The 230686-nt window shown below is 40.4% G+C and carries 223 protein-coding genes, 2 tRNA genes and 6 pseudogenes (1 of these 231 running past the window's edge); 167 read left to right on the forward strand and 64 right to left on the reverse strand.

Annotated features, from left to right (window positions below; all coding sequences use genetic code 11):
- The 6 genes from BG00_RS07235 to BG00_RS07260 form a co-directional block, all read left to right on the forward strand.
- Positions 1 to 398 (forward strand): alcohol dehydrogenase catalytic domain-containing protein (locus BG00_RS07235; RefSeq protein WP_253861357.1); only part of this gene is annotated, 398 nt, incomplete at its 5' end.
- A 143-nt stretch (positions 399 to 541) separates the two neighbouring features.
- Positions 542 to 1189 carry a LexA family protein gene (locus tag BG00_RS07240; RefSeq protein WP_036981549.1) on the forward strand — a complete coding sequence of 216 codons (648 nt, stop codon included), beginning with the start codon at positions 542 to 544 and terminating at the stop codon, positions 1187 to 1189.
- A gap of 255 nt (positions 1190 to 1444) precedes the next feature.
- Positions 1445 to 3034 carry a peptide chain release factor 3 gene (prfC, locus tag BG00_RS07245; RefSeq protein ID WP_036981551.1) on the forward strand — a complete coding sequence of 530 codons (1590 nt, stop codon included), beginning with the start codon at positions 1445 to 1447 and terminating at the stop codon, positions 3032 to 3034.
- 62 nt (positions 3035 to 3096) lie between these two features.
- The gene (gene argS / locus BG00_RS07250) at positions 3097 to 4839 is read left to right on the forward strand and encodes an arginine--tRNA ligase (RefSeq protein ID WP_036981552.1); all 1743 of its coding nucleotides are present in this window, start codon (positions 3097 to 3099) and stop codon (positions 4837 to 4839) included.
- Between the two features lie 553 nt (positions 4840 to 5392).
- Positions 5393 to 6031, forward strand: a complete 639-nt coding sequence (gene pdxH / locus BG00_RS07255) for a pyridoxamine 5'-phosphate oxidase (protein ID WP_036981554.1) — start codon at positions 5393 to 5395, stop codon at positions 6029 to 6031.
- Between the two features lie 12 nt (positions 6032 to 6043).
- Entirely contained in the window at positions 6044 to 6811 is a 768-nt protein-coding gene (locus BG00_RS07260) for a TatD family hydrolase (protein WP_036981556.1), read from the forward strand.
- Here the strand turns inward: BG00_RS07260 and BG00_RS07265 are convergent.
- Positions 6778 to 7398 carry an AhpA/YtjB family protein gene (locus BG00_RS07265; RefSeq protein ID WP_036983393.1) on the reverse strand — a complete coding sequence of 207 codons (621 nt, stop codon included), beginning with the start codon at positions 7396 to 7398 and terminating at the stop codon, positions 6778 to 6780. The genes BG00_RS07260 and BG00_RS07265 overlap by 34 nt on opposite strands.
- A 142-nt stretch (positions 7399 to 7540) precedes the next feature.
- Between BG00_RS07265 and serB the strand changes: the two genes are divergently transcribed.
- A complete protein-coding gene (gene serB / locus BG00_RS07270; protein WP_036981557.1) occupies positions 7541 to 8566 on the forward strand; it encodes a phosphoserine phosphatase SerB in 1026 nt (341 codons plus the stop codon).
- Here the strand turns inward: serB and BG00_RS07275 are convergent.
- Positions 8563 to 11043, reverse strand: a complete 2481-nt coding sequence (locus tag BG00_RS07275; RefSeq protein ID WP_036981558.1) for a PilZ domain-containing protein — start codon at positions 11041 to 11043, stop codon at positions 8563 to 8565. The genes serB and BG00_RS07275 overlap by 4 nt on opposite strands.
- 348 nt (positions 11044 to 11391) lie before the next feature.
- Between BG00_RS07275 and radA the strand changes: the two genes are divergently transcribed.
- Both radA and BG00_RS07285 read left to right on the forward strand, forming a co-directional pair.
- On the forward strand, positions 11392 to 12813 hold the full coding sequence (radA, locus tag BG00_RS07280) for a DNA repair protein RadA (RefSeq protein WP_051498234.1): 1422 nt from the start codon (positions 11392 to 11394) through the stop codon (positions 12811 to 12813).
- 45 nt (positions 12814 to 12858) lie between these two features.
- Positions 12859 to 13791 (forward strand): hypothetical protein, encoded by a 933-nt coding sequence (locus tag BG00_RS07285; RefSeq protein ID WP_036981560.1) that lies wholly within the window; start codon positions 12859 to 12861, stop codon positions 13789 to 13791.
- A gap of 92 nt (positions 13792 to 13883) precedes the next feature.
- On the opposite strand, the gene serA is transcribed toward BG00_RS07285, so the two are convergent.
- The 5 genes from serA to metK all read right to left on the reverse strand — a co-directional run bounded on the left by serA (position 13884) and on the right by metK (position 18281).
- Positions 13884 to 15113: a phosphoglycerate dehydrogenase gene (gene serA / locus BG00_RS07290; RefSeq protein ID WP_028833921.1), complete on the reverse strand. Its 1230-nt coding sequence runs from the start codon at positions 15111 to 15113 to the stop codon at positions 13884 to 13886.
- A gap of 9 nt (positions 15114 to 15122) precedes the next feature.
- Positions 15123 to 15776, reverse strand: a complete 654-nt coding sequence (gene rpiA / locus BG00_RS07295) for a ribose-5-phosphate isomerase RpiA (protein ID WP_013465690.1) — start codon at positions 15774 to 15776, stop codon at positions 15123 to 15125.
- Positions 15777 to 15829: 53 nt separating this feature from the next.
- On the reverse strand, positions 15830 to 16426 hold the full coding sequence (locus tag BG00_RS07300; RefSeq protein WP_036981561.1) for a 5-formyltetrahydrofolate cyclo-ligase: 597 nt from the start codon (positions 16424 to 16426) through the stop codon (positions 15830 to 15832).
- A gap of 18 nt (positions 16427 to 16444) precedes the next feature.
- Complete coding sequence (locus BG00_RS07305; protein WP_036981562.1) at positions 16445 to 16990, reverse strand: hypothetical protein; 546 nt, start codon at positions 16988 to 16990, stop codon at positions 16445 to 16447.
- Between the two features lie 139 nt (positions 16991 to 17129).
- Positions 17130 to 18281: a methionine adenosyltransferase gene (metK, locus tag BG00_RS07310; protein ID WP_036981564.1), complete on the reverse strand. Its 1152-nt coding sequence runs from the start codon at positions 18279 to 18281 to the stop codon at positions 17130 to 17132.
- Positions 18282 to 18546: 265 nt separating this feature from the next.
- Here metK and tkt point away from each other — a divergent pair, with 265 nt between their 5' ends.
- From tkt to BG00_RS07330, 4 genes are all read left to right on the forward strand, one after another.
- Complete coding sequence (tkt, locus tag BG00_RS07315) at positions 18547 to 20538, forward strand: transketolase (protein WP_036981566.1); 1992 nt, start codon at positions 18547 to 18549, stop codon at positions 20536 to 20538.
- Between the two features lie 298 nt (positions 20539 to 20836).
- Positions 20837 to 21151 carry a pyrimidine/purine nucleoside phosphorylase gene (gene ppnP / locus BG00_RS07320; RefSeq protein ID WP_013465685.1) on the forward strand — a complete coding sequence of 105 codons (315 nt, stop codon included), beginning with the start codon at positions 20837 to 20839 and terminating at the stop codon, positions 21149 to 21151.
- A gap of 188 nt (positions 21152 to 21339) precedes the next feature.
- Positions 21340 to 21696, forward strand: a complete 357-nt coding sequence (gene hpf, locus BG00_RS07325) for a ribosome hibernation-promoting factor, HPF/YfiA family (RefSeq protein ID WP_013465684.1) — start codon at positions 21340 to 21342, stop codon at positions 21694 to 21696.
- 142 nt (positions 21697 to 21838) lie between these two features.
- The gene (locus BG00_RS07330) at positions 21839 to 23071 is read left to right on the forward strand and encodes an NRAMP family divalent metal transporter (protein ID WP_036981569.1); all 1233 of its coding nucleotides are present in this window, start codon (positions 21839 to 21841) and stop codon (positions 23069 to 23071) included.
- A 1098-nt stretch (positions 23072 to 24169) separates the two neighbouring features.
- Here the strand turns inward: BG00_RS07330 and BG00_RS07340 are convergent.
- From BG00_RS07340 to BG00_RS07350, 3 genes are all read right to left on the reverse strand, one after another.
- Positions 24170 to 25357: a vWA domain-containing protein gene (locus tag BG00_RS07340; RefSeq protein WP_036981574.1), complete on the reverse strand. Its 1188-nt coding sequence runs from the start codon at positions 25355 to 25357 to the stop codon at positions 24170 to 24172.
- Between the two features lie 266 nt (positions 25358 to 25623).
- Positions 25624 to 26469, reverse strand: coding sequence for an AAA family ATPase (locus tag BG00_RS07345; protein ID WP_036981577.1), 846 nt, complete (start codon positions 26467 to 26469; stop codon positions 25624 to 25626).
- A gap of 54 nt (positions 26470 to 26523) precedes the next feature.
- Positions 26524 to 26748 (reverse strand): DUF1653 domain-containing protein, encoded by a 225-nt coding sequence (locus BG00_RS07350; protein ID WP_008110327.1) that lies wholly within the window; start codon positions 26746 to 26748, stop codon positions 26524 to 26526.
- Positions 26749 to 26809: 61 nt separating this feature from the next.
- On the opposite strand from BG00_RS07350, the gene BG00_RS07355 reads away from it, so the two are divergent.
- The 11 genes from BG00_RS07355 to rpoS all read left to right on the forward strand — a co-directional run bounded on the left by BG00_RS07355 (position 26810) and on the right by rpoS (position 34451).
- Positions 26810 to 27289: a DUF2947 domain-containing protein gene (locus BG00_RS07355; RefSeq protein WP_036981579.1), complete on the forward strand. Its 480-nt coding sequence runs from the start codon at positions 26810 to 26812 to the stop codon at positions 27287 to 27289.
- A 75-nt stretch (positions 27290 to 27364) separates the two neighbouring features.
- On the forward strand, positions 27365 to 27997 hold the full coding sequence (locus tag BG00_RS07360) for a hypothetical protein (RefSeq protein WP_036981581.1): 633 nt from the start codon (positions 27365 to 27367) through the stop codon (positions 27995 to 27997).
- 34 nt (positions 27998 to 28031) lie between these two features.
- Positions 28032 to 28319, forward strand: a complete 288-nt coding sequence (gene ftsB / locus BG00_RS07365; RefSeq protein ID WP_013465673.1) for a cell division protein FtsB — start codon at positions 28032 to 28034, stop codon at positions 28317 to 28319.
- Positions 28309 to 29010: a 2-C-methyl-D-erythritol 4-phosphate cytidylyltransferase gene (ispD, locus tag BG00_RS07370; protein WP_036981583.1), complete on the forward strand. Its 702-nt coding sequence runs from the start codon at positions 28309 to 28311 to the stop codon at positions 29008 to 29010. Before ftsB ends, ispD begins: the two co-directional genes overlap by 11 nt.
- The gene (gene ispF, locus BG00_RS07375) at positions 29007 to 29489 is read left to right on the forward strand and encodes a 2-C-methyl-D-erythritol 2,4-cyclodiphosphate synthase (protein ID WP_036981586.1); all 483 of its coding nucleotides are present in this window, start codon (positions 29007 to 29009) and stop codon (positions 29487 to 29489) included. The genes ispD and ispF overlap by 4 nt, the downstream gene beginning before the upstream one ends.
- On the forward strand, positions 29486 to 30535 hold the full coding sequence (gene truD, locus BG00_RS07380; RefSeq protein ID WP_036981589.1) for a tRNA pseudouridine(13) synthase TruD: 1050 nt from the start codon (positions 29486 to 29488) through the stop codon (positions 30533 to 30535). The genes ispF and truD overlap by 4 nt, the downstream gene beginning before the upstream one ends.
- Positions 30516 to 31280: a 5'/3'-nucleotidase SurE gene (surE, locus tag BG00_RS07385; RefSeq protein ID WP_008110334.1), complete on the forward strand. Its 765-nt coding sequence runs from the start codon at positions 30516 to 30518 to the stop codon at positions 31278 to 31280. The genes truD and surE overlap by 20 nt, the downstream gene beginning before the upstream one ends.
- On the forward strand, positions 31270 to 31908 hold the full coding sequence (locus tag BG00_RS07390; RefSeq protein WP_036981595.1) for a protein-L-isoaspartate(D-aspartate) O-methyltransferase: 639 nt from the start codon (positions 31270 to 31272) through the stop codon (positions 31906 to 31908). The genes surE and BG00_RS07390 overlap by 11 nt, the downstream gene beginning before the upstream one ends.
- A 9-nt stretch (positions 31909 to 31917) precedes the next feature.
- On the forward strand, positions 31918 to 32496 hold the full coding sequence (locus BG00_RS07395; protein ID WP_008110336.1) for a YqaA family protein: 579 nt from the start codon (positions 31918 to 31920) through the stop codon (positions 32494 to 32496).
- A gap of 41 nt (positions 32497 to 32537) precedes the next feature.
- The gene (locus tag BG00_RS07400; RefSeq protein WP_036981597.1) at positions 32538 to 33362 is read left to right on the forward strand and encodes a peptidoglycan DD-metalloendopeptidase family protein; all 825 of its coding nucleotides are present in this window, start codon (positions 32538 to 32540) and stop codon (positions 33360 to 33362) included.
- Between the two features lie 117 nt (positions 33363 to 33479).
- Positions 33480 to 34451, forward strand: a complete 972-nt coding sequence (gene rpoS / locus BG00_RS07405; protein ID WP_008110338.1) for an RNA polymerase sigma factor RpoS — start codon at positions 33480 to 33482, stop codon at positions 34449 to 34451.
- Between the two features lie 51 nt (positions 34452 to 34502).
- Here rpoS and mutS read toward each other — a convergent pair whose 3' ends face one another.
- A complete protein-coding gene (mutS, locus tag BG00_RS07410; RefSeq protein WP_036981599.1) occupies positions 34503 to 37094 on the reverse strand; it encodes a DNA mismatch repair protein MutS in 2592 nt (863 codons plus the stop codon).
- 21 nt (positions 37095 to 37115) lie between these two features.
- Here mutS and BG00_RS07415 point away from each other — a divergent pair, with 21 nt between their 5' ends.
- Both BG00_RS07415 and recA read left to right on the forward strand, forming a co-directional pair.
- Positions 37116 to 37604 carry a CinA family protein gene (locus BG00_RS07415; protein ID WP_036981602.1) on the forward strand — a complete coding sequence of 163 codons (489 nt, stop codon included), beginning with the start codon at positions 37116 to 37118 and terminating at the stop codon, positions 37602 to 37604.
- Positions 37605 to 37672: 68 nt separating this feature from the next.
- A complete protein-coding gene (recA, locus tag BG00_RS07420) occupies positions 37673 to 38716 on the forward strand; it encodes a recombinase RecA (protein ID WP_036981604.1) in 1044 nt (347 codons plus the stop codon).
- 109 nt (positions 38717 to 38825) lie between these two features.
- Here the strand turns inward: recA and BG00_RS07425 are convergent, their stop codons facing one another.
- Together BG00_RS07425 and BG00_RS07430 are read right to left on the reverse strand one after the other, a co-directional pair.
- Complete coding sequence (locus BG00_RS07425; RefSeq protein ID WP_139129365.1) at positions 38826 to 40958, reverse strand: TonB-dependent siderophore receptor; 2133 nt, start codon at positions 40956 to 40958, stop codon at positions 38826 to 38828.
- Positions 40959 to 41147: 189 nt separating this feature from the next.
- Complete coding sequence (locus BG00_RS07430) at positions 41148 to 42317, reverse strand: DcaP family trimeric outer membrane transporter (RefSeq protein WP_036981607.1); 1170 nt, start codon at positions 42315 to 42317, stop codon at positions 41148 to 41150.
- Positions 42318 to 42734: 417 nt separating this feature from the next.
- Here BG00_RS07430 and acs point away from each other — a divergent pair, with 417 nt between their 5' ends.
- The 3 genes from acs to BG00_RS07445 all read left to right on the forward strand — a co-directional run bounded on the left by acs (position 42735) and on the right by BG00_RS07445 (position 47184).
- Positions 42735 to 44675 (forward strand): acetate--CoA ligase, encoded by a 1941-nt coding sequence (gene acs, locus BG00_RS07435; RefSeq protein WP_036981610.1) that lies wholly within the window; start codon positions 42735 to 42737, stop codon positions 44673 to 44675.
- 92 nt (positions 44676 to 44767) lie between these two features.
- Positions 44768 to 45418 (forward strand): response regulator transcription factor, encoded by a 651-nt coding sequence (locus BG00_RS07440; RefSeq protein ID WP_036981612.1) that lies wholly within the window; start codon positions 44768 to 44770, stop codon positions 45416 to 45418.
- A gap of 158 nt (positions 45419 to 45576) precedes the next feature.
- The gene (locus BG00_RS07445) at positions 45577 to 47184 is read left to right on the forward strand and encodes an AbgT family transporter (protein WP_008111547.1); all 1608 of its coding nucleotides are present in this window, start codon (positions 45577 to 45579) and stop codon (positions 47182 to 47184) included.
- A 489-nt stretch (positions 47185 to 47673) separates the two neighbouring features.
- Here BG00_RS07445 and BG00_RS07450 read toward each other — a convergent pair whose 3' ends face one another.
- Positions 47674 to 49560 (reverse strand): membrane protein, encoded by a 1887-nt coding sequence (locus tag BG00_RS07450; RefSeq protein WP_036981613.1) that lies wholly within the window; start codon positions 49558 to 49560, stop codon positions 47674 to 47676.
- Positions 49561 to 50027: 467 nt separating this feature from the next.
- Positions 50028 to 50858, reverse strand: coding sequence for a formyltetrahydrofolate deformylase (gene purU / locus BG00_RS07455; RefSeq protein WP_036981614.1), 831 nt, complete (start codon positions 50856 to 50858; stop codon positions 50028 to 50030).
- 406 nt (positions 50859 to 51264) lie between these two features.
- On the opposite strand from purU, the gene BG00_RS07460 reads away from it, so the two are divergent.
- Together BG00_RS07460 and BG00_RS07465 are read left to right on the forward strand one after the other, a co-directional pair.
- Positions 51265 to 52932 carry a methyl-accepting chemotaxis protein gene (locus BG00_RS07460; protein WP_036981615.1) on the forward strand — a complete coding sequence of 556 codons (1668 nt, stop codon included), beginning with the start codon at positions 51265 to 51267 and terminating at the stop codon, positions 52930 to 52932.
- A 298-nt stretch (positions 52933 to 53230) separates the two neighbouring features.
- A complete protein-coding gene (locus BG00_RS07465; protein ID WP_016899669.1) occupies positions 53231 to 54583 on the forward strand; it encodes a magnesium transporter in 1353 nt (450 codons plus the stop codon).
- A gap of 80 nt (positions 54584 to 54663) precedes the next feature.
- Here the strand turns inward: BG00_RS07465 and BG00_RS07470 are convergent.
- The 5 genes and pseudogenes from BG00_RS07470 to BG00_RS07490 all read right to left on the reverse strand — a co-directional run.
- Positions 54664 to 55101, reverse strand: a pseudogene (locus BG00_RS07470) (GGDEF domain-containing protein); the annotation flags it as partial.
- A 106-nt stretch (positions 55102 to 55207) separates the two neighbouring features.
- Positions 55208 to 56041 carry a mechanosensitive ion channel family protein gene (locus BG00_RS07475; RefSeq protein WP_016899673.1) on the reverse strand — a complete coding sequence of 278 codons (834 nt, stop codon included), beginning with the start codon at positions 56039 to 56041 and terminating at the stop codon, positions 55208 to 55210.
- A gap of 37 nt (positions 56042 to 56078) precedes the next feature.
- On the reverse strand, positions 56079 to 56810 hold the full coding sequence (locus tag BG00_RS07480) for an LrgB family protein (protein ID WP_036981616.1): 732 nt from the start codon (positions 56808 to 56810) through the stop codon (positions 56079 to 56081).
- A complete protein-coding gene (locus tag BG00_RS07485) occupies positions 56803 to 57156 on the reverse strand; it encodes a CidA/LrgA family protein (protein WP_013465649.1) in 354 nt (117 codons plus the stop codon). The genes BG00_RS07480 and BG00_RS07485 overlap by 8 nt, the downstream gene beginning before the upstream one ends.
- Positions 57157 to 57239: 83 nt before the next feature.
- On the reverse strand, positions 57240 to 58031 hold the full coding sequence (locus BG00_RS07490) for a crotonase/enoyl-CoA hydratase family protein (RefSeq protein ID WP_036981617.1): 792 nt from the start codon (positions 58029 to 58031) through the stop codon (positions 57240 to 57242).
- 289 nt (positions 58032 to 58320) lie between these two features.
- Between BG00_RS07490 and BG00_RS07495 the strand changes: the two genes are divergently transcribed.
- Genes BG00_RS07495 through BG00_RS07505 form a run of 3 tightly spaced genes read left to right on the forward strand, consistent with a single transcriptional unit; the run spans position 58321 to position 60012 of the window.
- Positions 58321 to 58641 (forward strand): HI1450 family dsDNA-mimic protein, encoded by a 321-nt coding sequence (locus BG00_RS07495; RefSeq protein ID WP_013465646.1) that lies wholly within the window; start codon positions 58321 to 58323, stop codon positions 58639 to 58641.
- A gap of 46 nt (positions 58642 to 58687) precedes the next feature.
- Complete coding sequence (locus BG00_RS07500) at positions 58688 to 59500, forward strand: DUF481 domain-containing protein (protein WP_036983399.1); 813 nt, start codon at positions 58688 to 58690, stop codon at positions 59498 to 59500.
- A gap of 26 nt (positions 59501 to 59526) precedes the next feature.
- Positions 59527 to 60012, forward strand: coding sequence for a hypothetical protein (locus BG00_RS07505; RefSeq protein WP_036981618.1), 486 nt, complete (start codon positions 59527 to 59529; stop codon positions 60010 to 60012).
- Between the two features lie 41 nt (positions 60013 to 60053).
- On the opposite strand, the gene BG00_RS07510 is transcribed toward BG00_RS07505, so the two are convergent.
- Together BG00_RS07510 and ygfZ are read right to left on the reverse strand one after the other, a co-directional pair.
- Complete coding sequence (locus BG00_RS07510) at positions 60054 to 60539, reverse strand: FKBP-type peptidyl-prolyl cis-trans isomerase (RefSeq protein WP_013465643.1); 486 nt, start codon at positions 60537 to 60539, stop codon at positions 60054 to 60056.
- A gap of 11 nt (positions 60540 to 60550) precedes the next feature.
- On the reverse strand, positions 60551 to 61462 hold the full coding sequence (gene ygfZ, locus BG00_RS07515; RefSeq protein WP_036981620.1) for a CAF17-like 4Fe-4S cluster assembly/insertion protein YgfZ: 912 nt from the start codon (positions 61460 to 61462) through the stop codon (positions 60551 to 60553).
- A gap of 152 nt (positions 61463 to 61614) precedes the next feature.
- On the opposite strand from ygfZ, the gene BG00_RS07520 reads away from it, so the two are divergent.
- Both BG00_RS07520 and BG00_RS07525 read left to right on the forward strand, forming a co-directional pair.
- Positions 61615 to 61866, forward strand: a complete 252-nt coding sequence (locus BG00_RS07520) for an FAD assembly factor SdhE (RefSeq protein ID WP_013465640.1) — start codon at positions 61615 to 61617, stop codon at positions 61864 to 61866.
- A gap of 55 nt (positions 61867 to 61921) precedes the next feature.
- On the forward strand, positions 61922 to 62278 hold the full coding sequence (locus BG00_RS07525; RefSeq protein WP_036981623.1) for a hypothetical protein: 357 nt from the start codon (positions 61922 to 61924) through the stop codon (positions 62276 to 62278).
- Here the strand turns inward: BG00_RS07525 and nadB are convergent.
- On the reverse strand, positions 62253 to 63863 hold the full coding sequence (nadB, locus tag BG00_RS07530; protein WP_036981625.1) for an L-aspartate oxidase: 1611 nt from the start codon (positions 63861 to 63863) through the stop codon (positions 62253 to 62255). The genes BG00_RS07525 and nadB overlap by 26 nt on opposite strands.
- Before the next feature lie 245 nt (positions 63864 to 64108).
- Between nadB and rpoE the strand changes: the two genes are divergently transcribed.
- The 10 genes from rpoE (at position 64109) to pdxJ (ending at position 72657) form a co-directional block, all read left to right on the forward strand.
- Positions 64109 to 64690: an RNA polymerase sigma factor RpoE gene (rpoE, locus tag BG00_RS07535; protein WP_036983401.1), complete on the forward strand. Its 582-nt coding sequence runs from the start codon at positions 64109 to 64111 to the stop codon at positions 64688 to 64690.
- A 1-nt stretch (position 64691) separates the two neighbouring features.
- Complete coding sequence (locus BG00_RS07540) at positions 64692 to 65306, forward strand: sigma-E factor negative regulatory protein (RefSeq protein ID WP_036981627.1); 615 nt, start codon at positions 64692 to 64694, stop codon at positions 65304 to 65306.
- Positions 65307 to 65310: 4 nt separating this feature from the next.
- Complete coding sequence (locus BG00_RS07545) at positions 65311 to 66264, forward strand: MucB/RseB C-terminal domain-containing protein (protein ID WP_036981629.1); 954 nt, start codon at positions 65311 to 65313, stop codon at positions 66262 to 66264.
- Between the two features lie 11 nt (positions 66265 to 66275).
- Positions 66276 to 66725, forward strand: a complete 450-nt coding sequence (locus BG00_RS07550; protein ID WP_013465635.1) for a SoxR reducing system RseC family protein — start codon at positions 66276 to 66278, stop codon at positions 66723 to 66725.
- A gap of 122 nt (positions 66726 to 66847) precedes the next feature.
- Positions 66848 to 68635, forward strand: a complete 1788-nt coding sequence (lepA, locus tag BG00_RS07555) for a translation elongation factor 4 (RefSeq protein WP_036981632.1) — start codon at positions 66848 to 66850, stop codon at positions 68633 to 68635.
- 16 nt (positions 68636 to 68651) lie between these two features.
- Entirely contained in the window at positions 68652 to 69587 is a 936-nt protein-coding gene (gene lepB / locus BG00_RS07560) for a signal peptidase I (RefSeq protein ID WP_013465633.1), read from the forward strand.
- A 2-nt stretch (positions 69588 to 69589) separates the two neighbouring features.
- Positions 69590 to 70267, forward strand: coding sequence for a ribonuclease III (rnc, locus tag BG00_RS07565; RefSeq protein WP_008466504.1), 678 nt, complete (start codon positions 69590 to 69592; stop codon positions 70265 to 70267).
- The gene (gene era, locus BG00_RS07570) at positions 70257 to 71189 is read left to right on the forward strand and encodes a GTPase Era (RefSeq protein ID WP_013465632.1); all 933 of its coding nucleotides are present in this window, start codon (positions 70257 to 70259) and stop codon (positions 71187 to 71189) included. Before rnc ends, era begins: the two co-directional genes overlap by 11 nt.
- Positions 71190 to 71211: 22 nt before the next feature.
- A complete protein-coding gene (recO, locus tag BG00_RS07575; protein WP_013465631.1) occupies positions 71212 to 71904 on the forward strand; it encodes a DNA repair protein RecO in 693 nt (230 codons plus the stop codon).
- 21 nt (positions 71905 to 71925) lie between these two features.
- Positions 71926 to 72657 (forward strand): pyridoxine 5'-phosphate synthase, encoded by a 732-nt coding sequence (gene pdxJ / locus BG00_RS07580; RefSeq protein WP_010387803.1) that lies wholly within the window; start codon positions 71926 to 71928, stop codon positions 72655 to 72657.
- 29 nt (positions 72658 to 72686) lie between these two features.
- On the opposite strand, the gene barA is transcribed toward pdxJ, so the two are convergent.
- Positions 72687 to 75461: a two-component sensor histidine kinase BarA gene (barA, locus tag BG00_RS07585; RefSeq protein ID WP_036981635.1), complete on the reverse strand. Its 2775-nt coding sequence runs from the start codon at positions 75459 to 75461 to the stop codon at positions 72687 to 72689.
- A gap of 112 nt (positions 75462 to 75573) precedes the next feature.
- Between barA and rlmD the strand changes: the two genes are divergently transcribed.
- The 6 genes from rlmD (at position 75574) to BG00_RS07615 (ending at position 84175) form a co-directional block, all read left to right on the forward strand.
- Positions 75574 to 76899: a 23S rRNA (uracil(1939)-C(5))-methyltransferase RlmD gene (rlmD, locus tag BG00_RS07590; RefSeq protein ID WP_036981637.1), complete on the forward strand. Its 1326-nt coding sequence runs from the start codon at positions 75574 to 75576 to the stop codon at positions 76897 to 76899.
- 8 nt (positions 76900 to 76907) lie between these two features.
- Positions 76908 to 79064 (forward strand): GTP diphosphokinase, encoded by a 2157-nt coding sequence (gene relA / locus BG00_RS07595; RefSeq protein ID WP_036981639.1) that lies wholly within the window; start codon positions 76908 to 76910, stop codon positions 79062 to 79064.
- Positions 79045 to 79866, forward strand: a complete 822-nt coding sequence (gene mazG / locus BG00_RS07600) for a nucleoside triphosphate pyrophosphohydrolase (RefSeq protein WP_036981641.1) — start codon at positions 79045 to 79047, stop codon at positions 79864 to 79866. The genes relA and mazG overlap by 20 nt, the downstream gene beginning before the upstream one ends.
- A gap of 161 nt (positions 79867 to 80027) precedes the next feature.
- On the forward strand, positions 80028 to 81662 hold the full coding sequence (locus BG00_RS07605) for a CTP synthase (RefSeq protein WP_036981643.1): 1635 nt from the start codon (positions 80028 to 80030) through the stop codon (positions 81660 to 81662).
- Positions 81663 to 81758: 96 nt separating this feature from the next.
- On the forward strand, positions 81759 to 83057 hold the full coding sequence (gene eno / locus BG00_RS07610; protein WP_036981646.1) for a phosphopyruvate hydratase: 1299 nt from the start codon (positions 81759 to 81761) through the stop codon (positions 83055 to 83057).
- 143 nt (positions 83058 to 83200) lie between these two features.
- Positions 83201 to 84175: a prolyl hydroxylase family protein gene (locus BG00_RS07615; RefSeq protein WP_036981649.1), complete on the forward strand. Its 975-nt coding sequence runs from the start codon at positions 83201 to 83203 to the stop codon at positions 84173 to 84175.
- 13 nt (positions 84176 to 84188) lie between these two features.
- On the opposite strand, the gene mutH is transcribed toward BG00_RS07615, so the two are convergent.
- Positions 84189 to 84860: a DNA mismatch repair endonuclease MutH gene (gene mutH / locus BG00_RS07620; protein ID WP_036981651.1), complete on the reverse strand. Its 672-nt coding sequence runs from the start codon at positions 84858 to 84860 to the stop codon at positions 84189 to 84191.
- Positions 84861 to 85381: 521 nt separating this feature from the next.
- Between mutH and rppH the strand changes: the two genes are divergently transcribed.
- The 18 genes and pseudogenes from rppH (at position 85382) to BG00_RS07710 (ending at position 103106) form a co-directional block, all read left to right on the forward strand.
- Positions 85382 to 85900: an RNA pyrophosphohydrolase gene (rppH, locus tag BG00_RS07625; protein ID WP_013465620.1), complete on the forward strand. Its 519-nt coding sequence runs from the start codon at positions 85382 to 85384 to the stop codon at positions 85898 to 85900.
- A 23-nt stretch (positions 85901 to 85923) separates the two neighbouring features.
- A complete protein-coding gene (ptsP, locus tag BG00_RS07630; protein ID WP_036981653.1) occupies positions 85924 to 88188 on the forward strand; it encodes a phosphoenolpyruvate--protein phosphotransferase in 2265 nt (754 codons plus the stop codon).
- 83 nt (positions 88189 to 88271) lie between these two features.
- Positions 88272 to 89081 (forward strand): sulfite exporter TauE/SafE family protein, encoded by an 810-nt coding sequence (locus BG00_RS07635; protein WP_036981655.1) that lies wholly within the window; start codon positions 88272 to 88274, stop codon positions 89079 to 89081.
- 12 nt (positions 89082 to 89093) lie between these two features.
- On the forward strand, positions 89094 to 89897 hold the full coding sequence (gene lgt / locus BG00_RS07640) for a prolipoprotein diacylglyceryl transferase (RefSeq protein ID WP_036981657.1): 804 nt from the start codon (positions 89094 to 89096) through the stop codon (positions 89895 to 89897).
- Positions 89898 to 89910: 13 nt separating this feature from the next.
- Positions 89911 to 90762 (forward strand): thymidylate synthase, encoded by an 852-nt coding sequence (locus BG00_RS07645; RefSeq protein WP_036981659.1) that lies wholly within the window; start codon positions 89911 to 89913, stop codon positions 90760 to 90762.
- Between the two features lie 17 nt (positions 90763 to 90779).
- Positions 90780 to 91658 carry a UTP--glucose-1-phosphate uridylyltransferase GalU gene (galU, locus tag BG00_RS07650; protein WP_036981661.1) on the forward strand — a complete coding sequence of 293 codons (879 nt, stop codon included), beginning with the start codon at positions 90780 to 90782 and terminating at the stop codon, positions 91656 to 91658.
- 275 nt (positions 91659 to 91933) lie between these two features.
- Positions 91934 to 92786, forward strand: a pseudogene (locus BG00_RS07655) (SPOR domain-containing protein).
- A 70-nt stretch (positions 92787 to 92856) separates the two neighbouring features.
- Positions 92857 to 93453 carry an SPOR domain-containing protein gene (locus BG00_RS07660; RefSeq protein ID WP_036981663.1) on the forward strand — a complete coding sequence of 199 codons (597 nt, stop codon included), beginning with the start codon at positions 92857 to 92859 and terminating at the stop codon, positions 93451 to 93453.
- A 134-nt stretch (positions 93454 to 93587) separates the two neighbouring features.
- The gene (locus BG00_RS07665) at positions 93588 to 94217 is read left to right on the forward strand and encodes a DUF4402 domain-containing protein (RefSeq protein ID WP_036981666.1); all 630 of its coding nucleotides are present in this window, start codon (positions 93588 to 93590) and stop codon (positions 94215 to 94217) included.
- 25 nt (positions 94218 to 94242) lie between these two features.
- A complete protein-coding gene (locus BG00_RS07670) occupies positions 94243 to 94692 on the forward strand; it encodes a hypothetical protein (RefSeq protein WP_051498235.1) in 450 nt (149 codons plus the stop codon).
- Positions 94693 to 94720: 28 nt separating this feature from the next.
- Positions 94721 to 95563, forward strand: a complete 843-nt coding sequence (locus BG00_RS07675) for a fimbrial biogenesis chaperone (RefSeq protein ID WP_036981668.1) — start codon at positions 94721 to 94723, stop codon at positions 95561 to 95563.
- A gap of 15 nt (positions 95564 to 95578) precedes the next feature.
- Positions 95579 to 98581 carry an MSCRAMM family protein gene (locus BG00_RS07680; RefSeq protein WP_051498236.1) on the forward strand — a complete coding sequence of 1001 codons (3003 nt, stop codon included), beginning with the start codon at positions 95579 to 95581 and terminating at the stop codon, positions 98579 to 98581.
- 18 nt (positions 98582 to 98599) lie between these two features.
- Positions 98600 to 99259, forward strand: coding sequence for an SPOR domain-containing protein (locus BG00_RS07685; RefSeq protein ID WP_036981671.1), 660 nt, complete (start codon positions 98600 to 98602; stop codon positions 99257 to 99259).
- 67 nt (positions 99260 to 99326) lie between these two features.
- The gene (locus BG00_RS07690; protein ID WP_036981673.1) at positions 99327 to 99920 is read left to right on the forward strand and encodes a FlgO family outer membrane protein; all 594 of its coding nucleotides are present in this window, start codon (positions 99327 to 99329) and stop codon (positions 99918 to 99920) included.
- A 12-nt stretch (positions 99921 to 99932) separates the two neighbouring features.
- Positions 99933 to 100610 carry a FlgO family outer membrane protein gene (locus tag BG00_RS07695; protein WP_036981675.1) on the forward strand — a complete coding sequence of 226 codons (678 nt, stop codon included), beginning with the start codon at positions 99933 to 99935 and terminating at the stop codon, positions 100608 to 100610.
- Positions 100611 to 100618: 8 nt separating this feature from the next.
- Entirely contained in the window at positions 100619 to 101296 is a 678-nt protein-coding gene (locus tag BG00_RS07700; RefSeq protein WP_036981677.1) for a FlgO family outer membrane protein, read from the forward strand.
- A 74-nt stretch (positions 101297 to 101370) separates the two neighbouring features.
- Positions 101371 to 101445: transfer RNA gene (locus BG00_RS07705), tRNA-Arg, on the forward strand.
- 218 nt (positions 101446 to 101663) lie between these two features.
- On the forward strand, positions 101664 to 103106 hold the full coding sequence (locus BG00_RS07710) for an IS1182 family transposase (RefSeq protein ID WP_036981679.1): 1443 nt from the start codon (positions 101664 to 101666) through the stop codon (positions 103104 to 103106).
- Positions 103107 to 103504: 398 nt separating this feature from the next.
- Here BG00_RS07710 and BG00_RS07720 read toward each other — a convergent pair whose 3' ends face one another.
- The 4 genes from BG00_RS07720 to BG00_RS07735 form a co-directional block, all read right to left on the reverse strand.
- On the reverse strand, positions 103505 to 103816 hold the full coding sequence (locus BG00_RS07720) for a hypothetical protein (RefSeq protein WP_036981684.1): 312 nt from the start codon (positions 103814 to 103816) through the stop codon (positions 103505 to 103507).
- 520 nt (positions 103817 to 104336) lie between these two features.
- Positions 104337 to 105269 carry a DHH family phosphoesterase gene (locus tag BG00_RS07725; RefSeq protein ID WP_036981685.1) on the reverse strand — a complete coding sequence of 311 codons (933 nt, stop codon included), beginning with the start codon at positions 105267 to 105269 and terminating at the stop codon, positions 104337 to 104339.
- A gap of 134 nt (positions 105270 to 105403) precedes the next feature.
- A complete protein-coding gene (locus tag BG00_RS07730) occupies positions 105404 to 106852 on the reverse strand; it encodes a dihydrolipoyl dehydrogenase (protein ID WP_036981687.1) in 1449 nt (482 codons plus the stop codon).
- Between the two features lie 54 nt (positions 106853 to 106906).
- The gene (locus BG00_RS07735; RefSeq protein ID WP_036981690.1) at positions 106907 to 107635 is read right to left on the reverse strand and encodes a glutathione peroxidase; all 729 of its coding nucleotides are present in this window, start codon (positions 107633 to 107635) and stop codon (positions 106907 to 106909) included.
- A gap of 114 nt (positions 107636 to 107749) precedes the next feature.
- Between BG00_RS07735 and BG00_RS07740 the strand changes: the two genes are divergently transcribed.
- The gene (locus BG00_RS07740; RefSeq protein ID WP_036981691.1) at positions 107750 to 108649 is read left to right on the forward strand and encodes a LysR substrate-binding domain-containing protein; all 900 of its coding nucleotides are present in this window, start codon (positions 107750 to 107752) and stop codon (positions 108647 to 108649) included.
- Between the two features lie 14 nt (positions 108650 to 108663).
- Here BG00_RS07740 and BG00_RS07745 read toward each other — a convergent pair whose 3' ends face one another.
- Entirely contained in the window at positions 108664 to 109851 is a 1188-nt protein-coding gene (locus BG00_RS07745; RefSeq protein ID WP_036981693.1) for a flagellar assembly protein T N-terminal domain-containing protein, read from the reverse strand.
- A gap of 139 nt (positions 109852 to 109990) precedes the next feature.
- On the opposite strand from BG00_RS07745, the gene BG00_RS07750 reads away from it, so the two are divergent.
- The gene (locus BG00_RS07750) at positions 109991 to 110449 is read left to right on the forward strand and encodes an LPP20 family lipoprotein (protein ID WP_036983405.1); all 459 of its coding nucleotides are present in this window, start codon (positions 109991 to 109993) and stop codon (positions 110447 to 110449) included.
- 73 nt (positions 110450 to 110522) lie between these two features.
- On the opposite strand, the gene flgN is transcribed toward BG00_RS07750, so the two are convergent.
- The 3 genes from flgN to flgA all read right to left on the reverse strand — a co-directional run bounded on the left by flgN (position 110523) and on the right by flgA (position 112050).
- Positions 110523 to 110954: a flagellar export chaperone FlgN gene (gene flgN, locus BG00_RS07755; RefSeq protein WP_036983406.1), complete on the reverse strand. Its 432-nt coding sequence runs from the start codon at positions 110952 to 110954 to the stop codon at positions 110523 to 110525.
- Positions 110947 to 111267 carry a flagellar biosynthesis anti-sigma factor FlgM gene (gene flgM, locus BG00_RS07760; protein WP_036983407.1) on the reverse strand — a complete coding sequence of 107 codons (321 nt, stop codon included), beginning with the start codon at positions 111265 to 111267 and terminating at the stop codon, positions 110947 to 110949. The genes flgN and flgM overlap by 8 nt, the downstream gene beginning before the upstream one ends.
- A gap of 75 nt (positions 111268 to 111342) precedes the next feature.
- Positions 111343 to 112050, reverse strand: coding sequence for a flagellar basal body P-ring formation chaperone FlgA (gene flgA / locus BG00_RS07765; RefSeq protein ID WP_036981695.1), 708 nt, complete (start codon positions 112048 to 112050; stop codon positions 111343 to 111345).
- Between the two features lie 138 nt (positions 112051 to 112188).
- On the opposite strand from flgA, the gene BG00_RS07770 reads away from it, so the two are divergent.
- The 18 genes from BG00_RS07770 (at position 112189) to fliD (ending at position 131867) form a co-directional block, all read left to right on the forward strand.
- The gene (locus BG00_RS07770) at positions 112189 to 113121 is read left to right on the forward strand and encodes a chemotaxis protein (protein ID WP_036981697.1); all 933 of its coding nucleotides are present in this window, start codon (positions 112189 to 112191) and stop codon (positions 113119 to 113121) included.
- 20 nt (positions 113122 to 113141) lie between these two features.
- A complete protein-coding gene (locus BG00_RS07775; protein ID WP_036981700.1) occupies positions 113142 to 113972 on the forward strand; it encodes a CheR family methyltransferase in 831 nt (276 codons plus the stop codon).
- 129 nt (positions 113973 to 114101) lie between these two features.
- Positions 114102 to 114512, forward strand: a complete 411-nt coding sequence (flgB, locus tag BG00_RS07780; RefSeq protein ID WP_010387869.1) for a flagellar basal body rod protein FlgB — start codon at positions 114102 to 114104, stop codon at positions 114510 to 114512.
- 2 nt (positions 114513 to 114514) lie between these two features.
- The gene (gene flgC, locus BG00_RS07785) at positions 114515 to 114946 is read left to right on the forward strand and encodes a flagellar basal body rod protein FlgC (protein ID WP_013465593.1); all 432 of its coding nucleotides are present in this window, start codon (positions 114515 to 114517) and stop codon (positions 114944 to 114946) included.
- Between the two features lie 13 nt (positions 114947 to 114959).
- On the forward strand, positions 114960 to 115637 hold the full coding sequence (locus BG00_RS07790) for a flagellar hook assembly protein FlgD (RefSeq protein WP_036981702.1): 678 nt from the start codon (positions 114960 to 114962) through the stop codon (positions 115635 to 115637).
- Between the two features lie 59 nt (positions 115638 to 115696).
- Positions 115697 to 117019: a flagellar hook protein FlgE gene (flgE, locus tag BG00_RS07795; protein WP_036981703.1), complete on the forward strand. Its 1323-nt coding sequence runs from the start codon at positions 115697 to 115699 to the stop codon at positions 117017 to 117019.
- Positions 117020 to 117152: 133 nt separating this feature from the next.
- Positions 117153 to 117896: a flagellar basal body rod protein FlgF gene (locus BG00_RS07800; RefSeq protein WP_013465590.1), complete on the forward strand. Its 744-nt coding sequence runs from the start codon at positions 117153 to 117155 to the stop codon at positions 117894 to 117896.
- Between the two features lie 21 nt (positions 117897 to 117917).
- Positions 117918 to 118706, forward strand: a complete 789-nt coding sequence (gene flgG, locus BG00_RS07805) for a flagellar basal-body rod protein FlgG (protein WP_036981704.1) — start codon at positions 117918 to 117920, stop codon at positions 118704 to 118706.
- 14 nt (positions 118707 to 118720) lie between these two features.
- A complete protein-coding gene (gene flgH / locus BG00_RS07810; RefSeq protein WP_013465588.1) occupies positions 118721 to 119404 on the forward strand; it encodes a flagellar basal body L-ring protein FlgH in 684 nt (227 codons plus the stop codon).
- A 12-nt stretch (positions 119405 to 119416) separates the two neighbouring features.
- Positions 119417 to 120511 (forward strand): flagellar basal body P-ring protein FlgI, encoded by a 1095-nt coding sequence (locus tag BG00_RS07815; RefSeq protein ID WP_028833974.1) that lies wholly within the window; start codon positions 119417 to 119419, stop codon positions 120509 to 120511.
- 244 nt (positions 120512 to 120755) lie between these two features.
- Positions 120756 to 121751 (forward strand): flagellar assembly peptidoglycan hydrolase FlgJ, encoded by a 996-nt coding sequence (gene flgJ, locus BG00_RS07820; protein ID WP_036981705.1) that lies wholly within the window; start codon positions 120756 to 120758, stop codon positions 121749 to 121751.
- A 1-nt stretch (position 121752) separates the two neighbouring features.
- Positions 121753 to 123765: a flagellar hook-associated protein FlgK gene (flgK, locus tag BG00_RS07825; RefSeq protein WP_036981706.1), complete on the forward strand. Its 2013-nt coding sequence runs from the start codon at positions 121753 to 121755 to the stop codon at positions 123763 to 123765.
- A gap of 2 nt (positions 123766 to 123767) precedes the next feature.
- Positions 123768 to 125027, forward strand: coding sequence for a flagellar hook-associated protein FlgL (gene flgL, locus BG00_RS07830; RefSeq protein WP_036981707.1), 1260 nt, complete (start codon positions 123768 to 123770; stop codon positions 125025 to 125027).
- 216 nt (positions 125028 to 125243) lie between these two features.
- Positions 125244 to 126104, forward strand: coding sequence for an IS982 family transposase (locus tag BG00_RS07835; protein WP_036981709.1), 861 nt, complete (start codon positions 125244 to 125246; stop codon positions 126102 to 126104).
- Between the two features lie 344 nt (positions 126105 to 126448).
- Positions 126449 to 127900, forward strand: coding sequence for a flagellin (locus BG00_RS07840; protein ID WP_036981710.1), 1452 nt, complete (start codon positions 126449 to 126451; stop codon positions 127898 to 127900).
- 459 nt (positions 127901 to 128359) lie between these two features.
- Complete coding sequence (locus tag BG00_RS18410) at positions 128360 to 129796, forward strand: flagellin (protein ID WP_036981712.1); 1437 nt, start codon at positions 128360 to 128362, stop codon at positions 129794 to 129796.
- 164 nt (positions 129797 to 129960) lie between these two features.
- Positions 129961 to 130374: a flagellar protein FlaG gene (locus tag BG00_RS07850; protein ID WP_036981715.1), complete on the forward strand. Its 414-nt coding sequence runs from the start codon at positions 129961 to 129963 to the stop codon at positions 130372 to 130374.
- Between the two features lie 80 nt (positions 130375 to 130454).
- A complete protein-coding gene (gene fliD / locus BG00_RS07855) occupies positions 130455 to 131867 on the forward strand; it encodes a flagellar filament capping protein FliD (RefSeq protein WP_036981717.1) in 1413 nt (470 codons plus the stop codon).
- A gap of 241 nt (positions 131868 to 132108) precedes the next feature.
- On the opposite strand, the gene BG00_RS07860 is transcribed toward fliD, so the two are convergent.
- Both BG00_RS07860 and fliS read right to left on the reverse strand, forming a co-directional pair.
- On the reverse strand, positions 132109 to 132408 hold the full coding sequence (locus BG00_RS07860; protein WP_036981719.1) for a hypothetical protein: 300 nt from the start codon (positions 132406 to 132408) through the stop codon (positions 132109 to 132111).
- Between the two features lie 6 nt (positions 132409 to 132414).
- Positions 132415 to 132816: a flagellar export chaperone FliS gene (fliS, locus tag BG00_RS07865; protein WP_036981720.1), complete on the reverse strand. Its 402-nt coding sequence runs from the start codon at positions 132814 to 132816 to the stop codon at positions 132415 to 132417.
- A gap of 373 nt (positions 132817 to 133189) precedes the next feature.
- Between fliS and BG00_RS07870 the strand changes: the two genes are divergently transcribed.
- Positions 133190 to 134626, forward strand: coding sequence for a sigma-54 dependent transcriptional regulator (locus BG00_RS07870; RefSeq protein WP_036981723.1), 1437 nt, complete (start codon positions 133190 to 133192; stop codon positions 134624 to 134626).
- Positions 134627 to 134749: 123 nt separating this feature from the next.
- Here the strand turns inward: BG00_RS07870 and BG00_RS07875 are convergent, their stop codons facing one another.
- Positions 134750 to 135337 carry a DNA-3-methyladenine glycosylase I gene (locus tag BG00_RS07875; protein ID WP_036981725.1) on the reverse strand — a complete coding sequence of 196 codons (588 nt, stop codon included), beginning with the start codon at positions 135335 to 135337 and terminating at the stop codon, positions 134750 to 134752.
- Between the two features lie 129 nt (positions 135338 to 135466).
- Between BG00_RS07875 and BG00_RS07880 the strand changes: the two genes are divergently transcribed.
- The 31 genes from BG00_RS07880 to BG00_RS08030 all read left to right on the forward strand — a co-directional run bounded on the left by BG00_RS07880 (position 135467) and on the right by BG00_RS08030 (position 165301).
- Complete coding sequence (locus BG00_RS07880) at positions 135467 to 136579, forward strand: sensor histidine kinase (RefSeq protein ID WP_036981726.1); 1113 nt, start codon at positions 135467 to 135469, stop codon at positions 136577 to 136579.
- Complete coding sequence (locus tag BG00_RS07885; protein WP_036981728.1) at positions 136576 to 138000, forward strand: sigma-54-dependent transcriptional regulator; 1425 nt, start codon at positions 136576 to 136578, stop codon at positions 137998 to 138000. Before BG00_RS07880 ends, BG00_RS07885 begins: the two co-directional genes overlap by 4 nt.
- 157 nt (positions 138001 to 138157) lie before the next feature.
- On the forward strand, positions 138158 to 138490 hold the full coding sequence (gene fliE / locus BG00_RS07890) for a flagellar hook-basal body complex protein FliE (RefSeq protein WP_016899229.1): 333 nt from the start codon (positions 138158 to 138160) through the stop codon (positions 138488 to 138490).
- Between the two features lie 20 nt (positions 138491 to 138510).
- Positions 138511 to 140226 carry a flagellar basal-body MS-ring/collar protein FliF gene (fliF, locus tag BG00_RS07895; RefSeq protein WP_036981730.1) on the forward strand — a complete coding sequence of 572 codons (1716 nt, stop codon included), beginning with the start codon at positions 138511 to 138513 and terminating at the stop codon, positions 140224 to 140226.
- The gene (fliG, locus tag BG00_RS07900) at positions 140219 to 141259 is read left to right on the forward strand and encodes a flagellar motor switch protein FliG (protein ID WP_036981734.1); all 1041 of its coding nucleotides are present in this window, start codon (positions 140219 to 140221) and stop codon (positions 141257 to 141259) included. Before fliF ends, fliG begins: the two co-directional genes overlap by 8 nt.
- 3 nt (positions 141260 to 141262) lie before the next feature.
- Positions 141263 to 142066, forward strand: coding sequence for a flagellar assembly protein FliH (gene fliH / locus BG00_RS07905; RefSeq protein ID WP_036981737.1), 804 nt, complete (start codon positions 141263 to 141265; stop codon positions 142064 to 142066).
- 17 nt (positions 142067 to 142083) lie between these two features.
- A complete protein-coding gene (fliI, locus tag BG00_RS07910; protein ID WP_036981739.1) occupies positions 142084 to 143418 on the forward strand; it encodes a flagellar protein export ATPase FliI in 1335 nt (444 codons plus the stop codon).
- The gene (fliJ, locus tag BG00_RS07915) at positions 143418 to 143864 is read left to right on the forward strand and encodes a flagellar export protein FliJ (RefSeq protein WP_036981741.1); all 447 of its coding nucleotides are present in this window, start codon (positions 143418 to 143420) and stop codon (positions 143862 to 143864) included. Before fliI ends, fliJ begins: the two co-directional genes overlap by 1 nt.
- Before the next feature lie 87 nt (positions 143865 to 143951).
- Positions 143952 to 145763 (forward strand): flagellar hook-length control protein FliK, encoded by a 1812-nt coding sequence (locus BG00_RS07920; protein ID WP_036981743.1) that lies wholly within the window; start codon positions 143952 to 143954, stop codon positions 145761 to 145763.
- A gap of 57 nt (positions 145764 to 145820) precedes the next feature.
- A complete protein-coding gene (gene fliL, locus BG00_RS07925; RefSeq protein ID WP_036981745.1) occupies positions 145821 to 146348 on the forward strand; it encodes a flagellar basal body-associated protein FliL in 528 nt (175 codons plus the stop codon).
- 9 nt (positions 146349 to 146357) lie between these two features.
- Positions 146358 to 147449: a flagellar motor switch protein FliM gene (gene fliM / locus BG00_RS07930; protein WP_036981747.1), complete on the forward strand. Its 1092-nt coding sequence runs from the start codon at positions 146358 to 146360 to the stop codon at positions 147447 to 147449.
- A 20-nt stretch (positions 147450 to 147469) separates the two neighbouring features.
- Entirely contained in the window at positions 147470 to 147868 is a 399-nt protein-coding gene (gene fliN / locus BG00_RS07935; RefSeq protein WP_036981749.1) for a flagellar motor switch protein FliN, read from the forward strand.
- A complete protein-coding gene (fliO, locus tag BG00_RS07940; protein ID WP_024602027.1) occupies positions 147865 to 148248 on the forward strand; it encodes a flagellar biosynthetic protein FliO in 384 nt (127 codons plus the stop codon). The genes fliN and fliO overlap by 4 nt, the downstream gene beginning before the upstream one ends.
- A 4-nt stretch (positions 148249 to 148252) precedes the next feature.
- Positions 148253 to 148993 carry a flagellar type III secretion system pore protein FliP gene (gene fliP, locus BG00_RS07945; RefSeq protein WP_013465552.1) on the forward strand — a complete coding sequence of 247 codons (741 nt, stop codon included), beginning with the start codon at positions 148253 to 148255 and terminating at the stop codon, positions 148991 to 148993.
- 41 nt (positions 148994 to 149034) lie between these two features.
- A complete protein-coding gene (locus BG00_RS07950; RefSeq protein WP_010387922.1) occupies positions 149035 to 149304 on the forward strand; it encodes a flagellar biosynthetic protein FliQ in 270 nt (89 codons plus the stop codon).
- Between the two features lie 2 nt (positions 149305 to 149306).
- Positions 149307 to 150086 carry a flagellar biosynthetic protein FliR gene (fliR, locus tag BG00_RS07955; RefSeq protein ID WP_036981751.1) on the forward strand — a complete coding sequence of 260 codons (780 nt, stop codon included), beginning with the start codon at positions 149307 to 149309 and terminating at the stop codon, positions 150084 to 150086.
- A gap of 9 nt (positions 150087 to 150095) precedes the next feature.
- Complete coding sequence (gene flhB, locus BG00_RS07960) at positions 150096 to 151226, forward strand: flagellar biosynthesis protein FlhB (RefSeq protein WP_036981753.1); 1131 nt, start codon at positions 150096 to 150098, stop codon at positions 151224 to 151226.
- A gap of 71 nt (positions 151227 to 151297) precedes the next feature.
- Positions 151298 to 153406 carry a flagellar biosynthesis protein FlhA gene (flhA, locus tag BG00_RS07965; RefSeq protein WP_036981755.1) on the forward strand — a complete coding sequence of 703 codons (2109 nt, stop codon included), beginning with the start codon at positions 151298 to 151300 and terminating at the stop codon, positions 153404 to 153406.
- Positions 153407 to 153427: 21 nt separating this feature from the next.
- On the forward strand, positions 153428 to 154918 hold the full coding sequence (gene flhF, locus BG00_RS07970) for a flagellar biosynthesis GTPase FlhF (protein ID WP_036981757.1): 1491 nt from the start codon (positions 153428 to 153430) through the stop codon (positions 154916 to 154918).
- The gene (locus BG00_RS07975; RefSeq protein ID WP_036981759.1) at positions 154911 to 155771 is read left to right on the forward strand and encodes a MinD/ParA family ATP-binding protein; all 861 of its coding nucleotides are present in this window, start codon (positions 154911 to 154913) and stop codon (positions 155769 to 155771) included. Before flhF ends, BG00_RS07975 begins: the two co-directional genes overlap by 8 nt.
- Before the next feature lie 26 nt (positions 155772 to 155797).
- The gene (locus tag BG00_RS07980) at positions 155798 to 156508 is read left to right on the forward strand and encodes an RNA polymerase sigma factor FliA (RefSeq protein ID WP_008112209.1); all 711 of its coding nucleotides are present in this window, start codon (positions 155798 to 155800) and stop codon (positions 156506 to 156508) included.
- A gap of 40 nt (positions 156509 to 156548) precedes the next feature.
- The gene (gene cheY / locus BG00_RS07985; RefSeq protein ID WP_036981761.1) at positions 156549 to 156932 is read left to right on the forward strand and encodes a chemotaxis response regulator CheY; all 384 of its coding nucleotides are present in this window, start codon (positions 156549 to 156551) and stop codon (positions 156930 to 156932) included.
- Between the two features lie 16 nt (positions 156933 to 156948).
- Positions 156949 to 157716, forward strand: coding sequence for a protein phosphatase CheZ (locus tag BG00_RS07990; protein WP_036981764.1), 768 nt, complete (start codon positions 156949 to 156951; stop codon positions 157714 to 157716).
- 14 nt (positions 157717 to 157730) lie between these two features.
- Entirely contained in the window at positions 157731 to 159938 is a 2208-nt protein-coding gene (locus BG00_RS07995; protein ID WP_036981766.1) for a chemotaxis protein CheA, read from the forward strand.
- A gap of 53 nt (positions 159939 to 159991) precedes the next feature.
- Positions 159992 to 161128 carry a protein-glutamate methylesterase/protein-glutamine glutaminase gene (locus BG00_RS08000; RefSeq protein WP_036981767.1) on the forward strand — a complete coding sequence of 379 codons (1137 nt, stop codon included), beginning with the start codon at positions 159992 to 159994 and terminating at the stop codon, positions 161126 to 161128.
- Positions 161121 to 161885, forward strand: a complete 765-nt coding sequence (locus BG00_RS08005; protein ID WP_036981768.1) for a flagellar motor protein — start codon at positions 161121 to 161123, stop codon at positions 161883 to 161885. The genes BG00_RS08000 and BG00_RS08005 overlap by 8 nt, the downstream gene beginning before the upstream one ends.
- A gap of 5 nt (positions 161886 to 161890) precedes the next feature.
- Complete coding sequence (locus BG00_RS08010; RefSeq protein ID WP_036981770.1) at positions 161891 to 162853, forward strand: flagellar motor protein MotB; 963 nt, start codon at positions 161891 to 161893, stop codon at positions 162851 to 162853.
- 12 nt (positions 162854 to 162865) lie between these two features.
- Positions 162866 to 163636: a ParA family protein gene (locus BG00_RS08015; protein ID WP_036981771.1), complete on the forward strand. Its 771-nt coding sequence runs from the start codon at positions 162866 to 162868 to the stop codon at positions 163634 to 163636.
- Between the two features lie 3 nt (positions 163637 to 163639).
- A complete protein-coding gene (locus BG00_RS08020) occupies positions 163640 to 164362 on the forward strand; it encodes a chemotaxis protein CheW (RefSeq protein ID WP_036981773.1) in 723 nt (240 codons plus the stop codon).
- A 21-nt stretch (positions 164363 to 164383) separates the two neighbouring features.
- Positions 164384 to 164881 (forward strand): chemotaxis protein CheW, encoded by a 498-nt coding sequence (locus BG00_RS08025; RefSeq protein WP_008112225.1) that lies wholly within the window; start codon positions 164384 to 164386, stop codon positions 164879 to 164881.
- An 18-nt stretch (positions 164882 to 164899) separates the two neighbouring features.
- Positions 164900 to 165301 carry a DUF2802 domain-containing protein gene (locus BG00_RS08030; RefSeq protein WP_036981774.1) on the forward strand — a complete coding sequence of 134 codons (402 nt, stop codon included), beginning with the start codon at positions 164900 to 164902 and terminating at the stop codon, positions 165299 to 165301.
- Between the two features lie 27 nt (positions 165302 to 165328).
- On the opposite strand, the gene BG00_RS08035 is transcribed toward BG00_RS08030, so the two are convergent.
- Positions 165329 to 165637 (reverse strand): EscU/YscU/HrcU family type III secretion system export apparatus switch protein, encoded by a 309-nt coding sequence (locus tag BG00_RS08035; RefSeq protein WP_036981777.1) that lies wholly within the window; start codon positions 165635 to 165637, stop codon positions 165329 to 165331.
- 2 nt (positions 165638 to 165639) lie between these two features.
- Positions 165640 to 167805 carry a flagellar hook-length control protein FliK gene (fliK, locus tag BG00_RS08040; protein ID WP_036981779.1) on the reverse strand — a complete coding sequence of 722 codons (2166 nt, stop codon included), beginning with the start codon at positions 167803 to 167805 and terminating at the stop codon, positions 165640 to 165642.
- A 113-nt stretch (positions 167806 to 167918) separates the two neighbouring features.
- Between fliK and ccmA the strand changes: the two genes are divergently transcribed.
- From ccmA to BG00_RS08090, 10 genes are read left to right on the forward strand one after another with little or no spacing between them, the layout of a single operon-like run.
- Positions 167919 to 168539, forward strand: a complete 621-nt coding sequence (gene ccmA, locus BG00_RS08045; RefSeq protein ID WP_139129351.1) for a cytochrome c biogenesis heme-transporting ATPase CcmA — start codon at positions 167919 to 167921, stop codon at positions 168537 to 168539.
- Positions 168539 to 169225, forward strand: coding sequence for a heme exporter protein CcmB (ccmB, locus tag BG00_RS08050; RefSeq protein WP_028833998.1), 687 nt, complete (start codon positions 168539 to 168541; stop codon positions 169223 to 169225). Before ccmA ends, ccmB begins: the two co-directional genes overlap by 1 nt.
- Position 169226: 1 nt before the next feature.
- Positions 169227 to 169964 (forward strand): heme ABC transporter permease, encoded by a 738-nt coding sequence (locus BG00_RS08055; RefSeq protein ID WP_010387946.1) that lies wholly within the window; start codon positions 169227 to 169229, stop codon positions 169962 to 169964.
- A 2-nt stretch (positions 169965 to 169966) separates the two neighbouring features.
- Entirely contained in the window at positions 169967 to 170170 is a 204-nt protein-coding gene (gene ccmD / locus BG00_RS08060; protein WP_008112240.1) for a heme exporter protein CcmD, read from the forward strand.
- Positions 170167 to 170646 carry a cytochrome c maturation protein CcmE gene (ccmE, locus tag BG00_RS08065; RefSeq protein WP_008465420.1) on the forward strand — a complete coding sequence of 160 codons (480 nt, stop codon included), beginning with the start codon at positions 170167 to 170169 and terminating at the stop codon, positions 170644 to 170646. The genes ccmD and ccmE overlap by 4 nt, the downstream gene beginning before the upstream one ends.
- A 1-nt stretch (position 170647) precedes the next feature.
- On the forward strand, positions 170648 to 172609 hold the full coding sequence (locus BG00_RS08070) for a heme lyase CcmF/NrfE family subunit (protein WP_036981781.1): 1962 nt from the start codon (positions 170648 to 170650) through the stop codon (positions 172607 to 172609).
- On the forward strand, positions 172606 to 173178 hold the full coding sequence (locus tag BG00_RS08075; protein WP_036981784.1) for a DsbE family thiol:disulfide interchange protein: 573 nt from the start codon (positions 172606 to 172608) through the stop codon (positions 173176 to 173178). Before BG00_RS08070 ends, BG00_RS08075 begins: the two co-directional genes overlap by 4 nt.
- The gene (locus BG00_RS08080; RefSeq protein WP_036981786.1) at positions 173175 to 173636 is read left to right on the forward strand and encodes a cytochrome c-type biogenesis protein; all 462 of its coding nucleotides are present in this window, start codon (positions 173175 to 173177) and stop codon (positions 173634 to 173636) included. The genes BG00_RS08075 and BG00_RS08080 overlap by 4 nt, the downstream gene beginning before the upstream one ends.
- Positions 173637 to 174893 carry a c-type cytochrome biogenesis protein CcmI gene (ccmI, locus tag BG00_RS08085; protein WP_036981788.1) on the forward strand — a complete coding sequence of 419 codons (1257 nt, stop codon included), beginning with the start codon at positions 173637 to 173639 and terminating at the stop codon, positions 174891 to 174893.
- A 9-nt stretch (positions 174894 to 174902) separates the two neighbouring features.
- The gene (locus tag BG00_RS08090; RefSeq protein WP_036981790.1) at positions 174903 to 175634 is read left to right on the forward strand and encodes an MlaA family lipoprotein; all 732 of its coding nucleotides are present in this window, start codon (positions 174903 to 174905) and stop codon (positions 175632 to 175634) included.
- Between the two features lie 56 nt (positions 175635 to 175690).
- Here the strand turns inward: BG00_RS08090 and BG00_RS08095 are convergent, their stop codons facing one another.
- The gene (locus BG00_RS08095) at positions 175691 to 176914 is read right to left on the reverse strand and encodes an EAL and HDOD domain-containing protein (protein WP_036981792.1); all 1224 of its coding nucleotides are present in this window, start codon (positions 176912 to 176914) and stop codon (positions 175691 to 175693) included.
- 345 nt (positions 176915 to 177259) lie between these two features.
- Here BG00_RS08095 and putP point away from each other — a divergent pair, with 345 nt between their 5' ends.
- Positions 177260 to 178771 carry a sodium/proline symporter PutP gene (gene putP / locus BG00_RS08100; RefSeq protein WP_036981794.1) on the forward strand — a complete coding sequence of 504 codons (1512 nt, stop codon included), beginning with the start codon at positions 177260 to 177262 and terminating at the stop codon, positions 178769 to 178771.
- A 215-nt stretch (positions 178772 to 178986) separates the two neighbouring features.
- Here putP and BG00_RS08105 read toward each other — a convergent pair whose 3' ends face one another.
- Positions 178987 to 179286 carry a YebG family protein gene (locus BG00_RS08105; RefSeq protein ID WP_036981796.1) on the reverse strand — a complete coding sequence of 100 codons (300 nt, stop codon included), beginning with the start codon at positions 179284 to 179286 and terminating at the stop codon, positions 178987 to 178989.
- Positions 179287 to 179583: 297 nt separating this feature from the next.
- Between BG00_RS08105 and BG00_RS08110 the strand changes: the two genes are divergently transcribed.
- Positions 179584 to 179892 (forward strand): ComEA family DNA-binding protein, encoded by a 309-nt coding sequence (locus BG00_RS08110; RefSeq protein ID WP_036981798.1) that lies wholly within the window; start codon positions 179584 to 179586, stop codon positions 179890 to 179892.
- Positions 179893 to 179904: 12 nt separating this feature from the next.
- Here the strand turns inward: BG00_RS08110 and BG00_RS08115 are convergent, their stop codons facing one another.
- From BG00_RS08115 to nhaB, 3 genes are all read right to left on the reverse strand, one after another.
- Entirely contained in the window at positions 179905 to 180207 is a 303-nt protein-coding gene (locus BG00_RS08115) for a hypothetical protein (RefSeq protein WP_036981800.1), read from the reverse strand.
- Position 180208: 1 nt separating this feature from the next.
- On the reverse strand, positions 180209 to 180727 hold the full coding sequence (gene dsbB, locus BG00_RS08120; protein WP_036981802.1) for a disulfide bond formation protein DsbB: 519 nt from the start codon (positions 180725 to 180727) through the stop codon (positions 180209 to 180211).
- A gap of 110 nt (positions 180728 to 180837) precedes the next feature.
- Positions 180838 to 182409, reverse strand: coding sequence for a sodium/proton antiporter NhaB (gene nhaB / locus BG00_RS08125; RefSeq protein WP_036981805.1), 1572 nt, complete (start codon positions 182407 to 182409; stop codon positions 180838 to 180840).
- A 301-nt stretch (positions 182410 to 182710) separates the two neighbouring features.
- Between nhaB and fadR the strand changes: the two genes are divergently transcribed.
- Together fadR and BG00_RS08135 are read left to right on the forward strand one after the other, a co-directional pair.
- Positions 182711 to 183424 carry a fatty acid metabolism transcriptional regulator FadR gene (gene fadR / locus BG00_RS08130; protein WP_008109093.1) on the forward strand — a complete coding sequence of 238 codons (714 nt, stop codon included), beginning with the start codon at positions 182711 to 182713 and terminating at the stop codon, positions 183422 to 183424.
- Positions 183425 to 183658: 234 nt separating this feature from the next.
- A complete protein-coding gene (locus BG00_RS08135; protein WP_008109095.1) occupies positions 183659 to 184264 on the forward strand; it encodes a peroxiredoxin in 606 nt (201 codons plus the stop codon).
- Positions 184265 to 184327: 63 nt separating this feature from the next.
- Here BG00_RS08135 and BG00_RS08140 read toward each other — a convergent pair whose 3' ends face one another.
- Positions 184328 to 186922, reverse strand: coding sequence for a TonB-dependent receptor (locus BG00_RS08140; protein WP_036981807.1), 2595 nt, complete (start codon positions 186920 to 186922; stop codon positions 184328 to 184330).
- A gap of 287 nt (positions 186923 to 187209) precedes the next feature.
- A complete protein-coding gene (smpB, locus tag BG00_RS08145; protein ID WP_013465526.1) occupies positions 187210 to 187689 on the reverse strand; it encodes an SsrA-binding protein SmpB in 480 nt (159 codons plus the stop codon).
- Between the two features lie 148 nt (positions 187690 to 187837).
- Here smpB and BG00_RS08150 point away from each other — a divergent pair, with 148 nt between their 5' ends.
- The gene (locus tag BG00_RS08150) at positions 187838 to 188278 is read left to right on the forward strand and encodes a type II toxin-antitoxin system RatA family toxin (RefSeq protein WP_013465525.1); all 441 of its coding nucleotides are present in this window, start codon (positions 187838 to 187840) and stop codon (positions 188276 to 188278) included.
- The gene (locus BG00_RS08155) at positions 188275 to 188598 is read left to right on the forward strand and encodes an RnfH family protein (RefSeq protein ID WP_036981810.1); all 324 of its coding nucleotides are present in this window, start codon (positions 188275 to 188277) and stop codon (positions 188596 to 188598) included. Before BG00_RS08150 ends, BG00_RS08155 begins: the two co-directional genes overlap by 4 nt.
- Positions 188599 to 188648: 50 nt before the next feature.
- Here the strand turns inward: BG00_RS08155 and BG00_RS08160 are convergent, their stop codons facing one another.
- Positions 188649 to 189008, reverse strand: coding sequence for an outer membrane protein assembly factor BamE (locus tag BG00_RS08160; protein ID WP_013465523.1), 360 nt, complete (start codon positions 189006 to 189008; stop codon positions 188649 to 188651).
- Between the two features lie 106 nt (positions 189009 to 189114).
- On the opposite strand from BG00_RS08160, the gene BG00_RS08165 reads away from it, so the two are divergent.
- The gene (locus BG00_RS08165; protein ID WP_036981812.1) at positions 189115 to 189456 is read left to right on the forward strand and encodes a GIY-YIG nuclease family protein; all 342 of its coding nucleotides are present in this window, start codon (positions 189115 to 189117) and stop codon (positions 189454 to 189456) included.
- A 342-nt stretch (positions 189457 to 189798) separates the two neighbouring features.
- Here BG00_RS08165 and BG00_RS18530 read toward each other — a convergent pair whose 3' ends face one another.
- From BG00_RS18530 to ilvC, 4 genes are all read right to left on the reverse strand, one after another.
- The gene (locus tag BG00_RS18530) at positions 189799 to 189987 is read right to left on the reverse strand and encodes a hypothetical protein (RefSeq protein WP_248473646.1); all 189 of its coding nucleotides are present in this window, start codon (positions 189985 to 189987) and stop codon (positions 189799 to 189801) included.
- Between the two features lie 5 nt (positions 189988 to 189992).
- Entirely contained in the window at positions 189993 to 190553 is a 561-nt protein-coding gene (locus BG00_RS08170; RefSeq protein ID WP_253861358.1) for a hypothetical protein, read from the reverse strand.
- 119 nt (positions 190554 to 190672) lie between these two features.
- Positions 190673 to 192592 carry a methyl-accepting chemotaxis protein gene (locus BG00_RS08175; protein ID WP_036981814.1) on the reverse strand — a complete coding sequence of 640 codons (1920 nt, stop codon included), beginning with the start codon at positions 192590 to 192592 and terminating at the stop codon, positions 190673 to 190675.
- 155 nt (positions 192593 to 192747) lie between these two features.
- Positions 192748 to 194220, reverse strand: a complete 1473-nt coding sequence (gene ilvC / locus BG00_RS08180; RefSeq protein WP_036981816.1) for a ketol-acid reductoisomerase — start codon at positions 194218 to 194220, stop codon at positions 192748 to 192750.
- Between the two features lie 137 nt (positions 194221 to 194357).
- Between ilvC and ilvY the strand changes: the two genes are divergently transcribed.
- The 6 genes from ilvY (at position 194358) to BG00_RS08210 (ending at position 199696) form a co-directional block, all read left to right on the forward strand.
- Positions 194358 to 195263 carry an HTH-type transcriptional activator IlvY gene (gene ilvY, locus BG00_RS08185; protein ID WP_036981819.1) on the forward strand — a complete coding sequence of 302 codons (906 nt, stop codon included), beginning with the start codon at positions 194358 to 194360 and terminating at the stop codon, positions 195261 to 195263.
- A 90-nt stretch (positions 195264 to 195353) separates the two neighbouring features.
- A complete protein-coding gene (locus BG00_RS08190; protein ID WP_081762895.1) occupies positions 195354 to 196400 on the forward strand; it encodes a GGDEF domain-containing protein in 1047 nt (348 codons plus the stop codon).
- 111 nt (positions 196401 to 196511) lie between these two features.
- A complete protein-coding gene (locus tag BG00_RS08195; RefSeq protein ID WP_248532832.1) occupies positions 196512 to 197351 on the forward strand; it encodes a MipA/OmpV family protein in 840 nt (279 codons plus the stop codon).
- 13 nt (positions 197352 to 197364) lie between these two features.
- Complete coding sequence (locus BG00_RS08200; protein ID WP_036983411.1) at positions 197365 to 197730, forward strand: DUF3019 domain-containing protein; 366 nt, start codon at positions 197365 to 197367, stop codon at positions 197728 to 197730.
- A gap of 14 nt (positions 197731 to 197744) precedes the next feature.
- Positions 197745 to 198437, forward strand: a complete 693-nt coding sequence (locus BG00_RS08205) for a response regulator (RefSeq protein ID WP_036981824.1) — start codon at positions 197745 to 197747, stop codon at positions 198435 to 198437.
- Positions 198438 to 198463: 26 nt separating this feature from the next.
- Positions 198464 to 199696, forward strand: a complete 1233-nt coding sequence (locus BG00_RS08210) for an ATP-binding protein (RefSeq protein WP_036981826.1) — start codon at positions 198464 to 198466, stop codon at positions 199694 to 199696.
- A gap of 110 nt (positions 199697 to 199806) precedes the next feature.
- On the opposite strand, the gene BG00_RS08215 is transcribed toward BG00_RS08210, so the two are convergent.
- Together BG00_RS08215 and BG00_RS08220 are read right to left on the reverse strand one after the other, a co-directional pair.
- Positions 199807 to 200028 carry a DUF3820 family protein gene (locus tag BG00_RS08215; protein WP_036981828.1) on the reverse strand — a complete coding sequence of 74 codons (222 nt, stop codon included), beginning with the start codon at positions 200026 to 200028 and terminating at the stop codon, positions 199807 to 199809.
- 287 nt (positions 200029 to 200315) lie between these two features.
- The gene (locus BG00_RS08220; protein WP_036983412.1) at positions 200316 to 201887 is read right to left on the reverse strand and encodes a cation:proton antiporter family protein; all 1572 of its coding nucleotides are present in this window, start codon (positions 201885 to 201887) and stop codon (positions 200316 to 200318) included.
- A 309-nt stretch (positions 201888 to 202196) separates the two neighbouring features.
- On the opposite strand from BG00_RS08220, the gene BG00_RS08225 reads away from it, so the two are divergent.
- Together BG00_RS08225 and BG00_RS08230 are read left to right on the forward strand one after the other, a co-directional pair.
- Positions 202197 to 202940 carry a sporulation protein gene (locus BG00_RS08225; RefSeq protein ID WP_013465509.1) on the forward strand — a complete coding sequence of 248 codons (744 nt, stop codon included), beginning with the start codon at positions 202197 to 202199 and terminating at the stop codon, positions 202938 to 202940.
- 52 nt (positions 202941 to 202992) lie between these two features.
- Complete coding sequence (locus BG00_RS08230; protein ID WP_036981829.1) at positions 202993 to 203436, forward strand: GNAT family N-acetyltransferase; 444 nt, start codon at positions 202993 to 202995, stop codon at positions 203434 to 203436.
- A 54-nt stretch (positions 203437 to 203490) separates the two neighbouring features.
- On the opposite strand, the gene BG00_RS08235 is transcribed toward BG00_RS08230, so the two are convergent.
- The 6 genes from BG00_RS08235 to BG00_RS08260 form a co-directional block, all read right to left on the reverse strand.
- Positions 203491 to 204846, reverse strand: coding sequence for a sodium-dependent transporter (locus BG00_RS08235; RefSeq protein WP_036981830.1), 1356 nt, complete (start codon positions 204844 to 204846; stop codon positions 203491 to 203493).
- A 204-nt stretch (positions 204847 to 205050) separates the two neighbouring features.
- Positions 205051 to 206340, reverse strand: coding sequence for a sensor histidine kinase (locus BG00_RS08240; protein WP_036981831.1), 1290 nt, complete (start codon positions 206338 to 206340; stop codon positions 205051 to 205053).
- Between the two features lie 86 nt (positions 206341 to 206426).
- On the reverse strand, positions 206427 to 207131 hold the full coding sequence (locus tag BG00_RS08245) for a response regulator (protein WP_036981832.1): 705 nt from the start codon (positions 207129 to 207131) through the stop codon (positions 206427 to 206429).
- Positions 207132 to 207188: 57 nt separating this feature from the next.
- Complete coding sequence (locus tag BG00_RS08250) at positions 207189 to 207575, reverse strand: DUF3019 domain-containing protein (RefSeq protein ID WP_016899250.1); 387 nt, start codon at positions 207573 to 207575, stop codon at positions 207189 to 207191.
- Positions 207565 to 208422: a MipA/OmpV family protein gene (locus tag BG00_RS08255; protein WP_036981833.1), complete on the reverse strand. Its 858-nt coding sequence runs from the start codon at positions 208420 to 208422 to the stop codon at positions 207565 to 207567. Before BG00_RS08255 ends, BG00_RS08250 begins: the two co-directional genes overlap by 11 nt.
- Before the next feature lie 92 nt (positions 208423 to 208514).
- Positions 208515 to 209324, reverse strand: coding sequence for a hypothetical protein (locus BG00_RS08260; RefSeq protein WP_036981834.1), 810 nt, complete (start codon positions 209322 to 209324; stop codon positions 208515 to 208517).
- A 115-nt stretch (positions 209325 to 209439) separates the two neighbouring features.
- Here BG00_RS08260 and BG00_RS08265 point away from each other — a divergent pair, with 115 nt between their 5' ends.
- On the forward strand, positions 209440 to 210591 hold the full coding sequence (locus tag BG00_RS08265) for a serine hydrolase domain-containing protein (protein ID WP_036981836.1): 1152 nt from the start codon (positions 209440 to 209442) through the stop codon (positions 210589 to 210591).
- Positions 210591 to 211079, forward strand: coding sequence for a SixA phosphatase family protein (locus tag BG00_RS08270; RefSeq protein ID WP_036981837.1), 489 nt, complete (start codon positions 210591 to 210593; stop codon positions 211077 to 211079). The genes BG00_RS08265 and BG00_RS08270 overlap by 1 nt, the downstream gene beginning before the upstream one ends.
- Positions 211080 to 211137: 58 nt before the next feature.
- Here the strand turns inward: BG00_RS08270 and yhbY are convergent, their stop codons facing one another.
- The gene (yhbY, locus tag BG00_RS08275; RefSeq protein WP_008112687.1) at positions 211138 to 211434 is read right to left on the reverse strand and encodes a ribosome assembly RNA-binding protein YhbY; all 297 of its coding nucleotides are present in this window, start codon (positions 211432 to 211434) and stop codon (positions 211138 to 211140) included.
- An 88-nt stretch (positions 211435 to 211522) separates the two neighbouring features.
- Here yhbY and rlmE point away from each other — a divergent pair, with 88 nt between their 5' ends.
- From rlmE to BG00_RS18535, 8 genes and pseudogenes are all read left to right on the forward strand, one after another.
- Positions 211523 to 212152: a 23S rRNA (uridine(2552)-2'-O)-methyltransferase RlmE gene (gene rlmE, locus BG00_RS08280; RefSeq protein ID WP_013465499.1), complete on the forward strand. Its 630-nt coding sequence runs from the start codon at positions 211523 to 211525 to the stop codon at positions 212150 to 212152.
- 66 nt (positions 212153 to 212218) lie between these two features.
- Positions 212219 to 214162, forward strand: a complete 1944-nt coding sequence (gene ftsH, locus BG00_RS08285) for an ATP-dependent zinc metalloprotease FtsH (RefSeq protein ID WP_036983413.1) — start codon at positions 212219 to 212221, stop codon at positions 214160 to 214162.
- 95 nt (positions 214163 to 214257) lie between these two features.
- On the forward strand, positions 214258 to 215103 hold the full coding sequence (folP, locus tag BG00_RS08290) for a dihydropteroate synthase (RefSeq protein ID WP_013465497.1): 846 nt from the start codon (positions 214258 to 214260) through the stop codon (positions 215101 to 215103).
- Positions 215104 to 216453 carry a phosphoglucosamine mutase gene (gene glmM / locus BG00_RS08295; protein ID WP_036981839.1) on the forward strand — a complete coding sequence of 450 codons (1350 nt, stop codon included), beginning with the start codon at positions 215104 to 215106 and terminating at the stop codon, positions 216451 to 216453.
- Between the two features lie 72 nt (positions 216454 to 216525).
- Positions 216526 to 217275, forward strand: coding sequence for a triose-phosphate isomerase (gene tpiA / locus BG00_RS08300; protein ID WP_036981841.1), 750 nt, complete (start codon positions 216526 to 216528; stop codon positions 217273 to 217275).
- Position 217276: 1 nt separating this feature from the next.
- Positions 217277 to 217630, forward strand: a complete 354-nt coding sequence (secG, locus tag BG00_RS08305) for a preprotein translocase subunit SecG (RefSeq protein WP_036981843.1) — start codon at positions 217277 to 217279, stop codon at positions 217628 to 217630.
- Between the two features lie 78 nt (positions 217631 to 217708).
- Positions 217709 to 217793: transfer RNA gene (locus tag BG00_RS08310), tRNA-Leu, on the forward strand.
- A gap of 249 nt (positions 217794 to 218042) precedes the next feature.
- Positions 218043 to 218844, forward strand: a pseudogene (locus BG00_RS18535) (methyl-accepting chemotaxis protein); the annotation flags it as partial.
- A 6-nt stretch (positions 218845 to 218850) separates the two neighbouring features.
- Here the strand turns inward: BG00_RS18535 and BG00_RS17335 are convergent.
- Positions 218851 to 219564: pseudogene (locus BG00_RS17335) on the reverse strand (IS3 family transposase); the annotation flags it as partial.
- A 4-nt stretch (positions 219565 to 219568) separates the two neighbouring features.
- Positions 219569 to 219814: pseudogene (locus tag BG00_RS08325) on the reverse strand (hypothetical protein); the annotation flags it as partial.
- 513 nt (positions 219815 to 220327) lie between these two features.
- Between BG00_RS08325 and BG00_RS08330 the strand changes: the two are divergent.
- The 6 genes from BG00_RS08330 (at position 220328) to BG00_RS08355 (ending at position 226053) form a co-directional block, all read left to right on the forward strand.
- Complete coding sequence (locus BG00_RS08330) at positions 220328 to 220798, forward strand: hypothetical protein (protein ID WP_036981847.1); 471 nt, start codon at positions 220328 to 220330, stop codon at positions 220796 to 220798.
- A 55-nt stretch (positions 220799 to 220853) separates the two neighbouring features.
- Positions 220854 to 221330, forward strand: a complete 477-nt coding sequence (locus tag BG00_RS08335) for a hypothetical protein (RefSeq protein WP_036981848.1) — start codon at positions 220854 to 220856, stop codon at positions 221328 to 221330.
- Positions 221331 to 221383: 53 nt separating this feature from the next.
- Positions 221384 to 222082 carry a fimbrial biogenesis chaperone gene (locus BG00_RS08340; protein ID WP_036981849.1) on the forward strand — a complete coding sequence of 233 codons (699 nt, stop codon included), beginning with the start codon at positions 221384 to 221386 and terminating at the stop codon, positions 222080 to 222082.
- An 86-nt stretch (positions 222083 to 222168) separates the two neighbouring features.
- Positions 222169 to 222810 carry a fimbrial biogenesis chaperone gene (locus tag BG00_RS08345; RefSeq protein ID WP_253861359.1) on the forward strand — a complete coding sequence of 214 codons (642 nt, stop codon included), beginning with the start codon at positions 222169 to 222171 and terminating at the stop codon, positions 222808 to 222810.
- Positions 222811 to 222902: 92 nt separating this feature from the next.
- Positions 222903 to 225218 (forward strand): fimbria/pilus outer membrane usher protein, encoded by a 2316-nt coding sequence (locus tag BG00_RS08350; protein ID WP_253861360.1) that lies wholly within the window; start codon positions 222903 to 222905, stop codon positions 225216 to 225218.
- Positions 225208 to 226053 (forward strand): hypothetical protein, encoded by an 846-nt coding sequence (locus tag BG00_RS08355; protein ID WP_036981853.1) that lies wholly within the window; start codon positions 225208 to 225210, stop codon positions 226051 to 226053. Before BG00_RS08350 ends, BG00_RS08355 begins: the two co-directional genes overlap by 11 nt.
- On the opposite strand, the gene BG00_RS08360 is transcribed toward BG00_RS08355, so the two are convergent.
- On the reverse strand, positions 226043 to 226633 hold the full coding sequence (locus BG00_RS08360) for a LuxR C-terminal-related transcriptional regulator (protein ID WP_036981855.1): 591 nt from the start codon (positions 226631 to 226633) through the stop codon (positions 226043 to 226045). The genes BG00_RS08355 and BG00_RS08360 overlap by 11 nt on opposite strands.
- Before the next feature lie 411 nt (positions 226634 to 227044).
- Here BG00_RS08360 and BG00_RS08365 point away from each other — a divergent pair, with 411 nt between their 5' ends.
- Together BG00_RS08365 and BG00_RS17340 are read left to right on the forward strand one after the other, a co-directional pair.
- Positions 227045 to 227245, forward strand: a complete 201-nt coding sequence (locus tag BG00_RS08365; protein ID WP_036981856.1) for a hypothetical protein — start codon at positions 227045 to 227047, stop codon at positions 227243 to 227245.
- Positions 227185 to 227779 (forward strand): annotated as a pseudogene (locus BG00_RS17340) (TonB-dependent receptor domain-containing protein); the annotation flags it as partial. The gene BG00_RS08365 and the pseudogene BG00_RS17340, both read left to right, overlap by 61 nt.
- Positions 227780 to 227801: 22 nt before the next feature.
- Here BG00_RS17340 and BG00_RS08370 read toward each other — a convergent pair.
- Entirely contained in the window at positions 227802 to 228167 is a 366-nt protein-coding gene (locus tag BG00_RS08370; RefSeq protein WP_036981858.1) for a hypothetical protein, read from the reverse strand.
- A 49-nt stretch (positions 228168 to 228216) separates the two neighbouring features.
- Between BG00_RS08370 and BG00_RS08375 the strand changes: the two genes are divergently transcribed.
- Positions 228217 to 228762, forward strand: coding sequence for a GNAT family N-acetyltransferase (locus BG00_RS08375; RefSeq protein WP_036981860.1), 546 nt, complete (start codon positions 228217 to 228219; stop codon positions 228760 to 228762).
- 111 nt (positions 228763 to 228873) lie between these two features.
- On the forward strand, positions 228874 to 230538 hold the full coding sequence (gene ggt / locus BG00_RS08380; RefSeq protein WP_036981862.1) for a gamma-glutamyltransferase: 1665 nt from the start codon (positions 228874 to 228876) through the stop codon (positions 230536 to 230538).
- A 77-nt stretch (positions 230539 to 230615) separates the two neighbouring features.
- On the opposite strand, the gene BG00_RS08385 is transcribed toward ggt, so the two are convergent.
- A protein-coding gene (locus BG00_RS08385) for an aromatic amino acid transport family protein (RefSeq protein WP_081762896.1) crosses the window boundary here: on the reverse strand, positions 230616 to 230686 show its 3' portion. 1132 nt of this gene lie beyond the right edge of the window; the window shows 71 of its 1203 coding nt (coding positions 1133-1203); its start codon lies off the right edge, out of view — the gene reads right to left on this strand; the stop codon is at positions 230616 to 230618.

The raw sequence follows: 230686 nt of genomic DNA on the forward strand, positions 1-230686 counted from the left end.
TTTGCAGGCCACTGATGTACGTATTGCGGTCAAAGTTTTTAGGCTCAATCGTGCTGATGCCATGTTTAGGCGAGGCCACTATAGAAGAGGCCGACTTCCCTTTACGAATCGGCTATGAAGCATCCGGGGTAGTCATTGAAGTCGGGGAAGAGGTAAATCATTTACGCCTTGGGGAAGAGGTTTGTATTGTCCCTCAGATGGGGCTTTCTCAGAACGGCTGCTACGCAGAAGAGCTTGTCGTACCAAGTGAATATGTAGCACTCAAACCAGCAGGGCTAACCTTTGCTGAAGGCGCAGCAGCTTGGATGCAGTACCTAACAGTTTATGGCGCTTTTGGGGAGCATGAGTGCTGTCGGTCATTGTGCCGATATATTTTTTTACATCGAGCGGTTTCATAATCTAAGAACATGTTGAACACTTCCATACCGTCACCTGTTACAATAATAACTGTTACAAGATCGAGTGTTACAGTTTAAACTGTAGATTGGTCAACAGTTAAAATTGTTGAAAGGCTACAGTTTTATTTGTAGAATACGGGCTTATGAAAACTTTATCCGAACGATTAAACCATGCCTTGCAGCTTACTGGGGTGACTCAGTCTGAGTTGGCTCGTCGCATTGGTATCAAACAGCAGTCGATCAGCCAGATTTGCTCTGGTAAATCGGCTAGGTCTCGTTACACCATGCAGATCGCGGAAGCGCTTCGCGTGAATGCTCATTGGCTCGCCACTGGTGATGGCGAGATTGGCTTGGGGGTCGGTAATGTAGAAGTTGGGCCTGACATTAAGGGAAGAATTCCTCTCATTAACTGGGTTCAGGCCGGTGATTGGACTGAAATAGCGGAGGGATTTACCCATGAAGATGCTGAAGAGTGGCGTGAAGTCACTGGAAAAGCACATGAGGGTTGTTTCGCACTTCGCGTAAAAGGCGACAGTATGGAAAGTCCAAGCGGGAAAAAATCCATACCTGAGGGGGCAGTGATCGTTGTTGATCCTGAGTTACCTTGCACTTCAGGTTCATTGGTTGTTGCGCGTTTGGATGATTCGAAAGAAGCAACCTTTAAGCAGTTGGTCATTGACGGTGAACAGAAGTACCTAAAACCTTTGAACCCTCAATACCCTGCAATACCGATCAACGGCAACTGCACTATCATTGGTGTAGTACGACAAGCTATCATCGATTTTTGGTAGCGAAGGAATTTGTGGTTTAGCCACAGTTGTTCATGAGCTGAAGAAGCAACGATTGCAAACAGCTACAACTGAGCATTGGCGCACGCTGAGAGTAAATGGTAACCGATTAGATAACCATTGATTGTTTATAAAGTCAAGATCAGCGAAAATAGTGGCCAATTACGATTAACACGACGGATTTGACAAGCGAAGAACTGAAAGAGAGTACTTCCAAAAGTGTGTACAAATCCGTGTACAAACTAAAAGAATTTATACATGGCAAACCAAGATTTTCTTAATGAAATCAATAAGCGAAGGACCTTTGCTATCATCTCGCACCCGGATGCTGGTAAAACAACCATCACCGAAAAAGTACTTTTGTTCGGACAGGCGATTCAAAAAGCCGGTACTGTAAAAGGCCGTGGCTCTAATCAGCATGCAAAGTCTGACTGGATGGAAATGGAAAAAGAGCGTGGTATATCGGTTACTACTTCTGTAATGCAGTTTCCATATAACAATGCGCTAGTTAATTTACTTGATACCCCTGGGCACGAGGACTTCTCAGAAGATACTTACCGTACATTGACCGCGGTAGACTCGTGTTTAATGGTTATTGATGCCGCCAAAGGTGTAGAAGACCGTACCCGTAAATTAATGGAAGTTACTCGCCTACGAACCACGCCTATTGTTACTTTTATGAATAAGTGTGACCGTGATATTCGTGACCCAATGGAGCTACTAGATGAAGTAGAAACAGAGCTAAATATTGCTTGTGCGCCTATTACGTGGCCAATTGGTTGTGGTAAAGAGTTTAAAGGTGTTTACCACATTCATAATGACGAGGCGATTTTATACAAAACAGGCCAAGGTCATACTATTCAAGAAGTACGTACAGTTAAAGGCCTTGACAACCCAGAGCTTGATACTGCCATTGGTGAAGAGCTCGCTGAACAATTACGTGAAGAACTAGAGCTAGTAATAGGTGCCTCTAACGAGTTTGATCTTGAGCTGTTTTTAGCGGGTGAACTTTCGCCTGTGTACTTTGGTACAGCCCTTGGTAACTTTGGTGTAGACCATGTACTTGATGGTTTAACGCAGTGGGCACCAACACCATTGCCGCGCGAAACAGATGATCGCCAAGTTGTTGCAACAGAAGAAAATTTTACCGGCTTTGTGTTTAAAATTCAGGCCAATATGGACCCTAAACACCGCGACCGTATTGCCTTCATGCGTATCGTATCAGGTAAATACAGCCAAGGCATGAAAATGAACCATGTGCGTATAGGTAAACAAATAAGCATTTCTGATGCGGTAACCTTTATGGCAGGCGATCGTGAGCGCGCAGCTGATGCATACGCGGGCGACATTATTGGTTTACACAACCACGGCACAATCCAAATTGGTGATACCTTTACGCAAGGCGAAAAGCTAAAATTTAGTGGTATTCCTAACTTTGCCCCTGAGCTATTTCGTCGTATTCGTCTGCGCGATCCATTAAAACAAAAACAGCTATTAAAAGGACTGGTACAGCTATCTGAAGAGGGTGCAGTTCAGGTATTTAGACCACTTATTAATAACGATTTGATAGTGGGTGCGGTAGGTGTGCTTCAGTTTGACGTGGTTGTAGCGCGTTTAAAAGCAGAGTACAACGTAGATGCAATTTATGAAGGCGTAAACGTAAATACTGCGCGTTGGGTACACTGTGATGATGTTAAAAAGTTTGAAGAGTTTAAACGCAAGTGCGAAAGCAACCTAGCACTCGATGGTGGCGATAACCTAACTTACATAGCGCCGAGCCGTGTAAACCTTAATCTATCGGTAGAACGTTACCCAGACGTAACATTTAGCCATACGCGCGAAAACTAGAATTGACTGACTAAAGTTAACTGAAAGCCAGCTTTAGCGGGCTTACAAAGGTAAATAATATAATGAACATTCGTACCATCTTAGTAGAAAAAGCCATTGCCGCTATGATTGCAGCAGGCTTGCCTGAAGACACAAACCCAGCAGTTACACAAAGCACACGTCCACAATTTGGTGATTATCAAATTAATGGTGCAATGGGCGCCGCTAAAAAAATGAAAAGCAACCCACGCGAGCTTGCACAAAAAATTATTGATAATCTAGATGTAACTGACATTGCAGAAAAAACAGAAATTGCCGGCCCAGGTTTTATTAATATTCATTTAAAGCCTGAGTTTTTGGCCAACAGTGTAAAAGCAGCAAATAGCGATGCAAAACTGTCTGTAAACGAGCACGCTGAACCGCAAACTGTTGTGGTAGATTATTCATCGCCTAACCTTGCAAAAGAAATGCACGTAGGCCATTTGCGTTCAACCATTATCGGTGATGCCATTGTACGTGCGCTTGAATTTAGAGGCGATAAAGTCATTCGCCAAAACCACATGGGCGATTGGGGCACACAGTTTGGTATGCTAATTGCGCATTTAGAAGATCAAATTAGCCAAGGCGTAGACTTAGAGTCGGTAGCGCTTGCTGATTTAGAAACCTTCTACCGTGATGCGAAAAAGCGCTTTGATGATGAAGAAGGCTTTGCTGATAAAGCCCGTGATTACGTTGTTAAATTACAAGGTGGCGATGCACACTGTGAAAAACTGTGGAAGTTATTCATCGCCACGTCTGTAAAGCACTCTGAAGAAGTTTACAAGCGTCTAAACGTAACACTTACGCAAGACGATATTATGGCAGAAAGTGCTTACAACAGTGAGCTTAACGATATTATTAGCTTATTAAAAAATAAAAACATAGCTGTAGAGTCGCAAGGCGCACAAGTCGTATTTTTAGATGAACTTGCCAATAAAGATGGTGAGCCATCGGCGTTTATCGTGCAAAAATCAGGTGGCGGGTTTTTATATGCAACTACCGACTTAGCAGCGTGTGATTACCGTTCCAACAAACTAGGCGCAGATCGTATTTTAATATTTGTTGATGCACGCCAGAGTCTTCACTTTAATCAAGTAGAGCTAACTGCGCGTAAAGCCGGTTTATTACGTGATGAAACAAGCTATGAGTTTTGTCCATTTGGCACCATGATGGGCGCTGATGGTAAACCATTTAAAACTCGTACAGGTGGTACAGTAAAACTTGCTGATTTACTTGAAGAGTCGATTAGCCGTGCAGCAACAAAACTTGCAGAGCGTGAATCTGACTTATCAGAACATGAGCGCAGTGAAATTGCGCGTAAAGTAGGTATTGGCGCAGTTAAATATGCTGACCTTTCTAAGCATCGTACCAGCGATTACATCTTCAACTGGGACACCATGTTAAGCTTTGAAGGCGCAACAGCCCCTTACTTACAATATGCTTATACGCGTGTTCGCAGTATTTTCCGTAAATCAGGTGTAGATGCCGCTGCGCTAAATGCTGATGTAGCTATTACAGAGCCGCAAGAAAAAGCGCTAGCGCTTAAACTACTTCAGCTTGAAGAAGTGCTTGATCTGATGATCAATGAAGCCACACCGCACGTATTATGTGGTTACTTATACGAACTAGCTAGTTTATACATGACATTCTATGAAGCTTGCCCAGTACTTAAAGAAGGGGTAGAGCCAAGCGTACGTGATAGCCGTTTAGTGCTGTGTAATTTAGTGGCAGATACGCTAAAAACGGGTTTAGATCTGTTAGGCATCGAAGTCATGGAGCAAATGTAATCTGCTGCGTGTAGTTCGCTTTGACTGCGTTGTCGTGCTTTTTTAGCCTAAGTCACATACAAAAACGTATGCTCTTTGGCGTAAAAAAGCACTTCGCCTTGTCAGCACTTCTACACTTGCAGATGCGAAGCTTGGCACTAAATAGTTGACCCTAATCACATACAACTACGTATGCTCATAGGGATAAGTAGGGATGGATGCCTTATCTTAGGCTAAACTACTTAGGTGAACGTCTGCTGCGTGTAGTTCGCTTTAGCTGCGTTGGTAAAACTATTTAGCCTAAGTCACATACAAACCGTATGCTCCTTGACATAAATAGTTTTACCGCCTTGCTAGCACTCCTACACTTGCAGATGATTTTAGGCTTTACTTGACGAACTTTTGTAAATTAATCAATTTTGTAGCTGATAGCACCGTAGGTTGGGTTGAGTGAAACGAAACCCAACACTAAACTAACATTAAACAAAACATTTTTATTTTTGCTCTTATAACGATTAACAGCCTGACCTTAACTTACCCACATACGCTTTAATAAACAGAGAAGGATTTGTTTATGAAACTCGAAGACATCCGCCGTGAATACCTGCAAGATGCGCTCAGTGAAGACAACTTGCTTGATGATCCGTTTAAGCAGTTTGAAACCTGGCTTGAGCATGCTGTTGCCAGTAATTTACCCGACCCTACAGCAATGGTGGTCGCTACGGTTGATGACACTGGTCAGCCTTCACAGCGTATTGTGCTGCTAAAGCATTTAGATGATAACGGTTTTGTGTTTTTTACTAATACCGGTTCACGAAAAGCACAAGAGCTTAAAGGCAATAATAAAATTTCCTTGCACTTTCCATGGCACCACATGGAGCGCCAAGTGATTGTGTATGGTGAGGCGCAGCCGCTTCCAACGTCAGCCGTGGCTAAGTACTTTTTATCACGTCCAAAAGAAAGTCAATTAGCCGCTTGGGCGTCGCAACAAAGCCGCCCGGTGTCGTCGCGCAAAGTGTTAATGGAAACCTTTGCCAATATGAAAAACAAGTTTGCCAAAAGTGAAATACCACTCCCTGATTTTTGGGGCGGATATTGTGTTGTGCCGCAAAAAATCGAGTTTTGGCAAGGCGGAGCGCACCGTCTACATGATCGCTTTATGTATCAGCGTCAGGCCGATAATAGCTGGCAAATAACGCGCTTAAATCCGTAGTGGGCTAGTTTTTTGAAGTTTATAGACTCGCATTGCCATCTTGATTTTAGTGAGTTTGACGCAACCCGCGAATCACTTATTAATGCCTGTGTAGCAAAGGGCGTTAGCCAATTTATTGTGCCAGGTATTAGCTTGGCGCAATCTCAAAACCTACTAGGGTTTAAAGCAACCTACCCACAAGTCAGCATAGCGGCAGGGCTGCATCCTTACTTTTTAGAGCAACACCAACAATCACATTTAGAGTCATTATTTAATTTTGCTAAAGCAAATAAAGCACAGCTGGTGGCTATTGGTGAGTGCGGTCTCGATCGCAGTATCGAAAATCTTGAAAAACAAACCTTTTTGTTTGAGCAGCAAACAGCGCTTGCTAATGAGCTTGATTTACCGCTAATTGTTCATCACAGGCAAAGCCATGATTTAATTGCGCAGTCGTTTAAGCGTTGTAGGCCAAAAAACGGCGGTGTGATCCATGCTTTTTCAGGCTCAATTCAACAAGCGCACTATTATATAAAGCAGGGTTTTAAACTTGGAGTCGGTGGGGTTATAACTTACGAGCGTGCAGCTAAAACACGTGCAGTTATAGCAAAGCTTGAGCCGCAGCATTTAGTGCTTGAAACTGACTCACCTTCAATGCCGCTAAGTGGCTATCAAGGGGAGGTAAATACCCCACTGCATATTCCTAACGTATTTGATGCGCTTTATGGTTTAAAACCAAATAGCGATAAATTTCAATTAGCTGAGCAGCTTTATGATTCATGCTCAGACGTTTTTTGTATATAACGATTTACTTGCCAGCGCTTTAATCCTCGGCCTAATTGCCAAGTAAAAATACAGGCAATCACTAACATAAGTAGCACTTGGCGACCTAAATCATGAAAGTGATTATGGCTAGCCGATACCGCAGCACGGGTTAAATAGGTAATAGATACAAAGCCAATCGGGCGGTTGTCGTCTGAAATAACTTGCTCAACAAAAGGCGTTTTTAACTTACTAATACCCGGTGATGAGTCAGGTAATAAGCCATACACATGATGCGATTGCCAATTATCGCTGCTCGCAAGTACCACACCTTGTTTGTCATAAATAGTGGCCGAGAGTACAAATTCATCTTTACTGATATTGTTGCATAAGGTGGTCAGTTGCGGCTTGTTTTTTTCTATCAGCGGATTTTTAGCATTCAGTGCCATAAACTGAGTGAGAGATTTAGCTGCGCTATTGGCATTATCGTAAAGCAGTTGATGACTTTGAAAGCTACTATTTATACCCACCCAGCTTAATAACACAAAGCAGCTAGCGGCCAATAGCAAACGGACTAAACGCTTTTTTTGCGAGGCTGTAAGTGGATTTTTAAGATGGTTATTTTTCATAGTCACCGTATATGCTGCTGACAGCATTTTGATTTGATGTTACAACTACACTATAACCTTAAATCCACCCTGATGGCGAATTTTGTATCTTATATCCTTATCATCAATGCGCTAAATGTCAGGAAATATAAACGGAGATCCCATGTCGAACGCGAACATGGCACAGCACAGCGCTGAGCAACCATTATCACAACTTACCCTAAATAAATGGTTCAGCTATCAAAAGGGCGTATTTGCACCACTAAATACAACACCAAACAGAAACCAAGGGCTTTTTAGTATCGCATTTGCAGGCGATTTTAGTATGGTGCATATCAATAGCATGATTGAGTTCTTTGCGGCTCACCAGCAAAAAGTAACGGCTATTTGTCAATACCAGCCAGATTTAGGGTTATCTCCGGCATTATGTTTTTATATAGAAAATACAGAGCAGGCAATAAACCCACTTGAACTTCAAGCTTTTGCAAATACCTTGACGTGTCAGTTAGTGCAAGTAACCAATCCCCCTAATTTAAAAAAACCAGGATTATTGGTAATGGATATGGATTCAACAGCCATTACTATTGAGTGCATTGATGAAATTGCGCGTTTAGCTAATGTATATGACGAGGTTGCCAGCGTGACTGCGCAGGCAATGGCAGGCAAGCTTGATTTTAGTGAGAGTTTAAACCAACGCGTTGCCAAGCTTGAAGGCATTGAAAAGAGCTTAATTGATGATCTTAAAAGTGCACTGCCTTTAATGCCGGGTATTAAAGCGTTGTGTCAAATTTTAAAGCGCCACCAATGGTATTTAGCGATTGCATCAGGCGGGTTTGTGCCGTTTGCAGAGCGTGTACAAGAGTTAATTAATTTAGATGAAGTGCATGCCAATGTATTAGAATTTAAAGACGATAAACTAACAGGTAAAGTGTTAGGTGGTATTGTTGATGCTGAGCAAAAAGCGGTTATTTTAGAATCGCTTCAACAAAAACTAGGCCTTGAAAAAACGCAAACAGTTGCCATTGGTGATGGCGCAAATGATTTAAAAATGATGGCTCAAGCAGGATTAGGCGTTGCTGTGCATGGCAAACCTAAAGTAGTTGAACAAGCCCAAGCGGCTATTTGCCAAGGCTCGTTATTACAACTGCTGTATATGTTGGCGGTTCCGCTAAATCCATCTCAGGGTTAACGTAAACGGTTTAACCAAATTAGTTTTCGCCTAGACATTTGCTCAACCTGTTGTTGGTTGAGCGATAAATGTACAAGGGCTTCGTCACTTACATCAATAATATCGCCAACTCCCGATACTGACCACAAGGCATCCTCTAAGTCTTTAGCCTTGTGAATTGCGTATTGGCTAACGTATTTTAGCTCACTTGCTAAGTAGTCAGTATCGAGTCGACCAGTACGTGAAATATATAAACGCATTATAAAAACCAGCTCAGACTTCAGCCCTTTACTTACTTGCTGTTTAAACTCGCTGCAGTCGGTGCCTAAAATACACTGACTGGTAATTGCATCGGCTATATTTTCTTTTTTAGGATCGAAGTTAATCACCAAACTAAATTCTAATGGCGAGTCTTGGCGAGAGCGCTCTTTAATATTCGGGGTGATCACATCAGTAATGTGCGCTTTAGTAATAATATTTGATAAGTCTGTTTTAGTATTTAGCAGCGAAAAATTTTGTAAAATAACATGCAGAGGGCTTGGATATAAACCAAATCCCATGGCGCCAATTTCAAAGTGAGCCATTGATTTATGTAAATATATTGGGAACTGGCAAAGTGTTTTGGTTACCATATTTCTAAGTGCAGTAGAAAGCCCTGGTACTTTAGGTGACTCTTCTGCTATTTTTAATTTTTGTTTATTGCTGTCAATTAAAAGAGTAAAAAAATCGACCCCAGTATGAGGCGACTTTTTCTCTACATGTGCTTTTAAATTAATCGTGGTTAACGATTTACTCACCGCCATTACTTCATATTGAATAAGACTTAATGAATAACTTTTGGTGATTTTTTGTAAATCAGGGAATGACAGCGACACGATATCGCCTTTTTTAAAGTTTACTTCTTGATTACACTCTAGTTGCAAACCAAAGACTGAAAAGTCCCGAGTGTGGCCATGCAGCACTGAGTCGCGGGTGTTAATAACGACGCTGGTTTTATAAAGGTAACGCTTATTAGAACGAAGGTTCACGTACTCTAACGGCACGGTATTTAGCTCCGGCGGTGATGCATGCTTACTGTGGCCAAACAATTTCAATTTATTGGCCAAGGCTTTATCAAATTCATACTGTTGATAATGCTGTTGTTCATGCTTATTACCTACTTGAGTAAGTAGCATTAAATATTTTACGTCTTTTATGGCGCCTTCAACACGTGGTGAAGGCGGTTTATTAAGTTTCTCAATATCTTTACCCAAAGAGTTAGGTAAAGATAAAGGAATATAAGCATCTTCAGTATGGCTTGGCATCAATTGTAATTTAAAGCAGCGCCAACTGTCTCTTCGGCTACCAAAACCAAAAAATAACGCTTTTAATTGTGCATGTTGCTCAAGCTCTGAACGAGTGGCTGAATAGTAGTAAATTTTTCCTGCAGAGACATGGGTAAAGGTATATAAATATTCCTCTTTTACAGCCACAGGTTTTAGTGCCAAGTTACGAATACGCTCATGGTTTAACACACTGTATAGGCAGGATATTTTGCGCTCATCGGTAAAGTAACGTTGAATAAACAGGCTGTTTTCAGTAGTTAAACTTAGGCTTGGATAATAAACACCGTTTTTTTGACTTATAAAAACGTATAGCGAATTGACCCTAGGAATATAATATTGCTCGTAGCCTTTAGAAATAACTGCATCGAGGGTGTTATCTAAGTTCACTTTGTAGCGGCGTTTATTGCCATGGATAAAGCTTTCTAAAAAATGGTCAAACGCGGTGTTGTTTTCTTTAAATGTGCGTTTTAAGCGAATATGATTAAATTCATCCGAGGTATTTTCTATCGCAACCACTTCGTATTCAATCCCATTTTTTAACCCAAGCTCAAAATCTTGTTCAAGGCCAACTAAGTGCATAACAATAAGCTGACCTTTTTTTAAGTTATAGCGGGATGCCAACTTAATTTTACAGCCACTGAGTGAAATATCAGAAGTACTTGCTTCAATTTTTGTTTGCTCATCGTACTCAATAGTAATTTTAATTGAGTAATTCATTCGCTCTTCGCTACGACTTTCATAAGCCGCAAACTTAATTACATCGGTGGGTAGTTCGCGTGATGGTTCAATTATTTTAGGCGGGGTGGTCGTTGATTTTTGCTGTAAAACACGAAAATTATTTTCGGTGTTCATCACCGCTTCGTACACGGCAAGGGTGTAGCCTTTATGTTGTTTTATTGCTGCTTCGAATACTTCAATGGCGGTGTCATCCATAAAGTGTTGTTTACCGTTATGCTCATATGGTTTTACTTGACCGGTAACTAAACCACGTAGATCAATAAAGCGGTCTATCGGCTGAGATAAACGCGACATTTCCATTTTTATTAAAAACTGCTCGGGTTTGCTTAACTCGGCGGTTTTTGACTTGAAAATGAGATCAAACTTAGCATTTCCCAAATACTGTTTTAATTCATTTACAAGCGCTTCATGCTTGAGCAATACGTCTTCAGCCATTTATAAATCATCACCGTCTAATTTAAAAGTAGGTATACTGTTGCAATCATTTATTAGAGAATTAAATGAATCTAATATCGAAAAGTAGTTAAATGCGACCACGATATTATGCGTAACTATACTTTGTGTTTATTGTTATTCGTTATGAGCCAATTAGTTGGCACGTTTTTATTAGTACTTTAAAGCAAGAAGCATGCCCTAAAGCAGGTTAAATGAAACTACATCAGTATAGTGTGATACTAAATGCGCTATTCCACAAGGCGTTGTTGCTAAGGTAAAGCCAGCAATGGCAAAATAAGCGCTTAACAGTCAATATTTCAAAATAAAGAATAGTAGGTAAGGTTTTAAATGGCTAAAGCGGCAAAAGTAGAGTTTGTTTGTACAGAATGTGGCATGAACTATCAACGCTGGCAAGGTCAGTGTCGCTGCGGTGCGTGGAACACATTAGCAGAGTTTAAACCTTCTGCAGGGCAAAGCAAAAAAGTAGCAGCTCGTGCAAGTGTCGGTGGCTACGCCGGTGGTATTGGCGGTGGCTCTAAAAAAATTAATGAAGTAGCAACCTCAGAGGCAGAAAAACAGCTTACTGAAATTGGCGAACTTGACCGTGTTTTAAGCGGCGGTGTAACCACCGGCTCGGTTAATATTATTTCTGGCGATCCGGGGGCGGGTAAAACCACGCTACTATCGGATTTAGTGGCAAGAATGTCTCAGCGCATGCCATCGCTTTATTGTACTGCTGAGGAGTCTTTGTCGCAGTTTAAAAACCGAGTAAACCGTTTAAAACTTAACTATAACGAAGATGAGCTCTATTTACTTTCTGAAACCAGTGTTGAAACCATTATTGAAGAGCTGGATAAAAACAAAATTAAGTTTGCCGTTATCGACTCTATTCAAGCCGTGGTCACCGACACCGCTAATGGTAGCCCTGGCTCACCCTCGCAAGTAAAAAGTGCCGCTCAAGCGCTAACCCAATATTGTAAGCAAAACGATGTCACTATGTTCATTATTGCTCACGTAAATAAAAATAATGAAATAGCTGGCCCGCAAACATTAGTGCATATTGTTGATGCACTGTTACATATTGATACCAACGATGGTCAAGTGCGTACGCTACGTGCTAATAAAAATCGCTTTGGTGATATAGATACTGTGGGCATTTTTAAAATGTGTGAACGCGGTATGCTCAGTGTGGATAACCCCAGCGAAATTTTCTTATCCGGTTCAACCACTGAATCACCGGGGTCGACGATTACCTGTATTCGTAAAGGTAATCGTAATTTACTACTCGAAATTCAATGTTTAACCACTGAAACAGAAGCAGAATTTCCACAGCGAGTATGTGTTGGTTTAAATATGAACCGGATTAAAATGCTCACCGGTATTTTACGTAAACACACCAAAACTAAAATATTCCACGATACGTTTTTTAATATTGTGGGCGGCCTAAAAATTGATGAATCAGAAACCTGTATTGATTTAGCGCTTGTTACTGCACTTTTAAGTAGCTTGAACGAGTTTGTTGTACCTCGAACCACTTGTATTATGGGGGAGCTAAGTTTAAACGGAGATGTGCGTCCAATCGACAGTGGTGTACCCCGTGTTAAAGAAGCGGCGCAACATGGGTTTACTGAAATATTTATCCCATTTCGTAACTACCATAAATCGATGGAAGGGCTGGGTGCTAAAATAACGCCAGTTAAAACAGTGCACGAGCTACTGAGTTTAACTAACAAACAAAAAGTGCTTAACGATGCGTGTTCTCAATGTTAGTCTTGCTTAAAGCCACTTATATAAAGAGTTTAATAAGGAAATGACATGAAAAAATTAGTGATTGCAGCCGCGATTATTGCTGCAGGTGTGGGTGGCGTGAGCTATGCAAACTATGTTGCAACACAAGAGGTACGTGCTGAGGTTGATAAACAGTTGGCCTTGGTCAGCGAACAAACAGGTGCTAGTTTTAACTACGCAGAGCTATCGGCGAGTGTTATTTCAAACAGTGTTGCCATTAGTAATATTGAAGTGACTAGCCCTGAGGGCGATAAAATTGCCACGGTTGAGCATGTTGAAGTGACAGGCTACGAAACCGATAAAATATCGCCACATACTGCTTTTACGTTTAAAAACTTTCAATTTGATAAAAGCTTTGTCGATACACTGCCTGCAGATACAAATACACAACTTGCCTCAGCCAGTTATGATTTACACTCTTCATTAGATTACGATGAGCAATCAGGTAACAGTGATATTATTGTTAAGCTGCAAGCTAATGATATTGCTAGTATTGATATGGACATGGGGCTTGCTAATTCTAAAGCGCTTATGGACGCTTCACTTGAAATCAGTAAGGCTCAACAAGCTGCAGGCAGTACGCCATTTACTTATGAGCAAGAGTTACAGCAGCAAACAATGATTATGCAAGCAATGAGTAAGCTAGAGCCACGTAATGTTAGCTTAGTTGTTAATAACCAAGGTGATCTTAAAGGCTTATTAGAAAGCGAGTTGGCAAAGCAAGGTATGACGTTAGAGCAAATGCAAACAATGCTTGATCAACAGCTTCAACAAGCACCTGTGACCGAAGAAATAGCCAAGGCGTTAACTGATTTTGCTAAAGGACTAAATTCGTTTAGTGTGTCTGCAAAACTGCCTGAAGGTAAAACTATGATGGAAGTGAATCAGCAACTAATGATGTTAGCAGGGCAACCCGAAGAGCTGGTTAAGTTTATAAATTTAGAAGTTAAAGGCAAATAACAGCGGTAAGTTATAAGCCGTCAGGATTCAATTTAAAACAAAAAAGCCGTACTTGATTATTCAAGTACGGCTTTTATTATTTTAGCTGATAGTTAGTGAAGAATACGCGCTCTAATTGTACCTTCAACTGCACTGAGCTCTTTAAGTGCGACTTCTGAGTGATCTGTGTCTACATCAATAACCACGTAACCAATTGCTTCATCGGTTTGTAAGTACTGTGCGGCAATGTTAATACCGTGCTGAGCAAACGCTTGGTTAATTTGCGTTAGCACGCCAGGGCGGTTGTGATGCACGTGTAACAAGCGGCTGCGATTAGCAAGCTCTGGTAATGATACTTCAGGGAAGTTAACCGCAGTAATAGTTGAGCCGTTATCTGAGTACTTAGCGAGTTTACCCGCTACTTCAATACCAATGTTCTCTTGTGCTTCTTGAGTAGAGCCACCTATATGCGGCGTTAAAATAACGTTGTCGAATTCACGCAGTGGCGAGATAAATTCTTCATCGTTAGATTTAGGTTCAACTGGGAATACGTCAATTGCTGCGCCGCTGAGTTTTTTCTCTGTTAGCGCTTCTGCTAGGGCGTCAATATCAACGACAGTACCACGTGAAGCGTTAATTAAAATAGAGCCTTGCTTCATTACCGCCAATTCAGCCGTGCCAATCAGGTTTTTAGTTTGCGGTGTTTCAGGTACGTGCAAGCTAATAATATCAGCGCGTTGCAATAGCTGCGTTAAGTTATGTACTTGTGTCGCATTACCTAAAGACAGTTTGTCTTCAATGTCGTAATACTCCACGTTCATACCAATATTTTCAGCCATAATGCCCAACTGAGTACCAATGTGACCGTAGCCAATAATACCTAAGGTTTTACCGCGCGCTTCAAACGAGCCATTGGCTGTTTTTAACCAGCCACCACGGTGCGCAGCGGCATTTCGCTGTGGAATACCACGTAATAAAAGTAGTATTTCGCCAAGTACAAGCTCAGCTACAGAGCGAGTATTAGAAAATGGAGCGTTAAATACGGCAATACCGCGTTCACGTGCTGCGTTTAAATCTACTTGGTTGGTGCCAATACAAAAACAACCGATAGCAACCAGTTTTTCAGCTGCATTTAATACCGATTCATTAATATGAGTACGAGAACGCAGCCCCACAAAGTGCACATCTTTAATGCGCTCAATAAGCTCGTCCTCAGGTAGCGATGTTTTAACGTAGTCGATATTGCTATAACCGTTACGTTTTAGCGTTTCAACAGCGCTTTGATGAACACCTTCAAGCAAGAGAATTTTAATTTTGTCTTTTGCTAACGATACCTTACTCATAACCATATCCTATTTAATTTGTGGCCCATTTTTTGTGCCGATAATCACTTTATCAGCACCGCGCTCTGCAAATAGGCCGTTGGTGACTACGCCAACAATTTGATTTATTTGTGTTTCAAGCTGTTTAGCATGGGTAATTTTTAAATTATGTACATCTAAAATAACGTTGCCGTTATCGGTTACAACACCTTGGCGATACACAGGGTCGCCACCAAGTTTTAATAATTCGCGGGCAACATAGCTGCGCGCCATCGGAATAACTTCAACCGGAAGAGGGAAATCCCCTAAGGTATCGACTAGTTTGGTGTCATCAACAATACACACAAACTGTTTAGCCACTGCCGCTACTATTTTTTCACGGGTGAGTGCTGCACCACCGCCTTTAATCATTTCGTTTAGAGCGTTAATTTCATCTGCGCCATCAACGTACACATCCAGAGCATCAACATCATTTAGCTCAAATACTTCTATACCAAGTTCTTTTAAACGTGCTGTAGACGCTTCTGAACTAGATACTGCACCAACAATGGTGTCTTTTACTGTGCCTAAAGCATCAATAAAATGATTAACGGTTGAGCCTGTACCAACACCCACTATGGTGTTTTCTTTTACAAACTCGAGTGCAGCCCATGCAGCTGCTTTTTTTAATTCATCTTGTGTCATTGCTATGTGCTCATTTATGTCAAAAATAGACTGTTAGTTTACAAGATTAATTGTTACCAACAGTAGGTTTTATTGGGTGTAATAATAGTTTTAAGAGGCACATCCCACGATTCAATTGGGAGCTTATCCACTTGTTGGCATTCGTGTGCTAGGCCAATAAGTTGTGGTTGTTGCCAATCTTGTTCGTATAAACGTGCCAAGGTTCTATCGTAAAACCCACCCCCCATTCCAAGGCGATTACCAAATTTATCAAATGCAACAAGTGGCATAAGTAGATAATCAAGCGCTGGCAATGGGCATATTTGAGAGCAGTTCAGCTTAGGCTCCAAGATACCATAGCGATTTGCCCTCATGGGTGAGTTTTTTTCATATCGTTGAAATAGTAAATTAGCCCCGTTGAAAGGGTGAATTACAGGTAAGTAAACATGCTGTTTAATGCTCCATAATTCATTAATTAACAATGAGGTATCTAATTCACCATCATTGCTTAAATAAAGCGCGATATTGCTTTTTTTGGCCGAGTTCATGCTTTTTAAATATTGAATAAAATTCACTTTAAGCGAGTGGGCCGCTATTTCTTGCTGGTTTTTTGATAGGTTATTACGTGCTTTACGAATATCGTGTCTTATTTGTGCGCGATTATTGCTCATTAAATATCTAAACCATAATTAAAAAGAGAATAAGTTCGGAAACATCAAATACACAGCAAGCACAATAAGTAATATTACAACTGTGGTAATCAGTGAATATAAAACAAGGTTACTGCGTTTTTTGGGTGTTGTAGAGAATGGCTCATCTAGCATTAAATCGTCATCTTGCCATGGTTCGTCATTTTCATCAGACAGAGATAACTCAACCTCGGGGAGACGTTGCTCAAGATCCTCAAGTTTCTCTTCAAGACGAATTAAGCTACTAGTAATGTAATCTAGGGCATCAAATAAGCGCTGATCTCGCTGGCTGTCGTGCGCTTTTTGAGAAGTAGCTTGTGTAGGGGCTGTTTGCTGAAGTTTGCTTTTGATCCCCAGCGTTGAAAGTAACTTGGCTTGCTTAAGGGCTTTCTCTTTGTTGCTAGGAGCAAACAGCAGCTTGCCATTAAAAAATGCCGCCACCTTTTCAGGTGAGGTTTTTAGTTTTTCTGTCAGTGCATTGGTCACTGCTTGGCTGTCTGCGCCTTCTGCAAGTCCTACAAATATAACACGAAAATTGTCGGCCATTTTTTATCCCTAACACGCTTTATTGTATAAGTAGAGTATATACCTAAAATGTTAAACAGTTCGAGACTGTTTTATGACTAACTTAATACACATAGCAAAACGGCCCTAAAAAGGGCCGTTTTAATATTAGCTAGGTGGCTTACAGGCCAGCTGCTGCGCGAAGTGCGTCTGCTTTATCTGTGCGTTCCCATGGGAATTCATCACGGCCAAAGTGGCCGTAAGCCGCTGTTGGAAGATAAATAGGGCGCTCAAGATCAAGCATTTGAATTAGGCCGTAAGGGCGTAAGTCAAAGTGTTCACGAATAAGTCCGATTAAACGCGCTTCTTCTAATTTACCTGTGCCAAATGTTTCAACACTGATAGATGTTGGCTCTGCAACACCAATAGCATAAGACACCTGAAGTTCACACTTGTCAGCAAGGCCAGCAGCAACAATGTTTTTAGCAACATAACGTGCAGCATAAGCCGCTGAGCGGTCAACTTTTGATGGATCTTTACCAGAGAAAGCACCACCACCGTGACGAGCCATGCCACCGTAAGTATCTACAATGATTTTACGACCAGTTAAACCACAGTCACCCATTGGGCCACCAATAACAAAGCGACCTGTTGGGTTAATGAAAAATTTAGTTGCACTAGTAATCAGCTCAGCAGGAAGTACTGGCTTAATGATGGTTTCCATTACTGCTTCTACTAAGTCATTTTGCGATACATCTTCGCTGTGCTGAGTAGAAAGTACAACGGCATCAATACCTACTGGCTTGCCATTTTCGTATGCAAATGTAACTTGTGATTTTGCATCTGGACGTAACCAGTTAAGCTCGCCACTTTTACGAACCTCAGCTTGGCGTTGTACTAAACGGTGAGAATAAGTAATTGGAGCAGGCATTAATACTTCAGTTTCGTTACATGCGTAACCAAACATTAGGCCTTGGTCGCCAGCGCCTTGCTCTTCTGGACTTGTACGGTCAACACCTTGGTTAATGTCAGGAGACTGTTTACCAATCGTGTTTAAAATTGCACACGAATCGGCATCAAAGCCCATATCAGAGTGTGTGTAACCAATTTCACGTACTGTTTTACGTGTAATTTCTTCGATATCAACCCATGCGCTAGTCGTTATTTCACCACCAACCATAACCATACCGGTTTTAACGTAAGTTTCACACGCTACACGGGCATGAGAGTCTTGCTCTAGGATAGCATCAAGTACCGCATCAGAAATTTGATCGGCGATTTTATCCGGATGACCTTCAGAAACAGATTCAGAAGTAAATAAATGTTTTGCCATTGTAATTATGCTCACAAATATTGCGCTTCACAAACGTCGGTATTAGCGCTAAAAAATTAAGGCGCGTATTTTATCTAAAACAAATGAATTTGCATAGTTTTTTTACGCCTAGACGTCTAAATAAAATATCTAATAGTAAATGGTTCTTAAAAAATATTCATAATGCCCTATTTTTATGGGTTTTTAATTGCACACAGCCCCCACAATAAGTAAGAATGGGGATAAATAAATACCCGCGCAAATACATATAAAGGTAGGAGAATTCATGCCATCTCGCAAAGAACTTGCAAATGCTATTCGCGTCTTGTCAATGGACGCAGTACAAAAGGCCAAATCTGGTCACCCTGGAGCCCCTATGGGCATGGCTGATATCGCAGAAGTATTATGGCGCGATTATCTAAAACATAACCCAACAAATCCAGAGTGGGCTGACCGAGATCGATTTATACTCTCAAATGGTCACGGTTCAATGCTAATTTATTCTCTACTGCATTTAAGTGGTTATGACTTGTCACTGGACGAAATTAAAAACTTCCGCCAAATGCATTCTAAAACACCAGGCCATCCAGAATATGGATACGCGCCAGGAATTGAGACCACTACGGGCCCATTAGGTCAAGGGATCACAAATGCGGTAGGTATGGCGATTGCTGAAAAAGCATTAGCAGCGCAGTTTAACCGTGAAGGCCACGACATTGTTGATCACCACACGTACGCGTTTATGGGTGATGGCTGTTTAATGGAAGGCATTTCTCATGAAGCATGCTCACTAGCCGGTACATTAGGCCTAGGCAAGTTAGTGGCATTTTGGGATGACAACGGCATTTCAATCGACGGTGAAGTTGAAGGTTGGTTTAGTGATGATACCCCAGCACGTTTTAAAGCATACGGCTGGCATGTAATTAGTGACGTTGATGGCCATGATAGCGATGCAGTAAGTGCAGCAATTGCAGAAGCTAAAAGCGTGACTGATAAGCCAACATTAATTTGTTGTAAAACTATTATTGGTTACGGCTCACCTAATAAGTCAGGTAGCCACGATTGTCACGGTGCACCGCTTGGTGATGACGAAATTAAAGCGTCTCGCGAGTTTTTAGGTTGGACGGGCGATGCATTTGAAATCCCTGAAGATATTTATGCACAGTGGGATAACAAAGAAAAAGGCCAACAGCTTGAAGCAAGCTGGGACGAAAAATTTGCCGCCTACGAGCAAGCATACCCAGAGCTCGCTGCTGAATACAAACGCCGTACACATTCAGAATTACCCGCTGACTGGGCTGAAAAATCACAAGCGTACATTGAAGAGCTGCAAGCAAACCCAGCAAACCCAGCATCACGTAAAGCGTCGCAAAATGCATTAAATGCGTTTGGCCCGTTACTACCTGAATTTATGGGTGGCTCTGCCGATTTAGCGGGTTCAAACTTAACAATTTGGGATGGCTCTAAAGGCTTAACTGCTGATGATGCAAGTGGTAACTACATATACTACGGTGTACGTGAGTTTGGTATGTCGGCCATTATGAACGGTATTGCACTGCATAAAGGCTTTATTCCTTACGGCGCAACGTTCTTAATGTTTATGGAATACGCACGCAACGCGGTACGTATGGCTGCATTAATGAAGCAACCAAGCATTTTTGTATACACGCACGATTCAATTGGTTTAGGTGAAGATGGTCCAACTCACCAACCAGTAGAGCAAATTGCCAGCATGCGTTTAACGCCTAACCTTTACAACTGGCGGCCATGTGACCAAGTTGAGTCAGCAATTGCATGGCAACAAGCTATTGAACGTAAAGACGGTCCTACATCATTAATCTTTACTCGCCAAGGCTTAGAGCAGCAAGCTCGTGATGCCCAGCAATTAATCGACGTTAAAAAGGGTGGTTACATCCTAAGTTGTGACGGCAATCCAGAGCTTATTTTGATTGCAACGGGTTCTGAAGTACAGCTAGCGCAAGACTCTGCGAAAGAGCTACGTGCGCAGGGTAAAAAGGTACGTGTTGTATCTATGCCATGTACTGATGCGTTTGAAGACCAATCGGCTGAGTACAAAGAAAGTGTATTACCAGCAAGCGTTTCACGTCGCGTAGCGATTGAAGCGGGTATTGCTGATTACTGGTACAAGTATGTAGGCCTAAATGGTGCCGTAGTTGGTATGACCACCTTTGGTGAGTCGGCACCGGCAAACGAGCTATTTGAGTTCTTCGGCTTTACGGTAGAAAATGTAGTTAACAAAGCAAACGCATTGTTTTAAGCGACTGCTTTAACGTTTAAAAGCCCGCGCTGTGTGTAACAGGGCGGGCTTTTTTATGAGTTGTACTTTTATCACTTCCTCTAAAGCTCAGCGTCTCATAGCTCTCTTGTGCATAAATCACTAAAAGTACTGTTCGAAACTCGTAGCCCGTTGCTCGAAGCATATCTCTCTATAAAGTCGTTCATTTTTAACCTTTTGGCTTCTAAGTGAGTAATTTTCACAGCACTTAACTTGCAAGGTTTATATGTATCAGGCACTGTGGAGGTAACAAAATTATAAATTAACAACAGGAGTTAACATGCCAAAGTTCGATAACGTTAGTGTGGTTAAAAAAGCCAATGTGTATTTCGATGGCAAAGTATCAAGTCGTACTGTGCTTTTAGGTAACGGTGAAGCAAAAACCTTGGGTTTTATGCAACCCGGTGAATTTGAGTTTAATACCAACCAAAAAGAGTGCATGGAATTGTTAGCAGGGCAGTGGGATGTATTACTACCTGGTGAAAGCGAATGGCAAACATTTAACGCGGGCGAGTCATTTAACGTTGATGCTAATGTTAGCTTTCATGTAAAAGTAAGTGATTTTGCAGATTATTGTTGTTCATACACCGATTAATTTGTAGGTTGATTAAATTGTCAACACCTCTAAAGGCCGCTACAAAGCGGCTTTTTGCATACTTAATGCTAAATGAATGATCTAAATCAGTGGGGTAATAAATAATTGCGTAATTTTCATTTTTTCTCTTGTGTTAATTCGTTTAACCCCCAATACTAACTATGAGGTAACAAATAAAAGGATACCCTATGAAAATTAATCTTTCTGGTCACCATGTTGACGTTACTGATTCTATTAAAGAACACATTAACGAAAAGTTCTCAAAAGTCGCGAGCCATTTTCCATCATTGATATCTCTAGATATTATTCTTTCAAAAGAGCATCATAAGTTCCAAGCAGAAATTAGCACAAATTATGAAGGTGCGCGTATATCGGTAAAAGGGGAAAACGAAGTTATGTATCCTGCTATTTCTAGCGCAGCTAAAAAACTCGATGCCGCACTAAAGCATCGTAAAGGGCAAATAAAAGCGAACTTACATGAAAAGCCTGTAAGTACCACACCTGAAATAGCACACGAAATCATCCAAGAGATGGATTTAAATTAATAACTAACAATGTGTTATTTTTAAAAAGAGCCTAAGGGCTCTTTTTTATTGCCTGTAAATTAGGTAAGTTATGCATTCACACAGTTTATTAATGATAAAAATTAATAATAAAAGCACTTAATACACCAAATTTGAGAAGTTAATGCAGTACACACAAAGCACATGGAAGTCTCGGTTAGGGGCGCTCGGCCCAGGTATTTTAATGGCCACCGCTGCCATTGGTGGCTCACACTTAGTGGCCTCTACTCAAGCAGGTGCATTATTTGGCTGGCAGCTATTTTGGCTTATTGTGGTGGTTAACGTTTTAAAGTACCCGTTTTTTCGTTTTGGCATGGAATACACACTCGCTACTAAAAATAGTTTAGTGCAAGGGTATAAAAACCAAGGGCCTGGCTATTTTTACAGTTTTATTGCTCTCAATATTATTGCCGCTGTGGTAAATACCGCGGGCGTATTGTTGCTTACTGCGAGCTTATTACACTACGCATTACCTATTAGTATTCCCGTTACCTTATTGTGCTGGTTAATATTGGCTGTATGTTTAATTATATTATTACTAGGGCACTTTAAAGCGCTCGATAACGTTGCAAAAGCTATTATGGGGCTACTTACTATAGCAACCATAACGGCATTAGTTATTGCTATAAATAACGGCCCTGTAGCGCCTGTAAACTATGTTGGCCCCTCACCGTATGAACTTGCCATGTTAGGCTTTATGGTTGCCTTAATGGGCTGGATGCCAGCGCCTATTGAAATATCGGCACTGAGCTCGTTGTGGCTTAAAGAAAAACAAGCTCAGCAAAGTGTGACTAAAACCCAAGGCTTATTCGACTTTAATGTAGGCTATTGGTTAACCGCCGGGCTTGCGCTGGTATTTTTTAGTTTAGGTGCGTTAGTGCAATATGGGCAAAGCAGTAATATAGAGCTTGGCGGTGTAGCCTTTGCTAAACAGCTGATTGATATGTATGCACTTACTATTGGCGAGTGGGCAAGGCCTTTGGTATCAGCCATCGCGTTTTTGTGTATGTTTGGCACCACACTCACCGTGCTTGACGGCTACGCCCGCACACTTAACGAATCGCATAAATTACTGGGTTTTAAGCAATCTAAACACAGCTTAAATACCTGGCTTATACTGCAAGCACTTGCCGGTATGGCCGTTATTTTATTTTTTAAATCAGCCCTTGGCCCCATGCTTACCTTTGCTATGACGCTTGCGTTTGTTACTACCCCTGTTTTTGCATGGCTTAATTTTAGCCTAGTACGCTCAGAGCCCGAGATTAAACACAGCCTACTTTTGCGTAGCTTAACTTGGTTGGGCTTGGTGTACTTAGTTGGTTTTGCTATGGCGTTTGTAGTGTGGAAGTTGATGTGATTTTATTTTCGAGGTTCGAGGTTCGAGGTTCGAGGTTCGAGGTGCGAGGTTAAAGGTGCAAATCAAACGACCTCTGCATAAATACCGACTGTTGCAGACCGCGATAGGCTGCAACGAACAAGGGGCGACGATTAAAAATTATGATATCTATCCAAATTAGTTAAAATATGAATTAGATAGGGCTGAGCGAATGTACGATAATAATCCAATTGAGTTTATACAGCGCTTATTTGGTATTCCTTACTCAGGAAGACGATACTAAAATGGCAAGTCCGGCTAATCAACTCTCACCTACCAACCCTAAAAAAAGGGGGTCTATAGGCGTTTTATGTTTAATCATTACTCTCTATGCCTACAGCTTTAAATTAGAAATTAGCGCATTAAGTCTTATTGCTGAAAATGTAATTTCGTTAAAAATTAAACCTGCAGTAATTCCTTTGATAGTTATGATGCTCGCTTTTTTTGTACTCATCTACGGAATTTATCAAAGAATGCATGGTGATATATCAGAGAAATCGATGCGAAGGGGGCTATTTGTTGTTATAGGATGCTTCCCTCTATTTCTGATTACCTGATGGATTTATAGCTGGCAACTTAATGATAAGCTTGAAAGTGAAGGCTATTCCATTTGTCACTGGTATTCAGGAGCTTCACTAAAAGCTCCAAAAATTTGGCTTTCAGATCCAAGCTACTGTATTGAAAACGTTTATTTAGTAAGGGTTGAATTACTTGAATGGCTAAAGCAACAGCGGTTAAGTGGAAAAACACCATCCATTGAAGTCTTCGAGAAGCAATTAGAACTCATGCTCAGTGAATACCATCAAAATATGGTGTATGAGCTACTTAAAATGTATTAACTAATTTTTTTATCGCTTTACTTATCTCATTTAAACTAAGTGGCTACATGCGGTTGTTCATTAACGCGGTGCATCGGATTGTTTCTGTTGAATTCATCTCTGTTCGTCGGATGGCGTGGCTTCACCACTTATCCGACCTACGTTAAAGGTAGGTTGGTTAAGCCGAAGGCGCCACCCAACAAAGTTATAGATTCATACCTAAAGCTCCGCTGCTAGCGCTGAGTCGTCTTAAATTAATATTCTAACTCAACTCTTTTATCGCTTTACTTATCCCATCTAAACTCAACGGGTACATTCTGTTATCCATCAGCTGCTTTATAAAATCAATTGATTGATAGTACGGCCAGTGTTCAACCGGTTGTGGGTTGAGCCACGCGACTTTATCAAAGTGATTGGTGATTCGTGCCAGCCACGCACTGCCGGGCTCTTCATTCCAATGCTCTACCGATCCACCAGGGTAGGCAATTTCATATGGGCCCATAGTGGCATCACCGACAAATATAACTTTGTAGTCGCTGGTAAACTTGTTAATGAGCGTCATGGTATCAATAACGTTTGAGTGGCGGCGTTGGTTATCTTGCCACACGTGTTCGTATAAACAGTTATGAAAGTAGTAAAACTCTAAATGTTTAAACTCGCTGTGGGCGGCGCTAAATAACTCTTCACAGGTATGAATGTAGTCATCCATTGAACCGCCAATATCAAACAACATCAATACTTTTACTGCATTGTGGCGCTCGGGTGCCATTTTTACATCGAGCATGCCGCCTTGCTTGGCAGTCGCGCGAATAGTCTCATTTAAATCAAGGGTGTCGCTTGCGCCCGTGCGGGCAAATTTACGTAGCTTTTTAAGGGCGAGCTTTATAGTGCGTGAGCCAATTTCGCGGTCAGAATCGAGGTTACGGTATTCGCGTTTATCCCACACTTTTACCGCTTGGCGATGTCGGTTGCCGTCTTGACCAATACGCACACCCTCAGGGTTATAACCATACGCACCAAAAGGCGAGGTGCCACCGGTACCTACCCATTTATTGCCGCCTGCGTGGCGTTTTTGCTGTTCTTCTAAACGCTCTTTTAGGGTTTTCATTAGCTCGTCTAGCCCGCCCATGGCTTTTAGTTGGGCTTTTTCTTCATCGCTTAGGTGCTTTTCAAACTCTTTACGCAACCAATCTTCAGGTAAGTTGTGTTGCTGTTTTAAGCTCTCGAGTAGGTCTAAGTCGGCAATACCGCTAAAGTAATCGCTAAAGGCTTTATCGAATCGATCAAAATGGGTTTCGTCCTTTACTATAATAGTGCGCGCTAAATGGTAAAAGGCGTCTACATCGGCAAATATAACGCCTTGTTTTAAAGCGTTAATTAAATCGAGTAACTCACGCAGGCTTACCGGTAAGCGGTATTCACGCAGCTTGAAAAAAAACTGTACTAGCATATTAGGGCCTGTTTATCTTTTGAGGTTAAATTTGCAGCAGTGTGTTTGGTATTTAGGCAAGGCAGAGCCTATGTAGTGTGGTTATTCCCCATAAATAGGCGATAACACAGCATAAATACCAAACACGCGCTGCCCGAAGGTTCGTCCTAGGGACGATTAACTCTTTGTTGCTCGGCTTTTACTTAGCCCACTAGGTTACAAACCTCGCGCCACGATTAAATCGTCCCTAGTTAGAACAAATTTTAATCCTGAAAGGTCAACAGGCCCTAGCGGCTCATAAACGCGAGTTTTTCGATTAGGCTTATGTCTTGCTCGTTTTTAAGCAGCGCGCCAAACATCGGCATTAAACCGCCTTTTTGCGCTTTGTCGTGCAGGGTTTTGGCGTCTATATCTTCAGCCATTAATAGTTTTAACCAATCCAGTAACTCGCTGGTGGAGGGCTTCTTTTTAAGGCCGTTGGCTTCGCGTAAGTTAAAAAATACTTCTAGTGCTTGGCGAACTAAATCTTGTTTAACATGCGGGTAGTGCACATCAATAATTTGCTGCATTTCGTCGCTATTTGGAAAATCAATATAATGGAAAAAACAGCGACGTAAAAACGCATCAGGCAGCTCTTTTTCATTGTTTGATGTGATGATCACAATAGGGCGCTCTTTAGCCACAATGCGCTCACCGGTTTCGTATACATGAAATTCCATTTTATCGAGTTCGAGTAGTAAATCGTTTGGAAACTCAATATCGGCTTTGTCTATTTCGTCAATAAGCAGTACTGGGCGTTTGCCGTTTAATTCAGCGTACATGAAGGCTTGCCACAGCTTACCTTTAACTATGTAGTTGCTAATATTGTGAACGCGCTCATCACCTAGCTGGCTGTCGCGCAAACGCGATACCGCATCGTACTCGTACAAACCTTGCTGCGCTTTAGTGGTTGATTTTATATGCCACTGAATAAGCTCAGTATCTAAACTTTTCGCTAACTCTTCGGCCAGCATGGTTTTACCTGTGCCTGGCTCGCCTTTAATTAAAAGCGGTTTTTGTAGCATAATAGCGGCGTTTACTGCCTGTTTTAATGCTGAGCTTGCGATGTAATTATCAGTAGAGTTAAATTGCACGGGTTATCCTTTATCTGGTCTGAGCAGTAATTGTTATGCGTTATAATGCCATAGTTAATCGGCTTCACCAAGGTAGGCAAAACGGGCGATAGTTTTACCGTCTTTTTCTACGGTTTCAGTAAACATACTTAGTGGGCGTGCCCATATACCGTATTCACCGTATAAGGCTTGGTAAATAACCAACTGCTCGTTGGTTTCGCTGTGGGTCGCCACATGCATAACTTTATATTGTGGACCTTTGTAGTGTTGATATAAACCCAGTTTTAGTGCTGTAGTCATAGTCTGTTATCTTGTATAATTTGCCTTCGCTTTTTATTATGCCAAAGAATACAGCAATACTATGAATTATATTTCTCTTGATGATTACAAAAAAGCCTGGGTATTTCGCCACAAAGATATTCCGGTTTCAGATATTGATGCAGCCAATATTAAACCAATGACCAGCGAGCGTGCCGCCGTACTGTGGACAACCATGGTGAGTCGTGAACATGACCATCCAGACTTTTTTGATAAAACCGATTGGTGCGCGCAAGAGCAAAACTTTAGCCAAGAAATTAATTGGGAAGATGTGTGGGAAAGCGAAGAACCCCAATTTCCAGATGCTATTTTGAACCACTTAGATTGGCAGGCTAATACCACAGTGTATTTTTGCATGGCACGCGACAATATTATCGAAACGACATTTGATGTGTTTAAACGTAACTGGCAAAACTTTATGTTTTTGGCTGATGGCAGCTTATTAATAGGTAAAAAGCGCAGTACTATGGTGCAATTTTTAGAATCAGGTATTGCAAAATTAGGTGAAAAGCCAAGCGCTTAAATTACTACAAGTGCTTAAAAACTGTGCATTACTGTGTTATAAAACAGTATTAAAATGTTTTTTTGAGTACAGCGATTGGTTGCTAAAAATAAGCAGTTTAACACAAGCCAGCAAGTTGAAATATGGCAAACTGATGCACAAAAAGTGCTTTACGCACAATTATGCAATGCTTTTTATCAGCGTGAAGTTCAGCGCTTAGTGGCTGAACCTAATGGTGACCGTTTACGCAGGCAATTAAAAAGCCTGCCTTATTATATTGAACGTGCCGCAACACGGGTAGCTAATGCACCATTGCCTTTTACGCTTGATGCGCAAAATGGAGGCTGGCTTGAAAAACAAAAACCAACACCGCCAGAGGCTAATCCTTCAGCGAATGAACTTTTTTATCAAGCGTATGCCAAAGTAGGGCTAATAATTCCTGTATTATTACAAAGTCACGGTCAAATTCGGGTTAGAATAGATAGCATTGATCAAGTAGCTGATACGCAACTGCATTGTAATGAACTTGGCTGGTTTGATTTTTTAGGCCAAGGATTTGAGCAACAAAGTGCGCAATTGCTTAAACCTAGTAAAACGAGCCTTACAGCGGCGTGTTGTGGCCACCAGTGGCAGTTTTCAAAGCGTAGCACGCCACGGGTTTTGTCATTACGGGAAATGTTACTAGCTGCCAATATTAATTGGCGCAATGTTAAGCGGCCGCTAGCATAAGTAGATAATTAAAAATTAAAATAAGGAGTGTTTAATGCGATTTTTTCAATTTGGCTTGTTGTGCTTAGCACTTTTTATTCAGTATAGACTTTGGTTTGGCCATAATGGTGTGCAAGACTACACCCGTCTAAAAAATGCGGTAGCATCGCATCAACAAACAAACGAAAAGCTGATCAAGCGTAATAAAGTATTAAAAGCGGATATAGAAGATTTAAAGCTCGGCCTTGAAGGTATTGAAGAGCGTGCCCGCAACGAATTAGGAATGATTAAACCGGACGAAACCTTTATTCGTGTTTTACCGGCTCAACACCATGACAAATAAATTTACTATTGCAGCTATTGTTCCTGCCGCAGGTGTTGGCAGCAGAATGCAACACACAACGCCAAAGCAATATATTTCCTTAGCAGGGAAAACCATTTTAGAGCATACGCTCGCTAAGTTATCGCAGTTACCGCAGTTAAACTCTATAGTGGTGGCATTGAGCGAAACCGACCCCTACTTTAACGACCTTACGCTATCTGATCCTCGCATCTTGCGTGCTATTGGCGGTAAAGAGCGTGCAGATTCAGTGTTAAACAGTTTATTGTTTTTAGCCGCTAACCCACCGACTTGGGTTTTGGTGCACGACGCTGCAAGACCTTTAGTAGATATTGCTGATATAGAGCGCCTAATCGCACAGTGCATGCAGGCTGATGAAGGCGGCATTTTAGCCAGCCAAGTAAAAGACACCATAAAACGAGGTCAAAGCCATGCGCAACAAACTGTGCCTCGTGACGATTTATGGCAAGCGCTTACTCCGCAACTGTTTAAATACGACGAGCTCAAAACAGCACTGCAAAATGCGTTAGCCAATGGGGCAATTATTACTGATGAAGCCAGTGCCATGGAATGGGCAAATAAGCCGGTAAAGCTGGTGGCGGGGCGCAGTGATAATATTAAAATTACCACCCCAGAAGATTTAGATTTAGCAGGCTTTTTACTGCAAAAACAAAATAATGAGAGTGCAACATGATACGAATAGGCCATGGTTTTGACGTGCATAAATTTGGAGGCCAAGGGCCTTTAACTATCTGCGGCGAAAAAATTGATTACCCGCAAGGCTTTTTAGCACACTCAGATGGAGATGTAGCTATTCATGCGTTGTGTGACGCTATTTTAGGCTCATTAGCGCTGGGCGATATTGGTAAGCACTTTCCAGATACAGCCAGTGAATATGAAAATATTGATAGCCGTATTTTACTTCGCCATGTAGTGAGTCTAGCCAAGCAACAGGGCTATGTATTAGGCAATGCGGATATCACTATTGTGGCACAAGCACCAAAAATGCTGCCACACATTCAAGCAATGCGAACCAATCTTGCCAGTGATTTAAATGCTGAGCTTTCACAGATAAATGTTAAAGCCACAACCACTGAAAAGCTCGGGTTTGAGGGGCGAAAAGAAGGCATTTCAAGCCATGCCGTGGTCATTATGAGCAAACAAAACGCATGAGCGAATTAAATTATTTATATGGCGCGCCGCTTTCCAAAGCCGACTTTAAAACCACCGCAGAAGACTTTATGGTTGATGAGGAGCTCGGTATAGAGTTTACCGGCAGTGGTGAACACGTGTGTTTGCAAGTGGTTAAAAAGGGTGAAAACACCCAATATGTTGCCAAGCTGATTGCACAAAAAGCGGGTGTATCGCCACGTGATGTAAGTTATGCCGGCATGAAAGACCGCCATGGAGTATGCTCGCAGTGGTTTAGCGTAAAAGTACCGATTAAAAAACATATTGATTTTACTGAGCTCAACAGCGAAAGCGTGTTTGTGGTTTCGCAGCAGCGCCATGAGCGAAAATTACGCACTGGTTGCCATAAAGGAAATAGATTTACTATTACCTTGCGCAATGTAACCGAGCCGCTTGATATTTTATGCCGTATAAACGCAGTACGCGCAGGTGTGCCTAACTACTTTGGTGAGCAGCGTTTTGGCCGTGATGGGCATAACTTAGTCATGGCTGAAAAAATGTTTGCCGGTGAGCGCATACGCGATAAAAAGCTGCGAGGCATTATTATTTCTGCTGCGCGTTCACATGTGTTTAATCAAATTGTTAGTTTACGCGTGGCAGAGCATGGCCTTGCTAAAACCATGCATCGCGAAGTATTTATGCTAAGTGGTAGCAATGCATTTTTTGAAGATGCGATAAGTGATGAAAATATTGCACGTCTTGCCTCTGGCGATATTATGATGTCGGCGCCCATGGTTGGCAAAAGTGAAAAAGGCCTTACCGAACAAGAAAAAACATGGTTGGCACCGTATCAAGCATGGTGTGATGGCTTAGGGGATTTAGGGCTTAAAAACGAGCGCAGAATGCTGCGTTTAATCCCTCAAGATCTAAGTGTAGAAACACTTGATGAACGCACATTAAAACTCAGCTTTGGTTTACCCAAAGGCTGCTTTGCAACGGCTTTACTGCGCGAACTGGTTGATTATACTGACGCCAGTCCTCGCGAGCGAAAAGAAAAGGATAACGCAGATGAAGATTCTATTAAGTAATGATGATGGTGTTAATGCCAAAGGTATTGCTGTTTTATACCAAGCATTAACACAAATTGCTGAGGTAACGCTGGTTGCGCCAGATAGAAATTGCAGTGGCGCAAGTAATTCACTGACGTTAATGAATCCTTTGCGTGCAACGACACTCGACAATGGCTTTATGTCGGTTAATGGCACGCCAACGGATTGTGTGCATTTAGGTGTGAATCAATTAATGGATGAAAAGCCCGATTTAGTGGTAGCCGGTATTAACCACGGCGGCAATTTAGGTGACGATACACTTTACTCTGGTACGGTTGCTGCGGCGACTGAAGGTCGTCATCTGGGCTTACCAGCAATTGCGGTGTCTTTGTGCTCTCACCTTGGTGAACACTTTGAAACGGCAGCAGCCGTTACGGTCAATATTATTAAAGGGCTTGCTTCGCATCCGCTGCCTAAAGATCAGATCATCAATATTAATGTGCCAGATATTCCTTTAAGTGAGCTAAAAGGGGTTCAGGTAACTCGCTTAGGCGCGCGACACAAAGCAGAAACCATGACCAAGCAAAGCGATCCTTGGGGACGCGATATTTTTTGGTATGGTTCTTTGGGTACAGAAAGTGATGCCGGTGAAGGCACCGATTTTTATGCTGTAAATAATGGCTATGCATCAGTCACCCCATTGAGCGTTGATATGACCGCTAAAGACAGTATCAAAGCTGTGGGAGAGTGGTTAGCCGAGTTGGAGATCAACCGTGCTGGCTAATTATACCCGCAGTGCACAAGCGCTTTCAGATCTATTACAACGAGAGGGCGTAGAAGATAAGGAGGTTTTAAAGGCGATTTCGCAAATTCCTCGGCATATTTTTATTGATGATGTACTAAAGCACAAAGCGTATCAAAATACGGCGCTACCGATAGGGCAAGGACAAACTATTTCTCAGCCTTACATTGTTGCCCGTATGACCGAATTGATGCGTTTAGCCGGCGTGAAAAGTAAAGTGTTAGAAATTGGTACCGGATCCGGCTATCAAACCGCGGTACTGGCTAAAACCTTTGATAAGGTGTATTCGGTTGAGCGTATAAAAGCTTTGCAATGGCAAGCAAAGCGTCGATTACATCAGCTCGATTTATATAATGTCACTATGAAACACGGTGACGGTTGGCAAGGGTGGCAATCGCAAGCGCCATTTAATGGCATTATTGTGACCGCTGCGGCAACGATTATCCCTCCAGAACTACTCGCACAACTTGCAGATGGAGGCGTATTACTCGCCCCCATTGGTGAGGTAGAACAAAAATTAACCATGGTTATTCGCCAAGGCGATAGCTTTACAGAGCATGTAATTGCGCCAGTAAGATTTGTACCTTTGGTCCCTGGCGATATTGAATAGGAATTCATTTTGAAGTTGTTTACCAAGTTATATGATATGGCCTTAGTTTGGGCTAAGCATCGCCATGCAGAACGTTATTTAGCAGGGATGAGCTTTGCCGAATCGGTTTTTTTTCCGGTGCCACCCGATGTAATGTTAGCGCCTATGTCGCTGGCACAACCGAGTAAAGCATGGCGATTTGCAAGCTTTGCTACCGTAGCTTCTGTGCTTGGCGGCGTGCTAGGTTATCTACTAGGGTTTTGGTTATTTGAACCTGTTGTAGAGCCTTTTATTGCGCAAATGCAATGGCAAGATAAATTTAATACGGCACTTGCATGGTTTAAAGACTATGGCGTATGGGTGGTATTTTTAGCCGGGTTTTCGCCTATTCCTTATAAGGTATTTACTATTGGTGCAGGGGTATTACAAATGGCGTTTTTACCCTTTATTGTTGCATCGGCGGTTGGACGAGGGGCGCGTTTCTTTTTAGTATCTGCTTTAATGAAATGGGGCGGAGTTAAAATGGAGCAAAAATTACGTCAATATATTGAAGTGCTTGGCTGGGCTGTGGTTGCTTTAATTGTTGTTGCGTACATTTTATTACGTTAAGTACTATATATTAATGTTATTAACGCAGAGGGCAAAACGCATTGAATAAACAAATACGCTGTTATGTTGCTTTATTTATTAGTGTTTTTCTCTGTGCATGCTCGTCTCGCCATGTTCCCGCACCGGTAAGCAGTTTAAATAATAATATTAATGACTATCCCTCACGGATTAATATTAACGGCGGAAAATACACAGTACAAAAAGGCGATACACTTTACTCGATTGCTTTTAGTGCCGGAAAAGATTTCAGGGAGCTTGCAAAAAACAATTCAATTGCATCACCTTACATTATTGTTCCTGGTCAGGTTATTTCTCTTTTAGAACCAAGTAAGCCAAGAGTTACAGCAAAAACGAATCAAAAACACCCAGCTAAAAAGCCACCTAATTTACAAAAAAGTAACAAAAAATCAAAGAAAGAGCTTGATAAGCCGAAAAAACGAAGGTATGTTCAAAAACAAGCTAACCAAAAAATTAGCAAGTCTCAAGGTTCTGCAAACAGAAAGTTGAGTTGGTTTTGGCCTGCTAAAGGTAAAATAATCCAACGCTTTTCTAACAAAGAAAACGGTTATAAAGGCCTACAGATTGCTAATAAAAAGGGGTCGGCAGTATTCGCCGCTGCTCAAGGAACGGTAGTCTATGCGGGTAGTGCACTAAGAGGTTACGGTAATTTAATTATATTGAAACATAATGATGATTACCTAAGTGCTTATGCACATAACTCAAAGTTACTTGTTATAGAAAAGCAAACAGTGAAGGCGGGACAAAAAATAGCAGAAATTGGTAATTCAGAGTCTTCAGTAACGGCACTTCGTTTTGAAATTCGTTATCGAGGAAAAGCTGTTAACCCTGCTAAATACCTACCCTGAACTAAAGGTGTTGATTGATTGTTCTGGAGAAGGCTCATGGCTAATACAGCAAAAGCTAATAAAACGACTACAGACCTTAATCATAAAGTTATTGATAGCTTGCTCAGGAGAAGTCTTATGGCTGATGTAGCAAAAGCTGAGAAAACCCCCACTGATGATAAGTTTGACGATTCAAAAGTTGAAGATCCAACGCAACTACTTGATGACGTGGAAGATGAAGACGTATTTGTTAAAGAAGAAGTCACTAAAAACCTCGACGCCACTCAGTTATACCTAGGCGAAATTGGTTTTTCCCCTCTATTAAGTGCCGAAGAAGAAGTCTTTTTTGCACGAAAATCGCTTAAAGGCTGTGAAGCTTCCCGTAAACGCATGATTGAAAGTAACTTACGCTTGGTTGTGAAAATTGCGCGCAGGTATAACAATCGTGGGCTTGCTCTACTCGATTTAATTGAAGAAGGTAACTTAGGACTCATTAGAGCGGTTGAAAAGTTTGATCCTGAACGTGGTTTTCGATTTTCTACTTATGCTACATGGTGGATACGTCAAACCATTGAGCGGGCGATAATGAATCAAACGCGTACTATTCGTTTGCCTATTCATGTTGTTAAAGAGCTTAACGTTTATTTACGTACAGCACGTGAGCTAACGCAAAAGCTTGATCATGAGCCTACCGCAGAAGAAATTGCAGAAAGCTTAGATAGACCGGTCGAAGACGTTACTAAAATGCTACGCCTAAATGAAAAAATAGCCTCTGTAGATATGCCCATTGGTAGCGAGAATGACAGTGCATTATTAGATGTGATAGCCGATGAAAAAAATGTAGGCCCTGAAGGTGAAGTACAAAACAACGATATGAATACGCATATTATTGACTGGTTAGGTGAGTTAAACCCTAAGCAACGCGAAGTACTGGCACGTCGGTTTGGTTTACTAGGCTATGAACCCTCAACCCTTGAAGATGTTGGCCGTGAAATAGGCTTAACCCGTGAGCGAGTTCGCCAAATACAGGTTGAGGCGCTACGTCGGTTAAAAGATATTTTGCAACAAGAAGGCTTAAGTACCAAAAGCTTATTTGAACAGTTCGCTTAATCTAAACACACAGAAAAATGAATATAGCCCGGCTTTTTTAAGCCGGGCTGTTTACGTATAAAGCAGTGCTTTTAATTTATAAAGCAGTTCATGCGCCTGACGCGGTGATAGGTTATCAGGGTCTATTGCGCTCATTTGTTGCTCAAGCTCACTAGGCTGAATTATTTGCGGTTCACTATCAAACGGTAAAACCTGTTGCTCTGTAGTGACTGTGGTGACACTTTGATGGTTTTCAAGCAAGCTTAGCTTTTGTTTAGCTTGGGCAATAACTGCTTTAGGCACCCCGGCCAGTGCCGCTACTTGCAAACCAAAACTTTTACTTGCGGCACCATCTAATACCGTGTGCATAAAGGCAATGGTATCGTTGTGTTCAATGGCATCTAGGTGCACATTAACCAGCCCAGGCGTTTGTTCTGCAAGCTCAGTGAGTTCAAAGTAATGGGTTGCGAACAAAGTTTTAGCCGCGATTTTTGAAGCGAGGTGATCAGCCGTAGCGTACGCCAGTGATAAACCATCGTAAGTACTGGTTCCTCGGCCTATTTCATCCATTAATACCAATGATTGTGCAGTGGCATTATTTAAAATTGCCGCGGTTTCGGTCATTTCAACCATGAAGGTTGAACGCCCAGATGCTAAGTCGTCACTGGCGCCAATACGGGTAAATATTCTATCTATATTACCAATTTTAGCGCTATCGGCAGGAACGTAACAGCCAATATGTGCCATAAGCACAATAAGGGCAGTTTGGCGCATGTAGGTTGATTTACCGCCCATGTTAGGGCCGGTAATAATCAACATTTTACGCTGGTTATTGAGTTCCACAGGGTTGGCAATAAACGGGTCTTTCATTACCTGCTCTACCACAGGGTGGCGGCCTTGTTTAATGCTGATATTATCGTTATCGCAAAGCTCAGGTTTGGCATAATTAAGTGTTTGGGCACGCTCTGCTAAATTGTTCAGTACATCTAAATCGGCAATGACCGAGGCCATTATTTGTAGTTGCTCAATATGCGGAGCAATAAACTCAAATAACTGTTCGTATAATTGTTTTTCAAGGGCCAGCGCTTTTGATTGACTGCCGAGAACTTTGTCTTCGTGTTCTTTTAGTTCTGGGATTATATAGCGCTCGTTATTTTTTAATGTTTGACGACGAATGTAATCTGCAGGCACTAAGTGCGAGTTGGCGCGGCTCACTTCAATAAAAAAGCCATGCACTCGGTTATAACCAATCTTAAGTGTACTAATACCTGTACGTTCACGTTCGCGCTGCTCTAGCTGTTCAAGCACATCGGTGGCACCTTGGCTTAAATTACGCCACTCATCAAGTTCGCTGTTATACCCTGGCGCAATAACACCGCCATCACGAATTAACACCGGTGGGTTATCAATCACTGCACGTTCAAGTAATGCTTGAAGCTCAGGAAGCTCTTTAGAGTGGGCTATAATATGAGAAATACGCGCATCTGTGGCATCGTTTAATAAGCTATGCAGCGGTGCTAATGCTTGAAGCGCACTACGAAGCCTTGTTAAATCACGTGGGCGAGCCGTGTGTAATGCCAAGCGAGCAATTACACGTTCTATATCACCAATCTCTTTGAGCGCGTCATGCAGCTCACTGCATAATTGCACATCTAAAATAGCACTAATGGCATTTAGACGAGAGTTTAACTCGTCTTTATTACGAATAGGGGTATGAATACGACGCTTAAGTAATCGCGAGCCCATCGCTGTGGCTGTTTTATCAAGCACTTGGGCAAGGGTATTTTCAAAGCCACCTGATAGATTAACGGTAAGTTCAAGGTTTTTGCGAGTTGGCGCATCCAAAATTACTGCGTGTTCATTATGCTCAAGGGTAATTGCACGAATGTGCGGTAATGCAATGCGTTGGGTATCTTTTACGTACTGCATTAAACAGCCTGCTGCCACCAAGGCGCTATGTGCTTTGTCGACCCCAAAACCGACTAAATCTTTGGTGCCAAACTGCTCGCACAGTAAGTGTTGCGCGGTATCAAGGTCAAACTCCCAATCAGGGCGACGACGCGCTCCCTTAATATGTTCAATTAAATGAGTGTTTTCAAAGTGTTCACTATATAGTAATTCAGCAGGCGCTAAGCGTTGTAGCGTTGAGCTAAATGCTTCATCGGTACTAACTTCAACAATGTTGAAGCGCCCAGAGTTGATATCAAGATACGCAACACCGTATTGGCCTTTTTTATTTTGCCAAACACTGGTTAAAAGGTTGTCTTGGCGTTCTTGCAGTAAGGCTTCGTCAGAAATAGTACCCGGGGTGACAATACGGACTACCTTGCGCTCAACAGGACCTTTGCTGGTGGCTGGGTCGCCCACTTGTTCACAAATAGCCACCGACTCGCCCATTTGTACTAAGCGGGCTAAATAGTTTTCTACTGCATGATAAGGCACGCCCGCCATAGGAATAGGATCGCCGCCGGCTTTGCCACGATGTGTTTGTGAAATATCAAGCAATTGCGCGGCGCGTTTTGCGTCGTCAAAAAAGAGTTCGTAAAAATCCCCCATCCGATAAAACAATAAAATATCGCGATGCTCTGATTTTATTTTTAGATACTGCTGCATCATAGGGGTTTGTTGTTTTATAGTGTGCGGTGCATAAAGATCAAACGACATGTATTTACCCAAAGGCTGAATATGGAATTACATCAAGAGATTAAGACACTTGCTGCGCAATTAGGCGCTATTTTAACGGATAAACGCTTATGGATCACTACCGCTGAATCATGTACTGGTGGTGGAGTGAGTTATTCGCTTACCGATACCCCAGGCAGCTCAGCATATATTGACCGTGCATTTGTCACTTATAGCAATAACGCCAAGCATGAATTACTCAATGTGAAGCGTGATACCCTAGAGGAATTTGGCGCGGTGAGCGAACAAACAGTCATTGAGATGGCAGCAGGCGCATGTAAGGCGGCTAATGCTGATATTGGCATTGCTATTTCAGGAATTGCAGGTCCCGGTGGTGCCACTGAGGGCAAACTGGTAGGGCTTGTGTGGTTTGGCCTACAAATTAACGGTAAACACTGGGCGTTTGAGCAAGTATTTGATGGAGATAGGGCACAAGTTAGGCTGCAAGCTATTGTATTTTCTTTAAAAACTATAATAGAGAAGATAAAATAATAAAATTAGCTTGATACTGTGATTTCATACAGTATACTTGTCTGCATTAGCTGGATTTGGAGAGTAAAATGAACGATAACAAACAAAAGGCATTGGACGCAGCTTTATCACAAATTGAACGTCAATTTGGTAAAGGCTCAATCATGAAATTGGGTGACAATAAGGCGTTAAACATTGACGCTGTATCAACAGGCTCGCTAGGTATTGATATTGCTTTAGGTATAGGCGGCTTGCCAATGGGGCGTATTGTTGAAGTATATGGCCCAGAGTCATCAGGTAAAACAACGCTAACATTACAAGTTATCGCGCAAGCTCAAAAAGAAGGTAAAACCTGTGCCTTTGTTGATGCTGAGCATGCTCTTGATCCGGTTTATGCACAAAAACTAGGCGTTAACATTGATGAGTTACTGGTATCTCAACCAGATACGGGTGAACAAGCACTGGAAATTTGTGACATGTTAGTGCGCTCAAGCGCGGTTGATGTAGTGATTGTCGATTCGGTTGCTGCATTAACACCAAAAGCTGAGATTGAAGGCGACATGGGTGATTCACACATGGGCTTACAAGCACGTTTAATGTCACAAGCATTACGTAAGCTTACAGGTAACATTAAGCGCTCAAACACGCTATGTATTTTCATTAACCAAATCCGTATGAAAATTGGTGTAATGTTTGGTAACCCTGAAACAACAACTGGTGGTAATGCCCTGAAATTTTACGCCTCTGTACGTATTGATATTCGTCGTATTGGTTCGGTAAAAGAAGGCGACGAGGTTGTTGGTAATGAAACGCGTGTTAAAGTTGTGAAGAACAAAGTGGCACCGCCGTTTAAACAAGCTGAATTTATCATTATGTATGGTGAAGGTATTTCTAAGCAGGGGGAGCTGATTGATTTAGGTGTTAAGCATAAAATTGTTGAAAAAGCAGGTGCTTGGTACAGTTATAATGGCAACAAAGTTGGCCAAGGTAAGTCTAATTCAATTAAGTTCCTTAAAGAAAACCCTGAAATTGCAGATGAAATAGAAGGTAAATTACGTGAAATGCTATTGCTAAAAACAACGGTTGAGCCAGAAGATGGCGAAGACGTATTAGGTGATGAAGGCGACCTTTAAGCCTATTTGTTTTAAAGCTTGATTTGACCCGAGCTTAAAAAAAAGCGCTAACCATTAGGTTAGCGCTTTTTTATTGTTTGCTATAAAGTGACTTAAAGCCTAGTTAGCTTTATAGCTGCCAGTTAACTGACAATGAGTAGTTACGCGGTGCCCCGTAGTAACCTTGCTCCCAATAAAGGCTGTTTATGTACTTTTCATCAGTACTGTTATTAACATTAAAGGTAACACCGACGTTTTGAGTAATTTCGTAGGTGGCCATTAAATCTAATAAGCCATAAGCATCTTGTTTTGTAGTTGCCAATGCGTTGCCTGCTGGATCTTTTACTTGCACACGGCTAATAGAATCTTGCCAGCGGTAATTAGCACCTAAGGTTAAACCATCAATAAATGGCACTTGATAAGTGGCTGCCATTTTTAATTGGTTTTCTGGGGTGTAATCTTTAACGAGTTCATCACCATCAATACTTAAATTACTAAAGCTGATGCTGGCACTTAAATCATCAGTTAAGCGACCGCTTAATTCAATTTCGAAACCATCACTGTTAATACCATCTGCAGCGTAATAACGCGTATCGCTTGGAAGGGAGCCCGGAAGTGCAACAGCAAGTCCATCTTGCTTAGCATCAAAATAGGCCAGTGTTACAAATACTTGTTCATCTAAAAGTTGTGCTTTTAAACCAACTTCAGCACTTTTACCAATAACAGGAGCCAGTTGTTCAGCGTTAATGTCTAATTCTTTTTGTGGCACAAACGTTTCTGTGTAGCTAGCGTAAGCTGATAATGACTCGGTAAAATCGTACACAGTACCAATGTAAGGAATAACCTCTGAGTCATCGCGGGTTTGCACTACACTATAAGCAGTACCTTTAGTTTCCCAGTCGGTATAGCGTACGCCAGCCAAAATGCTTAATGGTTCTGCTAGTTTTATACGAGTTGAAACATAGGCCGATCTTTGTGTATTTTGTACATCACTGCCGTTAGGTTTATCAACCAGTGTTGCTTCTGGTGCTATCCCATCCCAAGTCGCTAAATCAGGCATCGCAGGGAAACCATTTCCTGTGCTGTAGTCATAAAGCGATTGGTCATTAAAGTCCATGTTTGCTTGGCTAATACCGAATGATAAGTCGTGCTCTAAAGAAAATAGCTCAAACTTTCCGCTGGCATATAAATCAAACAAATCTTGTGTGTCTTTGTAATCATAACGACTCGCATAGCCGGTTAAACCTAAACCAGTTTCTTTATCTGGGGTGCCATATACATAAAATAACTCAGAATTTTGTTCATTTTTTATATGGGCATAACGGGCTTTAGCAACCCAAGTCGCTGATAAGTTTTGCTCAAGTGTTACATAGATACGTTCAGCGCTATTATCCCAATACGACCAATCTGCAGCTGTACTAGTTGACTCATCATAATCAGTTGGTGAACCATCAGTGTAATAAAGCGGTAACGCGCCCCATAGAGGGCTATCGGCATCTTTTTGCTGGTTTACATAGTTAATGCTTAGTAGTGTATCGTCAGTTAGCTTACCCTCATAGGCAAGGTAGGCAATGGTCTTATCGGTTTCGTAACGATCTAGGTACGACTCTTTATCTTGCTTAGTAAATACAGCACGAACAGCGTGTTCATCGTTAATCGGTGTGGAAACATCAATATCTACACGTTTGTTATTCCACGAACCATAAGAAGCCGATGCATTAGCTTGCGTTGTGTAGGTTGGTTTTTTTAGCACCATATTAATAGTCGCAGATGGGTTACCTGCACCAGTCATCATGCCATTGGCACCACGTACAATTTCAACGCGATCATAAATTGCAGTATCTAGTGTACCTTGAATTGAACCGGAATTTTGCGGTGTCCCTAAGCCATCAATCAAAAAGTTGGTTATGTCAAACCCACGGGCTTTAAAGTAAGTACGATCGGTTTCTATTTGCTCTACTGTTACGCCTGGGGTGCTTTCTAATACCGCATTAATATCATCAAGTGAAAAATCATCCATCAACGCGCGTGAAACAACAGAAATTGATTGCGGAGTTTCTTTAATTGTTAAGCCTAGCTTAGTCGCAGACTGCGCTTCTTCAGTAATATAGTTTTTATGATGTTGCCCATAAACAGCAATTTTTTCTAAAGGTAGGTCGTCTTGCGTGTCGTTTGCAACAGCATATCCAGATAAAACCAGTGAAGTAAGTAGACTCAGTTTAAATACAAAGCCTTTTTGTTTGTGCAGCATTATGTTTCCCATAAGATTAAATGTGGAAGTAATTTAATCTAAATGAGAGTGATTTGCAATTGCGTTTGATGGATGTTTTACACGTCTTTGATATTTTTTAAGTAAAGCGCATGGGTTTGGTTAACTTGAGTTCTGGTTAAAAACAAAAAAAGCGGCCGAAGCCGCTCAGGAAGTAAATCAGTATTTTAATTGGTTAGGAAATTAAAACGCATACTTTACAGAAAATTGTAAACGATCTAGATCGCCATCTACGCCACTTTCAAGCTCGCGCTCGGCATGCTTAAACTCAGCACCAAAAGTTAAGCGTTTAACTGGTGAGTATAAAATGTTAGCACTGTAGCTTTGGCTTGATTTAGTTGGATCGCCCGTAAGGGCGAGTAAGTCAGTGTTGTTATCAGCACTGAAAAATGAATATAAGAAAGTTGAACGCCATTGGCTATTCCATTTATGCTGATACGCTACAAAGCCAGAGGTTGAATCAATCGCATCTAGGTCATCACCATTGAGAACCGCACCATGAGCTACGTTTAGACCCACATAACGACCTAGTCCTTTACCTTGGGTAAGCATAAATTTTAGATTGTCTTCACCAAGCTTCACCATACCCGATGCACTAACACCAAATGAGGTTTCATCGGCATCAACACCGGCTACTTTGTAGGTCAGTTGACGAGCAAGGGCTGTTACTACAAAGTTACCCCAATCAGCATTATGGGTGTAGCGTGCGGTAAAGTCAGGTAATGAGGCATCATCAGTCACGGCCATGCCACCGCCAGCTGTAGTAATTGTGCTTTCTGGGTTCTCTAACGAGAATGACCATGCACCCGTAGTGTATTTAACTTGAGTTTGGCGCACAAATACAGTGCCCTCAGCTGGGCCAACAAAATCAAGCGCTTCTGGTAATGCACCGACGTTTTGAAAGTTTGACCATGTTTGACCAAATAACCAGCCATCATATGAGATAAATGCATGGCGAATACGCGGAGAATATGAATTGGACACACGCTCGTTACCGCCTGGGGCAGAAGCTAAAAAGTCTAGTTCTATTTTAGTTTTAACCGTTTTGCCATTATCTAAAAGTGTAGACGTACCAAAGTTAAAGCGAGATTCACGCGCGTGCATATCAAATACAGCATCTGAGTTATTATCGCTGCCAACGGTTAATGTACTTGGTACATAAAAGTCACGGCCAACACTGGTGCCTGCAGGCGCACCTGCTGAGTAGTCACTCCACATTGCGTCGAGTTTAATGTATCCACCGTAGGTGAATTCGGTATCACCTATTTTTGCAGCTGTTGCGGCATAAGCCGTGCTTGTTAAAGCACATAATACAGCACTGGCTGCCAGTGTTTTAATTGGAGTAAATTTCATTGTTGCGTCCTTTTATAGGCTACTAGTTGTATGTTGTTTGCTTATGATATGTATTAATGTGTGTTACTTATATAGTACTAACAGATTGAATTTAATTATCTTTAATCTAATTTGTTAGTAAATACGAATTATTAATAAACAATCAAAGTTTTTAAATATTTAAACTACTGTTGTATATGTACACAATTTACTCAATCAACCATTAGTCTATTAGACTAAGGTTTAATAATTATTGAGTGTTCATATACTTTTATTTAATAGTATGTTTTTTATGTAAATAGAGTGTAGCCATAAGGGTTGTAGATAAGATAATCGTTGTTTGAACTCAGATACAACTAATGTCTAATATTTAATAGTGCACTGCTGAGTAATCCTTGATGAAAAGCCTAAGGCAAGTAATATAAATTGGAGACTAATATGTCACAAAGTATCTATCCAGTTCCTGCGCACATTAAAAACGCAGCGTTCGTCGATAATGAAAAATATAATACGATGTATAAACAGTCTATTGAGGACCCTGAAGGTTTTTGGGCTGAGCACGGTAAGCGTCTTGACTGGTTTACTCCATATTCAAAAGTAAAAAACACTTCATTTGACAAAGGCCATATTAATATTAAATGGTATGAAGATGGCTACCTTAATGCCTCTTATAACTGTATTGATCGTCACTTAAAAACAAAAGCGGATAAAGTAGCATTAATTTGGGAAGGTGATGATCCTTCACAAAGCGAAAATATCACCTACCAACAGCTACATGATGAAGTGGCAAAGTTTGCCAATGGTTTAAAAAAATTAGGTGTTAAAAAAGGTGACCGTGTAGCCATTTATATGCCAATGAGCCCGCAAGCTATATACGCAATGCAAGCTTGTGCCCGTATAGGCGCAATTCATTCAGTTATTTTTGGTGGTTTTTCACCGTCAGCTATTGCGGATCGTATTAACGACTCGGGCGCTAAAGTGGTGATCACGTCAGATGAAGGCCGACGTGCAGGTAACTGTGTGCCGCTCAAAGCCAATGTAGATGAAGCCGTATTACAAGATTCAGTCACCACTGTTGAACATGTAGTGGTACATAAACTAACATCAGGCGATGTTGATTGGCACGACCATGATATTTGGTGGCATGACTTAGTTGCAGATCAAGCGCCAGAGTGCGAACCTGAACACATGAATGCTGAAGACCCGCTGTTTATTCTGTATACATCGGGTTCTACAGGTCAGCCTAAAGGTGTGGTACATACCACCGGTGGCTATTTAGTCTATTCATCTATGACCCACGAATACATTTTTGATTTAAAAGACGATGATATTTTTTGGTGTAGTGCTGACGTTGGCTGGATCACAGGTCATAGTTATATTGCTTACGGGCCGCTCGTTAATGGGTGTACGCAAGTCGTATTTGAAGGCGTACCGACTTACCCAACAGCAGGTCGTATGGGTGAAGTGGTTGATAAACATAACGTGACAATTTTATACACAGCACCTACTGCCATTCGTGCATTGATGGCCAAAGGCGAAGAGCCGATTGCCAGCTCACATCGCGATAGCTTGCGCATTTTAGGTTCTGTGGGTGAGCCAATCAATCCAGAAGCGTGGACTTGGTACTTTGAGAAAATTGGTAAATCTAACTGCCCAATTGTAGATACGTGGTGGCAAACCGAAACCGGTGGCATCATGATTGCGCCATTACCAGGTGCAACCGATATGAAACCTGGCTCTGCAACTCGCCCATTCTTTGGTATTGCACCGGCATTATTTGATGCTGGAGGTAATACATTAGAGGGCGCTGTTGAAGGAAACCTAGTTATTTTAGATAGCTGGCCTTCACAAGCACGAACTGTGTATGGCGATCACGAGCGCTTTGAACAAACCTACTTTAGCGCTTATCCTGGTGTGTACTTTACTGGTGACGGTTGTCGTCGTGATGAAGACGGTGATTATTGGATCACAGGACGCGTTGATGACGTACTTAATGTATCTGGGCACCGTTTAGGTACTGCGGAAATTGAAAGCGCGTTAGTTGCTCATGAAGCTGTAGCTGAAGCGGCAGTAGTAGGCTACCCGCATGATATTAAAGGCCAGGGTATTTACGTTTACATAACTCCTAACGAGGGTGTAACGGTGAGTGATGAGCTAACAAAAGAGATCCGTAATTGGGTACGTAAAGAACTAAGCCCAATAGCATCACCAGATATGATTCAGTGGTCGCCAGGTTTACCAAAAACACGTTCTGGCAAAATTATGCGTCGTATTTTACGTAAAATCGCGGCAAATGAGCACCAACAGCTTGGTGATACCTCAACACTTGCGGATCCGTCAGTGGTTGATGAGCTAGTAGAAAATCGATTAAATCGTTAATTTCGCGTTAAAAGCTTGATTAGAAGTTGATTCTAAACGTAGTATATCGGCTGTTGTCTGTTGGATAGCAGCCGAATTTTTGGGAGTGAACAATGAGTCAGTTTTTAATAGCGGACGATCATCCGTTATTTCGTGAAGCACTAAAGGGCGCTTTGAGTGTAAAGTTTGCAGGTTTAGAAGTATTTGAATCAGCGGATTTTGATAGTACATTGAAGGTGTTAAGCGAACAAGAAGATCTTGATATATTACTACTAGATTTACACATGCCAGGTAACGGTGACTTATACGGCTTGATCCGTATACGTGAAGATTACCCAAGCTTACCTATTGCGGTGGTTTCGGGTAGTGAAGATGTAAATATTGTTTCGAAAGTTATGGGTTATGGGGCAATGGGGTTTATTCCTAAGTCATCATCATCTGACGATATTGCCAACGCAATTAACCAAATACTCGAAGGCGATACTTGGCTGCCAACCGAACTAAAAAGTAAAGTGGCTGAAATAGAAGGCGCAGATAGAGAAATTGCTGCACAAGTGGCATCACTCACTCCACAGCAATACCGCGTATTACAATATTTGCACGAAGGTTTACTGAATAAACAAATTGCGTACGAACTTCACATTTCAGAAGCCACAGTCAAAGCTCACATCACTGCCATATTTAGAAAACTCGGTGTTTATAATCGAACTCAAGCTGTTTTAATTGCTGCAAAACTACAACTAGAACCCATAGAGCAAGCTTAAGCAGACTAAATAAGAGGCGAGAGCCTCTTTTTTGTAACCCCATCACAACAAACCCATCAGTTAATTACCATGGGATAACAAGTCATTCATCTTTATTACATGACCTGCTCAGAAAATAATGCTAGGTTACGGGCATTTTGTAATTAAGAGAGCATGGTATGTCAGACTCAATGGACTCACCACACACATCCCAAGATGAAAATCAGGCCGCAAAGGGCGGTTGGTTTAATCGATTTTTAGCCACGGTAGAATTTTTAGGGAATATGCTTCCCCATCCAATTACCTTATTCGCGCTGTTTTGTATTGCCATTATTTTATTTAGTGGCGTTGCTGATTGGTTTGGACTTAGTGCTATCGATCCTCGCCCTGAGGGCTCTGCTGGGCGCGATCCAGATGGTGTAATTGAAGTAGTTAGCTTACTCAGTGCCGAGGGCTTACAGCGTATTGTAACGGGATTGGTAACTAACTTTACCAGCTTTGCGCCACTGGGCACGGTGCTAGTAGCGCTATTAGGTGTAAGTGTTGCCGAGCATTCAGGATTATTGTCTGCGGCAATGCGTGGCATGGTTATGGGTGCATCTAAACGCTTAGTTACCTTTATGGTGGTATTCGCTGCTATTTTATCAAACACAGCATCTGAGCTGGGTTATGTAGTATTGATCCCCCTAGCGGCAATGATATTTCATAGTTTAGGTCGTCACCCGCTTGCAGGCCTTGCTGCAGCGTTTGCTGGTGTATCGGGTGGCTATAGTGCTAACTTATTACTGGGTACTATCGATCCGTTATTAGCGGGTATTACGACGCCTGCAGCACAAATGATTGACCCAACTTACCAAGTAGGCGCTGAAGCGAACTGGTATTTTATGATGATTTCAGTATTGCTAATTGCTGTTTTAGGTACGCTTGTTACTGAGAAAATTGTTGAGCCACGTTTAGGTAAATATAACCCAGATGAAGCCAGTGAAGATTTAGCTCAAAATAATATTGCCGGTTTAACTGCCAAAGAAAAGTCAGGTTTGAAATGGGCTGGAGTTTCATTACTTGTTGTTTCGTTGTTGCTCGCTTGGACGATTGTACCCGCAGACGGTATTTTACGTAACCCTGAAACAGGTCTAGTTGCTCACTCGCCGTTTTTAAAAGGGATTGTTGTTTTTATTTTTGTTACCTTTGGTATTCCAGGTTTTGTGTATGGTCGAGTGGTTGGCACCATGAAAAATGATAAAGACGTGATCAATGCCATGAGCAAAAGTATGAGCTCTATGGGCATGTACATTGTATTAGTGTTTTTTGCTGCGCAGTTTGTGGCATTTTTTAAATGGACTAACTTAGGCACAATTTTAGCGATTAACGGTGCCGCGTTACTACAAGCTCTTAGCTTAACTGGGCCGGAAGTATTTGTACTGTTTATTTTGATGTGTGCTTTAGTGAACTTAACGCTAGGCTCATCGTCAGCGCAGTGGGCAGTAACAGCCCCTATTTTTGTTCCTATGCTGATGTTAATTGGTTATGCACCAGAAACAATTCAAGCGGCTTATCGTATTGGTGATTCAGTAACTAACTTAATTACCCCGATGATGAGTTACTTTGGTTTAATCCTTGCGGTTGCCACTAAATACAAAAAAGACATGGGAATAGGTACTTTGGTAGCCACTATGTTGCCATACAGCTTAATCTTCTTTGTTGGCTGGGTGGTACTGTTTTACTTATGGGTATTTGTTTTAGGTATGCCAGTAGGCCCTGGAGCACCAACGTATTACACACCCTAGTTAAGTAAGGTTTATTATATAGCTAATTATGAAAATACGACGGTTTTATTGCCATTAATAAACAGCTAGAGTATTACCAAATTGGTTTAATAACATGCCGCCTAAACAAAGGCTTCTTTTGGAGCTAATAATACAACTTTGGTTTTTTCTTCGCCGTGCAGTGCCTCTTTGACGTTAGCAGGAAACCCTTCGCAAAGTTATGATAAAAATCGCTGCGAGATTAGCCTGTGAGTTCTGCTCTCATAAAAAGCGTTGTGCATCTTTATCAACAAGGCCTAATAATATCTAAATTATACTGATTACAGAGTTTGGTAATTTTGGCTAAGCCTATATCGTCTGCGTATTAATTGGTTAGTGTATTACTTATTTTCCTCATCCCCTCCCTGTCTTTAATGCGCTTGCAGGGGGGAATTACATTTACTCAATGTGTAGAGAGGGGGATTTAGTGTGGAAAGATGCCACCTAATAATAAGGTGGCATATAGATAAGCTAGGTTTTTGGCTCAGACGCTAAATCGTCTTCCTGACGTAAAAAACCAGCGGCTTCCTCATCATCTTTGGTTAAAGCTGGCTGCATAGGCATAGCCCGTGTTTGCTGGTTTAACTGGTGCAGTTGAGATGCATTGCCTAAATCGCGTTCGCTAGTGATAGAGGCAATTGATTCTCGGTCTTTCAAAAATGCAATTACATCTTTTTTGATTGCTTGTAATTGACCTTCATCTTTATGCATTTCCATAATATGTCGAGGATGCTCGAGGTTTTTCATGCCTGTAGCTGCAAAGGTTGTAGAAACAATGCGCGAAACAATCACCCAAGGCGTTATGCTGCTACGTACCAAGGTATTTTCCGAGCGTGTGCTATCATGAATACCGGTGCCCGTTGATATTTTTGACTCAGTAAATGTACCCTCGCACTTGAAGTACACGAGTAAAGATTCAAATTGCATTTCAGCAAAAAATAAATGGGCACTATTGCTCAGCAGCTGAGCAAATGCTTTAACTAACATGCCGATAAGCAATAAATGAACACTTGCCATTAACAGCTCACTAAACTCAATAATATTTTTATTATTAAAGGCTTGTTCAATACTATTTATATTAGCAGCGTCAATATAGTGGTAAATATTAATAAAAGAGTAAGCAAGCAACACAGTAAAGGTAAGCGCTACAATGTAGAGTAAGTTACCACTAATTAACGCAACTAAACGAGAAAGGTTAAAGTGCTTACCTAAATCCATTGTGTGTAGTTTAGGCTGAATTTCTTGAATCATTTCGCCTTTAAACCCGCCTTTTCCTTCAATTTGCTCTTGTAGTTTAGGATCTAGCTCACGATAAACCCTATTAGGTACTTCTTTATAACGGCGATTAGCCATTACTAAGTTATCAAGATTTATAAAAATTTCATCTGGATGAACAGACTCTTGCCAATTTTCACGTAGTTCTGATACTTCAGCGCTTGGTGTCACTTCGTTTAAACGCGCTTTTATCATCACAAAAACAAGTGCACAACTAAGTGTAGCTAAAATAATAATGGCGGTTAAATAGAGGCCCGCGTTAAGATTGGGTAATTGCTCAAGCCAATTGTCTATTTGTTGTTTGCTTATGCGCTGTTCCTGCATTATCCACGACATAGACAGGCCTATAGCAATGGGCAATATAAAGGATAAAGAAATGATTTTAGCAAGAGCACCAGTACCTAAGGCTTCAATATTTTTCTCTGCATTACGTGAAATAGGTTTGCCAGAAGAGCGCCAAGAAAATAGCACATAAAACATTAATATGGCACTATATATTGGAAAAGCTAGTTCGCCAGCTTCACCGGTAAAACCAGACAGTGACACAAAGGCGACCAATGCGTAAGCGATAAGAGCAACCAGTGTGCTTATCCATGAGCCAAATAAACGTTGGGCAACATTACGTATTGGGTAGGGTAAAAATAATAGTTTTGGTACTAAACTATGTAGCAAACGCGATAAAAAGCCATTTGGTTCTTTAAAAGTACTGTTTTTGCGACCAACAAGCATTTCTTCTAATGTTTGCGCAGTGTAGGCTACCTCGTTTTTTTCTTCTTGTGCAGTTGAGGTTTGTGACTTACTAAAATTAAACGCCAACGATGTCGGGTGGTTTCTACCTACGAAGTACTTAAGCGTTGCATAAATACCACCTGATAAAGTCCGAATTCCTAGGGCGAGTATTAACATACCAAATATCATTAAGATCCAACCTGCTGTTGCATCTTCTTTTACAGAGCTAGACGCGATAACAAGCAAGCTGATGCCAACAACAGATTCAATAAGCCCTCTTATTGCTTTTACTTTACCTTCCAGTTTGAAAGGGTTTTTTAGTCCAAGATCGATTGATCCGTAATCAAAAGCCATCAAATGCTCCTCATAAATAGTAACCCTAAAAAGGGAATATCAGCATAGCTAAAATAATGCATACATTATTGCTTAATTTCTGATTATATATCAATAATATTGTTCAGCTTAAGGTTACTTGAATATGATAAGTTAAATCTCTTAAAAGTTGTTATTGCTTAAAAGGGAGTATAGTAAATAACCTGGTATTTCAGCTAATCCATAAAGTGAATGGTTTTGCCAAGAGGAAAATTGCATATTTTGGCCGTGGAAGTTGATAGTAAAGGTCGAGTAAAATAATGATATAAATCTAAAAAAAGGCTCTATTTTCGGTTCTATTAGGTTGAATTTACTTGCAATAGAAAACAGCTGATACGTAAATTTACTTTGTTTTAATAAAGTCTCTTAATCAATGTTCAGGTTTAGTTATATTGGATAAACAAATGCCAGCTTGTTAGCTGGCATTTTTAATAGTTATATAAAGCTAATTATGAAAATACGACGGTTTTATTGCCATTAATAAACAGCTTATGCTCTGATGCTAGTTGCAGTGCTTTACAAAACACCGTTTTCTCTACATCTTTACCCATTTTAGCCATCATCTCAGCTGTATTCGCATGAGTCACACTCGATACGTCTTGTAAAATAATCGGGCCTTCGTCTAGCTCATTATTAACAAAGTGAGCCGTGGCACCAATAATTTTCACACCACGTTCAAATGCTTGGTGATACGGTTTTGCACCAATAAAAGCAGGTAAAAATGAGTGATGAATATTAATGATTTTACCCTCAAAACGACCCACAAATTCAGGGCTTAAAATACGCATGTATTTAGCTAGGCCAATAATGTCAGGGTTATAGCTGGCAATTAAGTCACCGACTTTTTCGTCGTGCTCACTGCGCGTAAGTCCTTCATGAGAAACCACATGAAAAGGAATATTAAACCCTTTCACTAGAGGCTCTAGAGTAGGGTAGTTAGCGATAACGGCGAGTATCTCTATGTTTAGAGCTTGTTCAAATTGCTTTAATAACATGCCGCCCAAGCAATGAGCTTCTTTTGTGGCTAATAGTACCACTTTGGTTTTTTCTTCGCCGTGCAGTGCCACTTCTGCGCCAGCTGGTAATACGTCGCGAAGTTGTGACAAAAACTCAGCATGTGGTTCGCCTGTAAGCTCTGTGCGCATAAAAAAGCGTTGTGCATCTTTATCAACAAATTCGTTGTTACGAATAATATTTAAATTATGCTGATTACACAGTCCGGTAATTTTGGCGATTAAGCCTATATCGTCTGCGCATTGGGTGGTTAGTATATAACTCATTTTCCTCATTCTTACCCAGTGGTTAGTTGCTTCATTATTTGTGTTTTAACTCAGAAAGCAAGACCTTTGTGTGATGGCCAATGTTTAATTTTAATTTACGCTAAGATAGCGTTAGTAAGGTTAATTTAGCTTTGAGTAAGTTTAACAAATTGTGTTCTAGTAGGGATTTAAAACAAGGAACTAAATCAGTTGTTTATTACTATATTTATACTATTGCCTAGTTAAAAAGTTGTTTCTAGTGTGCTTTACTAGCATACGAGTATATTAAATTGCGAATTAACTCTGTTTGTGCTTAATTTGTATACAAGTGTGGCGCTGTTGTCAGTAATATAAACAATGGAAACTTAGCTGCTAAGCGGCTGCAAAATAAAAAGCTTAATGGCTTATAATGTTAATTGGAGAAATAATGGGTAATTTAAGCTTAAAAAACAAATTGCTATTGTTGGCTGTTTTACCATTGATAGTATTACTAATCAGTTTTATGGCGGGCTCTTATTATTTAGAGAAGCAGAATCAACAGCAAAACTTTAATGAGTTCAAAACTAAATTAATTGCTGATAAACAGACTCTATTAAAAACAGAAATAGAAATTGGTTCTCAAATAGTGCAATACCAATTAGCACAAGGTAATGAACAAGACGCAAAAAATGCGTTGCGAGATTTAACTTTTGGCGAAGATGGTTACTACTTTATTTATGATACCGATGGTATTAGTGTTTTTCATGCATTCCTGGGTGATGCAATAGAAGGTCAAAATAAAATAGGGATGACCGACCCAAACGGTAAAAAAATAGTGGTTGGCCTACTTGAACAAGCGCGTAAGGGCGGTGGCTCGTTTACTTATCATTTTCAAAAGCCCAATACCACAGGCTTAGTCGAAAAAATTGGCTATGCTGCCATGATCCCAGGTACTAATTGGATGATTGGAACTGGCACTTATATGGATGATATTGAAGCTGAGCTGGTAAAGTATCAAGCAACTATGGAGCGCCATTTAAGCGAAAAAATGACCACTTTGGTTTTAATATCACTTCTGCTTCTTGGTTTAGCAGCAGCCGGTGCGTTGTATGCTTCTAACAATATGCTAAAACCGATCAAACGTATGGTGCAAAGCTTAGATGATATTGCTAAAGGGGAGGGGGATTTAACCCGACGCTTAGAAATAGATACCCATGATGAAATTGGTCAGTTAGGTGAATCTTTCAATGTATTTGTGAGCAAGCTACACAGTATTATTGCCGGCGTGGTTGATGTAACAAGTGACGTTAAAACAGCCTCCTCAGATATTAATACGCAAACATTACTGATAGAAGACAAGTTATTAAAGCATAACCATGAAACCGATTTAGTGGCAACGGCGATTACCGAAATGTCAGCAACCTCACATGAAGTTGCGCAAAATACCACACAAGTTGCGGTATCAACGCAGGCGGCAACAAAAGAAGTGGCTAATGCGCAAGATTGTGTGGATGTTTCATTGAGTGAAGTTTCAAACTTAATGGGCGAAATTAACCAAGCCGCAGAGCAGGTTAACTCGTTAAGTGAACAATCTAAAAAGATTAATAGCGTATTGAGTGTCATAGGGGGGATTGCTGAGCAAACTAACTTACTGGCATTAAATGCGGCAATTGAAGCGGCACGCGCAGGTGAGCAAGGTCGTGGGTTTGCGGTGGTGGCTGATGAAGTTAGAAGTTTAGCGAGCAGAACCCAAGATAGCACATTAGAAATTAATGAAATGCTTAGCGAATTACATAACTTAGTTACTGCGGCTGTAGGAGCCATGCAAGCGAGTCAACAAAGCTGTAACCGCTCTGTAGAGTCTTCACGCGCTATATCTGAAAGTTTAGGTGCGGTTACTACATCGGTAACAACAATTAACGATATGAGTACACAAATTGCCACCGCAGCTACTGAGCAAAGTAGCGTTACAGAAGAGATAAACCGTAACGTTTATGCAATTCAAGAAATTGTGAATGAATTAACGCAATCGAGTAAAACGACCTCTTCGGTAAGTCAGCACTTAGCGGGACGAGGTCAAAACTTAGGTGATTTAGTCGGTCAGTTTAAAATATAAATAATATTTAGCTATTAATTGCTTTTAGAAGCCGTGACTTATTTAGTTACGGCTTTTTTTTGCTTTATTTTTAGCTAAAGCGCAATAGTTTATAGCCTGCTACATCTATAAATATTTAACAGCAAAGCGATTTTTTAATATTTTTATTAGCGACTAATGTACACTATAAGGGTCTGTTGATCTTTTGGATTGAAACGTGTTCAACCTCGAAAGACAAACAGATCCTAGCTAATCTCATTAATAAGTACTTACTTATTACAGTAAATTTATAGTGAAACGACTATTTTAGGGTTTTTAAATGATAGAGTATCCGGTTGATCAGTTACCACAACTCATAAATGACTTATTGCAGTGTGATACCACTGAGCGCAAAAATAAATTACTAATAGATGCTCAGCAAACTTTATCAACTGAGCACTTATCTTTATTGTTTGAGGCGATCCCTAAAGAGCAGCGTCTTGAAATTTGGCATTTATTAGATGAAGACACGCAGCACGAAATTTTTGTTAATTTAAGTGAAGATAGCTGTTTATGGTTACTACAAACACTAGATGACAGTGCCGGATTTAAATTATTAGACGAAGTAAATGTTGAAGAGCTACTTGAGTTAGAAGAAGTTATTCCACAACGTTTTATTGATTACGCTAAAAAACAACTCGATGAAGCACAAACTAAGCAATACGAACTGGCTCAGCAATATACGCCAGAGCAATTAGGTCACTGGATTGGGTTTGATTTTTTAAAGGTGTCAGACAAACTCACTGCGGGTGGCGCTAAAAAGCTGCTACACAAAGGCTTACCGCAATACAGCGAAGTTATTTATTTGGTGAGCCGTAAAGGTAGCTTAATCGGTGAAGTTGCGGTTAATGATCTGATAAAAGCGCATGATAACGAGAGTTTAATGACGCTAGCTAATCATGACTTTACCTCATTGCACGCAGACCATGATTTATATGAAGCCGCTGAAGTAGTTATTCATAGCGAGAAAATGGCCATGCCCGTGGTTAATGCCGATAACAAATTAATAGGGCGTTTAACCATTGCATCAGCTTATGAGTTACGTCAAGAAATAGCCGACGAAGCGGCAGCAAAGGCCGGTGGTTTACGAGAAGACGAAGACTTATTTGCCAGTGTTCGTAAAAGTGCTAAAAACCGTGGTATTTGGTTAGGTATCAACTTAGCAACAGCATTTTTAGCCTCGTGGTTTATCGGTTTGTTTGGCGCAACTATAGAGCAAGTGGTGGCACTTGCGGTATTAATGCCTGTAGTGGCGTCAATGGGCGGTATTGCCGGTAGCCAAACCTTAACGGTTATTGTACGAGGACTGGCTCTGGGTCAGGTTACTGACTCAAACCGAAACGCATTACTTAAAAAAGAGCTGCGAGTAGGGGCGGTAAATGGCTTGGTGTGGGCATTAGTGATTGGTTTGCTAACCTTTGTATGGTTTAACGATATTATGCTCAGTATAACCATTACCGTGGCAATATTACTTAACTTAGTGGCAGCATCGTTGGCGGGCGTAGTGATCCCCTCTATTTTAGATAAAATGAAAATTGACCCTGCGTTGTCGGGTTCAGTGATTTTAACCACAGTCACTGATATTGTCGGCTTTGTAACCTTTTTAGGGTTAGGTAGTTTGTTATTACTCTAATTTTTAAGCTAAACGCCAGTTCCATGGAGTGGCGTTTAGTAATATATAAAATAATAGCATTACAAGCCCGTTAGAATGTTTTAAACAACAGTACTTGTTTTATTTCTACCTTCGGTTTTTGCGCGGTACAAGGCTGTGTCTGCGGCGCACAACAGCGCCTCGTAGGTGCGATATTGACTATTATGCTCACAGGCAATCCCTTGGCTCACACTAACTTTAACCTCTGGTGGTAGGCCTATATCTGTAAATGTCATCGCATTAATTTGTTGTTGTACATGCTTGGCAACAATCGTAGCACTTTTTATATCGCAACGCGGTAAAATAATAGCAAACTCCTCACCGCCATATCTCGCAGCCAAACACTCTCTTGACGGAATACAATGCAAAAGCATTTTTGCAATTTTTTGTAAGCATTTATCACCTTTAATATGCCCATAGGTGTCGTTGAATTTTTTAAAGTGATCTACATCAATCAATATGCTGGTTAGAGGTTGTTTGCTTTGAATACTTTCTTGCCAGTCGCCTAAATAAAAAGGTGATTGATGCATAAGGACTCGTTATTATTTTATTTGTAAGCACGCTTAATTAATTTAATATGATTTTAAATCATATTAAGGTTTTTATTTATTTTAGGTCGCTTTTATTAAGCGTAACAATGCGTTGTGGAAACGGAATTTCAATATTGGCATCGTTAATCGCTTTATACACACCGCCATTTATAGCGAGTTTAGTTTCAATAATTTTAGTGGTGGGCACCCAATAACGATAACTAATGGTGACGCCGCTATCAGCAAAACGTTCTATACCAATTTGTGCATTAGGGTGTTTAGCTACGAGTTCGTGATTGACTAATACGTTTTCAATAAGGCTTATCGCAGTATCACTACAGGCACTGTAGGCTATGTCTATTTCACCTTTTACCAGTGAATAATTAAATGAGTTATGCAGAATTTCGCCAACAATATGCTTGTTAGGAATGGTTATTTCTACTTTTTCTTCATTAATTAATATGGTGTGCCCCAGCTCAATTACTTTTACTTGGCCACTAACGCCTTTTACTTCTATGGTATCGCCAACCACAAATGGCCGCGTAGCAATAATAGCAAGCCCCGCGCCATAATTAGAAAGCATACCTTGTAACGCTAAGCCTGCGCCTAATGAGGCGGCACCTATTGCAGCTACAAATGGGGTTACACTTATGCCAATTTTACCAAGCGCAATAATGATCACCATAATGATCAGTAGTACTTTTACAACATTACTGACAAAATTAGTCAGGGTGATATCAATGTTGTGGCGGGTCATTAAGTTTGCGACAACTTCGGCGAGCTTTTTAGCGACCCACAGGCCAACGAGTAGAATAAAAATAGCGCCCACTATTTGCATACTGTAGGTAACTAAATACTCGGTAAGTAGGGCGTAGTACTTTTCAAATTGCTGAATTTCGGAACTGATCATGTTGGGCTCTATTTTTAGCGATACTGTTATCCGCTTACTATAACAAAGTGTTAACTAAAATTGGATATAATAGTGGTACTATCACTGCGGTTAATAATGCACTGAGTGCCATAGCCACTGATGAAAATGCGCCTATTTTTGGGTGTTCGGCAATAGCTGCCGCCGTACCAATTGCATGGCACGCGGTACCGATTGCAATTCCTTGTGCCTCAAAGTTATAAATCTTAACTAATTTGAGCAATATAAAGCCAAACAAAGCCCCCAATAAACCAATAAAAATAACCATGGCAGCGGCAAGTGAGCTAATTCCTCCTAATGAGTCAGTAACCAGCAGTGTGATAGGGGTTGTTACACTGAGTGCCGCAACAGAGGCGCTCAATTGTGAGGGCACAGCAAATAAAATACTTAATACAAAAGCCACTAGTGTGGCGTTAACAATACCTATACTGCAAGTAGCGACAATTAATAGTAAGTTTTTACGTACGTGCATAAATTGCTGATAAAGCGGCAAGGCTAAAGCAACAATGGCCGGCTCTAATAGCCAACTTAATAACTGACTATGTGAGGCAAATTGTGAATAAGGTAATTTAAGGTTAACTAACAGTAGGGCAATAATGCCAATGCTTAAAAAAACAGGGTTGGTTAATGACTTTAAAATACTCTGATTTATTCTAAGATTAACCGCTCTTAGCGCAATAAAGAGAATAATAATAAATGGCACGGTTAACCACCATAGGCTGGGGGTTATGCTGGTGGTTAAGTTAGTCATTATTAGCTCTACCTTTAAAATAGCCCACTAGGCTTGCCACTAAAATTAAACTACTGAGTGGGACCAATAAGATGACCGCAGTTAAGAAAGGCCAATGTGATTTAATTAGCCCTAAATGTTCTATAAAACCGACGCCTGCAGGAATAAAGAAAATAGGCATTACATTCAAAATAGGTGATGCACAGGGGGCGAGTTGATGTTCTTTAACTATGCCTAATAACAGTAACGTTAGCAGCAAAACCATGGCGAGTAGAGGAGCAGGGAAACTCGCATCAAGAAGATGCATAATGAATTTGCTTGTTGCTAAGCACAATAAAATAATTGCGCTACTTAGTAGGTATTTCATTAATTTGGCTCACTAGAATAGAAGAGCCTAACTTTAACAAATAATGCTGTTATATGCATTGTGTCTTAGTATTATCATCAATGTTACCAGCGCTTGGCGTTTGTAAACTCAATATCAGCTTTCCCTTTAGCTTTAGCAATGGCTTTTTTAGTATTAGGGTTGATCAGTAAGCGAATTTGGCTCCATGTTTCTTTAGCGAGTATTTTTCGAACAGGGGCTTTATAGCTTTGTTGAGTTACACGCTTTATTGCAGCTAATGTGTCAGGTGAACGCGCTAGCAGTGTATCAAGCATCTCTTTAGTTGCTTTATCTGTATCGTCGGTTGTTTTGGTTACTAAACCTAGTTCAAAAGCATGTTGTGCGTTTATTGGATTTGCGTGACTTGCTAACCAAAGCGCTTGGTCGCGTTTTACTAAGCCTGAAAGCATAACATTAGCGCCCATATCTGGGCATAACCCCCAGCGCGCTTCCATAATGGCGAGTTTGGCATCGTGGTGAACAATTCGGTAATCGGCACCCAGTGCTATTTGCAATCCACCCCCAAGGCAATTTCCGTTTATTTTGGCAATAACAGGCACACTCAATGATTGCCAACCAAGTACTACTTTTTGCGCTAAATTTTGATTACCAGGAAGCCATTTAAATAGAAGTTTTATAATATTCATTGGCGAGGCCATAACCGCGTTAATATCAAGCCCTGCACAAAAGTGTTCGCCTTTACCGGTTAATACAACCGCACGAATACTTGCATCTTTTTTAATATTTTTAATCACCTTGTTAAGCTCAATAAACATAGTAAAGCTTAAGGCATTTTGTTTTTCTACTCGATTTAATGTGACGGTGGCAATGCCCTGTTTTTTTTCTAGTTTTATCATATCGCACTCCTCTGACCTGTTACTTGAGCTTATGTTTTTATTCGTGCTAAGTAAAGTGGGTGAAGATGAATAAAAAACAAAGTGAATTTTTTAATGCAATTGCGGTCTTTTATCTTTCAAGGCAGATTTAATCTTGAAAGGCTAGCAGACCCTAATGCTAACCAATCCATTAATATCTATAAGTATTAGGTAAAAGTAAAAAAGTCAGTATTTAACGTGTTTTTTTATCAAAACACTAACAACTTTTGATATTATGGCGCCAACTTAAAAGCTCAGAGGTTAACCACTTATGTCAGGTCCACGTTTATTTACGGTAGAAGAAGCAACCCATCAAGCTTATGATATTTTTTTGGAGCTGGCTCCCAACAACCTGAGTGATAAAGATGTTGAAGAATTTAACCTGCATCGTGAAGAACTTGGCTTTATTGAAGAAGATGAGCCCGATGAACAGTGGCAAGATTTTGTTGCACTAGAAATAGAGCCTGAGCATTTTATTCAAGTATTAGTGGGCCTCGAGTTTGATAATGAAGACGTCTTATTTGCGAAAATTTTAATTAGCCGTGATAAAGACGCGCCTTTTTGCCATATTTTATGGAAAGAAAGTGAATAACTTTTTCGGCCCCTTTTCATTATTACCATTTGCAAGAGAATGTATTTTGCGAAAGTACGTTGTATTACTGCTTTTATTATTTAGCTCCTACAGCTGGGCAGTGGATCCCTTTGAAGATTTTCATCAATATGGGGAGCTCTCCGATGAAGAAATTCATGAGCTACACAAAGGCGAAGTACTTTATGGTGATACCGAGTTTGGTTTTATTTTAAGTAAAGGTAATACCAACTCAACCAGTTTTAAACTCAAAGGTAATCTTTACCAAGATTTTGAAAACTGGCGTAATCAATTCAAAATAGATTCCTTATACAAACGTGACGAAAATGAAGAGACGGGCCAGTCGGATGTTACGGCTAATCGCGTGTTTGTTTCTGCGCAGGGTAACTACAAGGTAGGCGTTAAAAATTCGTCTTTCTTTATTTATGGCGATTATGAAGAGGATGAATTTAGCGGTCTTGATTTTAAAAGTACGGTGGCGACCGGCTATGGTGCACGTATTTATCAAGGGATTAAAAACAAAGTAGATATAGATATTGGCCCTGGTTTATATCGCTCCGTTGCTGATGATGAGTCGACAATAAGCGAAGACGATAAAGACAAAATGGGTTACTTGTTACGTATTGCCATGCAATGGGAGAGGTTGGTATCTAAGCGTACTCGATTTAATCAAGACATTAGTATAGAGCAGTCTTTATCTGGGCTTAACTCACGGTTAAAGTCAGAAACGGCCTTAATTAGCCAAGTGGTTGGGGCTGTATCGCTCAAGTTTGCTTATATGTACCGTTATAACTCTAAGCCTGAAGAAGATAAGCTTAAATATGATTCAGAGCTCAGCGCAACGTTAGTATACAGTTTTTAATTTTTTAACTTTTAATTGAGAGTGTTATGTATCAGCATAAGCAGTATGCGGTATTTATATTTGTAGTATTGGCATGGATAGGTGGGTTTGTTGCACTTGCATGGAATTTAATGGGTGCCGATGTGCCGTTAATGGTATTTGCAGGTATTTTATTGCTGGTGGGTTTTTTATTTCATGGTTTAACCATTAAAGTTGATGAAGCCCATCTTAGCTGGGCATTTGGTCCAGGCGTTGCGGGTCAAAAATTAGCACTAGAGGACATAGTTGACGTAAAAGCAGTACAAAACTCTTACCGTCACGGTATTGGTATCCGCATTACGCATGATGGTTGGATTTATTCAGTATCAGGCTTTAGTGCCGTGCAATTAACGCTTAAAGATGGCAGCCAATACCGCTTAGGCACTAATGACCAAGCAGGATTAGTTGCTGCGCTTGAAGATAAAATAATCCCAGGCGAAGCACCTGCAGCAGAGCATCAAGTTAAATTACGTACGCATAATAATATGCTATAAAAAAAGCGCCTGAGGCGCTTTTTTTATTACTGGATTAGGGTTTAGTGGTCGTGACCACAACCGCCTTCACCATGTACATGGCCATGTTCAAGCTCTTCAGCCGTTGCATCGCGTACTTCTAAAATCTCTACATCAAAATTGAGCGTAATACCAGCGAGTGGGTTGTTACCATCAACAATCACTTCTTCGTCTTGAATATCGATGATCATGACTGACTGGTCGCCGTCATCGGTGGTTGCACGAAATTGCATGCCCACTTCAATGTCCATGCCTTCAAACATTGATTTTGGCACTGCTTGCATTAGGTGATCATGACGCTCACCGTAACCTTCTTCAGGTTCAACTTTTACACTTAGCGTATCGCCAGCTTGTTTGCCTTGCAGCGCGTTTTCAAGTCCTGAGATCAGGTAACCCGTACCAACGATAAAAATTAATGGCTCACCGCCAAATGAGTTATCAATGGTATTGCCGTCATTATCTAGTACAGAGTAATGCATTTTTACCACTTTATTTGCTGCAACGATCATAGTCATTCCTATTATTCATCTTCAAGAGAGTAAGGTAGAGGCAGAATGTTTAGCTCTACCGAAGGGGTATGTTTTGCACGAAGAACCTGAGCGGTGTCAGTATCGTTTGGCAACACAACTAAGCCAGTTAAAGTGTGTGTTTTTTCATTAAAGCTTTGCGCAATAAGTTTGCCCGCGCGGCGCCAGTTTTCACCTAACTGGGTTTCGATATCGGGTGCATCGAGCAATCCTTCACTTTGCCCTGTAACGATATACATGGCACGTTTATTTTTACCTAAGTATTTCATACGTGCGACGGTTTCTTGGCCGGTGTAGCAACCCTTTTTAAAACTGATGCCATTGATGGCTTGAAGGTTAACCATTTGCGGCACATATTCATCAATTGCATCAACGCTTAACTGAGGCTCACCAGCTAGCAGTGAGGCCTGTTGCCACATAGCGTCGTTGTCGAGGGTAGATACTTCATCAGGTAAGCAAAATTGGCTATCAACCATAAGTAAAACGCGGTTTGGCGCAAGTTTAAGGGCTTTGCCGTTAGCAAAGTCGCATGCTGTGGCATCGTCACTAAAGTGAATATCAAGTTGCGTAAGCAAATCAGTTAGGTCATCACCTAATAAACCAATTAATCGCTCTGGGGCTTTATTAATTTCAACTTTTGCAAATACAGCGTATTTTTTTAACTCAGCCAGTGAGCGTTCTACTTCAGCACTTGATCCGGTTAAATAATAGTTTTGCTGGTAAGAAAATAGCTTAAATACACCCCACAGCTTACCTTTTGCGTTACAGTGACCTGTCCACAAAAAGTTGTTGTTGTTGATTTTATTGAGATCTTGAGTGATTTGTCCGTGTAGGTAAGATAATTTATCTGTGCCTGAGAGGCTAATAACCTGATGTGATAAAGGACATGCATAAACCAGAGACATAAACACCTTCTTTGCAATAACAAATGAAACCACATAATAACGTAGTTAAAGCCGATGGTACAGCCACCAACAAGCGTTGTTTTTTTATAATTTAGTGCTGTTAAATTAACGTGCATTTGTTAAACTCGAATTAATTAAATATGAGGTTTAAGATGGTTGAAATACATAGTAAAGCACGTATCCGTTGGGCTTGCCGCCGTGGCATGTTAGAACTAGATGTTTTGTTTATGCCGTTTGTTGAAGAAGCTTATGATTCGTTAGATGCTAAACAGCAGGCGACTTTTCAGCGCTTATTAACACAAGAAGACCCAGATTTATTTGCTTGGTTTATGGGCCATGAAAAATGTAAAGACGTTGAGCTAAACAGTATGGTTGAGCTAATTTTAGACCGAGTTCGTGTATAGGTTTTTCGTTACAAATAATAAGACAGACCACAAACAGATTGTGGTCTTTTTTTGTGTGCTAACTTTAATATTATGCTTATTTACCACTTCTATTTTGGCAACTCTTTTTTGCATTGCACTTAATATTGTTGCTGGCATTATCGTTTGGCGAAAAATCGTGGCTGCTCAGCCAGAGCAGGGCGTTATATTATTAGAGCCAAATCAATTTCGTTTTGAGAGTGAAAAGCTGCTAATTCAAGGGGTTATTGGTAAGCAAAGCCGATTACTTGGTCGCAGTGTGTGGTTGTATATTAATGGCCTTAGTGAAAACTATTGGCTGATTATCTCAGCCAATAGTGTTGATGAGCAAAGCTACGCGCGTTTAAAACGCGCAACACTTGCGGCAATTAATTGCGCTTTGGAGTCAAAATAGTGGGCGTTGGATTTTCGTTTTGCCCTGGGTAGTCAATGGTAAAGTGCAGTCCGCGACTTTCTTTACGTTCCATAGCACTTCTAATTATAAGCTCAGCTACTTGAACTAAGTTACGTAACTCAAGCAAGTTATTACTCACTCTAAAGTTCGCGTAGTAATCGTGGATTTCTTGCTGTAATAGTTCAACACGATGAAGCGCGCGTTCAAGTCGTTTGGTTGAGCGCACAATCCCAACATAGTCCCACATAAATAATCGCAGCTCATGCCAGTTATGGGTGATCACGATTTCTTCATCTGAGTTAGATACGCGGCTTTCATCCCAACTAGGTAAATCAACCAGTGCAGGAGCGGTCTTTATTTTACTCAAAATGTCTTTTGCTGCAGCATGGGCAAATACAACGCACTCTAATAATGAGTTACTTGCCATACGGTTAGCACCGTGCAGCCCTGTGTAAGCCACTTCACCCACAGCGTATAAATTAGCTAAGTCGGTTTTGCCATTAAAGTCGGTCATAACGCCGCCACAGGTATAATGTGCTGCGGGAACGACAGGGATTGCCTCCTTGGTGATATCAAGCCCTACGCTTAAACATTTGGCGTAAATCGTTGGGAAGTGTTCAATAATAAAATCTTTGTCTTTGTGGCTAATATCTAAATATAAGCAATTTGCACCAAGGCGCTTCATTTCAAAATCGATAGCGCGCGCGACTATATCGCGCGGGGCGAGTTCTTCTCGCTCATCAAACTCTTTCATGAATCGCGTGCCATCTGGGCGTTTTAAATAGGCTCCCTCACCACGCATTGCTTCGGTAATTAAAAAGTTTTGCAATTCAGGGTGATAAAGACTGGTTGGATGAAATTGATTAAATTCCATATTAGCAACGCGACACCCTGCACGCCATGCCATGGCAATACCATCACCGCTAGAAACATCAGGGTTAGAGGTATAAAGGTATACTTTACTTGCGCCACCCGTTGCTAGGGCAACAAATTTAGCGCCAATTGTTTCTACTTTTTTGGCTTTTTTATTCCACACATACATGCCATGAACATGTGAACCCATTTTGCCAATACTTTTATCGGTAATTAAATCAATCGCGTTGTAATGCTCTAACAAGGTGATATTGCTGTGTGCTTGAACTTGGCTAATCAAGGTTGTTTGCACAGCTTTGCCTGTGGCATCGGCTGCATGCAAAATGCGTCGGTGGCTATGCCCGCCTTCACGAGTTAAATGAAAGCGCTCTTTACCTTTGCTATCAAACTCCATATCAAAAGGCACGCCTTGGTCAATCAGCCATTGCAGGCAGTCATGAGCATTGCTGGCAGTGTAATGAACCGCCTCTCTGTCGCATAAACCGCCACCGGCGTCTAAGGTATCTTCAACGTGAGACTCTATACTGTCATTTTTTTTATCAAAAACAGCGGCAATTCCGCCTTGGGCATAAAGAGTAGAACCTTCGGTTAATTCACCTTTACTAATTACGGTAACGTTACAGTAATTAGCCAAAGATAAAGCAAGTGATAAGCCTGCTGCGCCGCTACCAATAATAGCGACATCGGTAATGTGATGTTTATTTTGGTTCATCTGTGAGGTACTTTGCGGTTACAATGCTCAGATAGAGCAATATTTATTTTTAATACTTATAGTTGTACCATATTTGTAGCACTACCACGAAGTGGTTTTAGCGTATAAATACGTAATTTTTTAGCTATTTTATAAAAAAACAATATGAAGCAGAACTTTTTATTCATCTAAGGGTCAGAGTAGGTGTGAACAATGGCGACACTATGAATAATAAGCAAGAATCAATCAGAGGAGTACCGGCTCGAATGAGCGAGCAGGAATTAGATTTAGCGTTAGTGAAAAGGGTTCAGCAGGGAGATAAAAACGCCTTCAACCTATTAGTTAAGAAGTATCAGAACAAGATTGCCGGTTTGATCTCACGTTATGTATCAAATAAGGGTGACATTGCTGATGTAGCACAAGAGGCGTTTATTAAAGCGTATCGTGCCCTTCCTAATTTTCGTGGTGACAGTGCTTTTTATACTTGGCTTTACCGTATCGCCGTTAATTGTGCTAAAAATTACTTAGTGGCTCAAGGGCGTAAACCGCCAGCAAATGATATAGATGCTGACGATGCCGAGTTTTATGAGGGTGCTGATTCAATGCGTTCAAACGCATCACCTGAAAATTTACTATTAAGCGAAGAAGTACGCGCTGTTATTTTTAATACGATTGATAGTTTGCCTGAAGAGCTTAAAACCGCGATTACCCTTAGAGAAATTGAGGGGATGAGCTATGAAGAAATAGCCGTGGTGATGGATTGCCCTGTCGGGACGGTGCGTTCGCGTATTTTTCGTGCCCGTGAAGCAATTGATAACAAATTAAACCCATTAATAGGCGAGTCTTAGTATGACAAAAGCACACGTTAACCGCTTAGATAACGAATCGTTATCAGCATTACTTGACGGTGAGCAAGCATTAAATGATGCCGAGATTGCATCTGCTGATGTAGCTACATTTGGCCGTTACGCGTTAATCGGTGATGCAATGCGAGCTAAAGAAAACAACAAAAATATGGATTTTGATATTAGCGATCGCATTTCATTAGCACTTGATAGTGAGCCGGTTTATGCAGACTTTAGCCAGTCTGAAAGTGTGGCAAAGCCGGTAAGCACTGAAGCCGACAACAAAGTCGTGGCGTTTAATTGGCGCAAGCCGGTTGCGCAGTTAGCAATAGCAGCTAGCGTGGCAATGTTTACTATTGTTGGCGTGAACACCTTGCCGCAAGGTGAAGATGCTGTGCAAAACGAAATTCCTTTATTACAAACCACGCCGTTAACCGGCATGGCATCGCCAGTGAGTTATTCATCAGCACCGGCGCTAGAGAACGCAGAGCAAGGCTTACGAGAGCTTCAACAGCAACGTATTGGCGCTCTAGTACTTGAACACCAGCGTCAAGCACGTGTGGCTCATTCGTTGAAAACTGCGAAAACAGATGAAACGTCGCAAGAGGAAAAAAACTAATTAGATGAAAGTAATAACTTTTGTTATGTCGTTGGTATTAAGTTTTAATGCTTTTGCCAATGACACAAACCCCGCTAAAGATTTACTGCTTGAAATGGCCAGTGCAGTTCATACACGTAATTTTGATGCCTCTTTTGTTGTTGTTAAAGGCAAAAGTATGGAGCCCTACCGTTGGGTGCATGCTAAACAGGGGGACGTTGAGCTTGAGCATTTGAGTTTACTCAACGGTGCTGGCCTTGAAATGATCCGCATTGACAACCAAGTTACCTATTTTGAGCCACAATCAGAGCCGTATTCGTTAACAACCGACTCAATTGCCGGCCCTATTCCTGAAGTGCTTTTTAAAGATATTAACCGCTTAAGTACGCATTATGATTTTGTGCTTGGTGGTAAAGGCCGTATTGCTGGGCGTCCCGCGCAATTAGTTCGAATTGAATCTAAAAACGAAGACAAATACAACTATTGGATATGGATTGATACTGAGTCGTCGTTATTATTAAAGGCGGCGTATGTTAATCATCAAGGTGAAGCGCTTGAGCAATTACAGCTCACTCATATTAGTGTGACTGAGCAACCGGCAAACTTATTATTAGAAGTGCTTAATCGTAACTTTCCAACCCCATTACCTGCCAATTCAATTGACGAACAAACTAAAGCGAATGCCATGAACTGGACTATTGGCTGGTTACCTGAGGGGTTTGAATTACTTAAGTCAGACAGGCATAAGCTCGACTTAAATAATGAATTAACAGACTATTATTTATTTTCTGATGGGTTTGTTGAAGTATCGGTGTTTGTACAACGACCACTACCGGGTAAGCGTTTAAGCGGTGCCCTCACCTCAGGGGCAACTACGATTTATGTACACAACGGCGGAAATTTTGATGTCTCTGTGGTGGGAAACATTCCAACCATGAGTGCCAAAGCCATTGCTGAGTCTGTATCGCGGGCGTTATAAGTAACTAAACTATGATTGAACAAACGTTAACCGTCGTGGCCCTTAGTGGCCACGTTGCGCATTTAGAAGCCCAACAAAAACAGGCCTGTGAAGGCTGTAATGGACGTTGTGGCTCACAAGTGTTTAGTAAGTTATTTGGTACCGCCAAAAAAACATTACCTTATAAATTTGAAACACAGTTAGAAATAGGCCAAAAAGTAACTTTGTCATTGGATGATAGCCATGTTGTAAAGCATGCCTTTGCAGTTTACATGCTGCCTTTGTTTTTGAGTTTAATATTCGCTTTAATAGCCAGTGAATTGATATTGTTAGCCGAAGGCTGGCAAATTTTAGCCGCGATATTGGGTGGCATCACCGGCTTTTTAATTGCTAAAACATGGGTGAAATCATTAAGACATGAGATAAAAGTGATAAAAATTCATCCAATTAGCCTCCCTTTAACTCAAATAGATGGTGATTGACGCCAATTAAATGTAAAATTGCGTTTTTATGCCACAGTAACTTGAAAATACACAGCAAGTATTTTCAAGTTATTTAGGCATATGACCTTAGTCCTTTAAAATAGAAGTTTAGAATCCAGTTTATGAAGCATATCCGTAATTTTTCGATCATCGCCCACATTGACCATGGTAAATCGACCCTTTCTGACCGTTTGATCCAAGTTTGTGGTGGTTTAACCGACCGTGAAATGCAGAAGCAAGTTCTGGATTCAATGGATATTGAACGTGAACGTGGCATTACCATCAAGGCACAAAGTGTAACCTTAAATTATAAAGCGAATGATGGTGAAACTTACCAGCTTAACTTTATCGACACCCCAGGGCACGTTGACTTTACCTATGAAGTATCGCGTTCGTTAGCGGCTTGTGAAGGGGCACTGCTCGTTGTTGATGCTGGTCAAGGCGTAGAAGCGCAAACATTAGCAAACTGCTACACCGCGATTGAAATGGACTTAGAAGTTATACCGGTACTTAATAAAATTGATTTACCGCAAGCTGATCCATTACGTGTAGCCGAAGAAATTGAAGACATTATTGGTATTGATGCCCTTGATGCCGTGCAATGTAGCGCCAAAACAGGTGTAGGTATTGCTGAAGTACTTGAAATGATCGTTAAAGATGTACCGCCACCAGTTGGTGATAAAGATGCGCCATTACAGGCGCTAATTATCGATTCTTGGTTTGACCCGTACCAAGGCGTTGTATCGCTAGTGCGTATCAAACATGGTGAACTTCGTGCGGGCGACAAAATTAAAATCATGTCAAACGAGAACGTACATACCGCAGATCATGTGGGGATTTTTACGCCTAAACAAACTAACACCGGTGTTTTACACACTGGTGAAGTAGGCTTTGTTATTGCTGGTATCAAAGAAATACATGGTGCACCGGTGGGTGATACCATTACTCATCAAAAAAATGCGGCACCACTGCGCTTACCTGGTTTTCAAAAAATTAAGCCGCAGGTGTATGCGGGTATGTTCCCAATAGCCTCTGATGATTACGAGTCATTCCGCGATGCCCTTAACAAACTTAGTTTAAACGATGCCTCGTTATTCTTTGAACCAGAAAATTCAACTGCGTTAGGGTTTGGTTTCCGTTGTGGATTCTTGGGCATGCTACACATGGAAATTATCCAAGAGCGTTTAGAGCGTGAATACGACATTGATTTAATCACTACCGCACCAACGGTTATTTACGAGGTAGTGACTAAAGAAGGCACGACACAAATAGATAACCCGTCTGATCTTCCGCCAGTAAACGATATTTTAGAGATACGTGAGCCGGTTGTAGAAGCTAATATTTTAGTTCCACAAGAGTACTTAGGCAGCGTAATCACTTTATGTGTTGATAAGCGCGGTATGCAAACTAAAATGAGTTATCACGGTAAGCAAGTTGCAGTAACGTATGAACTGCCAATGGCTGAAGTGGTAATGGACTTCTTTGATAAGCTAAAATCAACAAGCCGTGGTTTTGCTTCGCTTGATTATAACTTTAAGCATTTCCAAACCTCAGACATGGTGCGTGTAGATATACTTATCAATGGCGAGCGTGTAGATGCGTTGGCTATTATTGTTCACCGCGACAGCGCGCAATCACGCGGTCGTCAGCTTGCTGATGCGTTAAAAGACCTTATACCACGTCAAATGTTTGATATTGCGATTCAGGCAGCGATTGGACAACATGTAATCGCTCGAACGACTGTTAAGCAACTACGTAAAAACGTAATCGCTAAATGTTACGGTGGTGACGTGAGCCGTAAGAAAAAACTACTTCAAAAACAAAAAGATGGTAAAAAGCGAATGAAGCAACTTGGTAACGTTGAAGTGCCTCAAGAAGCGTTCTTAGCCATTTTGAAAGTTGGTAAATAAAAATAAAGGATAATAAATGGCTGGCTACTTTTCAGTTTTATTGGTGTTATTAACTTTAGGCTCAGGTCTAATATGGTTAATTGATCACTTAATGTTTGCCCCTAAAAGGCAGGAACGTTTAGCAATTGCTCAAACCTCTGCCGGTGGTCAACTTGATGAAGAAACCGCAGCATTGATTGCGCCTGAGCCAATGATTACTGAAACAGCAAAGTCGATTTTTCCGATGATTGCTGCTATCACTATTTTTAGATCGTTTATTTTTGAGCCGTTTCAAATCCCATCGGGTTCAATGATGCCCACCTTATTAGTGGGTGATTTTATTTTAGTGCAAAAGTATTCTTATGGGATTAAAGACCCAGTATGGCGCAGCCAATTAGTGGATGTAAGCGAACCAGAGCGTGGCGATATTGTTGTTTTTAAATACCCGTTAGATGAGAGAGTGGACTATATTAAACGTGCTATAGGTTTACCTGGCGATAAAATTGTTTATCGTGATAAGCGTTTATATATTCAACCAAAATGCGAAGAAGGTGAAGTTCAAAAGGGCGCACTTCTTTGTAATGAATTCAATAAAATTGATTTTAAATTAATTAATGATAATGAATTTAAGCAAGGCCCAATGGATTTAGCGCGTTTAAATGAAGATTTAACCACGACTAACCATGACATTTTAATCAACCCAAAATCGCCTGAACGTAAGGGGCGTTACTACCAGCAATTGGGCACACCTGCGGATGAGTGGGTGGTTCCAGCTGATCATTACTTTATGATGGGTGATAATCGCGATAACAGCCAAGATAGTCGCTTTTGGGGCTTTGTACCAAAAGAAAACTTGGTGGGTAAAGCTGTCTTTATATGGATGAGTTTTGAATTTGATAATGGCCCAGATGACATTTTACCAGGATGGGTTCCAACTGGTGTTCGTTTTGAACGCCTAGGTAATATTCAGTAACAATGAAAAAAAATGTAACAGAGTTATACAAAAGAATTGGCTATACATTTGCTGATCAAGGGTTACTTGAGCAAGCAATGACGCATCGCAGCCACAAAGGTCAACATAACGAGCGACTCGAATTTTTGGGCGACTCTATTTTGAGCTTTGTCATTGCCAATGCACTGTACGCTAAATTTCCTAAAGCACGCGAAGGTGATTTAAGCCGAATGCGTTCGACTTTAGTTCGCGGCCAGACGTTAGCTGAATTTGGCCTTGAATTTGAGCTTGGTGATTACCTACGCTTAGGTCCTGGCGAGCTAAAAAGTGGTGGTTTTAGACGTGAGTCGACCCTAGCGGATGCAGTTGAAGCCATTATTGGCGCTGTATTTTTAGATTCAGACATTGATCGCTGCGGCGAGCTTATTTTAGCGTGGTATGAATCTCGTTTAGATGCTATTTCACCAGGACTTAACCAAAAAGATCCTAAGACCCTGCTGCAAGAGTATTTGCAAGCTCGTAAGCTATCATTACCAGGCTACACCGTAGTTGATACTAAAGGTCAGGCACACAATCAAACATTCACGGTTGAATGTATTGTTGATGGAATGGATAGCATTATTTCTGTTGGCAGCTCACGGCGTAAAGCCGAACAAAAAGCGGCCGAAAAAGCATTGAAGATACTTAAAAATGAATCTTGATACCTTAATACAGCCTCATGAAGGCGAGATAGACACATTTTGTGGCATGGTTGCGATTGTTGGCCGTCCTAACGTGGGTAAATCAACACTGCTTAATGAAATTATTGAGCAAAAAGTCAGTATTACCTCACGTAAGCCACAAACCACGCGCCATCGTATTATGGGTATTCATACTGAGGGTAAGCACCAAGCGGTGTACGTCGATACCCCAGGCCTGCACGTTGAAGAAAAGCGTGCTATTAACCGTTTAATGAACCGTGCAGCGTCTAGCTCAATTGGTGATGTTGAGCTGATCATTTTTGTGGTTGAAGGCACTCATTGGAATGCCGATGACGACATGGTACTTAACAAAGTAAGCCAAAGTGGCAAGCCGGTATTGTTAGTTATTAACAAAATTGACCAAGTGAAAGATCGCGACCTTGTACTTCCACATATGAAGTTTTTAGGCGATAAGTTTGATTTTGTCGGTATTATGCCCGTATCTGCGACTCAGGGTAAAAACATTAACCTGATCAAAGAAGAAGTGACTAAGCGCTTACCACCGTGCGAATTTTACTTTCCTGATGACTACGTAACTGACCGCTCAATGCGCTTTATGGCGGCTGAAGTTATCCGTGAAAAGCTAATGCGTTTTATGGGTGAAGAGTTACCGTATTCAGTGACTGTGGAAATAGAGCAGTTTAAATGGCAAGAAAACGGTATTTGGCATATTAATGGCCTGATACTAGTTGAGCGTGAAACGCAAAAGCGCATGGTAATTGGTAACAAAGGCGAAAAGCTAAAAGTAATCGGCCGTGAAGCGCGTAAAGACTTAGAGGAAATGCTTGAAAATAAAGTGTTTTTAGAACTTTGGGTTAAAGTTAAATCGGGCTGGGCTGACGATGAGCGTGCCTTAAGAAGCTTAGGTTACGGTGAAGATTAACATTTTATACGCAGCATAGTTTATGGACAGCGATTTCTATAAAGCTTATTTATTACATCGGCGTCCATATAGTGACTCGCAAGTAATGCTCGATATGCTAGTAGAAGGCGTTGGCCAGCTTAGAATGCTCGCACGAGTTAGTGGCCGCCAGGCCACTAAATACAAAGCCCAACTCCAACCATTTCAAGCCTTACTCGTCCATTACAATGGCAAATACGATTTAAAGTACATCAATAAATTTGAGCTTCATGGTAATCCGTTATTTTTAACCGGTGATAAGCTTTACTGTGGCTTTTATTTAAATGAATTAACCAACCGAATTGTGCCGATTAATGAACCCATTGATCAGGTTTTTCAACTTTATAAAACTCACTTAGAAAACCTTAATAGCGGGACTGACATGCAAGCAGTGCTTCGCTCTTATGAGTTTCAATTGCTAGAGCTACTAGGTTATGGGGTTGATTTTAGTTTTGATGCGGATGGTGAGCCAATTGATGACACGCAAACGTATAGCTACTTTGCAGAAGTGGGCTTTGCGGTGCAACACGACTCGCGTTCTGGGTTTACTGGTTCACAACTCAATGCCATAGCAAATCATGACTTTAGCCAAGCGGATGTGTTATATATGGCAAAGCAATTAAGTCGTTATTTATTAAAACCATTGTTGGGCAACAAGCCATTAAAAAGTCGTGAATTATTTACGGCCTCTCAATAAACAAATTTCACAGGTACAAAAATGAAAGATATTCTTCTAGGCGTGAACGTAGATCATATTGCAACGCTTCGCCAAGCACGAGGCACTTCTTATCCTGATCCTGCTCATGCAGCCAGTGTTGCAGAGCATGCCGGTGCTGATGGCATTACTATTCATTTACGCGAAGACCGCAGACACATTCAAGACCGTGATGTGTATGTAATGGCTAAAACCATTCAAACACGTATGAACCTTGAAACCGCAGTAACCGATGAAATGATTGCTATTGCACTTGAGGTTAAGCCTGAATATGTATGTTTAGTACCTGAAAAACGTGAAGAGCTTACTACCGAAGGCGGCTTAGATGTAGCGGGTAATATTGATAAAATAGCCGCAGCAACTAAAACTTTAACGCAAGCCGGTATTAAAGTGTCACTGTTTATAGATGCCGATAAAGCGCAGTTGGACGCAGCAAAAGCCTGTGGTGCGCCTTATGTTGAAATTCATACTGGGGCGTATGCTGATGCCACCAACGATGAAGACACCGCCAAAGAGCTTGAGCACATTCGCCAAGGCGTGAAATATGCAGCCAGTATTGGTTTGATTGTTAATGCTGGCCATGGTCTGCATTATCACAATGTAAAACCAATTGCAGCGATGCCAGAGATTTATGAGCTAAACATTGGCCACGCTATTATTGCCCGCGCAGCCATTGACGGTTTAGATAAAGCGGTTCGTGACATGAAACGCTTAATGCTTGAAGCTCGCGCGTAGAGTTATAATTAACAATATTAAAGACGAGCTTATGTATTAGTGATATCAATGTTGGCATCAACAAGTAAGTTTTCAAGCTCGTCTTGCAACTCAAATAACTCGGGCTCAATATTCTCAAGCGTACATTCATTTTTAAGTGATGTTTCGATCGTTTCAGCCAATGTTTTTAATTTTGGTACACCTGTATAGCAGCATGCGCCATGAAATTTATGGATAACGCTAAGTACTTGAGGGCAATCTTCGCTGCTTATTGCTTGATTTAGTAAGTTCAGGGTTTCGGGCACGCTTAGCAGTAACATATTAAGCATTTCATTGGCTAATTCTGCTTTACCGCCTGCACGTTGCAATGCCAGCGTCCAGTCAAGGCGAGTGCTATCAAAAGGAGCAGGGCTATGTTCAACTGTGCTTTTTGACTTATCACGACTCACTGGTAATTGCGGGCTATGATCGCAAATAATCTGGTTTAGCATATCTTCATCGATGGGCTTAGTTAAATAACCTTCAAAACCATCTTTTAATAACTGTTCTTTTTCACTATTAAGTGCATGCGCCGTCACGGCAATAATAGGCGTATCTTCATTCAAAGATGACTCTTTAATGAGTTTACAGGCTGTAATACCATCCATTATAGGCATTTGAATATCCATAAAAATCACATCATATTTATGGCTTTTGCTTAAACTATACGCTTGTGACCCATTATGTGTGGTATCAATTAATTCAACTTGCTCGTTGAGCAGGGTGTAAATTAATTTTAAATTAGCGTCATTATCATCCACCACTAACACTTTTAGCGGCAGCAGGGTTTGTTCATGCTGTTCTATATTATGTGCCGGATGGTCGAGTCGATAAGGCGCAGCTAATAACTCACATAGCTTTCGGTGATTAAGAGGTTTACTCAAACAGGCGTCAGCGCCGCTGCCGATGAAGGCTTCGCGCATGTTGTGTGATACAGTATTAAGCATTAAATATAAATAATCGGTTGATTCCCTAACCGCTTTTACATAGCTTTTTAAACGCTGCATATCGTCAACTGATGCCATGTGACCAATAAGACAAATATCAAAATTGATCTCTGAATTTTTTATGCACTCTAAAAATTCGGTTTCGTTATAGCAAGAAGTGACACTGACTTTCCACTCTTGTAATAATGAGGCAACGGCGTGATGAGTATGCTTATGCGACTCTAAATAAAGAACACGTTTACCAATTAATGACTGGGTAGGCAAATCGTTGATAAATACATGATTTGGTAATCTAAATACACCATTAAAGGTAAAACAAGTTCCGCTACCAGGGGCTGAATTTAAAGTAATACGGCCGCTCATTGCTTCAACGATATGTTTAGTAATAATAAGCCCTAAGCCGGTACCACCAAATTTGCGGGTAATACTGGAGTCGGCTTGACCAAAGGCGGTGAATAGCGCGTCTTGTTTATCTGCTGGAATACCCACCCCGGTGTCAGCAACCGACACTAAAATGGAAGTTTGCTCCTCATCTAATAAACGATGGCTAATATCGACTTTAATAGCGCCTTTTTCAGTAAATTTAATTGCGTTACTTAACAAGTTAATCAGCACTTGTTTAAACCGTGTGGGGTCGCCGGTTAAGTGGTCAGGCACCTGAGGGTTAATATAAATAGAAAGCTCAAGTTGTTTGTCGTGTGCGCTAGGTGCTAGTAATGTCATTACTTCGTTTACGCTATCGCGCAGTTGAAACTGAATAGACTCAAGCTCCATGGCTCCTGCTTCTAACTTGGAGAAATCTAATATGTCACTAATAATAGTCATTAAGCTGTTAGCCGAAAGCTCTATGGTATCAAGGTAATCTTTTTGGTTTTTATTCAGAGGCGTTTTATAAAGCTGACGGGTAAATCCAATAACCCCGTTAAGTGGGGTGCGTAACTCATGACTCATTTTAGCTAAAAAGTCAGATTTAACACGGTTAGCATCCTGTGCTTCTTTTTTAGCCATGGTGAGCTGGATATTTTGTGTTTCGTATTGTTCAAGCGTTTCGCGGTAATCGCTGGTTGCCTGATCAATATTTTTTTGCATTTCATCTTTTTGCATCACCATAGAATGCGAGATGGTATTGAGCCCCTCACGTAATAACTCAAACTCGCCATTCATGGGTTCAGTTAATCCGGTTTGTCTTTTACCTTCAATTAATCTGTCGGTAGCAAGTACTAACTTATTAAGTGGGGTCATAAACATCCGACTAAGTCTTAGCGCTAAAATAGCGGCTAATACTAAGGCGAGAATAATAATAATACCGCTGACCAATAATGCACGTTGTTGGCCAATAACAGCTTTGTCGCGGTTAAGCTGAATCACAACGGTGCCCAACGAGGTTTGGAACTCAGAAGTATTCCAGTCGCTATTGGGGGTTGTATGGTTAATGATAGGGGTGAAAAAGGTTACTAAGTCTTCACTTTGCTGAACATAGGTGGCTTTAAAGCCATTTAATTGCGTTTGCTCAATTAAAGTGTCGAATGAGCGATGATAATTACTGGTTATAATAAGTTGGTTGTTATCATTAAAGATGGCAATCGATTTAATCGAAGGGGAGTGTTTGTTGTGTGTATAGCGAATTATGCGATTAAGCAGTTTTTTATTTTTTTCCAGTAAAGGCTGTTCAAGTGCAATAGCCAGAGGTTCAGCAATCGTTGTGCCTTGTTGATATAAAATTTCATCAAGCTCAATGTAACGATTTATTGTAAAATAACCACCTAGTAATAGCCCGATGATCACTGTGGGGATCAGGGTGAGTGTTAAAACAGAATCGCGCAAGCCTAGTTTGGTCATAATCTGAGCATTATTATCATTTTTTATTGAATGTGAGTATATACATACTCATAGTTATTCTCAAAGTATCTAGGTAGAGACGTGATTCATCAACCTTTTAAGGTAATGCCTAATGGCACAAATATTTAAAGCAAAGAAAAAACCACTTCAACAGCAATCACTTGAACTTGATATAACGGCAATGGATCACCACGGACGTGGTATTGCTAAGTACAACAATAAAGTGTGTTTTGTCAGTGGGGCATTACCTGATGAGCGAGTAAAAGCCAAGTTAGTTGATGATAAAGCACGTTACAGCCAAGCTGACACGCTTAAAATACTCAAAGCCAGTGAATATCGCACCACACCCATTTGTGAACATTACAGCCAATGCGGTGGTTGTCAGTTACAGCATTTAGATGCCACACAACAAGTCGTTGAAAAGCAAGCGGCGGTAAATCAATTATTTGCCAAGTTTGCAAAATTAACTGATTTGAACTGGCAGGCTCCGCTGCTAAGCCAAGCAACGCATTACCGACGTAGTGCCCGCATTGCCGTAATGTTCGACAAAGCAGCAAAAAAAATGCGGGTAGGCTATAGAGCACGTGGCTCTAAAAGTATTGTTAGCATTAATCATTGCCCAGTATTAAGTGACGTATTTGCAGAGGTATTTAGCGTATTTGATAACATAATTAATCATAATAAGGCGCTGCACAGTATAAGTCATTTGCAGTTATGCGCTGCAGATGAGCAACACTTTATTGTTATTCGTCATACAAAAGCTATTTCGCCCACAGATAAAGCGTTTGTTGAGCAAAGTGTCTCGGCGCATCATTGGCAATTAGTGTGGCAAAGTGATAGCGATACCATTGATCATGCCCACTTAGCGATGCCATTTTATAAGCTTGATCAGTTAGATATAAAATTTGAATTTGGACTAAATAACTTTATTCAGGTCAATGCGAGTGTAAATCAGGCAATGTTAATTCAAGCGGCGAGCTGGTTAGCATTACAAGGTGATGAAAATGTACTGGATTTATTTTGTGGTATTGGTAACTTCTCTTTAGTGTTAGCAAAGCAGGCTAAAACAGTAACAGGAATTGAAGGCGTTACTTCGGCGGTTGCATTAGCGACGCAAAATGCGCACACTAACTCTATTACAAATACCCAATTTCATTGTTTTGATTTAACCACGAGTATTAAAAAAGCGCCGTGGTTTAATAAAGAGTTAGATATTTTAGTACTCGACCCCTCTCGCACTGGTGCTATGGCAGTTTTAGAGCAGCTTCCATTAACGCAGTTTAGAGCGATTTTATATGTCTCTTGCGACCCTGTTACTTTAGCCCGTGACAGCGCTATTATTTCGCAAGCCGGCTTTGAACTTAATAAAATAGGGCTAATGAATATGTTCCCTCATACAGGGCATATCGAAACTATGGCGTTATTTCAACGGAGGTAAAGCGCATTATGGTAGCGACACGTCAATCTCATCAACATGACAAAGCGGGTGATTTTTTTTCACGCGTAGAATCTCTTGATTTGTCTCAGGAAAAAATTAGCTTACTCAATAAAGCACAGCAACTTTGCCAAACTTGCGATAATAGCGAGCGCCAAAATACCGCCATAGAGATGGTGGAGATTTTAGTTGAGCTAAATCTAGATGCTGACTCGTTAGCCACCGCCTATTTAACCCCTTATTATTTAAATGATGTAGTGAGCATTGACGCTGTCGAAGAGCATTTAGGAAATCATGTTGCGGTGTTATTAACAGGTGTGTCGCAAATGGCCACCATAAGTACGTTAGCTCATCAAGGCAATGGTACCGTGCAGGTCGATAATATTCGCCGTATGTTGCTTGCTATGGTGGAAGATGTGCGTGCCGTGGTGATTAAATTAGCCGAACAGGTGTGCCATTTACGCAACGTAAAAGATGCCGCTGAAGAAGAGCGAGTGATTGCAGCCAAAGAGACTGCGGATATATTTGCACCGCTTGCTAATCGCCTTGGTATTGGCCAATTAAAGTGGGAGCTAGAGGATTTAGCCTTTCGCTATTTACACCCAGATATTTATAAAAATATAGCTAAACAACTTGATGATAAGCGCCTTGCCCGTGAAGCGTATATGGCTGATATGGTTGAGCAAGTAAAACAGCGCCTACATGAAGCGGGTATTAAAGCCGAGGTATACGGCAGGCCAAAACATATCTACAGCATTTATAAAAAAATGGTGAAAAAGAACTACGAGTTTGATCAGCTGTTTGACATACGCGCGATGCGAATTGTGGTTGAGCGCCTGCAAGATTGCTACGGTGCCCTAGGCATAGTGCACACTAATTGGCGCCATTTAAATAAAGAATTTGACGATTACGTTGCGACCCCGAAACAAAATGGCTATCAATCTATTCATACCGTAGTATTTGGCCCCGAAGGTAAAACTGTTGAGATTCAGATCCGAACGCACGACATGCATCAAGATGCAGAGCTGGGCGTTGCCGCACATTGGATGTACAAAGAAGGTGCGTTACCAGGGCGTGGTTCAGGTTATGAGCAAAAAATTAGCTGGTTGCGTAAGTTACTGCAATGGCAAGAAGAAGTGGTTGATGGCAGCGATTTAGCACAAGAGCTTAAAAATCAAGTGGTTGAAGACCGGGTCTATGTGTTTACTCCACGTGGAGACATTTTTGACTTACCACTAGGAGCAACACCTCTTGATTTTGCTTACTACATTCACTCCAATGTAGGGCATCGGTGTATTGGTGCAAAAGTATTTGGCAAAATAGTGCCGTTTACTCATCAATTAAGTACCGGCGATCAGGTTGAAATACTGACCCAAAAGCAGCCAAATCCAAGCCGTGATTGGTTGAACCCGTCGTTAGGTTACATTAAGTCTTCTCGCGCTAGAGCCAAAATCCACCATTGGTTTAAACAGCTCGACCGCGATAAAAACTTAAGTGCGGGTAAAGAAATCCTTGATAACGAATTACAAAAGTTAGAGTTAACCTACAAAGATTTAGACCCAGCGATAAAGCGCTTTAACTTTAGAGAGCTTGATGACTTAATGGTCGCCATTGGTGCAGGCGATATTCGCCTTAACCAAATGCTTAACTTTATTACCGATAGAACAGAACACGAGCCGGTTATTCGCTTTAAATCGCCCAGTAAAGTGACTGGCGATAAAAACGGCATTGTGGTTGATGGAGTAGGCAGCTTAATGAGCCATGTTGCTCGCTGTTGCCGCCCTGTACCTGGGGATGAAATTATTGGGTATATTACCCAAGGCCGTGGCATTGCCGTGCATCGTGAGGATTGTGACTCGTTTAGTAATTTAAAAAACAAGCACCCAGAGCGCGTTATTTCAGTAAGTTGGTCAGATGATATTAGCAGCTCTTATGCCTTAACTATTCGTATTGAAGCCAGCGATCGGTCTGGGTTAATTCGTGATATTAGTTCTGCTTTGGCGAATGAAAAAGTCAATGTGCTCAATATGAATGTCAACACGGTTGATAGCACTCAAACGGCTATTTTTGTGATGCAAATAGAAGTGCATGACTTACAGGGCACCAATAAAGTGCTTTCTAAGTTACACCAGATAGAAGGGGTGCACAGTGCAAAACGAGGGCAGTAATCAGGCTAATAATGAGGCTTTAAGCCAACTGCTGGAAATAATGCAAACACTGAGAAACCCTGAGAGCGGATGCCCTTGGGATCTCAAGCAAACGTTTGCGTCAATCGTGCCTCATACTCTTGAAGAGGCCTATGAAGTGGCTGATTGTATTGAAACGAATAATTTAAGCGATTTAAAAAATGAGTTAGGCGACTTACTATTTCAAATTGTGTTTTATGCGCAATTAGCACAAGAGCAGCAATTATTTAATTTTAACGATGTAGTGGCACAGTTAAATGAAAAGCTGGTGCGTCGTCATCCGCATGTATTTTCAGCGCAAGACACACCTAAAACCGATGCCGAATTAGCTGCGCAGTGGCAAGCAATAAAAGCACAAGAGCGTGCAGCTAAACCCCAAGGTCAAAGCTCGTCACTTTGGCAAGATATACCAAACAGTTTACCTAGCTTAACAAAAGCAAAAAAAATTCAACAACGTGTCGCTGCCTTAGGGTTTGATTGGCCGACTTATCACGGCGCGATTGACAAAGTGAGTGAAGAGGTTGAAGAAGTGAAAGAAGCCTTAGCTCATAACCCTTACTCAGATCATACAGCAGAAGAGCTAGGTGATTTGCTGTTTGCTACTGTTAATGTAGCGCGCCATGTTAAACGTGACCCAGAGCAATTGCTTCGCAGTGCGAACGATAAGTTTTCTGCACGATTTGAAAAGGTGCAAAACTACTTAATTGCACAGGGTAAATGTATTGAGTCTGCGTCTTTAGAGGAAATGGATGCAGCATGGGATGCGATAAAAAAAATTAAATAAATAGGGACATAAAAAATGTCTGTTTTTTGTGCACAGATTTGCTATTTTTAGCTGGATTGCTTAGCTATGTTTTGGTACAATTTCGCCCCGTCTTGTTTATATTCCAAAATCACTTGTTTGGGTATTATATTCCTTTTAATTCCTGATATTCTAGGGTTCGCATGAGTACAAAATTTATCTTCGTTACTGGCGGAGTTGTTTCTTCGTTGGGTAAAGGTATTGCAGCAGCATCGTTGGCCGCTATTTTAGAGGCCCGTGGCTTAGATGTTACCATTTTAAAGCTGGATCCTTACATCAACGTTGACCCAGGCACAATGAGCCCAATTCAACACGGTGAAGTATACGTTACCGAAGACGGCGCAGAAACGGACCTTGATTTAGGTCACTACGAACGTTTTATTCGCACCAAAATGACCAGCCGTAATAATTTTACGCAAGGGCGCGTATATGAAGATGTACTACGTCGTGAAAGACGTGGCGAATATCTTGGCGCAACAATTCAGGTTATTCCTCATATCACTAATGATATTAAGCAACGTGTTTATGATGGCGCAGAAGGCTATGATATAGCAATCGTTGAAATTGGTGGTACGGTAGGTGATATTGAGTCACAACCATTTATCGAAGCTATTCGTCAAATGGGCACAGAGATTGGTCGTGAACGTGCGCTATTTATTCACTTAACGCTAGTGCCATTCTTAGGCCCTGCCGGTGAAGTGAAAACAAAACCAACTCAGCACTCAGTTAAAGAGTTACGCTCAGTCGGTATTCAACCAGATATTCTTATTTGTCGCTCAGACCGTAAGCTGCCAAATAACGAGCGTGCAAAAATTGCATTATTCACAAACGTTGAAGAAAAAGCCGTTATTTCACTGCCTGATGTAGACAGTATTTATAAAATCCCTGCGTTATTAAAGTCGCAAGAGTTAGACAACTTTGTATGTCGTCGTTTCCATTTAGACGCGCCTGAGGCTGATTTAGCTGAGTGGGAACAAGTATTGTATCAAGAGTCTAACCCAACGGGTGAAGTGACAATTGGTATGGTTGGTAAATACATTGAATTACCGGATGCATACAAATCAGTAAACGAAGCATTAAAACATGCGGGACTAAAAAATCGTTTAACTATTAATATTCAATACGTTGATTCACAAGACTTAGAAACTAAAGGAACCGATATTCTTTCTCGCTTAGATGCTATTTTAGTGCCAGGTGGTTTTGGTGGTCGTGGTGTTGAAGGTAAGATTTTAGCGGCTAAATATGCTCGTGAAAACAAAGTGCCTTACTTAGGTATTTGTTTAGGTATGCAGGTTGCGTTAATTGAATACGCACGAAATGTTGCTGGTTTAACTGATGCAAACTCAACGGAATTTAATGCAAATTCAGAGGCTCCAGTGGTTGGTTTAATCACTGAGTGGCTAGACGCTGAGGGTAACGTAGAAGTACGTGATGAAAAGTCTGATTTAGGTGGCACAATGCGTTTAGGCGCACAAAAATGCCATTTAACGCCTGGCTCTAAAGTACACGAAGTGTATGGCAGCGACGAAATTGTTGAGCGTCACCGTCACCGTTACGAAGTTAATAACAACTTCGTTGCACAGCTTGAACAAGCAGGTTTAAGCTTTACTGGTTTATCTGAAGATAAAAAGCTAGTAGAGATTATTGAAAATAAAGATCACCCTTGGTTTATTGCAGCGCAATTCCACCCGGAATTCACTTCAACGCCACGCGATGGTCATCCGCTATTTGAAGGGTTTGTAGCTGCGGCTCATACCTACCAAAAAGCGTCTTCGTAATTTAAAAAAGGCTGTGCATATTGCGCGGCCTTTTTTGTTTCTAAGGCTAGCCAAGGTTAGCCGTACTCACCATTTTGGGAATATAGAGGAATCAAGATGTCAGAAATCGTAAAAGTAATCGGTCGTGAAATTATGGACTCGCGTGGTAACCCAACTGTAGAAGCTGAGGTATATTTAGCTGATGGTTCATGGGGCCGTGCTGCTGCACCATCAGGTGCATCTACAGGAACTCGCGAAGCATTAGAATTACGTGATGGTGATAAAACTCGTTATTTAGGTAAAGGCGTATTAAAAGCGGTAGGTTTCATTAATAATGAAATTGCAGCGGCTTTGAAAGGTCAAAATGCACTTGCTCAAAGTGATGTAGACCAAGTAATGCTTGATTTAGATGGTACTGAAAATAAAGAAAAACTAGGTGCTAATGCTATTTTAGCGGTTTCACTTGCTAACGCAAAAGCGGCTGCACAATCTAAAAAAGTAGAGCTATACGAGCACATTGCTGACTTAAATGGCACGCCAGGTGTTTACTCTATGCCACTACCAATGATGAACATCATCAACGGCGGTGAGCACGCTGATAACTCAGTAGATATTCAAGAATTTATGGTTCAGCCAGTTGGTGCTGCTAATTTCCGTGAAGCTTTGCGTATGGGTGCTGAAGTATTTCACAGCCTTGCAAAAGTGCTTAAAGCGGATGGTCATTCAACAGCTGTTGGTGACGAAGGCGGTTTTGCACCAAACCTTGCATCAAACGAAGCAGCACTTGCAGCAATTAAAGTGGCTATTGCAAATGCCGGTTATGAGCTTGGTAAAGATATTACGCTTGCACTTGATTGTGCTGCCTCTGAGTTTTATGACAAAGAAGCAAATATCTACGACCTTAAAGGTGAAGGTAAAAAGTTTACCTCTGAAGAGTTTAACTACTTCTTAAAAGACTTAACTGAGCAATACCCAATTGTATCAATTGAAGATGGCTTAGATGAGTCTGATTGGGATGGCTTTGCACATCAAACTAAACTAATGGGCGATAAAGTTCAATTAGTGGGTGATGACTTATTCGTAACCAATACTAAGATTTTAAAACGTGGTATCGACAATGGTATTGCTAACTCAATCTTAATTAAATTTAACCAAATTGGCTCACTAACAGAAACGTTAGCGGCAATCAAAATGGCGAAAGATGCTGGTTTTACTGTTGTTATCTCTCACCGTTCAGGTGAAACAGAAGATGCAACAATTGCTGATTTAGCAGTAGGTACTGCTGCAGGCCAGATCAAAACAGGTTCATTAAGCCGTTCAGACCGTATTGCTAAGTACAACCAATTGCTTCGTATTGAAGAGAAATTAGGCGCTAAAGCACCGTACAATGGTTTAAAAGAAGTTAAAGGTCAGTAATTCTTTAATTTGTTTAAAATTATAAAAATCCTCGCTTATGCGGGGATTTTTAATCATAAATGCAAATATAACAGGTGGGTGGTTTATTGTTTGTAAATTTATTGTTACATTAGGAGCGTATTAAAAATAACAATAAAATGATTATGAAAAATAACTATGTTACTCACCTCATAAATGCCAAATATCATGGCACGCTTCCTCCAAAACAAGAAATAGTGTCTTTTGCGCTAACAGCTCCTGAATTTGTTCACTATTGGTTATGTCATGCGGTTTCATCATCAACTTCTTCTCAGGAGCTAGCCATTGTTTTATGCTTAGCTAAGTATCATAAAATTGAAGCTCTTAAGGTTTTATCTCACTTTTGGCCAATCCGAACTGCTGATCCGCAAGTAACAATTAACTTTGAAAAACATATATCAGGCCTTCCTAAGACTATACAGCAGGGTATTGAAACCGATTTAATAGGTTTGTGGAGTAGCTTAATTATACCATTGAATATTCAATCCTCTGAACAATCATTACCTGTGACAACATTAGAAACGCAACTAACGAATGAATTAGCGCAGGAGATTATAAAGCTTGCTAATAATAATTTAAATTTAGCTGGGGTGTATGCTGAAAACTCTACAAGACAAAAAGTTATAGACATCAGAGACAATGAGCAGCTTATAACACAATTACCAGTCGATAATATTTTAATAGCTATATTACAGCGCATCATATGTTCAGACGACTATGCTGACTTAGCATATGCTGAGCCTATGATTATTTATCGTTATACTCAAGGTCAGCAATACAAATGGCACTATGATTTTATTACACCTTCAAATGGAAATGCTAAAAAAGAACTTAATTTTTTTGGTCAAAGACGGCGAACACGTATTATAAATTTAAATGACGGATTTGAAGGTGGAGAAACCGCCTTTAAAGACTGGAATGTAAGTGTTAAAGCTAAGCAAGGACAAGTGATTAAATTTAATAATATGATTGGTAATCAGGTAGATAAAAACTCAGTACATAGTGGAAAGCCCGTATTATTAGGTGAAAAGTGGATTTGTACGCTTTGGATGCGAGAAAAACCTTTTTGGTTACGCGAATCTATTTGGTGCAAAAATTAATACCGACAAATAATTACAACTGAAACTGCTGTTTTAATATCTCTTTTGTAAAACTGGTTTTTAAATAAAAGCCACGGGGCAGGGTTTGTATAATTTGTCCGTTCGGGCCTATGGCATCGGTAACTACTTTGCTATTAGCAGCTTTTGGCCGTATTTGCATGGCGTCGCCTAAATGCCCTGATATTTCATCTACCCGACCAAGCGCTATAAGCTCCATTTGCTCTTCCCAGTCTCGCTGTAATTGCGCATCTTGCGCGGGGGAGGGTTGCCACAAAAAACCACTGCCTATGGTTCTATCAAACGGGGCGATATTGCGCTCACCTAAAATAGGTAACCATAAAACATGATTCAACTTTTTACGTACGCTACTTGTGTGCCAGGTCATGCCAGTTACATTTATTAATGGGGTAACCGACACAAAGGTGGTTTCTAGCGGTTTACCTTTATATGAAATGGGCAATGTTTTGAGCTCTATACCTAAATCTTCAAAGTCGGGTAGCGGTTTTGACCCTGCCGTTGCGCCTAATACATATTCAATCAGTTGACCCGTCCAGCCTTTTTCACGCAATAAATCATCTGGCGTTTTAAAGTGGTACTGCTGTGCTAGTTGTCCTAGTGTGAGTCCTGCAATAGCATCGACACGTTGCATTAATTGCTTGATTGAATGAGGTTTTAAAGGTTGCATACTGTTTATTTTAGTTGAATAAATACCAACGCCATGATAGCAAATTAGGGTGTTAGTGGATATCTTTAGCGGTTGGTTGAATTTTGTTCGCACTGTGTGTGGTGCAATTTTATGCGCTGTTTTAAAACGCTAAATTTAACTAAGTAACTGAACTGTATTGTTTTTTTTGTTTTTAGTGTTCAGTTTTAATTAAGGTCTATATTTGTTGTAAGGATAAATACAGATGTATAAACATGTTTATCCACAGATTCTGTGGAGAACATCACCTTTTAGATCTTGCATTGTGGATTTGTTTGCTAAATGAGCGTGTTTTACAAAAGTTATGCACAAGCTGTGAGTAACCAGCACAAACAGTGTGGTTTTTATGTATGGCAGTGTTATTTGTTATTTACATGCAATGGATTTTGCCATTAATTCGCCTTAACCGAGGACGTTAACGAGGCTTGTACGTAATAGTATTTGCCGTATTGCAGCTAATGTGGAACAATCATAAAAAATCGACTTACAAATGAGGCACTAAGGTGATTGATGCCGAAGGTTTTCGTGCCAATGTCGGAATTGTAATTTGCAATAATCAGGGGCAAGTGTTTTGGGCCAGACGCTATGGTCAACATTCTTGGCAATTTCCCCAAGGCGGTGTTGATGATGGTGAAACACCAGAACAAACTATGTACCGTGAATTACACGAAGAAGTAGGTTTGCGACCAGAAGATGTAGAAATAGTTGCAAGCTCAAAACATTGGTTACGCTATAAATTACCCAAACGATTAATCCGTCGCGACTCAAGTCCGGTGTGTATTGGGCAAAAACAAAAATGGTTTTTACTGAAGTTACGCTGTAAAGATGAAGATGTAAATTTACTAAAAACGCACCATCCTGAATTTGATGATTGGCGGTGGGTGAGTTATTGGTATCCAGTAAGGCAGGTAGTATCGTTTAAACGGGATGTTTATCGACGTGTTATGAAAGAGTTTGCTCCTTTTGCTATGCCCTTCAATAAGCGAGAGCAACAAAAAGACAATTGGCGAAGCAAAAGGTAGTTTTACATAAAAAGGAGCAGTGTATGCTGGCAACACTCAGATCGATAGCTGAGTCTGTTTCGCAACAAGCGAATTTAGACGATGCGTTAGTGTGCTTTGTGAAAATGGTAAAAGATGCCATGAATACCCAGTGCTGCTCCATTTATTTTGCCGATTACAGTCAAGATAACTTTGTACTAATGGCCAGCGAAGGGTTAAACCCCAATGCGGTGGGTAAATTTAGAATTGGCTTTACTGAAGGACTTGTTGGGCTAGTTGCTCAGCGCGAAGAGGCGATTAACATTGCGTTTGCTAAATCGCATCCTCGCTTTAAACTCTCCCCAGAAGTGAACGAAGAAGGCTACAACGCTTTTTTGTCTGTGCCTGTTGTTCATCAAAAAAAGGTATTAGGCGTTATTGTTGTGCAACAGAAAATGGCTCGAGTATTTTCTCAAGATGAAGAGTCGTTTTTAATTACGCTCTCAGCGCAGTTAGCTTCACAGCTTGCGCATGCCGAAATAAAAGAAGTATTGCGCCAAGATGAGTCGTCTCATCAAACATCGGTTTTAAAAGGGGTGTCTAGTGCGCCAGGCATTAGTATTGGTAAAGCCTTTGTTGTTATTCCTAAACTTAATTTTAAGTCCATAGAACTTACTAAAAATAGTGATGTGAATGAACAACGCCGTTTATTCACGCAAGCGGTTGCTGCAACGCGCAAGGAATTTAGCACCTTATCGATGACATTAAGCGATACCATACCGCAAGAAGCGTTGGCGGTGTTTGATGTGTATCAGCAATTATTGGATGCTAAAAGCTTAGGTCATAATGTTGAGGCACAATTACAAGAAGGTTGGTGTGCAAAAAGTGCATTAAAAATTGTGATTGAACGTTTAGTTGCGCAGTTTAATGAAATGCAAGACCCTTACATTAAAGAGCGTGCGGTTGATGTTAAAGACATTGGTTTACGGGTGCTTCATCACTTAGTGAATACCGAGCATGCAATAAAAGACTACCCTGAAAACACAATCCTCATCGCTCACACATTAACTCCTGCGATGTTAGCCGAAGTGCCAAATGAGCGTTTAGCAGGTGTGGTAAGCATTAATGGTTCAGCTAATAGCCATGCCTCTATTTTAACGCGAGCAATGGGGGTGCCTGCAATTTGGGGTATTGAAGATTTACCGTTATTGCAGTTTGATAACAAAGAAATGATTTTAGATGCTTTTGCTGGGCGTTTATATATTTCGCCTTCGCAAATGCTTATTGATGAGTATACCGAGTTACAACATCAAGATAACTTACTTAATAATCGTTTTTTAGAAGAGCAATCACTGCCTGCAATTACCATGGACGGGGAGCATATTAGTTTATTGCTCAACGCTGGGCTTGAACTTAATACGCAACAAAATAGTGCCCATATTTGTGATGGTGTTGGTCTTTACAGAACCGAAGCGTGGTTTATGCAAAAAGGGCAGTTTCCATCGCAGCAAGAACAAGAAAAATGGTATCGAGAAGTACTCAGTAGCTATTATCCTAACCCCGTAGTTATGCGAACGTTAGATATTGGTGGCGACAAAGTTTTAGATTATTTTAATATTACCGAAGAAAACCCGTTTTTAGGATGGCGTGGTATTAGAATTAGCCTAGATCATCCTGAGCTTTTTTTAGATCAGCTCAAAGCCATGCTCAAAGCGAATGTTGGCTTAGGTAATTTAAAAATAATGCTGCCTATGATCAGTGGCACTGATGAAGTTGAAGAGTCGCTGGCATTGTATAACCAAGCCTATTATGAGTTAAGCGAAACATTTCCTGAGCAACTAATAGAAAAGCCAGATATTGGCATTATGCTTGAGGTACCTTCAAGTGTATTTATGCTGCCAGAGTGGTCTAGAAAAGTCGATTTTTGCTCAGTGGGTAGTAACGATTTAACTCAGTATTTATTAGCGGTAGATAGAGCAAATGCCCGTGTGGCCGATTTATTCAATCCTTATCATCCAGCTGTGTTACGTGTATTAAATAATATTGCCAGCGAATGTGAGCACTATGAATTGCCCTTTAGTTTATGTGGTGAGCTTGGCGGCGATCCCGAGGGAGCAATATTACTCATTGCCATGGGCTATAGACGCTTAAGTATGAACTTATCGTCGTTAAATAAAGTGAAATGGGTGCTTAGGCGCTTAAATGTTAGTGATATGGAACAATTACTGAGCGAGTGTTTAGCACAGCCCAATGCTAAACAAGTGTTGCGTTTAACCCGTAATTTTATGATAGAGCATCAGCTAGGTAATTTATTTTATACACCTAAATGATAGAGCTATTATAAATGATAGAGCTGTTATTGTTTATATAATCAATTAAAATATACATATTCTTAAATGTATTAGAGATAACTATGTATGAACTAGGACTTCTAGTTGCAAGTTGTGCGTTATTAGGTTGCATTGTTGGTTTTTTAGCAGGACTTCTAGGCATAGGCGGTGGTTTAATCATTGTGCCGGTGCTAACGAGCTTGTTACTGGGTTTTAATGTGGCCGCTGCCGATCATGTATTAGTTATTGCTATTGCGACATCTTTAGCCTCTATTTTATTTACCTCGACCTCTTCAGCGTTAGCTCATCATAAAAATGATAATGTGCCTTGGAAAATTGCCCCTTGGGTAATGTCGGGTGTGGCCATTGGTGCCTTGATTAGCGGCTTTGCTGCCAGCTTTATACCTGAGAAAATGTTACGAACCGTGTTTGCGGTGAGTGTGGTTTTTATTGCTATGAGAATGGTGCTTTCTGCCCGTAATAAAGTGAGCGTAGGTCACCCGATGCCTGCAGGCCCCGTGCTAGGAAGTATTAGTGCGATAATGGGGGCACTATCTGGGTTGATTGGGATTGGCGGTGGCGCATTACTTGTGCCTATGCTGCACTATTTTTCGGTTGATATTAAAAAGGCAATTGGTTGCGCTGCTGCATGTGGTATTGTAATTGCCTTTTTTGGCTCTATTGGTTATATCAGCGCCGGTTGGCGAGTAAGTGACTTAGCGCATGGTTTTATGGGATTTGTTTATTTACCTGCATTGTTAGGGATTGTTGTTACCTCATGGTTTATAGCGCCAATAGGCGCCAAAGCAACACATTACTTACCTGTAAATACAATTAAGAAAGTTTTCGCGATGTTACTTGTTATCATCGCTATTAAAATGGTTTTTAGCTAAAGGTTTATTTTTATGGCACTGGAGTTTCCTCAAATTGATCCAATAATTTTTTCTATTGGACCACTTAGCGTTCGTTGGTATGGATTAATGTACTTAATTGGTTTTGCGTTTGCGATGTGGTTTGCTAATCGCCAAGCTAGTAAGTCCGGTTCAGGTTGGACTAAAGACGAAGTCAGCGATTTACTCTTTTACGGCATGCTGGGCGTTATATTAGGTGGGCGTATTGGTTATGTTCTGTTTTATCAATTTAGCTATTTTATCGAAAACCCCTTATATTTGTTTAGAATAGACCAAGGAGGCATGTCGTTTCATGGTGGAACACTGGGGGTGATCACTGCAATTGCTATTTTTGCTTACAAGCGTAAAAAATCGTTATTACAAGTCGGTGATTTTGTAGCACCTTTAGTGCCTGTTGGTTTACTGGCTGGGCGTATAGGTAACTTTATTAACGGCGAATTATGGGGGCGTACCACTGATGTTCCGTGGGCAATGGTGTTTCCAACTGGAGGCCCGCTTGCACGCCACCCTTCACAACTTTACGAAGCTTTTTTTGAAGGGTTTGTATTGTTTGTCATATTACTGTGGTTTATTAAGCGTCCACGTCCTGCGGGAAGTGTGTCGGGTTTGTTTTTACTGGGTTACGGCGTATTTAGATTTTGTATTGAATATTTTCGCCAACCAGATGCGCAATTGGGTTTATTTGCCGACTTTATCTCTATGGGGCAAATTCTATCGTTACCAATGATAATTGGCGGGTTAGGCTTACTTATTTGGGCCTATAAACAACCACAGTCAAAAACAGCGGCAAAAGCTTAAAAGAAGAAGTTAGATGAAACAATATTTAGAATTATGTCAGCGCATTGTTGACGAAGGGCAGTGGGTCGAAAATAAGCGTACCGGTACACGTTGTTTAACGGTTATAAACGCTGATTTAGAATACGATGTGGCTAATAATCAGTTCCCTATGATCACCACGCGAAAAAGCTATTACAAAGCAGCTATTGCTGAATTGTTAGGTTATTTAAGAGGCTATGATAGTGCTGAGCAGTTTCGTAATATAGGCTGTAAAACTTGGGATGCCAACGCCAATGAAAATAGTGCCTGGCTCAATAATCCTAATCGTAAAGGTGAGGATGATATGGGGCGCGTTTATGGCGTGCAAGGACGAGGCTGGCAACGCCCTGATGGTTCAACATTGGATCAACTGGCAAAGGTTATTAATAATTTAAAAAATGGCATAGATGATCGCGGCGAAATTATTACATTTTACAACCCTGGTGAATTTGAACTTGGTTGCCTGCGCCCATGTATGCATACGCATACCTTTTCATTACTAGGCGACACCCTGTATTTAACCTCGTACCAACGAAGTTGTGATGTACCGCTAGGTCTAAACTTTAATCAAATTCAATGTTTTGTTTTATTGGCACTGGTTGCACAAATTACTGGCCACAAAGCCGGTAAGGCATATCATAAAATCACCAATGCCCACATTTACGAAAATCAGCTCGATTTAATGCGAGATGTGCAATTAAAGCGCGAGCCATTTGCTTCTCCTCAATTAAAAATTAACCCAAAGATTAAGTCGCTCGAAGATATAGAAACATGGGTAACACGTGATGACTTTGAGGTGGTTGGTTATCAATGCCACGAGGCTATTCAATACCCATTTTCAGTTTAAAAAATAAGGAGAGCATAATGAAAGCAGTGATCCCCGTAGCCGGCCTTGGAACACGTATGTTACCGGCTACTAAAGCAATTCCAAAAGAAATGCTGCCCGTTGTAGACCGTCCACTCATTCAATACGTTGTTAGCGAAGCGGTTGCCGCAGGCATTAAAGAGATAGTGCTAGTAACGCATTCGAGTAAAAACTCGATTGAAAACCATTTTGATACCAGCTTTGAACTAGAGGCAACGTTAGAGAAACGTGTAAAGCGGCAATTACTTGCCGAAATACAGTCTATTTGTCCTAAGGACGTGACGATTATTCATGTACGTCAAGGTGAAGCAAAAGGCCTAGGCCATGCTATTAACTGTGCCGCCCCTATTATTGGCAATGAACCTTTTGTGGTTATTTTACCCGACGTTATTATTGATGATGTAGAAAGTGACCTAACAAAAGACAACTTAGCTGAAATGATTACTCGCTTTGAGCAAACTAAACACAGTCAAATTATGGTTGAGCCAGTCCCTAAAGATGACGTAGATAAATTTGGTGTTGTGGATTTAGGTGATGTTGAGTTAAACCAAGGTGAAAGCTCACCCATTGAGAGCATGGTAGAAAAACCACCCGTTGACGAGGCACCTTCAAACCTTGCTGTGGTTGGTCGTTACGTATTGAGTAAAAACATTTGGCCATTACTGGCTAAAACCCCTCAAGGTGCTGGTGATGAAATTCAGCTAACAGATGCAATAGCCATGCTTATGCAAGATGAAAAAGTAGATGCCTACGCAATGAAAGGCCGAAGCCATGATTGCGGCAGTAAAATTGGTTATTTAAAAGCAACCATTGAATTTGCTCTTCGTCGTGATGAATTCGCCGGTGAGCTTAAAACGTTTATTAAAACGTTAATTTAAATAAACTTATCATTATTAGAAGCGCCTATATGGCGCTTTTTTTGATTGTAAAATAGCTTTTTAGTATTTTAAATTATCACTATTTTTGCAGTTATACAGACATATTTAACATTGTGTTGTAATCGCTATGTTAAATCAGGTTGTTTTGTTGTTAACGTGTTTTGTTGGTTCAATTGAAAATTGACTTAATTGAGCGGTCTAAACTATTGAAAGAGAAACAATCAATGTGTGAATACAGCAAAAAGTATCACCGATATCTGTTAGTCGTATTACTGTTGTTATTAAGTACTGGTTGTACGATATCGCCTGATAAAACATCATTAAATGAACAAGTTAAAGATTCACCTGAATATGTAACCATCACAGCGCTCGAGCTTGCTCAACTAAAAGATGCCGCCTTGCAATGGCAGCAAGCACTCTCTGGGATAAAGCGGCTATTAAAGTTAGAACGTGAGCTCACATATTTAGTTGATAACCTGGATATTATTAACAGTAAAGCAATAGCGCAATCTAATCAGGCTATTAGCAATCGTTATGCTCGCTCAGTAATAAACACAAAAGCGCCGCTAAATCTTAGATATGGTAATAATTACGCAAGCACTTCAACTAAAGTTGAACGACCAAGGCAAAGGTATAGTAATCGCTACGCAAAATCCTCTAAAGGGGACGCTCCATACAATCAGCGACACAATAGTCGCTATGCTAGCGTGCCTACAAAAATGATTAAAGCCCCTTCAAAAAGCTACAGTAAGCACGCTGTTAGTTTGCCTGTGAAAGCAACGAACTCAATTGTGAAGAAAAAAGTATTCCCTCAAACATCGAAGCTAACAAAAGTGACAATGGTTGATACCAACAAAAAAAGTATTTGCATTGCAGGTTGCGTCACTCGATTCACAAGAGAGTGTTGCTAAAGAATGGAAGCAAATTAACAAAAAAGCAGCGCCTTTGTTTAAGGACAAAATCACGACAAATATTGAAAAAGCAAAGGTTAATAACAAAACCTATTATCGACTAAAATTAGGTGAGTATTTTAACTTTAAAAGTGCAGAGGATGATTGCGAGGTATTTAAATTTTATAAAGTTGACTGTTTTGTGAGTAACTACACTGACGGACCAATCAGGTTATAAAACAATATTACTTGGCGCTTTTATTGCATAATAGCTTTAGATAGCGAGTCTTTTGTAATGGGTGCCTAAAGTGAAACTTCATTTAATAACATTATTAATACCATTTGCATTAGCTGGTTGCAGCAACCAGCTAATGCCCACCGATCCACAAAGCGATAAGCTTGTGCGTGAAAAAGATATAAAGCCTTACCTAGAGCAATGGGATAACAACAAAGAGCAAATAGCGCGCTTAAGCACCATGGAAGAAGACTTATCGTTATTGATTCAAGCACTTTCTGCACAAACAGATATTGATACCCTACCAGAGCCGATGAAAGAGAAAATTAAACGTGTTGAGTATGGCTCTAAGCAATCGTTACAACCCTCATCAGAAACCGTTTTAGCAGATAATACTACCAGTACAAATAAAGCGATTTACGGTGTGCAAATTGGTCGCTATTTAATTTCTAACGGAGCCAAAAGGCAAGTGCAGCGACTAAAAGAGCAATACCCTCAGTTAAACAGTATTTTGCAATACCGCATTAATGAGCAACAAAAAGAATCCACTACGTTTTATGATGTTGTAGCAGGTCCTTTGAAAAATCAACAACAGGCGGCGCAGTTGTGTTTGTTTTTTTATAAGATGGGTAATAAGTGTACCTTAGCGTCATTTTTAGAGGATGTTTAATGTTTTTTTACGCTTATTTTTGCACCCTGTTATTATAAATCAAAATAAAGTAAATATTTTCTAACTTTTTAGTGATTTTGGCCGATACTTAAATTAACCTGAACAAAAGGTTAATAAAAATTTAAGGGATAATTATGAATAAAAGATTTATTAAAGCAGCAACGGCTGTGTCTGTAGCCGTAGCTTCATTTACTTCTTTTGTGGTTTCGGCTGAAACGGCAAATGTTGTAGCGTCAGTTCAAGTAAAAAACACCTTCGATTTTGCAGCAGGGGATCCGATGAATTTTGGTGTTATTCGTGTTACTAATGGTGGCGGTGCTGATGATTTTGCATCTGTAATTTTGCCCCCATTAGCCGGAAGCAATCCAGGTTATATTCCAACTTCAGGTACAGCTAGTACCGATGCAAAAATTAGCGTGTTAGATTCAACCGACTTTGCGCCCGCAACTTTTACCATATCTGGTGCTTCAAATTTTACTGATATCGTAATTCAAAAAATAGATGATGTAACTATGACAACGCAAGATGCGCCTCCAGGCGGACCCGGTTTTACATTGTCAGATTTTAAGTATTACGTAGTTGATGGTACTAACGATGGAGTTACGGGTGAAATAGATGGTTTAGCTAGTTTAGTTACTACAGATATTGATGGAGCAGCCACCTTTAGTGTTGGCGCTACTTTAACAACTGATAAGGCTGTATTCACCCAATATGGTGATGTAGCGTATACAGGCGATGTTGCAGTAACTGTTGAATACCAATAAAGAGATTGGCTTAGGTTACTAATAAATGTTGAATCAATTTTGTTTCTGTTCTATTGTTTTTTCATTTAGTGCAGTATCCCAAGTTTCTGTTTTGCAACCGCTCAATTTTGGTACTATTGTTGTTGCCAAAAATGAACGTGTAAGTACACTTGAACTGCTACCCAATGGCCGCAGTTCAAGTACTAACGATATTCACATGATAGAAGCTGGAGAAGCAGCTAATATTTTAATAGAAAATTTTCCTCCAAGAATTCAGTTAACAATATCTGATGCAGTAATCAATACACCTCTAACTCGCAGCAGTGGAGGGATCTCATTCACCCTTAATAAGCTTATTTATCAACACGATATTGTAACTAATGGTTTAGGAATTGCTGAGCTGAATATAGGTGGCCAAATTAGTACATCAGGTAGTGGTGGTAACTATTCTGATGAAGAATTTAAATCTGTAATTCAAATAACAATTGAATATTAATTACCAGAATAATAAAGGAATATATTTAATGAGCCGATGCTTTGTCATTACTTTTATACTTTTTCATATGCTTATTAGCTTTTCAAGCACTGCAAATTTACTTATTTCTCCTACTCGCATTGAGTTCGATGACCGCCAACGTGTAGCTAAAGTGATACTTATTAATAGCGGTAGTGAATACAAGACATACCGTTTAGAGTGGCAAGAAAAAATAGCACAGGCACAAGGAGGATACAAAACGCTAGCTAATAATATAGTAAATCCGCAAGCTTTAAGCCAAATGATACGGATGAGTCCTTCACAAGTCCGGTTAGCTCCTGGCGAACGTCAAATAGTTAAACTTGCATTACGAAAACCAAAAGGTTTGGTTGCAAATGAATATCGCTCCCACTTACTATTAAAGGCTTTACCAAATGATGAGCAAAGTAGTAACAACGCAGGTATAGGTGTTAATGTTAATTTTATTTTGAGTTATTCAATCCCTATTATTTTGCGCCAAGGCAAACTAATTAACCCTGAAGTAAATATAGAGGATATAAAACTTGTTCAAAATGAAGTAGAACAAGTAGACTCTATTGAATTATTAATGTCTCGAAGTGGAAAGTATAGTTCATTTGGTAAAGTTGAAGCGTATTTTACGGCTAAATCAGGTAACAAAGAAAGAAAAGTTTCTATACTAAACGATTTTAGTATTTACCCTGAATTAGATCAAAAAACTCTGAACATGTCTCTATTAAAACCAGGAATGATTCAACCACCAGGCATACTGCGAATAATGTATAAAGGTCTAAATAAATATAACAAACACATTTTTGTGGATAAGGCTTTCGCCATCGATGAAAACGGCTCTGCCACTGTGCTATTAAATTAGTTTTTGATTAAATATATGCGTTTATTTTTATTGCTGACTTTATTACTTAATGCATCTTCTGTATACGCTGAAGGTACTCAAGCAGAAAGCGATTTGTATGATTTATTGTCAAATATTAAAAAAAAATGGGCGCTTTTAGATAATTCGAAAAATAAAAATCTAATTAATACTACCTTGCCTGATAAAAGCGTTAATAACATTGAGGAAATATCTACGGGTATACCGACTGGAGAGTTGTTAGTTTTATCTGCAAGGTTAGATGACTTATATTTAGGGGAAGTTATAGCAATCAAAAGCCCTGAAAGTGCATGGATAGATTTAAGTAGCTTGGTCGAGCAACTTGATTTTGCTATTGAAGTAAATAATGAAGTTAAACAAGCTGAAGGATGGTTTATTAATAAAAGTAACCACTTCAAATTAGACCTTACTTCTTTAACAGTAAAAGTGAAAAACGATATACTTTCAATTAAGTCAGGTGATTATTACCTTGATAATGGAGATGTTTTTATCTCTACAGAGCAACTAAATAACTGGTTTGACATAGGCATTCAGTTAGACTTTGGAGCGCTAAGACTTAATTTAAATCCCCGAAACACTTTGCCAATTGAGCAAAAAATGAAGCGAGAGGAACGAAAGTTTTATAAAAATAGCGCCTCTTCGAACCCAACTTTACCCTGGAAAGCTAGCCCCTATAAAGCCTTTTCAACTCCAGTTGCTGATTTGCAGTTAAGCCTGACAGCTAGTAATTCAAGAAACAATTTGACTTATTCTCTTCTAGGATCGCAAGATCTCGCTCATTTAAGTGCTGAGTATTATTTAGCTGGGCAAAGTCAAGATTTATTAGGTGATTCTCGTTTGAGCTTTTCTCGTCAATTTAATGATGTAAGCTCTTTCAGCGTAAGCAATTTTGAGTTTGGTGATATATTACCAGTAAGAAGTGCTGGAGGGCCTAGTAGCTCTTATGCACGTGGAATTAAGATCAACAATAAGCCATTATATAAAGAAGTTAATGGTAACTTAATAACGCTCAGTGGGGCAATTACAGCAGGGTGGGATGTAGAACTATACAGAAATAATATATTAATTGAGCAGCAGCTTAGTTTGTCTGATGGTCTATATTATTTTGAAGATGTTTCGCTTTTATTTGGTAGTAATACCTTTGAGCTCATTTTTTATGGTCCGCAAGGACAAGTTGAGCGCAAGGTCGAAGAGTTTATTATTGATGGAAATAGTTTGAAAGGAAGTGAGGCTTATTATGAGTTATCGCTGACTCAGCAAGGCGAAAAATTACTAGAAAATAATAAAAACAATGAAAGTGGCTGGTTGTTTTCTGGTAGATATGAGCAAGGTATTTCTGATTATGTATCTATTTATACTGGTGGAACTTCGTTGTTTAACACTAGAGATGGTAATGATGAATTAAATTCTTATACATTAGGTTCCAACTTAAGCCTATTAAATAAATTTTTAATTAATTTTAACTATAACCAAAATAACAATAATGAAACAGATTTAGGGTTGACGGCGCGGACTGAGTATAATGAACAGTCTTTAAGACTGGATATTACAAAGTCTTCAAAATTACTTACTAATTCAACAAGTGAACAGAAGCTATATAGCGACTCTCGGCTAATTGCATTTAGTATGTCAGGAAGTTTAATGCGTAATCACCTTGGGAACTTAAATTACCAAAATAATTTTTATAGCGCTCAGAACGATCAAAAAAATAATAAATACAGTTTTGGTAATATTCTGAATTACTCATTAGGTGGGTTTAGTATAAATAACAACATCCAATGGAACCATTCTAATAATGACTCCAGTGATACCATCATAGGCAGAAGCTTACTACAAAAACGTTTTGGTTCATTAGGAACTCGTTTAGGTGTCGGTTATTCAGTACAGCCGCATGCAGAAGTAACAGATTATGAGTTGCAATTAAATCGCTTTTTCTTAAACTCCTTAGACGGTGAATTAAAATTAAAAAACCAACTATACACAGGTCTGAAATCGACAGAATTAGGATTGAATTGGCGCACTGATTCTCTGAGCTTATATGGTAGCGTTGGTTATAATTCTGATGATGAGTGGCGCGTTGGTGTATTTAGCCGCTTTAGTTTGGGTTACGATAGCCAAAATAATGATTATTTTATTAACAAACGTAGTTTAGTGAATAATGGTTCTTTAATGGTGCATGTATATCTTGATGCAAATAATAATGGTATTTATGACGATGGTGAGCAGAATTTAGAAGGCGTAAAAGTTAAAGGTTTACAAAACTACCGAAGAGCTGTTACTGATAAAAACGGCATGGCTTTATTATCGGGTATGCCAGCTAATTTAACAACCGACATAGTGATTGAGCCTGGTAGTATTAGTGAGCCTTTTTTAGTTGCCGCCAACGATGGCTTTTCTATTACACCTCGTGCCGGTTTTGTCGAATATATGGAAATGCCGCTTAACAACAGTAGTGAATTAGAGGGAACTGTTTACAAACAAGATGAGCAAGGCAGTAGTGAAGTACAGCCTTTTGCTACCGTTAAATTACTCGATAAACAAGGTAAACAAGTGGCACAAACGCAGGCTGCTTATGATGGTTATTATTTGTTTACCGATTTACGCCCTGGCGAATATAAAGCGGTTATAGATGATGAGTTTAAGCAGCGTAAATCCTTAAAAGATACGCAACAGGTGGTGGTTAAATTACCAGCACAAGGTGAAGTGGTAATGGGCGTTGACTTTGAGCTGAAAGAAAAAACACAAACGCCAGCGTATATTGCTAATGCGGGTGGGTTTTCATCATTGCCGATTATGAAAGCGTATTATCAATTAATTAAGCGCCATCTAAATGAGCAATCAAAGCGTGATGCTTTTTATATTAAAGACGATAAACAAAAACGGTATATTTTAGCCGTCGCTTATGCCGAGTCTGCCCAAGGAGAGCTTGAACAAGTATGCGCAGAATTAAAAGTGAAAGGTTTGAACTGCCAAGTCCAAGCGCAACTTATTAGCCACTAATAACAATAAGGTTTAACCATGCAACATGCTAATTTATATAAACGCTATTCAATACTCATCGCCTGTATTGGTGCTCTTTTTATATCTGGATGCAGTAGTCCCAAAACAGCAGTAGAGTCGCCTCAGCCTAAACAAGCCAGTGCAAGCCTTTCTGACGAGGAGTTAGCGCAGCTAAAAGCATCGTCTCAGCAGTGGCAAGCAGCCAAAGCGGGTGTTGAGCGTTTATTAGTGATTGAACAAGACTTAAAGCTATTAATAAGCCAATTAAATGCAGTGGCAAATCAAGACACCGCATCAACAAATACGCCTCCAGTACCAACAGCTAAAGCTTCAACAGAAACGGTAGCACCAAAAGTAGCACAAAAAGCTAAAGTAGCAACGAATACGGCTGATGAAAAACAAGCCGTTAAAGCGCTGTTTGCCCTCCAAGTTGCAGCCGTTACCGACAAAGACCGACTTAGCCAAAGTTTAAATGAAATAAAAGCCAGCGCATCTTCGTTATTTGAGGGGGAGTTTGTGGCGAATGTAGAAACTATCAACGTGAGTGGCATGACTTACTACCGTTTAAAGCTTGGGGCTTATCAGGAACAAGCGAATGCGGCTGCTGATTGCGATAAACTTAAACAGCGCCAAATCAACTGCATTGTGAGTCATTACACGCAGCAGCCTTTAAAATAAATATGTGACAAGGGTGTTCGGCATAATAATTGCTTTGTAACTATTATGTTTTTAGAGGATGGCAACTATGCGCCTTTTGTTACCCTTACTATTATTAAATTTAGCGGGCTGTAGTTTAACACCTCAGCCAAAGCCGAGTATAAGCACTGATGCGCCTAAAGCGGTTATGGCACCTTATACGGTGAACCAGTACTTAAGTAGCTTAAGTGCCCAGCTTAGCCATATTAAAGAGCCTTTTAAAAGCACTGCTTCAATTGCGGTCAGTAGCTTTTATTTAGCAGATGCCCTAGATTCTCACGTTGCTCAAGGGCAAGGGGCAGGGCTTAGCCAGCAAATTCAGGAAAGCTTAATAACCCAATTCACCCAATTAGGTTATAACACGGTTGAATACCGGCTTGAAAACCAACTTAACTTATCAGCGAGTGCAGACTCAGTACTTAGCCGCAATACTGGCAACTTAAAGCAGCGTCAGATTATTGACTTTGTCATCACCGGTACTTTAACCCGTCAAGAGCATGCTTATATTGTTAATGCTCGCATGGTAAATATGCAAACCAACCAAGTTGTATCTGCCGGCAGTACTGAAATTCCCATCAATGTGATGTGGAGCAATGAAAAAATACAGCAGCGCGGTGACTACATTTACCGCAGTGAATATTAATTAGGAGCACACATGAAACGCCTACTATTAACTTTATGTTTGCCACTAGGCTTTGGTTGTTCACACATGACAAACCATAGTGACACACAAATTACCGACGATGCGCCTATGTTTTTTGAGCAACGCCCTGTAGCCGCACCTACACAAAGCGACTCGCTGTATCAAAATAAAACAGCAGTGATGAATAAAAACAAACAAGTTAACACGCCAACACGTAAAAATATTAATCACTATGTGCGTGGCATCATGCAAGACATGGCTGAAAATTTACAGTACGTAAATACTAAAACGCCATTAGCGGTATCAAGCTTTGTTTTTTTAGACCGTGACTACAACAATGCTGACTTAGTGGGTAACCAAATCGCAGAGAGCTTTATGCATGAGCTGCATAATTTTGGTGTGCCGGTCATTGATTTTAAAACCACCGATTATATGCGCGTAACGCCTGGCGGCGATTTTGTTTTTAGTCGCGACTACTTAGAGCTTAACCAAGAACAAAACTTTAGTTACGTATTAGCAGGCACGCTAGTAAACCACCAAGGCGGCATATTAGTAAACGCACGTATTGTTGGCTTAGCGAGTAAAGCGGTTGTAGGCTCTGCACAGGGCTTTATTCCACAATCAGTTATTGATGCGCTAAATAGCAGTAACAGTGCTGATGGTATTATGCTTAAACAAGCGAGTAAGTGAGGTTTATCATGGCTAACTTAGCTAAGCGCCCAGCTTTAATTAGCATAAGTGCATTATCACTATTACTTTCAGGCTGTAATTTACTTGGTGAATCTAACATGGCTGAACCCGTAAAATCTGAGCCAGAACAAACAGTGGTAAGCAATCTTGATTTTAACCAGATCATGGCGCAAATGCAGCAAAATGACGAGCAAGAACAATACGCCGATACAACGCAGTTTAACCCAAACAAGCATCATAAAAGCTTAGTTAACTACGTAGAGCAAATGGCACTTGATTTAACCGACACCATGCAAGTAGCCCCGCAATATGCAGCGATTGCAGTCACGTCTTTCGTTGATTTAGACGCAAGTTTAACTACAGCAAGCCAGTTAGGTAATCAGTTATCAGAAACCTTTATACATCAGCTGCAAAAATTTGGTTATAGCGCGGTTGATTTTAAAACAGCCAATTTAATTACCGTTAATGAACAAGGCGACTTTGCATTCACCCGCAACACTCGTAAACTTGCAGGTACGAATATAGCTAGCCATGTTTTATCGGGTACATTAATATACCGTGCAGATGGGGTTGTTATTAACGCTCGCGTAATAAATATTGAAAATAAGCGCCTTGCAGCCAGCAGCCGAACATTTATACCGCTTTACGTATTAAATAAAGAAGATATATATTTATCAAGCAATTAACTTAATTTGAGGCTTGATATAAAAAACCAGATACCGTTATAATTTCTAAACACTTAGTACTTAGCACCCAGCGTGGCCTCTTAGTTAAATGGATATAACGGCCCCCTCCTAAGGGGCAGTTACAGGTTCGATTCCTGTAGGGGCTACCAATAAAATCAATGAGTTATGCTCTTTCTTTGTTTCTATATCAACTCTATGTAGTCTATTTGTAGCAATGTCAGCTATGTGCCCAGACTGTGTGAAAACTCTGATCACCTTTTGGTCTAAGTATGTTCTGCTTATGATCTATTAATCTATACATTTAGTTCACTTAATATACTGATATTTATATAATTAGACTATTGATTCAGTTGAGGGTTGAGGCAGTATGTCAAAGTTTATAAGCGGTGAAAGTCGTGACCAATCAACGTTATTTCCAGAATCGTTGGAAGATTACGTCAGTGAAGATAATACGGTCAGAGTGATTGATGTTTTCATTGAGGAACTAAATCTAGCTGAATTGGGGTTTAAAGGATTAACTTTAAAGTCCACAGGTCGCCCTAAGTATCATCCAGCCACATTATTAAAACTGTATCTTTATGGTTACCTCAACCGTATTCAATCATCCCGCCGATTAGAAACCGAATGCCAACGCAATATTGAACTGATGTGGCTACTTGGTAAGTTGGCACCCGACTTTAAAACGATTGCTGATTTTAGAAAAGACAACGGAGATGGTATAAAAAATGTGTGCAAAACGTTTGTTGAAGTCTGCCGTCGTCTGAATATGTTTGAGAAACCAGTTGTTGCCATCGATGGTAGTAAGTTTAAAGCTAGCAACAACAAAGGCAATAATTTTACGCCAAGCAAAGTTAAATTCCACATCGACCGAGTCGAAAAGAACATTGAACGTTACCTTGAATTACTTGATGAAGCCGATAAAGAGCAAGCTAACGTCACAAAAATTAAAGCCACAAAAGATAGGCTAGCTGACTTTCGCAGCCAGTTAAAAAAACTACACGAGATTAAAGAACAAGTTGAAGCTCATCCTGACAAGCAAATATCCACTACTGATCCTGATTCACGTTTAATGAAAACTCAAGGTTTTACAAGAGTTGTGAGTTATAACGTGCAAAGTGCGGTTGATACCAAGCACCACCTTATAGTGGCGCATGAGGTGACCAACGTGCCAGATAGAGGCCAGCTTGCGTCAATGACAAAACTCGCACAAAAAGCATTGCGCAAGGAAGATATAAGGGTATTAGCAGATAAAGGTTACTTCAGTCAGCCCGATATAAAAGATACTATCGATTTGGGTGCAGAGCCAATCATGCCCAAGACGGATACATCGTCCTCTGAAAAGAAAGGGATATTTAACCGCTCACTCTTCAAATACGATGCAAATAAAGATATTTACTTATGCCCCGCTGGTAATGAACTTCAAAATCGAATGCAGGTATTTGAGCAAGGTAAATACCTTGATGTTTACTTCAATCACATTGCTTGTCGAGATTGTAAAATAAGAAGTCAGTGCACTAACTCTAAAAAAGACCCTAGGCGAATAAGGCGGTGGGTGCATGAGATTCTGACAGAAGAAATGCTTCAAAAGCTAAAGAATGAACCTGAATTGATGCTTCATCGCAAGCAAACTGTTGAGCACCCCTTTGGCACAATTAAACTCTGGATGGGAGCTACCCACTTACTAACACGAGGTTTAAAAAGCGTGAGTACAGAAATAAATCTTCATGTTCTGGCTTACAACTTCAGAAGAATGCTCACAATTATGGGAGTTAATGGTCTAAGTAAAGCGATTAGAGTAGCGTTGCTATAGCAGTTTCGCTCGCGCGGAGAAAATTGTGATACTGAGAAAAAATCGATCGCAACCATCCTAGATGGTTTTAAACTAAGAACATACCCAAGACAATTTATTAAAAATTAGTTTTTACACAGTCTGTGCCATTTGCGGATGAAAAGTGAATTTGAAAGCCTGTTGGGTGGCGCCTTCGGCTTAACCAACCTACCTTTTGACTTGGGTCGGATAAGTGGTGAAGCTAAGCCACAACATCCGACAAAAATGTATTACTATGTACGTTGTACGAGTTTTGCTTCCAGATTAGCGGTATACTCATTTACATTTGCAAGCTCATGCTCTAACTGGGTCTTTATAGAAGTAATTGATTCATTGTTTGAGATATGATTAGTTCCGTCATTACAACCATTTAGCTTCAATTATGTAACCTGAGCAGAAGTGCCATAAGAACTAATTAATGCAGTTAAAGCGCTAATTTCAGTCTGTTGCTCTTGTTCTATTGCTGATTTATTTAATTCAATTTTAAGTTTTTCAATTTCTTCCTTTTGGATGCTTACCGAATAAATAAGCCAGATGACGGCAAACAGTGCAATCACAACACCAGCAGTACCGCTCAAATAACTGTCAAATGCTCCCCAGTCATTGGAATTTTTGGATAATAAACCATTAAAAACGCTCACATATGAAAATATGGCGACGACTAACGTTGTTACTACAACTAATAAAGACAAAAAGGTTTCCAAAATTTTTTAATCCACATATAAGATTCCAATTATTATATAACAGCTTTGTCTGAGGACACTTTTCCTATTTTAGCGTGAAAACATCCTTATTTTATGAACTTATTTAAATATGTGAAAAAGGGAAGAATATCCTTTTATTATTACTAAGACAATTACGACTCGCCTGAATGACTGGTTCACAGCTCAACGAAGCTCTCCATTAAATTTTTCATATAAAAAAGCGAGCTATCAACTAGCCCGCTTTATAAAATACTTTGCCGAACCCCGAACCCCGAACCCCGAACCCCGAACCCCGAACCCCGAACCCCGAACCCCGAACCCCGAACCCCGAACCCCGAACCCCGAACCCCGAACCCCGAACCCCGAACCCCGAACCCCGAACCCCGAACCCCGAACCCCGAACCCCGAACCCCGAACCCCGAACCCCGAACCCCGAACCCCGAACCCCGAACCCCGAACCCCGAACCCCGAACCCCGAACCCCGAACCCCGAACCCCGAAGCTATAACTCAGCCATCACTGGTAATTGTAGCAATCAGCTCACTCAATACTTCTTCAGCTTTGCTGGTTTCTACTTGACAAGTGCCAGCATTTAAATGGCCGCCGCCGCCATATTTAAGGCATAACTCGCCCACATTGGTGTTTGAGCTACGGTTGGTGATTGATTTACCAATGGCGTACACCACGTTTTGCTTTTTAAGCCCCCACATTTTATGAATTGAGATATTACACTCGGGGAACATGGCGTAAATAACGAAGCGGTTAGTAGCGTAAATGGTTTCTTCTTCGGTTAAATTGAGTACCACTAAGTTGTCGTGTACTGATGAGCAGCGGTCTATTTGCTCTTTAGCTTGTGCGTTGTGCTCGTGGTATAACGCAACACGATCGGCAACATCTTCCATTGCTAGTATTTGTTCTATGCTGTGATCTTTACAGGCGTCAATTAACTTCATCATTAACTGGTAATTAGAAATTTTGAATTCACGAAAACGGCCAAGTCCTGTGCGCGCATCCATAATAAAGTTCATCAGTACCCAGTCTGTTGGGTTTAAAATTTCGTCTTTTGAAAATTGTGCAGAATCCCCTTTATCGACCGCTTCCATCATGTCAGTTGAAATATTAGGGAATTTCTCTGCACCGCCATAATAGTCGTATACAACGCGTGCCGCAGAGGGCGCATCTGGGTCAATAATGTGATTTTTTATATTGCTTGCGTTACGAACGGTTTCACTCAAGTGATGATCAAATGCAATATGACAACCGGCAACATAGGGGAGGTTAGTGGTAATATCGTTGCTGGTAATGGCTATTTTACCGTCTTGCATGTCTTTTGGATGCACAAATAAAATATCGTCGATTAAATCTAAATCTTTAAGTAATACGGCACACACTAGGCCGTCAAAATCGCTTCGAGTGACAAGTCTATATTTATTATTGCTCATTTTCGGTCCATTTTTGTTTGTTTATTAATCTGAGTGTAGCAGTTTAAACGCCATTTTATATACCCGTTTTTAACATAAAAAAAAGCCAAAACAATGGTTTTGGCTTTGAGTAGCAAGTGTGTATTAGTGATGTGTTATGCGCCTGGGCCACATTCCATACAATGGTTAAGAATGTCTGGGCCAAATTTTAATTTAGCGTTTAAATCACGCAGTGCCGTGCGCAGGCCTTCTTCAATAACAGGGTGATAAAAAGGCATATCTAGCATTTGTGGTACAGTCATTTTGTTTTGTACAGCCCATGCAAGTAAGTGAGCAATGTGCTCTGCTTGTGGGCCTATAAATTCAGCACCTAAAAATAAACCGGTACCGTGCTCGGCATATACGCGCATGTGCCCTTTGTTTTTTAGCATAACGCGGCTGCGACCTTGGTTTTCAAAGCTAACTTCGCCTATTTCAAAGCAATCACAGCTTCCTAATCGTTGGCTAATTTCTTTAAAGCTTTCACCAACCATGGCTATTTGTGGGTCGCTAAACACAGCGGCAATTTTAGCTCTACGTAAACCAGCACGCACTTGAGGGTAGCGGCCTGCGTTTTGCCCTGCGATAGTGCCTTGATCGGATGCTTCGTGAAGCAGTGGGATCATGTTACTGGCATCGCCGGCAATAAATATGTGAGAGTCGCCACATTGCATAGTGTGAACATCAGCGAGTGGTACGCCACGTTCATCAAGCTCTATGCCGGTGTTTTCTAACCCTAGCTTATCGGTGTTTGGTACTCGCCCGGTTGCAGCCAGTACATAGTCAAACTGCTCAGTATGTTTAACACCTTGCTTGTCGGTGTAGGTAAGCTGGGCTTTATCACCTACTTTTTTCATGTCTGATACGTTTGAGTCGGTATCAACATAAAATTCTTCTGCAAATACGGTGTTAGCGTAATCTTTAACCACGGGGTCGGTTAATGGGCCTATGGCACCACCTACGCCAAATAGTTTTACCTTTACTCCTAATCTGTGCAACGCTTGGCCAATTTCAAGGCCTATAACGCCAGGGCCAAAGACGGCTACTGATTCTGGTAAATCATCCCAGTCGAATACATCGTCATTAATAATCAGTCGGTCGCCAAAGTTATTAAATACGCCAGGGTAAGATGGGCGTGAACCCGTTGCAATTACAAAGCGTTTGGCAGTAATAATGGTGTGGTCGTCTATTTGTACGCGGTTGGCGTCTAAAAATTGTGCATAGCCACGAATTTTATCTTCGCTAGGTATTTCATCTACGGCTTCTACTACGAATCCTGCAAAGCGATCGCGCTCACTTTTTACTCGTGCCATAACGGCTTTACCGTCAATTACCGGTTTTGAGCTGTGAACTCCAAAGGCAGGGGCCATTTCTATTGAGTGCGCGGCTTCTGCTGCTGCAATCAATAATTTACTTGGCATGCAACCAACACGTGCGCAGGTTGTACCGTATGGGCCAGATTCAATCATAAGTACGTTTTGAGTAAATTGTTTAGCATTACGGTAGGCACTTAAACCAGCGGTACCTGCACCTATAACAACAATGTCGGTTTGCAATTCTTTCATAGTGTTTTTCCTTTAATAAACAGGGGCGTTGCAGCCCCTGTTTTATTTACTTAATTAAGCAAAGTATTTTTCTAGGTCGTCTGAGCCACCAATGTGCTTACCGCCAATAAATACTTGTGGTACGGTTTCACGGCCCGATACCGCTTTAAGGCTGGTAAGTGATGCGCCAGCGCCCATTACAATTTCTTCAAAAGCAAAGCCTTTAGCTGTAAGTAGCTCTTTTGCTTTTTTACAGAAAGGACAGCCAGGCTTAGTAAATAGAGTAACTGCTTCTGGTTTTACTTGAGTTGGGTTGATGTAATCAAGCATAGTGTCAGCGTCAGATACTTCAAACGGGTCGCCTGGTAAATCTGGCTCAATAAACATCTTCTCTATTACGCCATCTTTAACCAGCATAGAGTATCTCCAGCTGCGCTTACCAAAACCTAAATCGTTTTTATCAACTAGCATACCCATGCCGTCAGTAAATTCGCCGTTACCGTCTGGTAATAAAGTAATGTTTTGCGCTTCTTGATTTTCAGCCCATGCGTTCATTACAAAGGTATCGTTTACTGATACACAAACAATGTCATCAACGCCATTTTGTTTAAATACACCGGCTAACTCGTTGTAGCGCGGTAGGTGAGTTGATGAACACGTTGGTGTAAATGCACCAGGTAGTGAAAACACAACAACCGTTTTACCTTTAAAAATGTCGTCTGTAGTCACTGATTTCCATTCGTCGTTTTGACGCGTTGCGAATGTTACGTTTGGAATTGTTTGACCTTCAATATTGTTTAACATGTTTTTTAGTTCCTCTTGATTTGTTGATAGCCATTATGGCGAACAATTAAATATAGTTCCAATCGTTTGTTTGTATTAAACTGATAGGTATAAGCTATCAGGTTGAGTGTAAATATGAACTTAAAAGATTTAGAGTATATCAAAGCGGTTGCCCACTATAAGCATTTTCGTAAAGCGGCCGAAGCCTGCTTTGTAAGCCAGCCTACCTTAAGTGGGCAAATTAAAAAGCTGGAACAAGAATTAGGCGTTATTATTTTTGACCGCTCTACCAAGCACGTTACCTTAACTGCCAAAGGTGAACGTTTATTGACACAAATAGCTGTCGTTTTAGAGCAAACACAAATATTAAAAGAGCTGGCAGCAACATCTAATGAACCACTGCAGGGTAAGCTAACCATTGGTATTATTCCAACGATTGCGCCGTATTTATTACCTACGCTACTAACATCAATGAAAGCAGCGTTTATAAATAGCCAGTTTTCGTTTATTGAAATGCAAACAACCACTATTTTAGCTGCGTTAGAAAGTGGTGAAGTCGACTTTGCAATTTTAGCGGATGTACCTGAACTTAAAAGTTACCATACCATTGATTTATATAAAGAAGACTTTTTAGTTGCCGTATCAAGCGATAACGCATTGTGTAAGCATAAAAAAGTGGCACTGCAAGACCTGCAAGGTTGCAACCTATTAATGTTAAGTGATGGCCATTGCTTTAAAGATCAAGCCCAGCAGTTTTGTTTTTCGGCAGGGGTAGATGTTTCCAGCCAGTATCAAGGAAACAGCCTTGAGACTTTATTGGCGCTGGTGGCGATGGATGATGGTGTTACGTTTGTGCCAAAACTTGCAGCAATACCACGAGTGGGTATTCATTATTTGCCTATTTTTCCTAATCAACAACGTAATATTGTATTTGCATGTAGAAAGCATTACCCGCACTTATCTGGGGTTGAGCAATTGGCTAAGTGGTTAAGCGCCCACTCTAATTTAAAGGCTAAACTAAGCGAGGCGCTTTAGCATTTTACATGCGGCTATTGCTCGGCAATCTCTACAATGTCATTAATTTGTACGCCCGGCAAAGGCTGATCATTAATACTGACGGCAATAGCGCTGTGCTGATAAAGCTGCTCAATTCGTATACGGTTAAGTGTAGTGATGGTATGCGGCATAGTGTTGCCTTGTGCGTCGGTTAAATAATTATGATGGGCAATACTCAGTAGTTGGCCTTTTTCTAAGCCATGAGCCTTACCTAAATTAATCACTAATTTATTGTTTTCCATATGCATTATTTTACCTTGAGTAGGTAGACAGGCCATGGCTGCTTGTAGGTCGTAACTTAAGGTTTGGTTTATATCACTAATGCTTTGGCCAAAAGGTGATTGCCAAAACCGATTACTATTTACATCAATAATGGCTGTTTTTTCAAATGGCCAAATTGCTTGGCTTTGATAGCTATTTTGCCATAACGGCTCGTAAGTGGTGCCATTAAATAAGCTAAACTCTATTTGGTAGTGGCGCTGATAGCTTTCATCTTGCCAAAACGCATAGTCGCTATTGAGTTTATCGCTGGTAGATAAACTGGTTATTTGACTTAACAGCACATATTGCGCATTGCTGCGTGATGAAATTTCTTCTAACTGACTGTTTGAATAGTCATGCTGTTGATTAAAGTAGGTATCAACCTTTATAGCTTTGTTGAAATAGGCAACGGGTATTGCACTCATTTTTGATTTTTGCAACGAGGTATAAATGTTTTTACTGACTGCTTTGTTAATGTCAAATATTTGACCCATTCTCGCTTGTTCACGATTTGTTAGTTGGCTTTGCGTGACAGCTATAAACTTATTAAAGTTGCTTTGCGGGCACAGTTCAGTTTGCGCAAAAATATCTAGGCGTAAGGTAATTGCAAACTCATCACTACTGCGGTTTTCGCTAACGAGCTCTATTTTTTGAATTTCGCCTTGGCTACTTATTTTTAGCTGATCTTGGGTTAAAATACCATCAACAAGGGTTTGCACCGAGCTCACCCGCGCACCAGAAAATACAAGGGCTTGGGTAATCGCATCTTTTATTGCAGCGGCCTTTGCACCGGGAATGTCGCTATTTTGAATAACCGCATGGCCTGTAGACTCATACCACTGAGCGTGGGTAAAAGGTGAAAACGTTAATACCGCAGTGGTGCTTAATCCTGCCAATACTGCTTTTAAAAACGATTTCATACTCTTACTCCAATTAAACGTTAGCGTTAATGAATCTCAGCAAGTAATGTACCACTATTATTTGTTGTTACAGAATATAGGTATCACTGGCATTAAACGTGCATAACTGAGTTTAATTAGTTTTTAAAGGCCCTGTATGATGCGAGTAATGCCATTAATGATCACATTAGGCTGCTTAACGTTAAGCGGTTGTAGCAATTTATTTGATAAGCACGTTGAATATAAATATGTTGAGCCAAATAATTACCCTGTATTAAAAGCAATAGGGTACGCGCCCATTAGTTTGCAGTCGGGAAGTAATGACACTCAAAAACAACTTATGGCGATTAAGGCTTCAAAGCTAGAAGCATACCGCGAACTAACAGAGCAAGTATACGGGCAAAAAATTACCGCAGGTACAACCGTTGCAGGCTCTGTTGCCCAAGATGATTATTTACAAAGCAAGGTACAAGGTATTATTAAAGGCGCACAAATTATAAAAACATATGCCGTAAATGATATGTATATAACTGAGCTTGAACTTAATATGAAACGCGTTCACGACTTGTACATAGGTGAGATAAAGCCACGTGAAGTGAAAAAAGTGACTTATTACTGAGCGACAAATTATTACCCATAAAAAAACGCCTAAACGAATTATCGTTTAGGCGTTTTTTTATGGGTATTCTTTTTTAGGCTTTAAGGTTTCGCACAATGCTATTATCGGTATTTACTACGCTACCAGCTTGATCGTAGGTCATAGACGAAGGTGCACCAATTAAAATACCTTTCAGTTGCTTAACACTTAACTGTGCCTGGTGCGCTGCGTGAGCGTTAACTTCATTTTGTTTTTGACACTGCTCAAGCTTTTCTCGAGTTAGCTTTATTAAGTCAGCGTTTTCATCTGTTTGCTGATCATTACTGGCAATTAGTTTGCTGAGTTCTTTATCAAGGGTGCTTATACTGGTTAAAAAAGACATTTTTTGTTGGGCAATTTCTTTTAAGCCTTCGCCTCTACGTGAGGCAATAGCATTAAGCTCTTGAGTAAGAAGCTCACTCAAGGTTGTTAAACAATTTATTTGTTCGTTTAGTTTAATCGTAATTAAACTATTGTGATCAGCCATAAACATTAAACTCGAAGTCTGCTAAATTTTTGGCAAGTTTCTCACTGTCTATTTGATACTTGCCTTCAGTAATCGCTTTTTTAAGCTCAGCAACTTTGTTACTGTCAAAGTCAGAAGATTGCTGCGCTTTCTCTTGTAACGATTTTAATTGCTTAGCTTGCGGTGTTAAGCTCACCGAATCGCTTGCAGCTTTAGGTGAAGGCGTTTGTGCAGCCTGTGTATTTGCATTATCTCTTTTTAAATCAACTTTTTGCTGTTGAGTGTTTGTTAAAACACTCGGTTGTTGATTTGATTTATTTACTTGACCGACCATAATAAAAGCCCATTTATTACCCAACTGATGCCTTTATATCGGCATTTATTAAAGATACTTTAGCATAAATTTATATTAAATATTTACCTGAACTGACTCTACACCATCTACACGCGCATTTAAAACTTTACCTGTCTTTTTGTTTTCTACTCGTACTTGCTCACCCAAGGTGCCATCCTCTAATGCAACACCCGTGGTTTTTACTCTTAACCCTTTAATGTTGGCAAAAATGTTGACAGAGTCGCCTTTGCAAACCATACAAATTTGATTAAGTAGTACTGGCATACCTTCACGAATATTACGTTTGCTGCGGCTACCAATAAGTAGTGCAGGGTCATCAAGATACTGAACACGTATAAAGTGCACAGGGCGCATATCAATACTTAAATGGGATGGAGTAATCACTTCACCTCGTGCTAAGTTAGTAGTTGCAACTACAACCGGTGCTGATTCAGTGATTCTAACGTGCACGTATTGTGCCCAGTTCTCATTATCGTTGCATTTTATCTGAATGGTGACCTGACGATTAAATGGGGGCTCACTTGGGGTTGCTAGCGCTAGTTCTGAGTTACAATGGCGATCAGGTATGCGGCTATCTAACGGTAATGCACTGAACTGTATTTTGTTATCATTTGTAGCTACTGCTTTTTGAGCAACATAAGAAACAGCCATTTCTTGTAGCGATTCTTTACTAAATACTTGAGCCTTTAGTGGTAAAGTGAAGCAGAGGCTAGCAAGAAAATAAAAAACACTGTATCTTCTGGTTTTTTTTAATAAACTCATAATGTTTCGACTATGCTTATGGTTGCAAACAGGGTATAAATATTTTGCGTCAGAATTTAGACGCCCCCGTTGTGTTATGACGCTTTATTAATTGAAAGCAATTATCGTTCCTTATATTTGTTTTCTTAGGAGATTTAAATGGCCGGCATTTTAGACTCAGTAAACCAACGTACACAGTTGGTTGGGCAAAACCGCTTGGAGTTATTGTTATTTAAGCTTAATGGGCGTCAGCGCTTTGGCATTAATGTGTTCAAAGTAAGAGAAGTTCTTCAATGCCCTCCATTAACCAGCATGCCAAAATCTAATGCTTATATTCGTGGTGTAGCACACATTCGAGGCCAAACTATTTCAGTGATTGATTTATCGATGGCTGTAGGCGGGCGGCCCATTAAAAACATTGAAGACAGTTTTATTATTATTGCTGAATATAACCGCACAGTGCAGGGTTTTTTAGTTGGTGGTGTTGAGCGAATTGTTAATATGAACTGGGAAAAAATAATGCCACCGCCCTCAGGAGCAGGGCGTTATTCTTATTTAACAGCCGTCACTGAAATTGAAAATGAGTTGGTAGAAATACTCGACGTAGAAAAAATCTTAAACGAAATTTGCCCAGTTAATACTACGGTAAGTGATGATGTTGCCTCGCAAGGCACTATACAAAAAGATTTAGGCGAGAGAATAGTATTTATTGCTGATGATTCGGCTGTTGCGCGAAATCAAGTAAAACGAGCATTGGAACCATTAGGTGTAACAACTGAGTTGGCTAAAAATGGTAAAGAAGCTTTAATAAGATTAAAAGAAATTGCAGAGCTCGACTGCGTAAATGATATTACAGAGCGAGTAGGGCTACTGATTTCTGATGTAGAAATGCCAGAAATGGATGGTTATACGCTGACTGCAGAAATCAAAGCTAATCCTAAGCTCGCGCCACTACATGTGATTTTACACACATCATTGAGTGGTGTTTTTAATCAAGCGATGATTGAAAAAGTAGGAGCAGATGATTTTATTGCAAAATTTAACCCAGACGAGCTTGCAACAGCCGTTAATAAATGGGTTCATCGTGATTAATAAACATAGGTGTTATTGATTTGACTAATAAAGATTTACAGCAAAATGAATACGATCAATTTCGCTTATTTTTAGAACAACAGTGTGGTATTGTTTTAGGTGAAAATAAGCAGTATTTAGTAAAGAGCCGTTTGGCACCATTAATGTCTCGATTTAATGTTGATTCGTTATCTGAACTGGTAAGTAAAACGCTAGGTGTACATGAGCGCCAGCTGCGCGCAGCCGTTGTTGATGCCATGACAACCAATGAGACATTGTGGTTTAGAGATCAGTATCCGTTTGAGTTACTTAAAACCAGATTATTCCCTGAGTTTAAAACGTTAAATAGGCCATTAAAAATATGGTCTGCGGCGAGCTCATCAGGACAAGAACCCTACTCAATAGCGATGTCGGTTGCTGAGTTTCAATCCAGCAGCCCTGGTGTTTTAAAAATGGGTGCACAAATAATTGGTACAGATATATCAAATACCATGCTTGATATATGTAAACATGCTGAATATGACGCATTGGCATTGTCTCGCGGACTCTCTGCACAGCGCCGTAAAAAGTTTTTTAAAGACAGCGGCAATGGCATGGCACAAGTGGTTGATTCATTGAAAACGCAAGTGAGCTTTAGGCATTTAAATTTGCTCGATTCGTACGCCTTAATGGGTAAGTTCGATATTATATTTTGCCGTAATGTTTTAATTTACTTTTCACCTGAGGTGAAAGCCAAAATAATTGCAAAATTCTCTCAAGCACTTAACCCTAAGGGGTACTTATTTTTAGGTGCGTCGGAGTCTATGTCTGGTTTAAGTACTGACTTTGATATGGTGCGTTGTAACCCTGGTATCATTTACCAAAAAAAATGACCTTCATAAATATATTATCCCTCCTCTAAACGACGCCCATTGCGTCGTTTTTTGTTTTTATTATCACTATTTTCACTGCTGGCTCATTTATTGCTTTATCGGTACTGAGTCAATTTTTTGGAGGTAGTTATGGCTATCAGTTTTGATAAAGCATTAGGCGTGCATCCGCATGCGATGTTGATCCGTTCGCAAAGAGCAGAAATGCTCGCTACTAATATCGCAAATGCTGATACGCCCGGCTATAAAGCAAAAGATATCGACTTTGCCTCAGCATTAAAAACGGCAAAGTCCAACCAACTAAGCGGCAATACCATGGTAAGAACCAATGAAAAACACATTGCCGGTGGTACTCGTAGTGTAGGTGGTAATGAATTATTTCGTACGCCAAATCAAACAGATACGGGTGATGGTAACTCTGTTGATATACAAGTGGAACGGAACTTGTATACACAGAATGCTATGGAGTATCAGGCCAGTGTCCAGTTTCTTAATGGTAAATTTAAAGGCCTGAAAAAAGCCCTCGGTAGTCAAGGAGCCTAATTATGAGTTTATATAATGTGTTTGATATTGCTGGTTCAGGTATGAGCGCGCAAAACGTGCGATTAAATACCACGGCAAGTAATATCTCTAACGCCAATACAATTAGCTCTTCGCAAAATGAGACGTACCGAGCGCGACAACCTGTATTTGCTGCGGAGCTTACAAAAGCGTCAGCGTCAGCAAGCAACCCACAGGGCTCTGCCGTTGGTGTAAAAGTGTTAGGAGTGGTTGAAAGTAATAAACCACTACAAATCGAATATAACCCAAATCACCCGAGTGCGGATGAAAATGGATATATTTACAAACCCAACGTGAATGTTGTTGAGGAGATGGCAAATATGATTTCTGCTTCTCGCTCTTATCAGACAAATGTTCAAGTTGCTGATGCAGCTAAGCAAATGTTAAGTAAAACACTGCTGTTAGGTCAGCGGTAACTGAGGGTAGCTCATGAGTAACGATATTAGTACTTCTTCATCCTATATGGACTCTTTACGTTGGCAAGATAAGCAAGTGCCAAAAAAAGAAGAGAGTGATGCGTTAACCCAAGAAGATTTCTTTTCGTTGTTAACACAGCAGTTGTCATATCAAGATCCCAGCAAACCAGCTGATAACGATCAGATGATTGCACAAATGACAAACTTTACTATGGCTGAAGGGATCTCAAATTTAAACTCTAACTTTGAGTCTTTAGCTGCGTCGATGACATCAAATTCAGCATTGCAAGCATCAACATTGGTTGGTAAGCAAGCGCTGCTGGAGTCTGACACACTTGAGCTTAATGAGTCGGGTGAGGTAAAGGGAGCGATTGTTGCTGAAAAGCCGGTAGACAATTTAACGCTTCGTATTGAAGATGCATCCGGGCAATTAGTTAAAACTATTGATTTAGGCACGCAGCCTGCAGGTGCGGTTCGCTTTGCATGGGATGGTAAAAACGAAGCGGGTGAACGACTTCCTCCTGGTGAATACGAGGTTAAAGCTGAAGGCAGTACGGATGGCGAATTTTCTAGCTTACCAATTGCCTCATTCAAAAATATTGAGAGTGTTAATATTAATGGCTCAAGCGGCATTATTATTAACACAAAAGAAGGTGCGGTTAGGCTGACTGATGTCGCAGAAATCGCGTAATAGATTTTATGTATTTTTTTAGCCAATAGGCTAAATATTTTCTAGGTTAGAGGTTAATTATGAGCTTCAATATTGCATTAACAGGCCTTGCTGCCGCACAAAAAGATTTAGATGTTACCGCCAATAATATTGCCAACGTAAATACCACGGGCTTTAAAGAGTCTCGCGCTGAATTTGCTGATGTATACGCATCATCAGTATTTAGCGCCGGTAAAACAAAAAATGGTGATGGTGTACAAACCACTATGGTTGCCCAGCAGTTTCATCAGGGCTCGCTGCAGTTTACTAATAATTCACTGGATTTAGCGATCACAGGTGAGGGGTATTTTGCTACCAGCCAAGACCTAGGCGCGCAAGATTTTACTTACACACGTGCCGGCGCATTTAAGTTAAACAAAGACAACTTTGTTGTAGATGCTAAAGGTAATTTTTTACAAAGCTTCCCAGTTGATGAAGTTAGTGGTGATACGACCTCTGTAAGTCTTAGTACTTCATCTGCTTTACAAATACCCGATTCTTCGGGCTCTCCGCGCTCTACTTCAAACGTTTATACATCATTTAACGTCGATTCTCGAGAAGATGTAATAGCTGTCCCTTTTGATGCAACAGACAGTACTACTTATAACTCTTCGACATCGACCACAATGTATGACTCACTTGGTGAGCCACATGTTCTACAATTCTTTTTTGTAAAAACAGCGCCTAATGAATGGCAAGTACATGGTACGCTTGATAAAACTCCCTTTGATGCAACTGGTGCCGCGACAGCAACACCAAGCGCGCTAAGTACCTTTGGGTTTGATGCTAGCGGTTTGCCTGCAACGACTAATGGTGCTCCAAATGTTGGTCCAACCTTTACTGATGTTAATTTAACCGGAGCTAATTTATCGGGTATTTTATCTAATGGCGCCCAATTTGATGATATTGCGATTAATTGGCGCGATGAGGCCGGTACTGCAAATAAAACGCCTACTCAATATGCGAGTCGCTTTGAGGTGAAAGCACTAGAGCAAGATGGTGCGACAGTAGGTCGCTTAGCGGGTATTGACATTGGTACAGATGGAAAAGTCGTTGCATCTTACAGTAATGGTGATTCAACTTACTTAGGTCAAGTTGCCATGGTGCGCTTTTCAAACTCACAAGGTTTGCAGCAAGTAGGTGATACTTCATGGAAAAAAAGTTTAACCTCGGGCGAGCCAATAGCGGGTGAGCCAGGTTCAGGCACACTAGGCAACATTAACTCGTCAGCTCTTGAGCAATCTAACGTAAACTTAACCAATGAGCTGGTTGATTTGATTAGTGCGCAGCGTAACTTCCAAGCAAACTCTCGTGCGCTTGAGGTTAACTCAACTATTCAACAAAACATCCTTCAGATCAGATAATCATGTTTTGATTTACTAAGGCTGCTTAGTGCAGCCTTTTTTATTCCTCTTCTAAAATCTTATTCACACTTAAATTTAATTTGGCACTTATATTGCATTTACTCATACATAGATTTCTTAATGAGTCGATGTTATGGATAAAATGGTCTACATAGCGGCATCTGGCGCTAAACAAAGCATGCAAGGGCTTGCTCTTAAAGCCAATAATTTGGCAAATGCGAATACCACTGGGTTTAAATCTGATTTTGCGCAAGCACGGTCAATGCAGGCTTTCGGTGAAGGTTTGCCGACTCGTGTTTTTGCTATGCAGGAGCGCCCAGGATCAAACATGACATCGGGCGGTGTTGTCGAAACAGGCCGTAGCCTTGATATTGCTATGAGTGATAACGCATGGCTGAGTGTTCAGGATGCCTCTGGTAATGAAGCCTACACAAAAGTGGGTTCGTTAAATATAACGGCTGAAGGTATGTTAACTACCAGCGACGGTCGTCAAGTTATTGGCGAAGGTGGGCCAGTCATATTACCGGTACCGATTGAAAAAATTGAATTTAGCAAAGATGGCACTATTCAAGTTCGCCCTCAAGGTGCACCGGCTAACTTTTTAGAAGAAGTTGATCGGCTAAAAGTGGTTGATGCAAACAACGCCACGCTCGAAAAGGGTAACGATGGCTTATTTAGAGCTAAACCAGGCCAAATAGTTGAAACATCAGCCAATGTACAAGTATTAGGTGGCACATTAGAAAAATCGAATGTAAATCCTGTGCATGAAATGGTCGATATGATCAGTCATCAACGCCAATTTGAATTACAAGTAAAACTGATGAAAACAGCTGAAGAGATTGACGAACGTCAAGAACAGCTGATGCGCATCGTTTAACTTTAACGTGAGGATATTATTATGAATCCAGCATTATGGATAAGTAAAACAGGGCTTGACGCTCAACAAACTGATATATCGGTTATATCAAATAACTTAGCGAACGCCAGTACAGTGGGTTACAAAAAAAGCCGCGCTATTTTTGAAGACTTACTCTACCAAAATATTAATCAACCAGGCGGTCGCTCATCGCAAGACACCGAAATGCCGTCAGGTTTAATGCTTGGTGCGGGTACTAAGGTGGTGGCTAACCAAAAAAACTTTTCGCAAGGTAATATGCTCACCACTGAAAATTCATTAGATTGGATGATTTCAGGTCCTGGCTTTTTTGAAGTATTGCAACCGGATGGCAATATTGCTTATTCGCGTAACGGCCAGTTTACTACTGACGGTGAGGGGCGTGTTGTAACCTCGGGTGCCGGTTACGTTGTTCAGCCTGAAATGAATGTACCTGACGATGCACAGTCGATCACCGTATCTCAAGACGGTGAAGTGTCAGTTCGCGTTAAAGGTCAGGCCGAAAACGTGGTTATTGGTCAGATCACGATTAGTGATTTTATTAATCCGTCGGGCCTTGAGCCTATAGGGCAAAACCTTTATACCGAAACTGCGGTAAGTGGTGCGCCTGTTCAAGGTAACCCGGGGGTTGAGGGCTTAGGTACAATTATTCAAGGTTCACTTGAAACATCAAATGTAAATGTGACCGAAGAGTTGGTTAATTTGATTGAAACTCAGCGAGTTTACGAAATGAACTCAAAGGTAATTTCAGCGGTTGATGAAATGATGAGCTACATCAATCAACAATTATAGTTTTGGGGGATTGTATGCGTAATATTATGTTATTTGCAGTAGGGACTTTACTGTTAAGCGGTTGTGTATCTACACAAAATAATGAAGTAGTGCAGGACGATCCCTACTATGCACCTATGTATCCTGAGCCTAATATGGAGCCAGTGGTAGCAACAGGCTCTTTATTCAGTACTCAGTTATCTAATGACTTATATGCCGATAAAAAAGCACTTAGAACAGGCGATATCATTACTGTTAAATTGCAAGAGTCAACCCAAGCCACAAAAGCGGCTAAAACAGAAACAGATAAACAAACAGATGCTAGCCTCGATCCTGTTATTGGTTTAGGTGGTTTACCGGTTAATATTGGTGGCGATAGTATTCAATTTGGGGTTGGTAGTGATGCGTCGTTTAAAGGTGACTCAAAATCAAATCAATCAAACAGCCTAGTTGGCGATATTTCGGTTAACGTGATGCGAGTATTACCAAATGGTAATTTAGTGATTCGTGGTGAAAAATGGCTAACGCTAAATACCGGTGAAGAATTTATTCGCTTAGAGGGGTTAGTGCGTCCACAAGATGTTAATGCTGATAATACCGTTGAGTCTAATCGTATTGCGAATGCGCGTATTCAGTATTCAGGTAAGGGTCAAACTCAAGAGGCACAAAGCCCGGGTTGGTTAACGCGTTTCTTTAGTAGCTCATTGTTTCCCTTTTAGAGGACATTCAACATGAATGGTTTTAAAGTTTTTTGTTTTATGGTGCTACTAGGCTGGCAATTTACTGCCAGTGCTGAGCGAATTAAAGATGTGTCTATGGTCGAAGGGGTGCGCTCAAACCAATTAGTGGGCTATGGATTGGTTGTTGGTTTACCGGGTACCGGAGAGCAAAGCCGTTTTACCGAGCAAAGTTTTAAAGGCATGCTTAATAGTTTTGGTATTACACTACCTGCGAGTTTAAAGCCAAAAATTAAAAATGTTGCAGCAGTCGCGGTTCATGCTGAACTCCCCCCATTTAGAAAGCCAGGGCAAACTATAGACATTACTGTGTCATCAATTGGTAGTGCGGGAAGCTTACGTGGCGGTACGTTATTACAAACATTTTTAAAAGGGGTTGATGGCAATGTATACGCTATTGCACAAGGGAGCTTAATTGTTGGTGGCTTAGGTGCTGAAGGCCTAGATGGTAGCCGAGTCGTGATTAATACGCCAACCGTAGGGCGTGTGCCAAACGGTGCCACGGTTGAACGTGCCGTTAAAAGCCCATTTATGCAAAACGACTATATTACCTTTAATTTAAACCGTCCGGACTTTACAACCGCAAAACGTTTAGAGAAAACCATTAATGATTTAATCGGCCCAAATAGCGCACAAGCACTCGATGCCGCCTCTATTCGGGTTGTTGCGCCACGAGATGCCTCGCAGCGCGTATCGTATTTATCGACCCTTGAAAACTTAGAATTTAAGCCTGCGGATACTTCGGCAAAAATAATTGTTAATTCGCGTACCGGCACCATCGTTATAGGCAAAAATGTAAAATTACAACCTGCGGCAATTACCCATGGTGGTTTAACAGTCACGATTGCTGAGCAACAAAATGTGGCGCAGCCAAACCCGTTAGCAGAAGGCGAAACCGTTGTTACACAGCAAAGTATTATTGATGTTAATCAAGATGATTCACGCGCTTTTGTATTTGATCCTGGTGTGAGTCTTGATGATTTAGTTCGCGCAATTAATGAAGTTGGCGCTGCTCCTGGTGATTTAATGGCGATTCTTGAAGCACTTAAAGAAGCCGGCGCCATAAATGGTCAGCTTGTTGTAATTTAGTTTTATAAGACCCTATTTAGGGTCTTTAACAGTTAACCTAAAAAAAGACGCGGCATAAAGCCGCTGTTACCTCAGCAATATAAACCTACACAATAAGTAGCAGCGAGTTTACCTCGCGTCTCTCACTTAGTTTAATTTCTGCCTAGAACCTAGAACCTAGAACCTAGAACCTAGAACCTTTCACTTCACTTGGCTCAATTATTGCATTTAACTAAGAATTATTAATTATTGTGTCAAAAAGCTGATGGAAACAAATCATCTAGATAAGCAAAACTTTTTTGATTTAGGCAACTTAGACTCTTTGCGTCGAGATGCTTTAAACAGCGGTGATGCATCAACCGATGCATCTAAAGCGGCGTTAAAAAAAGCAGCGGCACAATTTGAAGCTATTTTTACCCAAATGCTGCTTAAAAGTATGCGTAAAGCTAATGAGGCTTTTGAAGATAAAGAAAGCCCGTTTAATGCTAGCGGCGTGAAATTTTTTGAAGAAATGCACGACCAACAAATGGCCTCAGAGCTTTCATCAAATGGCTCTTTGGGACTTGCAGATTTAATTGTGCAGCAACTATCGCCAGATGGAAAAAACTTTATGCCAGGCTCTGTACTTCGCACAACGTCTGATTTCTTTAGTGATCAACGTGCGGGTAGCACCTTACCTCATCAAGAAAATCAAAAGGTCACTGCAAAAGTACCGCTTGTTGATTCAACTGAAAAAAGCGAACAAAACACAGCGCCTAAGACATTTGAAAATGCTGAGGAATTTGTAAGCACCGTGTGGGAACACGCAAAAACAGCGGCTAAAAAAATTGGTTTAAATCCGGCGGTTATGGTCGCGCAAGCGGCATTAGAAACTGGTTGGGGTAAACATATTATTAGTAAAGGTGATGGTAATAGCTCAAACAACTTATTCAATATTAAGTCAGATAAAAGTTGGCAGGGTGAAAAGGCCAGTAAGGTCACTTTAGAGTTTGAGCAAGGTGCTGCAGTTAAAAAGCAAGCAAGCTTTAGAGCGTATGATTCGATAAAAGATAGCGTGAATGATTTTGTAGATTTTTTAACACAAAACCCGCGCTATCAAGATGCATTAAACAATACGGCAAAGCCGCATAAGTTCTTAGACTCTTTACAGCAAGCCGGTTATGCAACCGACCCTAATTATGCTGACAAAATAAAAAGGGTGTTAAACAGTAACGAATTGAAGAATATCGCCACAAGCGTGATCCGCCAAGGAGTAGAGTAACATGTCGTTTAATTTATTAAATATTGCAAATTCAGGAATAAGAGCAAACTCTGAGTTATTGCAAACGACAAGTAAAAACATCTCAAATGTTAATACCGAAGGGTATGTACGTGAGCGCACCGAATTTACCACCATGATTGATAATCAGGTGGGCCGTGGTCAAACGTACCGGTTATTGAATGAGTTTGCGCAAAAGCAATTAAATCGAGATACTTCAAATAAAAGTTTTTTTGATCAATTCGTTAGTGAAGCGAGTCGGGTTGATCAAATTTTTTCAGAAAAATCAAATAGCCTATCAACTAGTATCAACTCAATGTTTAATAACGTGCAAGAAGCGCTTAATCAACCTTCCTCAACAGTTGCTCGTTCATTAGTGATGAGTGATGCACAAAATTTAGTTGATCAAATGGACCGACTTGCAGGTATTGTTTCTGAGCAAAAAGCGGTTGTTAATGAGCAATTAGAAATCTTTTCTGAAGAGGCTAATACGCTTATTGAAAGTATTAGTTCGCTGAATCAAGAAATTGCGGGTGTTCATGGTACCAGGAATGAAGCCGATGCGAGCTCAGCTTACAATGAGCGTGATAAAGCAATTCGCGATTTATCTGAGCTGATTGATATAGAAACACTCGATGGCCCCAATGGTGAAAAACAAGTGTTTATGGGCAGCGGTGAAGCCGTTGTAATGCAAAACGGCTCGTTTAACTTGTTTTCGATGCGCGGCGACCCGGATCCAAACTTTAAAGAACTGCGCTTAGATGTAAATGGCGGCAAAGCTGTGCCGCTTGAAGTTGATGCCAGTAAATTAAAAGGCAAAATAGGTGGTTTACTTGCCTTCAGAGACGATATTTTAGTACCTGCGCAAAATCAAATAGGCCAAATGGGCATTGCGCTTGCTGATTCGTTTAATCAGCAAAACCGTTTAGGTATGGATGCAAACGGTGAGCTTGGAGGGGATATTTTTGATATCCCAACGGTCAGTGCTTTTGTTTATCAAGCCAATAGCGGAACAGCTAATATCTCAGCAACCGTTGAGGCTGGTAAAGGCAGTGAACTGCCAGCGAGTGACTTTGTGATCACTTATACGGGTAACCCTAACGAAGTAAGTATTCAGCCAGTAGATAATAAAGGCGAGCTATTAGGCGCCGCTACAACAGCAACATTTGTAGGCGGTGAAATTAACTCGGCAAATAACCCAGGTGTTGATTTATTTGGTTTGCAGTTAACTATGGCTGGTGCAGGTAATCCAGGCGATAAATTTCAAATTAAGCTCAATTCAGAAGCCGCAGCAAATATATCGTTAACAACTGGGCGCGGTGAAGACCTAGCGTTAGCATCGCCAATACGCACCGCCGATGACATAAATAACACCGGTAGCGGCGCTATTTCTGCTGGCAGTGTGAGTAGTGTTACCGCTGGTGGCTTTACAACTACCACTCCTCCTGCACTCGCTAATGGAGATATAACCATTGTTAAAGCAGCGGGTACAAATGATTACTTAATTAGCGATGGAAACGGCGCTAATGTGCCAATTACTATTGCACCACCAGGCAAAAATGTTTTGGCTGGCCTTGGTGCTCCTTATAACGATTATGGTTTTGACTTTGATATTGAAGGCTCGCCAGCCACAGGCGATAGCTTTACGTTAGAGTTTAACAAAGGCGGCTTTGACGATAACCGCAACGGTTTAAAATTAGCTGAGTTACAAAACGGTGACTTTGTGCGTCAAAATGTTGTTTCAAGCTCAGATGCCGATAACCATAAAACGTTTAACCAAGCGTATGCCGGATTAGTAACCGACATTGGCGTGGTAACAGGCCAAGCTAAAACAAACGGCGCAGCATTCGACGCACTCGCACAGCAGTCAGAGGCATGGTACGAGTCGTTATCTGGGGTAAACCTTGACGAAGAAGCAGCTAATTTGCTGCGCTTTCAACAATCTTACGCAGCTTCAGCTCAGGTGCTTTCTGCTGCACGTTCTATTTTTGACACTTTACTTAGTGCCGCGAGGTAATTATGCGTTTATCAAATAACTTAATGTATCAAAATAACATTAATAAAATACTACAAAATCAAAATGGCGTAGCAAACGCACAAGAGCGAGTAAATACTGAACAAAAATATTTATCTACTTCAGAAGCGCCTGCCGATATATCGCAAGCTATGCTGTATACCAATAAAATACAAAGTAATGAGCAATATACAAAAAATATTAATCAGCTCAATGGCCGACTCAAAATCGAAGAAAGCGTACTGCAAGGTATTAACGAAAGTGTTCAAGCAGCTAAAGATATTGCCTTAAAAGCAGGTAATGGCGCGTACAGTAAAGACGATTTAAAGTCGTTAGCGTCGGAGCTAACCGAAATACAAAAAACACTCGTTAATTTAATGAATACACGCTCAGAAGACGGTAAGTTTATTTTTTCAGGCTACCAAGACAGTACGCAACCGTATCAGTTTGATGCCGCTAGCGGCAAGTACAATTACCAAGGCGATCAAGGCCAGCATAAAATTACTATTGCCGAAGGTGTGTCGATTAAATCTAGCGACAACGGCTACGACACCTTTGAAAAAACCAATGCACGCCTCGATGTAGCATCTAACACAGGCGATGCATCAAGTACGCTTACGGGTTCTGTTTATGTAGATAAACAAGGTGTTTTCGATCAGTTTCATAAAGAGCAATATAACCCTGATCCAGACCCTTTAGTGTCAGCCACAGCAAATACTTTTAATGTAGTGGTTACTGCGGGTGCTAACCCTGGCGATCCGGATCAGTATGAAATTTTACGTGATGGAGTAGCGCAAATACCACCAGTTAGCGGAAATGTAACCGACGAGCCAATTGAGTTTGCCGGAATGAAAATTCAGCTAACCGGCGCAGCACCTGGGCAGCAGCTCGATTTTAGCCTAGAAAAACCCCACAAAGAAAACGTACTTAATACGCTACAAGGTTTAATTACAGGTTTAAATAATGGCACGCTTGAGGGGGATGATTTTCAGCAAGTACTTAACGATGGCGTAACGCAGCTGCAAAACGCCAGCGAACAAGTTGTGTTTACCCAAGCGAGTTTAGGTGGGCGGATGAATGTGCTAGAAAGAGTAACCGACTCTAACTCTGCGCTAGACATTCAAAACCAAAGTAATCGTTCAAGCCTGCTTGAAGTAGATATGGCAAAAGCCATTAGCGATCTCACTCAACAAGAAACCGCACTGCAAGCCTCGCAAGCCACCTTTGGCCGCTTAGCCAAACTCTCGTTATTTGATTATATTTAATGGTTAAGAGCAGGTTTTAGGTATCAGGTTTTAGGCAAAAACAAGCCAAGCTAGGCGTTTTTGTTGATGGAGGCGCGGTTTTATACCGCGCTTTTTGGTTTTTAACTATTTGGCACTTTCTTATTTAACCTGAGCTGCACATAAGAAATGGAACTAAATGCCCTTGCGGTGATCAGATCTTTCGACCAAGAAACATAAGATTACCGAGGCAAGGGCATGAATAACTTAGATGCAATTTACGTAGATGTCGATGATTTTTGTTTATTGTTTGAACCTCAATGGCTTAAACACCTAATAGAATCAGGTGAAAAGCAACGCATTAAGCCATCTCGACTATCCTCTAGCGAAGTGATGACTATATTAATTGCTTTTCATCAATCAGGTTATCGCGATTTTAAAACTTACTACACCAAATTTGTTTGTCAGTATTGGCGACATTATTTCCCTGATTTAGTCAGTTATACACGTATGTTGAAGTTACTTCAGGCCACGTTACCTGCTCTGTGTAGCTATCTGAAGCAGCGCTTTGATAAACCAACAGGCATTGCATTTATCGATTCCACTTCTCTCAAGGTGTGTCACAACATGCGTATTCCTCGCCACCAAGTTTTTGCAGGAGAAGCCAAACGAGGCAAAGGAACAATGGGCTGGTTTTATGGTTTTAAACTTCACCTCATCATGAATGATGAAGGGGGTTTATTAGCTGTAAAAGTGACAGCTGGGAATGTTGATGATAGACAGCCGGTATTAGATATGGTCGATAATGTTGCAGGTAGTTTATACGCTGATAGAGGTTATGTATCTGCAAACTTAAAAGCGGAACTTGCTGAGCAAGGTATTGATTTTATTACAGGTCAAAGAAGTAATATGAAACGTCAGCCAATATCATCTTGGGATAGAGCGATGTTATCAAAGCGTTTCATCATCGAAACAGTTTTCGACCAGCTGAAAAATATGGCTCAAATAGACCACACAAGGCACCGCAGCTGCATCTCATTTATGGTTAATTTAATGGCTGGATTAATAGCCTATACTTTTCAGACTAAAAAGCCGAGTATAAAAGTGACTCGGCTTTAATTCTTATGCAAATCTGAGGTTATTTACTCTCATTGTTTTCTCTTTGTGCAAAAAGTTTTAAGTGACTTATTCATAAGGAGAGCGCCGCTTTAAAAGTAACTCACAACCTTCAGTAACCCTTCTAACCTAGGCGGCAAAAAACTGTCACTATTTATTAATCTGCCACTATAAAACGTGGTTTTACTTTTAAAATATAACGTTTTTCCATTTCTTTATGTATATAAAACAACGCATTGAAATTTGTTTTATAGTTGGCATAAAACCTGCTTTGTAATAGTCATCTGATTGGTGGTTCCTGCAAGATGTTTTGAACCACACTCTGTTTAAATCTAGGAGATGGTAAAATGGCATTAACAGTAAATACTAATGTGTCGTCATTAAACGCACAACGTAACTTAGCAAAATCAGGTGAAGGCTTAGCCACCTCAATGGAGCGCCTAGCATCGGGGATGCGTATTAACAGCGCTAAAGATGATGCGGCGGGCCTACAAATTTCAAACCGCCTTACATCGCAAATAAATGGCTTAGCCGTTGCTCAGCGTAATGCTAACGATGGTATTTCAATGGCGCAAACCGCAGAAGGTGCGATGCAAGCATCCACGGATATTTTACAGCGCATGCGAGAGTTAGCGTTGCAGTCAGCCAATGGTTCTAATTCAGATTCAGATAGAGAAGCGTTACAAAAAGAAGTTAGTGCGTTACAAACGGAGTTGACACGCATCTCTAATACAACTTCATTTGGATCTCAGAAACTATTAGATGGTTCGTTTGGAACAAAAAGCTTTCAAGTTGGTGCTAATGCCAATGAAACAATCTCAATGAGTTTAAGCAGTATAGCATCTGCAGATATTGGGACTAACCAATTGACTATTGCTGGTACAGGGTTAGGGGCTGCTGTAACAGGTACTAGTGGTAATGGGGTTCCAACAACAACACCGACAACAGCTTTAAGTATTACTGGTAAAGACGGCCAAGCTAAAGTTTTTAATACGACAGCTGGTGATGGTGCAGATACTCTTGCTACTTTAATTAATTCTAAAACAACTGAAACAGGCGTTACTGCAGATGCAAGAACTGTAGTCTCTATAGACAGTTTAAGTGCAGCTGGAGCAACATCTTTTACATTGAATGGATCAGCTATTTCAGCAACTACATCAAGCACCACAGACTATATTTCGATTGCTGAGGCTGTTAATGAGAAATCCGGTGCGCATGGTGTTACAGCAACTGTCGATGAAACATTAGGTTTGGTACTGACTGATGAAAGTGGTAAAGATATTGTGATTGGATCTATGGTAGGTGCGACCGCGTCAATTAGGGCGGTTGAGCATGATGGAAAAACAGCAAGCACTACAGTTTTAGCAAGTGCGACTTCTGCGACCGTTGCAGGTTCTATTCGATTAAATTCTACAGAGTCATTTGCTGTAACTAGCGCTAATGCCGCACTAGAGCCAACTGGATCTCAAGTTTCAGCTAGCGTAAATGTTGGCAGTATTAACTTAGGGACTACTCAAGGCGCTCAAGATGCTTTAGATATTATAGATGGTGCTCTTTCGCAGATAGATTCACAAAGAGCTAGTCTCGGTGCAATTCAAAATCGTTTTGCTCATACAATTAGTAATTTAGCTAATATACAGGAGAATGTCTCTGCATCACGTAGCCGAATTCAAGATACTGACTTTGCTACAGAAACTGCGCACATGACGAAAAACCAAATTTTACAACAAGCGGGTACGTCAATTTTATCGCAAGCAAATCAAATACCACAAGCGGCTGTCAGCTTGTTAGGTGGTTAATTAAAGTTATAGCTTTATATATGAAAAGCGCACAGTTTGCGCTTTTTATTGTGTAACAATAATATAGGTAGGTGGCAATCCACTTGGTGCACTTGTATCGCAAAGTTCTTATTTTTCGGCGAAGCGCACAACGCCTTTTAGCCTCTTTGTAACTAATTCACTTAAAACCTATATGTACAAAATGTACAAAATGTACAAAATGTACAAAGAGAAAAATGAGAAGTAAATGAGGGGTAATGCGACTTAAGCGAAAAAACAAAATAGTTTTAAAATAAAAAATAATTAAAATCAGTTTGTTAAGTTAAAACTTTCAAATAAAATCCATTTTTTTAAAAAAAAACCTAAAGATAAATTCTCATCTGCCGTTAACTTAACTAGTACAGAGCTTGAACATACAATTGTGACAGTTCTTGGTTAAATCAAAACAGCAATATTACGAAAGTAATCAGGAGTTTTATCATGGCTTTATCAGTAAATACAAATGTATCTTCATTAAACGCTCAGCGTAATTTGAATAAATCAAGCCAAGGCTTAGCAACATCAATGGAGCGTTTAGCTTCAGGTATGCGTATTAACAGCGCAAAAGATGATGCGGCAGGGCTACAAATTTCAAATCGTTTAACCTCACAAGTAAATGGTTTAGCAGTAGCGCAACGTAATGCGAACGATGGTATTTCTATGGCGCAAACCGCAGAAGGTGCAATGAATGAGTCAACAAACATTTTGCAGCGTATGCGTGAACTTGCACTGCAATCTGCAAATGGTTCAAACTCAGATTCAGATCGAGAAGCGCTGCAAAAAGAAGTAAGTGCTTTGCAAACTGAATTAACGCGAATTTCAGATACAACATCATTTGGATCTCAAAAATTACTAGACGGTAGTTTTGGCACTAAAAACTTCCAAGTTGGCGCTAATGCTAATGAAAGTATCTCAATGAGTTTAAATAGTATTGCAGCCTCTGATATTGGGACTAATTCATTAACGTTAGGTGGAACAAAACTAGGTGCCGCAGTTGCTGATGCCGCTAATAATGGTGTTGCAGCAAGTAATATTTCAATAACAGGTAAGGATGGTAAGGTAACCTCTATTGCAACAACAGCTAACATGGAAGCAAGTAAGCTCGAGAAAAGCATAAATGCTAAAACAGCAAAAACAGGAGTTTCTGCAGACGCTCGTACCGTTGCGTCAGTTAAAACATTTTCAGCTGCAGGTGCAATGTCTTTTTCACTAAATGGCTCAACAATATCTGCAACAACTTCAAGTGTAACCGATTACGCCTCAGTTGCAGAGGCTATTAATGAAAAATCAGGAGCACATGGAGTTACAGCTACTATTGATGATACTTTAGGTCTAGTATTAACAGATGAAAGCGGAAAGGATATGCATTTAACTGGGATGGGGACTACAGCAACTATACAGGGCGTTGAACACGATGGTAAGACTCTAAATACTACTACAGCCTTAACAGGACAGGCTGATGTAACGATTGCTGGTTCAATTAAATTAAACTCTACACAGTCATTTGCACTAACTAGTGGTGATGCAAGCATAGAGCCTACAACGGCTCAAACATCTAAAAGTGTTGCCGTATCAAAGGTAGATTTGGGTACATCAAAAGGGGCACAAGATGCCTTGGACATAATTGATGGTGCATTAGCTCAAATAGATTCCCAACGTGCTAGCTTAGGTGCGATTCAAAATCGATTTGGTCATACAATCAGTAACCTTGCAAATATTCAAGAAAATGTATCAGCATCACGTAGCCGTATTCAAGATACCGACTTTGCAACAGAAACAGCGCAAATGACGAAGAACCAAATATTGCAACAAGCAGGTACGTCAATCTTGTCGCAAGCGAACCAGTTACCACAAGCAGCACTTAGCTTGCTAGGTTAATAGTTCATTTGGCATTAGCTTATTAACAGCTAACTAATATCAAAAGTCAGTATTAGTAATTTTAAAAAGGAGATGGCTTTGTTCATCTCCTTTTGTCGTTTAACTTACTAAATTAAGCTAATTGATAAATAGTGTACAATGTTTAAAACTATTTAGGAGGCGTTATGAATACAATTACCTCAGGCGCAGAAGCTTTAGTAACGGCAAGTAACGCAGGGCAAGCTAGCGAAAGTAAAGTAGGGCAAACAGCTACGGTACTAACGGCTAGTGCCATTGACGATGTTAAAAAAAGTGCTTCACAAGCACAGCAATATCAAAGTAATGCCGACACTGCTACGCAGCAACAACCGTTAGAGCGTGAGCAGCTTGAAAAAATGGCGCAACAATTGCAAGATTTTATGGGGGAGATGAACCGTAGCTTGCAATTTCAGGTTGATGAAGATTCGGGCCGCGATGTAATTAAAGTGCTCGATAAGGCAACTGGCGATGTTATTAAACAATACCCTTCGGAAGAAGTGTTAAGTTTGGTGTCTAAGTTGTCTGAAACTGCGGGTTTATTAATTGACCAAACGATATAGCTATATAAGTATATAACTAAATAGCAGCTGCGTTTTTTAAGTTTTTTGTTTTTTATTTAATAGTGTAAAGGGGTATAAACATGGCTATTTCGTTTACAGGGTTAGGTTCAGGCTTACAAGTATCTGAAATTGTGGGTGCATTGGTTAATGCCGAAAAGGCGCCTTTTGAATCACGTTTAAATAAAAAAGAAGCTAACTTAACTACCGATATTTCCGCTGTGGGTGCGCTTAAAGCTGCACTTGAAAAAGTACAAGAGTCGATGAGTGCATTAGGCGACGCCGATAACTATCAAAAACGTACGACATCAGGTAATGATGATTTTATATCGCTTAGCTCAGATAAAGACGCTCAACCAGGTGGTTACTCGGTAAAAGTAAATAATTTAGCCACTGAGCATAAAATAATGTCGAGTGCATTTGATGCCACCAACCCTGTTGGTGCTGGCACCATGACGTTAAGCTCGGGCGATAATAGCTTTGATATTGCAGTATCAGACACTGCAACGCTAAGCGAAGTGCGCGATGCAATAAACAACAGTAAAGATAACAAAAGCATAAACGCCACCATAATTACCGATGATACTGGCCAGCGCTTAGTGTTTTCGGCTCAAACCAGTGGGCTTGAAAACCAAATTAAAATAGCAGTGGCTGATGACGATGCTAACAACACCGATACCTTAGGCCTTTCGCGTTTAGCGTTTGACCCTGCACCCGCAGGAATAAAAAATGTGAGCGAAGTAGTTGCCGCTGTTGATGCGTCAATAACTATTGACGGCACAGTAACAGTAACTAGCAGCACTAACGAATTTAAAAACGTGATTGATGGCGTGACTATTACCGCTAAAAAAGCACACGATGTTGACGACGACCTAAGTAAGTTAACCGTTAAAGAAAATAACAATAATATAAAAGCTGGCTTAAATGGGTTTATCGAAAGTTATAACGAGCTGTTAGAGCTAAGTAAAAACTTGGGTAAATCTGGCGAAGATGGCGCTGGCGTAATGGCGGGTGATTCACTGCTGCGCGGGGTGATGTCTAAACTTAGGCAAGAAATTACCAACAGTGTTGACTTAGGCGATGGTAACTCTTTATCGCTATCGCAGTTGGGTGTTGAAGCCGACCGCTATGGTAAATTAAGCTTAGATAGCGAGCGCTTAGACGAGCAAGTAAAAAATGATGTTGATTTAGTACAGCAGTTTTTTATTGACGAAAATAAAGACGAAGGCGGTTTTGCCCAGTCGTTTGATGAACTAATGAACTTTTATACTAAGTCTGATGGCTTAATTCAAAACCGCATAGACAGTAAAGAAGGCCAGCTTCGCGGGATTGATGACGAACGAGTATCGTTTGCACGTAAAATGCAGTCGTTAGAGTCGCGCCTTTATGCGCAGTACAACAGCATGGATTTATTAGTAGCAGGCTTAAATTCAACCAGTAATTATCTTCAATCTCAGTTAGATAATATGCCAGGCGTGGTTAGAAAGTCTAAGTAGTTAAGGGTTAGGCTTTAGGCTAAGGCAAATACTGAGCTTGCGAAAAGGCAGTTTTTAGTTTTATAAGTGCGGCTTTATTTAATCACAACAATACCGCACTTTTTGCGTTAAACAGATTAAAACAGTGCAAAAAGGCTTTAAGTGATTTACTCACAAAGAGGTTAAGAGGGCGCTGCGCTTTAGAGAAGAGCAATGGGCAACACCCTCGTTTAATTTACTTTTTATTATGCTAACTGTTTTTTTAAGTGCTTTTGTAAGCGCTGATCGCTTTGTCTGATTTTTTATGCTTTAACAAGGCTTTAAACGAGTCGTCTTTATGGATATTAGCTTGAGTTAAAATAGCATTAATATGCGCTTGTGTTGCTATAAGTTCGTCACTACTTGGCTGCTCATTGCTTTCGCACCAGCTTTTTAAACACGTATTTAACGCTTCAAGCTGTAAAGCTGCCGCGTCAGCATCGTTGTTATTTACCAGTGTTTCAAGCTCGCAGAGCAATTGTTTAATTTGCTCTGCTGGCTGTTGGTCAGTTATTAAAGGCATTATAAATTAAACTGCAGGAGAGCGTTCGCTAGCAGGAATATTATCCCACCCTTCTTTTATTTCTTTCACTATGCTAGAAACTTCCATAATTGCTGCTGTATCGTTATTTAAGTTAGCTTTAGTTAGTGTACGCTGGCAATAGTCGTATAGCGCTAATAAGTTGTCTGAAATTTCTGAGCCTTGCTCAATGTCAAAATTAAGTGTGTCTTGTAATGCGCCAAAAAGTAAAATACAGGCTGAAATGTTTTCGCCTTTTTTTTCGATTTCTTTGCGTTCAATAAACCCTTTGGTTGCAGCTAAGCGCCCGATAATGTTACTAAAAATTAGGTTTATTTGTTCGTAAGGTGTCATTTCGCTAATACTGCTTGCACGAACTTGACCGTATTTTTTAATTGATGCATGTGCCATGAGAAGATCCTAAATTTTGATAACTAAAAATATTAATACAATGCCAGCAATTATAATGCCAAGCATTTATATATCCTTACTTATCGGCATTTAAGACAGCAACTTAAGTAAATATTAGTGAATATTTTTATTATAAAGTGACTTTACATCTCTAATTTAAGTATTAAGCTTTGCGATTAACTTATTATGTGAATGTAGGGGGCCTTTACAACCTTAATACTTAATGGTTAATCCTTAAGTATTGTTGCTTTAATTAAAGTGTCTGTTTTTTGGCGTTAATGTCAAAAAATCGCCGCTATTACTTGCATCCAAATCCAACTGGCTTACAATTTGATTAATAAAACAAATTAGTGAAATAAATGGCTCGCTAAAGATGATCTTAATTTTAGATAATAATAACAATCGCTCTATTGGATTATACGCATCGCTTACTTTTATTGGTGAAGCGGTACAATTGCAAACTGAAGCTGACTTTGAACAGGCATGTAGCCACTATCAAAACAAAGAATGTATTGTGGTGTTAGGTGCTTTGCAGTCTTTAGATCACGAAAGTTTAATTAAACGATACCCAACATTTCCTTTTTTACTGATAGGTGAAACGCTTAAACCTTTGTTGAGTTTGGCTAATGTTGTTGGACTAATTTGTGAGCCATTTACTCATGAAGTTACTACCCAGTTACTACATGATTGTCAGCAATATCAGCGTATGCTCCCTCATGAGCATCAACACAATAAAGAAAAAAGTACCTTTGATGGCCTTGTAGGTGAAACCAAAGCCGTGAAGGATTTACGCTTTTTAATTACGCAGGTTGCTAAAACCGATGCTAACGTACTTATTTTAGGTGAGTCGGGCACAGGTAAAGAAGTAGTCGCCCGTAACGTACATTTGCTTTCTAAGCGTAATAAAGGCCCATTTGTACCAGTAAACTGTGGGGCAATTCCTGCAGAGCTACTAGAAAGTGAACTATTTGGTCATGAAAAAGGCGCGTTTACTGGGGCTATTTCAGCACGAAAAGGCCGTTTTGAGTTAGCGCAAGGTGGCACGCTATTTTTAGATGAAATAGGGGATATGCCACTGCAAATGCAGGTTAAGTTACTGCGAGTGCTCCAAGAGCGTAGCTATGAGCGCGTTGGTGGTACCAAAGCGATCCAAGCTGATGTGCGTGTGATTGCTGCAACCCACCGTGACCTTGAAAGCATGATAGAAAAAGGCTCATTTAGAGAAGATTTATACTATCGCTTAAATGTTTTTCCTATTGAGAGCCCATCTCTTGCTCAACGCGCAGAAGACATACCATTACTACTCAAAGAGCTTATGCGCCGTGTAAATGAACAAAGCGGGGTTACGGCTAAGTTTACAGAGCGTGCTATTGATAGTTTAAAAGAACATGCTTGGCCGGGTAATATTCGTGAGCTGGCGAACCTTGTTGAACGCATGGTTATTATGTTTCCAGATAAGGTGGTGGATGTTCCTGATTTACCCAATAAATACCGCTACATTGAAGTTGAAGCCTATGAGCCACAGTACCCAGAAGAGCTGATGGAGCGTGATGCCTTTAATGATATTTTTAGTGGCGGATTTAGCGAAGATGAAATAGATCTCGAAGATGATTTTGTTCAGGCCGCACCTGGTTTATTGCCCGATGAAGGTATTGAGCTTAAAGAGTACTTAGCTGAGCTTGAAATTAACTTAATCACACAGGCATTAGAGCGCTTTGATTACGTTGTCGCCCGTGCTGCTGAAGTGTTAGGTGTAAGACGAACCACTCTGGTCGAAAAAATGAAAAAATATAATTTGTCTAGGGATTAAGAGTAAGTGCCGATATTAGGTACCAGGTGTAAGGTTAGAAAAACTAAACACCGCGTTTAATGCAAACTCAGCGCTATACTTGTCAGCGGGTTAACCTCGCGTCTCGTAACCCGAAACCCGCTCCTAGCCGAGTTTTTTAACTTCTTCCTTCCTAAAACAATCATTACTATGATCGTTAACCATACCGCACGCCTGCATGTAGGCATACACTGTGGTTGGGCCTAAAAACTTAAAACCGCGCTTTTTTAAATCTTTTGCAAATAACGTTGATGCTTCAGTAACTGCAGGGTAATCCGCAAGCGTCTCTAAATCGTTTACCTGAGGTTTATTGCCAACAAACCGCCACTGGTAATCACTAAAGCTGCCAAACTCTTTTTGAATAGCAATGAAGCACTTTGCATTATTAATTGCTGCGGCTATTTTTAAGCGGTTGCGAATAATTCCCTCATTTTGCATTAATGTTTCTAGGTCCTGCTCAGTAAAGGCCGCTACTTTATTTACATCAAAGTTTGCAAAGGCGTTTTTATAATTAGCGCGCTTTTTTAATATGGTGTACCAACTTAACCCTGCTTGTGCCGATTCTAAGGTTAAACACTCAAAAAGTAGGTGATCGTCATACACAGGTACGCCCCATTCATGGTCATGGTAATCCACGTAGTCTGGTTTTGAAGTATCTAACCATGGACAGCGATACTGAGCTTCTTCTTTCATACTTATTCCTTAGCGCGTCATTTTTACGGCACGTATTTTAATTGTTTAAATTGTTGATATTATAAGGAAATAATTTTGGTACATATTGTGCATTAGCCAGTGTATCTACATTATTTTAGAGAGTTGATTATGGCCCTTGCAAGTGTGCTAAAACCTCAGTTTATTTCTGCTAATCAGTATAACCCATGTTTACTGCAAGAGGAGTATGTTGGTGAGTTGAGTGATTTGCGTCAACAAGCAAGTTGGCTCTCTCATCTAGTTGATACCATGCCTGCGGGCGTGATTGTACTCGATGGTAAAGGAATGATCGCTAAGGCAAACCAAATAGCTATCGATATGCTCGGCGAGCCATTAGAAGGTGAGAAGTGGTTTAGCGTTATTCAGCGCTCATTTCGTCCTCATCAAGATGATGGTCATGAAGTGTCGTTAAAAGATGGACGCTTAATAAAGCTCGATATTACTGCACTTGCGCCAGAGCCTGGGCAACTTATATTAATGACCGATTTAACCGAAACTCGACGCTTACAAAAGCGAGTCGCGCATATGCAGCGTTTAAGTGCCTTAGGTAAAATGGTGGCGTCTTTAGCTCATCAAGTACGCACACCGTTATCAGCGGCTATGTTGTATGCCGCAAATTTAGGCTCAAAACGCTTACCCGAAGCGTCTCGCGGCAGTTTTCATACTAAATTAATGTCACGTTTAAAAGATTTAGAAACCCAAGTAAACGACATGCTGTTATTTGCTAAAAGTGGTGTTCAGCAAGTGGTTGAGCAAGTGTCGATGCAACAGCTACTCAGTGAAGTTAAAGCCGGTGCCGATGCTATGGTAGCGCTCAATGATAGCGAATTAAATGTGAGCTTACCTGAACCCGATATTGAAATTATGGGTAACAAAACAGCATTGGCAAGCGCAATTCAAAACCTAATTCATAATAGTATTCAAGTCATTGGCAGTGGTGCACAAGTACATCTTAGTGCTTTGCGTGATACGCAAGACCCTGATTATGTCCGCATTAGTGTTAGTGATAACGGCCCTGGGCTTGATTTAGCACAAAGTGAAAAAATATTTGAACCCTTTTATACCACTAAAAGCCAAGGTACTGGTTTAGGACTTGCCGTTGTAAGTTCAGTGGCCAGTGCACATCAGGGACGTGTTGAAGCAAACAACAACCCACAAGGGGGAGCAATTTTTAGTATGTTGCTACCTATTAGTGTCACATCTAAATTAGGGGAGTCACAATGAGTAACACTATTTTAGTTGTAGAAGATGACGCCGGACTTCGTGAAGCATTAATTGATACGCTTGAAATGTCAGGTATAGCCTGTATGGCCGCCAATAGTGCTGAGCAAGCCATGTTGCTACTAAAAAAAGAAGTATTTTCATTGGTGGTCAGTGATGTACAAATGGGCGCAATGAGCGGCCTAGATTTATTACGTAGTATTAAATTAAATTACCCTGATTTACCCGTACTAATGATGACGGCCTATGCCACTATTGATGATGCTGTAGAGGCTATGCGTTTAGGCGCGATTGATTATATGGCTAAGCCATTTGCACCAGAAGTGCTATTGAATATGGTGAGTCGTTACTTACCAGAAAAAGAAAAAGAAACAGACGGGCCGATTGTCGCCGACCCTAGTAGTATTCAATTACTCGAACTTGCTAATAAAGTTGCTCGATCAGATGCCAGTGTGATGGTGCTTGGGCCAAGTGGCTCTGGTAAAGAAGTACTGGCGCGTTATATTCATGACAAATCAAAACGCTGTAATGAACCGTTTGTTGCGATTAACTGTGCTGCTATTCCTGAAAATATGCTCGAAGCCACTTTATTTGGTTATGAGAAAGGCGCGTTTACCGGTGCTATACAAGCTTGTCCTGGTAAGTTTGAACAAGCACAGGGCGGTACTATTTTACTTGATGAAATTACCGAGATGGATTTAGGCTTACAAGCCAAATTACTGCGGGTATTGCAAGAGCGTGAAGTTGAGCGTTTAGGTGGTCGTAAAACCATTGCACTAGATGTACGTGTACTTGCCACAAGTAACCGAGAGTTAAAAGAAGCGGTTGCTGATAACCAGTTCCGCGAAGATTTATACTATCGACTCAATGTTTTCCCATTGCTATGGCGACCACTGTGTGAGCGCCCAGGGGACATTATTGTGCTGGCTAAACATTTGATTGAACGTCACTTAAGTAAAAGCAAAGAGCCAATGGCGTATTTAGATAGCAGTGCAGAGCAAAAACTGCTTAGCCATAGCTGGCCCGGTAACGTACGCGAACTAGATAACGTTATTCAACGCGCATTAATTTTACGCAGTGGAAATAGTATTGATGAACATGCTATTTTTATCGAAAATCTAGCCCCAACGCATTTTGTGGCAGAAACTAAAGCTGACATTGAGCCTGTAAAAAGTAGTCTCAGTAACGCTTATTATGATGAAAAAGCAGCGCCTGTAGATGAGCAAAAAAATGATTTGTTAGCCGTCGATACCGGCAGTTACAAAGATGAGCTTAAAGATAAAGAACATCGCATAATTTTAGAAACCTTGGCACGCTGTCAAGGAAAGCGTAAAGAAGTAGCCGAAACCTTAGGTATAAGTCCGCGTACTTTACGCTACAAATTAGCACAAATGCGTGATTTAGGCATTTCCCTCCCAGCATAACCCCCATAAGCCCTAAGTTCAATCACTTGAATTTAGGGCTGTCAAAACTCTGACTGCTTAATTATTTTACTTAAAGCGTTGTTTTAATTGGTTTTAATTTTTGGCATGTTTTGTGCTTTATTCTCTTTAAGAGTTTACTGCATTATCAGAGACAATTATGAAAATTCAAAACAGTGCTTTATTTCAAGAAATGCAATCAATGGCTGCAGAGGCCACACGTAGTAATCAAGTTAATAACTTGCCAACGCAAGTGCAATCAACCTCTACAGCACAGTTTGGTGACATGTTGAGTAATGCCCTTAATACAGTGCATGAACTTCAGCAAGACACAGGGCAAAAAGTAAAAGCGGTAGAGAATGGCGACAGAAGCGTATCACTTGCTGAGGCTATGATTGCTTCGCAAAAGTCTTCTGTGGCATTTGAAGCTACGGTACAGGTTCGTAATAAGCTTGTTGAATCTTATAAAGAAATTATGAATATGCCTGTTTAACTAGGTAGTGGAGAATTATTGTGGCGCAATCTAATCAATCTACAGATCTGGCACTTGCTGATGGCATGATGGAGCAAAGTGAAAACGAAGATCAACAAGAGCAAAAATCAGGCTATTTTAGTTCCCTTGGCGGTGTTGATGTTTTACGTCAAATTACCCTGATTGTTGCATTAGCTATTTGTTTAGCCATTGCTATTTTCGTTATTATTTGGGCTCGTCAGCCAGATATGCGCCCTTTAGGTAAAATGCAAACTGAAGAGTTAATAGAAACACTCGACTTTTTAGATGCACAAAAAATTGACTACCAACTTGATGGCAATGTGGTCTCGGTGGATGAAACTGAATATCAAAATATCAAGTTATTGATGACCCGTGAAGGTTTAGATCAAGGGCCTACATCAGGTAGCGACATTATTATGCAAGACATGGGGTTTGGGGTAAGCCAACGTTTAGAACGTGAGCGCCTTAAACATGGCCGTGAGCAACAACTTGCCCGTACTATAGAAGAGCTAAATAATGTTACTCGCGCCAAAGTATTGTTAGCGATTCCCAAAGAAAATGTATTTGCCCGTAGAGAGAAAAAACCCTCTGCGACTGTTGTACTTACTCTTAAACGCGGTCGCTCTCTAGATGGCGAAGAAGTTGACTCGGTTGTTGATATGATAGCTTCAGCAGTACAAGGGCTTGAGCCTTCGCGCGTTACTGTGACCGATCAAAATGGTCGTTTATTAAATTCAGGCTCGCAAACCTCTTTAGCTGCACGCTCACGTAAAGAATACGATATTGAACGTAAACGTGAGCAAGAATACCTCGAAAAAATCGACAGTATTTTGATCCCCGTGGTTGGATTAGGTAATTACACCGCACAAGTAGATTTAAGTATGGACTTTAGTGCGGTAGAAGAAACACAAAAACGTTACAACCCTGACTTACCTGCGGTAAGAAGTGAAACAACCTTTGAAGAAAATAATATTGGTGGCCTAGCGGTTGGTATTCCAGGCGCGCTGACTAATCAGCCACCAGTTAACTCAACTATTCCTGAAGATGCGATGGCGGGCGGTGCAGGCACTGCAACCTCACCGAGTAGAACTCACAAAGAAGCCACTCGTAACTATGAACTCGATACCACTATTTCACATAAGCGTCAGCAAACCGGTGTGATCCGCAGAATCAGTGTGTCTGTAGCGGTTGATTACCTGCCTACGGTGGGTGAAAATGGTGAAACAACTATGACGCCACGCTCGGTAGAAGCTTTGTCAAATATTCGTCGCTTGTTACAAGGTGGCGTAGGCTTTGATATGCAACGGGGTGATGCTCTTGAAGTAGTAACCGTACCATTTGTTCGTGAAGACTCAGCGCTTGATTTTGAATTGCCTTTATGGGAACAAGACTGGTTTATGAAAATGTTGCGCTTAGTGTTAGGTGCGCTGGTTATTATTGTACTGATATTAGCTGTTGTTAAACCTATGCTTAAACGCTTAATTTACCCAGATAATACACTTGAAGAATACGATGAAGACTCTCTTAGTTCAGGTGTTGACCTTGGTGACAGCACATTAGATATGCTAAATAATGACTTTGATTCTGCTTCTGTTGGCTTCTCTAGCGATGGTACACTACGCTTACCAGACCTACATGGCGACGAAGACTTACTCAAAGCGGTTCGTGCGCTTGTAGCCAATGAACCAGAACTATCATCACAAGTAGTGAAAGCGTGGTTAACAGAAGATGACTGATCAAGAACAAAAACAACTACCAGCGGCGTTTGATGTTGATAAGCTCGATGGTGTAGATAAAGCGGCGATATTATTGCTGAGCTTATCTGAAGAAGATGCAGCGCAAATCCTAAAGCACTTAGAGCCAAAACAAGTGCAAAAGGTAGGTATGGCTATGGCGGCAATCGATGATTTGTCGCAAGCTAAAATTAGCGCAGTTCATAATTTATTTATTGAACAAATTCAGAGCTTTAGTACGATAGGTTTTCAGTCTGAAGATTTTATCAAAAAAGCACTTACTGCTGCATTAGGTGAAGATAAAGCCGCCAGCTTAATAGACCAAATTGTTATGGGCTCAGGCGCTAAAGGTCTTGATTCATTGAAATGGATGGACTCAAAGCAGGTAGCTAACATTATTCGTAATGAGCATCCGCAAATTCAAACAATTGTGCTTTCTTATTTAGAGCCTGAACAATCAGCTGAAATTTTAGCGCAATTTACTGAAAAAGTGCGCCTAGATTTAACCATGCGTATTGCCAATTTAGAAGAAGTACAACCAGCAGCTTTACAAGAATTAAACGAAATTATGGAAAAACAATTTGCTGGTCAAGCAGGCGCACAAGCTGCGAAGATGGGGGGCTTAAAAGCGGCTGCAGATATTATGAACTACCTCGATACCAATGTTGAAGGGCAGTTAATGGATTCTATCCGTGAGCATGACGAAGAAATGTCGCAACAAATTCAAGACTTAATGTTTGTCTTCGAAAACTTAATGGATGTAGACAACAGAGGCATTCAAGCAATCCTGCGTGAAGTGCCGCAAGATGTATTAATGAAAGCCATTAAAGGGACCGACGATGCCCTTAAAGAGAAAATTTTGGGTAACATGTCAAAACGTGCCGCTGAAATGCTCGCTGATGATTTAGAAGCTATGGCTCCTGTGCGCATTAGTGAAGTAGAAGCGGCGCAAAAAGAAATTTTATCAACAGCACGTCGCCTTTCTGATTCAGGTGAAATTATGCTTGGTGGTGGCGGTGGTGAGGAGTTCTTATAATCTATGAGTCACTCTAAAGGTCGCCCATTACATGCAGATGAAGCTGATGAGTTATTAAAAAATTGGCCAATTCCTGATGTTTCTCCCGATGAGCGTAGCTTTCGCAATCGCTCTACAGCTTATGGCACACCCTTAGCCGAGCTATACCGTAAAGAAATAGCAAAAGAACAAGTAGAAGAACCGGAAGAACCAGAGCTGCCTTCATTAACTATGGTAGAGCTGGAGCGTATTCGCCAAGATGCCTACGAAGAAGGCCTTAAACAAGGGCACGAACAAGGCTATATAGATGGCTTTGACAAAGGCGTAACCGAGGGTAAAGAGGCGGGTTACAAAGAAGGTGTAGAGCTGGGTAAAACACAAGGCCAAGAAGACGTTAAACCCTTAATTGATGAGCAGTTGAGCAGCCTGCGTGGCTTACTAGATAGTTTAAGCGACCCGCTTAAAAAAGTGGACGAGCAAGCAGAAAGACAGCTGGTACAGCTAGCCACTATGCTCAGTGAAGCGATTATTTATCAAGAAGTAAAAACATCACCTGATATTATTTTACATACTTTGAAAAAAAGTATTGATGCACTCAATGCAGAACAACAGAAAGTTAAAATTCATCTTCATCCAGATGACTTAACGCTAATAAAAACCAGTTATGGTGAGCAAGCTATTGAAGATAATCATTGGCAACTAATTGCAGAACCCACTCTAGAGCGGGGCGGTTGTGAAGTTAAAACAACGTTATCATCTTTAGATATGACCTTGAAAACCCGTATCAAAGAAACATTGGATAGCTTTTTGCATAACAGTGGTATCTAACTTTTTATTGGCGTGTCATGTCTGTGAGCGATACTTCATTAAGCGAACGCTTATCTCAATACCAACGGCATATTAAAATTCCAACGCCTGCGGTTGCGGGCGTTTTAACCCGTGTGGTTGGTTTAACACTGGAAGCCAAAGGTTTGCGCGCTCCGGTAGGCAGCCAATGTAAAATTGAAACAATGAACGGCTTTGTTGACGCTGAAATTGTTGGTTTTAACGATCAAACTTTGTATTTAATGCCTAACGACCACATTTCAGGCGTACTGCCTGGTGCGCGAGTTATCCCCCAAGTTAATGACACAGGTTTGCCTGTTGGCATGAGCTTACTTGGTCGAGTGGTAGACGGCTTAGGCAGACCTTTAGATGGCTTAGGTAAAATTAATGCAGAACATACACTCAAATTTGCTCAAAATGCAATAAACCCACTGGCACGGCGCCCCATTAGTAAACCTATGGATGTGGGGGTGCGGGCTATTAACTCAGTAATTACGGTAGGCCAAGGTCAGCGTATGGGTTTATTTGCAGGCTCTGGTGTGGGTAAATCAGTATTATTAGGCATGATGACCCGAGGCAGTGAAGCCGATGTGATTGTGGTGGGTTTAGTCGGTGAGCGTGGTCGAGAAGTAAAAGAATTTATTGAAGAAATACTGGGTGTTGAAGGGCGTAAACGTTCAGTTGTTGTTGCAGCCCCCGCTGATGCCTCACCATTAATGCGATTAAAAGGCTGCGAAAGTGCGGTAACCATTGCAGAGTATTTTCGAGATCAAGGTTTAAACGTGTTGTTATTACTCGACTCGGTGACGCGTTATGCTATGGCACAGCGTGAAATCGCGCTGGCTGTGGGTGAGCCCCCTGCAACAAAAGGCTACCCACCTTCAGTATTTGCTAAATTACCTGCGCTGGTGGAAAGAGCGGGTAACGGCGGGGAAGGGCAAGGTTCTATTACTGCCTTTTTTACCGTACTGAGTGAAGGCGATGACATGCAAGACCCGATTGCTGATGCTGCACGTGCCATACTTGACGGGCATATTGTTTTATCGCGTGATTTAGCCGACAGCGGCCATTATCCTGCCATTGACATAGAAAAATCGATTTCTCGAGTTATGCCTCAAGTGGTGTCTGAGTCGCACATGCAACAAGCTCGGGTGCTTAAGCAAGTGTATTCAATGTATCAACAGAACAAAGACATGATCACCTTGGGCGCTTATCAAAAAGGCAGTGATCAAATGCTCGATCAGGCAATAAACATGATGCCAAAAGTGAACGCATTTTTACAACAAGGGATGCGTGATGTGATTAGTTATGATGATGGCCTTCAAGGGCTAGCGCAATTATTAGGACAAGCATAATGGCAAAAAATAAACTGCATTTGTTGCTCAAGCTTGAAAACGAAAAAGAAGAAACGTTACGCATGAGCTACTTGCAAGCTAATCAAAATTTGCAATTAAATCAGCAAAAGCTGCAGGGCTTAAATGACTTTCGACTAGAATACACGCAGCAACTTCATATTAAGGGGCAATCGGGTTTATCAAGTGCCGGATTTAGTCAGTATCATGCATTCATTGCTAAGATTGAAGAAGCGATACGTCAACAAGCAAGCACTGTTAACACTGCAAAGCAGGTGGTTAGCCAGCGTAAAACCTTGTGGTTAAAGCAACAAGTAAAAGCGAAAGCGGTTGCTAAGTTAATTGAAAAACAACAGATAAAAGCGGATATGTTGGCCGCTAAAAGTGAGCAAAAAATGCTCGATGAATTTTCCTCTAATCAGTTTTATCAAAGGCATAAAGCACTATAAGGTAGGCATGATAATTGCTTAGGTTCTACAAGAGTAATGATTTTTAGGATTGTGCGGTGGGCTGTTGCCGCTTTTATTAGGTGATTTATGGCGATAAATGATATTTCAATGTTAGCGGTATCTGAGCAAGACTCATACTTAGTTAAAAAAGACAGTGATAAAACAAAGCTAGACAGCAGTAATGATGCTGGCTTTTTTGATCAATTAGCTCTTGCTAACCAAGCTTCTGAAACACACAGTACGCAAGCTAAAGCGCCAAACAAACAATCAGCAGATGAACAATCCGATCTAAAAGAGCAAAGTAGCGAAGAAAAACCTTTGAGCGGTGAAGATATGCTGGCGCAAATTAATGCGGCACAAGTCATCGATACCTCAGTAAAAAATAACCCCCATGGCGGTGCGCAGTTAATAGACAAAGACGCTGTTAAAATAAACGCTAAGCCTGAAGATAAGCTGGCACCTATTGTTATTAATTTACCAAGTGATGAAATTGTTGATGATACGGCCATTGTGCAGTCACAAAAGACTGTAGGTTCTGAATCAGCAAGCAAAACTGCAGCTGAGTCTTCACAGCTTGACACGAAACCTTTAGCTACAGCTGCCCCAACCGGACAGTATGAGGCTGTTACAAATGAACTCGCGGCTGCTAAACCATCGGATAAGCCGACCGAGACTATGAACATTAAAGCATCGCTAGATACTTCCTTTTTGGCGCTGTTATCAAAAGATGATAATGCCATTAAAGCAGATAAATTACTGGCAAATTTAACACCTGCTCAGCAAGGTGAATTAGCTACTGAGCTTAATGCGATGAGCAAGCCAATTAATAAAGATAACCTAGCGGATTTAAAGCTATTACTCAGTAAGTATGTGAGTGAAAGTGAGAAGCCGCAAACACCTCAGCAGATCATTAATGCACAAATAAGTACGCTAACTACCCCAGAAAAACAGGCCTTACTCAATCAGTTGCAGGGTTACGTTAAAAATGAATCTTTATCAACGAAAGAACTTACCTCGCTAAAAGGAGTAATCAGTGATTTAGAAACCGCGATTAACGCGGATAGCTTGTTTAGTGCCAAAGATAAGCCACTATTTTCAAATAATGCTTTGGCGGGAGCAATAACGGCAAAAGCACAGACTGGTACTGAATCAGCCAATGTAAAACCTGAGCTAAAATTAGAGAGTTCAAAATCGGTAGCTGATAACCCTGCAGAGCTTGCCAAACAGTTAGACGCATTACAAAAAGAGAGCATACGCGGCACTAATGCTGAGCAAATGCCACCGCGTGCAGCACAAATTTTCTCTCAGATCATTAATATATTTGACAAACAGTCGCTTAATAGTCTCGCTAAATACGATACTTTAGGGTACGAACAAGCTATTATTGAAGCGCAAAGCTTGCAAGCAGGACTGTTACAAAGTACTGCACAAGCGAAACAAGTAAGCATTGATCCTGCCACGTTACAGGCATTAAACATTATTAAAAGTGATGCGGCAAAAATACTACAAGAGCGGGTTAGCTCAATGTTAAGTATTAATAATAAAGAAGCTGAAATTCGCCTAGATCCGCCAGAAATGGGCAGCATGCAAATTCGTATTAGAAGTGATGCTGAGCAAGCACAAATCAACTTTGTAGTGCAAAACCAGCAAGCCAAAGAAGCGCTGGAGCAGTCGTTACCTAGGCTTAGAGAAATGCTGATGCAGCAAGGTTTAGAGCTAGGTGAAAGCAGTATTTCTTACGGTGATTCCTCAGGTGAACAAGCACAGCAACAAGAAGGTAATGCACAAGGGCAAATGGCCAATAATCGCTCTACAGATGAGACAAATAGTGAGCAACCAGATAAGCAAATACAGCGTTCTGGACAACAAACGTCATCATCAATAGATTACTATGCCTAAGTCCTGCTATTATAATAGTTAAAACAAGCAAATACCTTTGCAAATAAAGGAAATACAATGGCTGAAGATACTAATTTAGAAATAGAAGAAGTAAGTAAAAGTAAAAGCAAACTCATAATAATTATTGCCGCTGTATTACTTATTGTTGGCGCTGTGGCAGGGTACTTTTTATTATCAGGTGGTGATGGGCCAGTAGAAACCCTTGCAGGTGATGCTGCCAATGGTGAGGTAGCTGCTGCGCCAACAAGTTCTTCGGCAACGATTGGCAGTGCTTTATATGTTGCTATGCCTAGACCGTTTATTTTTAATGTGCCAGGGGCTAGTCGCGATAGAATTGTACAGATTAAAGTGCAATTATTAGTGCGCGGCGATGGTAATGAAGAAACGGCTAAAAAACACATTCCACTGATTGAAGGCACACTCCTGAGTGTATTTTCCATGACAACGGCTGATGAACTTAGCACCAGTGTAGGCAAAGAAACACTGCGTTTTACTGCACTTGATAAAGTACAGGCCGCTATGATGAATGTTGAAGGCAACAAAGTAATTGAGCGGGTACTATTTACCAGCTTTGTGATGCAATAAGGGGCCAGTGTGAGCGATTTATTATCCCAAGACGAAATTGATGCGCTATTACATGGTGTCGATGAAGTCGAAGAGGAAGATATACACGACGGTGAAGATGGTGAGGGAAGTACACTTCAGTACGACTTTTCTTCGCAAGATCGCATCGTGCGTGGTCGCATGCCGACACTTGAAATTGTTAATGAGCGATTTGCCCGTCATATGCGAATTAGCTTATTTAACATGATGCGCCGCACCGCTGAGGTGTCAATTAACGGCGTGCAAATGATCAAGTTCGGTGAGTACATACATACCTTGTTTGTACCAACGAGTTTGAATATGGTGCGTTTTCGCCCATTAAAAGGCACCGGCCTTATTACCATGGAAGCACGCTTAGTATTTATACTGGTAGACAACTTCTTTGGTGGCGATGGCCGTTATCATGCCAAAATTGAAGGACGTGAATTTACCCCAACAGAACGCCGAATCGTACAAATGCTGCTGAAAATAATCTTTGAAGATTACAAAGAAGCATGGGCACCGGTGATGGATGTGTCGTTCGAGTACCTCGATTCTGAGGTAAACCCTGCGATGGCTAATATTGTTAGCCCAACCGAAGTAGTGGTTATCAGCTCTTTTCATATTGAGCTTGACGGCGGTGGTGGTGACTTCCATATTGCGCTGCCGTATTCAATGCTCGAACCTATCAGAGAGCTATTGGATGCGGGTGTTCAGTCTGATACTGAAGATACCGATTTACGTTGGAGTAAGGCGCTTCGTGACGAAATAATGGATGTAGAAGTCGATTTATCGACCCAGCTACTTGAAGTTGATTTAAGCTTAAGACAAATAATGGAGCTCAAAGCTGGGGATATAATTCCAGTTGAAATGCCTGAGCATATTACCGTATTTGTGGAAGAACTCCCTACATTTAGAGCTAAAATGGGTCGTTCACGCGATAACGTTGCGCTACAAATTAGTGAAAAAATTAAACGCCCTGATTCAGTTAAATCTGAGCTGCATGTCTTTACCAAAGGCGGCAAAAAAATTGATTCAGATGCAGAATTAGCAGAACTAGAAGATGATTTACACCTTTCAAACGGTGTAGACTTAGACTGGTAATTGATTAAAAGGTTAAAAGTATGAGCGATGATCAAGATACAATGGACGAATGGGCCGCAGCACTTGCTGAAGCTGAAGGCACTGACGATAGTTCTGAGGTCAAAGTAACCGAGCTTGATGAGCTTGATGATTCAAAGCATGAACTCAGCGGTGAAGAAAAACGTAAACTCGATACTATTTTAGATATTCCCGTTACTATTTCTATGGAAGTAGGGCGTTCTAAAATTAATATTCGTAATTTATTACAACTTAACCAAGGTTCGGTCGTTGAGCTTGACAGGGTTGCCGGAGAACCGCTTGACGTTTTAGTTAATGGTACTTTGATTGCGCATGGCGAAGTGGTTGTGGTGAATGATAAGTTCGGTATTCGTTTAACGGATGTAATTAGCCAGGTTGAACGGATCAAAAAGTTGCGATGATAGCACTAGCTAGTTTAAGCAATTCGGTGTTTGCAGCAACCGATGCTGCAACACCGACCACAGATATCGTATCCATGGTGTTATCTTTGGGTATGGTTGTGGTGTTAATTTTAGTGTTGGCTTTTTTTGTAAAAAAGCTCAATCCAAATTTAACCAATAACGATGAGTTTAAAGTGATCCGCAGTCTTCCGTTGGGATCACGTGAGCGCTTAATGGTGGTTGAAATAGATAATGCACAGCATCTATTAGGGGTTACTCCACACAGTATTAATTATCTACACAAGTTAGAAACACCCCTAACAGAAAAAGAGTTACCAGAATTAGCGAAGCGGTTTGGCAAAATGTTGAATCCGCAACTTAATCAAAATAAAAAGAACTAATATTATGACTAAATGGCTGCTTTTCCTATTTGCCATGGTGTTCGTCCCAGGGGTCAATGCCGAGGGGATTGACGCGCTGACGATCACCACTAATGCCGATGGCACCCAAGACTACTCAGTGACGCTACAAGTGTTGGCGATCATGACGGCTATGAGCTTTATTCCAGCCGCCATTATCATGATGACCTCTTTCACTCGAATTATTGTTGTTTTAGCTATTTTGCGCCAAGCCATTGGTTTGCAGCAAACGCCTTCGAACCAAGTATTACTAGGTATGTCGCTGTTTTTAAGTATTTTTATTATGGCGCCAATTTATGAGCAAATAAATGAGCGCGCTATCGAACCGTATTTAAGTGAACAAGTAACGTCACTTGAAGCACTTGATTTAGCCAAAGAGCCAATGAAAGCGTTTATGCTCTCACAGGTACGTATAAAAGATTTAGAAACCTTTGCTAAAATAGCAGGTTACGATCAGCTTGACTCGCCTGAAGCAACGCCAATGGTTGTGCTTATTCCTGCGTTTGTGACCAGTGAGCTACAAACTGCTTTTATTATTGGTTTTATGTTTTTTATTCCCTTTTTGATTGTCGATTTGGTGGTTGCATCGGTATTAATGGCCATGGGTATGATGATGTTATCGCCCATGATTGTGTCGCTACCGTTTAAGATTATGTTGTTTGTATTGGTTGATGGGTGGAGCTTGGTGATGGGTACACTCGCTAAAAGCTTTGGCTTGGGCACGTAGTTGTGCACTCTTCATTTAACCAACTACACTAGGAGTCGTCCATGGAACCTGAAGTATTTGTTGATATTTTAAGTGGAGCCCTATTTTTAGTGATTAAGCTGGTGTCTGCCATTGTGGTACCTGGCTTAATTATTGGGTTGGTTGTGGCTGTGTTTCAGGCAGCAACCTCAATTAACGAACAAACACTGAGTTTTTTACCGCGTTTATTAATCACCATCAGTGCCCTGATTGTGGGAGGACATTGGTTTACTCAAGAGCTAATGGACTTTTTTAATCGCTTAGTGCTGCTTATCCCCGAAATTGCAGGTTAACAATGGAATTTCCATTTTCCGTTGTCATTCAATGGTTAAGTGATTTTTTACTGCCCTTAGTGCGCATCAGCTCTATGATCATGATCATGGCGGGTATTGGCGCAAAAAACGTACCTGCTCGAATAAAAATGGGCTTGGCTGTAGTGGTCACCTTCTTAGTTGTTCCTGTTCTTCCTGCTGCTACATTTACTAATTTATTTTCTTTTGAAATGGTTTTAGTGGTCCTACAACAAATGCTGATTGGCGTTGCGATTGGTTTTGCATCCACACTACTGCTCAATACATTTGTGTTAGCCGGGCAAATCCTTGCTATGCAAACCGGTTTAGGTTTTGCGTCAGTTGTTGACCCCTCAAATGGAATGAGTGTGCCTGCTGTAGGGCAGTTCTACCTCATTTTAGCTACCTTGTTATTTTTTGTATTTAATGGCCACTTAATGATGATTCAAATGGTGGTACATAGTTTTCAGGTACTGCCAATTGATGGTAATTGGTGGGCGGTTGATCATTATTGGGACATAGTGACATGGGGTGGTTGGATGTTTACCACTGCATTAGTGCTGTCATTAGCACCATTAACCGCCATGCTTGTAATTAATATGTCATTTGGCATCATGACCCGTGCTGCCCCACAGTTAAATATCTTCTCTATAGGCTTTCCGTTTACCTTAGTGGCAGGGCTCGTTATTATTTGGGCAACGCTTGGTAACTTTGTCACTCAGTTTGAGTTCCAATGGCTAAAAATGGTTGAGCTGATGTGTACTCTAGTTGGTTGTTCCCCTTAGGAGAGCGTAATGGCTGAAGATTCCGGACAAGAAAAAACCGAAGAACCCACCCCAAAAAAAGTTGATGATGCTAAAAAGAAAGGCCAAATAGCGCGTTCTAAAGAGTTAGGTACCATGTTTGTACTTATTTTTTCTGCTATTTCTCTATTAATGTACGGCCCTGAAATTGGCAAAGGCTTGTACCGAATTATGGGCAGAATGCTTAGTCTTAATCGCAATGAAACCTACGACACCACAAAAATGTTTGCGGTGTGGGGGGAGGTGGCCGATGTACTGTTATTTCCTATGTCGATGTTTGTACTTATTATTGTACTAGCTGCGTTTATTGGTAACACCATGCTTGGCGGCTTTAATTTTAGCTGGCAGGCAGCTGCGCCCAAAGCCAGTAAAATGTCGCCAATGAAAGGTTTTACTCGGATGTTTGGCCCGCAAGCAGCTATTGAACTACTTAAGTCATTATTAAAGTTTGGCCTAGTGGCGACCTTCGCTATCTTTTTAATTAATGTTTATTTTGATGAAATATTACATTTGAGTATAGAAAGTGCGCCGGGCAATATCGTGCATGCTTTAGAAATATTAGCCTGGATGTTTTTAGGGTTATCTTGCACCTTAATTATTATTGCAGCTATTGATGCGCCATTTCAAAGTTATAGCCATAACAAACAGCTTAAAATGACGATGCAAGAAGTAAAAGATGAATATAAAAACTCTGAGGGTGATCCGCAAATCAAAGCGCGTATCAGGCAAACCCAACGTCAAATGTCGCAAAAGAGAATGATGCAGGATGTTCCTGATGCCGATGTTATTGTTACCAACCCTACTCATTACTCAGTGGCTTTAAAATACGACACAGAGCGAGCTGGAGCGCCTATTGTACTAGCCAAAGGTGTTGATGAGCTCGCTATGCAAATTCGTAAAATTGCTTTGGGTAATGAAGTGCCTATTGTTGAGTCGCCTACCTTAACGCGAGCGCTTTATCACACCGCTGAAGTGGGGGAGCAAATTCCCGATCAGCTCTTTACTGCAGTTGCACAAGTGCTTGCCTATGTATTTCAGCTTAAACGGTTTAAAAAAGGCCGTGGAAAACGCCCTGTTGCGCTTAATAAAAAGCTACCTATCCCCGACGAATTTAAGTATTAACCGCTAACCAACTAACTTGGAATAGTTATTGCAATTTCAGCGTAGTGTCAATTTTTTGAAATTGTAGAGTTATGGAATTTAAAGCGGTATTACAACAACTTAATAAAGATAAAAAAGAATATGCAAAGGGTGTTGGTACACCGCTTTTAGTCTTAGCTGCGCTTGGCATGGTTATATTACCACTGCCTCCATTTCTGCTTGATATATTATTTTCGTTTAATATCGCGCTCGCATTAGTTGTATTACTGGTCACTGTATACACCATGAAACCGCTTGAGTTTGGGATGTTCCCAGCGGTGCTGTTAATTGCAACCATAATGCGCTTAGCACTTAATGTAGCCAGTACTCGGGTGGTACTACTTGAGGGTCATAACGGTGGTGATGCTGCTGGTAAAGTCATTGAAGCATTTGGCTCGGTGGTGATTGGTGGTAACTACGCCGTGGGTTTAGTGGTGTTTTTAATTCTGATCATCATTAACTTTGTGGTAATTACCAAAGGTGCAGGACGTATTTCAGAAGTATCAGCGCGTTTTACTCTAGATGCTATGCCAGGTAAGCAAATGGCCATAGATGCAGATATGAATGCTGGCTTTATTAGTGCGGAGCAAGCCAGAGAGCGTCGTGATGAAGTAACCCGTGAAGCTGACTTTTATGGTTCTATGGATGGTGCCAGTAAATTTGTAAAAGGCGATGCTATTGCTGGCATAGTCATTTTAGTGATCAATATTGTGGGTGGCTTATTTGTTGGCATGATCCAACATGATTTAAGTTTTTCACGCGCTATGGAAGTGTACACACTATTGACCATTGGTGATGGCTTAGTCGCGCAATTACCTTCATTACTACTTTCAATTGGTACTGCGATTGTTGTAACCCGTCAAAATGAATCGCACAATATGGGCGATCAGTTTAAGAAGCAATTAGGTAACGAAAAGTCATTATTTATTGCCTCTGGTATCCTCATCACTATGGGTTTAGTCCCAGGTATGCCGCATATTGCATTTTTAAGTTTAGGGGCGCTTTTAGGTTACCTTGCATACTACACCCAGCAAAACAAACTGAAATTAGCCGCAGCAGAAGCGGAAGAAGCCGAAAATGCGGCCTCAGGTACCGGAATTGCGGCTAAACAAGAGCAAAAAGAACTAGGTTGGGATGATGTTCAACAAGTTGATGTTATTGGCTTAGAAGTCGGTTACCGACTCATTCCTCTCGTTGACCAATCACAAGGTGGCGAGCTGTTAAACCGTATTAAAGGAGTGCGTAAAAAACTATCTCAAGAGCTGGGCTTTTTAGTGCCGCCGGTGCATATACGCGATAATCTAGAACTCGACCCAAATGCATACCGCATAACCATGATGGGTGTATCAAGTGGTGAGGGTGAGCTTAAACATGGTGATGAATTAGCGATTAACCCAGGCCAAGTATTTGGCCCGATCAAAGGCATTGAAACTAAAGATCCTGCGTTTGGTTTAGATGCAGTTTGGATAAAACCTGCTCAAAAAGATGAAGCACAGTCTTTAGGTTACACCGTAGTTGATTCAGCAACCGTTGTGGCCACTCATATTAGTCAGTTACTCACTAATAGCGCCGCATTATTACTCGGACATGAAGAAGTACAAAACTTATTAGATATGTTAGGTAAAAGTCACCCTCGCTTAGTTGAAGGGCTAGTACCTGAGGTATTACCACTAACCACCATCGTTAAAGTACTACAAAATTTATTAAATGAAGGGGTAGCAATACGAGATATGCGCTCAATTGTTCAAACCCTTGTTGAGTATGGCCCTCGTAGCCAAGACCCAGATGTATTAACGGCTGCAGTGAGAATATCGTTGCGTAGATTAATCGTTCAAGATGCTGTTGGTATGTCTTCTGAAATCCCTGTCATAACCTTGGCGCCTGAGTTGGAACAGATGTTGCATCAGTCACTTCAAAATGCAGGTGATGAAGGTGCCGGAATAGAACCAGGGCTTGCTGATAGACTTCAAACATCATTGAATGAAGCGCATCAAAATCAAGAAATGGCCGGTGAACCTTCAATATTGCTAACGTCAGGAATGTTACGCACTGTGTTATCTCGATTTGTTAAATACACCATTCCAGGATTGCGGGTGATGTCTTATCAAGAGATACCAGATGAAAGACAGATCAAGATTGTCAGCTCTGTAGGCCAACAATAAGATTTTAAAGGGGTTTGAATTATGAAAATTAAACGTTTTTTTGCTAAAGACATGCGCACTGCACTAAAAGAAGTCAAAGAAGAGTTGGGTGTTGATGCGGTTATTATGTCAAATAAAAAACTAGCTAATGGCGTTGAAATTGTTGCTGCAGTTGATTACGACAAAGCAGCGACAAAACCGCCAGAGCAGCCTCAAAGTCAACCTGCTGCAAGCGCTTCATTTGCACATACTGAGCAAAGTTCACATAATTTTGTTAAACCAGAACCGCAACGCGCTCAACCTAAGCCACAAGCAAAGGTTGCAGATAGCTTACAAGCCTTACTAGAGCGTCAGTCTCCACGTCCTCGTTCAGCAGAGCTTGCTTCAATGTTTTCACACTCTGGTATTGACACATCTGGCCACTATCAAGAACAAGAGCTTGTGCAATCACGACCTAAAAATATGTTTGAACGTGAACAAAGCGTGCCAGTGCGTCCTCGCACCCAAGCCGATAGCTTAGGTTTTGACGACTTAGACAGTGGCTTTGACGATTTAGATTCACCTAGCGCACCGGGTCAGCAAACAATGCATAAAGAATCCAGTGACATCAGCACAATGCGTGAAGAAATGAACGCAATTCGTCAACTATTAGAGCACCAAGTATCAGGTTTAATGCAGCAAGATATGGCACGTCGCGATCCGACCCGTGCATGTATGATTGACCGCTTAGTCGGTATGGGGATAGAGAAAAATGTTGCTGAGCAAATGGCATGTTTTGTACCAGACGATGTGTCTCGCCAACAAGGCTGGAAAGCTTTATTGAACATGGTTGAAGATCAAATGCAAACCACGAACAACGAAATACTTCGCCAAGGCGGTGTTTTTGCGTTAGTCGGGCCTACTGGCGTGGGTAAAACCACCACAGTTGCAAAACTGGCAGCATTGGGTGCACAAAAATACGGTGCCGATAAAGTAGCGCTTATTACTACCGATACCTACCGTATTGGTGCTTATGAGCAGCTAGCAACGTATGGTCGTATTATAGGTTGTGGCGTTAAACAAGTTAAAGATGCAAATGAATTAGCAGAAGTTTTATATCATTTACGAAATAAACGTCTAGTTTTAATTGATACAGCGGGAATGAGTCAACGTGATTTACGCTTAACCGAGCAGTTAAACACCTTGATGCGTAATCAGCGTGTTGATATACGTAGTTATTTAGTATTAAGTGCGACGGCGCAAATTAATGTATTGCAAGAAACAGTAAGGCACTTTAAAAAAGTACAGCTAAGTGGATGTATTTTTACTAAACTTGATGAGTCATTGAGTTTAGGTGAGATTATTAGTATTGCGATTCAAAATCGTCTCCCAATAGGGTATCTTACTAACGGTCAGCGAGTACCAGAAGATATTAGAGTGGCAAATGCCGAAAAACTAGTAAAAAAAGCTGAGCAATTGTATTTAAAAAGAATAAAAGCACAACAATCACGACACCAATCAGTGGCGTCGAGCACAGTAGAGATGTATGATTAACACAGTTTTAGATCAAGCAAGCGGCCTTCGCAAAATGAGCAAGAATAATAATAACGGCGTAAAAGTTATCGCTGTCACCGGCGGCAAAGGTGGAGTGGGTAAAACGAACGTATCCCTTAATACAGCAATCGCGTTAGGCCAACAAGGCAAACGTGTGCTTGTACTAGATGCTGATTTAGGATTAGCGAATTGTGATGTGATGCTTGGACTGCGCGTTGAGCGTAATTTATCTCATGTTTTATCGGGCGAATGTGAACTTGATGATATTTTAGTCGAAGGTCCCGCAGGCATAAAAATAGTGCCTGCAACATCGGGTTCGCAAAGTATGGTTGAGTTATCACCCTCAGAGCACGCTGGACTTATTCGTGCATTTAGTGAACTTAACACCGACTTTGATATTTTAATTGTTGATACCGCTGCGGGTATTTCCGATATGGTGCTGAGTTTTTCTCGCGCAGCGCAAGATGTGCTTGTGGTGGTATGTGATGAGCCTACATCAATTACCGATGCCTATGCTTTAATTAAAGTACTTAGCCGTGAGCACGGCGTTTATAAATTTAAAATTGTTGCCAATATGGTGCGCAGTTTACGCGAAGGGCAGGAATTGTTTGCAAAACTTTCAAAGGTTACCGACCGATTTTTAGATATATCAATGGAGTTGGTTGCAACGGTTCCATATGATGAAAATATGCGCAAATCAACGCGCCGCCAAAAAGTAATTGTTGAGATTTTTCCTGGGTCGCCTGCTGCAATTGCTTTTAAAACACTGGCTACAAAAATTGCTAAGTGGCCAACACCTAGCCAAGCCTCGGGTCATTTAGAGTTCTTCATTGAGAAACTAGTTAGTAACTAACAATGACAATACCGGTGAATAGAGTTATGGGATATCAGTCAACACAGAATTTAAATATGATTGTTGAAAAGCATGCCTCATTAGTCAAAAAAGTGGCGTGCCATTTAATTGCTCGTTTACCGGCCAGTGTGCAGCTAGATGATTTAATTCAATCGGGTATGATTGGTTTAATTGAAGCTTCAAAAAACTTTGATGCAAGCAAAGGTGCAAGCTTTGAAACCTTCGCCGGTATTCGTATTCGTGGTGCGATGATAGACGAAATGCGCCGAGGCGATTGGGTTCCACGTTCAGTTCACAGAAAAAGCCGTTTGGTTGCAGAGACTATTGTTGCGCTTGAGAACAGTTTAAACCGTGAACCTAAAGATAGTGAAGTTGCTGAAAAACTTGAAATTTCGCTAAATGAGTATCATCATATTTTAAACGATGTAAATGTAAGCAAAGTGTTAGGCATTGAAGACCTTGGTATAGATGACGATGTGATTACACCCCATGGCCAAGATTTAGCACTAGACAAACCGTTTAATAATGTTAAAAATGAACGGTTTAATGAGTCTTTACTCAGTGCAATAAAGTCGTTACCGGAGAAAGATGCAATGGTGCTTTCTTTGTACTATAACGATGAGATGAATTTAAAAGAAATTGGGCATATACTCGATGTAAGTGAATCGCGTGTAAGTCAGATACATGGTCAGGCGATGATTAAGCTTAAAGCAAAAATCAATGACTGGATAAACTAGAAGTAAGTAAATAAAGGTTCAGGCCTCACTGGAGGATGTTTTGGATAAAAACATTAAAATTCTTGTTGTTGATGATTTCTCAACAATGAGACGTATTATTAAAAATCTGTTGCGCGATTTAGGTTTTACCAATGTTCAAGAAGCAGATGACGGGTCAACTGCTTTGCCTATGTTGCAAAATCAAGCGTTTGATTTTGTTGTAACAGATTGGAATATGCCAGGCATGCAAGGTATTGATCTTTTAAGGGCAATTCGAGCGGATGAAAAATTAAAGCATATTCCTGTTTTAATGGTTACAGCAGAAGCTAAAAAAGAACAAATAATTGCTGCGGCCCAAGCAGGTGTTAATGGTTATATTGTTAAACCATTTACTGCAAGTACATTGAAAACTAAATTAGAAAAAGTGTTCGAACGCTTAGGTTAATGAGAGGGAGAGGCTTATGTCAGCACCTGCTGCGCCTCAGATTACTTTAGAACAAGCTCGCCAGTTAGTTGTTTTTTTAGAAAATGGTGAGCAAGATAAAGCGAATCAGTTAATTTTAGAAACAGCTTCACAAGAGCAATCACATTTATTTGCTGAGGTGGGAAAGTTGACTCGTCAACTGCACGAAGCTTTAAAAAGTTTCGAGTTAGACACGCGTTTAACAGACATTACCACTGATGCCATCCCTGACGCAAAAAAACGCCTTAACTATGTCATGGAAATGACAGAAAACGCAGCCAATAAGACAATGGATGCGGTTGAAGCAAGCTTACCATTAGCACAAGAAATCGCTGACGAAATAGCTGATATCAAGCCAACGTGGGATCGTTTAATGAACCGCGAAATAGAGCTTGGTGAGTTTAAATCACTTTGCCATAGTATTGATAAGTTTATGAGCAGTTCTCATCACAAAACCGATGAGTTACAAATGCTGATGACTAATGTGCTGATGGCTCAAGACTATCAAGATTTAACCGGTCAGGTTATTCGCCGTGTTATTGAACTTGTCCGTGAAGTTGAAGAAAGTTTAATTCACCTTTTAACTGCATTTGCAGCGCAAGGTGGTGAGGCTGAACCAACTGAACAACCAGAAAAAATAGAAGATCCCATTGTTGCACAAACACTAGCAGGTCCCGAAGGGCCTATTATTGATAAAGAATCGCGTAATGATGTTGTATCTGATCAAGATGAAGTTGATGATCTATTATCAAGTTTGGGCTTCTAATAGGGGAGTACTGCATGAGCTTTGAAGTCGATGAAGATATTTTACAAGACTTTTTAGTAGAGGCCGGAGAAATCCTTGAGCTTTTATCTGAACAGTTAGTAGAACTGGAAAACAATCCAGATGATACTGAGCTACTAAACGCAATATTTCGCGGTTTTCACACTGTAAAGGGTGGCGCTGGCTTTTTGGCTATGACAGAGCTTGTTGATGCATGTCATGGTGCTGAAAATGTGTTTGATTTACTGCGCCAAGGTGTAAGAACAGTTAACTCTGAATTAATGGATGTGATTTTACAAGCACTGGACACCATTAATGAAATGTTTGCCACGATTAAAAATCGTGACCAGCCAGAGCCTGCGGATCCAGAATTACTTGCTGTACTTCACAAACTTGGGCAGCCACCGACAGCAGAAGAGCTTGCCGGCGATTCTGTGGTTGAAGATATAGCTCCTGTGGAAACTCCATCGGTAGAGCCTGAACCAGTTGCAGAGCAACCGAGCAACGATGCTATAGAAGACCCGTTTGCTTTTGATGAATTATTTAGCGGCCCAGATAGCAGCAGTACTGAGTCTCAGGTTGATGAAATAACCGAAGACGAATTCGAAAGCCTACTTGATGAACTTCATGGAAAAGGGCAAGCCCCACAAGAAAAACAATCATCATCAAGTGACAATGATGTCAGTGGTGATATAACTGACGATGAATTCGAAAGCCTACTTGATGAACTTCATGGTGTAGGCAGCTTTGGCGAAGTGAGCCAAGCAACCTCAAGTACACCACAACAAACACCATCAGCTCCTTTGACTCCACCAAGTAACGAGCAAAGTTCGGGCGATAATGAAATAAGTGACGACGAGTTTGAAGCGTTACTTGATGAGCTTCATGGTAAAGGTGCACCTAAATCGATAGAAACACCGGCTCCTGTAAGTAAACCAGAACCTGTAGTCGAGAATAAACCTGCGCCTGCTGCGACACCAAAGCCACAGCCTAAACCAGAGCCAGCTAAGCCGGCTTCTGCGGCACAAGCAGCTCCCGCTAAAAAAGCAGCGCCTCCACCGGCAGAAACAACGGTACGAGTTGATACCAAACGCTTAGACCAAATAATGAACATGGTAGGTGAACTGGTACTTGTGCGAAATCGTTTGGTAAGTCTAGCGACTAACTCTGATAGCGAGGCCATGGGTAAAGCAATTTCTAATTTAGATGTAGTGACAGCTGATATCCAAGGTGCGGTAATGCAAACACGAATGCAGCCAATCAAAAAAGTATTTGGCCGCTTCCCACGTGTGGTACGTGATTTAGCCCGTTCATTGAATAAAGATATCAACTTGCAAATGGTAGGCGAGGACACTGATTTAGATAAAAACTTAGTGGAAGCGCTTGCTGATCCGTTAGTGCATTTAGTGCGCAATTCAGTGGATCATGGCATTGAAATGCCAGACGTTCGTGAAGCATCAGGTAAACCTAGAACCGGTACTGTTACTTTATCAGCGTCTCAACAAGGCGATCATATCTTGCTTACTATCCAAGATGATGGTGCTGGTATGGATGCTGAAAAGCTTAAAAAGATTGCCATTAACAAAGGGGTGCTTGATCACGACCAAGCGAGTCGTCTTTCTGATACCGAAGCTTATAACCTTATTTTTGCACCTGGGTTTTCAACTAAAGAAGAGATTTCAGATATTTCTGGCCGTGGCGTTGGTATGGATGTGGTTAAAACAAAAATCACTCAACTCAATGGCTCAGTAAATATTAAATCAGAGATGGGCGTAGGTACTACTTTAGAGATTAAAGTACCACTGACACTGGCAATACTGCCTACCTTAATGGTAGTGGTTGGCGAACAAACATTTGCTTTGCCGCTGGCGGGTGTTAGTGAAATATTCCACTTGGATTTAACAAAGACCAATGTGGTTGATGGTCAGCTTACTATAATAGTTCGTAAAAAATCGATTCCGTTATTCTACCTTGAACATTGGCTCATCAAAGGGGCTGATAGAGGTCAGCGAAAAGCACAAGGTCATGTGGTTATTGTGCAAATAGGAACTCAAAAAGTGGGTTTTGTTGTTGACTCGCTTATTGGTCAAGAGGAAGTGGTAATTAAGCCTTTAGACGCATTACTTCAAGGGACGCCTGGTATGGCAGGTGCAACAATCACCTCTGATGGTGGCATTGCACTGATATTAGATGTGCCAAGTATGTTAAAGCATTACGCTGGATAATTAAAAGTAGGCATATATTTTATGCCTACCCATTCATTGAATAAGAGAGCGAAATGGCTGTTAAAGTTTTAGTAGTTGATGATTCAAGCTTTTTTCGCCGCAGAGTGAGTGAAATTCTTGAACAAGACAGCGGCATTGAAGTTATAGGTTTTGCTGTAAATGGTCGAGAAGCTGTCGATAAAACAGCTCAATTACGACCTGACGTGATCACCATGGATGTTGAAATGCCGGTGCTTGATGGTATTAGTGCAGTTAAAGAGATCATGGCGAGTAACCCCACTCCTATTTTAATGTTCTCCTCGTTAACACGCGCAGGCGCATCTGCCACCTTAGATGCACTTGATGCCGGCGCGATGGATTTTTTACCGAAAAAGTTTGAAGATATTGCTCGTAATAACGACGACGCAATAAAGCTATTACAAAATAAAGTTAAAGAAATAGGCCGCCAGCGAAATGGTAGAATTATCAGAGCGCCTGCTGCTCCAAGTCTTAAACCAGCGCCAAGCACCTCTGAGCGCTTTGCTCATAAGCCTATAGTGCAACCTGATCGTAGCTTTAAAAGCGCAAGCCCAACGCCTTCTAGTAGCACATCAACGCGTGCTAGTGGTAAGCAATATCAATTAATTGCTATTGGCACATCAACAGGTGGACCAGTTGCACTGCAAACTATATTGACTCAGTTACCTGCTAATTTCCCACACCCAATACTACTCATACAACACATGCCAGCTGCATTTACACCTGCGTTTGCGACCCGATTAGATAGCTTGTGTAAAATTAAAGTAAAAGAAGCACAGCAAGGCGATAGACTGCAACCAGGCTGTGCTTATTTAGCGCCAGGCGGACAGCAAATGATGGTAGAAGGACGAGGTTCAAACAGAACATTACGTGTATTTGAAGATAAAAATGAACGAGTTAGCTATAAGCCTAGTGTGGATATTACCTTTGCTAGTGTAGCAAAAGCGTATCAAGGCGATGTACTTGCCATTATTTTAACTGGTATGGGCGCAGATGGTCGTGACGGTGCTCGCATGCTTAAACAAACTGGCGCTACAATTTGGGCTCAAGATGAGAAAAGTTGTGTTGTCTATGGTATGCCGCAAGCAGTAGCTAGTGCTGGATTAGCAAATGAAAACATAGGCCTTCATGATGTGGCGGTGCGCTTAAAAAGAGAGGTTGGCTTTGGATAAGCTTTCTATTTTAGGGTTATTGGTTGCATTAGGTGCTATTGCAATAGGTTATTCTTTAGAGGGAGGTGTGGTATCTGCGCTGTTTAATGGGCCTGCACTAATTATTGTATTAGGCGGTACATTAGGTGCGGTGATGCTGCAAACATCAGCCAATACTTTTAAGAAAATGCTTAGTATTACACATTGGGTTTTTGTTACTGATGAGCACGATATTGAAGATGCTATTGAGCAAGTAAAACGCTGGTCGCACAAAGCTCGCCAAGAAGGCTACTTAGCGCTAGAAAACGAAGCGCTTACTCACTCTGACCCCTATGCCGCCAAAGGACTGAGTTTATTAGTTGATGGCTGTTCAGAGCAAAAACTACGCGATACCCTTGAAATAGATTTATTACTTGAACGAGAACGATTGCTTGAAGCTAGCCGTGTATATGAAGCGATGGGAGGTTACAGCCCGACTATCGGTATCCTAGGTGCTGTGCTTGGATTGATTCAAGCTATGTCATTTATTAATGATCCTGAGCAATTAGGGACGGGCATTGCTACTGCATTTATTGCTACTATATATGGCGTAGGTTTAGCTAATTTACTGTTTTTGCCTATGGCCAATAAATTAAAGCAACGTGTTGAGCAAAAAATGCTTTACCATGAAATGCTAGCTGAAGGCGTTATTGCCATTAGCCAAGGTGAGAGCCCTATTAATATAGAATTAAAGCTTGAAGCTTACCGCGTTGAACGTCCTATTTTACAGGCAAATTAGCGGTTATGTTGCGCCGTCGCTTACGTTATCAAAACACTAAAAATCAACACACTGAGCGTTGGCTAGTTTCCTATGCAGATTACATGACCATTATGTTCGCATTTTTTGTTGTATTGTATGCCATTTCAATAAATAAAGAAGACAATATACAAGTACTATCTGATTCTCTGGAGCATGTTTTTGATAAGTCAACGAAACAATATTCTCAGCAGGGTAACGGGGTAAATGGTGATGCTTTATTGCTTGAAAGGGTGACCCCTGAGGCTGAAATACTCTATGGCGAAAGTATTCAAGAGCAAGAGCAAGGCCCAATGTTACTCGATGGTCAAAGTGACAATAGCAATATTAGTCAACGCCACTTAGGTAAGCCGCTGGATAGTTTATTGGCTAAATTACAATCGTCGCTGATTGATGAGATACGCAGTGGCGAGGCTAGCTTAGAACTAAGCCAAGACTGGTTGGTTATTGAGCTCAATTCCGGATTGTTGTTTGCCAGTGGTAGTGCTGTTGCACATAATAAGGCCAAAGAGATTGTAAAAAAAATTGAAGCAATCATCGCATCAGTCGATAACTATATAAGAGTACGCGGGTATACAGATAACGAAACCATACGAAATGAAATATTTCGTTCTAATTGGGAGTTATCAGTGGCGCGTGCAACCTCAATATTAGTTGAGCTAGAGCGTTTGGGCATTGAATCCGCGCGCATGGCCATTGAGGGGTATGGTCAATACTCGCCCTTTGCCGATAATGATACCGAAGCTGGGCGTGCCGAAAACCGTAAAGTCGTGATTGCACTTTCTAAATATGGTTTAGCACCAGAGCCCTCTGATGAACAAACGAAATCATCAATTTCAGTATCAGAGCAAAGTCAGCCAGAAATTGAGCTACCTGCCCAAGATGATACAATAAAAATAATCCGTTTACCGCATGGTGGCATCCGTGTTACAACGCGCAACGAACAGTAATTAGGATGTAATGTGAAAGTTTGGACAGTAGCCAATCAAAAAGGGGGAGTAGGCAAAACCACTACAGCGGTTAGCCTTGCAGGGATCCTTGCGCTTCAAGGCAAGCGCGTGTTATTGATTGATACAGATCCTCATGCTTCACTAACCTATTACTTTGGTATTGATTCAGAAGATTTAGAGGTCAGTGTTTACGATATTTTTACTCGCGGCTCGAGTATGAAAAGCGAAGAAATATTGCAAGCATTATGCCCCTCAACAATTGAAAACCTTGATATTTTACCTGCAACTATGGCGATCGCGACACTTGACCGTAGCATGGGTAATAAAACGGGAATGGGCCTGATTTTAAAAAAAACACTGGCTAAAATTAGCGAGTATTACGATTACGCAATTTTAGATTGCCCACCTGTTTTAGGTGTGCTGATGGTCAATGCGCTTGCTGCCTGTGAAAGAGTGTTAGTGCCGGTGCAAACTGAGTTCTTGGCGCTTAAAGGGCTCGATAGAATGATGCGTACTATGGAGTTAATGCAAACCTCTCAAGCGAAAAGCTATAAATATACTATCATTCCAACTATGTATGATAAACGAACCAAAGCATCGCTTGAGGCCTATAAAACATTACAAGAAACGTATAAAGAAAAAGTATGGCCAGGCGTTATTCCTGTTGATACTAAATTTAGAGATGCAAGTTTAGCGCAAAAAGTACCGGTAGATTTTTGCCCAAATGCGCGTGGAGTCTATGCTTATAAAGCATTACTTAAATATTTAATAAAACAAGGTTAATAAATGAGTAAGCAATTATTTGCTAATGAAAAAGTAGTCACTCAGTACTTAGGGGCGTTATTATCTGATGACGAACCAACAAAAGACCTTGAGCCTGTTGCTAAACTGCTTGAGCAGGTAACGTATGAAGAGCAAAAAGAACAACCAGTAATAGTTGAGCCTGTTATTGAAGTTAAAAAGCTTAATAAGCAAGTATCGAATGTAGAAATTGACACTCTCCAAGAGCAACACGTCGTGCCTGAGCAAGAGGTGGTTGTAGGTGGTGAAGCTGACTACTTTGATGGTGAGTTTCAAGCGCTGTTTTTTGAAGTGGCAGGGCTTACTTTAGCGGTGCCGCTAAAAGCCTTAGGTGGCATTCATGAGCTTAGAGAAGTAAATCATTTATTTGGCAAGCCTAAGTGGTTTAAAGGGGTTATGATCAACCGAGAAGAAAAGCTCAATGTTGTTGATACCGCTCGCTGGGTTATGCCTGAAAAGTACGATGAGCAGTTAGAGGCATCTTTAAATTATCAATACCTCATCACTTTAGGTGATAGCCAATGGGGTTTATTAGCAGAAAAACTAATAAATAACATTACATTGAGTAAAGAAGATGTAAAATGGCGTACAAATAACAGTAAGCGCCCATGGCTTGCTGGAGTAATTAAAGAAAAAATGTGTGCTTTAATAGATGTTAATAATTTAAACGCACTATTAGAGAAAGGCTTAGATAGCCGTCACAAGTAATGACCATTACGAGGTAAGAGCATGAGTGAAGATAAATTACTGTCAGCTAAGAAAAATGCAGATAATAATGATGAGATTTTACAGTGGGTTACTTTCAAGCTAGAAGATGAAACTTATGGCGTAAATGTAATGCAAGTGCAAGAAATACTGCGTTACACCGAGATTGCTCCTGTACCAGGTGCGCCTTCGTATGTGATTGGTATTATTAACTTACGTGGTAATGTTGTTACCGTTATTGATACTCGCTCTCGTTTTGGTTTACCTGATATTGAAGCGACGGATAATTCACGTATTTTAATTATTGAAGCTGAAGAGCAAGTGATTGGCATTTTAGCCGATAGCGTTTCTGAGGTTGTTTACCTACGTAGCTCTGAAATTGACAGTGCGCCAAATGTAGGTACAGAGGAAAGTGCTAAATTTATTCAAGGTGTATGTAACCGCGACAATGAGTTACTTATTCTGGTTGATTTAAATAAACTACTTAGTGATGACGAATGGGATGAGTTAAGCGATATATAAGCTTCTCTACATAAAACTATGTTATTACTTGGTATTGCTATTGCGGGTTTAGTTTTTGGGCTACTCTCGCTGCTTTTAATTGTGATGTTTAAAAAGCGCTATGCGAGTGAGCTTGGCGCGCAATTACAACAGTTTAAAGATTCATCAGAGCAGATTAATATTTTACGTAGCGAAGTGTCTGAGTTGCGAACCGGTTTACTGAGTATTGGTAAGCGTTTGCTTGAGGTAGAACAACAAAACCAAGAGCTGATACAGCAACAAGCAGCTCAAAAATACGATGACCCCGATGCTAAAATATACTCTCGTGCAGTAAAAATGGTTGAGTTAGGTGCTGATTTAGATGAGGTTATTCGCGAATGTGAATTACCCCGCGCCGAGGCTGAACTGTTGTTTTCATTACACAAACAAAAAGGCGCTTAGCGCCTTTTTTGCTTTTATAACACTGCGTTATGCTTTTATATTTAGCTTTCCCTGAAAGTCTTGCCAACCAGGTGGAAACTTTCCTCTAACCACGTATGAAAACGCAATGAGCTCAGCAATAACAAAGTACAACTCTTTGGGGATCTCTTCTGCGAGGTCTAGTTTCGATAGTGTATTTGCAAGTGCTTCATCTTGATGGATTAAAATTCCTTTTTCTTTGGCTAGGGCAATAATTTCATCCGCCAGTTCACCAAACCCTTTAGCACTTACAATGGGTGAATGTCCCGCCTCGTAGAGTAGTCCAATTGCTGAATTGCTTTTTGATGACTTAGTCATGACTAAACCTTAATATTAATAATGGCATGGGATTGGTAAAATACTTGATGGTTGTCATCCGCTCGTTTTAGTTTAAGTTCACCCACTTGTAAGCCTTGTTTTGCCAGTTTTGAGCGTAAATTATCAAGATGTGGATGAGCTAAAGCGCTCACCGCTTGGGTTGAGGCTAACAACTGACAATCTAAAGCTTTATCCATGAGCTCTGCGATTATTTGTAGCTTACCCAGCTCGGCATAATCAAAATTTAATCTTACAAACCACACGTTTTTATCCGCTAGTTTACCGCTACTGTGCTTTTTATATTGCCCTAAAGTTATTTCTGTTTGCGCCGCTTCAGCAGGTAACTTCATCGGTAATAAAAATTGCACCAAGGCGTTTGTGTCAGGTTGTTGACTAATAGCAGGCGTTTGTACTTGGCTTAATGTGTTCTTAATTTGGGTTAATTCACCTGCTAATGCTTGTACTTGTGGTTGCTGTAATTGTTCCAACAATTTATTGGCGCTATTACCCACTTTAAACGTCGGTAATAAAACCTGCAGTAAAGCTTCTAAACCCGTTTGATTATTAATACTCACTGCACTTGGATTTTGGTTAATGATAGGCGCGGCTAAAATGCTTAATGAAAGCTGTTCAACACCTCTATTAAACGAGCTCTGCAAAGTGTCACTGGTTAGTTGTGTCGGCTTTATAGTGCTGAGTATTTCGCGCTGTATGGTTGCTGGGTGTAAATTAGTATCTGACAACATGCGATTAAAAGCCTGATTAACTAAACGGTTTAAATCGGTTCCTTGATCAGTCAGTTTGCTTGTAATGGTATTAAGTTGGCTGCTTACTATTTGCTTTGTCGCATCTTTTTGTTCTATTGAGGTACTTGGACTTTGTTTTACAACCGTCGCTAATAAGAGTCTTTCTAAAGGCTGTAAGCTCTGACCTAATGTAGCCGCGTTAGTTGATGGGGATGAGAAAGGAGTCACTAAAGGAGATAAAGCGTGTGCTAATAACGGTTGTTGTTGCCACATAGAAACGCTTGATTTTATTTGCTGGGTAAATTGCATTAGGGGCGGCGCTAAATTTGACACGTTTTTTAATTGTGTCATGTCAATTTTTTGCATTGGGGGGAGCCATTTTTGCTGAGCATTGCCTGTAAATTCTGGTTTTTGAGATGAGCTTACCGAGGTTGTAAATGGCTTGCTTTCAAAGTACTTTACCGCATCTAAAATACGCGTTTTAAAATCAGCAAAACTGCTTTTCAACCATGATTGTATCGGACTATTTATCGTGCTGAGCGGATGCTGTTTACTTGGCGAGTGATCAATTAGGCTTTGCGATTGTTGCAAAGAGAGCATCTCATTAAACGGTTTACTAAATGAGTTTTTAAGGCTCACAGTCATATTATGATAAGCGGTTTTGATCAGTAATTTATCTGCTTGGTGAGTAATGTTTACCTTAGTCGGGATGGTAGGTAGTTCACTTAATTGTCGGTGACTAAGGTTAATAGTTAATGAGTCTTTAAAAGAGTTTGGGCTTAATACCGCAAACTTAGGCATAGCATGAAGCTGAGCTGGGCTTAAATTACTGGCAAGCAACTGTGTTAGTTTGGCTTGGTTTATTGGCTGTGAGTGCACTATATCAGTAAAACGGTTAATAATATTAAGTCGTGTACCTTTGCTATCCGTTTCAATCATCCCCTTTATTAAAGGCTCATCTGCGAGTAATTGTGCAACGTGTTTATTAATAGCAATACTGGCATTAAATTTTTCAATGACCAACTTTGGTGTAGGTTGTAATACCACCTGAAGTGATAGTGGACTGTTTTGAATATCACTTTGGGTGTTTATAAAATTTAAAAATCGTTGCAACTGAGCCGGTTGTTTAATTGTTAAAGTTGTATTGTTAGGGATGATGGTTAAGCTTTTACCATCTGCACTTAACTGTATGTTAGCGCTTGCTATTTTTTCAACGTTTACGGGTGTCTCAGTTGTACCAAGGCGAATCGTTTGCCAATGCTTATTTATAAACACATCAAGCGTGACTGAATCTTTAGAAAACTGAATATTTTTTGCCGTCAGCACTTCAGGTGGCAGTGTTGCTAACGCAGCCTTACCAGAATCAGTTGTTTGATTACTAACCTGTGGGTTAGACAATGTGATGTGCGTTGGTGTATTCATTATTTTATATCAAGTTTTCTGTATTTTAAGTAAATCGATTCTAAAGCAATATTCGTATTACCCTATCATTATGGTAGACTTACCGCTAATTTTTGGCAGAGAGAATCGTCATCTTGTTACACATTAAGTCCGTTACTTGTATCAAGCAAGAGCGTTGTTTGTTTGATGAACTTAATTTTAGCCTTAAAAGCGGTCAAATCATGCAGTTAGCTGGTCCTAATGGGGCTGGTAAAACATCATTATTGCGCATTATTGCTGGTTTTTCGCTGCCGGATGAAGGTGATATTTTATACCTAAATCAATCTATCAAAAAATATTATGACGAATATGCCAGAGACTTATTATTTATAGGCCATAAAACCGGTGTAAACGTACAACTTACCGCGCTTGAAAATGTAGCACATTGGTTGGCTATTAATGGTTATGTTGATACTCCTGACTTATACCCTTTATTAAGTAAATTAGGTTTAGTAGGGCTGGAAGATGTGCCTGTAAGAACGTTATCTGCGGGCCAACAGCGGCGAGTGGCTCTCGTTCGATTATGGTTATCTGAGGCCAAGTTATGGGTTTTAGATGAACCTTTCACGGCGCTAGATAAAAGCGGGGTTGCCTTTTTACAGCAACGTTTTACTGAGCACTTATCAAAGGGGGGCGCTATTTTGTTAACAACACACCAAGATTTAACCACTCACTTTAGTGACTTACAAACGTTGACTTTGGAGTACCGCCACTAATGACACGACAGCACTCATATTGGCAGTTATTTGTCGCGGTATTTAGCAAAGACGTTAAGCTCGCTTTTCGTCAGCGCGCTGAAATAGTTAATCCTATCTTGTTTTTTTTAATTGTTATCTCACTGTTTCCATTAGCCATAGGGCCTGAGCCAGGCTTGCTATCAAGAATGGCCCCGGGCATTATTTGGGTTGCGGCTTTATTATCGACCATGCTTGGCCTTGATAAACTGTTTAGAGATGATTACCACGATGGCTCTTTGGAGCAGCTCATTGCTTCGTCATACCCCTTATCATTAACGGTGCTGGGCAAAGTAGCCGCACACTGGGTGATCACCGGCCTCCCGTTAGTGCTAATGACCCCTTTATTTGCTTTACTACTAAATTTAGAAACGACTGCCTTAGTGGCAACGTTATTAACGCTATTATTGGGCACGCCTTTATTGAGCTTCATTGGCGCAATAGGGGCGGGTTTGACTGTGGGATTACAAAAAGGCGGCATTTTAATGAGTCTGCTCGTTTTGCCTTTGTATATTCCGGTTTTAATTTTTGCAACTTCCGCTATTGATACCAGCACTATGTCGCTGGATTACAGTGGTCAGCTTGCAATCCTTGGTGCGATGTTAGTCGTTGCGACTATCAGTGCGCCAATTGCCATATCATCAGCATTAAAAGTGAGTGTAAGTTAATATGTGGAAGTGGTTACATCCGTATGCGAAAGCAGAGCGAGCATATCAATTATGCAATACTCTACTGCCATATTTTGCAGTAGTAACAGTTATTAGTATGGTTGTTGGTTGGGTCTGGGGATTAGGTTTTGCTCCTGCCGATTACCAACAAAAAGACAGTTACCGTATTATTTTTATTCACGTGCCCTCCGCTATTTTATCTATGGGCGCTTATTCATCAATGGCGATTGCAGCCATTGTTGCGCTTGTATGGCAATTACGCAATGCAGAGCTTGCGGTGATTGCAATAGCACCCGTAGGTGCCTGCATGACCGCAATAGCCTTAATCACCGGTGCTGCGTGGGGTAAACCTATGTGGGGTGCTTGGTGGGTATGGGATGCACGACTGACCTCTGAACTCATTTTGTTATTTTTATATCTAGGGGTGTTGTCTTTGTACCATGCCTTTGAAGATAAAAAATCAGCCGGTCGCGCCGCGTCTATTTTAGCTATTGTTGGGGTTATTAACTTGCCTATCATTCACTTTTCGGTGGAATGGTGGAATACCCTGCATCAAGGGGCAAGCATCACTAAGTTTAACCGCGACGCGGTAGATCCAAGTATGTTTTGGCCGTTAATGATTAATATTTTAGCCTTTGCCGCGTTTGTTGGTACTGTGACTTTAATTCGTCTTAAAAATGAAATTTTACACCGTGAAAAGCACCGCCCATGGGTGCGACAGTTGTTAACTAAGGGGTAATTATGCAGTTTGACTCGTTTTCAGATTTTATTGCAATGGGAGGCTATGGCTTTTATGTATGGCTTTCTTTTGGTACATGCGCATTAATTTTATTAGGCATTTTATTTAGCTCGTTACGCGACAAAAAACAAATTTTAGCGTCGGTAGAGCAGCAAATTGCGCGTGAAACTCGAATTAAAAATTCTAAGCAGGAGCAAACCTCGTGAACCCTAGACGTAAAAAACGCCTTTTGGTTATTATTGCCGTACTCTTTGGTATTGGTGGATCAATTGGTTTAGTGTTGTACGCCTTACAAGAAAACATTAATTTGTTTTACACCCCCAGTGAATTAATTGATGGTAAAGGCCCGAATAAAGAAAAGCCTCATATAGGACAAAAGCTCCGCATTGGCGGTATGGTTGTCCCTGGTACAGTGCAAAGAAATGAGCAAAGCTTACAGGTAAGCTTTAAGTTGATTGATACTGGCCCATTGGTCACGGTGCGTTATCAAGGAATTTTGCCTGATCTATTTCGTGAAGGGCAAGGGATTGTTGCGCAAGGTGTGTTAGTAGAGCCTAACGTGATTGAAGCATTTGAAGTGTTGGCCAAGCATGATGAAGAATATATGCCAGCCGAGGTTGCCGAGGCAGTAAAAGGAATTAAGCACGAGAAACCAAAATACAATTTAGATAGCGGGAGCTAATATGATCCCAGAACTTGGTTATTTTTCCCTAACATTGGCCATGGTACTCAGTGTGCTGTTGTGTATTTTCCCACTTTGGGGTGCACACACAGGAAACCTTCGTTTGATGCGCGCTGCGCCATCACTTGCTATTGGTCAGTTTGCATTTGTTGCTTTGTCTTTTGCTGCGCTTATTTATGCCAGCTTAACCGATGATTTTACCGTATCTTATGTAGCGTATCACTCAAGTAGCACCTTGCCTTGGTATTATAAAATAACCTCAACATGGGGTGGCCATGAAGGCGCTATTTTACTGTGGTTATTAATGCAGGCCGGTTGGACCGCCGTTGTTGCTTTGCGTTCAAAGTCACTGCCTTGGGTACTTCGTGCTCGCGTATTAGGTGTGCTTGGCTTTTTAGGTGTCGGATTTATGATGTACACCTTGCTACTTTCAAGTCCGTTTGAACGTTTACTGCCCTATTTCCCTGTTGAGGGACGCGATTTAAATCCATTATTACAAGACCCAGGGATGATCATTCACCCTCCATTACTTTATATGGGGTATGTCGGTCTTTCTGTTGCTTTTGCCTTTGCTATTGCCGCGTTGTTAACCGGCAAGCTTGATAACACCTGGGCAAAATGGTCACGCCCATGGACAATGACGGCATGGGGCTTTTTAACCTTAGGTATCACTATAGGTAGTTGGTGGGCCTATTCAGAGCTAGGCTGGGGCGGCTGGTGGTTCTGGGATCCTGTTGAAAATGCATCACTCATGCCATGGTTAGTTGCAACCGCGTTACTGCACTCTTTAAGTGTGACTGAAAAACGTGGCGTATTTAAATCATGGACAGTGTTACTGGCTATTGCGGCATTCTCATTAAGTTTACTAGGCACCTTTATCGTTCGCTCAGGAATTATTGTTTCGGTGCATGCCTTTGCAACAGACCCTGATCGTGGCTTATTTATCCTTGGCTTTTTGGCCGTAGTTGTTGGCGGCGGTTTAGCGTTATATGGCTTGCGTGTCTCACAAGTTAAAAGTGAAGGGCGTTATAAATTTGTATCGCGTGAAGTGGCACTTTGGTTAAACAATATTTTCTTAGTGGTTGCTACATTAATTGTACTGTTAGGTACATTATTACCTATGGTTCACAAGGAAATGGGGCTAGGCAGTATTTCAATTGGCGAACCTTTCTTTAATAAAATGTTTGCTATTTTACTGGTGCCATTTGCTATTTTAATGGGCATTGGACCTTTCCTGCGTTGGAAGCAAAATAAGTGGGCCTTTTTACAAAATAAAATATTTGTAGGCGCATTAGTCAGTATTATCATTACCTGTGCGTGGTTATTTAGTAGCTATGAGGTAGTGACTCCATTAACACTTTTAGCAACCACGCTAGGTGTATGGATATTTATTGCCACTTTTATTGATTTATATACCAAAGCAGCGGTTCATGGCTCGGTTAAACTCGGTATAAAGCGTTTAGGTTTAAGCTATTGGGCAATGGTGCTGGGGCATGTTGGTTTAGCCTTTGTTATAGCGGGCATTACACTCACCTCGGCGTATTCAGTTGAGCGTGATGTATCGATGAAGCAAGGCGATATCGTGCAGCTTAACCAGTATCAATACCGCTTTGACGGTGTGAAGACGATTCGTGGTGCAAACTACAGTGGTCATGCTGGTGTCGTGACGGTATTAAAAGGGAATGACACTGTAACGCGTTTATATGCAGAAAAGCGTCGTTACGATATTGGTATGCAATTTATGACCGAAGCCGCTATTGATGCCGGATTCACTCGTGATTTATATCTTGCGCTTGGTGAGCAACTAAGTGAAGGGGCATGGTCATTACGCATTTACCATAAGCCGTTTGTACGTTGGATGTGGATTGGCGGTATTCTGATCTCACTCGCTGGTTTTGTGATTTTATTCGATAAGCGCTATCGCGCCTCACCGCGAAAAGATGAAATAGAGGGGGCAGTATGAACCGTAAACTTATCGCAATTGCCCCTTTATTAATTTTTATCTTTATTTGTGTGTTTTTATACCAAGGGTTGTTTGCCAACCCGCGGGAAATACAAACAGGGCGCATTGGTCAAATGGTGCCTGCGTTTAATTTACCTGATTTAATGCAAGACGATAAACGTTGGACTGATGAGCAGCTAAAGGGTGACGTGTATTTACTAAACGTATGGGGCACATGGTGTCCAACGTGTTTAGCTGAGCTTGGTTATTTAACTAAGCTACGTGAGCAAGGGGTTAAAATTATCGGCTTGTATTATGTACAAAGTTACGACGCCGATTTTGATGGCCCGTTTGATATGCAAGCACTGCGTGACGATGTGAGTAATATGCTTTCACGTGCGGGCGACCCTTACCAATTTAATATTTTAGATTTAGAACGTTCATTGTCTTTAGATTTAGGGGTGTCCGGTGCACCAGAGACATTTTTAGTAGATAAAAATGGCACTATTTTGTTACACCACACCGGTGATATAAACCCTCGAGTTTGGCGCGCTAAGTTTGCGCCTCTTATGCAGGAGCTGCAGCCATGAGATTGTTTTTATTAACCCTAAGCTTATTTATTAGTTTAGCTGCGTTTGCTCAGCAAGATCGTTATCAGTTTGATAGCAACGAACAAGCGGTTCGTTTTGAAGAGCTAACAAAAGAATTACGTTGCCCTAAATGTCAAAACCAGAATATTGCTGACTCTGATGCCGTTGTCGCAAAAGACTTGCGCGAGCGAGTGCTGGCGTTGGTAAAAGATGGTAAAAGCAAAGATGAAGTCATTGACTATATGATTGACCGCTATGGCTACTTTGTTCATTACGATCCACCGGTAACGCCGGCTACGTTAATACTGTGGGTACTTCCGGTACTCATTGTAATAATTGGGTTTGGCTTTATTGTGATTCGCCAACGTAAAGCGTCGGTAAAACAAACCTGGAGTGACGCTGATGAAGTGATGCTCAATAAGCTGATTAAACAAAATAAACATCAGGAGCAAAGTTAAATGATTTTAATGTGGGCGTCTTTTGCTTTACTCACACTTATTGCATTGCTGTTTATTATTGTGCCTTTTTTAAAAAAAGAGCGCGTAGTAACCATCACCCATAACGCCAATGCACAGCTTATCAGCATTTATGAACAGCGTTTAGTTGAATTACAGGCAGATTTAGATAATCAACGTATAGACTCGCAAAATCACAGCGAAGCTATTATTGAATTAAAACGCCGTTTACTTAATGAATTATCGCCGGAGAAGTCACTAAATAGCCGTGGTGACAATCGTATATTTGCTTTAACAGGCGCGGCGTTTTTAATTGCATTAGCAGGTATTTTCTATGCAATGACAGGCAGCCAGCAACAAATTGCAGCTTGGCATGATGCAATGGATAACTTGGCCGATTATGGTCAGCGCGCCGTAATGCAAAAGGGCGAGCCATTAACTAAAAATGAGTTACAAGCGTTTGCCCTAGCACTGCGTACTAAATTAAGTCAAAGCGGTGATGATGAAGTGGCTTGGATGTTGTTAGGACGTGTTGCTTTAATGCTAAATGAATTTGATATGGCGAAACAGTCATTCGATAAAACATTAAAAATAAACCCTGATAATATGCAAGCGCTTGTTAGCTACTCTCAGGTGCTATTACTTGAGGGCAGTGAAGAGAACATGACTCGTGCAGCGGGTATGCTTTCTAAAGTACTGCAAGCTCAACCAAATAACCTTGATGCGATTTCGTTACTTGCACTGATTGCCTTTGAGAGAAAAGACTGGCTACAGGCAAAGGCAGCGTTTGAGGTGCTACTTGCAAGTATGGATGAGTCTGATACGCGCTATGCTATGATCAACCAACGTATTAGCGAAATCGATCTACAAATTGCTCAGCAAAACGTGGCAACCAGTGGCGAGCAGTTAGCGGCTCAAAGTATTCAAGTTACCGTTGATATCGATAGCCAACTTGCAGATAAACAGCCCAATAACGGTATTTTGTTTGTGTTTGCTAAAGCGGCTAAGGGATCACCGATGCCTTTAGCTGTGGTCAAACTAACAGACTATAGCTTTCCAATTACGGTTGAGCTGAGCGATGCTAATGCCATGATGGCAGGGCTAAATTTATCCAGTGCTAATGAAATTGTTATTTCTGCGCGTATTTCTAATGATGATTCAGTGATGCCAAGTACTGGTGAGCTTGAAGGCCACTCTGAAGTACTGAACCGTAAAGATGTGCGACAAGTGCAACTGAACATTGATACATCAATACCTTAAGGATTTGAGATGTTAAAACAAGGCTTACTTTTATTATGTTTACTCACTTTATCGGGCTGTGTTCAAGTACCCGAGAGTAAATATGATGAGCGCGATCCCTTACAAAGCGTAAATAGACCTATTTATGACTTTAATATGGACGTACTCGACACCTATATTTTAAGGCCAGCAGCTGTGGGTTACATCACTGTTACACCACAGCCTGTTCGGCGCAGTATTGTACATTTTACCGATAATATTACCGCACCCGTTGATATTATAAATGCCGGCCTGCAAGGAAAACCAAGTAGTGCCGGAATTAATTTTGCGCGTTTTTTAGTGAATTCAACGGTGGGTGTGTTTGGTATTTTTGATGTAGCCAGCTCACTTGGGCTTGAGGTAAACGATGAAGACTTTGGTCAAACATTAGGTGTTTGGGGGGTAGGTGATGGTGCCTATTTAATGATCCCAGCAATGGGGCCATCTACCGCACGTAACCTAACCGGTGATGTTGTTGATAACCTTGTACTGCCTGAAATAGCACTGACTACACCACAAACTATTTTAGTGTTTGCACTAAAAGCAGTTGAAGCACGTGCGTCATTAATGGCTCAGGAAGGTTTATTGAATGATTCGTTAGACCCCTACTTGTTTATTAAAGACATTTACTTTCAGCGTCAATTATACGAGCTATTTGATGGTAATCCGCCAATAAAAGAAGAGCCTGAAGATTTTGATGAAGATTTCTTAGAAAGCCTTTAATTAAAATAAAAACGCCAGCAAATGCTGGCGTTTTTTCTTAATTAGTAATAATTTATTTAGCTATCAATCATCACCTGCATTTGCTCACTAACCCAGTTGAGAGCTTCGTGATATGCATCAGACACTTCATCACCTAAGTTTAGTTGCTGAGCTTTGTCGTTCGCAGCTTGCCAATCACCATGCTCATACAGAGTGACCAAGTTTAAGTATTCAGCAAGTAGTCCTTCATTTTTTAACAGCGCTGTTTTTATCTCATTAGACAGAGGCAATTTAAGCATTATGCTGTCCATTTCTTCATCTAATATCGCATCCATAAGCGACATCATGCCGGTTAAGAACGCCATACCTGTATCTTTAAGTTTGCTATGTGAAATAGCTAACAACTCACAAAAACGTGCCCGTGTTAGCGACAGTCTAATAAGCTCTAATGGCTTATCTGCAGATACTTGTGCTGCAAATAGCAAAGATAGTAGTTTTTTGATTTCATTGGCACCTAAGACAATCAGTGCTTGTTTAATAGTATCTATTTCAAAGCGGCGGGTAAATGCTGCTGAGTTTGAATAGCGCAAGAGCTTATACGATAAGTTAACATCACGCTCAAATACATCGGTGATCTTCTTAAGATCCATTTCTACACTGGATGTTTCATAGAGTAGTTCAGCCAGTGCCATGCCAGATGGCGGTAAGGTTTTACTTTGCACCATCTCGGGTTTTGAAAAGAAAAAGCCTTGAAAGTACTCAAAGCCGAGCTCAAAAGCTTGGTTGTAAAGCTCGTAAGTTTCAACTTTTTCTGCAAGTAATTTGATATGTGGGTAAGGTTTTAAGTCCTTAATGATCGTTTTAACGGTTTCCATATCGCACGTTAAAAAGTCAACTTTAATGATATCAATAAACGGATAAAAGTGACGCCATACCGGTTGATGGACATAGTCATCTAGGGCGAGTGTGTACCCTTTCTCTTTTAGGTCTTTAACTGTTGCTAGCAGACGTTTTCCTGGCTGAACGGTCTCTAGTATTTCAATCACAACTCCGTTTTTGTCTAACAGCGTGGGGTAGCCTTTTAATAAGGTGTCTAAAGTAAAGTTAATATAAGCGGGTTTATTATCGGTGAAATCTTCAAGACCAAAATTAAACTGGCTGCCCTCAATCAGTCGAGACGTTGCTTCGTCGCCGTCAATGTTCGGAAATACGTTATCTACTCCATCACGAAATAAAAGCTCGTAGCCAATTAGTTCCTTATTGCGATCTAAAATAGGTTGGCGAGCAGCGTAAAAATACATACAAGATTCCGAAGCAGTAGAAATTGATTAACATTGTAATAATATATTGGAAAACATTCAAAATAGCATCGGTAAAATGAATTATTATTAATAAAATATCATGGCTTAGGTGATTTTTATTAATCTAAACTCATTGTTTTTAATTCTATTTGTTTTAAAAGCGAGCGAATAGATGGTTTTTTATCTACTTAAATTAGCGGGTTGGAGTTATTAGCAATTACCGTGTTATAGTTGGCTAGAAAGCTTTTATTCCAATACTGTCTTAATTATAAAATCTCAAGAGTCATTATTTGGATTACAAGCCTGTTATTACTTTTTTAAGTGGAGGCGAATTTGGAAACAGGAATGATTATTTCACTGGCATTGTACTTTATTGTAATGCTAGGAATAGGGCTATACGCATATAAGCAATCTACCAGTGATATTTCAGGGTATATGCTTGGTGGTCGTAATTTAGCCCCCAGTGTTGCGGCCTTATCAGCGGGTGCATCAGACATGAGTGGTTGGTTATTAATGGGCCTACCTGGTGCAATGTATTTATTTGGGTTGAGTAAAGTTTGGATTGCAATTGGTTTAGTATTAGGTGCATGGGCAAACTATTTTCTGGTCGCCCCAAGGCTGCGTGTTTATACTGAAAAAGCCAATGACTCCATTACTATTCCTGATTACTTTGCAAACCGTTTTGATGACAACAAAAATATACTACGTGTTATCTCTGCAATAGTAATTATTGTTTTCTTTACCTTATACACTTCATCGGGTGTTGTTGCCGGTGGTAAGTTATTTGAAAACTCATTTCAAATGAGCTACGAAATGGGCTTATACATCACCACAGGTGTGGTAGTGGTTTATACCTTATTTGGTGGTTTTTTAGCGGTTAGCCTTACAGACTTTGTGCAAGGCTGTATCATGTTTATTTCGTTGTTAGCAGTGCCAATTGCCACTTATATGATGCTTGACCAACCATTTATGGATACCTTAGCAAATGCAAATTATCAGCAGTTACTAAGCTCGCCTAAAGCAAGCGAAATTCATTCTTTAAGTATGCTTGACTGGTTTGCTGGTGGTTCTACCATTGCTATTATTTCTGCAATGGCATGGGGTTTAGGTTACTTTGGTCAGCCTCATATTATTGTTCGTTTCATGTCTGTTCGTTCAGTAAAAGAAATGCCAACCATGCGTCGTATTGGTATGTCTTGGATGACCTTATCTGCCATTGGTGCAGTATTTACCGGTTTATTCGGTGCTGCATACATGATTGAAAATCAAATGCCAATTGCCGATAAAGAAACAATTTTCTTAGTATTGGCTGAATTAATTTTCCACCCGTTAATTGCAGGTTTCCTACTGGCTGCTATTTTAGCTGCGATTATGAGTACGATTTCATCGCAATTATTGGTGTGTTCAAGTTCGTTAACTGAAGACTTCTACAAGATTTACTTAAACCGTGATGCCTCGCAAACTGAGCTGGTATTAGTAGGGCGTATTAGCGTAATACTGGTTGCGTTATTTGCTATTTACCTAGCGTATGACCGTAATAGTTCAATACTTGATTTAGTTAGCAACGCGTGGGCAGGTTTTGGTGCTGCATTTGGTCCTCTTGTCTTATTTAGTCTTTACTGGAAACGTATGAACTTAAAAGGGGCTATTAGCGGTATGGTTATTGGTGCTTTAACAGTGCTTGTATGGATTTATGCGCCTATTACCATTAATGGTGAGAGCTTAAGCAGTGTAATTTATGAAATCGTCCCAGGCTTCATTTTAGCGAGTATTGCTATTGTGGTAGGAAGCCTCGTAACAGCTGAACCGAAAAAAGAAATTACTGATCTGTTTGATGAAGTTGAATCGTCATTGTAAGTGATTAGCTAACGTAAAGTTTTGGTTTAAAAAAATGCCAACCAGTTTAACTGGTTGGCATTTTTTTATTGACTGACTTGTAACAATAGCAAATTGTGATGTCTTACTCGCTTCTCGTTATTATTACTTAAAGACATAAAAAAACTGAATACGAATCACGAATTCAGTTTCATAAATTAGTAGTGCGGCTTATAAGCTGCATACTATTTTTTAGATTAGCTCGCTGCTTTATCTTTTATATCAGCAACGTTATCTGACTTTGCTTTTTTAGCTTTTGCAGGTACTTCTTTAGCCCCCTTAAGTACCGCCATAAAGTCGTCTTTACTTTTCGCAATCTCAAGTGCAAGCGACTCAACTTGTTGTTCACTTAGTGGCACATCTACTTTTTCAAGCATGAGTTCTAGTGACTCGGCAATATCGAGCATTTTGTCATAGGCATCAGCTTCTTTTTTAGTAGTAAACGTCATGCGCTCGACTCCGTTTCGTTCTACAACATATTTAACAACAACAGCCATGATTTCTCCTGCTTACTTACGTGGCAATATGATTATTTTAAATCATTAGATTACTGTTTTTATATACAGTACAAGCTTGCGCGTGGTTTTGCAAGCTTTAGCCTTAGTTTATCTGCAGCTTGGTTGACAATAAAGAGTAACTCTACTTTATTTATTAAGTCACTTTATAACGCGTTGCAGTAAAGGAGTCGCAAGGAGTGATTGTTACCGTTAGTACTTAGTAACCACAACGTTATCTAAAAGTGCTGGGTGTAAGTAATCAATGAATGTTCATGTAGGAACGTAAAAGGAAATAGTATGAAATTAATTAAAATAATCTCGTTAGCAGCTGCTTTATGTTTATTACCTATGGGTACCACCTTTGCGCAAAGCGATATGCTATCAGAGCAGATGCAATCAGAGCAGATGCAATCAGCCATGGTTAATATTAATACTGCTGATTTAAAACAGTTAATCAAGTTACCAGGTGTCGGTAAGAAAAAGGCACAGGCAATTATCGATTATAGAGAAGCTAATGGTGATTTCGCATCACTTGAAGATCTAGCTAAAGTAAAAGGGGTGGGTAAAAAAATGCTAGCCAAACTTAATGGAAAGGTGGCGTTTTAACTTAAAAGGGCGCTATGCGCCCTGATCAAACTGTTTTAAGGCAGCACCAAGGTGCTTTTTAGCAAAGTTAATATCTACTGGTGCGGTTAGTAGCGGGTAGCTCAACCCAGCTACAATTAAAAAGGGCACCAGTAACCAACCTTCAAAAAGGGTAAATATTAAAAAGAATGGGCTTAATAGCATAAGCTTTACAATACGCATTAACACTCTGTCACTAGGAGAGAGCATACTTAACGAGATCGCAATAACGGTTTGTCTTTGACGAACTTTTAAGTGTTTAAGCTCATCAACTTGGCTTGAAAAAAAAGTAAACATATTAAAGTGACTTTTTAGTAATTAATCGACTGGCCACTAATATAAACAGTGTGGCGGTAAAGAGTACAAAAATAATTTCCATCCATGCTGGCATACTTAAGCTAGCAAATTGCCAATCTATGTTTCCGCAATCACCGGTTGCCTCAAAAAATTGCGGTATCCAATGATGTAATGGCATAAACTCTGGAAAATTTGGCTCAAATTCACAGCTAAATGCAAATGGGTCTGTGGTTGTTTGCATTTCAATGTGTTCACGAGCTATTAGTAGCCCCCATACACTTGAAATCCCCCATGTTGTATAGGCAACAATACGGAGTACGAGGTTGTTTGGTTTACTGGCGCCAATAATACCTGCAAAAAGTAAACCTAATACCGCGGTGCGTTGGTAAATACACATAATGCACGGTGCTAACCCCATGTTGTATTGAAAAAAGAGCGCGATGACTTCAAGCAGAAAAACAATCCCACTGAATAATAACCAAGGTGTACGTTGAGTACTTAGATTAGCAAGCCAGTTCATAACAAATCCGTATTTAAATAAGGGCTTAGATTATGACGTAGGATAAACAGCGGAGCAAGTAAAAGGGAGGAGCTATGAAATTTCCTAGCTCCTCAAAGTCGGGGAAGTTCTTAATGCCCAGAATTCGCTACAGGGATGTGGTGTTGTATTATCCCCCAGTCATAAAACAAACTGGTTATTTCACTCAAGCCAAAATAAGTCGCGCTTAACCCAACAAAGGTAAGCACAAAAGTGTAAGGTAAAGCCATATACACCATTCGACCGTAAGATAGGCGTAACACGGGAGCTAGTGTTGATGTCAGTAAGAATAAGAAAGCAGCTTGACCATTAGGGGTGGCCACGCTGGGTAAGTTTGTGCCGGTGTTTATCGCCACTGCAAGTAAATCAAATTGGTCTCGAGTTATTTGACCTGCTTTTAGAGCTGCAGCAACTTCATTTATATATACAGTGCCGACAAATACATTATCACTGACCATTGAAAGCAATCCGTTAGCGATAAAAAACATCACCAATTGTAAGTGCCCTTCAAATGTTAGTACCCAAGTAATCACAGGAGTAAAGAGTTGTTGATCGATGATTACTGCAACCACACTAAAAAATACACAAAGTAGTGTCGTGAAGGGGAGGGCTTCTTCAAAGGCTTTACCGAGTTGGTGCTCTTCTATTATGCCGGCCGACGACGTGGCTAAAATAATGACCGATAAACCAATTAAGCCCACGGTTGCTAAATGTAACGCTAAGCCAGTAATTAACCAGATAGCGATAAGTGCTTGAATTGTGAGGTTAACTCTATCGCGTTTGGTGCGTTTTTTATCAAGTGTTTGTGCATGGTTTTTTAAAATAGCATGAATTGTTTCTGGCAGTTTTGCCCCATAGCCAAAGGTTTTTGTTTTTTCTAATAAAAAGGTCGTTAATAAGCCCGCAAAAAGCACGGGTAAAGAAACGGGCAGCATTCTTAAAAAGAACTCACCAAATAGCCAACTTGCTCGCTCTGCAATAATTAAGTTTTGTGGTTCACCAACCATAGTACACACGCCGCCAAGTGCGGTCCCAATCGAGGCATGCATGAGTAAATTACGTAAAAAAGCACGAAACTCTTCAAGCTCTTGACGGTTTACCTCTTTTACTTGGTTATCATCGTTAATATCGTGCTCACTGATAAAATCTTTTCCTGAAGCCACCTTGTGATAAATACTATAAAAGCCCATGGCCACCGCAATAACAACTGCCATTACAGTCAGGGCATCCAAAAAAGCTGATAAAAACGCAGCAGCTATTGCAAAGGCGAGCGATAAAACGGTCTTACTTCTTACTGAAACCACTAACTTGGTAAAAATATACAGCAGCAGATCTTTCATGAAATAAATACCGGCAACCATAAAAATAAGTAATAAAAGCACATCTAGGTTTTGTGCTATTTCATGTTCAACTTGCATGGTTGATGTCATACCAATTAATAGTGCCTCAATGGCAAGTAGACCACCAGGTTGCAGTGGGTAACACTTGAGCGCCATGGCCAGTGTAAAAATAAACTCAATAACCAGTACCCAGCCAGATAAATAAGGGTTTAATTGAAACAGCAGCGGGTTAATTATTAAAAATGCAATAATGGTGTATTTATACCATTGAGGTGCTTTACCTAAAAAATTTATAAATATTGCAGATGGGACACTCTGTTGCATGATTTTTCCCTAGGAAGGCGTTTAATAGTCTGGTTAATGTCATTAACTTAGTCCAGCCTATAGAGGGTGTAAACAACTAAATAATAATAGTCAAAGTGTCTGGTATGAATAATAGGTTGGCATTCATATTGTGTTTAAAACCTATCGGTAAAACTAGCGAATCATACAAGTAAAGTTGCCTTTTTAATCACATACCTAGGTAATTTAACTTACTTTACTTGTTAGTTGTGGCTTGTCTGGTACAATCAGTCAGTTAATCGTATGTAGCGATGTGATGTGAATTAATTCGAGTAGGAATTGAATGAGAATTTTTAAAGCGAAAAGCCCAGCAGGATTTGCTGAAGAATACATAGTAGAGTCAATCTGGAATGGTGATTTTCCTCCAGGTTCAATTCTGCCTGCTGAGCGTGAACTCTCAGAGTTAATTGGTGTTACTAGAACCACATTACGTGAAGTATTACAACGATTAGCCAGAGACGGTTGGTTAACAATACAACATGGTAAACCTACTCGCGTTAATAATTTTTGGGAAACCTCAGGATTAAATATCCTTGAAACACTGGCACGTTTAGATGAAGATAAAATGCCAGAGCTAACCGATCAGTTACTTTCAGCACGTACTAATATCAGCGCAATTTATACCCGTGCAGCTATAAAACTTGCACCAGAGCGTGTTATCGAAATTTTATCACAAAGCGATGAATTAGAAGACAGCGCGCAAGCGTTTGCAGATTATGATTATAAAGTTCATCATGAATTAGCTGTTGCCGGTAACAATCGCATTTATGTGCTCATCCTTAATGGCTTTAAAGGTTTTTATTCTAAGATTGGTTGTCATTACTTTTCAGATCCTCGCACTCGCGAGCTTGCACGCCAGTTTTATAAAGACTTAACAAAGCTTGCTGAGAATAAAGAGCATGATGGTGCAATATTCATGATGCGTAAATATGGTCATCAAACCGGTGAAATATGGCAACATATTCGCGGTGATATGCCTAGCGATATTATGGATTAGTAAAAAAACCTGCTTTAAGCAGGTTTTTTATGATTAAAAATCAGTCCATTTATCAAGCGTTCGCTATTTTAGAACGATGCTATCTATAAATACGATTGTTAATTTATTTTTGATACCCATAGAATAACGTTTAATTAAATATGGTTGCTATTGTAATTTTAAAATTAGTGCCCATATTAGTAATCAGTATTGCGTAAGCAATTGACAATAAACTCAAAATATTTGGAGAATAAAATGGGTGTATTAGTAGGCCGCCAGGCACCAGACTTTACCGCTGCAGCTGTTCTAGGTAACGGTGAGATTGTAGATAGCTATAACCTTCACGAAAAAATCAAAGGTAAAAAAGCAGTAATCTTTTTCTACCCACTAGATTTCACTTTTGTATGTCCTTCTGAGCTTATTGCTTTTGATAAGCGTTATGCAGAATTCCAAAAACGTGGTGTAGAAGTAATTGGTGTTTCAATCGATTCACAGTTCTCACACAACGCATGGCGTAACACGGCTGTAGCAGACGGCGGTATTGGTAAAGTTCAATACGCACTAGTTGCAGACGTTAAACACGAAATCTGTAAAGCATACGACGTTGAGCACCCAGAAGCCGGCGTTGCATTTCGTGGTTCTTTCTTAATCGACGAAGAAGGTAACGTACGTCACCAAGTAGTGAACGATTTACCACTGGGTCGTAACATCGACGAAATGATCCGTATGGTTGATGCACTAGCATTCCACAGCGAGCACGGCGAAGTATGTCCTGCTGGTTGGACTGAAGGTAAAAAAGGAATGGACGCAAGCCCTGAAGGCGTAGCTAAATTCTTATCTGAAAACGAAGGCGAGCTATAATTTAGCTCTTTAGTTTAAGATAAAAAAACCGCCATATTGGCGGTTTTTTTTATTGCTTTTTAATTAAAACGAAAAGCTCACTTTAGTGTAAATATAACGACCTCGAGGGTTATGTACACCCGATGCGTAACCATACAGATCTGAATCACCGTCACCAATTGCAAACGGTGGCTCTTCATCAAATAAGTTGTTCACACCTAGCGATACTTTAGCTGACTCAGTAATACGGTATGATGTTTGTAAATCTACCAGTACTTGTGAATCAACAGTACGCGATGTATTACTATCGAAGTCTAAGTTACCATCGAAGTCAATATCTGGCGTATCTTCAAACTCACCCACATAACTAATGTTCATGTTTGTGTTGAACTGACCAATTTCCCAGTTAGTTGAGAAAATCCAGCGGTGCTCTGGGTAACCATATTCACCGGTATAATCGCGGCCGTCTTTTTCAAATTTATCTTGATAAGCCCATTCTAAATTGAATTTTAGTAAGCCTAAATCATCCAGTGAGTGATTGTAGTTTGCTGAAATATCAACGCCCGAAACTTCTTGTGATGACACGTTTTCAAAAGTACTAAAAATCTTTTGAATAGTTCCTAGGCTGTCTGTACCTGATGGTGGTAAGCGAACACATACGGTACTATTTTGGTTATTACACTCTGAGTTGTAAATTGGACCAAACTCTTGCTCATCAATTTTATTGTCTTGGGTGATACTCCATACATCTACACTCAAACCAAAGTCAGTTGTAGGTGCCCAAATAAAGCCGACGTTCCAAGATTCAGACTCTTCAGCCTCTAAGTCAGGGTTACCGGCAAATTCAATGTTGTAATCTAGTGCATCACAATCTTTACCCGTTGCGTCACAACGGTAATTATCGATAAAGAACTGGCTCTCTTGAGATGGCCCTAAACCTACTTGTGCAAGTGACGGAGCTCTAAAGCCTTGCGCCCAAGAACCACGCACTGTGATTTCATCTGTAGGTGCCCAGCGTAAAGCAACTTTAGGGTTGGTTGTGGTACCAAAGTCACTGTAATCATCGTAACGACCAGCAAGTTGTAGCTCTAAGTTCTCAGCAAGTGGAATTGAAAACTCTACATAGGCAGCGTATTGGTCACGCTCTGCTGCAGCTGACACAGACTCGGTACCAAAGATTAATCCTCGTTGGAATTGATCATCTGGCGTATCCGTTACGTCCTCTTCGCGGTATTCAATACCGGCCGCCATCATGACAACATCATCACCAAAGCTAAATGCTTCACCTGAAATGTTAGCATCGAACGACGTCATATGAGACTCGCCTTGACGAACCAAGCTCGTAGTAATTCTATCAATTACAGCCGGATCGTTGTAAGTGCCGCCGAATGGGTTGTAGTTACCAGCGTCAATTTCTTGCTGTAAGAAGTCGGTACGTACCCAACCTTGTGAGCGATTGCCTGTTTGTAACGACTTACTACGTCCTTTTTGTACCGCTGTTTCCCAGTTCCAATCGTTTATTTCACCTTTTAAACCGGCAACAAAACGTAATGTGTCTGATTCGATATCCCATTGACGCGCACCCGCATCTACGGTTCTGTAACGACCTATTTCAATATCTTGGCCGAATGGGTTATTAGGGTGACTACCTGGTACTGTTAAACCCGCATCTTCATCAAGTGGCGTTGGGGCACCTGCTGCAATTGAGCTGTTATGCTGAACGGCCATTTCTAAGAAGCCCGTTATGCCATTATCAAAGCGGTATTCAAATTGTGAAATAGCACCTACACGTTCTGATGCCGGTGCAATATAGCCAAATGGACCATAGTCAAATAAACAACTGCCACTTGGTGTTGCATTTTCTGCAGGACACGCAGGGTCAATTGTTTTAACGCCATCAACATAAAAGTAGCCTGGGAAGCCACGTGATGAACGAAAATCTTCACCGCCATATGGAGATTGATTAGCAGTACCTAAACGCCCCATTTCATCTGATGATAAAGAGGTGTTTTTAAAGTAATCAATAATAACGGATGCGCTACTTTTTGCACTAGTAGTACCCCAAACAATACTGGCTGTAGTTTCTTCATAGTTAGGGCCATCTGTGCCGCCGTAACCTAAGTTTACTTCAATACCGTCAATATCTTTTTTCAAGATAACGTTTACAACACCCGCTACAGCATCAGAGCCATAGATTGCTGAGGCGCCATCTTTTAAAATATCAATACGTTCGATTGCTGAAACAGGAATACTGTTGATATCAACGAATGAGTTGGTGATCCCTTCAGCAAATGCGCTGATTGCAACACGACGACCATTAATAAGTACCAAGGTAGCATCGGCGCCTAAGCCACGAAGGCTGACGGCAGCTGAGCCATTTGCGGTTGAGTCTTGGTTATTACCACGAGTTGAAAAGGTACCATTACCTGCAACAGGCATTCTTTCAAGAAGCTGTTGTAGGTTGTCATAACCCATGTTTTCGATGTCTTCTTTATTAATAGATTGTACTGGAGACGGGCCTTCGATGTCCGAACGCTTGATACGAGAGCCTGTTACTTGAATACGTTCTACTTTTTCTGCAGTTTGCTGTGCAGCATAAGTCGTTGTGCTAAAACCTGCTGACAATGCGATAGTAGCACCGATGATTAAGCTTGGTGTAAATGCAATTGATTGCTTCATCCTTAAGTCCTTGTTGATATGTTATAATTTACTTGTTTTACAAGTCTAATTATTAATACCATGTAACTTAAATGTTAGCAATTGGCCGCAAAGATGATTTTGTTATCTGCACTAATATGTACTGATTTTCTCAATAAAGGTAAACGATAGGATGCTCGCTATTTGGCGCTGTAACGTGATTTAGTTATTATTGATAAACAAAACGCCGAGCGACTTTAATTTGTAATAATTTGTATTTTCCTAAAAATTTAAAAAAAAAAGCCTAACATGATGTTAGGCGTTTTTATTTAAACTTTATGTTTCATTAAGCGTTCTTTTTCACGGGACCAATCTTTATTTTTACCGTCTTCACGTTTGTCATGCATTTTCTTACCTTTCGCTAAATGGAATTCAAGCTTTACCCAGCATTTTTTCCAATACATAGCTGTGGCAATTAATGAATAACCATCACGCTCGGTTGCACCAACCAAACGGTCAAGTTCACGTCTGCTTAGTAATAATTTACGATAACGCAGCGGGTCGCAAATAACATGGGTTGATGCACTATTTAAAGGCTGGATTGTGCTGCCTAATAAAAACGCTTCACCGTTTTTAAGATGAATATAAGTTTCAGAGATATTTACTTTACCTGCTCGGATACTTTTTACTTCCCAGCCTTGGAGTTCAATACCTGCTTCAAACTTGTCGTGTAAAAAATACTCGTGTCGCGCTTTTTTATTTAGCGCGATGGTATTACTTGTCGATTTTGATGAATTTTTCTTAGCCATAGTGCCCTATAATATACGTTATACGAGATGTTTTACATCGATTTTTTTAAATTATACATGCAAAAGCGAAGGATTCATTTAAGCGCGATGAAAGTTTGGGGAAACGCACAAAGCTTGCTAAAATTCCTGCACACAGTTGGGAGTGAGTATGCCACAAATAGAAAAAAGTGCGCTGGTTATGTACAGCACTAAAGAGATGTTTGATCTAGTCAATGATGTAGAAGCTTATTCGCAGTTTTTACCTAATTGTTCAGACTCAAAAATTATTAAGCAGCATGATAATAACATGACCGCCAGTTTAGAAATATCTAAAGCCGGCATAAAAAAATGGTTTACCACTGAAAATACGCTAATTGATGAGCAAACGGTGATGCTTCGCTTAGTTGATGGGCCTTTTAAAACCTTACAAGGTCGTTGGCATTTTCAGCAATTAGATGCACATGCGTGCAAAGTACATTTACAGCTAGACTTTGAATTTTCTAGTAAGTTAATAGAGCTTGCGTTTGGTAAAATTTTTAATGATGTGGCTAAAAATATGGTGAGTGCCTTTACTCAACGTGCAAAAGCGGTATATGGAGAGCGTGCATGATCAATATTGAAATTGTGTTTGCGTTGCCAACGAAAGCAACCACGTTAAATATAGAAGTATTCCAAGGTACCACCGCAGAGCAAGCAGTGATCCAATCAGGTATTATTAAGAAGTGCCCTGAGATTGATGCAACCGCTTTAACTTTAGGTGTATGGAACAGAACGGTAAAGCTTAATCATGAGCTTAAAGACGGCGATAGAGTTGAAATTTACCGCCCATTAATTGCCGACCCTAAAGATGCCCGCAGAAAGCGCGCCGAAAAAGCCAAAGAAGAGGGCCGCGCAAATAAAGTAACTGGTGGCCGACCGTTAGAACGCTAGATACAAAAAAGGTGAGCCATGCTCACCTTTTTAAATTAAACCCAAATGGCTTATTGCTCTAAAGGGGTTGTAAAGTTTTCTGGTTGCTCATAGTCACCAGATACCGTTACCAACTTTTCATTTTCAAAGTTTAATACTAATGATTTATATTGTTCATTAGCGCGCCCTTTATTAAAGCTGTAAACGTAACGCCAAGTATTTTTATCGAAGGCGTCTTCGGCAATCGGTCTGCCTAGTACATAAATTACTTGCTCGCGAGTCATATTAACGCGAAGCTTATCAACGTCTGATTGTTCTAAAAAGTTACCTTGAGGGATGTTGATTCTGTACACCCAGCTAGAACAACCTGCGGCTGAACTAAGCGTTAAAGCGACAATAAGCCAAAGAGAAAAAGTTTTTAACGACTGCATTGTTAGTTGTGATCCTTATTTTTTATAATCTGCATGATACCGATTAGTCACTCAAGGTAAAACCCTTTTGAGTAATTGTTTTTGTTTAGCGCGTTAAGGCGAGGTTTTGACCATTAATAATCAAAAAAGTTTAAACGATGAGTTGTGCAATAGTAAAAGTAAACCGGTTGTTTGGTCACTGTATATTGTGCAAACACGGTTTGGTCATTGGTATACCGGCATTACAGTTGATGTAGCGCGTCGTTTAGCAACGCACCAAGCGGGTAAAGGGGCAAAAAACCTCAAAGGGAAAGGACCGCTGGTGCTCATTCATCAGCAACAAGTTGGGACTAAAAGCGACGCAAGTAAATTAGAATATGCGATTAAAAAACTTCCACGGGCAAAAAAAGAGGCTTACGTTGCTGCTTTTAAGGGGGGACTGAATACCTCAGGGTTTGTCAAAAGCTGATTAATAAATGCCTCAATTAGCAATACCGCTTCTTGATAAAGAGTAGTGTTAATATTTTCGAGCGTATTTTTTGCTGTTTTGTTCGCAACAATATTTACGCCTTGCGCCTTAGAAAACAGCCCTGATGGATAAGTAAAAGGTTGTTCAATAACTGTTAGTTGATGCTCTTTAAAGCGTGCTTTTAAATATTCTCTGGTGAGTAAAGCCGAGTGACTATTCGTTTTTCTGCCTGCTAATTTAGAGCTGGTTAGCGTTGTTAAATCAGTGAATAACTGCGGCTCAATCGGCTTTGAGAGTCCACTCCAACTTATAAAAAATACAATGCAGGTTAAACTAAATAATTTAATAATGATTCGCCTTAACGATAAGTGATTTTAATGCGATGAGTTTATTATCATAGCGTTGTTTGTCATGTGTAAAGTCTGCTTTTTTTCTGGCTTTACGCAAATGAAATTCCGCCCTAGCTATATTATTTAACTCAAAGTAACTTCGCGCCAGTCCAAAGTGGCTTTCATGTAAGGTTGGTGACATGGCGGTTACCCTTTTTTTGAAAGCAATGAGGTTGCAAAACGGGCTTGTCGGCTATTGGGGTCAAAATCAATAATTAAACGCTTATTACGCTGATAAACAAGTGAGCTGTCTTTGAGTTTCGTTTTATTGTCTATGGCAAGGTTGATATGCCCAGTGAGTAAATTAAACCCCTGATTTAGTGACCAATACTCCGGAATGTGTACTTTTTGAAAGCGGGCCTTAAGGCCTAAATGTTCGGCCAAGCTATACGCTAAAATAGAGAGTGAAAGACAATTGGCATTTAAATTTTGATAGCTTTGTGACGCAGTTTGAGTGCTGGTAGATTGATAAGATAGTGAGTTATCACCATTTGTGAGTAAAAAACTAAGTACACTATAGGCAATTTCATCAACTGATTTACTCGATTGTACGTAAGCATTTAATTGCTGTTTGAGGTCGTCGTCGAGTTGAAATATTTGTTGCTCAGACTCTACAAGCTGCTGTTGTAATTGCATGGGAGGAGTAATAGTGGGGATTGGCACACTTATATTGGCGTTATCTGTTGTGCTACAAGCACACAGAGCCATCAGGCACAATCAGTAAATAATGTTTACCTTGGAGAGTATTCATATACACCTCTGTACAAAAAACACTTAAGTATAGTGGTTATTTTGTACAGAGGTTATTTTTTAATGTAACACTCTATCTAACGTTGCTGATTAAACGTAGCAACGAGTGCATCAAGTGTCTGTGCGCTGGTGGCTAAATCACGAATTGCTTGCTCGGTATTGATTTGTTCACTCATTGATTTATCACTGATCTCATTTATTTGCTCAATACTACGACCCACATCATTCACAACGCTATTTTGCTGTTCTGTAGCGGTGGCAATTAGAGTTGCCATATCGTTAATTTCATTGGCTGTTTCAGTAATGGTATTAAGTAACTCAACCGAGTTTTGCATTGCGCTAACGCTTTGTTGGGCTTTATTTTTTGATTGGCTGATATCATTTACAACATCATCTGAAATTTGAGTGAGCTCTTCAATCATAGATTGAATTTCAGTGGTTGATTGCGACGTACGATTTGCAAGTGCTCTTACTTCATCAGCAACGACAGCAAAGCCTCGTCCATGTTCACCAGCTCGGGCAGACTCAATAGCTGCATTAAGTGCCAATAAGTTGGTTTGTTCAGATATACCTCTAATTGAATCCACAATACTAGCAATATCAATAGTCTTTTTAGAAAGTAAAGCAACTTGCTCGGTTATGCCGTCAATGTCGCTGGCAAGGGCTGAGATTGTCGTTTGGCTTTGTAACACTTGTTGATGGCTTTGCTTGGTGTTATCGCGGCTATCGTTGGTTAACTTAGCTGCATTGGCAGCACTTTGCGCTATTTCTTGCACTGTAGCGCCCATTTCATTAATGGCTGCTGCAACTGAAATAGTTTGCTCTTTTTGCTTATCAAGGGCTAAGGAGTTTTGCTTGGCTTGCGCAAATACATGATCTGAGCTGTGGCGAATTCCATGGCTTTCATTGGCTACTTGCACAATAGCGGTTTCTATTTTTTCAATAAATTGATTAAAGCCGGTGGTTAAATTATTTAGCTCAGGTTGGGGAGATGTTGGTAAGCGATAGGCTAAGTTTGCATCGCCACGCCCTAAACGCGAAAATAGCTCAGCCATTGTTGATAACGGTGAAGCTAAAGAGCGAGCTAATAAGTAACTGATCATGCTTGCGATTAGCGCAGTGATGATAGTGAAGGTGAATATTTGCCACTCTAGGATATTTACACTAGAAAACACTTCGCTTTTTGGGACTTGAGCTAATACAAATAAGTCAGTGTTTTTAATCGGTGTAGCTGCAATGAGTGTGGCTTGCCCGTTGATATTTACTTCCTCTAAAGCGAAGCCATTTTTATCAAGTAATTTGTTATGAATATTAGCGCTGTAAATACTATCTATATTCACCTTAGCGACTTTGTCTGCATCTTTATGTAACTGTATTAAGCCGTTTTTATCGGCAATAAACACAAACCCTGATTGCTCAATTTTAAATTGTTGTAGCAGCTTTTGCATATCTGTAATGCTTTTTGCTAAGCCTGCCAAGCCTAAACCATTAGGCTGTTGGTGGTTAACAAACATTTTTACATCGTTTTCAGACTCTTGATAAATACTAATTGAGTAAGGTTGCTTTGATTGAGTAAAAGCAAAAAACCAGCCATCTGCGGCATCATTTTTTAAAACACGTAAAAAGCCATCTTGGTTCCAATATTGTGCGGTGTTTTTATTCGCCCACGAAGCCGTGGCAAGATTGTATTGATCAACCAAGCGATTGAGCTCTTTAAGTAATAGCGTGTCGTTGTTGTTGCCAGTATTTGCCCAATTTAAAATATAGGTATTGGCCGAAAGTTGCTTTGCAGCCCCAAGAAGTTCATTGATCTCGCCACCAATATGATTACTTATTGTTTGTAATTTACTTGGCAGTTCTGATTCGATCATGCGTTGCTCAATAATATTTTTTGAGTTATGCAAAGACGTCAAACCAATTAATACAGCAACACAAATAGCAATAATGCTTCCAAGCGCTGTTATTTTTTGAGTAATAGAGAGATTTTGTATCGTCATGATAATGCTTATATTTACAACTGAGGCAATGAGAGGAATTATTTTAGCACATTATTTATTTTCAGCTATTGATGATTAATTTGCACTTAAAAAAGCCCACAGCAAAATGCAAGTGGGCTTGGTTTCTAACAAGTGAAAGTTCTAGGACCCTTGGGTTAAACTATTTTTTTCATTGCAGACATGTAGCCGCGTAATTTTGCGCCTACTTTCTCAACAGGGTGCTCACGTAGAGCCGTATTTATTTGAATTAAAGTTTGGTTATCAACTTGATTACTTTGCTCATTTAAGCCCTTACCAATAACATCAGTATCAATACCTTGCATAAATTCTTGTAGAAGCGGCAAACAGGCATGGTTATATAAATAGCAGCCGTACTCAGCGGTATCTGAAATAGTGCGGTTCATTTCAAATAACTTTTTGCGTGCAATAGTATTGGCTATCAACGGCGTTTCATGCAGTGACTCATAATAGGCAGATTCTGCAATAATACCGGCCGCTGTCATGGTTTCAAATGCCAGTTCTACACCTGCTTTTACCATTGCCACCATTAAAATACCGTGGTCAAAAAATTCTTGCTCAGCAATTTCTACATCGCCTGCAGGGGTTTTTTCAAAATGAGTTTCTGCAGTTTCAGCACGCCATTTTAGTAAGTTAGCGTCATCATTTGCCCAGTCTTCCATCATTACACGTGAAAATGTGCCATCGATAATGTCATCTTGGTGTTTGTTATAAAGAGGGCGCATAATTACTTTAAGCTCTTCACTTAGCTCAAACGCTTTAACCTTTGCAGGGTTTGATAAGCGGTCAAGCATGTTTGTCACACCGCCATATTTAAGTGCTTCTGTGATCACTTCCCAGCCATATTGAATAAGTTTTGAGGCGTAACCGGCATCAATTCCTTTTTCAATCATTTTGTCAAAACATAAAATAGAGCCAGTTTGTAGCATGCCACATAAAATGGTTTGCTCGCCCATCAGATCAGATTTCACTTCAGCGATAAATGATGATTTAAGTACCCCCGCGCGATGACCACCTGTACCTACTGCATAGGCTTTTGCTTGTGCCAAGCCATGGCCCTGAGGATCATTCTCTGGGTGAACCGCAATTAATGTAGGTACGCCAAAGCCGCGTTTATACTCTTCACGTACTTCTGACCCCGGGCATTTTGGTGCAACCATAATAACGGTAATGTCTTCACGAACTTGCATGCCTTCTTCAACAATATTAAAGCCATGTGAATAGGCAAGGGTTGAGCCGTGTTTCATTAATGGCATGATGGCATTAACAACTGCAGTATGTTGTTTATCAGGTGTTAAGTTAAGTACTACATCGGCTGTTGGGATTAACTCTTCATATGTACCCACTTTAAAACCATTGTCAGATGCATTTAAGAATGACTGACGACGCTCAGCAATGGCTGAATCACGTAGTGTATAGGCTACATCTAAACCAGAATCACGTAAGTTTAAGCCTTGATTTAGGCCCTGTGCGCCACAGCCTACAATTACCAATTTTTTACCTTTAAGTGCAGCAACACCGTCGTTAAATTCGTCTGCGCCCATAAATTCACATTGTGCCAATTGCGCTAATTGTTCGCGTAAAGGTAAGCTATTAAAATAATTTGCCATGATAAGTTTCCTATTAATTCAGTTTGTTAGATGCATTGCTTTTGCTTTGCTTGGAATAACAATATGGAAAATCTTTTCTTGCGTAAAATGATATATTTGAATTAAAGTGTTTCATAATGTGAAATACTGGTGTTGTTATGGATCATAAGCATTTAAATTACTTTTTGGCGTTGGCAAAAACGCTTCATTTCTCTCGTGCCAGTGAGTTATGCCACATAAGTGCGCCCACTTTAAGTCGTAATATTAAGCAGTTAGAAGATGAAGTAGGGGTGATGTTATTCCAGCGTGATAATCGCAGTGTAAAGCTTACCCGCGAAGGCGTTGCATTTAAGGAGTATGCCAGTGCTACGCTTAATAATTGGCAGCGCTTTAAAGCTAATTTAAACGAACCGCAACAACATATTTATGGCAATGTGAGTCTTTATTGCTCCGTTACTGCATCCTACAGTTTTTTGTATCATATTTTAGAGCAACTGAGAGCTCAGCATCAGCATATTGAAATTACCTTAAATACGGGCGATCCCGCCTTGGCTATTAACCGAGTGTTAGATGGACATGAATCTATGGCCATTGCAGCCAGACCCAGTAAATTACCTGCACAAATTGCATTTGTAGATATTGGCTACTCGCCATTGGTATTAATTGCACCCACTATTCAATGTCCGATCACAGAAAAATTAGCCACTAGTAGCGAAACTATTGATTGGTCTGAGCTTGAATTTATTGTTGCTGAACAAGGATTTTCAAGACAAAGGTTGGAGCAGTGGTGGCGAAAAAATAATGTGCAAGGAAAAATTTACGCGCAAGTGGCAGGGCATGAAGCTATGGTATCTATGGTGAGTTTAGGGTTAGGCGTGGCCATGATCCCAAAAATTGTACTCGATAATAGTCCGCTTAACGATAAGGTTCAGGTTTTAGAGTATAAAGGCGAGCCACCACAAGGGTTTAAAATTGGTTTGGCTGTATTACATAAAGAACTAAACGACCCTGCTATTAGTGCGCTTTGGAATATTGCACAAAATATGGGGGAAAACATAATATAGGCTTGCTGGATGATAAAAAACTGTTAATATAAACCGCTGGTATTTATGTGTTTATTAACATCTTTGTTGTGATGTCTAAGAGTTTTAATTATGGATAATACGGTTTCACTTGCTCATTCTGCCCAGTGTTTAAAAAAAGCCATTCCGTTGATGGTTAAATACAAAATGCCTGTAACGCCAATAAATTATGCTATTTGGTACTGTTATGTACAGGGCGACAACCCACAACTAAACACAGAGCTTGATAAAGTCATCTCTTTGCACAATACGTGTTCAGCTCAAACCGCCCAAGAAATTTTTAATAAGCATATTAATGACGAAGAGCTTGCATTTTTTCAACAAATGTCTGAAAGGTTTCATGGCACCGTAGAGCAAATGCAGTTTGATCTTAGTGACTCCATTCAATATTCGAAAAGCTTTACTACCTCGTTAGTTGATTCACAAAATGAATTAAAAACGCTCTCTAGTATTAACTCATTTAATGAGATCCTTTCTTGCGTTGAGCGCCTAACTGACGAATCAATTGCGATGCAAGATTACGCCCGTGGATTCCAAACCAAATTAGCGCAAGCGTACAACGAAATTAAAGATTTAAAAGAAGCGCTTAGCGTGACCCAAGAAGCGGTTGATAAAGATTCCTTAACCGGATTATTTAATCGCGGTAAGTTTGACACAGACATTGTTGAGTTTTGTTTGAACGCCTCTTCACAAAATGAACACGGTAAATTAGCGGTGTTGATTATGTTCGATATTGATCATTTTAAACGTTTTAATGACGATTTTGGCCATCAAAAAGGCGATGAGGTATTCAAGCTAGTCGCTCAAAAAGTGCAAAATAGTGTACAAGAGCAATACAGAGCTTATCGTTTTGGTGGTGAAGAATTTTGTATTACGGGTTACTTTGAAAGCATTAATGATGCGATGGCATTTTGTAATCAGCTTCGTTTGAACATTGCCAAATTGACGATTCGTAAAAAAGAAGACAGTAATAATAAACGTAATATTTCAGCCAGTTTCGGCATTGCTTTAATGGAGCCTTTTAGTAAGAGCTGTTTATTAGTTGAAAAGGCATATAGAGCACTTTATTTAGCTAAAACCCATGGTCGTAATCGGGTCGAAATAGCGGCCGATATGTAAACGTGTTCTGTTTGTATCAAATTTGTTAATGATTGTAACCCTCTAGAGCTTGTGTTCATACTACTTGCTACTATAGGGTCAAAGCCACTTTATAAACTAGCGATTAACTTCATGCGGTTCCATCTGAGAATAAACATATGCCTGTTATTAGTGCTATTAAGCACTAATGCGATTGCTCAGAAGCAGCAACATATATCCACTGATGAGCTTAATCTTAGTGTGAGTGTTGGTGCTGGGGTGATCACAAATCCTCTGTATGGTGCAGATAACATCCCCTTAGTTGTTATTCCGCAAGTGGCCTATTATGGTCAAAATTGGTTTTTTGATAATGGCCGTCTTGGTTATTCTTTTTTACAAAGCAAACAACATAACGTTAGTTTTGTGTCAGAAATTAACCCTGAGTCACGCTTTTTTATTGATTGGCATCCACAAAATATTTTCCCCTTTAAAACAACCGCTGAGAACGAGATATTAGAATCGCTACACTCTGATTCACCGCGTCAAGTAAACATAAATAATATACAAAAAAGACGAGTCGCACTTGATGCCGGTATAAGCTATTTTTTTGTAAAGCAGCAGCAAGTATTTTCTGTGCAATTATTGCATGATGTAAACAGTGTTTATAATGGCTACAGAGGATCGTTGCAATGGCAATATCACCATGAGTTTAAGCAATTAACGTTAAAGTCGACGTTAGGCGTTAATTACAAATCAGCCCAACTAAATAACTACTTTTATGGTTTAAATAGCGCTGAATCTATTCACGGTGAAATAGAAGTTGGTAGTAGTTGGCAACCTTATGCTAAAATCGACGCCCGTTGGCCTGTAGATGGAGTCAACGCGCTTCGTTTTCATTTAGCCTATTATGATTATTCAGCAATGGATAGCAGCCCGCTTTTTGAACATAACTATTCAATGACCGCCTTTATAGGATTCGAACATACATTTTAATATGAAGTGTTTTATGTTGGTTGTGCTTGCAGCTTCATTTTTTAGCAACGCTAGCGTTGCAAAAGCCTCTTCACTTAACGTATCACCCAAAGTCTGTGTGGTTTCCGAACAACAAGAATTTTGTGATCTTGAGTTAAAATTTAAGTGGCAACTGTCAGCCGCTAGCGATGTGTGTTTATACCAACAAAATACACAATTGCAATGCTGGCAAGGTGTCAAAAAAGGCCAACTTAGTTATAAAGCGCGTGTTCAGGTGGAGACCATATACTCCCTGATTAATCCCCATACAGGTGTATCGTTAGCGAGTGTGCAAATAGAAGTGCAAACCGCATACGCTAAGAAAAAACATCGGCTACGCTCACCTTGGAGCTTTTTTTAATTTAGGAGCAGTAAATGCCAAAGATATTACTTGTTGAAGATGATTTAGGGTTGCAACAATTAACCAAAGACTATCTTGAGCATAATGGCTTAGAAGTTGACGTTTTAGAACGCGGTGACGAAGTGTTCCCTTATCTTAGTGAAAACCACGTCGACTTGATCATTTTAGATGTAATGTTGCCAGGAAAAGATGGCTTTAGCGTATGTCGACAAGTACGCGATAAATACACTCTCCCTATTTTAATGCTAACAGCAAAGGGTGAAGACTTCGATCAAGTCATAGGCTTAGAACTCGGGGCTGACGACTACGTTATAAAACCGGCAGAGCCGCGTGTACTTCTTGCTCGAATTAGTGCATTGCTTCGCCGTGGACAGCCAAATGTTAAAGCGATTGAAGAACTTCAATTTGGTGATTTATCAATAGATAAAACCAGCCGCATTGTAAAGCTAAGCGGTGTTGAAATTGTCCTGACTTCTCATGAATTTGAATTGCTGTGGTTATTGGCTTCAAATGCTGGTGAAGTGCTCAGTCGAGAGCATGTCCATCAACATATGATAGGGCGTGAGTACGACGGGTTAGACCGCACGGTGGATGTTCGTGTATCACGTATTCGTAAAAAGCTCGGTGATAACAGTGATAAACCATACCGTATTAAAACGGTGTGGGGGCAAGGCTATTTATTTGTATCAGATGCGTGGGATATGTAATAAATGCAAGGTATTAGGCTAGGTTAATGGGAAAGCTATTTATAAGCCTTTACGTGTATATTATTGCCTCTTTGTTTATTGTTAGTGGTGTTATAGAGCAGTTTTGGCCCTATGATGAATCTCAGCAAAGTGTATTGTTAGATGACGAATTTGGGCAGTCTTTATGGCTGCTTTCGCAAACCCCAGATGGGCTTGAGCAGCTTAAACATAATTTTGATAGCCAAGTCATTGCCCAGCAAGATCTGGTGCTCCCACCAGAACAGCAAGCACAACTATTTCAAAACCATTACCTTTATTTATATGATAAACAGCAGCGTATCGTTTGGTATGTAACGCTAAATAATTCACAATTGCTACAAGTAGGCCCTGTAGGTGTTAAACACAGCAGCTCAGGGACTGTGTTACCGTATTTACTGGTGTTGTTTATTATAAGTTTACCAATAGGTTTGTGGAGCTTTTTGTTGTGGCGAGACTTTGCAAAGCTGAGTCATGCATGCGAGGCAGTGGGCGGCTCGCAAGATTTTCAATTAAGCGATGGCTCAAAGTCATTCTTCTTACCCATCACCGATACATTGCAAGTAATGCAGCAACGTATTGAGTTTTTACTGAGTGCTCAGCAAGAGCTCACCTCTTCTGTATCTCATGAATTTAGAACGCCATTAGCGCGGTTGAAGTTTGCTATTGCAATACTCGAGGATAAAACCCATGATACCAAAGCACAGCAATATTTATCTGACATGCAAATGGATATTCATGAACTTGAGTCCTTGGTATCTGAAATGTTGGAATATGCCCGTTTAGACACACAGCAACCTAGTTTACAATTAGCGCCTTGTGATATCGTTGCATTAATTAAAACTAATATTGAAAAAGTAAACTTTGATACCCGTATTAAACTAACAACAACGCTCCCCACTCAATTTATTTACTCATGCGATAGTCATTTTATGTCGCGGGTGCTGCAAAACTTAATCAGTAATGCACTTAAACATGCCTCGAAAAGTGTACATATTAGTTTAAGTACTGCCGATGAAAAGTTACTGTTAGTGGTTGAAGATGATGGCCCTGGTATTGCCTTCTCTGAGCGCGAAAAAGTATTTAAGCCGTTTACGCGCTTAGATAAAAGTCGTGATAAAAAAACCGGAGGGTTTGGGCTAGGGCTGGCGATAGTAAGTAAAATTGTGTCATGGCATAAAGGGCAGTGCGCAATTGAAGACTCAACACTTGGTGGGGCTAAGTTTATTATTAGCTTAGACTAGTAAATCCCACACAATAAAAAAGCGCCTTAAAGGCGCTTTTTTGCGGTTTAAAACCAAAAAATCAACAAGTAGCAAATAGATAGACAGGCCACTTATAGAAAAGTTCTATTTTATTTACTATTTTTTTCTAGTAATGGCATCAACATTTGCTCTAAACCATTAAGCTTCACTTCGTACATCATTGCAAGTTGAGAGCCGAGCTTGCTATCAGGAAAGCCTTGCTGTTTAAACCACACTAAATAATGCTCAGGCAGCAAAAGTAAGGGACGTCCCGCATATTTACCAAACGGCATAATGGTATTAATAGCGACTTTAAGTTGTTGAGGATCCATTATTGACATCTTTTATGAATTGAGGTGCTAAGTGTAAGGGATAATAAAGAATTAAAATAGGCTGTAACGGGCAAGTAACAGCCTATTGATAGAGGGAGTAGGCCCTCTAATTTGAGAATCTTATTGGTTAATTAAAAGCAAGGGGTCCAGTTGTGTATATTTTATTTAAATACACACTTAGGTATTAGCTTTACTAAACCAACACTGACATTTTACCTTATATTTAAACCAATAAAATACGCAGATGTAAAGGAATGTAAATGCAATCTATTTGCATCTAAACCCTATTAAGAAAACAGGGTTTGCTTTACATGCTCTGCAAAACCGCTACCTGCTTCTAAGTAAAAGTTGTAAGTAGAGTCTATTCCCATTTCTTCTAATTCTTTTTGCTGATCGGGGTAGTTGGCAATCGCCGTTACTTGTCCTTTATAACCCGATGCTTGTAATTGCTCTAAGGCAAAAATATTTTGCATGTGCTTAGGCATAGTTAGCATTACCATTTCAACGTGGGAGTGGTTAACACGTTGCCAAAAATCAGGATCGGTGGCATCGGCAATTAATACTCGGCGACCTCGCTTTACATGCTTATCAACTACCTCAGGCTTAATATCAATACCTGCAACAACATCCGGATGAGTTGCGTTTATTGTTTCATAGGCACCTGTGCCAATTCTACCCATACCAAAAATAACAATTTTTGTGTCATTTAAGTTTACTGGGAGCTCTTCAGCTAAGCGGGTTTTGCTTTCAAACTTTAATAAAAAGCGTTCAATTTTAACGTATAGCTCGTTAGAGCGTTTATTTAAAGGAGAAGCAATTACAAAGGTGATCGACACCGCAATCGCAATAACAGCAAGCCACTCAGAGGTAACCATGCCGGTAGATGCGGCAACTGCACACACAATCAAACCAAATTCGCTAAAGTTAGCTAGGCTAAATGCTGTTAACAAAGAGGTACGCGCACGAAGTTTAAATAGGTTGGTTAGTATGTAATAAAGCAGGGTTTTAATTGGAATAATTAATACCAGCACTAAAGCGACGACTAAGGAGTGGGCAGTAAGCTCTGCACTTAAACCAATGCTTAGGAAAAAGCCAACTAGCAATATATCTTTTAGGCTAAGCAATGACTTAGACAATTCACCGGCTTTTTTGTGTGGTGCGAACATCATACCTACAATCAAAGCACCTAAATCACCTTTGAGACCTGCAAATTCAAAGGCGTTATAACCTGCTACTAAGGCAAAGAAAAACCCAAATAGCGGCAGTAATTCACCATGTTTAGAGCGGTTTAAAACCCAGTACATAACAGGGCGAAATAAAGGTAAGGCAATAATTAACCCTAAGGCCCAAATATTCGGCAACTTACCGGTACTGACCGCTAAAAATATAACCGCAAATATATCCTGCATAACTAAAATACCAATGGCTATTTTACCGTGCAGGCTTGCCATTTCACCGCGCTCTTCAAGAACTTTTACCGCAAATACGGTGCTTGAAAAGCTCAGAGCAAAACCAACTAACAGCGCACTTTGCCAACTTAAATCGACGAATAATGGCAGTGCAAAAATACCCAGTAGTAGCATAAAGCCACTAAATAAAGCGCTGCTTAGAATAATATGTAAGGTGGCCGGAGCCCAGACTTGAGGTTTTATTAAATTTGAAATTTTAAGCTTGAGGCCAATACTAAAAAGTAGCAGTGTAACCCCTAAAGATGCAATTGTTTCCAGCAGTTCCGTGCTTTTATAACCCGCTAAATTAAGAATAAATCCAGCCATAAGAAAGCCGATAAGTGGCGGCAATTTTAGCTGGTATATACCAAAACCGCAGACGAAGGCGGTAGCAAAATAAATTAGTTCCATAGTTATTAATACCACTTTTTTAGGCACTGTAGTGTAGCGAAAAACAATGCTTATTGACAATTAATCTATTTATTTAACGCAGTTAGTTACGTGATAGAGAGTATTTATCAAATGATTGCTACTGTCAGTTTATGCAGAGGTAAAGTAGCTTCAATGTATAAAAAATGCACATATATGGCTAGTTTTATGGTAAACAGCATGTAAATAGCAGTTTTTCGCTGACAAGAGCTTTTAAATGTGGTTAAGATGCCATAACGAAGGAGTTTAAGCGTAAGCAAACATTAGAGTTGCTTAGCTTAAGGAGAAAATATGTTTAAAAAGATTTTAGCATCGGTAGGCATTGGTGCCGCCAAAGTAGATACTATTTTAGAGACCGAGCATCTTCAGCCAGGGCAATTATTTAACGCGCAAATTGTAATTACTGCAGGTGATGTGAGCCAAGAAATTACCGGTTTAGACTTAATGTTAGTTACCCGTGTAAAAGTGGCGAGTGAAGACGGTGATTATTTCACTAATCATGTGATTGACCAGTGGCGCATTACCGATATTGGTATTATTGAGCCCGGTGAAGTAAGAACTATTCCGTTTGAAGCCCGTTTACACTCAGAAACGCCTATAACTGAAATTAATGCAGGTTATAATCAATCTTATGTATGGTTAGAAACAGGCCTTGATATTGACCTTGCGCTTGATCCAACAGATAAAGACCATTTACACATTTATCCTAATGAAGCGGTTAAAACATGCATGCAAGCGATGGAAAAGCTTGGTTTTAGCTTAGTTAAAGCCGATGTAGAGCAAGGCCATTTACGTGCCCCTACTTTTCAATCTGTGTCGGGGTGTTATCAAGAGCTTGAGTATCAGCCTAATAGCCGCAGTTTGTTTGGCATAAAAGAAATAGAGTTGTCGTTTATTCCTGAAGCACATAAAACCCATGTATTAATTGAATTAGACAGAGCGTTTAGAAGTGATGGCTATGTTGATTTAACCATAGAGCATGATCATGTTAATTTATCGCAGTTATGTGATCAGTTAGAACGATTATTTGCTTAATCGCTTTAGGGGCTTACTTTAGGTAAGCCCCTGCAATAAAAAAGGTGTTTAAATGGCGTTTAAATGTGAGCCATTCTCTGCGCTCGATTCCCAAACCCTATTTTCAATCATGCGTGAACGTGTCGACGTATTCGTTGTAGAACAAGCATGTCCTTACCCCGAACTTGATGATCACGATATCGCAGACACTACACGCCATGTCTATTTACTTGATGGGCAAACAGTATATGCCTATGCCCGTTGTTATGAAAAAGATACTCAATACAGTGCGATAGGGCGTGTATTGGTTGCTCAATCACAGCGAAGTTCTGGATTAGGCAAACAGTTAGTCAATGAAGCAATAGCATGCTGTAAGGCGCAATGGCCGACTCGCGATATTTATATTGGCGCACAAACCTATCTACTGAATTTTTATCGTTCATTCGGTTTTGAATGTGTTGGTGATGAATATTTAGAAGATGGTATACCCCATCAAGATATGATTTTAAAGCAGTAGTATTGCTCCACTAAAAAGGCCCACTGATGTGGACCTTTTTTATGCATCTTATAACTAGCTTAGTAGGGAGTGCAAAAACACTAAACTAATCGCAACAGGGCATACAAACTTGGTATACCAAGGCCATATTTTCCAAAATAACGTATTATGCACCTCAGGGTTACCTTGCTGAATCGCTTTAAGTAGTGACGATCTGTACCAGATCCAACCTACAAATATACAGCACATAAGCCCTAATAAAGGTTGTGCAACTTTGGTTGTTAGGGTGATCACTAAGCCAAATAAAGTGCCTAGGTTACACACTATAATAATGCTCACTATGGCAATTAAAGCGCCTATTAACCACGTTGCTTGAACACGTTTCATCGCAAAGCGTTCTACCGTGTACGACACTGGCGCTTCTAGCATGGAAATAGATGAAGTTAGTGCGGCAATACTCATCAATGCAAAAAAAGCAAAACCAACAAATAAACCTACACCACCCATGCCATCAAATAAGGCAGGCAATACCTGAAATACGAGAGTATCTTCAGAGAGAAGTTTACCTGTAGTTGAAGAGAATATTTCAACACCTTGCGCTTGTGCCACGTACATAGCAGGGATGATCAATAAACCCGCTACAAACGCTATAAACACATCAATTAAGGTTACATACGCGCCAAGGGACACAAGGTTTTCTTTTTTACTGATATAGGAGCCATATATAATCATCACACTGGTGCCCAGTGACAATGAAAAGAAAGCTTGGCCTAAGGCACTCACTAACAATGTAGGGTCAAAAATAGAAGAAAAGTCAGGGACTAAGTAAGCTTTTAACCCCTCAACAGCGCCTTCTTGAGTCATCACGTAGGCAATTAGGGCAAACAAAATACCGAGCAGAGCGGGCATTAAGCGTTTAGACCATTTTTCGATGCCGTTTTCTACACCGCGGCTGATAATAGCAACAGTTAAAATAATAAATAAAACAGTGAAAAGAATATTACGAGTAAGCGATTGCTCACTTAACCATAAAGAGGCGGTATCAGCCCCGACCAATGTGGTTACCGGTTCTAAAGTGGCACTTAACATCCAACCGGCAACAATGGCATAAAAACTTAAAATAAATCCAGCACATAAAATACCACCAAAACCAACAGCAAAGGCAAATTGCTTTTGCCATGGTCGCGTGGTTAATTTAGTTAATGAAGAGACTGCATTAGCTTGCCCATGGCGACCTATCATCAGCTCTGCCATTAAAGCCGGATAGGCTAAAAAGAAAGCCAGTACTAAATACGCGACTAAAAAGGCAGCGCCCCCATTACTTGCTGTTTGGGTCGGAAAACCCCAAATATTACCCAAGCCAACAGCTGATCCTGCCGCAGCCATTATAAAACCAAAGCGGGAGCTAAACTCACCTCTTACTGCACTCATATTATTCTGCTTCTCTATTTTTTCGACGCCGTGACAATCTACTGGAATTGTAATTAAATAAAAAGTGCTTATTAGTCTGTGTTGCACAATTATTGCGTTTTATTTAGCTGTATAAATAACACGTGCGTATTTTGATTATAAATAGCACAATTTTTTTAATTATATTTCGCTTATCAGCTGTATTGAGCATCTTTGCATTGTTGATTAATGTTCAAACTGAGCGATGGTTAATGTGAAGCAGGCACCTGAGAGTCGTTCACTTTTACTCACTTTTACAGTGCCATGATGCCAATCGGCAACTTTGGCGACGATTGCTAATCCCAAGCCATAACTATTATCACTGCGATTACGGTGGCTGCGTTCACGAAAAAATGGGCTAAATACTTTATGATTATTTTCTTGAGCAATGCCTGGTCCGTCGTCGGCGATGTTCACCACCAGAGAACGTTCTTGTACTGAAGCGGTTACTTGAATGCTGTGATTTGCAAAGTCGCAGGCATTATTAATTAAGTTGGTGATTGCTCTTGCCAGCCAATGTAAGTCAGCATAAACGGTATGATCATCACATTCTAAAGAAATATTAAGCGAGCGAGAGGTTATTCTAGGCTCAAGTTGCAATACAATATCACTTAGGTATTGTTTAAGGTTTGCTGATGAGTAAGTAAGCTTATTCGCATTTTGCTCTAAAGTAGCAAACGTTAAATAGCTTTTTAGCATTGACTCCATGTGATCCAAGTCGGTTTCCATGCGAGTTAAATAATGCTTTATTTTACTCTCGTCATGACTATCAAGAGCGGCGTCGACACCAAAGCGTAAGCAAGCAATTGGAGTTCTAATATCATGCGATAAGCTGGAGGCCATTAGCTTGTTTTCAGCAACTAGCTTTTCAATTTGACTCGCCATACGGTTAAAGGTCAGTTCCACATCTTTTATATAGGTAAATCGAGAGGGGGTAATACGCGCTTTAACATTACCAGATGCAAATTGCTTTGCTGCTTCGTTTAACACCGTAAGGCGCTTTGCTAAAGGGGTAATAATAAAACCCATAAAAACACATAAGCCAGTGTAAAATAATAGCGTTAAAATAATATCGTTTCGTTGTGTGGCCTCATAAGGTTTATCTAAACGCATGGTTAAATGATAAGGACTTAACTCATCATTTGTGTAGAGCATATAAAAGCCTTGCTCATCTTCGAGTATTAATCCGCCTTGGGTTTGCATTTTATCTAATAGCGCTAAGGGCAGTGCCAGCGACTGATTTAATTTGTAGTTAAGTATAAGGTCAAAGTCAGCGGCTAGTTTTGTTACTTGTTGTGGGCGAGCATCGGGTTTAAGCGCCGTGAGCTGTTTACTTAACCCGACAATAATCTGGCTTTGAACGCTAAACTCATCCAAAGGCGCATGCGCTTGTTGGCTAAATGCATCAATAAGCCAACCTAAAACAATAATTGAAAGCAGCGCACTGCCAAGTAGTGAAATATAAAACTTTTTCATTGATGCTATTCCATAATAGGCTGGGTGTATTGAAGTGACTTTTATTACTATCGCGCTAATTACTTTAAGCACTCAGGCATTAAAATTTACCACGCTGCAGTCACAAACAAATAACCACGTCCCCAAATGGTTTTAATTTTTTCTGGTTTTTGTGGGTCATCATGAAACTTTTTACGCAAGGCAGAAATAAGCACATCAACGCTTCTATCTAGGCCATCATATTCCCTGCCTTTGGTTGCTTTAAACACCGCATCGCGTGATACAACTTGTCCTGCATTACTGGCTAAGTAATGCAGTAATAAATACTCTGCGCTTGAAATGTTCACATCCTGTTGGTTAAAGGAAACGTTGCGTGACTCGGTATTAATACTTAATTGACCGATATTGATCATATTTGCTTGATCATCGGTTTTAGGCGTGTCGCTACTGTAGCGCAAGGCCGATTTAATGCGTGCAAGCAATGCGCGAGGGCGTACCGGTTTTATTATGTAATCGGTAGCACCGACTTCCAGCCCAATGACTTCATCCATTTCTTCATCGCGGGCAGTAAGCATTATAATTGGGGCATGATAAAAGCTACGTAGCTCACGACATACACTAATACCATCAAGCCCTGGCAGCATAATGTCGAGTAAAATAAGTTGTGGGTTTAAACGTTTTACTTGGCTTATAACCTCATCACCTCGATGACATACATGTACAACATAGCCTTGCTCTGTTAAATACTCAGTGACCCACTGTGCAAGAGAAATATCATCTTCAACCAGTAAAATAGTACCGTAATTATCCATAAGCTTTCTTCGCATACCTAAATGATGTTTAGCTATCATAATGTTTATAGTGTGTGACTAAAATAACCGCCAACGCCGCTTTTTTTGCCTATTTTGATACACCCATTGTAATTTTACTTCTGTGACGGCAATGACTTGTGATGTATTACTGTCAAATAGTTCAAACGAAATACTTTGCGTTGAGTCAAAAGCATAATTAAACGAACCTTGTCGCTGTTTAAGCCAGCACTGCATAATGTACTTTGAGGTGGCATCGCGTAGACAATAGTTTCCCACCTCTACTTGCTGCCATGACAAAACAACATCGGCGTAACAGTGACGTCCTTCACGTAAGGCCACACAGGTATCAGGTACTGCACTCAATTGAGCGGGTATTTGCACTGGGGCTGCCAGCAAAGAGCCTGAATAACTAAACAATAAACAGTAAAAAAATCTAAAGTACATAACGCACGCCTACCTTGGCTTTGTGTTGATATCCTTGGGAAATAATTGGGCTGTCATCAATTTCTTTTGAAAACCACGTCGTTAACCAGCCTGCTAAAAAGACCCAATCTTGATTAATGGGGTATTCAGCATGAAATTCAAACATAATACTAGTACTGGCATTGGTTTGATAAATAGGGCGAGTTGCGTTTGCTTCATCGCTATCAATACCAAAATAATAGTTTGTAAAATCTGCAGAGTAGGCACTTAGGCCAATACCAGAGCGAAACTCCCAATTACGCCAAGGCTGAATATGACTAAAAAATACGTTTGCCACCCAGCCATTATGAGCACCAGATATATCATGTAAGTATTCAAGGGAAATTTGTGAGTTTTCAAATCGACGTGTTAATCGAAGGCCGGTATCAAAATCATAGTTACGTTTTTTGATACCGCGTAGTGGCTCAATAATGCCATCGTTATAAATACCTAAGCCTTGTTCGTCAAACCCGGCTTGCGAATTAGTGCCTAATAAATCAAGGCCCCAATCGTATTTGTTAATTAAGCTATAGCCTAAAACAAGTCCACCGCTGAGTTGATTATGATCAAAATCAAGGTAAAAATTATCGTAAGAAACTGCAAGGCTTAAATCTAACTCGGCGCCAACATCATAAGAATTCATGCCCACCAAATAAGAATCTTCTATGTAATAACCTGCTCCCGCACTCCAGTCCCAAGCAAACCCTGTAGTGGGTTCCAATGTGTTATCGGCATAGTAACGATTGCTTGCTGTGCTCTGGCCACTTAAAATGAGCGCAAACAATAAGGCTGCACAACGGAAAAAATGTCTTTGTGGGAAATGCTTCATCCTTGGAACCTAAATTAGAGTTTGCTTAAAAGGGTAGTATATTGTCAAACTCTAGGCTAAATCTGTAAAAAAATGTAGCAGTCGTCCTGAATTTACTGAACCTTAATTTTATCGATAAGTATGCTGCTCAAGTAAAATTGCATCATGGGAGTTAACGCGCTGATCTCAGTACGTGTGCATGGCCCATTTAATTTAGTTAAACGACTCAATTTAGTGATGGTTTTATAAGCAGGGGCCGTTACTTCATTTTCAAGTTCAGCACGCTTAAGCCGAGCCTGTTCGGTGTTATGTTTATGAATAAACGCAACAACTTCTAACTCGTTAGTGATCTTCTTTTCTTCAGTAAAGCTATAGATTAGAGGCTCACGGTGAAAGCTTGCACTATCTATTGATGATTTGGCAAACCACACTACATCTCCCGTTGCTTTGTGTGTAAGGCGCATACTAACTTGTGCCAGTATATTTGCGCATTGTTGAGAAGGGAATTGCTGTGCTACTTTTGAAAACAATGAATAAGGTTTTTGTGGCTGCGCTAGGATGTACTTTGCATCATCTATAAACTCAAGGTCAACTTGATGAATAGCTAACGTGTAATCACTGTTATCGGTTGTGGTAACTTTTAGTTGTTTATCGTTAAGTGCTTGGCTAATTTGAGATACTAATGTGTCGGTGACACTTGCACGGTCTACGATCACTCTGACAGTCTGATTTTTTTTGATGTTATGTGCAGGTAATTGCACCGATTTTACTTTCGGTGAAGCATGCTCGGTTTCATATTTAAGTTGGTAAGTTTGACTCTTAAGCAAAGGTTTTGCAGGCATTGCTAAAGGTTCTGCAGGCTGCTTAACTACGGCACAACCTGAAGCTAATACAATAAAAAATGATACAACTAAAAAACGCATAAATATTTTACATCCACTCAAAAGCCATTAATCGAACATATTGTACGTTAGTCCGAGCAAAAGTTCATGATATTATAGAGGCTGATTATGACTAAAAAAGAAAAATTAGCTAAGAATGAAGTATTTTAACTCCTTACCCTTTTATTTTTTTGCTTTATGTATTTTAGGGACGCATTTACAGGCAAGTGCAAGCACAGATCCTGACTGGGAAGCTTTTGTTAAAAATTATGGACGCTACGTAGAAAAAAAATTAAAAGTAAAAAAGATTCCGGGCGGAGCGCTTTCCATCGTCAACGCACAAGCGCGTGATTATATACATACTATGGGGCATACCAAAGTGCGCAGTGGGCAAAAAATTAATCCACACACTCGGTTTCGTTTGGCCTCAGTATCTAAAACGTTTGCAGGGTCGTTAGCGGCAAAACTTGCAAATGAAGAACAACTTAATTTGTATTTTCCTGTTAGTCATTACATTCCTGAATTTAAACAAACCGACTACAAAGATGATTTAAAGGTTTTTCATATTTTAAGCCATTCTAGTGGGCTAGTACCGAATGCATACGATAATTTAATCGAATCGCGAATGGGGTATAGCGATATTGTAGAAAAGCTATTAAGTGTAAAACCCATATGCGAACCCGGTGACTGTTATGGCTATCAAAATGTCATGTTTAGTTTAATTGATGACGTGATTTTAAAAAGCACCAACAAAACTTATACTCAGTGGCTCAATGATGCATTTTTTATCCCTCTAAAAATGAACGATGCAAGCTTAGGCTACGATGCCATGGTGCAAGATAGTAACTACGCACACCCTCATGTGCGTGGGAAAAAGCGTTGGTACAGTGCCCGTTTAAAAAAGAATTATTATAAAGTCGCTCCGGCAGCTGGGGTAAACGCCAGTGCGTCAGATATGGCTATTTGGTTAAATGCGCAATTAGGGCAATATCCATCGGTATTATCCTTAGATGCATTGATCACGCAAACGCGTCCTTATACACATACTAAAAAAGAACGCTACAGACGAGTATGGCGAGAGCACATGAACGAAGCCTACTATGGGCTAGGCTGGCGTGTGTATGATTATGATGATGAAACGCTTTATTACCACAGTGGTTGGGTGCAAGGTTATCGCAGTGATTTGGTTGTGTTTCCACACTTAAATGTTGGCTTTAGCTTAATTTTAAATGCAGAAACTGGACTCATAAATGAGCTTACAACTGAGTTTATAAATCGCCTATTAGTATATAAGCGAGAGAAGCAATAATGAACACCTACATAAAAACATTGTTGGTAGCATTATTATTTATTTGCCAACCCGCCTTTTCTGCCCCTGAACAGGTTTACTTGTTTCGACATAGCGAAAAACAAACAGGGGAAAATCCATTTCTAACTGCCCAAGGCCAAGCGCGTGCTAAGCACTTGGTTTCGTTAGTTAACACTTACCCAAACATAACGTTATTCAGCAGTAACTACAACCGCACCCTAAGCACGGCAGCGCCATTAGCCGCGTATTATAATATTAAAGTTATTACCTATGATGCTGCTGATCTAATGACATTGAAAAAACAATTATTAGCACAAAATGGCGTTGTGGTAGTAATAGGGCATAGTAATACCACACCGCAGTTGGCTTCATTATTGAGTAACCAAGCTATTGAAAGTATGGATGAGAGTCAGTACGGGCATTATTATTTAGTGAGTAAACTAGAAAATAATAGTTATGAAGTTAAAACGCTGACAATGGGTTTTTAAGCAGGCATAAAAAAACCAGCAATGGCTGGTTTTTTTGTTTTACCTTTAAATGACCTTATTAGCCACGAGGTAATTGAATTTTTTTCTCAGGGCTTTGACGATAAAGCACAATCGTATGACCGATAGTCTGTAATTTAGTAGCCCCTGTTTCGCGAACAATGGCATCAAAAATAAGCTTTTTGGTTTCACGATCGTCTGTTGGCACCTTCACTTTAATTAATTCGTGAATTTCTAGTGCGCTTTGGATTTCAACTACTACGCCTTCGGTTAAACCGTTAGAACCTAGTAAAACTACAGGCTTAAGGCTATGCGCCTGACCTTTTAAAAACTGCTTTTGTTTGTTTGATAATGTCATGATATTACAAATTTTGCTGAATATGGCTTGAATTAAGGGTATTCTAACGCCATCTAGAGAATATTACTAATTAGTTGCGTGTTAATTTATGACAAATAAAAAACAGTCAGCCAGTTCACAACGTTGGCTTAAAGAACATTTTGATGATAAATATGTTCAAGAAGCGCAAAAAAAAGGCTGGCGCTCTCGAGCTGTTTTCAAATTAGACGAAATCCAAAACAAAGATAAGTTATTGCGCCCAGCGATGACCGTTGTTGATTTAGGCGCAGCCCCAGGGAGTTGGTCACAATACTTAGCTGAAAAAGTGGGTGACAAAGGCCAAGTGGTTGCGTGTGATATTTTACCTATGGACTCTTTAGCGGGTGTTGACTTTTTACAAGGCGATTTTCGTGAAGAAGCGGTACTTGATGCATTGTTAAAACGTATTGATGGTAAAAATGTAGATGTGGTATTGTCTGATATGGCACCTAACATGAGTGGCAATAACTCGGTTGATCAGGCAGGTAGCATGTACTTGGTTGAGCTTGCACTTGATATGTGCAACCAAGTTTTAAAGAAAAATGGCGCGTTTATTGTTAAAGTATTCCAAGGTGAAGGCTTTGATCAATATTTGCAAGATGTACGTAATAGTTTTAAAGCAGTGAAGATACGTAAACCGGATGCCTCGCGTCCCCGTTCTCGGGAAGTATATATAGTAGCGACTGGATACAAACTGTAGTACAGTTGCTTGGCGTTTAGTTGAATTTAAATTAATTGGATACAAGAGGTTAACCCCTTGAGCGATATGGCGAAAAATCTAATACTCTGGCTGGTTATTGCAGTAGTGCTTATGTCAGTATTTCAGAGCTTTAATGGCGGCGATCAAGTTGATCGTCAAACAAGTTACAGTCAATTTGTAAAAGACGCCCGTAGCGGCTCTATACAAGAAGTGTCTATCGAAAGTACTAGTGGCACAATTACTGGCATAAAAAATAGTGGCGAGCGTTTTCAAACCATTATGCCTATTTATGACAAAGACATTTTGAATGATTTGTTAAAAAGCGATGTGAACGTTAAAGGTGTTAAACCTGAAGAACAATCGTTTTTAGCAAGCATTTTTATTTCTTGGTTCCCTATGATCCTGCTTATTGGTGTGTGGATTTTCTTCATGCGTCAAATGCAAGGTGGCGGTGGCAAAGGCGCCATGTCATTTGGTAAAAGTAAAGCCCGCTTAATGAGTGAAGATCAAGTCAAAACGACCTTTGCTGATGTAGCTGGCTGTGATGAAGCCAAAGACGATGTAACCGAGCTGGTGGACTTTTTACGTGATCCTTCTAAGTTTCAGAAATTAGGCGGTAGTATTCCTAAAGGCGTACTTATGGTCGGTCCTCCAGGTACAGGTAAAACATTACTTGCTAAGGCTGTTGCTGGTGAAGCAAAAGTACCGTTCTTTACTATTTCGGGTTCTGACTTTGTTGAAATGTTTGTAGGTGTAGGTGCATCACGTGTACGTGACATGTTCGAACAAGCTAAAAAAGCAGCTCCTTGTATAATTTTTATCGATGAAATTGATGCGGTAGGGCGTAAACGTGGCGCTGGTATGGGGGGCGGCCACGACGAGCGTGAACAAACACTAAACCAAATGCTTGTCGAAATGGATGGTTTTGAAGGTAACGAAGGTATTATCGTAATAGCGGCAACTAACCGCCCTGACGTACTAGACCCTGCATTACTTCGTCCTGGTCGTTTTGACCGTCAAGTAGTGGTTGGCTTGCCTGATATTCGTGGACGTGAGCAAATCCTTAAAGTACATATGCGTAAAGTGCCATTAGGCGATAACGTAGAAGCGGCAGTAATTGCGCGTGGTACGCCTGGTTTCTCTGGTGCTGATTTAGCAAACCTTGTAAACGAAGCTGCACTTTATGCCGCACGTGGTAATAAACGTGTTGTAAGTATGGCTGAATTTGATGCTGCTAAAGATAAAATCATGATGGGTGCTGAGCGCAAGACCATGGTGATGAGTGAGCAAGAGAAAGAAATGACGGCGTATCATGAAGCGGGCCATGCTATTGTTGGCCGTATGGTGCCAGAGCACGACCCAGTTTATAAAGTATCTATTATCCCACGTGGCCGAGCGCTTGGTGTGACTATGTATTTACCAGAACAAGATCGTGTTAGTCACTCTAAAGAGCTTTTAGAATCAATGATTTCAAGTCTTTACGGTGGCCGAATTGCTGAAGCACTTATCTATGGTGAAGACAAAGTAACCACGGGTGCGAGTAACGACATCGAACGTGCTACAGATATTGCACGTAAAATGGTAACGCAGTGGGGCTTGAGTGAAAAACTAGGTCCGTTACTTTACGCTGAAGATCAAAACGAGATGTACATGGGTGGCGGCGGTGGTCGCTCTATGAGCATGTCTGATGAGACGGCGAAAGTAATCGATTCAGAAGTGCGTTTATTCTCAGACCGCAACTATCAACGTGCAGAATCAATATTGAAAGAAAACATTGATATTCTGCATGCAATGAAAGATGCACTAATGAAGTATGAAACCATTGATGCGAAGCAAATTGATGATTTAATGGCTCGTCAGCCTGTACGTGAACCACGTGATGCGCATGACCGTCATGAAGCTAAACCAGAAAAAAAAGGTGTTTCTAAAGACAAACCAGTTGATGAAGTACAAAAACCAGCTGATGAATCTAAAAAAGATGAAACAAACCTTGATGATAAAGCTGAATAATCGTTAAAATAACGTATCCAAAAGCCCCGAAGTTCGGGGCTTTTTTGTATCAGTTTGATGTTAATAACTAAAATTATCACATATTAAGGTTAGCGATGAATAATAAAATTAACCTTGCGCGCGGCCGAACGCTTGATTTTGCAGAGCCTGTAATTATGGGGATCGTGAATGTTACCCCTGATTCATTTTCTGATGGCGGTCAGTTCTTAAATACAACTGCCGCGCTGAGTCATGCGATGCAATTACTTGATGATGGTGCGACCATTTTAGATATCGGTGGCGAGTCAACACGCCCAGGCGCACCTGATGTTAGCCTTGAAGATGAGTTAAAGCGTGTTATTCCTATTATTAAAGCTATTCGTGAGCAAAGTGACTGCGTTATTTCAATCGATACCAGTAAAGCCGAGGTGATGCGCCAAGCGATTGAAGCCGGTGCTGATATTGTCAACGATGTACGGGCATTGCAAGAGCCCGGCGCAATCGATGTGGTTGCACAGTTTCCTGAGGTAGCAGTGTGCTTAATGCATATGCAAGGACAACCTCGTAGTATGCAACACGCTCCTCACTATAATGACTTAGCGGGTGAGATAAATGATTTTTTTAGCCAGCGAATAGCCGCATGTGAAGCTGCTGGCATTAAACAAAGCCAGTTAATTTTAGATCCTGGTTTTGGTTTTGGAAAAACACTAAAGCATAATTATCAAATATTGGCTCAATTTAACGATTATGCAAAATTGGGACTTCCTTTGCTCGCGGGATTATCGCGTAAGTCAATGATTGGTAAATTATTAAATAGAGACACAGACGATAGATTGGCAGGCAGTTTAGCTGGAGCACTGATCGCCGCACAAAACGGTGCACACATTATTCGTGTGCATGATGTAAAAGAAACCGCAGATGTGCTTGGCGTATATCAAGCCTGCAAACAAGGAGTACTTTAAATGAAAGAAAGAAAATATTTTGGCACGGACGGTGTGCGTGGTTTAGTAGGTCAAGGTCCTATTAACCCAGAGTTTGCGATGAAATTGGGTTGGGCCGCAGGGCGTGTACTCTCACTTCATGGCACTAAAAAAGTCATTATAGGTAAAGACACTCGTATTTCAGGTTACATGCTGGAGACTGCCCTAGAGGCTGGATTAATTGCAGCAGGTATTGATGTTATTCTTTTAGGGCCCATGCCAACGCCTGCAGTTGCTTATTTAGCGCAAACGTTTCGCGCTGAAGCGGGGATAGTGATCAGCGCATCACATAATCCTTATTATGATAACGGCATTAAGTTTTTCAATGGCCAAGGTTTAAAGTTAGATGATGAGGTAGAGCTAGAAATTGAAGCGATGCTTGACGAGCCTATGACCTGTGTTGCTTCTGACAAGTTAGGTAAAGCAACACGTTTATCTAGCGCTGATGGCCGTTATATTGAATTTTGTAAAAGCCAGTTTCCACAAGGGTTATCCCTTGAAGGAATTAAAATTGTTTTAGATTGTGCTAATGGTGCTACATACCATATTGCTCCTTCTGTAATGCGAGAGCTTGGTGCAGAGGTGATCACCCATGCATGTGAGCCAAACGGTGTAAACATTAACCATGAATGTGGCGCAACCCATGTTGACACATTAAAGCGTAAAGTACTTGAACACAAAGCTGATGTCGGTATCGCCTATGATGGCGACGGCGACCGTGTGATGATGGTTGATCATAATGGCCGCGTATTCGACGGTGATGATTTGGTTTATATTATTGCTTGCCAAGCTGCACAAGATGACAATTTAGGCGGTGGTGTTGTTGGCACGGTTATGTCGAATATGGGACTTGAAAATGCGTTAAAAGCAAAAAACATTGCTTTTGCTCGCAGTAAAGTCGGTGATCGTTATGTGATGGAACTGCTGCAGCAAAAAGGCTGGAAAATTGGCGGTGAAAGCTCAGGGCATGTGTTGAATCTAGATTTAATCAGCACGGGTGATGGCATCATCTCAAGCTTACAAGTACTTGCGGCTATGGTAGCACAAAACCGTACACTTCAAGACTTAGGATCCGGTTTTACTAAGTACCCAATGAAAATGATTAACGTACGTTACACTGCCGGTACTGATCCGACCCAAGCTCCAGAGGTGCTTGCCGCAGTTGCTGAAGTAGAGCAAAGCTTAGCAGATAAAGGGCGCGTATTACTGCGTAAATCAGGCACTGAGCCTGTAGTACGAGTAATGGTTGAAGCTGAGCAAGAAAAAATAGTAATAGATAGTGCACAGAAAATAGCAGCGGTTGTCGAATCTATGAGCAAACAAACTGATTGATAACAATAACCTCTTGTAACTTTGGGCGAGTCGAGTTAATATCTCGCCCGCTTTCTAATGTGGAGTGGAAAAATGGCAGCACGCAAAGCGATGGTCGCAGGCAACTGGAAAATGAATGGTTCATTAGAACTCGTTCAACAACTGTCTGATGCTATTAACGATGTTAAATCTTCTGAAGTAAACATTGTTTTATTTCCTCCGTTTCCTCTAGTCCCAGCAATGATTGCAAGTGGTGTAACAACAGGCACGCAAACAGTGTCTGAGAATACCCCAGGTGCGTTTACTGGTGAAGTAGATGCAGAGCTAATTAAGCAGCTAGGTGCGAAATATGTACTGGTTGGTCACTCTGAACGACGCAGTATATATAAAGAAAGCAATGATACCGTTGCTGCAAAATTTGCTCGCGCGCAACAAGTAGGTCTAACGCCTATTTTATGTGTTGGCGAAAGCGAAACAGAGCAAGAAAGCGGTCAAACAGAACAAGTAGTTGCTGCGCAGATTGACGCAGTAATTAATAAATTAGGTGTAGCAGCACTAAAAGAATCTGTGATAGCATATGAGCCCGTTTGGGCTATAGGCACAGGTAAGACTGCATCGCCTGAACAGGCACAAAGCGTTCACAAATTTATCCGTGACAAAATTGCTGAACTAGATAGCGATTTAGCACAAGGGCTAACCATCTTATATGGTGGTAGCGTTAATGAAAAAAATAGCGAATTATTATTTGCGCAAACAGATATAGACGGCGGCCTAATTGGAGGCGCAAGTTTAAAAGCAGAATCATTTACTGCTATCTGCAATAGTGCAAAAGGGACCGTATAAGATGTACGAAATTTTATTAGTAGTGTATTTAATTGTAGCTTTAGCGCTTGTTGGTATGGTTTTGATCCAACAAGGTAAAGGTGCGGACATGGGGTCATCATTTGGTGCCGGCGCATCGTCTACAGTTTTCGGTTCTTCTGGGGCTGGAAATTTCATGACGAAAACAACAACGGTACTAGCTACAATCTTTTTTGTGCTTAGTATTGTGTTAGGTAACCTAACTGCCGGTCAAATTAAAAAGACTGACGAATGGGAAAACCTAGAAGCGGCTCCAGCTGTTGAAACAGTGACTCCAATTGAAGAAGATGTGCCAGTAACATCAACTAAAGAGCAAAGCTCTGACGTACCAAATTAATTTAGTTTTAAATCGTTAAGTTGTTTATTTCCCTCAAATAAACATGCTGACTTAGCACTAAGCAATAGCTTAAAAAATGCGGATGTGGTGGAATTGGTAGACACGCTACCTTGAGGGGGTAGTGCTTTCGGGCGTGGGGGTTCAAGTCCCCCCATCCGCACCAAATACAAAAACCAGTAACAGCAATGTCACTGGTTTTTTTGTGCCTAAAAATTTAAAATATTAAACAACTCTTTTAGGAGTAATGTTGATCATTGAGTAGAACACTCTATATTTCAGTTGTTAGTGTTTACGAACGAATGTTACGGTATTTAACTTTATGTATAAAAAGCGTCTAAAGTTAAAAATAAAGTTAACATTTCTGCATCTTAAGCCGATAATAACTATAGATAATTAAACGGAGTAAATGAATATAGCTTCAGGTTTCTCTTTTAAAAACCTCAGCATAAGTAAGAAATTCATGCTATGACCAGTATCGCTGTAGTCGCATTTTTAGTAATTGTTTTAATCAATTACTTTGCAATGAATGATAATAGGGCTGCACTTGATGAAATGGAAAAGCTTTCCTATCAAGTTGCTAAGCTTACTTCTGCTAATGTAAGCCTGTCGGAAAACTCGATGAGCTGTATACGTAGCCGTTACATTTGACGAGCAAGAGTTAATAGAGAAAGCTGTTAATATATACAACACATTAATCAGCAACATAAGTGCGGTTGAGCAAATAAACGCTTCGTATATTCATAGTGACACAAAAGTTCAGTTAGCATATTGCGAAAAAATATCATCAAATATTGCAAACGGTATGGTAAATGGTACGGCCGACTTTAGTAAAATCCAGCAACAGGCGCAAAGAAAAGCATCGCTGTACAATGATGTGCTTGAAAAATTTAAAGTAGCTCAGGCAAAAGCAGATGCTCACTTTTTTAAGTTGGTTGCAAGTACTAAAGAGCGCTCAGATCAGGCACTCACATTGATGCTGGTAGTATCTATTGTGTCGTTAATTTTATGGCTATTAGCAAGTGATACCGCGAATAACCTCAGTTTACTGGCAAATGGTAAAGGATCACTGAGCACTAATCTGCGCGTAAATTCAGAGGATGAAATTGGCTAAGTATCAATCAAGTTCAACTCCTTTATGGCCCTTTTGAAAAAACTGTACTTGAAGTAATCGCGGTGTGTGAAGCACTAATAGAAAAAACTCAACTCGCTTAGTGTTCTATTCAACTCCAGCCGGACACTTTTCTTAAAGAATTTTCATACCCTACTGGTGGCTGATCGTTACTAGCTAAGTGCAGGCTTTCCAGATTGTATTATTTCATATATTTAGTAACGACATTTTTCATGTGCTCACGCGTTGGCTGAGCCACTTTTAGCAACCAATCATGTTCCAAGCCGCCAAAGAACCTTTCAACAACAGCGTTATCCCAACACGCCCCCACATCATCCATGCTTGCTCGCATACCATAATGCTTTAATAGGTTGCGATATCGCTTAATTGTATACTGAGACCCTCTATCAGAATGAAATACCAAGCCTTTGGTTGGTTTTCTTAGGTTACAAGCCCTAGTCATGGCTTTCATTACTAAATCAGTCGTCATACGTTTATCAATATGCCAGCCAACAATTCGGCGAGAATATAAATCCATTACAACAAGGTACATCTAGCCTTCGCCAGTTTTCAGGTATGTCACGTCGCCAGCCCAAATCTGATTGGATGCTACCGGGTTAAAGTTTTGGTTAAGCAAATTATCTGCAACTGCATCAGAGTGTTTACCCTTAGTTGTTACTTTATAAGCTACTCGTTGTTTAACCACTAAATTGAGCTTCGCCATTAACTTTCGCGTTTTGTAGCGTGTTATTTTTAAACCTTCTTTGCGTAAGTTTTTACATAGCTCACGGTAGCCTAAGCTTTCTCTGCTGCGTTTAAACAGCGCTTTGGTTCTGCCACAAAGATGCAGCTCTTTTGGCCGTTATAAGCTTTGCTGGAAGGTCAGCTGAGAGTTGCAAAGCGAACTTACTCTCGTTTTTAAATGAGATTTCATCGTCATACCCGTATAAGGTTTGATCACTGTCTAGACTCTTTCCACCCACTATAGAAGCAAATCCATTTATACGAACTTCAGCGTTTGTGTAACTAGATGCAAGTGCGGCACATATTGCTACTGCTACAGATAGCTTTTTCATATGTATTTCCTATTTGTTATTTAAATGTTGATTTTAGGAGGGTTATAGAAGTGATTTTAATATTTATCTAATAACTTTAGCTAGTTAGTAAAAAAAGAAGTGAGCATTTAGTTTATATTAAAGTTTACAATTGTTAGTTTTAAGGTTTTCGTAGTTAAAGCTTTTGATTTAATTGAAGTTCAAAATCATTTGAATTTATTAAAGTTGTTTAGTTCATAATTTATAAAATAGTAAGTGCTGTTTAGATGATTGTTTATTTCTGATTTATCTTATGTTTTTCCTGTTTATAAACATTAAACATAGCGCTTTAGCGGATTATAACAAAGTGGTGAAAATTAAAAGGCGACCATTATCGGCTAAGAATAACTTAAATGTTTATACCAAACGGTATGCTTAGTTACAGTGTGTTTAGTCTTACTCCTTGTTTCGTAATCAAATAACAACTTCCTAAACCTGAATTTTAGCTTAACATTACCACTGTATTAGCAAGGTAGTTCAAAGGAAGTGACAGTGATGAAGAGACTAACATGGTTAGTATTATGTTGCTTTGCATCCAATGCATATAGTAACGATGAAGTAAGTATTACATTGGTGGGGCATATTTCTCCAGTGTGTGAATTTACCTCACAAAATACTAATCTAGAGTTTTCTTCTAATGGCGTTGCTAATACTTCATTAGAGATTAACTGTAATTCGCCAATGCGAATATCAATGCAGTCAATTAATGGCGGTTTGAGTCATGAGCAAAGCAGTAGAATAAGTTCATATAATATTAACTGGTCATTGGAAGGTGCCAACAAAAGTGTGTCTGTATCGGCACAGGCAACCAAATCGACATATAGCTTTAATATTGATGATATCTTATTTAATAGCATTGCTGAAATTCAGTTAACTCTTGATGAACCCTTAATATATGCAGGAAGCTACCAGGATGTGATCCGCATAGAAATGACACCATCAGTAGTATCGGGTGGCGTGCTTTAAACGCACATTTATTTAACAAAACAAACTATATGTCACATGGATAAGGAATATAACAATGAATAAACTAATCGTAATTTCAGCAATCGCAGCACTATCTTCAGGTTCAGCACTAGCAGAAAACTTAAATGTAGGTGGTGCCGTTGAGTCTGTATGTGAAGTAAGCAATATTGCAACAACACACTACTTTCCAGCTCTTGCGTTAGGGAATACAAAAACAGTTAATTTTGACTTGAAATGTAATGATGTGGATGGTGCAACACTTACTTTAACTACTTCTGAGGGACACCTTCAAAACGCTGATCACGAAGATAGAGGTGTAGGATACACTGCTCATTTAACAGCAGGTCCTTATGACTTTACTTTGTCAGCTGAAGATGGCATCAATGATCAGAGTGCTTTTCAAAGCAATGGTGGAAGTAACACATTAGCAACGACAGGCGTCGCAGGAATGATTGACTTAGAAGTAACTCAGACACCGGTATACGCAGGTACGTATGCTGATACGCTAATGCTGACTGTTACGGCAAATTAAAGTTAAATCAAAAGGCAGTGGTTATCCACTGCCTTTATTTAGGAGGGAATTCTATGCATATTTTACTTATATTTATATTTTGTTTGTTTTCATTTTCAGTTAATGCCTTTCAAGTCAGGCCTATGGTAGCCGATCTCAGCGCTCAGGGGAGCCAATCACAACAAACACTTCGAATCATAAACCCATCGGATAAACCGCTAACAATTGATGTTTCTGCCTTTAATATGAGTATAAGTGATACGGGTGTTGAGTCTTTAGAGATTAACGAAGAAGATTTCTTAATTATTCCTATGACTACGATTATCCCACCAGGGAGTAGTCAATCGGTCATTGTTCGTTATATTGGTGAGCCTATAATTGAGCACTCTAAGTCTTATAGAATCACTGTAGAGCAAGTGTCGGTTGATTTGAACAATAGTGCCCAATCTGGTGTTGGTATGTCACTTAGTTTTAGAACGCTCTTTAACGTTGTTCCCGATAATGCTAAAGCTAACCTAATAATAAAAGAGAAAAAACAATTAGCAGAAAATCAATGGGGTGTGTCGTTAGAAAACCAAGGGAATAAATATGTTCGCCTTTCTAAAGCTCAGTGGAATATTAAATCTAAGGGTAAAGTGTTAACTTTAGAAGGAATGGATCTAAGTAGAGCCCTATCAGGTAAAATTTTACTTCCAAATTCAAAAAGCAATATTTCAATTTCAATACCAAAAGAGTTTCAAGCTGCTGATAGTGAGTTAGAGGTAATATTCTAATGTTTTATGTTCAGTGGTTCTCCCGATGTTTAATGATACTAATATGTAATATTTCTATTTCGGTAGAGGCTCTGGAAGTGACACCTATGGTGATCACATTATCACCGGAACAACCCTCAAAAATACCTTCTAGTTTTATTTACAATCAATTACCTAGAGAGATTGCATTTGATATTGAAGTGTTTGAAATTAATTTTTCTGAATCGAGCTCATCGTTAAAAAAGCTGGAAGATTCTCCATTATGGGTCTTTCCTCCCTCTTTATTTTTACAAGAGGGGCAAGGCCAGAAAATTCAATTTAGGTGGGTTGCAGAGAAGCTTCCGAAACATGATAAAAGTTATCAAGTCAGTTTAGTTGAGCAGCCTTTGGCTTCTAATATTGGTAGTGATACCTCACAACTTAAAATATTAATGAATGTAAATTTAGTTGTTCACGTAAACAGGGATATATATTCACCTAACTTAAAAATACTGACTTCTAAACTAGAAAAAGGGGAGCTTTTAGCCCAAATCAAAAATGAAGGAGAGGGGGCTGCGCGACTCAGTGACTATAAAATTAAAGTAACTACAAATAAATCCGTTGTAACTACTTTTGAAAAACACGCTTTATTGGAGAAGGGGTACGATGTTTTTTTTGCACCTTATGCCACACAGACCATAAAAGTTAAGCTACCTGAAAATATTGAGAGCCGTGAGGTAGAGCATTTAAGTTTAGATTTAGTGCAATGAAAACTTCAGCAGTGTTCCTCTTCGCTATATTTTTTTTACCACTTAACGTGTTAGCAAAAATAAATCCTTCTAGTAGGACAATTGAACTTAATGTGTCAGTTCAATTAAATAAAAGTCCAATAGGTCAAGTCTCACTTAAAGTTGATAAAGACGATGCCCTTTTTTTACAGTGGAACGAACTAGAGCCGTATCTTCGCGAAATTTTACTTGAAGAAAAAGAGAGCGAGCTATTTAAGGTATTAAAAGGCAATACTTTAGCGGTATCTTCATTAAGGGAACTGGGTTTTAGTGTTGTGTTTGATATGAGCGATTTTAGTTTGGACGTTGTTGTTCCCATAGAGCTTACTCGCCCACAGAAATTAAGTGCACAAAAAAGAAGGAAAAAGTTAAAAGCAATTGAACCTGCTAACGCAAGTGGCTTTGTTAACGCTTATGCAAGCTACGTTCATCAGAACGATAAGGAGCAGCAGCAAGTTCAAGAGCAATATGCACTACGCTCAGAAATCGTCGCTAGTTGGCAAGGGTGGGTGTTAGAGAATGAATATGAATATAGTAAAGTATCGCAGCCGGCCTCATCAAGTTTAAAACGCCAAGGAACGAGATTAATTCATGATCTACCTAGCTTAGGCATGCGCCTTTCTCTAGGGGATAACTTTAGTTCAGGCGGTTATTTTCAAAACTCCTCTCGCTTGTTAGGTTTTTCTATAGCACATGATTTTTCTTTATTATCAGATAGGCCTATAAGGCCAACCGCTTCGCGTAGTTTTACTCTTCAAACGCCTTCAAGTGTAGAGGTATATGTAGAGGAGCGTATTATTCAGCGACTTAATTTGGTGGCGGGTATTTATTCTTTAGATGACATACCTTTGAGCGAAGGCAGCAATAATATCTCTCTAAAAATTACTGATATAGCTGGCGTTGTGCGCTATGTAAACTTTGATGTTGCAACTGGTTTAGACCTATTCGCACAAGGGCAGCTTGAATATGAGCTTCACTTAGGCGTGCCTGCTAACGCTGGCGATAAACTCGAATATGAACCAGATGATCCTTTTCTTAGTGCTTATTTGGACTATGGTCTGACACCTAGTTGGACTGCTGGGGTTACAGTACAAGGGGATAAATACGCTCAGCAAATAGGCATTAAACAAATCTATGCAGCTAAGGTAGGTCAACTAGCTTTTGAGGGGGCTTTTAGCTTCGCTGAGCATCAAGGGTATGCCTATCGTACTGTTTATAGTAGTTATAACATGAGTAACTTAGGAAGTGAGCTTACGCTGGGTTATGAATATAGTTCAAAATATTTTACAGCGCTCGGATTCAGGAACCAAGAAACGTTCAATAACCGCTATAAAGAGCACTATTTGCAGGCGAGTTATAGCTATTATGTTAACGATAGAACATTAGCCTCTTTTTTTACTAATATTTCCCGTGATCATGAGAGCGTTCAGTTTGATAAATCTCTAGGTATTAATTTTTCGGGCGACTTAGCTAATAGCCAGTGGAGGTATACTGCCGGAGCGCAATGGGATGATTTTAGAGGCGAGAGAGAGTGGGGGGTAAGTTTATCATTTACTTATAAATTTAATAATCAGCATAGGGTTAAACTATCGCACCGTTCTAGACGTGATAAAACGAGACTTGAGTTTACGCAAGATAGTAACCAGCGGTTTGTTGGTGCGTTGAACTTGCGTGCTGGCTTAGAAAGTAATGATTTAAATAAAACAATCTTTGATTTAAACATGCAATATAACGCAAACCGTTTTGCTGCAAACCTTGAACATGCAAGTTTTTATAAAGATTTAAATGCGCGCTCTGCTTATCATCAAAGCCGTGTAAGTCTTGCATCTAGCATAGCTTTTGCAGATGATACATGGGCATTTGGAAAGCCTATATACGATAGCTTTGCTTTGGTTAACGCTCATAAAAGCCTAGAAAACAAAGTAATTACGTTAGGCCGAGTTGAAAATGAATATAGAGCTGATAATAGAGACTTCAAAACCATATTACTTAATGATTTGAGCTCATATGACAATATCAACATTCCTGTAGATATTGATGATCTAGCCCCAGGTTATGATATCGGCTCTGGAATGCTTAGCTTTTACCCAAAATACAAAACCGGGCACAAAGCAATAATTGGTACTGCAGCAAATATTTCTGTTATTGCGACTCTTCGTAATCGAGACGAGTCACCCTTAGCTTTAGTGGTTGGAAAGGCTATTTGCCCAAATAAAGTAACGAACAAAGAGTATACTTTTTTTACGAACAAGCGAGGCCGTTTTGCAATAACAGGGCTTGCTCCATGCCATTATAAGGTAACTTTACAAAATAAAGATAAAACTACATTTTCAATAGATGTGCGTGATGGTGAACAGTTGCAAAGAAAAGGGGTAATTTATGTACATTAAAATTGTGTATTTAGCAATAAGTATAGTCTTACTATCTATAGCAAATAGAGTTAATGCTCAGTGCGATGCGAGTATTGGTGAAATAGCATATTTGTTTGATGACTTATCTTTTTATCACGTAAAATCACAAAACGATGCAGAGAAAACAATTCGAGTAGATACAATAAATACGACGGATTGTACCTTGTATTTTAGTCTTTCTTCGCAAAACCAAGGGGCGCTTAAAGGTAATTCTCAATTTATTAATTACCAAATTCGTTTAGAAAATCAGTTGTTAAGCAAAACCAACAATCAAGTTAAACTTAACAATAATTCAGTAGATATCAGGTTAGTGATCCCTGCAGGCACCCCTGTAAAAGCAGGGTACTATACAGATAGACTTCAGTTGAAACTTTATGATGAGAACAAGCAAAGTCTTGATGAAGTAGAAATTGAAATAGAAACAACTATTCAACCTCGCACAAGCTTATCTTTATTAGGCTATAACACTTTTTCTAGTACTGTTTTTTTAGGGGAGCTGCGGCCTGCAGAAAAATACACTATGTTACCCAGCTTACAAATTGTGACAAATACCGATATCCAGCTGAATGTAACCTCAGAGAATAAAAGCCGTTTAATACACACAGTGTTAAGTACTAAATATGGTATTAACTATACATTACAGCTAGGTTCAGAAGAAATTAACTTAGCAAAGGCTTCAAATTTAAACTTTGCTTATTCTGGTCAGTCTGAGTTTTTCATTCCGCTTAGCATTCAGTTGGAAGATTTCACTCGCCAAGCAGCCGGTGAATATTCAGATGTTATTCGTTTTCAAATAAGCCCACTTAATTATTAACTTTACTTAAGTTTTTTTGGCACCAGAGCAATGCTTGTTGTTTGTTTTTTACAGATATTTTTTGGTAAATCTTGTGTAGATGTACTCTTACAGTGGCTTCACTTATAAATAGGCTATCTGCAATAGCGGTGGAATGTAGACCGGAGAAAAGTAAGTTTAATACTTTAATTTCTTTGCAAGTGAGATTACTTGATTGCAGGGCCGTTTGCTGTTCAGAGGCTAACATTTGTCTCATCCAGCTGTCAGTGACATCGCGTGGAAACCAAAGTTTTCCTTGTTCAATGGCTTCGAGGCCCTGTTGAAAAAGTGAATCATCTGAACTTTCATAAAAAAGCCCCTTTAAATTAGGCCATTCTTTTAAGGCTAATACGTCACTATTTTTAGGTACATCAAATATAACTAAGTTTGTGTAGCCGTTATCTTGCATAAATTGATTAATAAGGTCGTAGGTTGTTATTACGTTAAGTGCTTGGTAATTAACTAATAAAATGTTGTAGTTAGCTGCCACACAAAAGAGTGAGGTATAGTCTGGACTATTAAAGCACTTTATATTGCGTATTGGAGTATTTTTAATATCCATAATTTCTGTCCGTAGAAGTATTGTTAATACTATATTGCTATTTTTGGTTAATATCAATCATAGTGTATAGTTCAATAAACTAAACTGGATGTAGATTGATGCTATTTATAGAATAAAGATAGGCTTGTATGTAAATATTTAAGGTACGCACAAACGCAGTACGGATAACGCGCTCACTTTCTAGCTAAGCGGTTTTATTTAGTACAGGTTATTCAAAAATAATCAAAAGTATAATTAATTTGCACCTATATGTTTATAAAATGAAAACCTTTTACATTTATTCATAAATATGCAATACATTACCCATCCAGAGGAAAGATGCTATTAGGCGTCTTTTTTTATGCCTAAAACTTATTGCTTAAGTCAATAAGTTTGCATAACTAAATTATACGGTATCCTTTGGAGAAAATTTTGAAACTACGCAAACTCTCACAGTTAAGCCTAGCAATTATTGCTGCACTTACTACCACAGTAAATGCACAAGAAGCTAAAACCACTGCCAAACAAGACGCGTTTGAAAAAATCGAAGTTACAGCTCGTAAACGTGATTTTTTGAAATCAATCAAGAAACAAACTCATACGCAGCTTACATTAACGGTAGTTACGACTTAACGGATGATTTAACAATTGGCGGTGGCCTTCGTTACTCTAAAGATGAGAAAGATGCCGATGCGATTTTTCCAACATTCGCTGAACGTAAGTACGTAAGTGCAGAGTTTGACGCTGTAACATGGGATGTAAATGCATCGTATCAAATCAGCAATAACATGAATGTATATGGTCAAATTCAAAAAGGTTACCAAACAGGCGGTTTCCCTCCACGCCCATTTGGTGGTCCAGATCAGTTTGTATCGTTTGATGAAACCAAAGCAGTTAACTACGAAATTGGTTTAAAAGGCCAAGTACATTAAAATGTGTCTATGATGCTTGCGATGTTTGTTACCGACTACACTGACTTAGCACTGCCATTCTCAGATCCAACTGCGGGTGTGGTGGCTTTGTAACTATCGTTGAGAATGCAGGTCAGTCTAAAGCGCAATGTATTGAACTTGAACCACAACTGCAATAACTGATGACTTTACTATTCAGAGATTACCAAAGTCTATTTACTTTAAAAGTAAAACAAAAAAGGTAAGCCATGGCTTACCTTTTTTATGCTTAAAAATAATTAACCTTCTTTATGTTCTTTACGTGCCTGCTCAATTTCTGCGGCAATTTCACGTGCTTTTTGCTTGGTTTTTTCAGTCAGCTCGCCAGCCGCTTCTTTGCTTTTAATCCATGCATCAACAGCTACTTCTTTGCCGTCATCGTACATGTCTAAGCCCATTTCTTTACTCTCTTCAAGTAGCTCATTAAATGATTCATCATTTTTAAGCTCATTGGTTTTTTCCTTTACTTCATTCCAAGTTTCATCAAGCTTTTCTTTCACTTGAGCGCTTGTTTCTTTTGCATCTTGTTTTACTTCGTTGGCATCTTCACAGCCAGTTAACGTAATTAAAGTGCCTAATAAAGCTAAACCTGCTAATTTTTTCATTTACTATCTCCTTTAGAGAAAATTATATTTCAGGGGTAATTATACAACAATGAAAATGAACATAGCTGTAACAACACGATTAAGTTTTAAATTAATGGACGAACATGATTGGCCGCAATTATACGAGCTCGATCAAGACCCAGCCGTTATGCAACATTTAACACAAGGTAAACCCACTTCGCTTGAAGAGATAAAAACAGTCAGTACTCCTAGAATGCTTGCTTATCGTAATGAGCAACAAGGGTGGGGGTTATGGCAAGTAACATTGCGTGAAAGCAATACCTTTATAGGATGGGTGCTTGTTCGGCCGATGGGCTTTTTTTCAGATACGCCTGATTTTAGTGATATTGAAGTGGGCTGGCGGTTTAAGCAAGCGAGTTGGGGCAAAGGGTATGCTATTGAAGCTGCAGGCGCTATTTGTTCAGAGCTTGAAAAACAACGCCAAGTAAAGGTAATTAGCGCTACAGCACTGACCTCAAATGTTGGCTCAATTAATGTTATGAAAAAACTCGGTATGCAGCTTAAACATTATTATATTCATACAGAGGATGGCTCAAATTTAACAGCCGTGCTTTATTCAAAGTCATGTGGATAATCTAACAACAATCCTAGGCTCTTTAAATGCGACCTATAAATATTGACCTAGTGTTTGTTACTGTGCATTAATGTTTACCATCAATGTATAAAAATAACCTAAGGATATGGGATGGGATCACTTTTTTCACCACGCAAGCTAATTATTAGCAGTGTCTTAATAATACAAGTAGGCTTTTTTAATGTAGCGGCTAAACAAAGTGCGGTGGCGATGCCCGACACATTTAGTGCGCACGCTGCAAAAGCCGTATTAGAGCAAGGCGGCAACGCGGTTGATGCCGCTATTGCTGCTCAGTTTGTATTAGCCGTTACGCTCCCCGAAGCGGGTAATATTGGTGGCGGTGGGTTTATGCTTATCCATAAAGATGGAAAAGGTGATTTTATAGATTACCGCGAAACTGCGCCCAGTGCCGCGCATCGTGATATGTATTTAGATGAGCAGGGGCAAGTAATTGAAAATAAATCTATTTACGGCATACACGCTAGTGGCGTGCCTGGCAGTGTCGCAGGAATGTGGTTAGCCCATAAAAAGCATGGTACGTTACCGTGGAAAGCGTTAGTGCAACCTGCGGTAACATTAGCAGAGCAGGGCTTTGTTGTGCCTGAAAAGTTGGCTCAGCTGATTGAGGGCTATATAGGACATCTAAATAATAAAAACATTAATGTAAACTTTGCCAGTTATTTTGCAACCGCTACGGCAGGTGCGCTTTTTAAACAACCAGAGCTAGCTGCCACACTCAAACGCATTCGCGATGAGGGTCAAGATGGCTTTTATCAAGGTGAAACTGCCGCAATTATTGCAAAATTTATGCACCAACATGGCGGGATCATTAACCAAGATGACTTAAAACGTTATCGTGCTAAATCGCGGACTCCTATAAAAGCGAATTGGAATGGCTACCAAGTGCTTACTTCACCGCCACCAAGCTCAGGCGGCATTGCTATATTGCAATGGCTTAAGATGTATGAGCTTAAAAAACCAACGCCTGCACAACAACATAATTCAGTAGGGTATGTGCATTTATTGGCTGAAATAGGTAAGCGAGTATTTGCCGATAGAGCAGAATACTTAGGCGATCCTGATTTTTACCAAGTGCCTACAGCTAAGCTACTTGCAGAAAACTATCTTAAAAACCGTAGTAACAGTATAGATTTAAAGGCTATTTCAACCACCGAAAACGTTAAACCCGGTTTAAAAGAAAGCGAGCAAACCACTCACTTTTCCATTGTCGATAACATGGGTAACGCTGTAGCTAATACCACTACCATCAATTTAGGGTTTGGTAGTGGCGTAGTCGTAGAAGGCGCAGGCTTCATTTTAAATGATGAAATGGATGACTTTAGCGCTAAACCCGGGGTTATGAATGTATTTGGTGCCATTGGTGGCAAAGCAAATGAAATTCAGCCGCATAAACGTATGCTCAGCTCTATGACCCCCACTATTTTACTCAGTAATAATCAGGTGAAAATGGTAACAGGGTCGCCAGGTGGCACTACTATTATTAGCTCGGTGTATCAATCGATACTCAACGCGATTGAATTTAATATGAGCGCCGATGATGTGGTAAATAGCCCACGTTTTCATCATCAGTTATGGCCAAAAAATGTGATCAGAGCACATGCCAGCTTGGAGCCATCAGTAAAACAACAGCTGATAAAAATGGGCTACACAGTGGACGAACGCCACTTTGGTGATATGCATGTGATTATTAATCATAATGGCAAATTAGATGCGGCGTCAGAGCAAAGCGGTAGAGGAAAAGCAATCGTGTTTTAACGTTAGCGTTTGCATGGCAATCCCCCCAAACTCTTGTTTGGGGGGATTGCCAATAGAGTATTACTTATTATTAGGTATTAACCTATTGCAGGTATTAGGCCTGCCATTTGCAGGCATTGCGCACTAATAATTGAAATGCCACACAAAG

This window comes from Pseudoalteromonas sp. SCSIO_11900 (genome assembly GCF_000576475.1).
Classification (GTDB): domain Bacteria; phylum Pseudomonadota; class Gammaproteobacteria; order Enterobacterales; family Alteromonadaceae; genus Pseudoalteromonas; species Pseudoalteromonas tetraodonis.

Excerpts from the sequence above, each read along its gene's own strand:
- BG00_RS07240 (WP_036981549.1), top strand. The coding sequence starts at position 542 with ATGAAAACTTTATCCGAACGATTAAACCATGCCTTGCAGCTTACTGGG.
- prfC (WP_036981551.1), top strand. The coding sequence starts at position 1,445 with ATGGCAAACCAAGATTTTCTTAATGAAATCAATAAGCGAAGGACCTTT.
- argS (WP_036981552.1), top strand. The coding sequence starts at position 3,097 with ATGAACATTCGTACCATCTTAGTAGAAAAAGCCATTGCCGCTATGATT.
- pdxH (WP_036981554.1), top strand. The coding sequence starts at position 5,393 with ATGAAACTCGAAGACATCCGCCGTGAATACCTGCAAGATGCGCTCAGT.
- BG00_RS07265 (WP_036983393.1), bottom strand. The coding sequence starts at position 7,398 with ATGAAAAATAACCATCTTAAAAATCCACTTACAGCCTCGCAAAAAAAG.
- serB (WP_036981557.1), top strand. The coding sequence starts at position 7,541 with ATGTCGAACGCGAACATGGCACAGCACAGCGCTGAGCAACCATTATCA.
- BG00_RS07275 (WP_036981558.1), bottom strand. The coding sequence starts at position 11,043 with ATGGCTGAAGACGTATTGCTCAAGCATGAAGCGCTTGTAAATGAATTA.
- radA (WP_051498234.1), top strand. The coding sequence starts at position 11,392 with ATGGCTAAAGCGGCAAAAGTAGAGTTTGTTTGTACAGAATGTGGCATG.
- BG00_RS07285 (WP_036981560.1), top strand. The coding sequence starts at position 12,859 with ATGAAAAAATTAGTGATTGCAGCCGCGATTATTGCTGCAGGTGTGGGT.
- serA (WP_028833921.1), bottom strand. The coding sequence starts at position 15,113 with ATGAGTAAGGTATCGTTAGCAAAAGACAAAATTAAAATTCTCTTGCTT.
- rpiA (WP_013465690.1), bottom strand. The coding sequence starts at position 15,776 with ATGACACAAGATGAATTAAAAAAAGCAGCTGCATGGGCTGCACTCGAG.
- BG00_RS07300 (WP_036981561.1), bottom strand. The coding sequence starts at position 16,426 with ATGAGCAATAATCGCGCACAAATAAGACACGATATTCGTAAAGCACGT.
- BG00_RS07305 (WP_036981562.1), bottom strand. The coding sequence starts at position 16,990 with ATGGCCGACAATTTTCGTGTTATATTTGTAGGACTTGCAGAAGGCGCA.
- metK (WP_036981564.1), bottom strand. The coding sequence starts at position 18,281 with ATGGCAAAACATTTATTTACTTCTGAATCTGTTTCTGAAGGTCATCCG.
- tkt (WP_036981566.1), top strand. The coding sequence starts at position 18,547 with ATGCCATCTCGCAAAGAACTTGCAAATGCTATTCGCGTCTTGTCAATG.
- ppnP (WP_013465685.1), top strand. The coding sequence starts at position 20,837 with ATGCCAAAGTTCGATAACGTTAGTGTGGTTAAAAAAGCCAATGTGTAT.
- hpf (WP_013465684.1), top strand. The coding sequence starts at position 21,340 with ATGAAAATTAATCTTTCTGGTCACCATGTTGACGTTACTGATTCTATT.
- BG00_RS07330 (WP_036981569.1), top strand. The coding sequence starts at position 21,839 with ATGCAGTACACACAAAGCACATGGAAGTCTCGGTTAGGGGCGCTCGGC.
- BG00_RS07340 (WP_036981574.1), bottom strand. The coding sequence starts at position 25,357 with ATGCTAGTACAGTTTTTTTTCAAGCTGCGTGAATACCGCTTACCGGTA.
- BG00_RS07350 (WP_008110327.1), bottom strand. The coding sequence starts at position 26,748 with ATGACTACAGCACTAAAACTGGGTTTATATCAACACTACAAAGGTCCA.
- BG00_RS07355 (WP_036981579.1), top strand. The coding sequence starts at position 26,810 with ATGAATTATATTTCTCTTGATGATTACAAAAAAGCCTGGGTATTTCGC.
- ftsB (WP_013465673.1), top strand. The coding sequence starts at position 28,032 with ATGCGATTTTTTCAATTTGGCTTGTTGTGCTTAGCACTTTTTATTCAG.
- ispD (WP_036981583.1), top strand. The coding sequence starts at position 28,309 with ATGACAAATAAATTTACTATTGCAGCTATTGTTCCTGCCGCAGGTGTT.
- ispF (WP_036981586.1), top strand. The coding sequence starts at position 29,007 with ATGATACGAATAGGCCATGGTTTTGACGTGCATAAATTTGGAGGCCAA.
- truD (WP_036981589.1), top strand. The coding sequence starts at position 29,486 with ATGAGCGAATTAAATTATTTATATGGCGCGCCGCTTTCCAAAGCCGAC.
- surE (WP_008110334.1), top strand. The coding sequence starts at position 30,516 with ATGAAGATTCTATTAAGTAATGATGATGGTGTTAATGCCAAAGGTATT.
- rpoS (WP_008110338.1), top strand. The coding sequence starts at position 33,480 with ATGGCTGATGTAGCAAAAGCTGAGAAAACCCCCACTGATGATAAGTTT.
- mutS (WP_036981599.1), bottom strand. The coding sequence starts at position 37,094 with ATGTCGTTTGATCTTTATGCACCGCACACTATAAAACAACAAACCCCT.
- BG00_RS07415 (WP_036981602.1), top strand. The coding sequence starts at position 37,116 with ATGGAATTACATCAAGAGATTAAGACACTTGCTGCGCAATTAGGCGCT.
- recA (WP_036981604.1), top strand. The coding sequence starts at position 37,673 with ATGAACGATAACAAACAAAAGGCATTGGACGCAGCTTTATCACAAATT.
- BG00_RS07425 (WP_139129365.1), bottom strand. The coding sequence starts at position 40,958 with ATGGGAAACATAATGCTGCACAAACAAAAAGGCTTTGTATTTAAACTG.
- BG00_RS07430 (WP_036981607.1), bottom strand. The coding sequence starts at position 42,317 with ATGAAATTTACTCCAATTAAAACACTGGCAGCCAGTGCTGTATTATGT.
- acs (WP_036981610.1), top strand. The coding sequence starts at position 42,735 with ATGTCACAAAGTATCTATCCAGTTCCTGCGCACATTAAAAACGCAGCG.
- BG00_RS07440 (WP_036981612.1), top strand. The coding sequence starts at position 44,768 with ATGAGTCAGTTTTTAATAGCGGACGATCATCCGTTATTTCGTGAAGCA.
- BG00_RS07445 (WP_008111547.1), top strand. The coding sequence starts at position 45,577 with ATGTCAGACTCAATGGACTCACCACACACATCCCAAGATGAAAATCAG.
- BG00_RS07450 (WP_036981613.1), bottom strand. The coding sequence starts at position 49,560 with ATGGCTTTTGATTACGGATCAATCGATCTTGGACTAAAAAACCCTTTC.
- purU (WP_036981614.1), bottom strand. The coding sequence starts at position 50,858 with ATGAGTTATATACTAACCACCCAATGCGCAGACGATATAGGCTTAATC.
- BG00_RS07460 (WP_036981615.1), top strand. The coding sequence starts at position 51,265 with ATGGGTAATTTAAGCTTAAAAAACAAATTGCTATTGTTGGCTGTTTTA.
- BG00_RS07465 (WP_016899669.1), top strand. The coding sequence starts at position 53,231 with ATGATAGAGTATCCGGTTGATCAGTTACCACAACTCATAAATGACTTA.
- BG00_RS07475 (WP_016899673.1), bottom strand. The coding sequence starts at position 56,041 with ATGATCAGTTCCGAAATTCAGCAATTTGAAAAGTACTACGCCCTACTT.
- BG00_RS07480 (WP_036981616.1), bottom strand. The coding sequence starts at position 56,810 with ATGACTAACTTAACCACCAGCATAACCCCCAGCCTATGGTGGTTAACC.
- BG00_RS07485 (WP_013465649.1), bottom strand. The coding sequence starts at position 57,156 with ATGAAATACCTACTAAGTAGCGCAATTATTTTATTGTGCTTAGCAACA.
- BG00_RS07490 (WP_036981617.1), bottom strand. The coding sequence starts at position 58,031 with ATGATAAAACTAGAAAAAAAACAGGGCATTGCCACCGTCACATTAAAT.
- BG00_RS07495 (WP_013465646.1), top strand. The coding sequence starts at position 58,321 with ATGTCAGGTCCACGTTTATTTACGGTAGAAGAAGCAACCCATCAAGCT.
- BG00_RS07505 (WP_036981618.1), top strand. The coding sequence starts at position 59,527 with ATGTATCAGCATAAGCAGTATGCGGTATTTATATTTGTAGTATTGGCA.
- BG00_RS07510 (WP_013465643.1), bottom strand. The coding sequence starts at position 60,539 with ATGATCGTTGCAGCAAATAAAGTGGTAAAAATGCATTACTCTGTACTA.
- ygfZ (WP_036981620.1), bottom strand. The coding sequence starts at position 61,462 with ATGTCTCTGGTTTATGCATGTCCTTTATCACATCAGGTTATTAGCCTC.
- BG00_RS07520 (WP_013465640.1), top strand. The coding sequence starts at position 61,615 with ATGGTTGAAATACATAGTAAAGCACGTATCCGTTGGGCTTGCCGCCGT.
- nadB (WP_036981625.1), bottom strand. The coding sequence starts at position 63,863 with ATGAACCAAAATAAACATCACATTACCGATGTCGCTATTATTGGTAGC.
- rpoE (WP_036983401.1), top strand. The coding sequence starts at position 64,109 with ATGAGCGAGCAGGAATTAGATTTAGCGTTAGTGAAAAGGGTTCAGCAG.
- BG00_RS07540 (WP_036981627.1), top strand. The coding sequence starts at position 64,692 with ATGACAAAAGCACACGTTAACCGCTTAGATAACGAATCGTTATCAGCA.
- BG00_RS07545 (WP_036981629.1), top strand. The coding sequence starts at position 65,311 with ATGAAAGTAATAACTTTTGTTATGTCGTTGGTATTAAGTTTTAATGCT.
- BG00_RS07550 (WP_013465635.1), top strand. The coding sequence starts at position 66,276 with ATGATTGAACAAACGTTAACCGTCGTGGCCCTTAGTGGCCACGTTGCG.
- lepA (WP_036981632.1), top strand. The coding sequence starts at position 66,848 with ATGAAGCATATCCGTAATTTTTCGATCATCGCCCACATTGACCATGGT.
- lepB (WP_013465633.1), top strand. The coding sequence starts at position 68,652 with ATGGCTGGCTACTTTTCAGTTTTATTGGTGTTATTAACTTTAGGCTCA.
- rnc (WP_008466504.1), top strand. The coding sequence starts at position 69,590 with ATGAAAAAAAATGTAACAGAGTTATACAAAAGAATTGGCTATACATTT.
- era (WP_013465632.1), top strand. The coding sequence starts at position 70,257 with ATGAATCTTGATACCTTAATACAGCCTCATGAAGGCGAGATAGACACA.
- recO (WP_013465631.1), top strand. The coding sequence starts at position 71,212 with ATGGACAGCGATTTCTATAAAGCTTATTTATTACATCGGCGTCCATAT.
- pdxJ (WP_010387803.1), top strand. The coding sequence starts at position 71,926 with ATGAAAGATATTCTTCTAGGCGTGAACGTAGATCATATTGCAACGCTT.
- barA (WP_036981635.1), bottom strand. The coding sequence starts at position 75,461 with ATGACCAAACTAGGCTTGCGCGATTCTGTTTTAACACTCACCCTGATC.
- rlmD (WP_036981637.1), top strand. The coding sequence starts at position 75,574 with ATGGCACAAATATTTAAAGCAAAGAAAAAACCACTTCAACAGCAATCA.
- relA (WP_036981639.1), top strand. The coding sequence starts at position 76,908 with ATGGTAGCGACACGTCAATCTCATCAACATGACAAAGCGGGTGATTTT.
- BG00_RS07605 (WP_036981643.1), top strand. The coding sequence starts at position 80,028 with ATGAGTACAAAATTTATCTTCGTTACTGGCGGAGTTGTTTCTTCGTTG.
- eno (WP_036981646.1), top strand. The coding sequence starts at position 81,759 with ATGTCAGAAATCGTAAAAGTAATCGGTCGTGAAATTATGGACTCGCGT.
- BG00_RS07615 (WP_036981649.1), top strand. The coding sequence starts at position 83,201 with ATGAAAAATAACTATGTTACTCACCTCATAAATGCCAAATATCATGGC.
- mutH (WP_036981651.1), bottom strand. The coding sequence starts at position 84,860 with ATGCAACCTTTAAAACCTCATTCAATCAAGCAATTAATGCAACGTGTC.
- ptsP (WP_036981653.1), top strand. The coding sequence starts at position 85,924 with ATGCTGGCAACACTCAGATCGATAGCTGAGTCTGTTTCGCAACAAGCG.
- BG00_RS07635 (WP_036981655.1), top strand. The coding sequence starts at position 88,272 with ATGTATGAACTAGGACTTCTAGTTGCAAGTTGTGCGTTATTAGGTTGC.
- lgt (WP_036981657.1), top strand. The coding sequence starts at position 89,094 with ATGGCACTGGAGTTTCCTCAAATTGATCCAATAATTTTTTCTATTGGA.
- BG00_RS07645 (WP_036981659.1), top strand. The coding sequence starts at position 89,911 with ATGAAACAATATTTAGAATTATGTCAGCGCATTGTTGACGAAGGGCAG.
- galU (WP_036981661.1), top strand. The coding sequence starts at position 90,780 with ATGAAAGCAGTGATCCCCGTAGCCGGCCTTGGAACACGTATGTTACCG.
- BG00_RS07665 (WP_036981666.1), top strand. The coding sequence starts at position 93,588 with ATGAATAAAAGATTTATTAAAGCAGCAACGGCTGTGTCTGTAGCCGTA.
- BG00_RS07670 (WP_051498235.1), top strand. The coding sequence starts at position 94,243 with ATGTTGAATCAATTTTGTTTCTGTTCTATTGTTTTTTCATTTAGTGCA.
- BG00_RS07675 (WP_036981668.1), top strand. The coding sequence starts at position 94,721 with ATGAGCCGATGCTTTGTCATTACTTTTATACTTTTTCATATGCTTATT.
- BG00_RS07680 (WP_051498236.1), top strand. The coding sequence starts at position 95,579 with ATGCGTTTATTTTTATTGCTGACTTTATTACTTAATGCATCTTCTGTA.
- BG00_RS07685 (WP_036981671.1), top strand. The coding sequence starts at position 98,600 with ATGCAACATGCTAATTTATATAAACGCTATTCAATACTCATCGCCTGT.
- BG00_RS07690 (WP_036981673.1), top strand. The coding sequence starts at position 99,327 with ATGCGCCTTTTGTTACCCTTACTATTATTAAATTTAGCGGGCTGTAGT.
- BG00_RS07695 (WP_036981675.1), top strand. The coding sequence starts at position 99,933 with ATGAAACGCCTACTATTAACTTTATGTTTGCCACTAGGCTTTGGTTGT.
- BG00_RS07700 (WP_036981677.1), top strand. The coding sequence starts at position 100,619 with ATGGCTAACTTAGCTAAGCGCCCAGCTTTAATTAGCATAAGTGCATTA.
- BG00_RS07710 (WP_036981679.1), top strand. The coding sequence starts at position 101,664 with ATGTCAAAGTTTATAAGCGGTGAAAGTCGTGACCAATCAACGTTATTT.
- BG00_RS07725 (WP_036981685.1), bottom strand. The coding sequence starts at position 105,269 with ATGAGCAATAATAAATATAGACTTGTCACTCGAAGCGATTTTGACGGC.
- BG00_RS07730 (WP_036981687.1), bottom strand. The coding sequence starts at position 106,852 with ATGAAAGAATTGCAAACCGACATTGTTGTTATAGGTGCAGGTACCGCT.
- BG00_RS07735 (WP_036981690.1), bottom strand. The coding sequence starts at position 107,635 with ATGTTAAACAATATTGAAGGTCAAACAATTCCAAACGTAACATTCGCA.
- BG00_RS07740 (WP_036981691.1), top strand. The coding sequence starts at position 107,750 with ATGAACTTAAAAGATTTAGAGTATATCAAAGCGGTTGCCCACTATAAG.
- BG00_RS07745 (WP_036981693.1), bottom strand. The coding sequence starts at position 109,851 with ATGAAATCGTTTTTAAAAGCAGTATTGGCAGGATTAAGCACCACTGCG.
- BG00_RS07750 (WP_036983405.1), top strand. The coding sequence starts at position 109,991 with ATGCGAGTAATGCCATTAATGATCACATTAGGCTGCTTAACGTTAAGC.
- flgN (WP_036983406.1), bottom strand. The coding sequence starts at position 110,954 with ATGGCTGATCACAATAGTTTAATTACGATTAAACTAAACGAACAAATA.
- flgM (WP_036983407.1), bottom strand. The coding sequence starts at position 111,267 with ATGGTCGGTCAAGTAAATAAATCAAATCAACAACCGAGTGTTTTAACA.
- flgA (WP_036981695.1), bottom strand. The coding sequence starts at position 112,050 with ATGAGTTTATTAAAAAAAACCAGAAGATACAGTGTTTTTTATTTTCTT.
- BG00_RS07770 (WP_036981697.1), top strand. The coding sequence starts at position 112,189 with ATGGCCGGCATTTTAGACTCAGTAAACCAACGTACACAGTTGGTTGGG.
- flgB (WP_010387869.1), top strand. The coding sequence starts at position 114,102 with ATGGCTATCAGTTTTGATAAAGCATTAGGCGTGCATCCGCATGCGATG.
- flgC (WP_013465593.1), top strand. The coding sequence starts at position 114,515 with ATGAGTTTATATAATGTGTTTGATATTGCTGGTTCAGGTATGAGCGCG.
- BG00_RS07790 (WP_036981702.1), top strand. The coding sequence starts at position 114,960 with ATGAGTAACGATATTAGTACTTCTTCATCCTATATGGACTCTTTACGT.
- flgE (WP_036981703.1), top strand. The coding sequence starts at position 115,697 with ATGAGCTTCAATATTGCATTAACAGGCCTTGCTGCCGCACAAAAAGAT.
- BG00_RS07800 (WP_013465590.1), top strand. The coding sequence starts at position 117,153 with ATGGATAAAATGGTCTACATAGCGGCATCTGGCGCTAAACAAAGCATG.
- flgG (WP_036981704.1), top strand. The coding sequence starts at position 117,918 with ATGAATCCAGCATTATGGATAAGTAAAACAGGGCTTGACGCTCAACAA.
- flgH (WP_013465588.1), top strand. The coding sequence starts at position 118,721 with ATGCGTAATATTATGTTATTTGCAGTAGGGACTTTACTGTTAAGCGGT.
- BG00_RS07815 (WP_028833974.1), top strand. The coding sequence starts at position 119,417 with ATGAATGGTTTTAAAGTTTTTTGTTTTATGGTGCTACTAGGCTGGCAA.
- flgJ (WP_036981705.1), top strand. The coding sequence starts at position 120,756 with ATGGAAACAAATCATCTAGATAAGCAAAACTTTTTTGATTTAGGCAAC.
- flgK (WP_036981706.1), top strand. The coding sequence starts at position 121,753 with ATGTCGTTTAATTTATTAAATATTGCAAATTCAGGAATAAGAGCAAAC.
- flgL (WP_036981707.1), top strand. The coding sequence starts at position 123,768 with ATGCGTTTATCAAATAACTTAATGTATCAAAATAACATTAATAAAATA.
- BG00_RS07835 (WP_036981709.1), top strand. The coding sequence starts at position 125,244 with ATGAATAACTTAGATGCAATTTACGTAGATGTCGATGATTTTTGTTTA.
- BG00_RS07840 (WP_036981710.1), top strand. The coding sequence starts at position 126,449 with ATGGCATTAACAGTAAATACTAATGTGTCGTCATTAAACGCACAACGT.
- BG00_RS18410 (WP_036981712.1), top strand. The coding sequence starts at position 128,360 with ATGGCTTTATCAGTAAATACAAATGTATCTTCATTAAACGCTCAGCGT.
- BG00_RS07850 (WP_036981715.1), top strand. The coding sequence starts at position 129,961 with ATGAATACAATTACCTCAGGCGCAGAAGCTTTAGTAACGGCAAGTAAC.
- fliD (WP_036981717.1), top strand. The coding sequence starts at position 130,455 with ATGGCTATTTCGTTTACAGGGTTAGGTTCAGGCTTACAAGTATCTGAA.
- BG00_RS07860 (WP_036981719.1), bottom strand. The coding sequence starts at position 132,408 with ATGCCTTTAATAACTGACCAACAGCCAGCAGAGCAAATTAAACAATTG.
- fliS (WP_036981720.1), bottom strand. The coding sequence starts at position 132,816 with ATGGCACATGCATCAATTAAAAAATACGGTCAAGTTCGTGCAAGCAGT.
- BG00_RS07870 (WP_036981723.1), top strand. The coding sequence starts at position 133,190 with ATGATCTTAATTTTAGATAATAATAACAATCGCTCTATTGGATTATAC.
- BG00_RS07875 (WP_036981725.1), bottom strand. The coding sequence starts at position 135,337 with ATGAAAGAAGAAGCTCAGTATCGCTGTCCATGGTTAGATACTTCAAAA.
- BG00_RS07880 (WP_036981726.1), top strand. The coding sequence starts at position 135,467 with ATGGCCCTTGCAAGTGTGCTAAAACCTCAGTTTATTTCTGCTAATCAG.
- BG00_RS07885 (WP_036981728.1), top strand. The coding sequence starts at position 136,576 with ATGAGTAACACTATTTTAGTTGTAGAAGATGACGCCGGACTTCGTGAA.
- fliE (WP_016899229.1), top strand. The coding sequence starts at position 138,158 with ATGAAAATTCAAAACAGTGCTTTATTTCAAGAAATGCAATCAATGGCT.
- fliG (WP_036981734.1), top strand. The coding sequence starts at position 140,219 with ATGACTGATCAAGAACAAAAACAACTACCAGCGGCGTTTGATGTTGAT.
- fliH (WP_036981737.1), top strand. The coding sequence starts at position 141,263 with ATGAGTCACTCTAAAGGTCGCCCATTACATGCAGATGAAGCTGATGAG.
- fliI (WP_036981739.1), top strand. The coding sequence starts at position 142,084 with ATGTCTGTGAGCGATACTTCATTAAGCGAACGCTTATCTCAATACCAA.
- fliJ (WP_036981741.1), top strand. The coding sequence starts at position 143,418 with ATGGCAAAAAATAAACTGCATTTGTTGCTCAAGCTTGAAAACGAAAAA.
- BG00_RS07920 (WP_036981743.1), top strand. The coding sequence starts at position 143,952 with ATGGCGATAAATGATATTTCAATGTTAGCGGTATCTGAGCAAGACTCA.
- fliL (WP_036981745.1), top strand. The coding sequence starts at position 145,821 with ATGGCTGAAGATACTAATTTAGAAATAGAAGAAGTAAGTAAAAGTAAA.
- fliN (WP_036981749.1), top strand. The coding sequence starts at position 147,470 with ATGAGCGATGATCAAGATACAATGGACGAATGGGCCGCAGCACTTGCT.
- fliO (WP_024602027.1), top strand. The coding sequence starts at position 147,865 with ATGATAGCACTAGCTAGTTTAAGCAATTCGGTGTTTGCAGCAACCGAT.
- fliP (WP_013465552.1), top strand. The coding sequence starts at position 148,253 with ATGACTAAATGGCTGCTTTTCCTATTTGCCATGGTGTTCGTCCCAGGG.
- BG00_RS07950 (WP_010387922.1), top strand. The coding sequence starts at position 149,035 with ATGGAACCTGAAGTATTTGTTGATATTTTAAGTGGAGCCCTATTTTTA.
- fliR (WP_036981751.1), top strand. The coding sequence starts at position 149,307 with ATGGAATTTCCATTTTCCGTTGTCATTCAATGGTTAAGTGATTTTTTA.
- flhB (WP_036981753.1), top strand. The coding sequence starts at position 150,096 with ATGGCTGAAGATTCCGGACAAGAAAAAACCGAAGAACCCACCCCAAAA.
- flhA (WP_036981755.1), top strand. The coding sequence starts at position 151,298 with ATGGAATTTAAAGCGGTATTACAACAACTTAATAAAGATAAAAAAGAA.
- flhF (WP_036981757.1), top strand. The coding sequence starts at position 153,428 with ATGAAAATTAAACGTTTTTTTGCTAAAGACATGCGCACTGCACTAAAA.
- BG00_RS07975 (WP_036981759.1), top strand. The coding sequence starts at position 154,911 with ATGATTAACACAGTTTTAGATCAAGCAAGCGGCCTTCGCAAAATGAGC.
- BG00_RS07980 (WP_008112209.1), top strand. The coding sequence starts at position 155,798 with ATGGGATATCAGTCAACACAGAATTTAAATATGATTGTTGAAAAGCAT.
- BG00_RS07990 (WP_036981764.1), top strand. The coding sequence starts at position 156,949 with ATGTCAGCACCTGCTGCGCCTCAGATTACTTTAGAACAAGCTCGCCAG.
- BG00_RS07995 (WP_036981766.1), top strand. The coding sequence starts at position 157,731 with ATGAGCTTTGAAGTCGATGAAGATATTTTACAAGACTTTTTAGTAGAG.
- BG00_RS08000 (WP_036981767.1), top strand. The coding sequence starts at position 159,992 with ATGGCTGTTAAAGTTTTAGTAGTTGATGATTCAAGCTTTTTTCGCCGC.
- BG00_RS08010 (WP_036981770.1), top strand. The coding sequence starts at position 161,891 with ATGTTGCGCCGTCGCTTACGTTATCAAAACACTAAAAATCAACACACT.
- BG00_RS08020 (WP_036981773.1), top strand. The coding sequence starts at position 163,640 with ATGAGTAAGCAATTATTTGCTAATGAAAAAGTAGTCACTCAGTACTTA.
- BG00_RS08025 (WP_008112225.1), top strand. The coding sequence starts at position 164,384 with ATGAGTGAAGATAAATTACTGTCAGCTAAGAAAAATGCAGATAATAAT.
- BG00_RS08030 (WP_036981774.1), top strand. The coding sequence starts at position 164,900 with ATGTTATTACTTGGTATTGCTATTGCGGGTTTAGTTTTTGGGCTACTC.
- BG00_RS08035 (WP_036981777.1), bottom strand. The coding sequence starts at position 165,637 with ATGACTAAGTCATCAAAAAGCAATTCAGCAATTGGACTACTCTACGAG.
- fliK (WP_036981779.1), bottom strand. The coding sequence starts at position 167,805 with ATGAATACACCAACGCACATCACATTGTCTAACCCACAGGTTAGTAAT.
- ccmB (WP_028833998.1), top strand. The coding sequence starts at position 168,539 with ATGACACGACAGCACTCATATTGGCAGTTATTTGTCGCGGTATTTAGC.
- BG00_RS08055 (WP_010387946.1), top strand. The coding sequence starts at position 169,227 with ATGTGGAAGTGGTTACATCCGTATGCGAAAGCAGAGCGAGCATATCAA.
- ccmD (WP_008112240.1), top strand. The coding sequence starts at position 169,967 with ATGCAGTTTGACTCGTTTTCAGATTTTATTGCAATGGGAGGCTATGGC.
- BG00_RS08070 (WP_036981781.1), top strand. The coding sequence starts at position 170,648 with ATGATCCCAGAACTTGGTTATTTTTCCCTAACATTGGCCATGGTACTC.
- BG00_RS08075 (WP_036981784.1), top strand. The coding sequence starts at position 172,606 with ATGAACCGTAAACTTATCGCAATTGCCCCTTTATTAATTTTTATCTTT.
- BG00_RS08080 (WP_036981786.1), top strand. The coding sequence starts at position 173,175 with ATGAGATTGTTTTTATTAACCCTAAGCTTATTTATTAGTTTAGCTGCG.
- ccmI (WP_036981788.1), top strand. The coding sequence starts at position 173,637 with ATGATTTTAATGTGGGCGTCTTTTGCTTTACTCACACTTATTGCATTG.
- BG00_RS08090 (WP_036981790.1), top strand. The coding sequence starts at position 174,903 with ATGTTAAAACAAGGCTTACTTTTATTATGTTTACTCACTTTATCGGGC.
- BG00_RS08095 (WP_036981792.1), bottom strand. The coding sequence starts at position 176,914 with ATGTATTTTTACGCTGCTCGCCAACCTATTTTAGATCGCAATAAGGAA.
- putP (WP_036981794.1), top strand. The coding sequence starts at position 177,260 with ATGATTATTTCACTGGCATTGTACTTTATTGTAATGCTAGGAATAGGG.
- BG00_RS08105 (WP_036981796.1), bottom strand. The coding sequence starts at position 179,286 with ATGGCTGTTGTTGTTAAATATGTTGTAGAACGAAACGGAGTCGAGCGC.
- BG00_RS08110 (WP_036981798.1), top strand. The coding sequence starts at position 179,584 with ATGAAATTAATTAAAATAATCTCGTTAGCAGCTGCTTTATGTTTATTA.
- BG00_RS08115 (WP_036981800.1), bottom strand. The coding sequence starts at position 180,207 with ATGTTTACTTTTTTTTCAAGCCAAGTTGATGAGCTTAAACACTTAAAA.
- dsbB (WP_036981802.1), bottom strand. The coding sequence starts at position 180,727 with ATGAACTGGCTTGCTAATCTAAGTACTCAACGTACACCTTGGTTATTA.
- nhaB (WP_036981805.1), bottom strand. The coding sequence starts at position 182,409 with ATGCAACAGAGTGTCCCATCTGCAATATTTATAAATTTTTTAGGTAAA.
- fadR (WP_008109093.1), top strand. The coding sequence starts at position 182,711 with ATGAGAATTTTTAAAGCGAAAAGCCCAGCAGGATTTGCTGAAGAATAC.
- BG00_RS08135 (WP_008109095.1), top strand. The coding sequence starts at position 183,659 with ATGGGTGTATTAGTAGGCCGCCAGGCACCAGACTTTACCGCTGCAGCT.
- BG00_RS08140 (WP_036981807.1), bottom strand. The coding sequence starts at position 186,922 with ATGAAGCAATCAATTGCATTTACACCAAGCTTAATCATCGGTGCTACT.
- smpB (WP_013465526.1), bottom strand. The coding sequence starts at position 187,689 with ATGGCTAAGAAAAATTCATCAAAATCGACAAGTAATACCATCGCGCTA.
- BG00_RS08150 (WP_013465525.1), top strand. The coding sequence starts at position 187,838 with ATGCCACAAATAGAAAAAAGTGCGCTGGTTATGTACAGCACTAAAGAG.
- BG00_RS08155 (WP_036981810.1), top strand. The coding sequence starts at position 188,275 with ATGATCAATATTGAAATTGTGTTTGCGTTGCCAACGAAAGCAACCACG.
- BG00_RS08160 (WP_013465523.1), bottom strand. The coding sequence starts at position 189,008 with ATGCAGTCGTTAAAAACTTTTTCTCTTTGGCTTATTGTCGCTTTAACG.
- BG00_RS18530 (WP_248473646.1), bottom strand. The coding sequence starts at position 189,987 with ATGTCACCAACCTTACATGAAAGCCACTTTGGACTGGCGCGAAGTTAC.
- BG00_RS08170 (WP_253861358.1), bottom strand. The coding sequence starts at position 190,553 with ATGGCTCTGTGTGCTTGTAGCACAACAGATAACGCCAATATAAGTGTG.
- BG00_RS08175 (WP_036981814.1), bottom strand. The coding sequence starts at position 192,592 with ATGACGATACAAAATCTCTCTATTACTCAAAAAATAACAGCGCTTGGA.
- ilvC (WP_036981816.1), bottom strand. The coding sequence starts at position 194,220 with ATGGCAAATTATTTTAATAGCTTACCTTTACGCGAACAATTAGCGCAA.
- ilvY (WP_036981819.1), top strand. The coding sequence starts at position 194,358 with ATGGATCATAAGCATTTAAATTACTTTTTGGCGTTGGCAAAAACGCTT.
- BG00_RS08190 (WP_081762895.1), top strand. The coding sequence starts at position 195,354 with ATGGATAATACGGTTTCACTTGCTCATTCTGCCCAGTGTTTAAAAAAA.
- BG00_RS08195 (WP_248532832.1), top strand. The coding sequence starts at position 196,512 with ATGCGGTTCCATCTGAGAATAAACATATGCCTGTTATTAGTGCTATTA.
- BG00_RS08200 (WP_036983411.1), top strand. The coding sequence starts at position 197,365 with ATGTTGGTTGTGCTTGCAGCTTCATTTTTTAGCAACGCTAGCGTTGCA.
- BG00_RS08205 (WP_036981824.1), top strand. The coding sequence starts at position 197,745 with ATGCCAAAGATATTACTTGTTGAAGATGATTTAGGGTTGCAACAATTA.
- BG00_RS08210 (WP_036981826.1), top strand. The coding sequence starts at position 198,464 with ATGGGAAAGCTATTTATAAGCCTTTACGTGTATATTATTGCCTCTTTG.
- BG00_RS08215 (WP_036981828.1), bottom strand. The coding sequence starts at position 200,028 with ATGGATCCTCAACAACTTAAAGTCGCTATTAATACCATTATGCCGTTT.
- BG00_RS08220 (WP_036983412.1), bottom strand. The coding sequence starts at position 201,887 with ATGGAACTAATTTATTTTGCTACCGCCTTCGTCTGCGGTTTTGGTATA.
- BG00_RS08225 (WP_013465509.1), top strand. The coding sequence starts at position 202,197 with ATGTTTAAAAAGATTTTAGCATCGGTAGGCATTGGTGCCGCCAAAGTA.
- BG00_RS08230 (WP_036981829.1), top strand. The coding sequence starts at position 202,993 with ATGGCGTTTAAATGTGAGCCATTCTCTGCGCTCGATTCCCAAACCCTA.
- BG00_RS08235 (WP_036981830.1), bottom strand. The coding sequence starts at position 204,846 with ATGAGTGCAGTAAGAGGTGAGTTTAGCTCCCGCTTTGGTTTTATAATG.
- BG00_RS08240 (WP_036981831.1), bottom strand. The coding sequence starts at position 206,340 with ATGAAAAAGTTTTATATTTCACTACTTGGCAGTGCGCTGCTTTCAATT.
- BG00_RS08245 (WP_036981832.1), bottom strand. The coding sequence starts at position 207,131 with ATGGATAATTACGGTACTATTTTACTGGTTGAAGATGATATTTCTCTT.
- BG00_RS08250 (WP_016899250.1), bottom strand. The coding sequence starts at position 207,575 with ATGTACTTTAGATTTTTTTACTGTTTATTGTTTAGTTATTCAGGCTCT.
- BG00_RS08255 (WP_036981833.1), bottom strand. The coding sequence starts at position 208,422 with ATGAAGCATTTCCCACAAAGACATTTTTTCCGTTGTGCAGCCTTATTG.
- BG00_RS08260 (WP_036981834.1), bottom strand. The coding sequence starts at position 209,324 with ATGCGTTTTTTAGTTGTATCATTTTTTATTGTATTAGCTTCAGGTTGT.
- BG00_RS08265 (WP_036981836.1), top strand. The coding sequence starts at position 209,440 with ATGAAGTATTTTAACTCCTTACCCTTTTATTTTTTTGCTTTATGTATT.
- BG00_RS08270 (WP_036981837.1), top strand. The coding sequence starts at position 210,591 with ATGAACACCTACATAAAAACATTGTTGGTAGCATTATTATTTATTTGC.
- yhbY (WP_008112687.1), bottom strand. The coding sequence starts at position 211,434 with ATGACATTATCAAACAAACAAAAGCAGTTTTTAAAAGGTCAGGCGCAT.
- rlmE (WP_013465499.1), top strand. The coding sequence starts at position 211,523 with ATGACAAATAAAAAACAGTCAGCCAGTTCACAACGTTGGCTTAAAGAA.
- ftsH (WP_036983413.1), top strand. The coding sequence starts at position 212,219 with ATGGCGAAAAATCTAATACTCTGGCTGGTTATTGCAGTAGTGCTTATG.
- folP (WP_013465497.1), top strand. The coding sequence starts at position 214,258 with ATGAATAATAAAATTAACCTTGCGCGCGGCCGAACGCTTGATTTTGCA.
- glmM (WP_036981839.1), top strand. The coding sequence starts at position 215,104 with ATGAAAGAAAGAAAATATTTTGGCACGGACGGTGTGCGTGGTTTAGTA.
- tpiA (WP_036981841.1), top strand. The coding sequence starts at position 216,526 with ATGGCAGCACGCAAAGCGATGGTCGCAGGCAACTGGAAAATGAATGGT.
- secG (WP_036981843.1), top strand. The coding sequence starts at position 217,277 with ATGTACGAAATTTTATTAGTAGTGTATTTAATTGTAGCTTTAGCGCTT.
- BG00_RS08330 (WP_036981847.1), top strand. The coding sequence starts at position 220,328 with ATGAAGAGACTAACATGGTTAGTATTATGTTGCTTTGCATCCAATGCA.
- BG00_RS08335 (WP_036981848.1), top strand. The coding sequence starts at position 220,854 with ATGAATAAACTAATCGTAATTTCAGCAATCGCAGCACTATCTTCAGGT.
- BG00_RS08340 (WP_036981849.1), top strand. The coding sequence starts at position 221,384 with ATGCATATTTTACTTATATTTATATTTTGTTTGTTTTCATTTTCAGTT.
- BG00_RS08345 (WP_253861359.1), top strand. The coding sequence starts at position 222,169 with ATGGTGATCACATTATCACCGGAACAACCCTCAAAAATACCTTCTAGT.
- BG00_RS08355 (WP_036981853.1), top strand. The coding sequence starts at position 225,208 with ATGTACATTAAAATTGTGTATTTAGCAATAAGTATAGTCTTACTATCT.
- BG00_RS08360 (WP_036981855.1), bottom strand. The coding sequence starts at position 226,633 with ATGGATATTAAAAATACTCCAATACGCAATATAAAGTGCTTTAATAGT.
- BG00_RS08370 (WP_036981858.1), bottom strand. The coding sequence starts at position 228,167 with ATGAAAAAATTAGCAGGTTTAGCTTTATTAGGCACTTTAATTACGTTA.
- BG00_RS08375 (WP_036981860.1), top strand. The coding sequence starts at position 228,217 with ATGAAAATGAACATAGCTGTAACAACACGATTAAGTTTTAAATTAATG.
- ggt (WP_036981862.1), top strand. The coding sequence starts at position 228,874 with ATGGGATCACTTTTTTCACCACGCAAGCTAATTATTAGCAGTGTCTTA.